The 227671-nt window shown below is 71.9% G+C and carries 208 protein-coding genes, 3 tRNA genes, 5 pseudogenes and 1 riboswitch (2 of these 217 cut by a window edge); of the genes and pseudogenes, 125 read left to right on the top strand and 91 right to left on the bottom strand.

Translation table 11 applies throughout. The annotated features are described in order from the left end of the window. From F8R89_RS15625 to F8R89_RS15610, 4 genes are all read left to right on the top strand, one after another. Positions 1–227, top strand: the end of a protein-coding gene (locus F8R89_RS15625; RefSeq protein ID WP_151784565.1) for an RNA polymerase sigma-70 factor. It extends 721 nt beyond the left edge of the window; only the last 227 of its 948 coding nucleotides appear in the window; the start codon falls outside the window, past its left edge; the stop codon is at positions 225–227. A 114-nt stretch (positions 228–341) separates the two neighbouring features. Next, entirely contained in the window at positions 342–1538 is a 1197-nt protein-coding gene (locus F8R89_RS15620; RefSeq protein ID WP_151784564.1) for an NAD(P)/FAD-dependent oxidoreductase, read from the top strand. A 62-nt stretch (positions 1539–1600) separates the two neighbouring features. Beyond that, the gene (locus F8R89_RS15615) at positions 1601–2455 is read left to right on the top strand and encodes a GNAT family N-acetyltransferase (RefSeq protein WP_151784563.1); all 855 of its coding nucleotides are present in this window, start codon (positions 1601–1603) and stop codon (positions 2453–2455) included. Positions 2456–2527: 72 nt separating this feature from the next. Then, entirely contained in the window at positions 2528–3394 is an 867-nt protein-coding gene (locus tag F8R89_RS15610; protein WP_151784562.1) for a GNAT family N-acetyltransferase, read from the top strand. A 10-nt stretch (positions 3395–3404) separates the two neighbouring features. Here F8R89_RS15610 and F8R89_RS15605 read toward each other — a convergent pair whose 3' ends face one another. After that, the gene (locus tag F8R89_RS15605; protein ID WP_151784561.1) at positions 3405–4061 is read right to left on the bottom strand and encodes a pyridoxal 5'-phosphate synthase; all 657 of its coding nucleotides are present in this window, start codon (positions 4059–4061) and stop codon (positions 3405–3407) included. Positions 4062–4101: 40 nt separating this feature from the next. After that, the gene (locus tag F8R89_RS15600) at positions 4102–4527 is read right to left on the bottom strand and encodes a pyridoxamine 5'-phosphate oxidase family protein (RefSeq protein ID WP_151784560.1); all 426 of its coding nucleotides are present in this window, start codon (positions 4525–4527) and stop codon (positions 4102–4104) included. Positions 4528–4794: 267 nt separating this feature from the next. On the opposite strand from F8R89_RS15600, the gene F8R89_RS15590 reads away from it, so the two are divergent. Continuing rightward, a complete protein-coding gene (locus F8R89_RS15590; protein WP_151784558.1) occupies positions 4795–5259 on the top strand; it encodes an Lrp/AsnC family transcriptional regulator in 465 nt (154 codons plus the stop codon). Positions 5260–5360: 101 nt separating this feature from the next. On the opposite strand, the gene F8R89_RS15585 is transcribed toward F8R89_RS15590, so the two are convergent. After that, entirely contained in the window at positions 5361–5996 is a 636-nt protein-coding gene (locus F8R89_RS15585) for a TetR family transcriptional regulator (protein ID WP_151788136.1), read from the bottom strand. A 134-nt stretch (positions 5997–6130) separates the two neighbouring features. On the opposite strand from F8R89_RS15585, the gene F8R89_RS15580 reads away from it, so the two are divergent. The 3 genes from F8R89_RS15580 (at position 6131) to F8R89_RS15565 (ending at position 10053) form a co-directional block, all read left to right on the top strand. Continuing rightward, positions 6131–6868: a VOC family protein gene (locus F8R89_RS15580; RefSeq protein ID WP_151784557.1), complete on the top strand. Its 738-nt coding sequence runs from the start codon at positions 6131–6133 to the stop codon at positions 6866–6868. Positions 6869–7083: 215 nt separating this feature from the next. Then, entirely contained in the window at positions 7084–9429 is a 2346-nt protein-coding gene (locus tag F8R89_RS15570; protein ID WP_151784556.1) for a PQQ-binding-like beta-propeller repeat protein, read from the top strand. 132 nt (positions 9430–9561) lie between these two features. Further along, positions 9562–10053: a hypothetical protein gene (locus tag F8R89_RS15565; RefSeq protein ID WP_151784555.1), complete on the top strand. Its 492-nt coding sequence runs from the start codon at positions 9562–9564 to the stop codon at positions 10051–10053. Between the two features lie 125 nt (positions 10054–10178). On the opposite strand, the gene F8R89_RS15560 is transcribed toward F8R89_RS15565, so the two are convergent. Both F8R89_RS15560 and F8R89_RS15555 read right to left on the bottom strand, forming a co-directional pair. Continuing rightward, entirely contained in the window at positions 10179–10370 is a 192-nt protein-coding gene (locus F8R89_RS15560) for a hypothetical protein (RefSeq protein WP_151784554.1), read from the bottom strand. 228 nt (positions 10371–10598) lie between these two features. Next, entirely contained in the window at positions 10599–13565 is a 2967-nt protein-coding gene (locus F8R89_RS15555; RefSeq protein ID WP_151784553.1) for an AfsR/SARP family transcriptional regulator, read from the bottom strand. A 149-nt stretch (positions 13566–13714) separates the two neighbouring features. Between F8R89_RS15555 and F8R89_RS36735 the strand changes: the two genes are divergently transcribed. After that, entirely contained in the window at positions 13715–13822 is a 108-nt protein-coding gene (locus F8R89_RS36735) for an aldehyde dehydrogenase family protein (RefSeq protein ID WP_225994680.1), read from the top strand. Positions 13823–13824: 2 nt separating this feature from the next. On the opposite strand, the gene F8R89_RS15550 is transcribed toward F8R89_RS36735, so the two are convergent. Continuing rightward, entirely contained in the window at positions 13825–14220 is a 396-nt protein-coding gene (locus F8R89_RS15550) for a nitroreductase/quinone reductase family protein (protein ID WP_151784552.1), read from the bottom strand. Between the two features lie 112 nt (positions 14221–14332). Here F8R89_RS15550 and F8R89_RS15545 point away from each other — a divergent pair, with 112 nt between their 5' ends. Beyond that, positions 14333–15148, top strand: coding sequence for an endonuclease/exonuclease/phosphatase family protein (locus F8R89_RS15545; protein WP_151784551.1), 816 nt, complete (start codon positions 14333–14335; stop codon positions 15146–15148). Between the two features lie 15 nt (positions 15149–15163). On the opposite strand, the gene F8R89_RS15540 is transcribed toward F8R89_RS15545, so the two are convergent. The 4 genes from F8R89_RS15540 to F8R89_RS15525 all read right to left on the bottom strand — a co-directional run bounded on the left by F8R89_RS15540 (position 15164) and on the right by F8R89_RS15525 (position 20328). Further along, positions 15164–17443, bottom strand: coding sequence for an ABC transporter permease (locus tag F8R89_RS15540; protein ID WP_151784550.1), 2280 nt, complete (start codon positions 17441–17443; stop codon positions 15164–15166). Further along, positions 17440–18132: an ABC transporter ATP-binding protein gene (locus tag F8R89_RS15535; RefSeq protein ID WP_225994401.1), complete on the bottom strand. Its 693-nt coding sequence runs from the start codon at positions 18130–18132 to the stop codon at positions 17440–17442. The genes F8R89_RS15540 and F8R89_RS15535 overlap by 4 nt, the downstream gene beginning before the upstream one ends. 59 nt (positions 18133–18191) lie before the next feature. Continuing rightward, positions 18192–18614: a hypothetical protein gene (locus tag F8R89_RS36730; RefSeq protein WP_225994400.1), complete on the bottom strand. Its 423-nt coding sequence runs from the start codon at positions 18612–18614 to the stop codon at positions 18192–18194. A 196-nt stretch (positions 18615–18810) separates the two neighbouring features. Then, on the bottom strand, positions 18811–20328 hold the full coding sequence (locus F8R89_RS15525) for a CehA/McbA family metallohydrolase (protein ID WP_151784549.1): 1518 nt from the start codon (positions 20326–20328) through the stop codon (positions 18811–18813). A gap of 208 nt (positions 20329–20536) precedes the next feature. Here F8R89_RS15525 and F8R89_RS15520 point away from each other — a divergent pair, with 208 nt between their 5' ends. The 3 genes from F8R89_RS15520 (at position 20537) to F8R89_RS15510 (ending at position 24696) form a co-directional block, all read left to right on the top strand. Beyond that, positions 20537–21388, top strand: a complete 852-nt coding sequence (locus F8R89_RS15520; protein ID WP_151784548.1) for an LLM class F420-dependent oxidoreductase — start codon at positions 20537–20539, stop codon at positions 21386–21388. A 37-nt stretch (positions 21389–21425) separates the two neighbouring features. After that, a complete protein-coding gene (locus tag F8R89_RS15515; protein ID WP_151784547.1) occupies positions 21426–24011 on the top strand; it encodes a bifunctional FO biosynthesis protein CofGH in 2586 nt (861 codons plus the stop codon). A gap of 133 nt (positions 24012–24144) precedes the next feature. Then, positions 24145–24696, top strand: coding sequence for a hypothetical protein (locus F8R89_RS15510; RefSeq protein ID WP_151784546.1), 552 nt, complete (start codon positions 24145–24147; stop codon positions 24694–24696). An 18-nt stretch (positions 24697–24714) separates the two neighbouring features. Here the strand turns inward: F8R89_RS15510 and F8R89_RS15505 are convergent, their stop codons facing one another. Continuing rightward, on the bottom strand, positions 24715–25224 hold the full coding sequence (locus F8R89_RS15505) for a DUF2165 domain-containing protein (protein ID WP_151784545.1): 510 nt from the start codon (positions 25222–25224) through the stop codon (positions 24715–24717). Between the two features lie 116 nt (positions 25225–25340). Here F8R89_RS15505 and F8R89_RS15500 point away from each other — a divergent pair, with 116 nt between their 5' ends. Further along, entirely contained in the window at positions 25341–28628 is a 3288-nt protein-coding gene (locus F8R89_RS15500) for a tetratricopeptide repeat protein (RefSeq protein WP_413251293.1), read from the top strand. A gap of 159 nt (positions 28629–28787) precedes the next feature. Further along, on the top strand, positions 28788–29903 hold the full coding sequence (locus F8R89_RS15495; RefSeq protein ID WP_151784543.1) for an ADP-ribosylglycohydrolase family protein: 1116 nt from the start codon (positions 28788–28790) through the stop codon (positions 29901–29903). 22 nt (positions 29904–29925) lie between these two features. Here the strand turns inward: F8R89_RS15495 and F8R89_RS15490 are convergent, their stop codons facing one another. From F8R89_RS15490 to F8R89_RS15480, 3 genes are all read right to left on the bottom strand, one after another. Then, entirely contained in the window at positions 29926–31494 is a 1569-nt protein-coding gene (locus F8R89_RS15490; RefSeq protein ID WP_151784542.1) for a sodium:solute symporter family protein, read from the bottom strand. Positions 31495–31724: 230 nt separating this feature from the next. After that, positions 31725–33581, bottom strand: coding sequence for an MFS transporter (locus F8R89_RS15485; protein ID WP_151784541.1), 1857 nt, complete (start codon positions 33579–33581; stop codon positions 31725–31727). 191 nt (positions 33582–33772) lie between these two features. Further along, complete coding sequence (locus tag F8R89_RS15480) at positions 33773–36058, bottom strand: D-alanyl-D-alanine carboxypeptidase (RefSeq protein ID WP_413251292.1); 2286 nt, start codon at positions 36056–36058, stop codon at positions 33773–33775. 401 nt (positions 36059–36459) lie between these two features. On the opposite strand from F8R89_RS15480, the gene F8R89_RS15475 reads away from it, so the two are divergent. The 3 genes from F8R89_RS15475 (at position 36460) to F8R89_RS15465 (ending at position 38787) form a co-directional block, all read left to right on the top strand. Then, positions 36460–37215: a GOLPH3/VPS74 family protein gene (locus F8R89_RS15475; RefSeq protein ID WP_151784539.1), complete on the top strand. Its 756-nt coding sequence runs from the start codon at positions 36460–36462 to the stop codon at positions 37213–37215. Between the two features lie 310 nt (positions 37216–37525). After that, positions 37526–38383, top strand: a complete 858-nt coding sequence (locus tag F8R89_RS15470) for a helix-turn-helix domain-containing protein (protein WP_151784538.1) — start codon at positions 37526–37528, stop codon at positions 38381–38383. Positions 38384–38595: 212 nt separating this feature from the next. After that, the gene (locus F8R89_RS15465; protein WP_151784537.1) at positions 38596–38787 is read left to right on the top strand and encodes a DUF397 domain-containing protein; all 192 of its coding nucleotides are present in this window, start codon (positions 38596–38598) and stop codon (positions 38785–38787) included. Positions 38788–38967: 180 nt separating this feature from the next. On the opposite strand, the gene F8R89_RS15460 is transcribed toward F8R89_RS15465, so the two are convergent. The 3 genes from F8R89_RS15460 to F8R89_RS15450 form a co-directional block, all read right to left on the bottom strand. Beyond that, positions 38968–39837: a MerR family transcriptional regulator gene (locus F8R89_RS15460; protein ID WP_151784536.1), complete on the bottom strand. Its 870-nt coding sequence runs from the start codon at positions 39835–39837 to the stop codon at positions 38968–38970. 64 nt (positions 39838–39901) lie between these two features. Further along, the gene (locus tag F8R89_RS15455) at positions 39902–40405 is read right to left on the bottom strand and encodes a glutathione peroxidase (RefSeq protein ID WP_151784535.1); all 504 of its coding nucleotides are present in this window, start codon (positions 40403–40405) and stop codon (positions 39902–39904) included. Positions 40406–40415: 10 nt separating this feature from the next. Beyond that, complete coding sequence (locus F8R89_RS15450; RefSeq protein ID WP_151788132.1) at positions 40416–41399, bottom strand: ArsR/SmtB family transcription factor; 984 nt, start codon at positions 41397–41399, stop codon at positions 40416–40418. A 72-nt stretch (positions 41400–41471) separates the two neighbouring features. Between F8R89_RS15450 and F8R89_RS15445 the strand changes: the two genes are divergently transcribed. From F8R89_RS15445 to F8R89_RS15425, 5 genes are all read left to right on the top strand, one after another. Continuing rightward, entirely contained in the window at positions 41472–42659 is a 1188-nt protein-coding gene (locus F8R89_RS15445) for an MFS transporter (RefSeq protein WP_151784534.1), read from the top strand. A gap of 129 nt (positions 42660–42788) precedes the next feature. Then, positions 42789–44108: a sensor histidine kinase gene (locus tag F8R89_RS15440; protein WP_151784533.1), complete on the top strand. Its 1320-nt coding sequence runs from the start codon at positions 42789–42791 to the stop codon at positions 44106–44108. Beyond that, positions 44072–44716: a response regulator transcription factor gene (locus F8R89_RS15435; RefSeq protein WP_151784532.1), complete on the top strand. Its 645-nt coding sequence runs from the start codon at positions 44072–44074 to the stop codon at positions 44714–44716. The genes F8R89_RS15440 and F8R89_RS15435 overlap by 37 nt, the downstream gene beginning before the upstream one ends. Positions 44717–44869: 153 nt before the next feature. Continuing rightward, a complete protein-coding gene (locus F8R89_RS15430; RefSeq protein ID WP_151784531.1) occupies positions 44870–45166 on the top strand; it encodes a hypothetical protein in 297 nt (98 codons plus the stop codon). 371 nt (positions 45167–45537) lie between these two features. Next, positions 45538–46209: an enoyl-CoA hydratase-related protein gene (locus F8R89_RS15425; RefSeq protein ID WP_151784530.1), complete on the top strand. Its 672-nt coding sequence runs from the start codon at positions 45538–45540 to the stop codon at positions 46207–46209. Positions 46210–46280: 71 nt separating this feature from the next. Here the strand turns inward: F8R89_RS15425 and F8R89_RS15420 are convergent, their stop codons facing one another. From F8R89_RS15420 to F8R89_RS15405, 4 genes are all read right to left on the bottom strand, one after another. Next, a complete protein-coding gene (locus F8R89_RS15420; RefSeq protein ID WP_151784529.1) occupies positions 46281–46619 on the bottom strand; it encodes a MerR family transcriptional regulator in 339 nt (112 codons plus the stop codon). A 139-nt stretch (positions 46620–46758) separates the two neighbouring features. Then, the gene (locus F8R89_RS15415) at positions 46759–47040 is read right to left on the bottom strand and encodes a CBS domain-containing protein (RefSeq protein WP_192806134.1); all 282 of its coding nucleotides are present in this window, start codon (positions 47038–47040) and stop codon (positions 46759–46761) included. Between the two features lie 46 nt (positions 47041–47086). Then, positions 47087–48589, bottom strand: a complete 1503-nt coding sequence (locus F8R89_RS15410) for a DEAD/DEAH box helicase (RefSeq protein WP_151784528.1) — start codon at positions 48587–48589, stop codon at positions 47087–47089. 236 nt (positions 48590–48825) lie between these two features. Continuing rightward, positions 48826–49029, bottom strand: a complete 204-nt coding sequence (locus F8R89_RS15405; protein WP_062668528.1) for a cold-shock protein — start codon at positions 49027–49029, stop codon at positions 48826–48828. Between the two features lie 609 nt (positions 49030–49638). Here F8R89_RS15405 and F8R89_RS15400 point away from each other — a divergent pair. Next, positions 49639–49836 carry a hypothetical protein gene (locus tag F8R89_RS15400; protein ID WP_151784527.1) on the top strand — a complete coding sequence of 66 codons (198 nt, stop codon included), beginning with the start codon at positions 49639–49641 and terminating at the stop codon, positions 49834–49836. Between the two features lie 123 nt (positions 49837–49959). Here the strand turns inward: F8R89_RS15400 and F8R89_RS15395 are convergent, their stop codons facing one another. Continuing rightward, complete coding sequence (locus F8R89_RS15395; RefSeq protein WP_151784526.1) at positions 49960–50331, bottom strand: ArsR/SmtB family transcription factor; 372 nt, start codon at positions 50329–50331, stop codon at positions 49960–49962. Positions 50332–50651: 320 nt separating this feature from the next. Here F8R89_RS15395 and F8R89_RS36195 point away from each other — a divergent pair, with 320 nt between their 5' ends. Then, positions 50652–50813 carry a hypothetical protein gene (locus F8R89_RS36195; protein ID WP_192806133.1) on the top strand — a complete coding sequence of 54 codons (162 nt, stop codon included), beginning with the start codon at positions 50652–50654 and terminating at the stop codon, positions 50811–50813. 37 nt (positions 50814–50850) lie between these two features. Next, complete coding sequence (locus F8R89_RS15390; RefSeq protein ID WP_151784525.1) at positions 50851–52236, top strand: NAD(P)-binding domain-containing protein; 1386 nt, start codon at positions 50851–50853, stop codon at positions 52234–52236. Positions 52237–52317: 81 nt separating this feature from the next. On the opposite strand, the gene F8R89_RS15385 is transcribed toward F8R89_RS15390, so the two are convergent. Continuing rightward, positions 52318–52911 carry a helix-turn-helix transcriptional regulator gene (locus F8R89_RS15385; protein ID WP_225994398.1) on the bottom strand — a complete coding sequence of 198 codons (594 nt, stop codon included), beginning with the start codon at positions 52909–52911 and terminating at the stop codon, positions 52318–52320. A 441-nt stretch (positions 52912–53352) separates the two neighbouring features. Between F8R89_RS15385 and F8R89_RS15380 the strand changes: the two genes are divergently transcribed. The 3 genes and pseudogenes from F8R89_RS15380 to F8R89_RS36725 form a co-directional block, all read left to right on the top strand. Beyond that, entirely contained in the window at positions 53353–54327 is a 975-nt protein-coding gene (locus F8R89_RS15380) for an alpha/beta hydrolase family protein (RefSeq protein WP_151784523.1), read from the top strand. A 92-nt stretch (positions 54328–54419) separates the two neighbouring features. Beyond that, positions 54420–54950 carry a hypothetical protein gene (locus F8R89_RS15375; RefSeq protein WP_151784522.1) on the top strand — a complete coding sequence of 177 codons (531 nt, stop codon included), beginning with the start codon at positions 54420–54422 and terminating at the stop codon, positions 54948–54950. A 74-nt stretch (positions 54951–55024) separates the two neighbouring features. Continuing rightward, positions 55025–55281, top strand: a pseudogene (locus tag F8R89_RS36725) (hypothetical protein); the annotation flags it as partial. On the opposite strand, the gene F8R89_RS15365 reads toward F8R89_RS36725, so the two are convergent. Next, complete coding sequence (locus F8R89_RS15365) at positions 55278–55655, bottom strand: hypothetical protein (RefSeq protein WP_318841302.1); 378 nt, start codon at positions 55653–55655, stop codon at positions 55278–55280. The pseudogene F8R89_RS36725 and the gene F8R89_RS15365 sit on opposite strands and share 4 nt — an antisense overlap. A 108-nt stretch (positions 55656–55763) precedes the next feature. On the opposite strand from F8R89_RS15365, the gene F8R89_RS15360 reads away from it, so the two are divergent. From F8R89_RS15360 to F8R89_RS15350, 3 genes are all read left to right on the top strand, one after another. Next, the gene (locus F8R89_RS15360) at positions 55764–56507 is read left to right on the top strand and encodes a tyrosine-type recombinase/integrase (protein ID WP_413251256.1); all 744 of its coding nucleotides are present in this window, start codon (positions 55764–55766) and stop codon (positions 56505–56507) included. Positions 56508–56769: 262 nt separating this feature from the next. Next, positions 56770–58008: an AAA family ATPase gene (locus F8R89_RS15355; protein WP_192806132.1), complete on the top strand. Its 1239-nt coding sequence runs from the start codon at positions 56770–56772 to the stop codon at positions 58006–58008. 41 nt (positions 58009–58049) lie between these two features. Next, a complete protein-coding gene (locus tag F8R89_RS15350; RefSeq protein ID WP_151784520.1) occupies positions 58050–58943 on the top strand; it encodes a hypothetical protein in 894 nt (297 codons plus the stop codon). 172 nt (positions 58944–59115) lie between these two features. On the opposite strand, the gene F8R89_RS15345 is transcribed toward F8R89_RS15350, so the two are convergent. Both F8R89_RS15345 and F8R89_RS36720 read right to left on the bottom strand, forming a co-directional pair. Continuing rightward, positions 59116–60075: an IS481 family transposase gene (locus F8R89_RS15345; protein ID WP_151784519.1), complete on the bottom strand. Its 960-nt coding sequence runs from the start codon at positions 60073–60075 to the stop codon at positions 59116–59118. Between the two features lie 51 nt (positions 60076–60126). Continuing rightward, a pseudogene (locus tag F8R89_RS36720) lies at positions 60127–60330 on the bottom strand (hypothetical protein); the annotation flags it as partial. Between F8R89_RS36720 and F8R89_RS36715 the strand changes: the two are divergent. Beyond that, positions 60327–60498: pseudogene (locus F8R89_RS36715) on the top strand (site-specific integrase); the annotation flags it as partial. The pseudogenes F8R89_RS36720 and F8R89_RS36715 sit on opposite strands and share 4 nt — an antisense overlap. Before the next feature lie 397 nt (positions 60499–60895). Here the strand turns inward: F8R89_RS36715 and F8R89_RS15335 are convergent. The 4 genes from F8R89_RS15335 to F8R89_RS15320 all read right to left on the bottom strand — a co-directional run bounded on the left by F8R89_RS15335 (position 60896) and on the right by F8R89_RS15320 (position 65313). Then, the gene (locus F8R89_RS15335; RefSeq protein WP_151784518.1) at positions 60896–61834 is read right to left on the bottom strand and encodes a restriction endonuclease; all 939 of its coding nucleotides are present in this window, start codon (positions 61832–61834) and stop codon (positions 60896–60898) included. A gap of 257 nt (positions 61835–62091) precedes the next feature. Next, a complete protein-coding gene (locus F8R89_RS15330; RefSeq protein WP_192806131.1) occupies positions 62092–63303 on the bottom strand; it encodes a DNA sulfur modification protein DndB in 1212 nt (403 codons plus the stop codon). A gap of 712 nt (positions 63304–64015) precedes the next feature. Next, positions 64016–64519, bottom strand: a complete 504-nt coding sequence (locus F8R89_RS15325; protein WP_318841316.1) for a GNAT family N-acetyltransferase — start codon at positions 64517–64519, stop codon at positions 64016–64018. A gap of 11 nt (positions 64520–64530) precedes the next feature. Beyond that, positions 64531–65313: a GntR family transcriptional regulator gene (locus F8R89_RS15320; RefSeq protein ID WP_151784515.1), complete on the bottom strand. Its 783-nt coding sequence runs from the start codon at positions 65311–65313 to the stop codon at positions 64531–64533. A 138-nt stretch (positions 65314–65451) separates the two neighbouring features. Here F8R89_RS15320 and F8R89_RS15315 point away from each other — a divergent pair, with 138 nt between their 5' ends. The 11 genes from F8R89_RS15315 to F8R89_RS15265 all read left to right on the top strand — a co-directional run bounded on the left by F8R89_RS15315 (position 65452) and on the right by F8R89_RS15265 (position 71752). Continuing rightward, positions 65452–65781, top strand: a complete 330-nt coding sequence (locus F8R89_RS15315; RefSeq protein ID WP_151784514.1) for a hypothetical protein — start codon at positions 65452–65454, stop codon at positions 65779–65781. Between the two features lie 2 nt (positions 65782–65783). Beyond that, positions 65784–67121 (top strand): FtsK/SpoIIIE domain-containing protein, encoded by a 1338-nt coding sequence (locus F8R89_RS15310; protein WP_151784513.1) that lies wholly within the window; start codon positions 65784–65786, stop codon positions 67119–67121. Between the two features lie 22 nt (positions 67122–67143). Continuing rightward, positions 67144–67332 carry a hypothetical protein gene (locus F8R89_RS15305; protein WP_151784512.1) on the top strand — a complete coding sequence of 63 codons (189 nt, stop codon included), beginning with the start codon at positions 67144–67146 and terminating at the stop codon, positions 67330–67332. Between the two features lie 6 nt (positions 67333–67338). Further along, positions 67339–67998, top strand: a complete 660-nt coding sequence (locus F8R89_RS15300; protein ID WP_151784511.1) for a DUF2637 domain-containing protein — start codon at positions 67339–67341, stop codon at positions 67996–67998. A 15-nt stretch (positions 67999–68013) separates the two neighbouring features. Continuing rightward, positions 68014–68196 carry a mobile element transfer protein gene (locus F8R89_RS15295; protein WP_151784510.1) on the top strand — a complete coding sequence of 61 codons (183 nt, stop codon included), beginning with the start codon at positions 68014–68016 and terminating at the stop codon, positions 68194–68196. A 13-nt stretch (positions 68197–68209) separates the two neighbouring features. Further along, on the top strand, positions 68210–68506 hold the full coding sequence (locus F8R89_RS15290; RefSeq protein ID WP_151784509.1) for a hypothetical protein: 297 nt from the start codon (positions 68210–68212) through the stop codon (positions 68504–68506). 91 nt (positions 68507–68597) lie between these two features. Continuing rightward, a complete protein-coding gene (locus F8R89_RS15285) occupies positions 68598–68777 on the top strand; it encodes a hypothetical protein (protein ID WP_151784508.1) in 180 nt (59 codons plus the stop codon). Between the two features lie 5 nt (positions 68778–68782). Further along, a complete protein-coding gene (locus tag F8R89_RS15280) occupies positions 68783–69025 on the top strand; it encodes a hypothetical protein (RefSeq protein WP_192806130.1) in 243 nt (80 codons plus the stop codon). Then, on the top strand, positions 69022–70416 hold the full coding sequence (gene repSA / locus F8R89_RS15275) for a replication initiator protein RepSA (RefSeq protein ID WP_151784506.1): 1395 nt from the start codon (positions 69022–69024) through the stop codon (positions 70414–70416). The genes F8R89_RS15280 and repSA overlap by 4 nt, the downstream gene beginning before the upstream one ends. Continuing rightward, positions 70416–70628 carry an excisionase family DNA-binding protein gene (locus tag F8R89_RS15270; RefSeq protein ID WP_192806367.1) on the top strand — a complete coding sequence of 71 codons (213 nt, stop codon included), beginning with the start codon at positions 70416–70418 and terminating at the stop codon, positions 70626–70628. Before repSA ends, F8R89_RS15270 begins: the two co-directional genes overlap by 1 nt. Beyond that, positions 70628–71752 carry a tyrosine-type recombinase/integrase gene (locus F8R89_RS15265; RefSeq protein ID WP_151784504.1) on the top strand — a complete coding sequence of 375 codons (1125 nt, stop codon included), beginning with the start codon at positions 70628–70630 and terminating at the stop codon, positions 71750–71752. Before F8R89_RS15270 ends, F8R89_RS15265 begins: the two co-directional genes overlap by 1 nt. Before the next feature lie 90 nt (positions 71753–71842). Here the strand turns inward: F8R89_RS15265 and F8R89_RS15260 are convergent. Then, positions 71843–71915 (bottom strand) — tRNA-Arg (locus F8R89_RS15260). A 199-nt stretch (positions 71916–72114) separates the two neighbouring features. On the opposite strand from F8R89_RS15260, the gene F8R89_RS15255 reads away from it, so the two are divergent. After that, entirely contained in the window at positions 72115–72690 is a 576-nt protein-coding gene (locus tag F8R89_RS15255) for an NADPH-dependent FMN reductase (protein WP_151784503.1), read from the top strand. A gap of 63 nt (positions 72691–72753) precedes the next feature. Here the strand turns inward: F8R89_RS15255 and F8R89_RS15250 are convergent, their stop codons facing one another. After that, positions 72754–74049 (bottom strand): M6 family metalloprotease domain-containing protein, encoded by a 1296-nt coding sequence (locus F8R89_RS15250; RefSeq protein WP_151784502.1) that lies wholly within the window; start codon positions 74047–74049, stop codon positions 72754–72756. Between the two features lie 338 nt (positions 74050–74387). Here F8R89_RS15250 and F8R89_RS15245 point away from each other — a divergent pair, with 338 nt between their 5' ends. Together F8R89_RS15245 and F8R89_RS15240 are read left to right on the top strand one after the other, a co-directional pair. Then, entirely contained in the window at positions 74388–75032 is a 645-nt protein-coding gene (locus F8R89_RS15245) for a TetR/AcrR family transcriptional regulator (protein ID WP_151784501.1), read from the top strand. A 344-nt stretch (positions 75033–75376) separates the two neighbouring features. After that, positions 75377–76918: an MFS transporter gene (locus F8R89_RS15240; RefSeq protein ID WP_151784500.1), complete on the top strand. Its 1542-nt coding sequence runs from the start codon at positions 75377–75379 to the stop codon at positions 76916–76918. A 175-nt stretch (positions 76919–77093) separates the two neighbouring features. On the opposite strand, the gene F8R89_RS15235 is transcribed toward F8R89_RS15240, so the two are convergent. After that, positions 77094–77609 carry a MarR family winged helix-turn-helix transcriptional regulator gene (locus F8R89_RS15235; protein ID WP_151784499.1) on the bottom strand — a complete coding sequence of 172 codons (516 nt, stop codon included), beginning with the start codon at positions 77607–77609 and terminating at the stop codon, positions 77094–77096. 141 nt (positions 77610–77750) lie between these two features. On the opposite strand from F8R89_RS15235, the gene F8R89_RS15230 reads away from it, so the two are divergent. From F8R89_RS15230 to F8R89_RS15220, 3 genes are all read left to right on the top strand, one after another. Then, a complete protein-coding gene (locus F8R89_RS15230) occupies positions 77751–78536 on the top strand; it encodes a dioxygenase (RefSeq protein ID WP_151784498.1) in 786 nt (261 codons plus the stop codon). Positions 78537–78914: 378 nt separating this feature from the next. Continuing rightward, a complete protein-coding gene (locus F8R89_RS15225; RefSeq protein WP_151784497.1) occupies positions 78915–79913 on the top strand; it encodes an RNA polymerase sigma factor RpoD/SigA in 999 nt (332 codons plus the stop codon). 366 nt (positions 79914–80279) lie between these two features. Continuing rightward, positions 80280–81029 (top strand): TetR/AcrR family transcriptional regulator, encoded by a 750-nt coding sequence (locus F8R89_RS15220; RefSeq protein WP_151784496.1) that lies wholly within the window; start codon positions 80280–80282, stop codon positions 81027–81029. Here F8R89_RS15220 and F8R89_RS15215 read toward each other — a convergent pair. Further along, on the bottom strand, positions 81026–81994 hold the full coding sequence (locus F8R89_RS15215) for a helix-turn-helix transcriptional regulator (RefSeq protein ID WP_151784495.1): 969 nt from the start codon (positions 81992–81994) through the stop codon (positions 81026–81028). The genes F8R89_RS15220 and F8R89_RS15215 overlap by 4 nt on opposite strands. 245 nt (positions 81995–82239) lie before the next feature. Between F8R89_RS15215 and F8R89_RS15210 the strand changes: the two genes are divergently transcribed. The 5 genes from F8R89_RS15210 to F8R89_RS15190 all read left to right on the top strand — a co-directional run bounded on the left by F8R89_RS15210 (position 82240) and on the right by F8R89_RS15190 (position 88158). After that, complete coding sequence (locus F8R89_RS15210; RefSeq protein ID WP_225994635.1) at positions 82240–83706, top strand: MFS transporter; 1467 nt, start codon at positions 82240–82242, stop codon at positions 83704–83706. Between the two features lie 211 nt (positions 83707–83917). Beyond that, positions 83918–84679, top strand: a complete 762-nt coding sequence (locus tag F8R89_RS15205; RefSeq protein WP_151784493.1) for a DeoR/GlpR family DNA-binding transcription regulator — start codon at positions 83918–83920, stop codon at positions 84677–84679. A 34-nt stretch (positions 84680–84713) separates the two neighbouring features. Beyond that, positions 84714–85661 carry a 1-phosphofructokinase gene (gene pfkB, locus F8R89_RS15200; protein ID WP_151784492.1) on the top strand — a complete coding sequence of 316 codons (948 nt, stop codon included), beginning with the start codon at positions 84714–84716 and terminating at the stop codon, positions 85659–85661. Between the two features lie 100 nt (positions 85662–85761). After that, complete coding sequence (locus tag F8R89_RS15195; protein ID WP_151784491.1) at positions 85762–87774, top strand: fructose-specific PTS transporter subunit EIIC; 2013 nt, start codon at positions 85762–85764, stop codon at positions 87772–87774. Between the two features lie 129 nt (positions 87775–87903). Next, positions 87904–88158, top strand: a complete 255-nt coding sequence (locus F8R89_RS15190; protein WP_151784490.1) for a hypothetical protein — start codon at positions 87904–87906, stop codon at positions 88156–88158. A 27-nt stretch (positions 88159–88185) separates the two neighbouring features. On the opposite strand, the gene F8R89_RS15185 is transcribed toward F8R89_RS15190, so the two are convergent. The 4 genes from F8R89_RS15185 to F8R89_RS15170 form a co-directional block, all read right to left on the bottom strand. Beyond that, positions 88186–88932, bottom strand: coding sequence for a DUF6227 family protein (locus tag F8R89_RS15185; RefSeq protein ID WP_151784489.1), 747 nt, complete (start codon positions 88930–88932; stop codon positions 88186–88188). 188 nt (positions 88933–89120) lie between these two features. After that, a complete protein-coding gene (locus tag F8R89_RS15180; RefSeq protein ID WP_151784488.1) occupies positions 89121–90347 on the bottom strand; it encodes a L,D-transpeptidase in 1227 nt (408 codons plus the stop codon). Positions 90348–90536: 189 nt separating this feature from the next. Beyond that, on the bottom strand, positions 90537–91562 hold the full coding sequence (locus tag F8R89_RS15175) for a P1 family peptidase (RefSeq protein WP_151784487.1): 1026 nt from the start codon (positions 91560–91562) through the stop codon (positions 90537–90539). A 70-nt stretch (positions 91563–91632) separates the two neighbouring features. Further along, a complete protein-coding gene (locus F8R89_RS15170; protein ID WP_151784486.1) occupies positions 91633–92871 on the bottom strand; it encodes a low temperature requirement protein A in 1239 nt (412 codons plus the stop codon). 151 nt (positions 92872–93022) lie between these two features. Here F8R89_RS15170 and F8R89_RS15165 point away from each other — a divergent pair, with 151 nt between their 5' ends. After that, positions 93023–93199 (top strand): hypothetical protein, encoded by a 177-nt coding sequence (locus F8R89_RS15165; protein WP_151784485.1) that lies wholly within the window; start codon positions 93023–93025, stop codon positions 93197–93199. A 40-nt stretch (positions 93200–93239) separates the two neighbouring features. Here the strand turns inward: F8R89_RS15165 and mscL are convergent, their stop codons facing one another. The 6 genes from mscL to F8R89_RS15135 all read right to left on the bottom strand — a co-directional run bounded on the left by mscL (position 93240) and on the right by F8R89_RS15135 (position 99048). Beyond that, positions 93240–93698, bottom strand: a complete 459-nt coding sequence (gene mscL / locus F8R89_RS15160; protein ID WP_151784484.1) for a large conductance mechanosensitive channel protein MscL — start codon at positions 93696–93698, stop codon at positions 93240–93242. Between the two features lie 129 nt (positions 93699–93827). After that, positions 93828–94295 carry a hypothetical protein gene (locus tag F8R89_RS15155; protein WP_318841301.1) on the bottom strand — a complete coding sequence of 156 codons (468 nt, stop codon included), beginning with the start codon at positions 94293–94295 and terminating at the stop codon, positions 93828–93830. Positions 94296–94643: 348 nt separating this feature from the next. Further along, positions 94644–95486, bottom strand: coding sequence for an S-methyl-5'-thioadenosine phosphorylase (locus F8R89_RS15150; protein ID WP_151784483.1), 843 nt, complete (start codon positions 95484–95486; stop codon positions 94644–94646). 89 nt (positions 95487–95575) lie between these two features. Next, complete coding sequence (locus F8R89_RS15145) at positions 95576–95896, bottom strand: FmdB family zinc ribbon protein (protein ID WP_151784482.1); 321 nt, start codon at positions 95894–95896, stop codon at positions 95576–95578. Positions 95897–95963: 67 nt separating this feature from the next. Beyond that, entirely contained in the window at positions 95964–97253 is a 1290-nt protein-coding gene (locus tag F8R89_RS15140) for an MFS transporter (protein ID WP_151784481.1), read from the bottom strand. Positions 97254–97524: 271 nt separating this feature from the next. Beyond that, complete coding sequence (locus tag F8R89_RS15135) at positions 97525–99048, bottom strand: potassium/proton antiporter (protein WP_151784480.1); 1524 nt, start codon at positions 99046–99048, stop codon at positions 97525–97527. Between the two features lie 234 nt (positions 99049–99282). Here F8R89_RS15135 and F8R89_RS15130 point away from each other — a divergent pair. Next, a pseudogene (locus F8R89_RS15130) lies at positions 99283–100917 on the top strand (penicillin acylase family protein); the annotation flags it as partial. A gap of 3 nt (positions 100918–100920) precedes the next feature. Here F8R89_RS15130 and F8R89_RS15125 read toward each other — a convergent pair. Next, positions 100921–101226, bottom strand: a pseudogene (locus F8R89_RS15125) (hypothetical protein); the annotation flags it as partial. A 207-nt stretch (positions 101227–101433) separates the two neighbouring features. Here F8R89_RS15125 and F8R89_RS15120 point away from each other — a divergent pair. The 4 genes from F8R89_RS15120 (at position 101434) to F8R89_RS15105 (ending at position 105843) form a co-directional block, all read left to right on the top strand. Beyond that, complete coding sequence (locus tag F8R89_RS15120) at positions 101434–102033, top strand: TetR/AcrR family transcriptional regulator (protein WP_151784479.1); 600 nt, start codon at positions 101434–101436, stop codon at positions 102031–102033. 102 nt (positions 102034–102135) lie between these two features. Next, complete coding sequence (locus F8R89_RS15115; protein ID WP_151784478.1) at positions 102136–104367, top strand: MMPL family transporter; 2232 nt, start codon at positions 102136–102138, stop codon at positions 104365–104367. Positions 104368–104500: 133 nt separating this feature from the next. After that, entirely contained in the window at positions 104501–105001 is a 501-nt protein-coding gene (locus tag F8R89_RS15110) for a YbaK/EbsC family protein (RefSeq protein WP_151784477.1), read from the top strand. After that, positions 104998–105843 (top strand): EamA family transporter, encoded by an 846-nt coding sequence (locus F8R89_RS15105; protein ID WP_151784476.1) that lies wholly within the window; start codon positions 104998–105000, stop codon positions 105841–105843. Before F8R89_RS15110 ends, F8R89_RS15105 begins: the two co-directional genes overlap by 4 nt. A 13-nt stretch (positions 105844–105856) precedes the next feature. Here the strand turns inward: F8R89_RS15105 and F8R89_RS15100 are convergent, their stop codons facing one another. Next, positions 105857–107338, bottom strand: a complete 1482-nt coding sequence (locus F8R89_RS15100; RefSeq protein WP_225994397.1) for a purple acid phosphatase family protein — start codon at positions 107336–107338, stop codon at positions 105857–105859. Between the two features lie 157 nt (positions 107339–107495). Here F8R89_RS15100 and F8R89_RS15095 point away from each other — a divergent pair, with 157 nt between their 5' ends. Continuing rightward, on the top strand, positions 107496–107945 hold the full coding sequence (locus tag F8R89_RS15095) for a hypothetical protein (RefSeq protein ID WP_151784475.1): 450 nt from the start codon (positions 107496–107498) through the stop codon (positions 107943–107945). 70 nt (positions 107946–108015) lie between these two features. After that, positions 108016–108294, top strand: coding sequence for a DUF1876 domain-containing protein (locus F8R89_RS15090; RefSeq protein ID WP_151784474.1), 279 nt, complete (start codon positions 108016–108018; stop codon positions 108292–108294). A 10-nt stretch (positions 108295–108304) separates the two neighbouring features. Here F8R89_RS15090 and F8R89_RS15085 read toward each other — a convergent pair whose 3' ends face one another. The 4 genes from F8R89_RS15085 to F8R89_RS15070 form a co-directional block, all read right to left on the bottom strand. After that, the gene (locus tag F8R89_RS15085) at positions 108305–109465 is read right to left on the bottom strand and encodes a serine hydrolase domain-containing protein (protein ID WP_151784473.1); all 1161 of its coding nucleotides are present in this window, start codon (positions 109463–109465) and stop codon (positions 108305–108307) included. A gap of 119 nt (positions 109466–109584) precedes the next feature. Beyond that, complete coding sequence (locus F8R89_RS15080; protein WP_151784472.1) at positions 109585–110343, bottom strand: energy-coupling factor ABC transporter ATP-binding protein; 759 nt, start codon at positions 110341–110343, stop codon at positions 109585–109587. Next, positions 110331–111092, bottom strand: a complete 762-nt coding sequence (cbiQ, locus tag F8R89_RS15075) for a cobalt ECF transporter T component CbiQ (RefSeq protein ID WP_151784471.1) — start codon at positions 111090–111092, stop codon at positions 110331–110333. The genes F8R89_RS15080 and cbiQ overlap by 13 nt, the downstream gene beginning before the upstream one ends. A gap of 1 nt (position 111093) precedes the next feature. Beyond that, positions 111094–112149, bottom strand: coding sequence for an energy-coupling factor ABC transporter permease (locus F8R89_RS15070; protein WP_151784470.1), 1056 nt, complete (start codon positions 112147–112149; stop codon positions 111094–111096). Between the two features lie 222 nt (positions 112150–112371). On the opposite strand from F8R89_RS15070, the gene F8R89_RS15065 reads away from it, so the two are divergent. Beyond that, complete coding sequence (locus tag F8R89_RS15065) at positions 112372–112734, top strand: SsgA family sporulation/cell division regulator (RefSeq protein ID WP_151784469.1); 363 nt, start codon at positions 112372–112374, stop codon at positions 112732–112734. A 3-nt stretch (positions 112735–112737) separates the two neighbouring features. Here the strand turns inward: F8R89_RS15065 and F8R89_RS15060 are convergent, their stop codons facing one another. The 3 genes from F8R89_RS15060 to F8R89_RS15050 all read right to left on the bottom strand — a co-directional run bounded on the left by F8R89_RS15060 (position 112738) and on the right by F8R89_RS15050 (position 118005). Beyond that, positions 112738–114405, bottom strand: coding sequence for a penicillin-binding transpeptidase domain-containing protein (locus tag F8R89_RS15060; protein WP_151784468.1), 1668 nt, complete (start codon positions 114403–114405; stop codon positions 112738–112740). Positions 114406–114506: 101 nt separating this feature from the next. Further along, on the bottom strand, positions 114507–116138 hold the full coding sequence (locus F8R89_RS15055) for a penicillin-binding transpeptidase domain-containing protein (protein WP_151784467.1): 1632 nt from the start codon (positions 116136–116138) through the stop codon (positions 114507–114509). Positions 116139–116262: 124 nt separating this feature from the next. Next, entirely contained in the window at positions 116263–118005 is a 1743-nt protein-coding gene (locus tag F8R89_RS15050; protein ID WP_151784466.1) for a dolichyl-phosphate-mannose--protein mannosyltransferase, read from the bottom strand. Between the two features lie 62 nt (positions 118006–118067). On the opposite strand from F8R89_RS15050, the gene rsmI reads away from it, so the two are divergent. From rsmI to F8R89_RS15020, 6 genes are all read left to right on the top strand, one after another. Next, positions 118068–118916 carry a 16S rRNA (cytidine(1402)-2'-O)-methyltransferase gene (rsmI, locus tag F8R89_RS15045; RefSeq protein WP_151784465.1) on the top strand — a complete coding sequence of 283 codons (849 nt, stop codon included), beginning with the start codon at positions 118068–118070 and terminating at the stop codon, positions 118914–118916. A gap of 193 nt (positions 118917–119109) precedes the next feature. After that, complete coding sequence (locus F8R89_RS15040; RefSeq protein ID WP_151784464.1) at positions 119110–119496, top strand: hypothetical protein; 387 nt, start codon at positions 119110–119112, stop codon at positions 119494–119496. 46 nt (positions 119497–119542) lie between these two features. After that, positions 119543–120430 carry a TatD family hydrolase gene (locus F8R89_RS15035; protein ID WP_151784463.1) on the top strand — a complete coding sequence of 296 codons (888 nt, stop codon included), beginning with the start codon at positions 119543–119545 and terminating at the stop codon, positions 120428–120430. A gap of 133 nt (positions 120431–120563) precedes the next feature. Further along, entirely contained in the window at positions 120564–121940 is a 1377-nt protein-coding gene (locus tag F8R89_RS15030; protein ID WP_151784462.1) for a resuscitation-promoting factor, read from the top strand. Positions 121941–121998: 58 nt separating this feature from the next. Further along, on the top strand, positions 121999–122901 hold the full coding sequence (rsmA, locus tag F8R89_RS15025; RefSeq protein ID WP_151784461.1) for a 16S rRNA (adenine(1518)-N(6)/adenine(1519)-N(6))-dimethyltransferase RsmA: 903 nt from the start codon (positions 121999–122001) through the stop codon (positions 122899–122901). Beyond that, positions 122898–123794 carry a 4-(cytidine 5'-diphospho)-2-C-methyl-D-erythritol kinase gene (locus F8R89_RS15020; RefSeq protein WP_151784460.1) on the top strand — a complete coding sequence of 299 codons (897 nt, stop codon included), beginning with the start codon at positions 122898–122900 and terminating at the stop codon, positions 123792–123794. Before rsmA ends, F8R89_RS15020 begins: the two co-directional genes overlap by 4 nt. 10 nt (positions 123795–123804) lie before the next feature. Here the strand turns inward: F8R89_RS15020 and F8R89_RS15015 are convergent, their stop codons facing one another. Next, the gene (locus F8R89_RS15015; RefSeq protein WP_151784459.1) at positions 123805–124398 is read right to left on the bottom strand and encodes a Uma2 family endonuclease; all 594 of its coding nucleotides are present in this window, start codon (positions 124396–124398) and stop codon (positions 123805–123807) included. A gap of 156 nt (positions 124399–124554) precedes the next feature. On the opposite strand from F8R89_RS15015, the gene F8R89_RS15010 reads away from it, so the two are divergent. The 4 genes from F8R89_RS15010 (at position 124555) to F8R89_RS14995 (ending at position 131312) form a co-directional block, all read left to right on the top strand. Continuing rightward, positions 124555–126366, top strand: coding sequence for an ABC-F family ATP-binding cassette domain-containing protein (locus tag F8R89_RS15010; protein ID WP_151784458.1), 1812 nt, complete (start codon positions 124555–124557; stop codon positions 126364–126366). A gap of 226 nt (positions 126367–126592) precedes the next feature. Continuing rightward, positions 126593–128425 carry a PQQ-binding-like beta-propeller repeat protein gene (locus F8R89_RS15005; RefSeq protein ID WP_151784457.1) on the top strand — a complete coding sequence of 611 codons (1833 nt, stop codon included), beginning with the start codon at positions 126593–126595 and terminating at the stop codon, positions 128423–128425. A gap of 84 nt (positions 128426–128509) precedes the next feature. Continuing rightward, positions 128510–130312 carry a PQQ-binding-like beta-propeller repeat protein gene (locus tag F8R89_RS15000; protein ID WP_151784456.1) on the top strand — a complete coding sequence of 601 codons (1803 nt, stop codon included), beginning with the start codon at positions 128510–128512 and terminating at the stop codon, positions 130310–130312. 304 nt (positions 130313–130616) lie between these two features. Beyond that, on the top strand, positions 130617–131312 hold the full coding sequence (locus F8R89_RS14995) for a helix-turn-helix transcriptional regulator (protein ID WP_151784455.1): 696 nt from the start codon (positions 130617–130619) through the stop codon (positions 131310–131312). A gap of 56 nt (positions 131313–131368) precedes the next feature. On the opposite strand, the gene F8R89_RS14990 is transcribed toward F8R89_RS14995, so the two are convergent. Then, positions 131369–131716: a hypothetical protein gene (locus tag F8R89_RS14990; RefSeq protein ID WP_151784454.1), complete on the bottom strand. Its 348-nt coding sequence runs from the start codon at positions 131714–131716 to the stop codon at positions 131369–131371. 20 nt (positions 131717–131736) lie between these two features. Further along, a complete protein-coding gene (locus F8R89_RS14985) occupies positions 131737–133428 on the bottom strand; it encodes a sodium:solute symporter family protein (RefSeq protein ID WP_151784453.1) in 1692 nt (563 codons plus the stop codon). 177 nt (positions 133429–133605) lie between these two features. Here F8R89_RS14985 and galT point away from each other — a divergent pair, with 177 nt between their 5' ends. The 3 genes from galT to galK all read left to right on the top strand — a co-directional run bounded on the left by galT (position 133606) and on the right by galK (position 136861). Continuing rightward, entirely contained in the window at positions 133606–134664 is a 1059-nt protein-coding gene (galT, locus tag F8R89_RS14980; protein ID WP_151784452.1) for a galactose-1-phosphate uridylyltransferase, read from the top strand. Next, on the top strand, positions 134665–135624 hold the full coding sequence (galE, locus tag F8R89_RS14975; protein WP_151784451.1) for a UDP-glucose 4-epimerase GalE: 960 nt from the start codon (positions 134665–134667) through the stop codon (positions 135622–135624). A gap of 73 nt (positions 135625–135697) precedes the next feature. After that, positions 135698–136861 carry a galactokinase gene (galK, locus tag F8R89_RS14970; RefSeq protein ID WP_151784450.1) on the top strand — a complete coding sequence of 388 codons (1164 nt, stop codon included), beginning with the start codon at positions 135698–135700 and terminating at the stop codon, positions 136859–136861. A gap of 4 nt (positions 136862–136865) precedes the next feature. Here galK and F8R89_RS14965 read toward each other — a convergent pair whose 3' ends face one another. Further along, positions 136866–137321: a GNAT family N-acetyltransferase gene (locus F8R89_RS14965; RefSeq protein WP_151788127.1), complete on the bottom strand. Its 456-nt coding sequence runs from the start codon at positions 137319–137321 to the stop codon at positions 136866–136868. A 273-nt stretch (positions 137322–137594) separates the two neighbouring features. On the opposite strand from F8R89_RS14965, the gene F8R89_RS14960 reads away from it, so the two are divergent. Beyond that, entirely contained in the window at positions 137595–138368 is a 774-nt protein-coding gene (locus F8R89_RS14960) for a LuxR C-terminal-related transcriptional regulator (RefSeq protein WP_151784449.1), read from the top strand. 118 nt (positions 138369–138486) lie between these two features. Here F8R89_RS14960 and tamR read toward each other — a convergent pair whose 3' ends face one another. After that, positions 138487–138984, bottom strand: coding sequence for a MarR family transcriptional regulator TamR (gene tamR / locus F8R89_RS14955; RefSeq protein WP_151784448.1), 498 nt, complete (start codon positions 138982–138984; stop codon positions 138487–138489). A gap of 94 nt (positions 138985–139078) precedes the next feature. On the opposite strand from tamR, the gene F8R89_RS14950 reads away from it, so the two are divergent. From F8R89_RS14950 to F8R89_RS14940, 3 genes are all read left to right on the top strand, one after another. Then, a complete protein-coding gene (locus F8R89_RS14950; protein WP_151784447.1) occupies positions 139079–139894 on the top strand; it encodes a trans-aconitate 2-methyltransferase in 816 nt (271 codons plus the stop codon). Continuing rightward, positions 139894–140262, top strand: a complete 369-nt coding sequence (locus F8R89_RS14945) for a VOC family protein (RefSeq protein ID WP_151784446.1) — start codon at positions 139894–139896, stop codon at positions 140260–140262. Before F8R89_RS14950 ends, F8R89_RS14945 begins: the two co-directional genes overlap by 1 nt. Positions 140263–140324: 62 nt before the next feature. Beyond that, entirely contained in the window at positions 140325–140498 is a 174-nt protein-coding gene (locus tag F8R89_RS14940) for a CsbD family protein (RefSeq protein ID WP_086866624.1), read from the top strand. Positions 140499–140588: 90 nt separating this feature from the next. Here F8R89_RS14940 and F8R89_RS14935 read toward each other — a convergent pair whose 3' ends face one another. Both F8R89_RS14935 and F8R89_RS14930 read right to left on the bottom strand, forming a co-directional pair. Next, complete coding sequence (locus F8R89_RS14935) at positions 140589–141266, bottom strand: TetR/AcrR family transcriptional regulator (protein WP_151784445.1); 678 nt, start codon at positions 141264–141266, stop codon at positions 140589–140591. Continuing rightward, complete coding sequence (locus tag F8R89_RS14930; protein WP_151784444.1) at positions 141263–142273, bottom strand: acyl-CoA desaturase; 1011 nt, start codon at positions 142271–142273, stop codon at positions 141263–141265. The genes F8R89_RS14935 and F8R89_RS14930 overlap by 4 nt, the downstream gene beginning before the upstream one ends. Positions 142274–142577: 304 nt before the next feature. Between F8R89_RS14930 and ppc the strand changes: the two genes are divergently transcribed. Continuing rightward, positions 142578–145319 (top strand): phosphoenolpyruvate carboxylase, encoded by a 2742-nt coding sequence (ppc, locus tag F8R89_RS14925; RefSeq protein ID WP_151784443.1) that lies wholly within the window; start codon positions 142578–142580, stop codon positions 145317–145319. A 63-nt stretch (positions 145320–145382) separates the two neighbouring features. On the opposite strand, the gene F8R89_RS14920 is transcribed toward ppc, so the two are convergent. The 7 genes from F8R89_RS14920 to F8R89_RS14890 form a co-directional block, all read right to left on the bottom strand. After that, positions 145383–145871, bottom strand: a complete 489-nt coding sequence (locus tag F8R89_RS14920; RefSeq protein WP_151784442.1) for a hypothetical protein — start codon at positions 145869–145871, stop codon at positions 145383–145385. A 65-nt stretch (positions 145872–145936) separates the two neighbouring features. Then, complete coding sequence (gene pth, locus F8R89_RS14915) at positions 145937–146539, bottom strand: aminoacyl-tRNA hydrolase (protein WP_151784441.1); 603 nt, start codon at positions 146537–146539, stop codon at positions 145937–145939. 97 nt (positions 146540–146636) lie between these two features. Continuing rightward, positions 146637–147233, bottom strand: coding sequence for a 50S ribosomal protein L25/general stress protein Ctc (locus F8R89_RS14910; RefSeq protein ID WP_151784440.1), 597 nt, complete (start codon positions 147231–147233; stop codon positions 146637–146639). 181 nt (positions 147234–147414) lie between these two features. Next, on the bottom strand, positions 147415–148395 hold the full coding sequence (locus F8R89_RS14905) for a ribose-phosphate diphosphokinase (RefSeq protein WP_062673931.1): 981 nt from the start codon (positions 148393–148395) through the stop codon (positions 147415–147417). A 77-nt stretch (positions 148396–148472) separates the two neighbouring features. Beyond that, positions 148473–149921: a bifunctional UDP-N-acetylglucosamine diphosphorylase/glucosamine-1-phosphate N-acetyltransferase GlmU gene (gene glmU, locus F8R89_RS14900; protein ID WP_151784439.1), complete on the bottom strand. Its 1449-nt coding sequence runs from the start codon at positions 149919–149921 to the stop codon at positions 148473–148475. A 113-nt stretch (positions 149922–150034) separates the two neighbouring features. Continuing rightward, positions 150035–150107 (bottom strand) — tRNA-Gln (locus F8R89_RS14895). Between the two features lie 15 nt (positions 150108–150122). Further along, complete coding sequence (locus F8R89_RS14890; RefSeq protein WP_151784438.1) at positions 150123–150983, bottom strand: hypothetical protein; 861 nt, start codon at positions 150981–150983, stop codon at positions 150123–150125. A 166-nt stretch (positions 150984–151149) separates the two neighbouring features. Between F8R89_RS14890 and F8R89_RS14885 the strand changes: the two genes are divergently transcribed. Then, a complete protein-coding gene (locus F8R89_RS14885; protein WP_151784437.1) occupies positions 151150–152478 on the top strand; it encodes a sensor histidine kinase in 1329 nt (442 codons plus the stop codon). 24 nt (positions 152479–152502) lie between these two features. Here the strand turns inward: F8R89_RS14885 and F8R89_RS14880 are convergent, their stop codons facing one another. Both F8R89_RS14880 and F8R89_RS14875 read right to left on the bottom strand, forming a co-directional pair. Continuing rightward, entirely contained in the window at positions 152503–152997 is a 495-nt protein-coding gene (locus F8R89_RS14880; RefSeq protein WP_151784436.1) for an SUKH-3 domain-containing protein, read from the bottom strand. Between the two features lie 90 nt (positions 152998–153087). Further along, the gene (locus F8R89_RS14875) at positions 153088–153603 is read right to left on the bottom strand and encodes a YwqJ-related putative deaminase (protein WP_151784435.1); all 516 of its coding nucleotides are present in this window, start codon (positions 153601–153603) and stop codon (positions 153088–153090) included. Positions 153604–153920: 317 nt separating this feature from the next. Between F8R89_RS14875 and F8R89_RS14870 the strand changes: the two genes are divergently transcribed. The 3 genes from F8R89_RS14870 to F8R89_RS14860 all read left to right on the top strand — a co-directional run bounded on the left by F8R89_RS14870 (position 153921) and on the right by F8R89_RS14860 (position 158729). Further along, the gene (locus tag F8R89_RS14870; protein WP_151784434.1) at positions 153921–154946 is read left to right on the top strand and encodes an SMI1/KNR4 family protein; all 1026 of its coding nucleotides are present in this window, start codon (positions 153921–153923) and stop codon (positions 154944–154946) included. A gap of 8 nt (positions 154947–154954) precedes the next feature. Further along, a complete protein-coding gene (locus F8R89_RS14865; RefSeq protein WP_151784433.1) occupies positions 154955–157576 on the top strand; it encodes an SUKH-4 family immunity protein in 2622 nt (873 codons plus the stop codon). A gap of 265 nt (positions 157577–157841) precedes the next feature. After that, entirely contained in the window at positions 157842–158729 is an 888-nt protein-coding gene (locus F8R89_RS14860) for a cellulose-binding protein (protein WP_151784432.1), read from the top strand. Positions 158730–158775: 46 nt separating this feature from the next. Here F8R89_RS14860 and F8R89_RS14855 read toward each other — a convergent pair whose 3' ends face one another. Together F8R89_RS14855 and F8R89_RS14850 are read right to left on the bottom strand one after the other, a co-directional pair. Then, positions 158776–160383, bottom strand: a complete 1608-nt coding sequence (locus tag F8R89_RS14855; protein ID WP_151784431.1) for a cation acetate symporter — start codon at positions 160381–160383, stop codon at positions 158776–158778. Beyond that, the gene (locus F8R89_RS14850; protein ID WP_151784430.1) at positions 160380–160841 is read right to left on the bottom strand and encodes a DUF485 domain-containing protein; all 462 of its coding nucleotides are present in this window, start codon (positions 160839–160841) and stop codon (positions 160380–160382) included. The genes F8R89_RS14855 and F8R89_RS14850 overlap by 4 nt, the downstream gene beginning before the upstream one ends. 321 nt (positions 160842–161162) lie before the next feature. Between F8R89_RS14850 and F8R89_RS14845 the strand changes: the two genes are divergently transcribed. From F8R89_RS14845 to F8R89_RS14830, 4 genes are read left to right on the top strand one after another with little or no spacing between them, the layout of a single operon-like run. Beyond that, positions 161163–162095 carry a toll/interleukin-1 receptor domain-containing protein gene (locus F8R89_RS14845; RefSeq protein WP_151784429.1) on the top strand — a complete coding sequence of 311 codons (933 nt, stop codon included), beginning with the start codon at positions 161163–161165 and terminating at the stop codon, positions 162093–162095. Further along, positions 162096–163730 carry a hypothetical protein gene (locus tag F8R89_RS14840; protein ID WP_151784428.1) on the top strand — a complete coding sequence of 545 codons (1635 nt, stop codon included), beginning with the start codon at positions 162096–162098 and terminating at the stop codon, positions 163728–163730. After that, the gene (locus tag F8R89_RS14835) at positions 163727–164785 is read left to right on the top strand and encodes an AAA family ATPase (RefSeq protein ID WP_151784427.1); all 1059 of its coding nucleotides are present in this window, start codon (positions 163727–163729) and stop codon (positions 164783–164785) included. The genes F8R89_RS14840 and F8R89_RS14835 overlap by 4 nt, the downstream gene beginning before the upstream one ends. A 50-nt stretch (positions 164786–164835) precedes the next feature. Continuing rightward, entirely contained in the window at positions 164836–168486 is a 3651-nt protein-coding gene (locus F8R89_RS14830; protein ID WP_151784426.1) for a TIR-like protein FxsC, read from the top strand. Here F8R89_RS14830 and F8R89_RS14825 read toward each other — a convergent pair. Together F8R89_RS14825 and F8R89_RS14820 are read right to left on the bottom strand one after the other, a co-directional pair. Continuing rightward, complete coding sequence (locus tag F8R89_RS14825; RefSeq protein WP_151784425.1) at positions 168483–168692, bottom strand: DUF397 domain-containing protein; 210 nt, start codon at positions 168690–168692, stop codon at positions 168483–168485. The two genes, F8R89_RS14830 and F8R89_RS14825, sit on opposite strands and share 4 nt — an antisense overlap. Beyond that, positions 168664–169503, bottom strand: coding sequence for a helix-turn-helix domain-containing protein (locus F8R89_RS14820; protein ID WP_151784424.1), 840 nt, complete (start codon positions 169501–169503; stop codon positions 168664–168666). The genes F8R89_RS14825 and F8R89_RS14820 overlap by 29 nt, the downstream gene beginning before the upstream one ends. Before the next feature lie 113 nt (positions 169504–169616). Between F8R89_RS14820 and F8R89_RS14815 the strand changes: the two genes are divergently transcribed. The 4 genes from F8R89_RS14815 (at position 169617) to F8R89_RS14800 (ending at position 174761) form a co-directional block, all read left to right on the top strand. Next, on the top strand, positions 169617–169811 hold the full coding sequence (locus F8R89_RS14815) for a hypothetical protein (RefSeq protein ID WP_079033992.1): 195 nt from the start codon (positions 169617–169619) through the stop codon (positions 169809–169811). Positions 169812–169871: 60 nt separating this feature from the next. Next, the gene (locus F8R89_RS14810) at positions 169872–171038 is read left to right on the top strand and encodes an alpha/beta hydrolase family protein (protein ID WP_151784423.1); all 1167 of its coding nucleotides are present in this window, start codon (positions 169872–169874) and stop codon (positions 171036–171038) included. A 367-nt stretch (positions 171039–171405) separates the two neighbouring features. After that, complete coding sequence (locus F8R89_RS14805) at positions 171406–172194, top strand: ABC transporter ATP-binding protein (protein WP_151784422.1); 789 nt, start codon at positions 171406–171408, stop codon at positions 172192–172194. Further along, complete coding sequence (locus F8R89_RS14800) at positions 172191–174761, top strand: ABC transporter permease (protein WP_151784421.1); 2571 nt, start codon at positions 172191–172193, stop codon at positions 174759–174761. The genes F8R89_RS14805 and F8R89_RS14800 overlap by 4 nt, the downstream gene beginning before the upstream one ends. A 79-nt stretch (positions 174762–174840) precedes the next feature. Here the strand turns inward: F8R89_RS14800 and F8R89_RS14795 are convergent, their stop codons facing one another. Continuing rightward, a complete protein-coding gene (locus F8R89_RS14795; protein WP_151784420.1) occupies positions 174841–176292 on the bottom strand; it encodes a DUF2079 domain-containing protein in 1452 nt (483 codons plus the stop codon). Positions 176293–176500: 208 nt separating this feature from the next. Between F8R89_RS14795 and mfd the strand changes: the two genes are divergently transcribed. Beyond that, a complete protein-coding gene (gene mfd, locus F8R89_RS14790) occupies positions 176501–180031 on the top strand; it encodes a transcription-repair coupling factor (RefSeq protein WP_151784419.1) in 3531 nt (1176 codons plus the stop codon). Positions 180032–180055: 24 nt separating this feature from the next. Here the strand turns inward: mfd and F8R89_RS14785 are convergent, their stop codons facing one another. Further along, positions 180056–180631: a TetR/AcrR family transcriptional regulator gene (locus tag F8R89_RS14785; protein ID WP_151784418.1), complete on the bottom strand. Its 576-nt coding sequence runs from the start codon at positions 180629–180631 to the stop codon at positions 180056–180058. A 110-nt stretch (positions 180632–180741) separates the two neighbouring features. Here F8R89_RS14785 and F8R89_RS14780 point away from each other — a divergent pair, with 110 nt between their 5' ends. Then, positions 180742–181647 carry an SCO6745 family protein gene (locus tag F8R89_RS14780; RefSeq protein WP_192806129.1) on the top strand — a complete coding sequence of 302 codons (906 nt, stop codon included), beginning with the start codon at positions 180742–180744 and terminating at the stop codon, positions 181645–181647. A 91-nt stretch (positions 181648–181738) separates the two neighbouring features. On the opposite strand, the gene F8R89_RS14775 is transcribed toward F8R89_RS14780, so the two are convergent. Then, the gene (locus tag F8R89_RS14775; RefSeq protein ID WP_151784417.1) at positions 181739–181924 is read right to left on the bottom strand and encodes an Rv0909 family putative TA system antitoxin; all 186 of its coding nucleotides are present in this window, start codon (positions 181922–181924) and stop codon (positions 181739–181741) included. 196 nt (positions 181925–182120) lie between these two features. On the opposite strand from F8R89_RS14775, the gene F8R89_RS14770 reads away from it, so the two are divergent. The 14 genes from F8R89_RS14770 to F8R89_RS14705 all read left to right on the top strand — a co-directional run bounded on the left by F8R89_RS14770 (position 182121) and on the right by F8R89_RS14705 (position 196046). Then, entirely contained in the window at positions 182121–182891 is a 771-nt protein-coding gene (locus tag F8R89_RS14770) for an HNH endonuclease family protein (protein WP_151784416.1), read from the top strand. Positions 182892–182948: 57 nt separating this feature from the next. After that, positions 182949–183692 carry an N-acetyltransferase gene (locus tag F8R89_RS14765; protein ID WP_192806128.1) on the top strand — a complete coding sequence of 248 codons (744 nt, stop codon included), beginning with the start codon at positions 182949–182951 and terminating at the stop codon, positions 183690–183692. A gap of 194 nt (positions 183693–183886) precedes the next feature. After that, the gene (locus F8R89_RS14760; protein ID WP_151784414.1) at positions 183887–184498 is read left to right on the top strand and encodes a hypothetical protein; all 612 of its coding nucleotides are present in this window, start codon (positions 183887–183889) and stop codon (positions 184496–184498) included. 38 nt (positions 184499–184536) lie between these two features. After that, positions 184537–186030 carry a serine/threonine-protein kinase gene (locus tag F8R89_RS14755; protein WP_264158907.1) on the top strand — a complete coding sequence of 498 codons (1494 nt, stop codon included), beginning with the start codon at positions 184537–184539 and terminating at the stop codon, positions 186028–186030. Positions 186031–186199: 169 nt separating this feature from the next. Then, positions 186200–187033 carry a glycoside hydrolase domain-containing protein gene (locus tag F8R89_RS14750; protein WP_151784412.1) on the top strand — a complete coding sequence of 278 codons (834 nt, stop codon included), beginning with the start codon at positions 186200–186202 and terminating at the stop codon, positions 187031–187033. Positions 187034–187188: 155 nt separating this feature from the next. Then, the gene (locus tag F8R89_RS14745; RefSeq protein WP_151784411.1) at positions 187189–187827 is read left to right on the top strand and encodes a SurA N-terminal domain-containing protein; all 639 of its coding nucleotides are present in this window, start codon (positions 187189–187191) and stop codon (positions 187825–187827) included. A gap of 74 nt (positions 187828–187901) precedes the next feature. Next, positions 187902–188879: a nucleoside triphosphate pyrophosphohydrolase gene (locus F8R89_RS14740; protein WP_151784410.1), complete on the top strand. Its 978-nt coding sequence runs from the start codon at positions 187902–187904 to the stop codon at positions 188877–188879. 50 nt (positions 188880–188929) lie between these two features. Continuing rightward, entirely contained in the window at positions 188930–190234 is a 1305-nt protein-coding gene (locus tag F8R89_RS14735; protein WP_151784409.1) for a cytochrome P450 family protein, read from the top strand. 143 nt (positions 190235–190377) lie between these two features. Next, entirely contained in the window at positions 190378–191376 is a 999-nt protein-coding gene (locus F8R89_RS14730; RefSeq protein ID WP_151784408.1) for a transglycosylase family protein, read from the top strand. A gap of 209 nt (positions 191377–191585) precedes the next feature. Beyond that, positions 191586–191778: riboswitch (cyclic di-AMP (ydaO/yuaA leader) on the top strand. 4 nt (positions 191779–191782) lie between these two features. Continuing rightward, complete coding sequence (locus tag F8R89_RS14725) at positions 191783–192460, top strand: transglycosylase family protein (protein ID WP_151784407.1); 678 nt, start codon at positions 191783–191785, stop codon at positions 192458–192460. A 223-nt stretch (positions 192461–192683) separates the two neighbouring features. Next, positions 192684–193964, top strand: coding sequence for a phosphopyruvate hydratase (eno, locus tag F8R89_RS14720; RefSeq protein ID WP_151784406.1), 1281 nt, complete (start codon positions 192684–192686; stop codon positions 193962–193964). Positions 193965–194057: 93 nt separating this feature from the next. Further along, positions 194058–194546 (top strand): FtsB family cell division protein, encoded by a 489-nt coding sequence (locus F8R89_RS14715; protein WP_151784405.1) that lies wholly within the window; start codon positions 194058–194060, stop codon positions 194544–194546. A 10-nt stretch (positions 194547–194556) separates the two neighbouring features. Then, positions 194557–195108 (top strand): DUF501 domain-containing protein, encoded by a 552-nt coding sequence (locus F8R89_RS14710; RefSeq protein ID WP_151784404.1) that lies wholly within the window; start codon positions 194557–194559, stop codon positions 195106–195108. Next, positions 195105–196046, top strand: a complete 942-nt coding sequence (locus F8R89_RS14705; RefSeq protein ID WP_151784403.1) for a Ppx/GppA phosphatase family protein — start codon at positions 195105–195107, stop codon at positions 196044–196046. Before F8R89_RS14710 ends, F8R89_RS14705 begins: the two co-directional genes overlap by 4 nt. A 54-nt stretch (positions 196047–196100) precedes the next feature. Here the strand turns inward: F8R89_RS14705 and F8R89_RS14700 are convergent, their stop codons facing one another. Beyond that, complete coding sequence (locus tag F8R89_RS14700; protein WP_151784402.1) at positions 196101–196370, bottom strand: type II toxin-antitoxin system RelE family toxin; 270 nt, start codon at positions 196368–196370, stop codon at positions 196101–196103. Further along, positions 196367–196639 carry a type II toxin-antitoxin system Phd/YefM family antitoxin gene (locus tag F8R89_RS14695; RefSeq protein ID WP_151784401.1) on the bottom strand — a complete coding sequence of 91 codons (273 nt, stop codon included), beginning with the start codon at positions 196637–196639 and terminating at the stop codon, positions 196367–196369. The genes F8R89_RS14700 and F8R89_RS14695 overlap by 4 nt, the downstream gene beginning before the upstream one ends. A 157-nt stretch (positions 196640–196796) precedes the next feature. Between F8R89_RS14695 and F8R89_RS14690 the strand changes: the two genes are divergently transcribed. The 3 genes from F8R89_RS14690 (at position 196797) to F8R89_RS14680 (ending at position 201151) form a co-directional block, all read left to right on the top strand. Continuing rightward, the gene (locus tag F8R89_RS14690; RefSeq protein ID WP_151784400.1) at positions 196797–197747 is read left to right on the top strand and encodes a DUF2382 domain-containing protein; all 951 of its coding nucleotides are present in this window, start codon (positions 196797–196799) and stop codon (positions 197745–197747) included. Between the two features lie 523 nt (positions 197748–198270). Then, positions 198271–199659, top strand: coding sequence for an NAD(P)/FAD-dependent oxidoreductase (locus tag F8R89_RS14685; RefSeq protein ID WP_108707264.1), 1389 nt, complete (start codon positions 198271–198273; stop codon positions 199657–199659). 193 nt (positions 199660–199852) lie between these two features. Continuing rightward, the gene (locus F8R89_RS14680; RefSeq protein WP_151784399.1) at positions 199853–201151 is read left to right on the top strand and encodes a class I SAM-dependent methyltransferase; all 1299 of its coding nucleotides are present in this window, start codon (positions 199853–199855) and stop codon (positions 201149–201151) included. Between the two features lie 77 nt (positions 201152–201228). Here F8R89_RS14680 and F8R89_RS14675 read toward each other — a convergent pair whose 3' ends face one another. Then, positions 201229–203763: an ABC transporter permease gene (locus F8R89_RS14675; RefSeq protein ID WP_151784398.1), complete on the bottom strand. Its 2535-nt coding sequence runs from the start codon at positions 203761–203763 to the stop codon at positions 201229–201231. After that, the gene (locus F8R89_RS14670; RefSeq protein ID WP_151784397.1) at positions 203763–204533 is read right to left on the bottom strand and encodes an ABC transporter ATP-binding protein; all 771 of its coding nucleotides are present in this window, start codon (positions 204531–204533) and stop codon (positions 203763–203765) included. Before F8R89_RS14670 ends, F8R89_RS14675 begins: the two co-directional genes overlap by 1 nt. Before the next feature lie 413 nt (positions 204534–204946). On the opposite strand from F8R89_RS14670, the gene F8R89_RS14660 reads away from it, so the two are divergent. Together F8R89_RS14660 and F8R89_RS14655 are read left to right on the top strand one after the other, a co-directional pair. Next, positions 204947–205030 (top strand) — tRNA-Leu (locus F8R89_RS14660). A 293-nt stretch (positions 205031–205323) separates the two neighbouring features. Beyond that, positions 205324–206217, top strand: a complete 894-nt coding sequence (locus F8R89_RS14655) for a Bax inhibitor-1/YccA family membrane protein (RefSeq protein WP_151784396.1) — start codon at positions 205324–205326, stop codon at positions 206215–206217. A gap of 88 nt (positions 206218–206305) precedes the next feature. On the opposite strand, the gene F8R89_RS14650 is transcribed toward F8R89_RS14655, so the two are convergent. After that, positions 206306–206536, bottom strand: a complete 231-nt coding sequence (locus F8R89_RS14650) for a DUF4287 domain-containing protein (RefSeq protein ID WP_037888320.1) — start codon at positions 206534–206536, stop codon at positions 206306–206308. A gap of 102 nt (positions 206537–206638) precedes the next feature. Between F8R89_RS14650 and F8R89_RS14645 the strand changes: the two genes are divergently transcribed. After that, positions 206639–206950, top strand: coding sequence for a hypothetical protein (locus tag F8R89_RS14645; RefSeq protein WP_225994396.1), 312 nt, complete (start codon positions 206639–206641; stop codon positions 206948–206950). A gap of 19 nt (positions 206951–206969) precedes the next feature. Here F8R89_RS14645 and F8R89_RS14640 read toward each other — a convergent pair whose 3' ends face one another. The 3 genes from F8R89_RS14640 to F8R89_RS14630 form a co-directional block, all read right to left on the bottom strand. Continuing rightward, on the bottom strand, positions 206970–207782 hold the full coding sequence (locus F8R89_RS14640; RefSeq protein ID WP_151784395.1) for a hypothetical protein: 813 nt from the start codon (positions 207780–207782) through the stop codon (positions 206970–206972). A 283-nt stretch (positions 207783–208065) separates the two neighbouring features. Next, the gene (locus tag F8R89_RS14635; protein WP_151784394.1) at positions 208066–209286 is read right to left on the bottom strand and encodes an acetyl-CoA C-acetyltransferase; all 1221 of its coding nucleotides are present in this window, start codon (positions 209284–209286) and stop codon (positions 208066–208068) included. Between the two features lie 206 nt (positions 209287–209492). After that, the gene (locus F8R89_RS14630) at positions 209493–210533 is read right to left on the bottom strand and encodes an SGNH/GDSL hydrolase family protein (RefSeq protein WP_151784393.1); all 1041 of its coding nucleotides are present in this window, start codon (positions 210531–210533) and stop codon (positions 209493–209495) included. Between the two features lie 159 nt (positions 210534–210692). Between F8R89_RS14630 and F8R89_RS14625 the strand changes: the two genes are divergently transcribed. Continuing rightward, positions 210693–212081, top strand: a complete 1389-nt coding sequence (locus tag F8R89_RS14625; RefSeq protein ID WP_151784392.1) for a cystathionine beta-synthase — start codon at positions 210693–210695, stop codon at positions 212079–212081. A 329-nt stretch (positions 212082–212410) separates the two neighbouring features. On the opposite strand, the gene F8R89_RS14620 is transcribed toward F8R89_RS14625, so the two are convergent. Beyond that, positions 212411–212842, bottom strand: a complete 432-nt coding sequence (locus tag F8R89_RS14620) for a hypothetical protein (protein ID WP_192806366.1) — start codon at positions 212840–212842, stop codon at positions 212411–212413. Positions 212843–213163: 321 nt separating this feature from the next. Between F8R89_RS14620 and F8R89_RS14615 the strand changes: the two genes are divergently transcribed. The 4 genes from F8R89_RS14615 (at position 213164) to F8R89_RS14600 (ending at position 216954) form a co-directional block, all read left to right on the top strand. Further along, on the top strand, positions 213164–213664 hold the full coding sequence (locus tag F8R89_RS14615; protein WP_151784390.1) for a hypothetical protein: 501 nt from the start codon (positions 213164–213166) through the stop codon (positions 213662–213664). Positions 213665–213875: 211 nt separating this feature from the next. Continuing rightward, positions 213876–215393 (top strand): aromatic amino acid ammonia-lyase, encoded by a 1518-nt coding sequence (locus F8R89_RS14610; protein ID WP_151784389.1) that lies wholly within the window; start codon positions 213876–213878, stop codon positions 215391–215393. Beyond that, positions 215390–216250: a MurR/RpiR family transcriptional regulator gene (locus F8R89_RS14605; protein WP_151784388.1), complete on the top strand. Its 861-nt coding sequence runs from the start codon at positions 215390–215392 to the stop codon at positions 216248–216250. The genes F8R89_RS14610 and F8R89_RS14605 overlap by 4 nt, the downstream gene beginning before the upstream one ends. Positions 216251–216399: 149 nt before the next feature. Next, positions 216400–216954 carry a hypothetical protein gene (locus F8R89_RS14600; protein WP_225994395.1) on the top strand — a complete coding sequence of 185 codons (555 nt, stop codon included), beginning with the start codon at positions 216400–216402 and terminating at the stop codon, positions 216952–216954. Positions 216955–216973: 19 nt separating this feature from the next. On the opposite strand, the gene F8R89_RS14595 is transcribed toward F8R89_RS14600, so the two are convergent. The 5 genes from F8R89_RS14595 to F8R89_RS14575 form a co-directional block, all read right to left on the bottom strand. Beyond that, positions 216974–217348 carry a hypothetical protein gene (locus tag F8R89_RS14595; protein WP_151784386.1) on the bottom strand — a complete coding sequence of 125 codons (375 nt, stop codon included), beginning with the start codon at positions 217346–217348 and terminating at the stop codon, positions 216974–216976. Between the two features lie 14 nt (positions 217349–217362). Next, a complete protein-coding gene (locus F8R89_RS14590; protein ID WP_151784385.1) occupies positions 217363–217860 on the bottom strand; it encodes a roadblock/LC7 domain-containing protein in 498 nt (165 codons plus the stop codon). An 82-nt stretch (positions 217861–217942) separates the two neighbouring features. After that, a complete protein-coding gene (locus F8R89_RS14585) occupies positions 217943–218734 on the bottom strand; it encodes a transcriptional regulator (protein ID WP_151784384.1) in 792 nt (263 codons plus the stop codon). Continuing rightward, a complete protein-coding gene (locus tag F8R89_RS14580) occupies positions 218731–219123 on the bottom strand; it encodes a hypothetical protein (protein WP_055624228.1) in 393 nt (130 codons plus the stop codon). Before F8R89_RS14580 ends, F8R89_RS14585 begins: the two co-directional genes overlap by 4 nt. 180 nt (positions 219124–219303) lie before the next feature. After that, complete coding sequence (locus tag F8R89_RS14575; RefSeq protein WP_151784383.1) at positions 219304–220797, bottom strand: diaminopimelate decarboxylase; 1494 nt, start codon at positions 220795–220797, stop codon at positions 219304–219306. Between the two features lie 61 nt (positions 220798–220858). Between F8R89_RS14575 and hutU the strand changes: the two genes are divergently transcribed. Genes hutU through hutI form a run of 4 tightly spaced genes read left to right on the top strand, consistent with a single transcriptional unit; the run spans position 220859 to position 226345 of the window. Beyond that, positions 220859–222523, top strand: a complete 1665-nt coding sequence (gene hutU / locus F8R89_RS14570) for a urocanate hydratase (RefSeq protein ID WP_151784382.1) — start codon at positions 220859–220861, stop codon at positions 222521–222523. Then, positions 222520–223743 carry an allantoate amidohydrolase gene (locus tag F8R89_RS14565; RefSeq protein WP_151784381.1) on the top strand — a complete coding sequence of 408 codons (1224 nt, stop codon included), beginning with the start codon at positions 222520–222522 and terminating at the stop codon, positions 223741–223743. The genes hutU and F8R89_RS14565 overlap by 4 nt, the downstream gene beginning before the upstream one ends. Continuing rightward, positions 223740–225077: a formimidoylglutamate deiminase gene (locus F8R89_RS14560; protein ID WP_151784380.1), complete on the top strand. Its 1338-nt coding sequence runs from the start codon at positions 223740–223742 to the stop codon at positions 225075–225077. The genes F8R89_RS14565 and F8R89_RS14560 overlap by 4 nt, the downstream gene beginning before the upstream one ends. Then, positions 225074–226345 carry an imidazolonepropionase gene (gene hutI / locus F8R89_RS14555; RefSeq protein ID WP_151784379.1) on the top strand — a complete coding sequence of 424 codons (1272 nt, stop codon included), beginning with the start codon at positions 225074–225076 and terminating at the stop codon, positions 226343–226345. Before F8R89_RS14560 ends, hutI begins: the two co-directional genes overlap by 4 nt. Here hutI and F8R89_RS14550 read toward each other — a convergent pair whose 3' ends face one another. Continuing rightward, positions 226346–227671 carry the 3' portion of an RICIN domain-containing protein gene (locus F8R89_RS14550; protein ID WP_151784378.1) on the bottom strand. It continues 255 nt past the right edge of the window, so 1326 of the gene's 1581 nt are visible here — the last part of the coding sequence; the start codon falls outside the window, past its right edge — the gene reads right to left on this strand; it ends in the stop codon at positions 226346–226348. It lies immediately after the preceding gene.

Below are 227671 nucleotides of genomic sequence, written 5' to 3'. Positions count from 1 at the left end.
GGGCCCTGGTGGGCGGGTCGCCCGAGTACTACGCGACGACCGCCAACGGCGAACCCGCCCTCGTGGCCGTCGTCGACGGCCGGGTCGTCGGCGTGATGTGCGTGGAGGTCACCGAGGACGGCCTCGCCGCGTTCCGCAGCCAGGTCAACCCCGACAAGCTGGAGCGCGCGACCCGCGTCTGGCAGGCCCGTGAGCACGGGGAACCGCTGGTGCGCGACGCGTTCTGACCGGCGTACGACGTCGGATGTCCGCGATGTGACGTGGTTCACATCGCATTCCTGTCAGGAATCGGCGGGCTGTCCGGTTCAGTTGGCGAACCCGCTGAAGACAGGAGCAAGGACATGCAGCACCGCATCATCGTGCTCGGGGGCGGCTACACCGGAGCGTTCGCCGCCGGGCGGCTCGCCAAGCGCCTGCACGGCGACGACGTCACCGTCACCCTGGTCAACGCGGAGCCCGACTTCGTCGAGCGCGTCCGGATGCACCAGCTCGCCGTGGGGCAGACCCTCAAGCCCCGGCCGTTCGCCGAGATCTTCCGCGACACCGGCGTCGACCTGAGGATCGCCCGGGTCACCGCCGTCGACACCGACCGCAAGACGGTGGCCGTCGAGGACGCGGACGGCACCGGGAAGCTGGAGTACGACACCCTCGTCTACGCGCTCGGCAGCGGCTGGGACGACCAGGGCGTCCCCGGCGTCGCCGAGCACGCCTTCGAGCTCGCGAGCCGACCCGGCGCGCTGCGGCTGCGCGACCGCCTGGCCGCGCTGGACGCGGGGGCGCCCGTGGTCGTGGTCGGCGGCGGCCTCACCGGCTTGGAGGCCGCGACCGAGATCGCCGAGGCCCGCCCGGACCTCGACGTCTCCCTCGTCGTGCGCGGCGGACTCGGCGACTGGCTGTCCGACAAGGGCCGCCGGCACCTGCGCGAGGTCGTCGGCCGGCTCGGGATCACCGTCCACGAGGACACCACCGCCACCGGGGTGGAGGCCGACCTGGTCCGCACCGCGGGCGGCGCCGGGATCCCGGCCGCGGTCACCGTGTGGACCACGGGCTTCGCCGTCCACCCGATCGCGCTGGCCACCACCCTCGAGGTCGGCGACCGGGGCCAGATCGTGGTCGACGAGACCATGCGCTCGGTCTCCCACCCGGACGTCTACGCCATCGGCGACGCGGCCCTCGCGCGGGGCGTCGGCGGCAAGCCGCTGCGCATGTCGTGCGCCTCGGGCGGCTTCACCGCCTGGCAGGCCGCCGACGCCATCGTGGCCCGGCTGACCGGGGGCAAGCTGCCGAAGGTCCCGCTGCGCTACTTCAACCAGTGCATCTCGCTGGGCCGCGGGCAGGGCCTGATCCAGTACGTCACCGGGGACGACCGTCCGGTCCGCGCGGTCCTGCGGGGCCGGATCGCCGCCTTCTACAAGGAGCTGATCTGCAAGGGCGCCGCCTGGAACGTCGGCAACCCGGGGATGGGCATGCCGCTGCGCCGCCGCCGGGTGGTGGCCGGTCCCGACGCCGCCGTCTCCCCGGCCGAGGCGGCCGCCTGAGCCGCCCGGGGGCGTGCCCCGGCCGGCCGGCGGCCGGGGCGCCCGGACGATCGTCAGGCCCCATGGATCTGACGTACCGTCAGATCCATGGGGCGCACTGCTGGAGCGAGGACGTCCTCCGGGAGGCCGCGAGCGGCCGGGCCACCCTCTGCACATGGTTCGACGCGCGCGTCCCGTACGTCGCCGCCGTGGTCGACCTCGCCGAGGGCCCCCGGATGACGACCGGGCTCGTGGGTTGCCCGGACCCCGCCCGGCCCCCAAATCCTCCGGGTATCAATGGACCCATGACCGACGCCGCCATACGCCCCGGACCCCGCCCCCGCCCCGGCCTGCACGGCCACGGACTGCGGCTGCGGCCCTGGGACCCGGACTCCGAGGCCGACCTGGACGCCTGGTTCCGGGGCCGCGCCGACCCGGAGTTCCGGCGCTGGAACACCCCGCTGTCGCTCGCCGTGGACCGCGAGGGCGCCCTCGACTCCCTGCGGACCGCCGCCGCCGGCTCGGCGGACGGCTCGGCGGCGTACTGCGTGACCGACGCCGGGACGGGCACCCCCCTCGGCCATGTCGGCGTGACGGTCGTCAACCGGCGCATGGACTACGGCCTGGTCGGCTACTGGGTGCTGCCCGAGGCCCGCGGCCGGCGCGTCGCGGTCCGCGCGCTCGCCCTCGCCGCCCGCTGGGCGCTGACCGCGCCGGACGGCCCCCGGCTGCACCGCCTCGAACTCGGGCACGCCGTGGGCCACGACGCCTCCTGCCGTGTCGCCGAGCGGTGCGGTTTCCCCGCCGAGGGCACCCTGCGCGGCGCGATGTGGGAGGCGGGGCGCCAGGACGCCTACCGGGACGTGCACCTGCACGCCCGGCTCGCCACCGACCCCGAGCCCGACGGCCCCTTTACCCCAACGCCCGCGCCAGTGTGAGGACTTGTGTCGTCTTCGTGTCCACGGCGGAGAAAAGTGCACAACTCCCGGCGGTGCGCGGGATCATGAGGCATGCGCCCGGACGACTGGTACTCCACCCAGGACCTCAACGGCTTCCTGTCCCACGCCGGAGGCTTCCTGCGCTCACGCCCCGACCTGCACACCGTCGCCCTGACGGTCACCGAGACGCTGCGCGTCAACGGCCCGCGCGCGTACGGCGACGAGGTCCCCGTGTTCGGGGCGCTGGAACGCGACGGGCAGGTGCGGGCCGCCTACTTCCGCACCCCGCCCTACCGCCTGAACGTCACCCCGCTCACCCCCGACGAGGCCGACGCCCTCGCCGCCCATCTGCTCGCCCTCGGGCACGCGGTGCCCGGCGTCATCGCCGCGCAGGAGACCGCCGAGGCGTTCGTCGCCGCCTGGCAGCGGCACACCGGCGCACGCGGCACCGTCGGCGAGCGCCAGCGCCTGTACCGGCTCGGCAATCTCACCCTCCCGCAGCCCGCCCCGGCCGGCCGCGCCCGCGTGGCCGGCCCGCAGGACCGGGAGCTGCTCGCCCAGTGGTACGGCGAGTTCACCGAGGCCACCGGGCACGCGCCCGCGCGCGACGCGGCCGCCTGGGCCGACGCGCGCGTCTCCTACGGCGGCGTCACGCTGTGGGAGGGCGAGGACGGCACGCCCCTCGCCATGGCCGGGGTGACGCCCCTGATCGCCGGGCAGGTCCGCATCGGCCCCGTGTACACGCCGGCCCCGCTGCGGGGGCGCGGCTACGGCGGCGCGGCCACCGCCGCGGTCACCCGGTCCGTGCTCACCTCCGGGGTGCGCGAGGTGCTGCTCTTCACCGACCTGTCCAACCCGACGAGCAACGGCCTGTACCAGCGCATCGGCTACCGCCCGGTCGCCGACTTCACCGCGTACGACCTCCACCACGCCCGCTGACGCCCGCCCCTCACGGCCAGAGCAGCTCCCTGGCCCACCCGGCCTCCGTACGCCGGTAGACGAGCCGTACGTGCCGGTGCCGCGCGTCGCCCTGGAAGAACTCCACCTCGTCGGGGCGCACCCGGTACAGCGTCCAGGTCGGCACCGGCGCGTCCGGTTCCTCGCGGGCCCGCTCCCAGGCGGCCTCCGACGCCCGCGCCAGCTCCTCCGGGGAGCCGAGCACCTCGCTCTGCCGGCCGGTCAGGGCCGCCGCGAGCGCGCCGGTCGAGCGGGCGTGCAGATCGGCCCGTGACTCGCTGGACGGGGCCGCCGTCACCGGACCGCGCACCCGCACCTGACGCCCTCGCGCCGGCCAGTAGAAGCCGAGGGCCGCGTAGGGGCGGGCGGCGAGCTGGCGGCCCTTGCGGCTGTCCCGGTGCGTGGCGAAGGCCCAGCCGGACGCGTCGGCGCCGTGCAGCATCACCGTCCGCACGTCCGGCAGCCCCTCCTCGTCCGCGGTCGCGAGGGACATCGTGTGCGGCTCTGTCTGCCCGGCCGCGACCGCCTCGGCGAACCAGGCGGTGAACAGCTCCAGCGGCCCGTCGGGCGCGCCCGACGGGTCGAAGGAGGGCAGCTCGACGTCCCACACCCGAAGCGACCTCAGCAGGTCGTGAAGATCCGTTGCCATGCCCCGATTGTGCCGGGCGGGGAGCGTGGCGGGCGGGACGTCAGATCTGCCCGAGGTCCGTCGACAGCCAGTGCTCGGGCCGCATGTGGACGACGACCTGCTCGCCGTGGTTCTTCCAGGCGAAGTCGACATAGCCGTCGACCTTCTCCGGCGGCAGATAGCGCGCCGAGATCTCCCGCAGGTCCTCCAGGGTGGCCGGGACGGTCCGCAGGACGGGACCCTCGACCGAGACGTACCGGATCGTCGGTTCGGTCCGGTCGACCAGCAGGGAGAAGCGGCGCGCCTCCTGGATGCGCCGGTTCTTGCGGGAGCCGAGGCCGGTCAGCACCCACACGTCGCCACCGGGCGCGTACTGGTACCAGACGGGCACCGTCAACGGGCCCCGCCCGTCGCCCCCGTCGACCGCCAGCGCCGCGATGTGCGGCTCGGCGAGGAACTGCTCACGCTCTTCCCGGGTCAGTGCCATACCGTCTCCTTCGGTCGGTTCACTCCCTTTCCGGTACCAACGTCCCGGACGTGCGGAACCATCCCCCCGTCGCCGACACCACGCCCAGCCGAGGCGGCTCCCCCGTCCGGCCCCGCCGGGACCCACAACCCGCTCGCCCGCCCCGACGCCGCGATCGACCGGAAGGGCCGCACGATCCCCGGCTCGTCCCCCGGCCACCGGCGCGCTGACCCGAAAGCGACGGTGGCATTTGCCCGGGGCCCGGCCCCGCGGGGGAGGATCCGTCCCATGGACGACGTGGACAGACGCATCCTGGCCGAGCTGCAGCAGGACGGCCGGCTGACCGTGACGGAGCTGGCCGCGCGGGTGGGGCTCAGCGTCTCGCCGTGTCACCGGCGGCTGCGCGAGCTGGAGCGGTCCGGCGCCATCGGCGGCTACCGGGCGGTGGTGGACCCGGCCGCGGTCGGGCTCGCGTTCGAGGCGCTGGTCTTCGTCTCCATGCGGCAGGAGGACCGGGACACGGTCGCCGGGTTCGAGCGGGCGCTCGGCGAGGTGGAGGAGGTGCTGGAGGCGCAGCGGCTGTTCGGGGAGCCCGACTATCTGCTGCGGGTCGTCGCCGCCGATCTCGCGGCCTACCAGCGGCTGTACGACGAGCGGCTGGCCACGCTCCCCGGTGTGCAGCGGCTGACGTCGACGCTCGTGATGAAGCACGTGGTGAAGGGCCGCCCGCTGCCCGGCCGGACTGGGCCGTGACGCACGGCAGGCGGCGGCCCACCCGGGGTGGACCACCGCCTGCCAGACAGGACTTGGGGGGTGCTAGCCGGTCGGGGACGGCCCCGCCGGCCGCGCGGGCGTCACTTCGTGGGCTTCTTGCCGGTCACGCCCAGATGCACCAACAGGGCCAGGTTGGGCTTGAGTTCGGCCTGCTTGACGCCCCAGCTCTGGAAGCCCTTCTGGTGCGAGGCCACCGCGGCGAGCATCGCGACGAGCGATCCGGCGATGGCGGCGGGGTTGACGTCCTTGTCGACCCGGCCCTTCGACTGGAGCTGGGTCACCGCGTCCGCGAGGGAGTTGTTGACCGAGTTGAGGATCTTCATGCGGATCTTGTAGAAGCGCTTGTCGCCCTCGGACGCGCCGAGGTCGACGACCCGCAGGATCGCGTCGTTACGGCGCCAGAAGTCCAGGAAGCCGTCGACGAGTTCCTGCGCGGTCTGCCAGCCCGCCTTCCCGACCCAGCTGCGGCCCTCGACCAGGGCGGTCAACTCCGCGCCCTCGGTGGCCGTCTGCTCGGCGATCTCCAGGACCGCACCCTCGACGTCCGGGAAGTACTGGTAGAAGGTGGCGGGCGAAGTGCCCGCCTTCCGGGCGACATCGATGACTTTGACGTCCCGGTACGGGGAAGAGCTGAGCATCTCGCTGAGGCAGTCGAGCAGCTTCTGCCGGGTCGCCTGCCCACGCCGACCGGCCACGCGGCCGTCGACGGTACGCACTTGTCCTGTCATGTCGTCAGCTTACCGACGCGGCATCGGGGCGCGATTCGGCCGACTGCAAATGGGGTGCGCGGGGGTGCGGGGGCCGGTGTCCCTGGTCTGCGCGGTGCGCGGGAGGCCGTTACGTTGGCGGTATGGCCGAAAACAGGGCATCCGCAGACGGAACGGATCAGGTGGAGGGCGTTCCGTGCTGGGTGGACGCACAGCTCCCCGACGTGGAAGCGGGCAAGCGGTTCTACGGCGAGCTCTTCGGCTGGGCCTTCGAGGAGGCGTACGACTCCGCCGTATGGGCCCTGCTGGACGGTGAGCGGGTGGCGGCGCTCACGCCGAAGACGGACGGGCGGATGCCCAGTGTGTGGACGGTGTACTTCGCGACCCCGGACGCCCGGGCGCTCACGGGGCGGATCCGGCGGGCCGGCGGGCAGGTGGTCACCGCGCCCGTGGAGGTGGGCGAGGGGCTGGGCACGGCCGCGCTGGTGACCGATCCGGAGGGCGCGGTGTTCGGGCTGTGGGAGGCGGGCACGCACACCGGGTTCGGGCGCCGGCACGAGCCGGGGACGTTCGCCTGGGCCGAGCTGTACGCCCGGGACACCGAGGCCGCCAACACCTTCTACGGCGGGCTGTTCCACGACGCCCTGTTCGGTCCCGGGGCGGAGCCGGACTTCGGGCGGGCGGCGGTCGGGGAGGTGTTCGCGGAGATGATGCCGCCCCACTTCGTCGTCCACTTCCGGGTCGAGGACTGCGCGGCCGCGCTCGGCCCGGTCGCCCGGCTCGGCGGGCGGGTGCAGGTCCCGCCCTTCGAGACGTCGTACGGCACGGTCGCCGTCGTCACCGACAATCAGGGGGCGTCGTTCGCCCTCCTGGAGCGCTGAGCGGGGGGGCGTTCCGGCAGGTGGGCGGGGTGCGGGGCGAGAGCGGTGCGCCGGTTTGTCCGAGAACACCCCTTTTTGGACCCGGGTTCGCCACCGGGCGCTCGGACAGGAAGAATCGGGGTGCGTGCCGCCGAGGCGGTGCGGTGGTGAGACGCTGCACGGGGTCACGTACATATGTGGGTGCACGGGGCCCGTACGGGGAGGTGGCAGGCAGAGTGGTGGATCAGCTGACGCAGCACGATCCGCGCAGGATCGGGCCGTTCGAGGTGCTCGGACGGCTGGGCGCCGGCGGCATGGGGCTGGTCTATCTCGCGCGGTCGGCCTCGGGCCGGCGCGTGGCGATCAAGACGGTCCGTACGGAGCTCGCCGAGGACCAGCTGTTCCGCGTGCGCTTCACCCGCGAGGTCGAGGCGGCCCGGGCGGTCTCCGGTTTCTACACGGCCGCGGTGGTCGACGCCGACCCGCGCGCCGCCGTGCCGTGGCTGGCCACCGCGTACGTCCCCGCACCCTCCCTCGAGGAGATAGTGAACGAGTGCGGGCCGCTCCCGGCCCAGGCGGTGCGCTGGCTGGCGGCGGGTGTGGCGGAGGCCCTCCAGTCGATCCACGGCGCCGGTCTCGTCCACCGCGACCTCAAGCCGTCCAACGTGCTCGTCGTCGAGGACGGGCCGCGCGTCATCGACTTCGGTATCGCGTCCGGCGTCTCGAACACCCGTCTGACCATGACGAACGTCGCTGTCGGCACCCCCGCCTACATGTCCCCCGAGCAGGCGAAGGACTCCCGCAGCGTCACCGGCGCCAGCGACGTCTTCTCGCTCGGCTCGATGCTGGTCTTCGCCGCCACCGGGCACCCGCCCTTCCACGGGGCCAACCCGGTCGAGACGGTCTTCATGCTGCTGCGCGAGGGCCCCGACCTGGAGGGCCTGCCCGACGAGCTGCGCCCCCTCATCGAGTCCTGTATGCAGATGGACCCGACGGCCCGCCCCAACCCGGCCGACCTCCAGGCCCAGCTCGCCCCGCACCTCTTCGGCTCCGGCACCGATGACAGCGGCACCGCCTCCGCCTGGCTGCCCGAGCGGGCGGTCAGCCTGATCGAGACGCGCCGCGGCGGCCGTCCCACCCCCAAGCCCGCGCCCGCCTCCGGCCGGGGCGTGCCCGCGCCCGTGCCGCCCCCGCCCCCGCACGACCCGGTCGTCCCGGGCCCCCAGGCCGCGCCCGTGCTGGTCGGCGCCCCCGACACCGGTCCCGTCCAGCTGGCCGGCGCCGCCGTCCCGATCGGCCCCGGCCCCCGGGTCGCCGACGCCCGCGCCGCCGCGATGAAGGCGCCGCCCGCGGAGGCCGCCCTGGTCGCCTCCTGGTCCAGACCCCGCCCCGGCGTCAACGGCGCCGACCCCGCCCTCCCGGCCGCGCCCCCGGCCCCCGCCGAGGGCCCGGGCGGCTGGCGGCCCTGGCGTTTCCGCATGTCGAACGACGTCTGGGGCACCCCTGCCGTCGCCGGCGACCTCGTCTACGTCACCTCCTTCGAGGTGCACGCCTTGGACGTCGCCACCGGCCGCCGCCGCTTCAAGACCCGGGACGTGGCCTGGTCCATGGCGGTCGCCGACGGGCGCATCCACGCCTCCGACGGCCCCACCCTGTTCGCCCTGGAGTGCCGTGAGGGCGCCGACCTGTGGCGGCTCCAGACGGACGCCTGGGTGTACTCCCTGAAGGCCGAGCGCGGCACGGTCCTCACCGGCACGCGCGGCGGCGGAGTCCAGGCGTGGGAGGCGTCCAACGGCCAGAAGCTCTGGGAGATCACCGGCGCGCAGACCGACTTCGAGACCCCGGAGGCGGGCCCGGCGCTGTTCGACGGCACCGCGTACGTCTGGCAGGACGCCCGGCTGCGCGCCCTGGACGCCCGCACCGGCGAGGAGCGCTGGTCGTACCCGATCGGCGACGCCGCCTCCTGCGGCGGGGTGCCGGTACGGGTGGCGAAGGCCCACGACGGCTATGTGTACGTCTCGGCCGGCACCCGGGTGCTCGCCCTCGACGCGGCCGGCGGGCACGTCCGCTGGCACTTCGAGGCCCCCGCGGTCTTCCTGTGCCCGCCGGCCTTCGTGCCGGGCCCCGCGGTGACCGGCGGAGGCGTGTACCTCGCCGACTACCTGGGCACGGTGTACGCGCTGGACGCCACCGACGGCCGGGACCGCTGGCGCATCGCCACCGAGGCCCGCGCCTCGACCGAGCCGGTGCTGGTGGCCGCCGGTCACGTCCACGTCGGCAGCGGCAAGGGCCTCTACACGCTGGACGCGGTCACCGGGACGCCGAAGTGGCGCTTCCAGGCGGGCGGCGACATCGTGGGCGCCCCCGCGGTGGCGGAGGGCCGGATCCACTTCGGCTCCACCGACCACCTGCTCTACACGCTCAAGGCCGACGACGGACGGCTGCGGTGGAAGCTGGCCACCGGCGGTGAGATCACCGGCTCCCCGGTGGTCCGCGACGGGGTCGTGTACGCGTGCAGCAAGGACCGCTGCGTGTACGCGCTGGACGCGGAGAAGGGGACCGGAACCGCCCGTACCGCATAGGGGTCTTCACGGGTCCTGCACGCGGGGTCACACCCGGTGGGCGCTTTCTGCCGCGTTTCGGCTGCTACCGTGACGTGCTCACGCTCAAATCAACGGGGGTTGACACCAGTGAAGCTTCGTCATGTCCGCGCTGTGGCCGTGTTCGTCGGCGTCGTCGTCGCACTGACCGGGGCCCGGCACTCGCACGGCGGCGGCTGCAGCGGCTCGGACTCGCACAGCTCCTCGTCGAGCTCCGGCGGGCACGGGGGCGGCAGCACCCACCACTACGACGACGATGACGACGACTACGGCTCCGGCTCCACCTCGGGCGGTACGCGGGGCAGCGACGGGCTGGGCTCCGCGAAGACCCGGGACGTCAAGATCGACCGGTGCGAGAACGACCCGGACCGCGGCCTCGTCGCCCGGGTGAGCGCCACCAACAGCGACGCGCTGCGCACCTACTCGTACACCTTCACCGTCACGTTCAAGGACTCCGGCGGCCGCGAGCTGGACAAGGCCACCTCCGGCATCCTGACGGTCGAGCCCGGAGCCACCGAGTCCGTCGACGTCGTGGCCCGCACGCGCGCCACCGGGAGCGGCACCTGCGTCCTGGGCGAGGCCCTGCGCATGGACGACTCGTACTAGTTCCGCCGCTCACCGGGCTGGTCGGCGGCGGGGGCACCGCGCCCGCACCCCCCTGACACCCCGACGACCGCGACGGCTCCCCCTCCGCGCCGCCGCGGTCGTCTCCCCGTGGGGTGTGGTCCGGATCAGGCGGGCTCGCCCGTGGCGTGGACGTTGTCCGTCGACGCGTCGCCGGTGTCGCCCTTCGGCTTGAGCGGCTCGCTCGTGGCGTGCACGTTCTTCGTGGTGAGCGGCTCGGTGGTGGCGTGGACGTTGTCCGTCGTGTCGATCGGCTCGCCGGTCGCGTGGACGTTGTCGGTGCTGTTCTCGTCGGACATCTCGGTGCTCCCCTGAAAAGAGACGGAACTCGGTGCTGTGCGCGGCGGGATCCGCCCGGCAGCTCCCCCGCGGGCTGCCGGACGGGCCCTGCTGGGCCGGTTCACCCTAAGGTCCCGGCCACCCGCCGTTCCGTCTGCCCCCCGACGCGACGGCCCGGCACCCCCCACAGTGCCGGGCCGCGATAAACGAACGATGAACGCCCGCCCGCGCGGGCGGAGTCGGCGGGATCAGGCCGCCGCCGACGGCGCCAGCAGACCGCGCACCTCCAGGGCCTCCGGCGCGCCGAGCGCCTCGAACAGGGCGAGCGCCTCCCGCCAGCAGACCTGGGCGCGGCCGGGCTGCCCGATGCCGTCGAGGGCCCGGCCGAGCACGGTGAGGACGTTGCCGTGCCGCCACTCGCCACCGATGCCGCGCAACAGGGTCAGCGCCGTCTCGGCGTTGGCGGCCGCGTGGGCGTACCGCCGCGCGGTGAGGTCGACCTCGGCCAGGCGGAACAGCGTCATGCCCTCCCACAGCCGCTGCCGGCTGTCCCGGAACACCCGCAGCGCCTCCCGCAGGCACGCGGTGGCCTCCGTGAGCTGGCCGCTCTGGGTGAGGGCGAGCCCCAGGGCGTAGCGTCCGTTGGCGCCCTTGAGGGCGTGCCCCATCGCGTCGTACATCTCGGTGCCCTGCCGGGCCAGCGCCACCGCGCTCGCGGTGCGGCCGGTGGCGAGGTGGATGCGCGAGAGGTTGCACAGCGCGCTCGCCTCGCCCGGACGGTCCCCGAGCGCCCGGAAGTTCTCGATGGTGGCGGTGAAGTGCGCCTCGCCCTCGTCGTGCCGGCTCTGGTACAGCTCGACCACGCCGCTGATGTTGGACGCCCAGCAGCCGGTGAGCGGGTCGTCCGCCCGCCCGGCCAGCTCGGTCGCCCGCCGGGCCTCCTGGAGCGCCACGTCGAAGCGGCTGCCCGAGATGTGGTGCACGAAGGCCAGCGCGGTCAGCGCCCGGCCCTCCGAACGCGGGTCGCCGGCGTGCTGGGCGACGTCCCGCAGCAGGGCGGCGACCGTCTCGTACTCCCTGGAGTTGGCGCCGGACTCCGCCAGGTCCACCGCCGCCCACAGCACGTCCACGGCCCGGCGCAGCGTGTCCGGCCGCGCCGCCTGCCGGACGGCGGCCAGCAGGCACACCGCCTCGGAGTACAACCAGTCCTGCGCGGCCCGCCGGCTGCCGAACGTCAGCCCCGGATACGTGGTGCGCTCCAGGTGGTCCACCAGCCGGTCGCCGGGCCGCTCGATCAGGTAGACCCCGGAGACCGTCGCCAGATAGAAGTCCAGCAACCGCGACAGCGCCGCCTCCCGCTCCCCCGGAGGGTGCTCGTCGCGTTCCGCGCAGGCGCGGGCGTAGAGGCGGACCAGGTCGTGGAAGCGGTAGCGGCCCGGGGCCGCCGACTCCAGAAGGGACATGTCGACCAGCGGCTCCAGCAGGTCCTCCGCGTCCTCCACCGGAAGGTCCAGCACCGCCGCGGCCGCCGCCAGCGAGATGTCGGGGCCGTCCGCGAGGCCCAGCAGCCGGAACGCGCGCGCCTGCGCGGGCTCCAGCGCCTTGTAGCCCAGCTCGAACGTCGCCTTCACCGCGAGGTCCCCGGCCTGCAGCTCGTCCAGCCGCCGCCGCTCGTCGGCGAGCTTCGCCGCGAGCGAGGACACCGTCCAGGTGCGCCGCGCCGCCAGCCGGGACGCCGCGATCCGGATGGCCAGCGGCAGGAACCCGCACGCCGCGACCACGTCCAGCGCGGCCTCCCGCTCGGCGGCCACCCGCTCCGCACCGACGATCTTCGTGAAGAGGGCCAGCGCCTCCTCCGGCGACATCACGTCCAGATCCACGAGATGGGCGCCCGCGAGGTCGACCATCCGCACCCGGGACGTCACCAGCGCCGCGCACCCGTCGGTGCCCGGCAGCAGCGGCCGTACCTGGGCGGCGTCCCGGGCGTTGTCGAGCAGGACCAGGACCCGCCGCCCGTCCAGCACCGAGCGGTACAGCGCCGCCCGCTCCTCCAGCGAGTCGGGGATCGCCGTGTCCGCGGTGCCGAGCGCCCGCAGGAAGGAGCCCAGCACGGTCTCCGGCTCCGCGGCGCGCGGCCCCGCGCCCTGGAGGTCGACGTACAGCTGCCCGTCGGGGAACGCGGCCCGCGCCTGGTGCGCCACATGCACCGCGAGCGTCGTCTTGCCCACGCCGCCGATGCCGGCCAGCGCCGACACCGCCATCACCCGGCCCTCGGCCGAGGACAGCACGTCGCTCAGCTCCGACACGAAGGAGGCCCGCCCCGTGAAGTCGGGTACGGTCGCCGGGAGCTGGGCCGGACGCACGGGCGCCGCCGCCGGTTCGGCCGCCGGGGACGACGGCTCGGCGAGCGCCGGGTCGGCCCGCAGGATGCGCTGCTGGAGCTCCTTCAGGCCGGGCCGCGGGTCCACGCCCAGCTCGTCGGCGAGCAGCCGCCGGGTGTCGGCGTACACCGCCAGGGCCTCCGCCTGCCGGCCGCTGCGGTACAGCGCGAGCATCAGCAGCTCCCGCAGCCGCTCGCGCAGCGGGTGCGCCGCGGTCAGCGCGGTCAGCTCCGACACGGCCTCCGCGTGGCAGCCCTGCTCCAGGTCCATGTCGAGCCGGGACTCCAGGAGCTGCAGCCGCCACTCCTCCAGCCGGACCCGCTGCGCCTCCGCGTACGGGCCGGGCACCCCGGCCAGCGCCTCGCCGTCCCACAGCGTCAGCGCCCGCCCCAGCAGCTCCCGCGCCCGGCACAGATCCCCGGCGGCCCGCGCCTTCTCGCCGTCGGCGGCCAGCTCCTGCGCCCGCGCGAGGTCCAGCGCGCCCTCGCCGAGCCCCCGGATCGCGTACCCGCCGGACTCGCTGACCAGGACCCCGGCGTCCAGCGCCTTGCGCAGCCGCGACGCGTACGTGCGGACGGCGGCGAGCGCCTGCGAGGGCGGTTCCTCGCCCCACAGGGCGTCGATCAGCTCCGCCGCGGTCGCCGTGCGGCCCTCGCGCAGCAACAGGGCGGCGAGCAACGCGCGTTGCTGCGGTGAGCCGGTGGGGAGGGGCTCCTCGCCGCGCCAGGCGCGCACCGGGCCGAGCACGCCGAAGCGCAGGGCCGTCACCGGCGCCGCCGCATCCGCCGAGGAGCCGGGACGCCTCTGCTCCGGCACTCGCGGTTCCCCGTCCATCGCCGTCTCCCTCAGACTGTTTACAACTCCGTCAGTTTGCCTTGTTCCGGCCGATGCGTCAGCTCTGGAACGGGGGTTGACGGTCCGGCGCGCGGGATGTCACACCACCCTCACGTGCCCTTCGCACGGCGGGACCCCCACTGGCGTAATTGACGGGCCGTCAGATCGAGGTCGGGAGAAGTGGGGTCGGCCGGGACGTCGGCTCGTACGCCCTGCACGCCTACAGCGAGGTGCAGTCGATCGTCCGGCCGGGGTGAGGTCAGCCGGTGAGGTCCACCCGGACCGTCAGCAGGTCCGTCCCGAGGGCCCGTACGGCCGTGCTATTGAAGCGGGGGAGCCGCCGCAGCCGCGCCACCGGGTCGTCGTCCGGCAGCAACCGGGCCGTACCCGAGTACCAGCGCCCCTTCACGCGCACCCGCACCCGGGGGTCGGCCTTGATGTTGCGCACGTACTGGGACCGCTCGCCGAACTCCGAGACCAGCCAGAACACGTCCCCGACCCGGCGCCCGCCCACCGGCGTCCGCCGGGGCAGGCCGGACACCCGGCCCGTGGTCTCCAGCAGCGTCTGGAAGGGCAGGCGGCGCAGTACCGGATTGCCGACACGCCGCTGGAACGCGGTGGCGGCACGGAACCTGACGTCGTCGAGGCGTGACATGACGGCTAGTCTCCTGTCTCCCTCGGGGAAGCCGGGGCGCGACCGGCGAGGTGTGGCCGGACCGTAGCCTCCGGGGCCCCCGGCACGCCAGGACGAGAGCGGGTGGCAGCGGATGCGGGTCGTGACGTGGAACCTGTGGTGGCGTTTCGGTCCCTGGCAGGACCGCCGCAAGGCCATCCTCGCCGCACTGCGCGACCTGCGCCCCGACGTCGTCGGACTCCAGGAGGTCTGGGCCGCCGACGGCGAGAACCAGGCCGAGTGGCTGGCCGGGGAGCTGGGCCTGCACTGGACGTGGGCGCCCTTCCCGGCCCCGGAGCGCTGGCGCGCGCGGATCGGCCACCCGTCGGCCGAGATCGGCGTGGCCGTCCTCAGCCGCTGGCCGGTCGTCGCGCGGCACACCCTGCGTCTGCCCGTGCCCGCCGACCTCGACGACGGCCGCCTCGCCCTGCACGCCCGGCTGGCCGCGCCCGGCCACGACATCCCGTTCTTCACCACCCACCTGACGTCCGTCCCGTACGCCTCGGGGGTCCGTGTCGAACAGGTCACCGCCCTGGCCCGGTTCGTCGCCGGGCACCGCGGCGACACGCCCTTCCCGGCCGTCGTCACCGGCGACTTCAACGCCCACCCGGACTCCGACGAGGTCCGCCTCTTCAACGGCCTGCGCACCGCGCCGCCCGTGCCGGGCCAGGTCTTCGTCGACGCCTGGGAGTACGCCGACCCGGCCGCCCCCGCCCTCACCTGGGACCCCGCCAACCCGCACGCCGCGGCCATGCTGGAGCCGGGCGCCCGCATCGACTACATCCACGTCGGCCTCCCGGGCGAGGGCGGCCTCGGCCACGTCCGCTCGGTCCGCCGCGCCTGCGACACCCCGATCGCCGGCACCTGGCCGTCCGACCACATGGCGGTCCTGGCGGACCTGGCGGACTGACAGCCGGGACACTGCTCAGTCGCGCCGGATCAGCTCCGGGTCGACGCGCCGCCCCACGAGCGGGAGGGCGCCCGCCGCGGAAACGGCGGCCACGCCCGCGGCCGCGAGCGCGAGGACCGGGACCCCGGCGAGGTCCCAGCGGATGTCACCGCCGCCGGTGACCAGGTAGGCGGACTCGGCGAGCTTGCCCGTCACGAGCGCGAGCACGAGCCCGATGCTCAGCGGCACCACCACCTGGACACACTGCACGGCCCGCAGTGTCCGGGCCCGGGCGCCGATCAGGGTGACGGCGGTGACCTGGGCGCGGCGCTCCATGGCCCGGTCGGTGGCCGACACCACGAAGGCGGCGGTCCCGATGACCAGGCCCATGACCATGCCCACGCCGAGGAGCGTCTCCAGGACCGCGATCTGCTGCAGCCCCTCGATGTTGATGCCGACGGGCTCGACCTCGGCGGTCGGGACGACGGCGGCGATGCCGTCGAGGACCCGGCGGACCTCGGCGTGGTCCGAGCCGCTGGTGAGGACGTACCGTGCGCCGTCCACACGGGCCGAGGCGGGCAGCGCGGAGGGCGGGACGAGCAGGTCCGCGCCGTGGACCGCCGACGGGTCGTGGGTGTCGTACGTGATCTTCTCCCGAGGGAGACGGAGGGTCAGGGTCGTGTCCTTGCCGCCGTCCCGGAGGCGGAAGCGGATCGGGTCGCCCGGGCGCGCGCCCTGACCGGTGCCGGCGTCCGGGTCGCTGAGCCGCATGACCTTGCCGTCCACGCAGCCCTTCGACTCCTTGACGAAGCGCGCCAGTTGGTCGCAGGTGGCGATGACGGCACTGGCCCAGGGCTGGTCGCCGTCGGACGCCGGATCCAGCCAGGACTCGGCGGTCACCGCGTGCCCGCGGACCCCCGGCACCTCGGCGAGCGCGCTCCGCTGCTCGCCGGTGAGGGAGGACAGGGCGAGGGAGTAGTCCTGTACGGGGGCGGAGGGCCGGGTGACCTGCTCCAGCTGGATGAGGACGCCCTGGGCGAGGGAGGCGGAGAAGACGAGCAGCACGAGACCGGTGACGACCCGCAGGGTGCTGCCCGGCTCCACCTCGTTGCGCCGCATCGCCAGGTTCAGGGTGAGGGAGCCGGTGCGGCGGGCCACCCGGCGGGCGAGGGCGTAGGAGATGAGGGGCAGGGTCAGGACGAGTCCCAGGCCCGTGAACAGGATGCCCGCCGGCATCACGATCGCGTTCACGCCGATGCTGTTGGCGGGATGATCGGTGAAGCCCGTGGCGCAGTACCCGACGACGATGCCGAGGCCGGTGACGAGGAGCAGGCCGCCCCATCCGGCGGGCCGCGCGGGGGCCGCGGACCGGCGTACGGCGAGGGGGTTGGCGGCGGCGTCGCGTGCGCTCACCCGGCCGACGAACCAGGCGAGCAGGGGGCAGCCGATCAGGCAGACGGCGACCGTCGACGCGGACAGCGCGCCGTCGTCCGGGTACCACCGCAGACTCGGCAGTCCGGTGCGGGTCATCACCTGGTTGAGGACCTCGTACTCGGCCAGGCCGAGCAGTGCTCCGAGGAGCGCGGCGACGACGGTCTCGGCGGCGTTGACGCGCTGGGTGCCGCGGGTGGTCAGGCCGAGGAGGCGCAGGGAGGCGAGGCGGCGGTTCCGGCTGGCGGCCGAGAGCCGGGCGCAGACGGAGAGGAAGATGCCGAGGGGCAGGAGGACGAGGGAGCCGAGCGCGAAGCGGAGGTAGGTGAGCGTCGACGGTTCGACGGCCGGGAAGGGGGCGTAGCTGTATCCCCAGCCCTTGAGAGCACGCCCCTCGTCGGCGATCTCGCCCCGTTCCGTGCCGACGTAGGCGAACAGTTCGTCGGGGTGGGCGAGCCCGGCCGCGCCGATCAGCCCTTCCTCGTGGCCAGGCAGGAGACCCTTGACGTCGGGCTGGTCGCGCAGGAGGTCGTGGGCCCGGGGGGACAGGAACAGCTCTCCGGGCCCGGGCAGCCGGTCCAGGCCGGGCGGGACCTCGTCCGCGTGCCGGGTGCCCTTGGCGACGAAGACCCGGGTGAACGCCTTCGAGCCGTACGGGTCGCTGCGCTGGAGGACCAGGGTGGCGCCCGCGGGCCGCGCCGAGGCGGACCGCGGCTGCCGGGCCGCCGCCCGGCCGTCGTGGGCGTCGAGGATCTGCGGGACGGTGAGGACGAGCGCGAGGCAGCAGACGCCGAGGGAGCCGCCGGCCGCCATGAGCAGGAACCGGACGCGGCTGCCGCGACCGGCACCGAACAGCAGCCGCAGCCCGAGCAGGAACTCCCTCACGCGGGCTCCCGGGGGGTGAGGACGCCGTCGGACATCGCGTAGTGGCTGTCGGCCTGGGCGGCGACGGCGGGGTCGTGCGTGACCAGCACGACGGCGGTGCCCTGTGACCGGGCGAGTCCGAGGAACTCCTTGAGCACAGCGGACGCGTTGGCGCTGTCGAGGGAACCGGTCGGCTCGTCGGCGAAGACGACCGCCGGGCGGTGCACCAGGGCCCTGGCGACAGCGACGCGCTGGCTCTGCCCGCCCGACACCTGGGAGGGCCGGCGCTCGCGCAGATCGCCGAGCCCGAGCCGTTCCAGGACCTCGCCGGCGGCGGCGAGCGCGGGCCGCTTGCGCTGCCCGGCCAGGCGCAGCGGCAGCGCGGTGTTCTCCTCGACGGTCAGCTCGGGGAGCAGCTCGCCGTACTGGAACACGAAGCCGAAGCGCTCCCGGCGCAGCGCGCTGATCTCGTCGTCGCCGAGATCACCGAGCGTCCGCCCCTCGAACCGGACCCGCCCCCGCGTGGGCGCCAGCACCCCGGCCAGGCAGTAGAGCAACGACGATTTCCCGCTGCCGCTCGCCCCGGTGACGGCCGCGACCTCCCCCCGCGCCACCGACAGCCGGGCACCCCGGACAACCGGCTCCGCACCGTAGGCGAGGTCGACACCCTCGGCGGAGATGACTTCTGACGTACCGATGACTTCCCCCAAAAGAAGCGCCCGGACCCAGGAGGTCGGCCTGGGTCCGGGACATACGGGTGTGCTTTCGCTTACCGCTGGTAGTGCTTGGTGGGCGAGCAGTTGTCCGGGTTGAACGAGCCCTTGTCCCGGCAGACGCGGATGTAGGCGTCGTCGGTGTACTGCTGCGCGCCGGACCAGTTGCGGAAGTTCAGCGGGACGGTCTTCTTCTGCTTGCCGTTGTACCGGCTCCAGCCGTAACCCTCGACCTTCACCTGTATGTACACGTTGTGACCGTCACCGTGCTTGGCGTCCTGGAGCTGCCCTTTCCATTCGAAGGCGCCGTGATTCTGCCCGGCGGGCCACCACTTGTACTGTCCGTGGTGGAACTTCGCGCCGTCGGTCGACAGCGTCGGAATGGTGTGCCACGAAGCGGCGAAGGCCGTGCCGGCACCCATGGCGAACAGGCCAGCCGCGAGGGCGCCCGTCGCCAACTTACGCGCGTTCTGACGCACGTTTCCTCCCGTTTGGTTTTCTGTTGTACGACTCTGGTGGTCATCGTGCTTTCAGAGCCGCCGTGAAACTAACGCAGAGGAAACGGGGGATTGGGGCCGAGTCGGGGGCTTCTCGGGGTGTTCGTCCCCTCGTATCGGGAGATCATTTGGCTCTCATGAGTCCCCGGCTTGGCTTGATCTTTGCGTACGGAATTCGTCAACGCCCCAGAAAAATCGGATTCGTGAACGCCGCCAAAGCCCCCGGCAACGGCCCCGCCGCCGTCTCGTGGCGGAGTTCCGCCCGGACGTAGGCCGCGTTCGCCGGGGTCGTGTGCCATTCCGCGGTGCCGGTGCCCGAGACCGGGAGGGGGTCCGTCGTGAAGAGGACGCCCTGGTCGGTGACGAAGCGGATCGTGCAGCGGGGGGCGCCCGACGCCTCCAGGCGGACCGTCACCGGGGTGTCCGGGTCCACCTCCAGGCGTTCGCCGATGCCCGCGTGCCGGGCCCTGCCGCCGGTCGCGCCGAAGGTCAGGGAGACGTTCGCGGACTCGGCGACGTACGAGCGGCCCGCGCGGATGCCCTCCTGGACGGCCGTGCGGGTCAGGTCGTCGGCGAGGACGACCGTCTGCGGGCCGCCGACCCGGTCGGGGTCGCGGTGGGCGTCGCTGCTGCCCATCGCCGGGATCCAGGCGCGCGAGCCGGTGCGCGCCGACGCCACCAGCGTGCTGTCCCAGTCCGCGAGGGCGACCTCGTCGTCCGGGGTGTACGGGCCGTTCCAGACCTCGATGGCGTCGGCCTCGCCGAAGCCGAACTTCCAGTTGCAGCCGACGCAGGTGGCGTGCGGGTGCGCGGGCACGACGAGGCCGCCCGCCTCGCGGATGCGCCGGGCGAACCGCCCGAAGCGGTTGTCCCGCGCCCGGTAGCGCCAGTCGACGAACGTGCCGGGGTCGGTGCCGAGGGCCACCACGTGCCCGTTGCGCGTGGTCACCTCCTCGCCCAGCATGATCAGCAGGTCGTCCCCGGCCGCCTCCGCCCAGTGCGGATGCGAGGCGTGCGTGTTGTGGTCGGAGGAGTTGATGAAGTCCAGCCCCGCCGCCCGCGCCAGCGCGGCGATCTCGGCCGGGGTGCGGCGCCCGTCGGAGTGCACGGAGTGCAGATGGCAGTCGCCCCGGTACCAGGCGCGCCCCCGCCCCCTGGCCCGCTCCGGCGGGTACACGGGCCGGACGGCCTCGCCGGGCTCGCCGTACGTGAGCGTGATCGTCAGCTCGTACGCCAGCCCCTGCGGGGCCACCGTGTACGGGCCGAGCGCGATGTGCCAGGTGCCCGCGCGGACGGGCCCCGGCAGGTAGCCCGGCGTCGCCTCGTCCGTCCGGATGAAGAACTCGCTGCGCGCCCCGCCCGACCAGCCGCGGAAGCCGCGCCCGCCGAGCTCGGTGCCGCGCTCGTCGAAGATGCCGATGTCGAGCGCGTTGCCCGCGGTGCCGGCCGGGACGGACGGCTTGTCGTAGGTGTAGGAGACCTTGATCTCCCGTACGCCGGGCGGGACTTCGACCGGTACGTAGACATAGTCGGGTGCCCCGGGCGGCAGGGTGCCCCGCACGGTGCGGGTCCGCGTGCCCCGGGGGTTCTCGGCGCCTGACGCGAAGGTCACGCTTCCCAACGTAAGCGCGGCGGCGGCTCCCGTCACGAACAGAGCGCGCCGGGCCGGGCCCGTGTGGTCGTCGTCCTCGCACATGCTGCTGCTCCCGGGTCGTCGTGAGGGCCATGCCCCCGGCGTGGGTCGTGAGGGGTGGTGCCTGCGGCCGTGGTGATCCTTGTATTCAGGCGTGAACTCCCCGAGAGCGGAAGGTGATCCGCGGACAAACACGGAGCCGCGGACCGCCCCCCGATGTGCCGACCAGTCGGTATGGACATCGCCGCGCGCCGGGGGTACAGATGCGGGCATGCGCATCTCCGCCACGATCTTCCTCACCGACGAGACGATCACCCCGACCCGGCTGGCCCGTGAGCTGGAGCAGCGGGGATTCGCCGGGCTGTATCTGCCCGAGCACACCCACATCCCCGTCGAGCGGACCACGCCGTACCCGGCCGGCGGCGACCTGCCGCGCGAGTACGGCCGGACCCTCGACCCCTTCGTCGCCCTCGGGCAGGCCGCCGCCGTCACCGAGCGCCTCGGCCTCGGCACCGGCATCACCCTGGTCGCCCAGCACGACCCGATCGACCTGGCCAAGCAGATCGCCACCCTCGACCACCTGTCCGGCGGGCGCTTCACCCTCGGTCTCGGCTTCGGCTGGAACGTGGAGGAGGCCGCCGACCATGGCGTCGACTGGTCCTCGCGCCGCGACCTCGTCCGCGACCGGATGGCCCTGATGCGGGCGCTGTGGGCCGACGAACCCACGGCGTACGAAGGTGAGTTCGGGTCCGTCCGGGCCAGCTTCGCCCACCCCAAGCCCGTGCGGAGGCCGCGCGGCACACAGCTCGACGGGCCGCGCACCCTCGTCGGCGGCGCCGCGGGGCCGAAACTGTTCGCCCACATCGCCGAGTACGCCGACGGCTGGCTGCCGATCGGCGGACGCGGGCTGTCCGAGAGTCTGCCCCGGCTGCGGGCCGTCTGGGCCGACGCCGGACGCGACCCGGCCGCCCTCCAGGTGGTGCCGTACGCCGTCTTCCCCACCCCCGGCAAACTCGCCCACTACGCCGAACTGGGCATCGAGGAGGTCGTCGTCCAACTGCCCACGGGCGACGACGCCGAGGTGCTGCGCGCCCTGGACGGATACGCGCCCTTCGTCGCCTGAGCGCCGCCGCTGATCAGGCCGCTCGTATGCTCGAAGGATGACGACTGACGCGACCCCCGGAACCGGCCCGACCGAGAACTCCATGCGTCGCGCCCTCAAACGCGCCCGGGACGGCGTCGCCCTCGACGTGTCCGAGGCGGCCGTGCTGCTCCAGGCCCGCGGCGAGGCGCTCGACGACCTCGCCGCGTCCGCCGCCCGGGTCCGGGACGCGGGCCTCGAGGCCGCCGGCCGGCCCGGGGTCATCACCTACTCCAAGAGCGTCTTCATCCCCCTCACCCGGCTGTGCCGGGACAAGTGCCACTACTGCACCTTCGTCACCGTCCCCGGCAAGCTGCGCCGCGCCGGCCACGGGATGTTCATGTCCCCGGACGAGGTGCTGGACATCGCCCGCAAGGGCGCGGCGCTCGGCTGCAAGGAAGCCCTCATCACCCTCGGCGACAAGCCCGAGGACCGCTGGCCCGAGGCCCGCGAGTGGCTCGACGCGCACGGCTACGACGACACGATCGCCTACGTCCGGGCCATCTTCATCCGCATCCTGGAGGAGACGGGCCTGCTGCCCCACCTCAACCCGGGCGTCCTGAGCTGGACCGACTTCCAGCGCCTCAAGCCCGTCGCGCCCTCCATGGGCATGATGCTGGAGACGACCGCGACCCGTCTGTGGTCCGAGCCCGGCGGCCCGCACCACGGTTCCCCGGACAAGGAGCCCGCCGTCCGTCTGCGCGTCCTGGAGGACGCGGGCCGCTCCTCGGTGCCGTTCACCTCCGGCATCCTCCTCGGCATCGGCGAGACGTACGAGGAGCGCGCCGAGTCCCTGTTCGCGCTCCGCCGGATCTCCCGCGCCTACCACGGCGTCCAGGAACTGATCATCCAGAACTTCCGCGCCAAGCCGGACACCGCGATGCGCGGCATGCCGGACGCGGAACTGGACGACCTCGTCGCCGCCGTCGCGGTGGCCCGCCTCATCATGGGCCCGGCCGGCAACATCCAGGCCCCGCCCAACCTCGTCGACCACGAGTACGCCCGGCTGATCGCGGCCGGCATCGACGACTGGGGCGGCGTCTCCCCGCTCACCATCGACCACGTCAACCCCGAGCGCCCCTGGCCGCGCATCGAGGAGCTGGCCCGGCGCTCCGCCGACGCCGGGTTCGAGCTGCGTGAACGGCTGTGCGTGTACCCGGAGTTCGTGACGCGCGGCGAGCCCTGGCTGGACCCCCGGCTGCTGCCGCACGTCCGCGCCCTCGCCGACCCGGAGACGGGCCTCGCCCGGCCGGACGCCGTGGTCGAGGGCCACCCGTGGCAGGAGCCCGAGGAGGCGTTCGTCTCCTCCGGCCGCACCGACCTGCACACGGCCATCGACACCGAGGGCCGTACGTCCGACCGGCGCGACGACTTCGACGAGGTGTACGGCGACTGGGGCGCCCTGCGGGAGGCGGCGGCGCCCGGCATGGCCCCGGAGCGCATCGACACCGACGTCCGCCAGGCGCTCCGCGTCGCCGCCGACGACCCGACGCGGCTCACCGACGACGAGGCGCTGGCCCTGCTGCACGCGGACGGGCCCGCTCTGGACGCGCTGTGCCGGGTCGCCGACGACGTCCGGAAAACGGCGGTCGGCGACGACGTGACGTACATCGTCACCCGGAACATCAACTTCACGAACGTCTGCTACACCGGCTGCCGCTTCTGCGCGTTCGCCCAGCGCCGCACCGACGCCGACGCCTACACCCTCTCCCTGGACCAAGTCGCCGACCGCGCCCAGCAGGCGTGGGAGGTGGGCGCGGTGGAGGTCTGCATGCAGGGCGGCATCCACCCGGACCTGCCCGGCACGGCGTACTTCGACATCGCCCGGGCCGTGAAGGAACGCGTCCCCGGCATGCACGTGCACGCCTTCTCCCCGATGGAGGTCGTGAACGGCGCCACCCGCACCGGCCTGTCGATCCGCGAGTGGCTGACGGCGGCCAAGGAGGCCGGCCTGGACTCGATCCCCGGCACCGCGGCGGAGATCCTCGACGACGAGGTCCGCTGGGTCCTCACCAAGGGCAAGCTGCCGGCGGCCACCTGGATCGAGGTCGTCACCACCGCGCACGAGCTGGGCATCCGCTCGTCCTCGACGATGATGTACGGGCACGTCGACCAGCCGCGGCACTGGCTCGGGCATCTGCGCACCCTGGCCGGCATCCAGCAGCGCACGGGCGGCTTCACCGAGTTCGTCACGCTGCCGTTCATCCACACCAACGCGCCGGTCTATCTCGCGGGCATCGCCCGCCCCGGTCCGACGATCCGTGACAACCGCGCGGTGACGGCCATGGCCCGGCTCCTTCTGCACCCCCACATCCCCAACATCCAGACGAGCTGGGTCAAACTGGGCACCGAGGGGGCGGCGGAGATGCTCCGCTCCGGCGCCAACGACCTGGGCGGCACGCTGATGGAGGAGACGATCTCGCGGATGGCGGGCTCGTCGTACGGCTCCTACAAGTCCGTACGGGACCTGGTGGCCGTCGCGGAGGCGGCCGGACGCCCGGCGAAGCCGCGCACCACCCTGTACGGCGAGGTGCCCGAGGAGCGGCGGCGGGCTGCGGCCGCGTCGGACGGGCACCTGCCCGAGCTGCTGCCCGTCCTGGACTGAGGGGGAGCCCGCGAGGGTCGGTACGATGATCCGACCCTCGCCGGCGGACTCGCCGGCGTTCCCCAGCCGTCGTCGCGTTCCGTGGCCGCCGACGGCCGTCCATAGCTTTCCGTAGCCGAGGAGATGCGTGCCCGTGCCTGCTACCAAGGTCTGGGTGACCGGTCTGACGGTGGGCGCGATAGCCGCCGTCGCCGCCCTCGCCGTGCAGGCCGACAAGGGCCCCCACCCGACGGCGCACAAGGCCCGCCCGAGCGCGTCGGCGTCCCCGCAGGCGAGCCCCGCGCCGTCGAAGCCGGCCCGGACCGCCGAGGTGCCCGACGGCTCCGGCACCGGCCGCCGTATCGTCTACGACCTCGGCGACAAGCGGGTCTGGCTGGTCGACGCGAGCGACGCCGCCCGGCGGACCTTCACCGTCTGGCCCGGCACGGTCAGCCCGGACCCCGGCCGCTACGCGGTGTCGTCCCGGACCATGGCCACGAAGGGCTCCGACGGCGTGCAGATCGAGAACATCGTGTACTTCGCCACGAAGTCCGGCGTCTCCATCGCGTTCTCCAACGCCGTGGACGGCTCCTCGCCCCCGCCCGCCGCCGGCAAGCAGACCGGCGGGGTCCGGATGCGCGCTGCGGACGGGGCGGCGCTGTGGACGTTCGGCGAGACGGGGACGCCGGTGGTCGTCGTCGACTGACCCCGGCGCCCGTCGGAGTCAGGCGTCGGGGGACTCCACCCGCCCGGCCGGCAGGTGGTTCACGATCAGCACGACACCGCTCAGCAGGAACACCCGGGTCGCCGCGTCGAGCCCGTTCCAGTCCGAGGACTGCCACATCGCGAACCACTCACCGCCGATCGCGATGAACCCGGCGCCGAACAGCAGCATCAGCATCAGCAGCCCGTACGTCGAGAAGCGGCGGGCCCGCCCGTCGTCGTGGCGCGCCCACAGCCAGGTGCCGTATATGAGCACGAGCGCGGCGACGGTCTCCCAGACGATGATCGCGACGTACGCCGCGTCCTGAAGTCCCTTGCCGGTGACGGCGCGCCACATCAGGTCGTCGTCCTTGAACGTGGTGTCCATCGCGAGGACGTGCCGTACGAACTGCTGGTTCGTACCGAAGTCCGTGATGTTCCCGAAGGCGACGAGCGCGATGTAGAGGGCCGCGGTCCCGGTCAGGAGGGTGGCCGCGAGGTGCAGGGGGGTGCGTGGGGGTGTGGTCGACATGGAGGTCATCTTCCCCGCGTCGCGCGGGTGTTCGGGCGTCATTGCGCCACAATGGGCGCACGGACTTCGAGGGCGGGCGGACGAGGGGACGTACGGTGGCGCAGGCGCAGCCGTCGATGCAGGAGCTGATCCGGCAGCGCAGCCGCGCCGGCTTCGTGGGCCGGGGAGCCGAACGGGCCGCGTTCCGGGAGAACCTGGAGCTGCCGCCTCAGGACGAGCGGCACCGCTTCCTGTTCCATGTGCACGGCCAGGCCGGCGTCGGCAAGTCCTTCCTGCTGCGGGAGCTGGAACAACTGGCCCGCGAGAAGGGCGCGTTGACCGCGTCCGTGGACGAGTCCGTCGGCAGCGTCCCGGAGGTGATGGCGGCGATCAGCCGCCGGTTCGCCGCCCAGGGGCACCGGTTCAAGGACCTCGACCGGGCGCTCGCCACCCACCGGGAGCGACGGCACGAGGCGGAGGCGGCGGCCGCCGCCCTGGGCCCCGAACCGGAAGGGCCGTCGGCCGCCGGCACCGCCGTGATGCGGGCCGGACTCGTCGGCCTCGGCATGGTCCCCGGCATCGGCCCGTTCGCGGGCGCGCTCGACGCCGGCCAGCTCGCCCAGAGCGCCGACCGGCTGCGGGCGGGTCTCAGCGCCCGCTTCCGCAGCCAGGACGACGTACAGCTGGTGCTCTCCCCGGAGCGGGTGCTCACCCCCGTCCTGCTGACCGAGCTGTCCGGCGCCGCGGAACACGCCCCGTGGATCGTCCTGTTCCTCGACACGTACGAACGTACCGGCCCCTTCCTCGACGGCTGGCTGCACGACGTCATGACCAGCGACCGGTACGGCGCGCTGCCCGCCACCGTCGTCGTGGTCACCGCGGGACAGCACCCCTTCGACACCGCCCGCTGGGGCGGCTTCACCGACTTCATGACCGACATCCCGCTCGGCCCGTTCACCGAGACCGAGGCGCGCGGACTGCTGGCCGACCGGGGCGTCGTCGCCGAGCCGGTCGTCGAGGAGGTCCTGCGGCTCACCGGCGGCCTGCCCGTCCTCGTCTCGACCCTCGCCGAACAGCGCCCCGCCCGCCCGGACGACATCGGCGACCCGAGCGCCACCGCCGTCGAACGCTTCCTGAAGTGGGAGCAGGACCCCGTGCGCCGGGCCGTGGCACTCGCCTGCGCGCTGCCCCGGCGGGTGGACATGGACGTGTTCCGGGCCGCCGCGGACTGCCCCGACGACGATGTCGAGGCGCTCTTCGCCTGGCTGCGCGGCCTGGCGTTCGTGGACGAGCGGGGCGACCGGCTGCGCTACCACGACCTGGTGCGCGAACCGATGCTCCGCCTGCAGCGGCGCCGCTCCCCGCGCGGCTGGACCGAGCGGCACGACCGCCTCGCCACCGTCTACGGCCGCTGGCGGGAGGAGGCCGGCCAGGGCCTCGGCCCCTTCCAGCTGTGGCTTGAGGAGGAGTGGCGCGACCTGCGGCTGGAGGAGACCTACCACGCGCTGTGCGCCCGCCCCCGGTCCGCGCTGAACGAGGTGCTGTGGGACGTCGTGCAGGTCTGCGGCGCCGACGAGGCGGCGGGCCGGCGCTGGGCGCAGATGCTGGTGGAGGCGGGCGAGGCCACCGGCGACGCGGCCCTCGGCGACTGGGGCGCCGCGCTGGCCGAGGCGCTCGCGGACGACGCGACCGCCATGACCGCGGTGGCGGACCTGATCCTGTCCCGTCCGGGGCCCGACCGGCGCACCCGGGCGGCCGCCCACGCCTTCCGGGCGCGGGAGCTGCGCCACGAGGGCCGGTACGAACGCGCCCTCGCGGACGCCGACCGGGCGGTCGAGCTGGACCCCGGCCTGTCGGGGGCGCACTACGGCCGCGGACTCGCCCTGCGCGCGCTCGGCGACTTCCCGGCGGCGCTCGCCGCCCTCGACACCGCCGACCGGCTCACCCCGGACGACGAGTTCGTCATCTCCGAGCGCGCCGAGACATACCGCCTCGCGGGCCGCCACGAGGAGGCGTTCGCCGACTACGACCGGGCCGTCGCCCTCGACCCGGCGGACCCCGAGTACCTCGCGGGCCGGGCGGTGTCCCGCCAGGAGCTGGGGCAGCTCGACGAGGCGCTGGCCGACCTCGACCGGGCGGTGGCCCTCGACGAGGACTACCTGTGGCCGCTGGTGCGCCGGGCCCGGCTGCGCCGCGTCCGCTCCGAGTGGGACGAGGCGTTCGCGGACTACGACCGTGCCGTGGAGAAGGCACCCGACAGCTCCTGGGTCGCGTCCGAACGCGGGGACGCCTACCGGCTCGCGGGCCGCTTCGAGGACGCCGTCGCCGAACTCGGCCGGGCCGTCGCCCTCCAGCCGGACCACGCGTCGGCGCTCGCCGGCCGGGGCCTCGCCCAGTACGCGCTGGGCCGGGACGAGGAGGCGCTGGCCGATCTCTCCCGGGCCGTCGGCCTGGTCCCCGACTACACGTGGGCGCTGGTCACCCGCGCCCAGGTCAAGGCCCGCACGGGCGATCAGGAGGGCAGGTTCGACGACCTGCGGCGGGCCGCCGCGACGGACACCTCGGACGGCTGGGCGGCCGCCGAGCTGGGGGAGGCGTACCGGCAGGAGGGCCGCTACGAGGAGGCGCGCGCCGCCCTGGAGCAGTCCCTGGCCCAGGACCCGGAGTACGACTATGCGCACACCACCCTCGGGGCCGTCCACCAGGCCCTCGACGACCACAGAGCGGCGTACCGCTGCTTCGGGCGCGCCCTCGAGACCGGCGACGACGCCGGCTGGGTCCGCGCCCAGCGGGCCCGTGCGGCGATGGAGCTCGGCTGGTGCGAGGAGGCCCTGGCCGACCTGGACCGGTGCGTGGCCCTGGACTGGGAGCCGGTCTGGGCCCGCCGGACGGCCATCGACCTGCTCGTGCTGTGCGAGCGCTGGGACGAGGTGGAGGACCGGCTGCGCGCGGCCGAGGCGGCCGGGCTGCCCGACGGCGAACTGGACGATCTGCGGGCCGAGTGGCACGCCCACCGCGAGGAGTGGGAGGAGGCCCGGCGCTGCGCGGAACGGCTGCGGGAGCCCGAGCCCCTCGAATGCGCGTTCCAGACGGCTCTCGTCACCTCCCTCGCGGACGGCCTGCCCGCCGCCGAGCCCCTGTGGCGGGAGCTGGCGGGGATGCTGGAGACGGACACCCGCCTGGAGGAGACCCAGCACGCGCAGGGCCACTGCTTCCTCGGCTGCGTCCTCGGGGACTGGGCCCTCGCCGACCGGGGACTGACGGCCTTCCTGGCCCGGGAACCCGGCTGGGCGGACACGGCGACCCTGGCCGCCATCCTCGGCCACGTCCTGAGGAGCCCCGGCGCCGACGCGGCACAGCTCGCCCCGCGCCTGGAGCGGGTCACGGCGGCGGCGGAGGCGATCCGGGCACGTCACCGGCGCTGACCGGACACCTCACCGGCGCCGGCCGGCGAACGGCGCGAAGGGGCCGTTCCGGGCCACTCCCGTCACACACCGCATACCGATCCGCCCTCTGAACCCACGGTCCCCGGTCGATTACAGTGGCGAACTGTCGTACGAGCGGATGGTCACGGGGAGGTCTTGGTGGGGGCGACTGGCGGACCCGTCTGGGGCCGTACCGAGCAGCAGGACTTCCGCAGCCGGGTGCGCGGGACACTGCTCGGCGCGGCCGTCGGGGACGCCCTCGGGGCCCCGGTCGACGCGCTCGGCCTGGCCGAGATCCAGGAGCGGCACGGCCCCGAGGGCCTGCTCGACCTGGCCCCCGGCTACGGGCGCCGGGGCGCCGTGACCCATCTCACCCAGCTCACCCTGTTCTCCGTGGACGGGCTCATACGGGCCCAGGTGCGCCGGGACACCGGCGCCTGGCATCCGCCGACCGACCTGCACCGGGCCTATCTGCGCTGGGCCGCCACCCAGCGCGACTGGGGTCCGGACGAGCGCCGCAAGGACGACGGCTGGCTCGCCCGCGAGGAGTGGCTGTACGCCCGCCGGGACGCCACCCGCTCCCTGCTGCTCGGCCTCGGCGACGAGACCATGGGCACCCTGGAGACGCCGAAGAACATCGCCGAGCTCGGCCCGGAGGCCGCCGCGCGCTCCGCGCCGTTCGGGCTGCTCGTCGGCTGGGAGCCGCAGCTCGTCGTCCAGCTCGCCGTGGAGTGCGCGGCACAGACCCACGGGCACCCGGTCGCCTACCTGTCGGCGGGCGCGTACGCCGTGATCGTGCACGGGCTGGCCTGCGGGGAGAGCCTGGACGGGGCGGTGCAGCGGGCCCTCGCGCTGCTCGCCGTGCGCCCCGGGCACGAACCGGTGTCGGACGCCCTCCAGCACGCGCTGGGCGCGGTCCGCCAGGGCATGCCGACGCCCGCGCGGGTGGCGGAGCTGGCGGCCGACGGCTCGGCCGACGGGCTGCTCGCGGCGTCCGTGTACTGCGCCCTGGTCGGCGAGGACGTCCGGCAGGGACTGTGCCTGGCCGTGAACCACGACGGCCCCTCCGCCGCCACGGCCGCCCTCACCGGCGGTCTGCTGGGGGCCCTGCACGGCGAGACGGCCCTGCCCCCGGCCTGGCTGGCCGAGCTGGAGGGCCGTCCCACGATCCTGGAACTCGCCGACGACTTCGCCATGGAGATGACGCAGGGCCCGTCCCTGCACGGGCCGGGCGCCTCCGCGCCGGGCTGGCTGGCGCGCTACCCGCGCGCCTGAGCCCCGCCGTCCGCGCCCGCGTTCACTCCTTGGCCCGCACCACGTCGTCCGCCGGACCGGCCGGCGCCGGCACCGCGGCGGCCGCCGCCCCGTCGCCGTCCGTGTTGACGCTCTCCACCACGGCGAGGCGCTCCGGGGTGTCCTCCGGCTTCAGGTACCCGATGAGGATGTAGAGGACCAGGGAGACCGCCAGCGGGATGGAGACCTGGTACTGCAGCGGCACCCCGCCGTCGACGTTCCAGCTGATCGGGTAGTTGACCAGCCAGAAGGCGAGCAGGCCCAGCGCCCAGCTGGTGAGCGCGGCGGTCGGCCCGGAGCGGCGGAACGGCCGCAGCAGACCCAGCATCATCGGGATCGCGATCGGCCCCATGAGCCCGGCGACCCACTTGATGACGACGGTGATGATGTCCTTGAACGTGGGGGAGTTGACCTGGGTGGCCACCGCCATCGACAGACCGAGGAAGACGACGGTCGTCACACGGGCCGCGACCAGCCCGGACCGCTCGTTCCAGGCCCGCGCCTGCTTCGACAGCACCGGCGCCACGTCCCGGGTGAAGACGGCGGCGATGGCGTTGGCGTCGGAGGAGCACATGGCCATGGTGTGCGAGAAGAAGCCGACGATGACCAGGCCCAGCAGGCCGTGCGGCAGCAGCTGTTCGGTCATCAGGGCGTAGGAGTCGGAGCCGTCCGGCTTCTGCGAATCGACCAGCAGCGGCGACATCCACATCGGGAAGAACAGCACGACGGGCCAGACCAGCCACAGGATCGCCGAGAGCCGTGCGGAGCGCCGGGCCTCGTGCGGGGTGGCCGTGGCCATGTACCGCTGGGCCTGGTTGAGCATGCCGCCGTTGTACTCGAAGAGCTTGATGAAGAGGAACGCGAGCAGGAACACCGTGCCGTACGGGCCGACCAGCGGCTCGCCGTGGCCCTGGAGTTCGGGTTCGTCCCAGGCGCCGAGGAAGCCGATGCCCTTGTCGTTCAGCTTCATCACCACGGCGAAGAACATCGCGAGCCCGGCGAGCAACTGGATGACGAACTGGCCGAGTTCGGTGAGGGCGTCCGCCCAGAGGCCGCCGATCGTGCAGTAGACGGCGGTGATGCATCCGGTGATGAGGATGCCCTGGTTGAGCGAGACCCCGGTGAACACCGACAACAGGGTCGCGATCGCGGCCCACTTGGCGCCCACGTCCACGATCTTCAGGAGCATGCCGGACCAGGCGAGCGCCTGCTGGGTCCGCAGGTCGTAGCGGTTCTTCAGATACTCCAGCGGGGAGGCCACGTGCAGCCGTGACCGGAGCCGGTTGATGCGCGGCGCGAACAGCCTCGACCCGATGGCGATGCCGAGCGCGATGGGGAAGGACCAGGTGACGAAGGACGTCACGCCGTAGGTGTAGGCGATGCCCGCGTACCCGGTGAACATCACCGCGCTGTAGCCGGACATGTGGTGCGAGATGCCGGACAGCCACCACGGCATCCTGCCGCCCGCGGTGAAGAAGTCGCTGACGTTGTCCACCCGCTTGTGGGACCAGACACCGATGGCGACCATCACGCCGAAGTAAGCGATGAGCACGGCCCAGTCGAGACTGTTCATGTGACCCCTTCCAGGGTTCCGCCCTGTGAACGGCCCGCCCATGGTCGACGCGTAGAAGAGGACACGACAAGCGCAGGTAAGGTCAACAGACAGTAAAATCGTTCTACTTGGTGACCTCGGTTCAGAGATATGAACAGCGAAATCCGACGGAACCCGTACGTCGGCGTATCAACTTCCCGGCGTCGACGAGCGGCGACCGGCCCGTGACCGAGCCGCGCCGACCGGCTCCGTCAGCGCAGTTCCTCCGGGCAGGGCGTGCCGCGCGGCACGTCGTAGGGCGCCGCCAGCCGGTACACACCCGCCCGCGGGGCGACCAGCGTCGTCCAGCGGTCGCCCTCGGCGTCCTCCTCGGTCTCCATCAGGCAGCCGTTGACGTTGGCGTACGTCTTCGGCTCGCCGTCGGGACGCTTGCGGGACGCCTCCGTCTCCTTCGGCGGGTCGAGCTTCCTGCCCTCGGCGTCCACGATGCTCAGCCACGGCGAGTAGGGGATGCGGATCAGGACGCGGCCCGGCCTGCTCACCCGCATCGTCATCTCGCCCTGCTCGGCCCGGTCCACCACGGCGTTCGGCTCGGCGAGCGGCGTCGGGTCGGTCACCTGGAACAGCTGCCAGTTCGCGTCGCCCCACACCTGCTTCAGATACGGCAGACCGCGCTGCACCAGCTCCCGCTCGCGCTGCGCCGCCGAGGGGTCCGGCTCGTCCTTGGGCAGCACCACGAAGTGCACCGCCCAGCGCCGCAGCCACTCCCGGTAGTTCGCCGAGTTGAGGGTGCCGTCGTAGAAGAGAGGGTTGCGTTCCATGTCGGCCTGCCGGTTCCAGCCCCGCGCCAGGTTCACGTACGGCGCGAGCGCGGACGCCTCCCGGTGCGAGCGGGCCGGCACGACCTCCACCCGGCCCTTCTCGGCGCCGACCTCCTGGAGCTCGTTGACCAGCGGGGCCAGCTCACGCGCCCAGGACGCCTCCGGGGCCGCGTGGATGATGTCGTCGACCGTCTTGTAGCCGATCCACCCGACGAACGTCAGCAGGGCCGTCACCACCGCGTACCACTTGCGGGTGCGCGGCACCGTGAACGGCAGGGCCGCCACCAGCGTCACCCCGGCGAACAGCATCGCCAGCCGGGTGATGTTCGACCCGATCTGCGAGCTGACCACCCACACCAGGACGACCGAGACGCCGTACACCGCCGACACCAGCCGGACCGTCCGCCAGTCCTCGGGCACCGCGGCATAGACGACGACCGCCATCAGCAGCGGCATGAGCACCGAGCCGAACACCATCGGCTGGGTGCCGGAGAACGGGAACAGCCACGCCGACAGCCCCACCACGGCGGTCGGCGCGAGCCCCAGCGCCCAGGCGCCCGGACGCCGCTTCTGCAGGAACAGCGCGACGGCCACGAGCCCGACGAAGAGACCCGCGACCGGCGACGCCATGGTGGCGAGCGCGGCGAGCGGCGCCGCGCACAGCGCCTTCGCCCAGCGTTTGTAGCGCCAGCGGTACGGCCAGCAGAAGACGACGGCGACCGCGCCGAGCGCGAACATCGTGCCCAGCGCGAACGTCACGCGTCCGGAGATGGCGTTGGCGATCAGCCCGAAGATCCCGGCGAGCGCGGCCCACAGCGGGTTGCGCACGGACCGGCTGCGCAGCAGGACCAGCATCAGCAGCCCCGCCGAGATCGTCCCGGCGATCATCATCGTCGTCCGGACGCCCAGCACCGACATCAGATACGGCGACACGACGCTGTACGACACCGGGTGCATCCCGCCGTACCAGGCGAGGTTGTACGCGGAGTCGGGGTGCCGGCCGACGAACTCGGCCCAGGCGTCCTGGGCCGCGAGGTCGCCGCCGCTGTTCGCGAACGTGAAGAACCAGATGATGTGGAGCAGCCCCGAGAGGGCGGTGACCGACAGCACCGGGTGACGCAGCAGACGCTCGCGCACGGCGTGGACGGCCCTCGTCACACGCGACGACGGCCCGGTCCGGGTGTCGTCCGGACCCTCCTCCGCACGCGGCGCGGGCACGCGTATTCGCGGACCGGCTCCCCGTCCGGGATCGGCGTCGTCGGCGCGTGTCGGCTCCGCAGTGGCCACGTCTGAGGCACTCCCCGTGCTGTCTTCTGTTCCGGCCGCGTCCCGTGTCCCGCGTGTCTCGGCCCGGTAGGTCAAGGTGCTGCGGCCGTGCCCCCTGGGCGACGACCTGCCCGATTCGTGACGCTAGCACGCAGCCCGCCGACGAGTGGGGTCGGCGGGCTGCGGTGCGGTGACGCGGTCGCGCCCCCGGGTCAGCCGATACGGGTGAGTTTGTCCGTGAAGCCCGGCTCGGTGAGGTCCGTCTTGAGGGCGACCGGGATCTTCACCGCACCGCTGCTGCCGTCGCCGACGGTGAGCGTGCCCACCTCGGTGCCGGCCTTCGCGGTGTGCGGGACTTCGTCGGACGCGAAGGTCAGCTTGACCTTCAGGCCCGCCCAGCCGACCGCCGTGACGTCCTTGGTGGCCACCACCGGGGTACGGCCGCCCAGCCCGTCGTCCACATACCCGACGACGTCCCCCTTCTTCAGGATCGTCGCCGGCTCCAGGGCGCCCTGCGCGGCCCGGATCAGCTGGTCGCCGCCGTACAGGGCGGCGCTGAGGATGGTGTTCTCCGGGCCTCCCGCGGGCTGGCGGACGACGGCGCCGATGATGGTGCGCGTCTCGCCGCCGACCTCCTTCTTCGCCGCGAAGACGAGGTTGCCGAGGGCGGAGGTGGTGGTGCCGGTCTTGATGCCCACCACGTCGTTCCTGCCGACCAGCTGGTTCCAGTTGGGGTGGTTGACGCCCTTGTAGTCGTCGTACGACATCATCGCGGCGACCTCGCGGAACGCGGGCTCCTTCATCGCGGCCTTGGCCAGCTTCACCTGGTCGACGGCCGTGCTCACGGTGGTGTTGTTCAGACCGGACGGGTCGGTGTACGTGGTGTTCGTCATGCCGAGCTTCTCGGCGGTGGCGTTCATCTTCGCCACGAAGTCCTTCTCCGAACCGGCGTCCCAGCGCGCGAGGAGCCGCGCCACGTTGTTCGCGGACGCGATCAGGATGGACTCCAGCGCCTCCCGCTGAGTGATCGAGTCACCCTTCGTCACGTCGACGGTGGACTCCTGGCCCGCCTTCGACTGGTCCTCGGCGGCCTGGTCGATCTTGATCTTCGGGCCCTGGGCGCCGCTCTTCAGCGGGTGCTCCCGCAGGATCAGATACGCCGTCATGACCTTGGCGACGCTCGCGATCGGCACGGGCTTCTGGTCGCCCGAGGAGCCGAAGCTGCCGATGCCGTCGACGTCCAGCGCGGCCTGGCCCTGGGCCGGCCACGGGATGTCGACCTTGTCGCCCTCGAAGGTGAAGCTGTCCTGCGCGGTCAGGTCCAGGGTGGGCGCGGGGAGCGGGCGCACGCTCTGCACGATCGCGAAGACGATCGCCAGCAGGATCACCAGCGGCGTCCAGATCTTCACGCGCCGCACCAGGGTCCGCACGGGGGTCTCCGGCGGCGGCGGGGTGTTCGTCAGCTCGGCCAGCAGGTCCAGCGGGGGCTTCGGCGGCAGCGGCTGCTGGGTGGTGCGCTCGGGCCCGATCTGCGGGACGGCGGCGGTGACGTCGGCCGGGGGCCGGGGGGCCTCGGGCGCCTTCGGGGCCGCCGGCGGGAGGTCCGGCTTGAGCGCGACGAACCTGCTGGTGCGCTCGGCCTTCGGCGCCTCGGCGTCGGGGGCCTCCGGCTTCGAAGGTCCGGGCTTCGACGCCTCGGGCTTCGACCCCTCGGGCTTCGATGCCTCAGCCTCGGGTGCGTCCGGCTTGGGCGCCTTCAGCATGGTGGTCGGCTGGTCGACGTGCGGCTTGGCGGGGCGGGTCCGGAAGACGGCGGTCGCCTGGTCGACGCCCTTGCCGTCGTCCGGGGTCTCCTTGCCGGCGGGCTCGTCGTCGGCGTCGGCCTTCGTGTTGTCGTCGGCCTTCGACGCCTTCGGCGCCTTCTCGGGCTCGGCGGGGCGGGTGCGGAAGATCGCGGTGGCCTGGTCGACGCCGGTGCTCTTGGCGGGGGTGTCATCGGCGTCGGTCTCGGAGTCGGCGTCGGTCTCGGAGGCGGAGTCCGAGCCGGTGTCGGAGTCGGAGTCGGCCTTCGCGTCGGCGCCCGCGGCCTCGTCTGCGGTGTCCTTGGCGCTCGCCTCGCTCGTGGCGTCGTCAGAGGCGTCCTTGGCGTCGGAGGACGCCACCCAGGCCGCCACGGCGTTCCTCAGCCGGTCCTCGCCCTTGCCGGGGGCCTCGTCGGCCGAGTCCTCGGGGTCGTTCGAGTCGCCCGAGTCGCCGGCCGCCTCGGCGGTGTCATCGTTGTCGGCGGGAGCGTCCTCGGCGCCCTCGGCGTCCTCACGGTCGCTCGCGGCGCCCTTGGAGCCCTCGGCGCCCTCAGAGCTCTCGGCGGACTCGTCGCCGTCCGCCTCGGTCTCCTCCGAGGCTTCGGCCGGCTCCTCCCGCGCCTCGTCCAGGTCCTCGCGGGACAGCACCCGCGTGGCCGTGTCCACACCGCCGCGCGAGGACGACTCACGGGCCATCGCCAGGCGCGGGTCACCCCCCGCGCCCTGGGCCGGACGGGTGCCGGCCTCGGGTTCGGGCCGGGACTCGGGAACCGGGACCGCGCTCCCCGACGTCGGTTCTGCCGACGACTCGCGCTGCTTCGACCTGTCGGGGGACTCGCCCGCCACCGATGCCTCCTCCATGTGCCGCCGCACGCCACCGTACGGCTGCCGAACCGTGGGCCGTCGCCCGGACACCGTGTCCGCACGACCCCCGTGCCGCTGTCCGAACCAGATACCAGTGTCCGGTGCGCGGCCCCCACCTGACGCGGTAGACGAGAACGACATACCTACCGGTTCCGCTACGAACCGGTCACGTGCTCTCGACAGACCAATGTGAGAGGGGTCACCCTGTCTTTCATCCACGCGGGGAGGCATGGATGGGCAGGAGCCGCAGAACACTTCCGGAGGAGCTTCTGCTGCTGGCGTTGGACCCGGCCACGGGTACCACCGCGCAGCCGCAGTCGCTCGACCTCGGTCTGGCCGGAGCACAGCTAGTGGAGCTGGCGCTGGCCGGACGGATAGCCCCAGACGGGGATCGTATCGCCGTGGTGGCACCACGGCCGACAGGAGATCCGACTCTGGACTGCGCGTTGGAGTTGCTGCGAAGGCGTGGCGCTCCGGTACGGGCCGTCCACTGGATCGGCGGGCCCCGGCTGGGGCTGCGCCAGACCTACCTCTCGCATCTGGAGAGGTGCGGCATGGTCGCCGCCGTGCCGGGCCAGATGTGCGGAGTGCTGCCGACGACTCGCTATCAAGCGACGGACAACGACATCACCCGCGAGATCAGGGCCCGGCTGGATTCCGCGATCCGCACCGGCGTACCGCCGGACCCGCGGACCGCGGCGCTCGCCGCCCTGGCCCACGCGGTCGGTCTCGGCAAGCACCTGTATCCGGGCAACGAGGGACGCTCCTCTCGCTCCCGGCTGCGGGATCTGATCCGGCACGACCCCATGGGCGGCCTCGTCGCGCACGCGGTGATGGACGTCCAGAACGGCGCGGCCGCCCAGCCGCGTCGCGGCCAGGCACCGTCCGGCCGGCAGCAGGGCCCCGGCGGCAGGCCGCCGGCGGAACCCGCGCGCGCCGTCCCGGCACAGCCGCGCCGAGGGTCCATGGCACGCGTCGTGGCCCACTGAGAGACCGCTCGACCCGTTCGACCCGCACCACACGCACGCCACGTGCAGCGCCGCACCGTCCCCATGACCGGTTCGGGAGCCGCTGATCCGCGCGGGGTGACGGAACCGTACGTCCGTGCTCAACTGCGCGGACAGGGACACCGGTTCCGTCGCCCCGCGCGGCCGCGTGTGCCCACGTGGACCCCCATCGGTGTGCGTCCTGCGCATATCCACCGTTTCCCAGCGGTGGTGAGCGCCTTGGTGGCAATCTGCTGAACAGCAGATACGCAAAGTGCCGATCACAAGGCAGGCAGCCGGAGGTGCACGTCCCGTGGCGTCCAATGTCAATCCCACCGTCAGGCGACGCCGGCTGGGCCAGGAGTTGCGCCGGCTCCGTGAGCTCAAGGGCATGACCGCCGAGGAAGTGGCCGAACGGCTGCTGGTCTCGCAGTCGAAGATCAGCCGTCTGGAGAACGGGCGGCGCAGCATCAGCCAGCGCGACGTCCGCGACCTGTGCGGGGTCTACGAGGTGGAGGACCACCGGATCGTCGACTCCCTGATGCAGATGGCCAAGGACTCGCGCCAGCAGGGCTGGTGGCACTCCTTCGGCGACATCCCCTACAGCGTCTACATCGGTCTGGAGACCGACGCCGCCAGTCTGCGCGTGTACGACCCGCAGGTCGTGCCCGGTCTGCTCCAGACGAAGCAGTACGCGGAGGCCCTGATCGCCGGGGCGCTGCCCGAGACCGCGCCGACGGAGATCGAGAAGCGCGTCCAGGTGCGGATGCGCCGACAGGAACGAATCTCCACCGAGGAGAACCCGCTCCGGCTGTGGACCGTGCTGGACGAGGCCGCGCTGCGCCGCGTCGTCGGCAACCGCAACCTGATGCGGGACCAGTTGGAGCAGCTCGTCGAGCAGTCCCTGCTGCCGCACGTCACCGTGCAGGTGATCCCGTTCGACATGGGCGCCCACCCGGGCCTCAACGGGCAGTACGCCATCCTGGAGTTCCCGGACGCGGCCGACTCCAGCGTCGTCTACATCGAGGGCGTCACCAGCGACCTGTATCTGGAGAAGGCGAACGACGTCCAGAAGTACAGCGTGATGTACGAGCATCTGCGGGCGCAGGCCCTGAACGTCGAGCAGTCGCGGCAGTTCATCGCGGACATCGCCAAGGAGTACGCGCGCTGAAAGAGCCGCACGGTACACCGTCACCCGTCAGGACGGAAGACTCCATTGGAATATGCCACCCGGCCGAGTGAATAGTCGCTTCGTCGGCCGGGGGTGGCGAGTAGCGTCGATCACGCCACCGAGTCAAGAAGGTTGGCGTGAATCGCGCTGCCGGTCCGGCCAGGGCCGCGCCGTGCGATGACAGCACTCACCATCAGCATTGCGGAGCGAACATGGCAATTCGTCAGGGTTCCACGGACACGTGGACCAAGTCCTCGTACTCGACAGGGAACGGCGCGTGCGTCGAGGTCAAGTCGCCGGAGACGGCGGCCATGGCCGTACGGGACTCCAAGGTGCCCGAGGGCCCCGTCCTGGCGTTCCCCGCCGACGCGTGGAACACCTTCGTGGCGTCGGTCAAGGCGTGAGGGGCGGGTCCGTCTGACCTCCCCTTCCACCGGCCGTACGCGTCACCACTGCACAGGCTGTACCAGGAAGAGCCCTCTCGACCAGTCCGCCGTCCTTGCCGAGAGGGCTCGGCCACACCCGTCAGGCACGGCGCCCCGGCGCGAAAGCCGCCGGCCCCACCCCGATCACCCGGCCCCGGATCACCTCACCGGGAAGGCCACGTCGCACACCGGGTCCCCGGCTCCCGCCGCCTCCCAGTCCGCGAAGTAGACCTCGCGGCAGGGACCCGCCTGCTCCAGCCCCTCCCCGGCGATCCACTCCTCCACCGCCTCGAACGCCGCCAGGATCTGCGGATGCGCGACCTGCGCCTTCGTGATCCGGGTGAAGGCCAGCCGCAGCGCGGGCTCCACCCGCACCGCGGTGGTGTGCGTCCGGCCGGTCCGCGCGAGCCAGGCACGGGCCGCCGCCTCGTCCCCGACCGGCACACAGGCCTCGGCCGGCCCGTCGCTCTCCACCGACACCTCGGCGTGGTAGACGACGAACGGCGGCGCCGTGACCCCGCCGCACTCCCGGCCCGCCGCCTCCAGCCGCCCCAGCGCCGACCCGATCCACACCGGCAGCTCGTCCGCCAGCACATGGCGGGCCTCCCCGATCACCACCTGCTCGGGCACGTCCACCGTCTCGACCACGAACTTCCCGTACATCTCGGAGCTCCTCCCCGACAACCGTCCACGGAGGTACTCGGCGAGCGTCCGCTGCCCCGCCACCCGCGCCTCGACCCGCGCCCAGTAGGCGTCGAGCCGGTCGGCGGCCGTGGCCCCGTCCGGGGCGCCGACCACCTCCGCGACCCGCGCGAGCGGCATGTCGAGCTGGCGCAGCAGCGCCACCGTCCGGGCCCGGGCGACCTGATCGGCCCGGTAGTAGCGGTACCCGCTGGCCTCGTCGACCCGGGCCGGCTGCAGCAGTCCCAGCCGGTCGTACAGCCGCAGGGCCTTGGCGGACAGCCGCGCCCGCGCGGCGAACGCGCCGATGGTGAGCAGTTCCTCGTCCACGGCCTCATCCTCCGTCACCGGGCGGTTCCTCCCGCCCGGTGACGACGACGCTCGGCTCTGCCCCAGGGGCAAGGTCAAGCGGTCAGGCCAGCTGCGCCTCGACGGCCGCCACCAGCTCCGCGGCCTCCGGCTCGGTCTGCGGCGAGAACCGGCCGACGACCGTGCCGTCCCGGCCGATGAGGAACTTCTCGAAGTTCCAGCGGATGTCACCGGTGTGCCCCTCGGCGTCGGCGAAGCCCACCAGCCGCTCGTACAGCGGGTGCCGGCCGTCGCCGTTCACCTCGACCTTCTCCGTCATCGGGAAGGTCACGCCGTACGTGGCCGAGCAGAACTCGGCGATCTCCTCGGCCGAGCCGGGCTCCTGCCCGAGGAACTGGTTGCAGGGCACCCCGAGCACCGTGAAGCCGCGCTCGGCGTAGCGCTCCTGGAGCTTCTCCAGGCCGTTGTACTGGGGGGTCAGGCCGCACTTGGAGGCGACGTTCACGACCAGCACGGCCTTGCCGGCGTACTGGGCGAGGTCGGCGGGGCCGCCGGTGAGGGCGTCGATGTCGACGGCGAGCGGAGAGGTGCTGTTGTGGGTCGTCATGGACCGGATGCTAACTCCGGTCCGCTCCGGGCCGCCGCGAGGCGTCGACGAGGGCGTCCCCGGCCGCCGTCCGCGCGTACAGCACCGACCGCCCCGTCCGCCGCCGCTCCACCAGCCCCGCGTCCCGCAGGACCCGCAGATGCCGTCCGACCGAGCCCAGGCCCTGCCCGGTCACCGCGACCAGATGGCTCGTGCTCAACGGGGAGCCGAGGAGCACGAGGACGGTGGCGCGGGCCGGGCCCAGCAGGGCGGACAGGCCCGCGGGGACGCTCCGGGCACCCGGGTCGGTGAGCGGGCCCGAGCAGGCGTAGACGAGGGCGTACCGGTCGGGCTCCTCCCAGGAGACCCAGCCGGTGCGCGGGGTCACCGGCATGAACACCAGCTCCGCTCCGGAGATCTCCCGCGGCGGGTACTCCTGGAGGTTCACCTGGAGCCGGTTCCCGCCGAGCCAGCGGGTCCGGCCGGGCCGCAGGGAGTCCAGCACCGCCGCCCAGCCGCCCTCACCGGCCCGCGCGGTGCGGGCGGCCACATCGGCCTCCAGGACGCGGCGGCGCCGCTCCCAGGTGGGCCGTACGGTCCGGGTCCAGACGTGCTCCAGGAGGCGTGCGGCCCGCTCGGGCAGGTCGTCGCGGTCCAGCTCGGCGGGGAGCGGCCCGGCGAGGGATACGGCGAGGTGGGCGCGGGCGGCGGCCGGGTCGGCGGACCGCACCCGGGCGACGACGTCCTCGAAGTCCTCCCCGTCGCGCGGGGTGGGCGTGACGAAGTCGGCGATCCAGGACCGGCCGAGCGCGGCGCCGACCAGCCGCGCGGTCGTCGGGTCCGCCGCGAGGAGCGCCCGGTAGCCGGGCAGATGGGCGCGCAGCCACGCCCGCTCACCGGGGTGTGCTGGGACGCCCGTGTGCAGCAGCCGCAGACTCGCGAACGTCTCCGCGAACGGGGAGAGCACGAACCGGCTGCGCGCCAGCGTGTCCGCGTTGAGCTGCCACCACCCCATGAGCACCCTCCCGACGTTTCGCATGCGCGCGAAACAGTACGGCCGCCGCGCGCGCCCTCGCAGACTCCCCGTATGCGCAGCTACCGCGAGCTCTTCCGGACCCGTGAGTTCACGCCGTTCTTCCTCGGCTCCGCCGCCCAGGGCGCGGCCCTGACGATCGGCGGGCTCGCGCTCGCCACGCTCGTCTACCGGGCCACCGACTCGCCGCTGCTGTCGGCGATCAGCATGTTCGGGCCGCAGCTCGCGCAGATGCTCGGGGCGACCTTCCTGCTGTCGGCGGCCGACCGGCTCCCGCCACGCGCGGCGCTCAGCGGCATCGCGCTGGCCTTCGCCGTCTGCGCGGCCGTGCAGGCGTTGCCGGGTCTGCCCCTCGCGGCGGCCTTCGGCGTGGTCTTCGTCCAGGGGCTGGTCTCCTCGCTGGGCGGCGGGGTGAGCGGGGGACTGCTCAACGAGATCCTGCCCAAGGGCGGCTTCGTCCTGGGCCGTTCGGTGTTCAACATGGTTTTCGGCCTGGTGCAGATCGTCGGGTTCGCGGCGGGCGGCGCCCTCCTCGCCGTCCTGTCCCCGCGCGCCTGCCTGCTCCTCGCGGCCGCGCTGTACGCCCTCGCCTCGCTCGTCCTACGGCTGGGCCTGACCGCCCGGCCGCCGCGCGCCGCGGGCCGCCCGTCCGTCGCGGAGACCTGGCGCACCAACGCCCTGCTGTGGTCCTCACGCCCCCGCCGCCTCGCCTACCTCGGCATGTGGCTGCCCAACGGCCTGATCGTCGGCTGCGAGTCCCTCTACGTCTCCTACGACCCCGGAGCCGCCGGCGCGCTCTTCGCCTGCGCGGCGCTGGGCATGTTCACCGGCGATCTGACGGTCGGCCGCCTCGTGCCGCCCGCCCTGCGCCCGCGCCTGCCCATCCCGCTGCTGACACTGCTCGCCACCCCGTACCTGCTGTTCGCGCTGCGCCCCGGCCTGCCCTGGTCCGCCCTGGCGGTGTGCGTCGCCTCCGTCGGCTTCGGCGCGACCCTGGCCCAGCAGGAACGCCTGATGTCCCTCACCCCCGACGAACTCGCCGGGCACGCCCTCGGGTTGCGCGGCGCCGGGATGCTCACCATGCAGGGCGTCGCCGCGGCCCTGGCGGGCACGGTCGCCCAACTCACCACTCCGGCGACGGCGATGACCTGCATGGCGCTGGCCTCCCTCACGGTCACCCTGACCCTCGCGGCGGCCCACCGCCGCTCGGGAGAGATGGAGGCGGTGACGCCTACTCGCTGACGGCGAACGGCAGTTGATCGCCGAAGAGGGGACTTTTCTCCACCGCGCCGGCACCCCGCCCGTGACCAGAATGAGGGCACGGGCGCTTCGGCCCCCGTTCCGTACAGACAGCGGGGAGGAGCGAGCCGTATGGACCGCACGACGCAGCTCGGGGTGAGCCGCGCGCCCGACGAGATCAGGGGATTCTCGGTCGCGGCCGGACTGGTCGGGCTGCGCAGGGCGATGACCCTGTGCTGGACGGCGTCGGCGGCCTTCGGCCGGTCCCTGGCGGTGTCCGGGGCGATCTGGCTGGTGGGGCCCGGCCTGGGCCTGGTGCCGCGCGCCATGGAGGGCGTGCGCGCCCTCGCCGCCCGCCGGCGGGAGCTGGCCCTGCGCTGGTCCGGCGTCGAGATCCCCGGCCCACCCGGACCGCCGCCCCCAGCACCCGAGGGAGCTTCCGGGGTCGCAGCCCGCTACCGGTGGATCATGAGTGACCCGCAGACCCGCAGGGAGTGGGTCTGGGCGCTCGTCGACCCGCTGGCCGGCGTGTTGCTCGCGTTCTTCCCGCTCGCCCTCGTCCTCAGCGGCGTATGGGGCGTCTTCCTCGCCTTCTTCGGGCTCGCGCTGTTCGCCGAGTGGGACGGCCTGTGGTACCAGTTCATCCCGATCGAGGGGCAGGCCACCGCCGTCCTCGCCGGTGTCCTGGGCGTCCTCCAACTGCCGCTCGCCCTGTGGGTGGCGCCGCGTGCCGTGCGCCGGCACGCCCTGTACACCCGCTCCATGCTCGCCCCCGGCGAGGCCGAGCTGATGGCCGGCCGCATCCGGCACCTGGCAGCCACCCGCTCCGACGCCGTCGACACGCAGATGGCCGAGATCCGCCGGATCGAACGCGACCTGCACGACGGCGCCCAGGCCCGCCTGGTCGCGATGGGCATGACCCTGGACGCCGCCGAACACCTCCTGGAGACCGACCCCAAGGCCGTGCGCGCCCTGCTCGCCGAGGCCCGCGAGTCCTCCTCCAAGGCGCTGGCGGAGCTGCGCGACCTCGTCCGCGGCATCCACCCGCCGGTCCTCGCCGACCGTGGACTCGCCGACGCCGTAGGGGCGTTGGCGATGGTCTGCCCGGTCCCCACCGAGGTCCACGTGGACCTGCCGGGCCGCCCCGAGATGCCCGTCGAGTCCGCCGCCTACTTCGCGATCTCCGAGATCCTGACCAACGTCGCCAAGCACTCCGGCGCCGACCGGGCCTGGATCGACCTCCGTTACGATCACGGCATGCTGCGCGTCACCGTCACGGACGACGGTCAGGGCGGTGCGGACGTCTCGCGCGGCACCGGTCTGCGCGGCATCGAGCGCCGGCTCGCCACCTTCGACGGCGTCCTCGCCGTCAACAGCCCCGTGAACGGCCCGACCATGGTGACGATGGAGCTTCCGTGCGCATTGCCCTCGCCGAAGACCACTTCCTCCTGAGGGACGGGCTGATCCGTCTCCTCGGCGCCCACGGCCACGAGGTCGTCGCCGCCGTGGACAACGGGACGGAACTGCTGGACGCGCTCGTCGAGCAGCGGCCGGACGTCGCGGTCGTCGACGTCCGGCTGCCGCCGACGTTCACGGACGAGGGCCTGCGCGCGGTGCTGGCCGCCCGCGAACGCGTCCCGGACCTGCCGGTCCTGCTCCTCTCCCAGTACGTCGAGCCGCTGTACGCGCGGGAGTTGCTGGCCGGCGGTGGCCGGGGCGTCGGCTACCTGCTGAAGGACCGCGTCACCAACGGCGCCCACTTCCTCGACTCCATCCGCCGGGTCGCGGGGGGCGGCACGGCGATGGACGCCGAGGTGATCTCCAAGCTCCTGGTCCGCAAGGAGCGCGACGAGGCCGTGGGCAGCCTCTCCGAGCGGGAGCGCGAGGTCCTGGAGTGGGTGGCGCAGGGCCGTTCGAACGCGGGGATCGCCCAGGGGCTGTTCATCTCCGAGAAGGCCGTCGCCAAGCACATCGGCAACATCTTCACCAAGCTCGGCCTGCTGCCGACGGACGGGGACAACCGCCGGGTGCTGGCCGTGCTGGCGTACCTGGACCAGTAGCGGGGGCGTGCCCAGGTCCCGCGCGGGGTGCGGTGAAAGATGACGATCATCGGCGAGTCGTACCTACATGGCACATTTCGTCACATTAGCCTCTCGTAACTGTACGAAGTCGATCTCTCACGGATCGCACCCCCACACCTCTCCGGAGATGACATGCACAAGCTTCGCAAGGCTGCCGTCGTGGTCGTCGCCCTCGGCAGCGCCGGAATCCTGGCCAGCGGCACCGCCTCGGCCCAGGGTCTCGACGGGCACGGTGGCAAGAAGGGCGGGGACAAGGTCAGCGTCCTGCAGAGCTCCAACTGCCGCTCGCACGACCTGAACCTCGACGTCCTCGGTGAGGTCGGCATCCTGAACGGCGCCCTGGCCAACGCGCTCAACGGCGAGGGCGACGCCGGTGCGCAGGGCACCCACCTCGGCTCGACCATGGGCTGCAACAACAGCGCGTTCTGAGGTCCGACCGGAGGAACGGCGTTCCGCGCCACGCCCCTCGGGGCGGCGACCGGCCGGTGGAGTGCGGGCCGTGAGGAACATCCGGCCCCAGGCCGGTCCACCGAGAGGGCGCGTCAGCGCCTGAGGTGCGATCGACTCCACGAGCACCCCCGAAGACCGACCAGGGGCCCGACCCGCGCGAGCGGACCGGGCCCCTTGTCGGCGTTGCGGGCGGGGGCGGGTTGCGCCCCGGCCCCCCGGCCCCCGGCCCCCGGTGTCGCGGGGGCTCCTGGCTCTTGCGCGGGCTATGCCACCCGTCATAAGTTACTAAGCGGTCGCTCATACGTCGCTCGCACTCCCGCCCCTCCCGCTCGCCTCGAAGGAGAGCCGCCATGCCGTCCCTCGACCGCCAGGAAAACGTCTTCGTCCTCGACCTGGGGGACGGCGAGAACCGCTTTCACCCCGACTGGATCGCCGCGGTCGGCACCGCGCTCGACGAGGTGGAGAAGGCGGACGGCCCGCGCGCCCTGGTCACCGCCGCCACCGGCAAGTTCTGGTCCAACGGGCTCGACCTGGAGTGGCTCACCGCGCACGCCGACGACTACCACGACTACGTCGTCTCCGTGCACCAGCTGTTCGCGCGCGTGCTGTCCCTGCCCCTGGTGACCGTGGCCGCCCTCCAGGGCCACACGTTCGCCGCCGGCGCGATGCTCTCCCTCGCCCACGACTTCCGGGTCATGCGCGCCGACCGCGGCTACTGGTGCCTGCCCGAGGCGGACATCAACATCCCCTTCACGCCCGGCATGTCCGCGCTCATCCAGTCCCGGCTCACGCCCCGGACGGCACACGAGGCGATGGTCACCGCCCGCCGTTACGGAGGCGCCGACGCGGCCGCCGCCGGCATCGTCGACCAGGCGGTCCCCGAGGACGCCGTACGCTCCACGGCGATCGAACGCGCCCAGGCCCAGGTGAACAAGGCGGGCGACACCGTCGGCACCATCAAGGCCCGGATGTACGGCCCGGTCCTGTCCACCCTCCGCTCCACGACGAACCCGCTGGGCTGACCCGCACCCGCCGGGCCGCCCTGCACCCGCTGAGCCGCCCCGCACCCCGCCGGGCCGCCCGTCCCGGGCGGTCAGCCCTCGGAGCCGCCGGACGCCTCCTGGGCGGCGCGCCGGTACTCGGCGTTGATGCGCTGCGCTTCCTCGAGCTGATCCTCGAGGATGATGATCCGGCACGCGGCCTCGATCGGCGTCCCCTGGTCGACGAGCTCACGGGCGCGGGCCGCGATCCGCAACTGGTACCGCGAGTACCGGCGGTGCCCGCCCTCCGAGCGCAGCGGAGTGATCAGCCGCGCCTCGCCGAGCGCGCGCAGGAACCCCGGTGTGGTGCCGAGCATCTCGGCGGCCCGGCCCATGGTGTACGCGGGGTAGTCGTCGTCGTCCAGCCGGTCGCTGAGCGGGGAATCTGCCATGTCACCTCGATGTACAACGCGTCACGGGGCCCGGCGCCGACCGGCACCAGGGCCCCGCGTCACATGTAACACCATGGGCACGCCCGGACGCTCCGCCGCCCTTCCGCGGCGTCGTACGTCCGCCCCGCCCCGCCCCGTCCTACGCGGCGACCGGCGTGTCCGAGAGGTCCCGCAGCCGGACCCGGTCCGTGTAGGCGGCGCTGCGCCGCAGCACGGCGAGCCGGGCCAGCGTGACCAGGCCCGTGCTCTCGTCGTCCGCGTCGCACAGGACGAGGTGGTCGACGCGGGCGCCGGCCATGAGGGACAGCGCGACCTCGACCGTCATGTCGTCCCGGACCCGGGGCCCGGCGCCGTCCCGCCCGTCGGCCCCGGGCACGGGGGAGCGGTGTGCTGTCCGGTACTGCGGCTGGACCGTCGTCATGGCTGCTCCTGCGGGTGTGGGGTACGGGGGGCGAACGGACACGGCCTTAGGCGGCGGAACCGAACCCGGACGCGCGTCGGCGCTCGGCTTGGCTCTTCACGGGGCCACCGCGCCCGGTACGGCCCCGGCGGCCACGGGACGAGGAGGACGTACCGCGGGGGCGGGACGCCTCGGGCGCGGCGATGACGACCGGGACACCGGAGGGCGCCTGCGCCCCGGTGATCCGGCTCAGCTCGGCCTCGCCGGAGCGCACCTGGGCGATCCGGGGGCTGATGCCGGCCGCGTCCATCAGCCGGCTCATGCTCCGGCGCTGGCCGGGCGTCACCAGGGTGACGACACTGCCGGACTCCCCGGCACGGGCCGTACGTCCGCCGCGGTGCAGGTAGTCCTTGTGGTCGGTGGGCGGATCGACGTTGACGACCAGGTCGAGGTTGTCGACGTGGATGCCGCGCGCCGCCACGTTGGTCGCGACCAGCACGGTCACCTGCCCGTTCTTGAACTGGGACAGGGTCCGGGTGCGCTGCGGCTGGGACTTGCCCCCGTGCAGCGCCGCCGCCCGCACGCCGCTGCTCAGCAGGTGCTTGGTCAGCTTGTCCACGGCGTGCTTGGTGTCGAGGAACATGATGACCCGGCCGTCGCGCGCCGCGATCTCCGTCGTCGCCCGGTGCTTGTCCGCGTCGTGGACGTGGAGGACGTGGTGCTCCATCGTGGTGACCGCGCCGGCGGACGGGTCGACGGAGTGGACGACCGGGTCGCTCAGGTAGCGGCGCACGAGCAGATCGACGTTGCGGTCCAGGGTTGCCGAGAACAGCAGCCGCTGCCCGTCGGGGCGCACCTGGTCGAGCAGCGCGGTGACCTGGGGCATGAAGCCCATGTCGGCCATCTGGTCGGCCTCGTCGAGGACGGTGATGCCGACGTCGTCCAGACGGCAGGCGCCCCGGTCGATGAGGTCCTTGAGCCGTCCCGGTGTCGCGACGACGACCTCGGCACCGGCGCGCAGCGCACCGGCCTGCCGCCCGATGGACATCCCGCCGACGACCGTCGCCATGCGCAGGCCCACGGAACGGGCGTACGGGGCGAGGGCGTCCGTGACCTGCTGGGCGAGTTCACGGGTGGGGACGAGGACGAGGCCGAGCGGCCGCTTGGGTTCGGCGCGCCGTCCGGCCGTACGGGCCAGGAGGGCGAGGCCGAACGCGAGCGTCTTGCCGGAGCCGGTACGGCCCCGGCCGAGGACGTCACGCCCGGCGAGGGAGTTCGGCAGGGTGGCCGCCTGGATCGGGAACGGCACGGACACGCCCTCATGGCTGAGCGTGGCCATCAACTGGCCCGGCATGTCAAGTTCGGTGAACGACGTGACGGCGGGCAGGGCGGGCGTCCTGGTCACCGGCACCGCGAACTCGTCGCTCCGGCGCCCACCGGTGCGCCGGGGACCGGAGCCACGCCGGAAACGGTCGGGGGTACGGGAGGTGGTGCGGGGGCCGGACCCGCGGGTGTCGGACGTGCGGGTGTCCGAGGTGCGGGGGGTGCTGGACATGCGGGAACGCTGCATGCGGAACCTTTCGTTCGGGGCACGCGGCAAGGAATTCCCGCAGCACAGAAGCGGCGCAGAGAATCTCGATACGAGCCGAAAGTCGAGGGGCGAGCCGGACGGGCGCGAAAAGCAGGAGCCATCAACGGCGATCGCCAAAAGAAAAGAGAGACGAAATCTCATGGGAAAAACAGCGAGCTGGGGCCCGCACCCCAGAGGTGCGGGCCCCAGCTGCGAAGTATGCGTCGGTGCCGACGTCAGGCGGCGACGATGTTCTCCGCCGTCAGGCCCTTCTGGCCCTGCGCGATGTCGAACGACACCTTCTGGCCCTCCAGCAGCTCACGGAAGCCCTGGCTGGCGATGTTGGAGTAGTGGGCGAAGACGTCGGCGCCGCCGCCGTCCTGCTCGATGAAGCCGAAGCCCTTTTCCGCGTTGAACCACTTCACGGTACCGGTAGCCATTTGTTTCTCCTTCGGAGGCGGTGATCGGAGAACGCCCTGTGCGCCCTCCGTGTCGCCGTGTCGATCATCCGTCGGAAAAACAATCCCTCTGGCAACCACACCTGCAACTGATAACGACAGTAGCACGCCGAAGCCGCCGATGCGGAGCCAATATCCCGGAACGGACGGAAGGGTCAGAATTCCTACGCCGAGTGATACGCGCATATCTATCGCGGCGAAGACAGATATCCTGAGAACGCCGCCCTTCACCGCACGCGGTCGATACTCCACGCGATGGCCCCGCCCACCCCGGCGACCCCCTGAACATCGAGACGCCCGGCCCCACGGGCGACGACCCGCTGCCGCACGACGGCCCCGTCGCAGGGCACGGCGACCTTACCCCCACCTCGCGGCGGCACCACTGGCGACGGGCGCAGCCCCCTTCCGAACGGCGGCAAGCGCGTCCCGAGCCCGCCCGCTCCTCGAAGCCTTCCGCCGTGCCGCCGGCTGATTCAAGAGATCCCCCACGGCCTCGTAAGCCACGGAACCGGAACCGGGACCGCAACTGACCGTACTGAAGCGGCCGTTACGCCTGGCAGGTAGGGTCCGCCGGGAAAAAAGGGGGGACGCATGACCGATCGAGAAGACTCCTGGACGAACGACAGCGACGAACGCAATGCCGCCCAGCGAGCGAAGAGAGCGACCAGACTCGGCTGGACGGCCATCGGCTGCACCACGGGAGCACTGGGCTGCGCACTGATCACCGCGGCGCTCGTCTGGCTGACCGTGGTCGCGGTGAGCCTCTTCGTCGTCCTGGCCAGCAACTGATGTCCCCGCAGCCGGCGAAGGCCAGCCGGCACCCCATGTCCGCAGCCGCAGCCGTCGAGCGGCAGGGGGTCACGGATGCTGCACACCACTGACGTCAAGGCCGCCCCTCCGGCGAGGCCGGCGTCAGGGCGCCGACGCCGTGACCAGCAACTGCCCCATGGCGGCGAGGACGGACGGCTCCACGCGGTAGTAGACCCACGTGCCGCGTCGCTCGGAGGTCAGGAGGCCGGCTTCCTTGAGCTTCTTCAGGTGGTGGGAGACGGTCGGCTGGGAGACGCCGACGTCGGAGATGTCGCACACGCACGCCTCGCCGCCCTCGTGCGAGGCGACGGCGGAGAACAGCCGGAGCCGTACGGGGTCGCCGAGCGCCTTGAACATACGGGCGGCCGTCTCGGCCTCCGCGGCGTCCAGGGGCCGCTCGGTCAGCGGCGGGCAGCACGGCACCACGCTCTGGCCCTCGGCTTCCAGCAGCGGCAGCACCTTGGCGTTCGACATGCGTCTATGTTGACACATGTCGAAGCAGGCGGGCCAGGCGGCGGCCACGATCGCCGTCGCCCGAGGTGGGCCGACAGGTGACGTGACAGGCGATGCGGGAGGCGTCCCGGCCCCCATCGCGCAGGGGAGTTCGATGACAGAGCGGACGGTCTCCCCAGCTCCGCGATCGCCAGCCCCGGCACCTCGGCGGCCGTCATCGCGACCTCGACGTACTCCTGACCGGACCCCCAATTCGACAGCTGTCTATGTTGACGCCCGTCGATGCAGGTGTCATGCTCGATCACGCAAGACATCGACAACAATCGAAACAGGGAGTTCGCGTGCTCGCCTGGGTCCAGGGCGCCCTTGCCCGCTCCACCGCCCGTCACCTGGCCGGCGTCCGGTTCTGCGACAGTTGCGCGGCCGTCTGTGACACGGCGTGCCGGGCGGACGCCCAGCGCCGGCGCCGTAGCACCCACCTCGCCCTCGCCACCCTCCGCTGACCCGCACGCGCCGCAACGACATCGAGGAACAGCAGCCATGGATAAGCAGAACCTGCCCGTCGTCGTCATCGGAGCCGGACCGGCCGGCCTGGCGGCCGCCGCTCACCTGGTCGCCCGTGACATCGAACCGCTCGTGCTGGAAGCCGGCGGCGCCGCGGGCAGCGCCGTACGTGAGTGGAGCCATGTCCGGCTGTTCTCCACCTGGGGCGAACTCACGGACCCGGCGGCCGAAAAGCTGCTCGCCCCGACCGGTTGGGTCAAGCCCGACCCGGCCTCCTACCCCTCCGGCGGCGACTGGGCCGACCGGTACCTGCAGCCGCTCGCCGACGTCCTCGGCGACCGCGTGCGCACCGGCGCCCGGGTGACCGGTGTCTCCCGCGCCGGCCGTGACCGGATCGTCGACGCCGACCGCGAGGCACAGCCCTTCGTCGTCCACGTCACCCATGCCGACGGCCGGGAGGAGAAGGTGCTCGCCCGCGCCGTCGTCGACGCCTCCGGCACCTGGACCGCCCCCGGCCCGGCCGGCGCCGATGGACTCCCCGCACTCGGCGAGCACGCGGCCGCCGACAGGATCACCTATCGCGTGCCCGACCTGAAGGACCCGGCCGTACGGGCCCGGTACGCGGGCAAGCGCACCGCCGTCATCGGCTCCGGCGCCTCCGCCTTCACCGCACTGGCCCAGCTCGCCGACCTGGCCGAGGCCGGCGACGGCACCGGCACCCACGCGGTCTGGGTCCTGCGCCGCGGCATCTCCGGCTCGACCTTCGGCGGCGGCACCGCCGACCAGCTCCCGGCCCGCGGCGCGCTCGGACTCGCGGCGAAGGCCGCCGTGGACGCCGGTCACGCGGACGCGGTCACCGGCTTCCGCATCGAGGCGATCGAGCGCGCCGGCGACGGCCGCCTGGTCCTGGTCGCCGAGGACGGCCGCCGTCTCGAGCCGGTGGACGAGGCGATCGTGCTGACCGGCTTCCGCCCCGACCTGTCGTTCCTCTCGGAGATCCGCCTCGGCCTGGACGAACGCCTCCAGGCCCCGACCGCGCTGGCGCCGCTGATCGACCCCAACCAGCACTCCTGCGGCACCGTCTACCCGCACGGCCACCGCGAACTCGCCCACCCCGAGCGGGACATCTACCTGGTCGGCATGAAGTCCTACGGCCGCGCCCCGACGTTCCTGGCGATGACCGGCTACGAGCAGGTCCGCTCCGTCGCGGCGGCCATCGCCGGTGACATCGAGGCCGCCGACCGCGTCGAACTCACCCTCCCTGAGACCGGGGTGTGCGGCGGAGCGGGGCTCTTCGACGCCCCTGAGGCAGACCAGAGCGACGACGGCGGCGGCTGCTGCGCCCCGGCGCCGCAACTGGTCCAGCTCGGCGCGAAGGCGCCTGCCCAGGAGACCTCAGCGGGCGGCTGCTGCGGCGCGTGACCCGGCACCGGCCCACCAGCGCCAGGTCAGCGTTGTCCATGGGGGCCGGCGAGGTGGAGGCCGAGCCAGGACATCACACGTCTACCGCACGGTCCTGGCATAGCCGCCCGCGCTCATGCCGAACTCCCGCCGGAAGTGCCGGTTGAGCTGGCTCTGGTCGCAGTAACCGAGCTCGGCGGCGGTCTCCGCCACGGAACGCCCCGCCGCCAGCAGGGACTTGGCGCGTGCCAGGCGCAGCAGGGTCCGGTAGTGGTGCGGCGGAACCCCGTAGGCCTGCCGGAAGCTCCTGATCAAGTGGCGTTTGCTGCAACCGGCGACTTCCGCGAGGTCGTCGAGCTTGATGTTGGAGTCCAGTCGGCTGTGGAGCATCTCCCGTACGTGGCGAAGCGCCCGAGGACGAAGTGCCGGACTCGCCGCGCCGGGAGCATCCGCGTGCCTGGCGCGCAGGACGTCCAGCAGGCCGATCAGGGACGACTCGAGATCCAACTCGTCCTCGCGGTCCGCCAGACCCTTGTGCAGCGCGGCGATGCCGCCGAAGAGGCCGCGGTCCGAGTAGGTCACCCCGTGGAACCGCGGACGGGCCGCGCCGACCGGCATGAGATCGGCGTCGATGAACATCAGCTGCACGAGGGCCTGGCCGTCGGCGGCGGCTTTGTCCTGAGCGAGGCAGCTCACGACCTCATGGGGCTCGATCACCGTCACCGCGCCCGGAACGGGGGGACTCTGGGTTCGCCCGAGGTACTGAAAAGGGGGTGCGGCGCCGCCGTGCGTGATCTTGACGGTGTACCCGCTGTTCACAACGGTCGGGAAGGCACCGTCGGCCACGCGCACAACCAGGCTTTCGACTCCGAACCGTGCTCTTCTGCGTCGCTCATAGCTCGCGGACTCAGCCATGTCATTTTCGCCCTAGTTCGGCTTGTTCGATGGATCTTACTGTTCCCAGCAGGACAAGGGCATCCGTCGGACCGGGGAGGCACGGCCGCCGAAGGCCGAGCAGGTCGCCCCCAGGTGCCGGGCGGCCGTCCCTGACCCCTCGGGCTCGCGGCCACGACCGCCGGTTCCCCGCCTACCGCCCGTTACGACAGCCATGTCGACACCGACCTCGAAAGGGCTCCGATGAGCAAGCCGTTCAGCGACGCCGCCAACATCCCGGTCAACGCTTCGCAACCCGTCCTCACCTACCACCCGGTCACCCTCGACGTCCCCGGCCGGCCCGTGCCGCTGCAGGTCAAGGTGTCGATCCCCGCGAACGGCACCGACCTGCCGCTCATCCTCCTGTCCCACGGGCACGGGATGGCGAACTTCCTGTCCTCCTACAACGGTTACGGGCCACTGGCGAACTTCTTCGCCGCCCACGGGTTCGCGGTCGTCCAGCCGACCCACCTGGACTCGACGGCCCTCGGCCTGCGCGACACCGGCCTGAGGGACGCGCCCCTGTTCTGGCGTGACCGCGCCACCGACATGCACACCATCCTCGACCGCCTCGACGAGATCGAGGCCGCCGTCCCCGGTCTCGCCGAGCGGCGGATCGACAGGGACCGTGTCGGCGCCGTAGGACACTCCCTGGGCGGCAACACCGTCTCCCTCCTCCTCGGAGCCCGGATGCTGGACCCGGAGGACGACCGGCCGAAGGATCTCTCCGACTCCCGTGTCAAGGCGGGGGTGCTCATCGGAGCTCCCGGCATCGGCAACGACGAGCACTTCGCCGACTGGGCCAAGACGAACTACCCGGTGCTGTACTACACCGACTTCGAGCACATGACCGGCACCAGCCTGATCATCGTGGGCGATCAGGACCTCAACCCCTACTTCTCCAACCGCCTCAGCTACCGTGCCGACGCCTACTCGGCCAGCCCCGGCGGCAACAAGACCATGGTGACCATGTACGGCGCCGGCCACATCTTCGGTGGCATCTCCGGCTACGACGCGGCGGAGACGAACGACGAGAACCCCGAGCGCGTGGCGACGCTGCGGGCACTGGTGTGGGCGTACCTGCGCAGCCAGCTCTACTCGGGCGACGCGTCATGGAAGAACGCGGTGAACGCCCTGGAGAACGGTGAGGACCCGATGGCCATGGTGGAGACGAGGTAGTCCCGCGAGATGGGCGGCGGCACGACGGCCGCCGCCCACGGCACGTCATCCCACCGACACCTTCCCCGGCAGATCGCACAGGAGCAACCGCCATGTGGACCACGTTCGCCGCGACCGTCGGCGGAAGCGCCGCCGGCCTCACCGGCCTCACCTTCATCGTCGTCGCGTTCCGCTTCGACGTCGTCGCCACCTCGCAGGAGTACCGCAACCGCGCCGCGCAGACCGTCTCCCTGTTCCTGACGACCACGGTCACCGCGTCGCTGATCACCCTGCCGCAGCCGACCTGGGCGCTCGGGGTCGAACTCCTGGCCGCCGCGGCGGCAAGCGCAACTCTGCTCTCGGTACTCGACCACGCGGCCCGCCGCGGCACGTCCCGGCACGCACGGCCCACCCTCGTCGTCGCGCTCGTCGCGCTCGTCGCCTTCGCGGCAGGCATCGCCACCGCCGGAGCGTTCGCCGCCACCGGCTCCACCAAGGGCCTGGGCTTCTACGCCGCGAGCGCACTGCTCGGCCTCACGTGGGGCGTCTACGGGACATGGGTCTTCCTCACCCAGGCGGGCACGGACCAGATCAACACGGCGGCGACCGCCCACTCCCAGCCCGCCCCGGCGCCGGCCGCCTGACCGGCCACCCCGGACCATGACCGGCCCGGGGCCTTCTGCCTGGTGCCCCCGGCAGGATACGAACCTGCGACACCCGCCCCGGACCCCTCGCCGCCAAGCCGCCCGTCTCGCGCGTGGCGGTGAACGCGGCCTTCGGCGGTATCGGCTTCCTCGCCGTGTGCGGCGGACTGCTGCTCCTCACCTCGTCATCCCCGCGCTCACCGCGTTCATCACTCAACTCATCGTTCTGGCCACTGTCGTCGCTGTACAGGTCCTCGGTTCGAGCGGCCGAGGCCGCACCACGGTGAACATCCGGAAGGCCGTGATCAAGTGCAACCACTTCCACGGTTAGGGCGTGCCGCCGCCCTGTCGATGAGCGCCCGGGCGCTGGCTCACCATCATCACGATGATGCCGGTCAACAGAAGCACGCCGCCCGTCAAGGTCATCAACGCCCGGACGCCGGGGTCGCCGATCATCAGCCCGAAGAGCACCTGACAGCACAGGCCGAGGGCGACTCCCAACTGACCCCAGCCGTAGAGGCGGACGCGGTGAACCCGACGCCGGTTCCAGGGAAGGACCCAGCCCCGGGTGACCGCCGCTACGCCCGAGGCGGCAATGAGTGACACCACCAGAACAGCCAGAACAACCAGAACAGAAGGTATGCCGAGAGAGAGCATCATGATCCCTTTCTGCGCGCCGGGAACGCCGGACGCCGCCGTGATCATGACACCCGCAACACCCCGCGTCCACGCGCTTCCCTTGCCCGAGATGCTCTTGACCGGCCCGATGGTCCCGGCTGCACCTTCTTCGCCCGGACAATGTCGAGGGGCGGCGTGAGCGAGTATTCGCGCACCGCCAAGGTCGGCCGGCACGTCCGCATCCCGGAGAGCGCGCTGAACGCCTTCATCGACGCCAACACGGTGAGCCGATCGACGACCGCCGTAGCTCGCTGCGGAGGGCTGCCTGATGGCGAACAAGAAGGGGACGCGCCGGGACTTCGGCTCGGTCCGGCAACTTCCGTCCGGTCCTTGGCAGGTCCGCTACCGGGACCGGAGGCGGGGCAGCTGCGCCCGGCGGAGAAGACGTACGCCTTCGGGGCCGGGAGCGTGGCCGACGTGACGACGGCCCGAGTGCGAAGCTGGCGCGGCAAGCTCCTGGCGGCCGGCGTCGGTGAGCCGTCGGTCGTCAAGGCGTACCAGCTGCTGCGCGCCCTGATGAACACGGCCGTGGACGACGAGCTGATCCGGCGCAACCCGTGCCGGATCAAGGGCGCGGACCGTTACGACGTGCCCGAGCGGCCGGTCCTCACGGTGGCGGAGGTCTTCGCCGTCGCCGACGCCATCGCGCCGCGCTATCGGCTGCTTGTGCTCCTGGCGGCCTTCACCACCCTGCGGTTCTGGGAGCTGGCGGCCCTGCGGCGCCGGGACGTCGACTTGGAGGGGCTGACCGTCACCGTGCGCCGCGCTCAGGCCGAGCTGCAGGACGGCCGGCTCTTCGACAAGGCGCCGAAATCCGCGGCGGGGTGCGCTCCGTCTCCTTCCGGGCTCCCGGGGCGCCCAGCTTCGCCGCGTTGCTGACGGCCGGCGCCCTTAACGCGGCTCGTCTGAAGCTCAGCCGACGACAGTCAGCCACGACGGCGGGTGCGCCGGCTGAGCACGCACGCGTGTGCCTCGCTGTACCCCCACCGGCCTAAGTCACGCTACCGGCTTGTGCCGCCGACCAGAGTAAACCACGGCGGTCGGCCCCATGACGCCTCCCAGTGGGGCTCTGAAGGATCTTGGGTACGAGTGTGCGCCTACGTGCAGGAATGAGCCACCTACGCTACGTAGAACTGCCATCATGGCCGTACTCGTTTTGAGCTGCGAAGGGGGCATACCTGTGGCCGTGTCATCGCCACACTGGCACGTGAAGAGTGTTCGGGTTGAGGGACTATCTGGACGCAAGAAGACTTACGAACAGGAGCTGAATCCTGACGTAAATATTTTCTTCGGCTTCAATGGCACCGGAAAAACCACGCTGCTGCGCATCATCCACTGCGCCCTAAATGAGGAGTTGGTTCCCCTAATCGGAGCTCCTTTCCGTAGCGCCACTGTGGAGATCTCGCTACCTGCGCATGAAATGGTTGTAGTTCGCAGTTTCGAGATGCCAGATGATGAGCACATTGAAGCTGCCATAAGGCGTGCGCTGCCTCCAAGTATGCGCAACAGGCCCGGTGCCCGTCTAAGTCCTCGCGTTGAGCGTTACGTACAGGAGATGTTCTCATGGGAAACAAGTCATGTATATATGGGAAGGGAGCCCAGCGATGCTGAAAAATTTCGACTTTCTGGCGACTTCCCTCACCGCTACCTGCCAACCTCGCGAATTTTTGACGCGCGGGATATTTCGACCGAAACGGGTGATAGGAATCTAGACGATTATTTCGCTGATTCGATTCAGCGACTATGGTCAAATTACTCCGCAAACGTTCTGGCGGCAGTGCGCCAAGCGCAAGAGGACGGTCTGGGGCGTATTCTCGCGGGAGTCATCTCTCCCGAACAAAGTACGTTGGCCGACTGGGAGTTGGACTACGATAAAGCCTTCGCTCGAGTTACTAACTTCCTCAAAAGGCGCGGCTCATCTCATCTCGCGCTCGACAGGGAGAGTTTCCTCCGTAGGTTTGATACAGACCCCGCATTTAAGCGGGTAGTCCTGGATATCAACGAAGTCGAAGAGCGGATCGAGAATGCGCTAGAGCCGCGCACCAAGCTGCAGAAACTGGTCTCACGCCTCATCGAAGGACCCAAGCAGATTAATTTTCTCGATACGCAGATCAGTGCTATCACTTTGGAGAATAAAGAGATCTCCTTGGATAAGCTTTCTTCTGGCGAGCGTCAGTTGATCCGAATTCTCGTTGAGGCACTCTCTGCTGGCGGACGTCCTATCATTATCGACGAACCCGAGCTTTCGATGCACATCGATTGGCAGCAGGTTCTAATCGAGTCCATCCAGACGGTCGATGAGGATGCACAGGTAATTACTGCAACGCACTCTCCTGAGATTATGGCCGATATTCCCGACGAAAAGATTTTCCGACTTTGAGACTTCAGCACTCGCCGAGCGGGAAGCTCAGGCAAATGCAAATGTCACGTGTTCCGCTCTTCGCCTTTGTGGAGGGGGTGAATGTTGATGGCTACGTGCATGGAGCTAACTGTGATCGCGCTCTATCGCCACTGGGTGTCGAGTATCGGCTTGCACCAGCCGATGAGCTGCCAGGAACTGGCGGCGGAAAAACTCGTTTGAAGTCCTACTACTCACATCTTGCAGACAATGCATCCCTCGTTACTAACTTCAAGGGAAAAGTGACTGTTGTTCTATTTTTTATGGACAAAGACATTGATGATCAACTAGGGCTTCTCATAGAATCGCCGCACGTTCTGTATACGTGGTTCTACGATGTAGAGAATCATGTATTTCACGAAGGAGATGTTGCGGAGGCAGTCGGCTCAGGTTGCAGCCTAGCGCCTAATTGGTGTCGCGAGGAATTCGGCGGGCGGGGTTCATGGCAGGAGACTGTGGCCAGGCTCTGGGTAGAATGGGTGCGACTATGCTTCGCGGTAAAGTCTTTCAAGATATCTGGTGCGGCAAATTACGGGAGACCTTCTGCAGTTAACCCCACCCCTCATCTCCCCGCAGATGCAACGCTCGTCGAGGCTTATTCCGTTAAGCTGAAGTCCGAGGCTCAGCAAGCCGGGGTCGCCGATAGGCAGTGGAATGCGGCGATAGCTACCGTCGATTCAGAATATTCGACCGGTAGCTGGGATAAGGTTTTCAAGGGGAAGTGGTACGGTCATATCCTATCCTCCCAGGTGTTGGCCAATTGCCCTAACAAGATCGACTCGAAGCACCTAACCGCATCTTTGGTGAGGCACGTTGCGGCTACGATGGAATTCAATAGCCCGTGGTCTCTAGCTATGCAAAAGAAGATTCAGGAACTTGCCGTCTCTAATGGCTTGGTCGCAACGTCAAGCGGCTGACTGCTCGAAGCGCGGCACGGACGCCGGCCGGGCTGGAGCGGGGCGGAGACAGGAGCGCAGGCCCGGCCGGGGGCCGGGCCGCGCGCGGTGCGCGGAGCGAGCCGCCTTGAACCAGGAGAGAAAGTTGTAACTCAGTCTGCGCTGTGGGGCTTGTGCAACTGACGATCACCGATTACGCCTGGGTCGTGGTCTTCTGCTTGAGGCGTTCGTAGGGGGTCTGGCCGCCGAGGCCGCCGTGGGGGCGATGGTAGTTGTAGTAGTCCTCCCACTCGCGCAGCTTGTCGTTGAAGACCTCGGCGTCGTCGATGATGACGCCGTCGAGGAGCCGGTAGAACTCCTCGGCGTCGATACGGTGAGAGCGCTCAACTTTGCCGTTCAACCGTGGGGTGCGGGGCTTGATGTAGGTGTGGGCGATGCCCTTGTCCAGCACGTGCCAGTGGAAGGCGGACTGGAACTCCGCGCCGTTGTCCGTCTGGATGACCTCGACCTGGAACGGCAGGCGCTGGATGACGTAGTCCAGGAACTGGATCGCGGTCGCCTGGTTCAAGGTCGGATAGATCCGTAGGACGCGAAGCCGGGTGCAGTCGTCGATGGCAGTGAACTGGAAGTACTTGTTGCGTCCGCCGCGGCGGCCCTGGGGCATCGAGGCGAGGGGCTCGATGAACTTCACGTCGATCTGCACGCGGTGGCCGGGCAGCTGCTTCTCGTACCGCTTCCATCTGCGGTCGTGGCGCTTGTAGCGCTGCGAGGCCGGCAGGCGGCCCATGTCCAGGCGGTTGAGTATCCGCCAGACGCCGGACTTGCTGATGGTGACGTCGTGGTACCGCTTGAGGTACATCGCGATCTTCTCGGGCCCGAAGTGGTAGTTCTGCCTCAGATAGATGATCTTCCCGACTACCTCGACGTGTGTCGCATTGGGGCTGTGTTTGGGTGCCTTGGAACGGGTGCGCAGGCCGTCGACGCCCTCGGCCTGGTAGCGGCGGTACCAGGTGTAGTACGCCTGCCGCGAGATGCCGAAGTAGCGGCAGGACATCGCAACGTTCCCGCTGACCTCTTCGACGTGGCGTATGACGGCCAGGCGCCGCTTGGCCTCACGGTCAAGCGGCGGGATGGTGGGGGTGGACTTCGACATGTGGATCTCCGTAGTGATCGGAGACCCAGGTGTCAACGATGATCGGCAGTTTTAGACTGCGCTGTGGGGCTTGAAGCTGTGTGCGCATGCTGGGAGTTCAGCGTTCTGCCGGTGTGCGAGGGGCAGGAAGAGCACTGGCCGGATCGTCCAGGTGATGCGGACGTCGGCATGGGTGAGGGTCACCGTGCAGGGTTCGGAGCGCGGCAGGGCCCTGCGGGTCTCGGCGCGCTCTTCGTGCAGCCACGTCCACGCTTGGCACGGCGACGCTCCTGACGGCGGCCGGGGTCGCGCCCCGCGTGGTGATGGAGCTCGCAGATCAGCATCACCATGGACGTGTACACGCACGTCGTGCAGGACACCCAGCGCGAGGCCATGAGCCACATGGACAGGCTGCTGCGGGAGAGGCGCCCCGATCGCGGGTGACCGACCCCGCTGATGTCAGAAGTGGATGTCAAAGGCCCCGGACCATGATCGGTCCGGGGCCTTTTGGCTGGTGCCCCCGGCAGGATTCGAACCTGCGACACCCGCTTTAGGAGCGAGGTTGGGCGGCCGCTGCTGTGACCTGTGCGTATCCGCAGTGCGGCAAGTTGCGGCGTGTTCCCCGTCATTGCCGCTGACTCCCCGTGGTTCCCCCTACGTTCTGGCACGAGAGTGGCACGGTCCTGCGGTGGTGGTGAGGCAGCCGACCCTTGTCGCACCCCGGGTCGCGGCCTTTACCGTGCGGACGACCTCACCACCCGGCAGGGTACGCCTTTGATCCGTAGCTCTACGTGGATCGGCCGGCTGGGGGTGCGCTACTGCGCTGTGGTATCGGCCGCTGCTACGGAAGCGCCTTGGGGTCGGTGCTGATGAACCCCTTGCCCTCGGGCCAGATCACCGCGCAGTCTTGCGACTTGGCCAAAGCCAGGAGATCTTCCCGCGGCTGGGAAGGAAGCAAGATGGCGCGAAGGGTGTGATCGACGAACCTGCCGTAGTCCGCGAGCTGCCCGATGGCCATACGGATGTTCTCGCGGGTGACGCTGCCCTTCGCCTCAACCAAGAGGCCCAGCCCTTTGGCGTGGAGGTCGGTGAAGAGCGGACGGCTCTCACCAGGGGGCAGGATGCGCTGCCGGCCGGACTGGTGGCCATTGCTGGTCAGGTAGTCGGCGAATGCCTTGACCAAGCGGGCCTCCTTGCGGTCGGCCTCGTAAGGCTCCTGGTTCGGGTTGACGAACGTGGTCTCGTTCTCGTTCCGTTCCAAGGGGAGGTCGTCAACCTCATTGGGCTGCGAGACGAGCAGCCGGCCAAGCTTGGTGGCGGGTTCCTGCGGCGTGGTGTCTACCGGGTTGAGCCGGAAGACGATGACCTTACGGAGAGGCCCGTCGTTGGTTTCGGGGGCGTCTGCCGAGTACCAGGGGTTCTCCTGGTCGACGGTGAACTCGCCGCGGTACGTGACCGTTCCGCGGGCGCCCTGGAAGACGCGCAGCGCACGTCCTTCAGCCTGGTGGTTCAGGATGCTGGCGTTGCCGGAGATCATCCGTTGGTCGCCGTACTGGCCTTCTCCGCTGTAGTGGAAGCGGCCGTCCGGCATCCAGTCGTCGTAGTAGCCGTGCTTCTCGCCGGCAACGGGGTCCGTGAAGATGAAGACGTTAGGCGTCTTGGCTGACGGCCCAATGCCCCCCTGGGTCCGCCCCCCGAACTTGCTGTGCAGCGCTTTGCGCTCGATCTGCTCGCCGGGCTTGAGCTGCCACTCCACGGTGTCCGATGCCGTCGCGCTCACGGGCCTCCCCCTCGAAGACTGCCACGCCGCCTCCCAGGCATGGCGTGATCGTATGTACGATGCACGCTTAGAAATCGGATGTCAAATTTAGGCATCCGATCTGATGCAGGGTCGCCCGCCCTACGCGCTGATCCGCTCACAGATGCGCCCCTGAGCACATAAACGCTTCGAATCCGAGCCCACTGTCGTAATCACAGCGACAGGTCCTCGCCCTCAAGAAGCCGGGCGAGAACCTGTCGGTGTGTCGAGGACTTGGATTAAGCGCTGGCAGTCTCCTCCGCGGAGGACTGCGCAGGGATGGCATCGCTCCCGTGGATGGAAGCGGCGATCTCCGCGAAGAGAAGGGCGCCCGCCGACTCCCAGGCAGTGCGGCCAGCCACGAGCTTGCCGGTCTCAGGGTCGATGAGGTTGCCGGCGAAGATGGTGTCCTCGGGCTTGATGTCGGCCGTCTTAGTGGTTCGGTCGAAGTTGACCTGGTCCAGGGCGTGGACGGCCTCGGAGACACTGGTCTTGCCGTCTGCGATGGTCCCGTGAACGGCGAATGCGATCGCATACAGAACGCTGGCGGAAGTGAGGTAGGTGGCCTCACGCAGCTCGGGCACTGTGACGTTGCCGTCGACGACGTCGGCGAATCGCACCAGTTCACCCAGGCTGGTCCAGAAGTCCTTCAGGGCAGCGCGGGCCTTCTCGGGATCGCTCTTGTCCCCTTCGAAGTGGGCGTTGACGGCCTTGTCCATGGTCGCCGGGGACCGATACCCATTGCCAACCAACAGCAGGCCCGACACATAGCGAACGGTCTTGAAGCTGAACGCCTTAGCCGACAACTTGCCCGGGTTGTCCTTGAAGTACTCGACCCTGTCCTGCAAGAGCGGAACGTCGTCGAAGAGGTCGGCGAGCTCCCGGTTGATGGGCTGGCGACGATCCATCGACTGACCCATCGAGGCTGTCGGCGCCTTGACGTTGCGCTGGAGGTCCGCGAAGTCCTGGGCGCGGTGCTTGGGATCGTCTTCGATCACGATGATCAGGGGCTGCCCGGAGGTCCGGAGACGCTCGATCAGGGGGTCGTCCTCATCGCGGCCCTGCACGATCTTCTCGTATGCACCGATGCGGTGCTGGCCGTCGCCGATGTCGAACTTCGCGCCGATGTCAATGGCGAGGGTACCGACCTGAGCCGCATCGATTTCGGTGGTGACGCCAGGGACGGGGATGGGCTTGAACTCAGCCTCCTTCGAGGTGAGGTAAAGAACCGCCGCGCCGAGTACGAACTTCTCCTCGGTTTCGAGGTAATTGACGATGCCGGCCATGTGGTTGTTGTCGCGGGGTCGGTTGCCGTGGGTCGTGGTCTTCACCGGGTCCCAAGCCTCCGGCTTGGCAACCATCGAGACGAGGTCAACGGCGGACATCGCGGTAGTCATCATCTGACGACCACCCTGCTTGTAGCCGATGACGGGAATGTGGATCTTAGGCATAGGGGTCCCCTCCCTGCACATGCTGACGCAAGCCCACGGTAGGACTGATTGGGCGTCAGGTGCCACAGGAAACGCTACTACGCACGAATACGGAATGACAAGTGGTCAGTTCCTGCGTAGCGAGCGGAAAATCATGCGTAGCAGACTGGATTTTATGCGTAGCGACACGGTGGCGTGAAGGTGGCGCGGGGTGGCGGAACGTCTCCTCCGCAGGTCACCCGCTCGCGCCAATTGAGTGACCTCCGGCGCGTCGATGGTTCGTTCACCCACCACTCACCCCAGCTCCCATCCCGTCCGCCGTCGACCCACACACCGTGGAGCGGGCGTGGTTCAGGGCGTCCAGGTGGAGCGCGCCACTGTACGAACGACCTGGACGCCCTGGGCCGCGTCTGCTCGGCTCCGCCTGGGTCGACGGCGGACGGGATGGGAGCACCCTGCGCACGCCACTACACGCCCGCGGCCGGGAACGGCGCCCCCTCCATCCCGGTGCCGGCCGATCCCCCGCCGGAGGCATCGTCCTGACCGTGGGCCGCTCTCTGCGGTGATCGCCTCATGGCATCTGGCCCTATCCACTCGTGGGCGCGCGTCGGCGCAGCGCGGGCGGAGCGGGCCGAAGGCAGGAGCGTCGCCCGGAGCGGAGCCGGGAAGCGCGCCCGGCGAAGCGGAGCGCAGCCGGGGCTTGATGAGGTAGAGAAACCTGTAACAGCTCTGGTCAGGCGGTCGGGGAGACGTAGCACACGGCTGGGATGGCATCGCCGCTGCCGAAGTGATGAACGGTCTCGCCGATCTTCCGCCAGCCAAGCCGTTCGTAGAGGCGGATAGCGGATGCGTCCTTGACCATGACATCGAGGACTAGGCGAAGCCCCTGGGTGCGCGCATAGGACACAGCGGCTTCCATGAGGCGTTGGCCAGCTGCCTGCTTCCTGGCTGACTGCACCACGAACAACCGTGCCAGCACGCCTACGTGGTCCGCGTCGTCGTTGCTCTGCTTGACCCAAAGGTCTACGGCAGCTTCCCCCTGCGGCTTCATCACCGCCACGTGACCCACGATCCTGCCGCCACTCTCTGCGACCCATGCGGCCAGGACATCCTCGGATTTGATCCAAGCTTCCGGGTCGTCGACACCTTCCACCGGATAACCGTCCGTGTCGTGGACCTCGACCAGCGCCACCGCGGCGCCGGCCAGATCGTCATCGGTGAACGGGCGGATGATCACGGATTCCAAGGTCAGTCCTCCTGCTCGACGGGAAGTTCATAGAGCAACCCGGTTTGGTCGGCTCTATGGACGTACCGCGACACCTCGAAGGGAATGCCGTCTTGATCGAGACTGGTGTGTAGGACTTCAAGCACTGGCACCCCGGGCAACAGTTGCAAGACTGCGGCCTCTTCCGGGGTCGGCATTCGAGCGCTGATCTCGTCACGTACGCGCGTCATGACGTGTCCAAGGTCCTGGAGCCGTCCGTAGATACCATCCTTGCCGGTCTTGGCCTGCATGAGGAGTGTTCCCTGGGCCTCGTCCCATCGCAGGTACGTCGAAACGATCTGTACCGGTTCGTCGTCGGCGAAGTAGTGGTTCTCTCGGTGGACGACACTCTCATTGTCCGCTGGCACACGCAGACGCTCGGCTACGTCCGCCGGCGGCTTCTCTCGCGTGATCGATGGAACCTCGATCCTCGCCACCTTGCCCTGCCGCTTCGCCTCTAGGCGGAACGGGGTCAGTCCCGTCTCCCGGTTCTTGAGCGAGTAGCGATCGCTGCCGAAGCGGAAGAGCCGTTGGGGAGTCCGGACGAACACTCCGCTGCCCTGCTTGGCGGTGACTAGTCCCTGTTCGGCGAGGATGCGCACCGCTTCACGTGCGGTATTGCGTGCCGATCCGTACTGCTCGGCGAGCTTTCGTTCAGACGGCAACTTGTCGCCGCTCCGGAGTTCTCCGGTCTCGATCTGGCGGCGCAGGTCTTCGGCGATGCGCCTGCTCGGTAGCTGTTCAGCCGGGGCGCCGGACGGGGTCATGCGGACCACTCTAGCAACTGGCTCAAGCCAGATGCTTGACCCGTGTTGCCCGCCCGTGCTCAACTGGCTTAAGCCAGCAAGTGGCTCAAGCCAGTTGGGCGCACAATAATCGTGCGCCCTCGACTGAGGGAGTGACGCATGCCGTCGTTCAAGATCGACCTCTCCACCGCCGTTGTGTTCGTGGCAACCGCGCCCGAGCCGAAGATGGCCAACAAGAAGACCGGTGAGCGGGCCGTGGACCGGGACACCGGTGCGAGCCTGTCCACCGTGGGCCTGCTCGTGTCGGACGAGGGGGAGGGCAACCTCTACCAGGTCACCATCCCGGAGACGGGCTACCCCGAGGGTCTGGCCCCGGGCATGCCGGTGCGGGTGGTCGGCCTCAAGGCGCGGGACTGGGAGAACGAGTTCAACGGCCAGAAGCGGCACGGGATCTCGTTCCGCGCCGTCGCGATCACGGCGGCGGCCTGACCATGGGCGACCTGACCCTGTTACTGGAGGCCACCGGCGCCTTAGCGGGCGCCGGCGGTCTCGGCTACGCGAAGCACCGGGCGCCGCGTGTGTACTGGTCGACGGTGGGCCTGCCGCTCACCTGGGGCCGGTTCACCTTCTCCTACCGGTCCACGATGGAGGTGTGCGGGCTCACCGTGCAGCCGACCGGTCTGCGGGCGTTCATGACCCGCAACCTGGCCCGCCGCGAGGTCCGCCCCGTGCCGCCGAAGATTCGCCGGGTCCGCCCCACCTCGACCGGGCTGCGCATCACCCTGCGCCTCCCGGCCGGCCTGGAGCCCGCCGACGTGGCCGCGTCCTGTGAGCGTCTGCGCCACGCGTTCGGCGTCCAGTCGGTCACCGTTTCCGAGACCCGGCCCGGCTATGTGGAACTGCGCATGACGGGCTACGACGTCCTTCGCCGGGTCCGTCTCCCGCGCTCCGCACAGCCGTCCGGCCTTCGAGTTCCAGTGGCGTTGCGGGAGGACGGCACGGTCTTCGAGCGGGACTACCGCGCGGTTCCGATGGCGCTGACCCTCGGGGCCACGCTCTCTGGGAAGTCCGTCTATCAGCGCAACCTGGTCAAGGGCCTGGCCAAGCTCCCGGTCGGGTTGATCGGCATCGACTGCAAGCGCGGTGTCGAGCACAGCCGCTACGCGCCTCGCCTGTCGGCCCTGGCCACGGACCCGGACATGGCCGGGCGGCTGATAGACGCGCTGGTCCTGGAGATGAGCGAGCGCTTCGATCTCCTCGCCCTGCACGGCGTCTCGGACGTTTGGGACCTGCCTGCGAAGCTGCGGCCGGTGCCGCTGGTCGTCCTGATCGACGAGGTGGCAGAGCTGTTCTTCGTCACTTCAAAGAAGGACGAAGCTGCCCGCGACCGGACGGTCATGCAACTCGTGCGGCTGGGTCAGATGGCCCGTGCGGTCGGCATCTACCTGGAGGTCTGCGGGCAGCGTTTCGGCTCCGACCTCGGCAGGGGCGCCACCGCCCTGCGTGCCCAACTCACGGGCCGTGTGGTCCACCGGGTCAACGACAAGCAGACCGCCGAAATGGGCCTGGGCGACATCGCCCCGGATGCGGTCATGGCGGCGACCTCGATCCGGGCGGACCGTCCTGGTGTCGCGGTGGCCGGTGACACCTCCGGTGGCTGGTCCCGCATCCGCACCCCGGAAACCACGCCAGCCGAAGCAGCGGCCGTGTGCCGGGAGTTCGCGCACCTCACCCCGGAGCTGCCGTTCCTGGCACCGTTCCGGCCCCCGGCCCGGCAGGTGGTGCCGCCGATGCCCACCGTCCCGCCGCTGATCATCCCGCAGCCCTGACCCCTGGAAAGGGGGATCGCTCATGGCTCCGCGCAAGACCGCCAAGCTCACGACAATTCCGTGTCCGCCCTGCAACGGCACCGGTGAGGTCTCCCGTCCCGTCCGCGTCGGACGCAAGCGCAGGACCGTCGGCCAGCAGACCGGCATGTGCCTGAACTGCTTCGGTGCCGGCGAGATCCCCGCCGATGACTCACCCCGCGAAGGGAGGTGAAGAGCCGTGGCCCGCTCGATCCGCATCGACGCCGTACTCATTCAGGCCGTGATCGCCGGTGCCCTGTCCTTCGCCCACCTGCACGACCTTGCCGAAGCGGCCGGACAGTCCGGCTGGAAGGCATGGGCCTACCCCGTCTCCGTCGACCTGCTCCTGGTCGCCGTGTGGCGCCGACTGCGCACTGAACGCTCGAAGCTGGCCTGGTTCTGGTTCCTGGTCGCGCTGGTCGCCTCCCTCGGCGCGAACATCGCCACCGCGGGACTTCTCGACCTGAACCACGTCCCGGCTTGGCTGCGCATCCTCGTCGCCGGCTGGCCCGCCCTGGCCTTCCTCGGCGGCACCCTCCTCGCCCACACGCCCACCGACCCGGCCCCCGTACCGGCTCCGGAGCGTGCGCCCCGGCCGGCACCGGCCGTAGACCGCCCCGCGGCGCCCGAACCAACCCCGGAACCGGCCCCGGAGATCCCGACGCCGGAGCCTGCCCCGGCACTGCCGCAAGCCCCGGCCCCGGCTCCCGCGGTGCCGCCAGCGTTGGTCGACCACGCCCGGAAGGTCGCCACCGAGCACCGCACGCGTACCGGCTCGGACATCGACACGGCCACCCTGCGCGCTCGCCTCGGCGTCCCGGAAGACCTTGCCTGCGCGATCGTCGCCCAACTCGCCTGAAAGGAGGTGACCCGCGTGCGCCCGAACCGCTTCTACGACGTGATCCGCATCGGCCCCGTGAGGGTCGGCACGTTCAACAACGGCCGGGGCCAGACCCGACACACCGCCGCCTGCACCGCCCCGAAGTGCGGCTTCTCCAACGAATACGGCGACCGGTCAGCCGCCGAACTCGCCGCCCGCACCCACCGCTGCGCCTGAAAGGAGGCACGCCGTGCAGTTACCCGAAGACCAGATCCGCGCCGGTCACATCCCCGCCGACCTCTACCGGCAGCTCCCGCCCGGCACCGACGTGCGAAGCGTCGTGATCGTCCAACAGGCCCCCCGCTCCTACACGGGCCCGATCGTCCTGACGCTCGTCGTCCTCACCGGATCGGTCGCGGTGCTGCTGGTCATCGCCTTCGTCGTCCAGGTCATCGCCGGCGCCGCCGTAGCGGTCCTGTCGGCCACCGGCGGCCTCAGCTACACGATCAACCACACCGCCAAGCGCAAGAACCTGCGCAGCAAGTAACGCCCTCCGGGGCGGCCTCAACCGCCAAGTTTCCGCCGCCCCGGACGGCTCGCCCATCCAGATCCAACGGACCCGAAAGGGAAGCCTCATCATGCCCCAGCCCGCCCAGAACACGCGCGTCTGCCGCGACTGCGACGGCTTCGCCACGGTCGCCATCACCACCGGCACCCGACACGACGACGGCTCTCGGGTCACCCTCCGGATCATCTGCACCGGCTGCAACGGCACCGGCCACACGGTCCCCGCGGCCCTTGCCCAGACGGGCCGGTGAGTGCCATGAGCCTCCTGAACTGGAACTCCGGCCAGCACTACGACCACGGCGGCGACTGCCCGTGCACCCAGTGCGGTAAGCCCACCCCGCTGCGCTCCCACGCCGGCGAACCCGTCCACAAGGTCTGTGCCGAGGACTGGAACGCACGCAACCCGAACGCCCCCCGGCACGAGCACGACGGGCGCGACCTCGGCACCCAGCGGTTCCACTCCGACCCTCCGCGTAAGAGCCGCAAGGGGGGACAGTGACGAACACCGCCACTGCGGCGGGCCTGGACCCGGCCATCCTCGCCGACGTGCTGAGGCTGGCCGGGTCCCCCGGCTTCGACCGCATCCAAGACCAGATCCGCCGCACCGGCGGCTGCTCCGACCCCATCCACCTGCAAGGCTCGACCGTCACCCGCGACGCCACGACCGGACAGGTGCTGCACTCCTACTCGACCGACACAGAGCCCGGCGGACGGCTCCGCGTCGCGTGCGGCAATCGGCGGGCCTCCCGCTGCCCCTCGTGCGCATGGACCTACGCCGGCGACACCTACCACCTCATCCGCGCCGGCCTCGTCGGCGACCCCGCCAAAGGCACCCCCGAGACGATCCGGGATCACCCGCGGGTGTTCGCCACTCTCACGGCGCCCTCGTTCGGCCCGGTCCACAACCGGCCCGGCGACAGGCCCTGCCGCTGCGGCACCCGTCACGACGAGGACGCTCCGGAGCTGGGGACCCCGCTCGACCCGGACGCGTACGACTACGCAGGCGCGATCCTGTGGAACAACCACGCCTCCGAGCTATGGCGCTACTTCACGATCTACCTGCGCAGGGAGATCGCCAAGCGCGCCGGACTCACCCAGAAAGACGCGAAAGAACAGTCCCGAGTGTCCTTCGGCAAGGTCGCCGAGTACCAAAAGCGCGGCGCCGTCCACTTCCATGCCGTGATCCGCTTCGACGGGCCCGCCGGGCCTGACGATGCCCCACCATTGTGGGCCACCCTCGACCTGCTCAACGACGCAATCCATGCCGCTGCCGCACGCGTGGCAGTCGACGTGCCCTCGTCCGGAGACCAGCCCGCCCGCACCCTGCAATGGGGCACACAGCTCGACGTACGCCCCATCCGGGCCTTCGGCGACGGCGCTGAGATCACCGAACAGGCGGTCGCCTCTTACGTCGCCAAGTACGCCACCAAGGCGGCCGAGACCACCGGCACCGTAGACCGCCGGATCGGCAACAAAGACGCGCTCGCCCTCCTCGGCGTGCCCGACCACCCCGCCCGGCTCATCGCCGCATGCCTGGACCTGCACGCGCTCTACCCGGACCGCAAGCTGCGCGATTGGGCCCACATGCTCGGCTTCCGCGGCCACTTCTCCACCAAGTCCCGCCGCTACTCCACCACCCTCGGCGCCCTCCGCCAGGCCCGAGCCGACTACCGCGCCGCACAGCAACGCACCGCACTCGGCCTGCCCGACCCAGACGACGAGGAGACGACCACGCTCACCCTCGCCCACTGGACCTACGCCGGCCACGGCCACACCCCCGGCGAATCCTGGCTCGCCGCCAACATCCGCCGCGACATCCAACTCAACCGAGAAACCGCCCGCGAAGTCCGGGCGGACCTGGACGAACACGAGACAGAGGGGGAGTGGTGATCGTGGATCGGCTTCTCAGCGTTCAGCAGGTCGCCGAGGTGCTCGGTACCGGCGTGCGTTTCCCTCGGCGACTGATCGAAGAGCGCCGGATCACCTTCGTCAAAGTCGGGCGGCACGTTCGCATCCCGGAGAGTGCCGTGTCCGCGTACGTCGCTGAACACACCGTTGAGCCGGTGACCGTACGTCGTACTGTGCTGAGGAGGACTGCCTGATGGCGAACAACCAGGGACGGCGGCGCCGATTCGGCTCAGTCCGACAACTCAAGTCCGGTCGCTGGCAGGCACGTTATCGAGACCCGAACACGGGCCAGCTCAGGGGCGCCGAGGAGACATACGCCACCAAGACCGATGCCGAGGTCGCGCTGGCTCACATCGAGGCGGACATCACCCGTGGCCAGTGGAACGACCCCGACGCGGGCAAGGTCCACTTCGGTGAGTACGCCACGGCGTGGCTCAAAGACCGCAAGCTTGCTGCCCGTTCACGCGAGCGGCATGAGTCCGTGATTCGTCTGCATCTCCTACCCACCTTCGGTGAGCGGGCGCTGTCGTCGATCACAACGGCACAGGTCCGAGCGTGGCGCACGAAGTGTCTGGAGCGGACCGGTGAGCCGACCGTGGTCAAGGCGTACCAGATCATGCGAGCAATCCTGAACACGGCGGTTGATGACGAGCTGATCCGCCGCAACCCGTGCCGGATCAAGGGCGCCGACCGCTACGACGTGCCGGAACGGCCTGTCCTCACCGTGTCCGAGGTGTACGCCGTGGCCGACGCAATCACCCCGCGCTACCGGCTGCTCGTCCTCCTCGCCGCCTTCGCCGGACTGCGGTTCGGAGAGTTGGCCTCGCTCCGCCGCCGGGACGTCGACGCCGACAACGCCGCGCTCATGGTCCAGCGCTCGCAAGCCGAGATGCAGACCGGGGCGCTCTTCGACAAGGCCCCTAAGTCCAACGCCGGCGTTCGCCCGGTGGCCTTCCCGACCGAACTCATGCCGGACGTGAGGCGTCACCTAGACGCCTACGCCGGAGCCGGCCGCGATAGTCATGTCTTCCTCGGCCCCCAGGGTGGTCGCCTCCGCCGGAGCAACTTCCGCGACGACTGGATCAACGCGCGGAAAAAGGCGGGCATCACAGCAGACGTGCATTTCCACGATCTTCGGCACACGGGGAACACGCTCGCCGCGTCCGGTGCGAGCCTGCGCGAACTGATGACTCGGATGGGCCACAGCACGCCCCGCGCAGCGCTGATCTATCAGCACATGGTCAACGGCCGTGACCGCGAGATCGCCGATCGGCTCGGCTCGATGATCCGTAAGGAACGAGGCGATGTGGACTCTTAGCGGACCTTGTGGCACGTGTGTGGCACGGCCGTGATCATGGCAAAGGGCCAGTTCGAGGGGATCATGCCCCTGAACTGGCCCTTAGTCGTGTGCCCCCGGCAGGATTCGAACCTGCGACACCCGCTTTAGGAGAGCGGTGCTCTATCCCCTGAGCTACGAAGGCGTGGATCGTGGAAGATCCGGCGACTAGCCTAGCGGATGCTCGATCCGTCGTGGGAGCGTTCTCGTTTCCGCTGGTCAGGGTGGGGTTCGTGGGGTCGTGAGGGTGGCCGGGGCCCCGGGCGCTTGACCTCGAGTTAGGTTGAGTTTCTACGTTTCTCGTGTCGGTCCCGCCAGAGGGCCCGCGAGAAACGAGGAGACCCATGTCCCACGCGCCCCTCAAGATCGGTGTGCTCATCGGGAGTGTTCGGCCCGGGCGGTTCGCCGACAAGGTGTCCCGGTGGTTCCTGTCCGAGATCGGGCGGCGGGACGACATGGAGACGCACGTCATCGATCTGTCGGAGCCCGTGCTCGCCGACGAACTCAAGCTCACCCTCGAGCAGTCCGACGCCCCGACCCTCGCCCAGCGGATCGGCGGGCTCGACGGGTTCGTCGTCGTCACGCCCGAGTACAACCACGGCTACCCCGCCGCCCTCAAGCTCGCCGTCGACTACGTCTACCGGGAGTGGCGCGCCAAGCCCGTCGGGTTCGTGTCGTACGGCGGGATGGCCGGCGGGCAGCGGGCCGTGGAGCAGTTGCGGCAGGTCTTCGCCGAGATGCACGCCGTGACCCTGCGCGACACCGTCAGCTTCCACATGGCCTGGGAGCGGTTCGACGACGACGGGCGCCCGCACGACGAGGACGGCACCGCCAAGGCCGCCGCCGTGCTGCTCGACCAGCTCGCCTGGTGGGGGCTCACCCTCCGGGAGGGCCGTGCCGCCCGGCCCTACGACGGGTGAGCCGTTCGGAGGGGGAGGCCGCCGCGCGCAGCCGGGGGCCGGCAGAAGCGCCACCGTCCCGCGTCACCCCCTCGCGTCCCCCTCCCGCGTCACCCGCACCCGGTACCCCCCGTCCTCCTCCACCCCCACCACCGCGACCCGCACCCCCCGCTTGTCGTCGCGGAACTCCTCGCCCGGGGTGAAGGTCGCGTCGGAGAGTTCGGCGTGGACGTTCGGGCTGCGGGTGCAGCCGCCGCTGTCCTGCTGGGAGTCCTGCACCTTCACCGGGCCCATCCCGGTGTCGACGTCCGCGGCGACCCGGTAGACGAGGATGCCGGGGCGGCAGACGGCCTCGTCGTTGCCCTCGCGGGTGCGCAGTTCCAGGGCGTAGCCGGAGTGCGGGCCCAGCGGGACGAACAGCAGCTTCGGGCCGCCCTCGCGGGCCAGCGGGGTCAGGGTGTACTCGTCCGAGCCGGCGGCGGCCGCGCAGCGGACCTGGGCGTCGTCCAGCCACCCGAGCTTCCACTTGTGCCAGCCGAGCAGGTCGTTGTTGGCCCCCCAGTCCTCGCTCATGATGTCCCAGTGGCCGACCGCGCCGCCGCCCTCGGCGGTGTAGAGGTCGGGCAGGCCGAAGACGTGGCCGTTCTCGTGGGGGAGGACCCGGTAGCCGGTGCGGTGGTAGGAGCCGGAGCCGTCGTCCTGGCGCGAGTACACGAAGGAGGCGTTGGTGACGGAGACGCCGTCGGCCACGGGGGCCTCGACGTTGCCGGCGAAGGTCACCGACAGGACCGTGTCGAGGGCGGAGGGCCCGGCGTTCGGGGTGACGAGGACGTTCAGGAAGTCGTACGACGTGAAGTCGACGCGCGCGTCGGCGGCGACCACGATGTCCTGGACCAGCCGGCGGTACCCGGGGTCGAAGGGGGCGCCGCGCTCTATGCCGTACTCGCGGAACGACTTGGGCATCCGCAGCCAGTCGGGGATCGGCGTCTCGGCGCGGTAGTCGAGGCGGCCGTAGGAGCTGGTGCGGAACCACTTCTGGGTCTGCGGGAAGAACTCGCCGTAGCGGTCGAGGGCGCTGCCGGTGCCGGGGGCGTCGGGGAAGTCGACCATGAGGGTGAGGGCGCGGACGGTGCCGGTGGAGCGGGCGTAGCCGCGCGGGGTGGGCACGCCCTCCGACATCTGGACCGCCGGCGGGCCGCTGATCATGCAGGGGCCGAGCGCTGTGGAGTGCTCCGGGGATATCGGTCCCGCCCCGGCCACCGTGGAGGTGCCCGCCGTGAGGTGCCCGGTGCCTGCCGAGGTGCCGACCGCCATGATCAGGGCGGTGACGGAGGCGAGGGCGGCCACACGGCGGGGACGTATCCGGCGGTACGGCTGCATGCATGGGCCCTTTCAGTCCATGGCAGCCCGCCGGACCGCGCGCTGCACCCTCTCGATCACCCTGTGTCGGGGGATGCGGGCGCGCGCGTTGGAGGAGACCGAACGTGTGGGTTCCGCGCCGCCCGGCGGCCTGGTGACCAGGCGCTGCTTGGCCTCGACGGAAATGTGATCCAGGTCACAGGAATAAAGGCCGGGGGCGGGAAATAACCGGGGACCGTCTCCCCGTTTAGACCTGTGTCCGCGCGAAACGGGGAGTGCTTCCCCGGATCGTCGAAACCGGGTCGCAGAACCCCCGGGGGAACCGGACACCCAGCATCACAGGAGACGAGGAGGACACCGTGGAGACCGCCACCCCCGCAGTGCGCAAGGCACCCCGGCCCCGCGCCGACGCCCTGCGCAACCGGGAGCGGATCGTCACCGCCGCCCGCGAGATGTTCGTCGAGCACGGCCCCGACGTGCCGCTCGACGACGTCGCCCGCCGGGCCGGCGTCGGCAACGCCACGGTGTACCGCAACTTCCCCGACCGCGACGCGCTGGTGCGTGAGGTCGTCTGCTCCGTCATGGACCGTACGGTGGCGGCGGCTCATCTTGCGCTCGCGGAGACCGGGGACGCCTTCGAGGCTCTGGAGCGCTTCGTGCACACCGCCGCCGACGAGCGGATCAGTGCGCTGTGCCCGATGGTCCAGAGCACCTTCGACCAGCACCATCCGGATCTGGAGGCATCGCGCGAGCGGTGCGAGAGCCTCGTCGCGGCGATCATGGATCGCGCGAAGGCGGCGGGGCAGCTCCGGTCCGACGTGGACGTCGGCGACGTCATGATCGCCGCGGCCCAGCTCAGCCGGCCGCCGGCCGGCACCGACTGCGGCATCGCGGACCGCTACGTCCACCGCCATCTGCAGCTGTTCCTGGACGGGTTGCGGGCACCGGCCCGCTCCACCCTTCCCGGTACGGCACTGACCATGGAGGACCTGCGCAAGGCCTGACGCGACCCGTCCCGAGGGACATGTTCCGGGCACAACCCCTGCCCATGTCCCCACCGAAGCCCATGCACATGTCTCGACCCAAGTCCAGGCACATGTCTCGGCCAAAGCCCATGCACATGTCTCGACCGAAGCCCGTGCACGCCATGTCCGGACCTCAGTACACGTCCTGACCGACCCGAATCGTTCGTCCCGACCCGCCCGCCCCGCCGGCACACCGGCCGATGAGTCCGGGGCACCACGGGGGTCGACACGCGCACAGCCGTAGTCCAGCGGCCGTCACAGCCGACGAGCCGTCCCCTTTCCTTTCACTTTTTCCGTCACGAAGTCCCGAAGTGGGTACACCCATGTCTGAAACAGCCGTGAAGGCTCCCGGCGGCGCCCTCGGCGCGGCCGATCCGAACCGATGGAAGGCGCTCGCCTTCATCGCGATAGCGCAGCTGATGGTCGTCCTGGACGCGACCATCGTGAACATCGCGCTGCCCTCCGCCCAGCAGGACCTGGGCATCTCCGACGGCAACCGGCAGTGGGTCGTCACGGCCTACGCCCTCGCCTTCGGCGGTCTGCTGCTGTTCGGCGGACGCATCGCCGACCTCTGGGGCCGCAAGCGCGCCTTCGTGGTCGGTCTGGGCGGCTTCGCCGCCGCCTCCGCCCTCGGCGGTGCGGCCACCAACGAGGCCATGATGTTCGGCGCCCGCGCGCTGCAGGGCGCGTTCGGCGCGCTGCTCGCCCCGGCCGCGCTCTCCCTGCTCGCCGTGATGTTCACCGACGCCAAGGAGCGCGCGAAGGCGTTCGGCATCTACGGCGCGATCGCCGGTGGCGGCGGTGCCGTCGGCCTGATCCTCGGCGGGTTCCTGACCGAGTACCTGGACTGGCGCTGGACGTTCTTCGTGAACATCCCGTTCGCCGTCGTCGCCGCGCTCGGCGCCTGGTACGTCATCCGTGAGCCGCAGGGCGGCCGCAACCGCTCCACGCTCGACATCCCCGGCGTGATCCTGTCCACGCTCGGCCTGGTCTCGCTGGTCTACGGCTTCACCCGCGCCGAGTCCGAGGGCTGGAGCGACCCGACCACGATCGGCATGTTCGTCGCCTCCGGCGTGCTGCTGCTCGCCTTCGTGACCGTGGAGTCCCGGGTCAAGGCCCCGCTGCTGCCGCTGCGCGTGGTCACCGAGCGCAACCGCGGCGGTGTCTACCTCTCGCTCGGCCTCGCGATCATCGCGATGTTCGGCCTGTTCCTGTTCCTGACCTACTACCTGCAGATCGTGAAGGGCTACTCGCCGGTCAAGACCGGCTTCGCCTTCCTGCCGATGATCGCGGGCATGATCACCGGGTCCACGCAGATCGGCGCCCGGCTGATGACCCGGGTCGCGCCGCGGCTGCTGATGGGCCCCGGCTTCCTGGTGGCCGCCGTCGGCATGTTGCTGCTGACCCAGCTGGAGATCGGCTCCTCGTACGCCGCGCTGCTGCTGCCCGCGATGCTGCTGCTCGGTCTCGGCATGGGCACCGCGTTCATGCCGGCCATGTCGCTGGCCACCCTCGGCGTCAAGCCGCAGGACGCCGGTGTCGCCTCGGCCATGGTCAACACCTCGCAGCAGGTGGGCGGCGCGATCGGTACGGCCCTGCTGAACACGATCGCCGCCTCGGCGACCACGTCCTACATCGCCGACCACATCGCCGGCGCGTCCAGCCGGTCCCAGCAGCAGCTGGTCCAGGCGCAGGGCCTCGTGCAGGGCTACACCAGCGCCATCTGGTTCGCCGTCGGCATCCTGGTCGCGGCCGCGGTCATCGCCCTGACCCTGGTCAACGCCGGCCGTCCGGGCGGCACGGCGGTGGCCTCCTCCGAGGAGGGCGCCGAGGAGGACCTCCCGGTGCCGGTCGTCGCCCACTGAGACGCTGAGGCGCTGAGGTGCTGAGGCACTGACGTACTGATGCGCTGACGCACTGACGGACGCACGACCACGGCCCTGGCGGCCGTACCCCGAGGGACCAGGCGCGCGTACGGGGAAGGGGACGCCCGGTACGTACGCCGCGAAGGACCTGCCCTGGCTCGCTGGAACGAGCGGTTCAGCGCAGCCAGGGCAGGTCCGCACCCGCTTCGCTCGGCTGCAGGCCCTCGGCGACGATCTTCATGATCTCGCCGAGGGCCTTCTGCTGTTCCGGGGCCAGCCGGTCGAACAGGGCCTGCCGAACGGCCCGTACGTGCCCGGGCGCGGTCCGGCGCAGCACTTCCAGGCCTTCGTCGGTCAGTACGGCGAACTGGCCGCGCTTGTCGTCGGGGCAGTTCTCGCGGCGCAGCCAGCCGTTGCCCTCCAGCCGGGCGACGGCGTGCGACAGCCGGGAGCGGGTGATCTTCGCGTACCGCGCCAGCTCGGTCATCCGCAGCCGCCGTTCCGGGGACTCGGCGAGCGCGACCAGGAGCCCGTAGTAGAGGTGGGGCATGCCCGCGTCCCGCTGGAGCTGACGGTCCAGATGGTCGTCGAGCAGCGTGGTCGCCTCCACGTACGAGCGCCACACGCGCTGCTGGTCCTCGGTGAGCCAGGGGGACTCCTCCACCGGGGCGGACGTCGATGCGCTGTTCATACGTTCCACTGTACGAGCACTCTCCTTGAACTTTGAACTATCCCGGCGTACGGTCAGGGAGACGAACGAACGTTTTAGATTTGAAGCAGTTTCGATGGAGGAGAGACCCGGTTCCCGCCGGGCTCGGAGGGAGTGCCCGACATGTCCGCCGCCGCCCAGGAGCGCATGCCCGCCCTCTACCTCAGCCATGGCGCCCCGCCGCTCGCCGACGACCCCGTCTGGCCCGGCGAACTCGCCGCCTGGGCCGCCGGGCTGCCGCGCCCCAAGGCGATCCTCGTCGTCTCCGCCCACTGGGAGGAGGCCCCGCTCGCCCTCGGCGCCACCGCGCCCGTGCCGCTCGTGTACGACTTCTGGGGCTTCCCCGAGCACTACTACCGGGTGACCTACCCGGCCCCCGGTGCCCCCGAGCTCGCCGAGTCCGTCCGCAAGCTGCTGCGCGCCCCCGGCGTCCCCGTCCAGGACATCCCCGACCGCGGCCTCGACCACGGCGCCTACGTCCCCCTCGTCGAGATGTACCCCGACGCCGACATCCCCGTCCTGCAGATCTCCATGCCGACCCTCGACCCGGTGCGGCTCATGGAGGTCGGCCGCAAGCTGGCCCCGCTGCGCGACGAGGGCGTGCTGATCATCGGCTCCGGCTTCTTCACCCACAACCTCGCGGCCCTGCGCCAGGGCGGAATACCGTCCTGGTCCGTGGAGTTCGACGACTGGGGACGCCGCGCCCTGGAGCACCGCGACTGGGACGCGCTCCTCGACTTCCTCCACAAGGCCCCCGCCGGGCGCTACGCCCACCCCCGCACCGAGCACTTCGCACCCCTCTTCGTCACCATGGGCGCCGCCGAGGCGGCCGGTGAGCTGGACGGGCAGAAGTCGGTGATCGACGGCTTCTGGATGGGGCTGGCCAAGCGCTCGGTGCAATTCGGCTGAGGTCGAGCCGGGCCGTCCGGCCTGGCAACCTTCCGCGGGCGCCGACCGTCTTCAGGGGTGAGAGGGCGGACGACGGCGTCGGTCCTTCCGCCGAACGGCCGACGGTGCCGGTGTGAGCGGAATCTCACCGGACCGCCCCCGAGGGCGGCGGCGACAGCACGGAAATCCGGCGAATCCCGTCTGACCTGCGATTCCTCGGCCCGGACGGCGAGGGGTCGCCCGTGTGGCCCGGCAGGATACTGCAAGATCAGATAAATAGGGGGGCGGGTTGGGAATTCTGTCCTGATTCAAGTCGTTGTTCCGTTCGGATGCGGGGCACTCGAGAAGAGTCCCAAGCGTCCAAGGACCACCCGCCAGCCCAATCGCAAGGGAGCACGCATGGCAACCCGTGCCGTCGCCCGTCGTCAGTCCGCCACCGGCGAGGCCGTCGACGCGGCCAGCAGTGTTCGCGCCCATGGCGGCGAGATCGCGGACCGCGACCTGGTCGGCATGTACCTCGACGAGATCGCCCGTACGCCTCTGCTCGACGCGGCGAAGGAGGTCGAGCTCTCGCAGATCATCGAGGCGGGTGTGTTCGCACAGCAGGTCCTCGACGGGTACGAGGAGTCCAAGGCGGACGCCACCCGTGAGGAACTGGAGGCCCTCGTCGCCGAGGGCGAGCGGGCCAAGGACATCTTCATCCGCTCCAACCTCCGTCTGGTCGTCGCCGTGGCCCGCCGCTACCCCCGCAGCGGCCTGCCCCTGCTCGACCTGATCCAGGAGGGGAACGCCGGCCTGGTGCGCGCGGTCGAGAAGTTCGACTACCGCAAGGGCTTCAAGTTCTCCACGTACGCCACGTGGTGGATCCGCCAGGCCATCACCCGGTCCATAGCCGACCAGTCCCGCACCATCCGCCTCCCCGTCCACCTGGTCGAGGAGCTGGGCCGGATCCGCCGCGTGCAGCGCGAGTTCAACCGCGAGCACGGGCGCGACCCGGAGCCCGCGGAGATCGCGGCCGAGCTCGGCTCGACCCCGGAGCGCGTGACCGACGTCCTGGACTGGGCGCGCGACCCCGTCTCGCTGAACATGTCGGTGGACGACGAGGGCGAGACCCAGTTCGGCGACCTGCTCGAGGACACCTCCGCCGTCTCGCCCGAGCAGTCCGTCCTGACCTTGCTGCGCAGCGAGGAGCTGGACGACCTGATCGGCCGCCTCGACCAGCGCACGGCGTCCATCATCAAGATGCGGTACGGCATCGAGGACGGACGCGAGCGCACGCTGACCGAGGTCGGCAAGGAGCACGGCCTGACCCGCGAGCGCATCCGCCAGATCGAGAAGCACGCCCTGCTGGAGCTGAAGAAGCTGGCGCGCAGCACCGGCTTCGACGCGGCCGCGTAACGTACGCGGCCGCGGGGGCGGCGCCGCCGAGGGGCGTGCGCCGGGTGGCGAAAGACCGCGCAAACATGGCCGCGGAACGCTGCTTCAACCCCCAGGGCCCAGGGAACAAGACCTCAGGGCAAGGGAGTTCGACTCCGGACTCCCACCCGCGGACCGCGTCCCGACGCACTCCCCCCGGCGCCGGGACTTTCCCCGAGCCGGGCTTCGGCGCCCATCCCCCCTGGGTGCCGGGGCCCGGCTCCACCCATGTCCGCCCCGCCCCCTGTGCGAGCGCGCGCGTGAGCGGACAAAGGGCCACCCCGTACCTGAACCACGGGGTGACCCCTCGGATGGCAGATTGTGTCACACAGGCATAGCCTGCAGTACGTGAGCAGCCCCACCCCCGCACCGCCCCCGGCCACCGCCTCCCTCACGGAACGACGCAAGGCGGCGACCCGAGCCGACATCGCCCGTGCCGCGGCCGGCCTCTTCGTCCGGCAGGGCCTGAAGGCGACCAGGGCCGAGGACATCGCGCAGGCCGCGGGGGTCGCGCCGCGCACCTTCTACCGCTACTTCGCCACGAAGGAAGAAGCGGTCGCCCCGCTCTACGCGGACGGCGCCGACCGCTGGACCCGGGCCGTCCACGACGCCCCCACCGCCCTGTCGGTGCCGGAGGCCCTGGAGCACGCGGTCCGCCACACGCTCACCCCCGGCGAGGGCATCTCCGGCGCCTCCTGGGAGTGGACCCGCACCCTGGTCCGCCTCGCCCTCCACGACCCCGCCCTGCACCGGGTGTGGGCGGAGGTCAGCCACGCCACCGAGGCCCGGCTGGCCGAGGTGCTCGCGGAGCGCTGCGCGGGCGGCGACGCCTCCGCCGACCTGGCCTTCCCCGCGGCGGTGGCCTCGGCCGTCGTCCGGGTCGCGGTGGAGACCTGGGCCACCGGAGAGGCCCCGGCCGACGGCCCCGAAGGCCCGAGGGCGCGCGCCCTGGCCAACCTGGAGGCCCTGAAGGGCTTCCCGTGGGGGAGCACCCCTGAGACCCCGGAGGCTCCCGAGACCCCAAAGGCCCCCAAGACCTCGAAGGCCCCCACGACCTCGAAGGCTCCCAGGGCTCCAAGGGCTCCCAAGTCCCGCTAGCTCGCGGCCGCCCGGCTCAGCCGTCCGCCCAACTCCTCCGCGGACCGCCGCAGTTCCTCCGGCGACTCGACGGTGAAATCGCAGCCCACCATCGCCAGCCGTACGGCCGTCCACTCCGGGTTGCCCCCGCTCGTCCCCCGCACCCGGCACGTCCGTCCGTCCTCCAGCGGCTCCGGCACGCCCAGCCACCCCGGCAGCCGCGTGGCGACGAACTCCGCGGGCGCGGCGAACGTCACGGAGAACTCGTACGACTCCGCCCACCCCCACATGGACTGCCGCAGATACTCGGCGGCGCTCCCGGTGGGCAGTTCCCGCGGGGCGAACCGCGCCCCCGTCGCGAACGGCTCGCTCACCCGGTCCACCCGGAACGTCCGCCAGTCGCCCCGGTCGAGGTCGTACGCGACGAGGTACCAGCGCCGCCCGGTCGACACCAGCCGGTACGGCTCGGTCAGGCGCCGTGAGGCGGTGCCGTCCTTCGCCCGGTACGCGAACCGCAGCCGCTCCCGCCCCGCCACGGTCGACGCCATCACGGTGAGCGTCTCGGGCGCGATGCTCGCCCCGTCCCCGCTGGCCAGCGGCGTGGTGGCGGCCTGCAACGTGCTCACGCGGTGCCGCAGACGCGCCGGCAGCACCTGCTCCAGCTTCGCCAGCGCCCGTACGGACGCCTCCTCGACGCCCTCGACGGCGTGCCCGGCACCGGCCCGCAGCCCTACCGCGATCGCCACGGCCTCCTCGTCGTCCAGCACGAGCGGCGGCATCGCCTTGCCCGCGACGAGCCGGTAGCCCCCGTCGGACCCCTTGGTCGCCCGCACGGGATAGCCCAGTTCCCGCAGCCGGTCGATGTCCCGCCGCACCGTGCGCCGGGACACCCCCAGCCGGCCGGCGAGTTCACCACCGGGCCACTCACGGGGCGTCTGGAGGAGGGAGAGGAGGGTCAGCAGCCGTGCCGGAGTGTCCGTCGTCATGGGTTCGAGGATGCCGCACGTCTAGGACACGATCTGACCTAATCGGCCCGTAGCGTCGGAACATGACCTCAGGCGAGCGCACCACAGCGACACCGCAGCAGCGAACGAAGCGAACGACGACGGCGGACGAGCCGACGGCGAAGGCCACGACGGCCACGAAGGCCACGACGGCCGCGACGGCCGCGACGACGGCGGACACCACGCCCCCGGCCGACCGGCGCCGCTGGTTCGCGCTGGCCATCGTGATGACCGCGGCCTTCATGGACCTCGTGGACGTCACGATCGTCAACATCGCCATCCCGTCGATCCAGCGCGAGGCCGGGGCCACCTTCAGCCAGATCCAGTGGATCACCGCGGGGTACGCCCTCGCCTTCGCCGCGGGCCTGATCACGGGCGGCCGGCTCGGCGACATCCACGGCCGCAAGCGGCTGTTCCTCATCGGCATCGGCGGCTTCACCCTCGCCTCCGCGCTGTGCGGCTTCGCCGTGAACCCGGAGATGCTGGTCGCCTCCCGCATCCTCCAGGGCGCCATGGCCGCGCTGATGGTGCCTCAGGTGCTGTCGATCGTCCACGCCACCTTCCCGGCGCACGAACGGGGCAAGGTGTTCGGCCTGTTCGGCGCGATCGTCGGCCTCGGCGCGGTCAGCGGTCCGCTCCTCGGCGCGCTGCTGACGGAGGGTGACCTCTTCGGGCTGGCCTGGCGCCCGATCTTCCTGATCAACCTGCCGGTCGGCATCGCCGGCCTGATCCTCGGCAGCCGTTTCATCACCGAGTCCAGGGCCCCGAAGGCCCTCAAGCTGGACCTGGTGGGCGTCGCCCTGGTCACCCTCGGCCTGCTGATGCTGCTCTACCCGCTGACCCGGGGCCGTGAGCTGGGCTGGCCGCTGTGGGGGTACCTGTCGATGGGCGGCTCGCTCGTCGTGCTGGGTGCGCTGGTGGCGTACGAGCGGCGCAAGGGCGCCCGTGACGGCTCCCCGCTGGTCGAGCTCTCCCTGTTCAAGGTGAAGAGCTTCGCGGCCGGAATCGCCGTCCAGACGGTGTTCGGTGTCGCGCTCGGCATCTTCTTCCTGGTGTGGACGCTGTACATGCAGTTCGGGCTGGGCTGGAGCCCGCTGAAGGCCGGCCTCACCGGCATCCCGTTCTCCATCGCCGTCTCCACGGCGGCCGGTCTGTCCGTCCAGCAGCTCGTCCCGCGCTTCGGCCGCACGGTGCTCCAGGCGGGCGCGCTGCTCATGGGCACCGGCATCCTGCTCTACATCTGGGAGGCCGGCCGCTACGGCCTCGCCATCGCCCCGTGGCAGATGGCGCTGCCCCTGATCGTGATGGGTGCCGGGATGGGCCTGATCGTGGCCCCGCTGACGGACGCGATCCTCTCCGAGGTGCCGCGCGAGCACGCCGGTTCGGCGTCCGGCCTGATCAACACGGTCCAGCAGATGGGCAACGCCCTCGGCCTCGGCCTGGTCTCCGTCGTCTTCTACGGCATCGTCGACGACCGCCTGACCGAGGCCACGACCCCGACCGCGGCGGGCACCGCCTTCGCCGACGGCTTCCAGCACGCGCTGGGCTGGGTGGCGGCGGTGATGGCGGTCATCTTCCTGCTGATGTGGGCGCTGCCGGCGCGGCCGGCGGGGCCGGGGGAGGGCGAGGGCTCCGGAAGCGGGGCCGTGGAGGGCGAACGGTCCGACGACCGGGCTCCTCAGCTCGTCGGCTGAGTTTTCGCAGCGACAGGGCAGCGACGAGGCCCGTCCAGGTGCGACCTGGGCGGGCCCTTCGCCTTTTCCAGTCTCCCCAGTCCTCCCAGCCCTCCGGGCCCGATGCCCGTTCGTGCCCGATCACATCCGAATCTGTTTACTTCTCCGGAGTCCGGGCGTAATCTCGGCCCCCGAACCACAGACTCGGGCACACCGGCGAGGGAGAACGGGCATGTACGCACCGGAGCGGCAGCAGGCGATCCTCCGGCTGGCCCGGGACGGCGGCCGGGTGGACGTGCTGTCGCTCGCCGAGGAGTTCCAGGTCACGGCCGAGACCATCCGGCGGGACCTCAAGGCGCTCGACCGGGCCGGGCTGGTCCGGCGGGTGCACGGCGGCGCCATCCCCGCCGGGCGCCTCGACTTCGAACCGGACCTCACCGAACGCGAGTCCACGGCGGCCGACGAGAAGGACCGGATCGCGAAGGCGGCCCTCGCCGAACTCCCCACCGACGGCACCCTGATCCTCGACGCGGGCACCACCGTGGCCCGCCTCGCCGCCGCCCTGCCGCTCGAGGCGTCCCTCACCGTCGTCACCCACAGCCTGCCCATCGCCGCCCGCCTCGCCGACCACCCCGGCATCCAGCTCCACCTCGTCGGAGGCCGCGTACGGCACCGCACCCGCGCCGCCGTCGACGCCTGGGCCCTGCGCGCGTACGCCGAGATCCGCGCCGACGTGCTGTTCGTCGCCGCCAACGGCTTCTCCGCCGAGCACGGGCTGACCACCCCCGACCTCGCCGAAGCCGCCGTGAAACGCGCCGCCGTCGCCGCCGCGCGCCGGGTCGTCCTGCTCGCCGACTCCGGCAAGCACGGCCAGGAGCACTTCGCCCGCTTCGGCGGCCTCGGCGACGTGGACCTGCTGATCACCGACACCGGCCTCGCACCCGAGGCCGCCACGGGCATCGAGCACGGCGGCACGGAAGTGCAGCGTGTCTGAGAACGTCCCCCCACCCGGGCCTGGAAACGAGCGCATGATCCTCACCGTCACCCCCAACCCGTCCCTCGACCGCACCTACGAGGTCCCCGCCCTGGACCGCGGCGAGGTCATCCGCGCCACCGGTGAACGCATGGACCCCGGCGGCAAGGGCGTGAACGTCTCCCGGGCCGTCGCCGCCGCCGGACGCCGGACGGTCGCCGTGCTGCCCCTCGGCGGGGCGCCCGGCGCCCTCGTCGCCGACCTCCTCCACGCCCAGGGCATCGACGTCGCCCCCGTCCCCGTCGCCGGCGCCACCCGCTCCAACATCGCCCTCGCCGAGACCGACGGCGTCCTCACGAAGATCAACGCCCCCGGCCCCGAACTGAGCCCCGCCGAACGCGAAGCCCTCCTCGACGCCGTCCGCGCCCAGGCCCGCGCCGCCGACTGGATCGCCTGCTGCGGCAGCCTTCCCCGCGGCCTCGCCGCCACCTGGTACGCCGACGTCGTCACCCGGGCCCACGCCGACGGCACCCGGATCGCCCTGGACACCTCCGGACCGGCCCTGCTCGAAGCCGTACGGGCCCGGCCCGACGTGGTGAAACCCAACGCCGAGGAGCTCGCCCGGGCCGTCGGACGTCCCCTCACCACGCTCGGGGACGCGGTGAAGGCCGCCGGGGAACTGCGTGAACTGGGCGCCCGTGCCGTCCTCGCCAGCCTGGGCGCCGACGGGCAACTGCTGGTCGACGACGCCGGCACCTGGTTCGGCACCGCACCCGTCGACGCCGTCCGCAGCAACGTCGGCGCCGGGGACGCCTCCCTCGCCGGGTTCCTCATCGCGGGCGGGCAGGGCCCCGACGCCCTCGCCTCCGCCGTCGCGCACGGCGCCGCGGCCGTACGGCTTCCCGGCAGCGTGATGCCCACCCCCGCCGACCTCGACCCGTCGGCCGTCACCGTCACGGCCGACGTCCCCGCGGACCGCGCCCTCACCGAGCCCGCGTCATGAACGGCACGGCCGCACTTCTCTTCCTCCCCGTCCCCGTCCCCACCCCCGCCCACCCGACTCCCCTGGCGATACGGGCGATACGCGTGCGAAGGAGCCCGCGATGAGCGACATGATCACGGCGGACCTGGTCGACCTCGACCTGACCGCCGACACCAAGGAGGCCGCGGCACGCGCCCTCGCCGAGCGCATGGCCGCCCAGGGCCGGGTGACCGACCTGGACGGCTTCCTCGCCGACGTCGCCGCCCGCGAGGCCCAGATGCCCACCGGCCTCGACGGCGGCATCGGCATCCCGCACTGCCGCAGCGCCCATGTCACCGAGCCGACGCTCGCCTTCGGACGCAGCGCCGCCGGTGTCGACTTCGGCGCCGCCGACGGGCCCGCCGACCTGATCTTCCTCATCGCCGCCCCGGCCGGAGCGGACGACGCCCACCTCACGATCCTGTCCTCGCTGGCCCGGCAGCTCATGGACAGCGCGTTCACGGACGCCCTGCGCGCCGCCCGGGACGCCGAGTCGGCCGCCGCGCTGATCCGCGGGGAAGAGGCCCCCGCCACGGACACCCCGTCCCGCGAGGAGGCCCTTGCCACGGACACCCCGTCCGGCGAGGACGCCACCACCGCCGGGCGTCCCTTCCGGATCGTCGCCGTCACCTCCTGCCCCACCGGCATCGCCCACACCTACATGGCCGCCGAGGCCCTGGAGAACGCCGGCCGGGACGCGGGCGTCGAACTCGTCGTCGAGACGCAGGGATCGGCCGGCTTCACCCGGCTCGACCCCGCCGTCGTCGCCGCCGCGGACGGCGTGATCCTCGCCCACGACGTCGCCGTACGCGAGAAGGACCGGTTCGCCGGGAAGCCCACGGTCGACGTCGGAGTCAAGGCCGGCATCAACCGGCCCGCCGAACTCATCGCCGAGGTCCGCGAGAAGGCCGCCCGCGGGGAGACCACCCGGGCGGCCCGGCCCGGCGCCCCCGTCGACCGGGCCGGCGAACCCGGCGACGGCTACGGCACCCGGCTGCGCAAGTGGCTGATGTCCGGCGTCAGTTACATGGTCCCGTTCGTCGCCGCCGGCGGCCTGCTGATCGCCCTCGGGTTCGTCATCGGCGGCTACCGCATCAACGAGGCCGCGCCCGTCACCGAGCACTTCGCCTGGGGGCAGGCCGACAGCTGGGGTGCCCTGCTCTTCCAGATCGGCGGCGTCGCGTTCGGCTTCCTGATCCCCGTCCTCGCCGGGTACATCGCCTACGGCATGGCCGACCGGCCGGGACTCGTCCCCGGCTTCGTCGGCGGCATGATCGCCTTCACCATCAACGCCGGATTCCTCGGCGGCCTCGTCGCCGGTCTCCTCGCCGGCGGTGTCGTCCTCGCCATCCAGCGGATCGACATCCCCCCGGTGCTGCGCGGCATCATGCCCGTCGTCGTGATCCCGCTGCTGTCCTCCATGGTCGTCGGCTTCCTGATGCTCGTCGTCATCGGCAAGCCCATCGCGCAGGCGCAGAAGGCCATGACGGACTGGCTCGGCGGCCTGTCCGGCTCCAACGCCGTCCTGCTCGGCGTCCTGCTGGGCCTGATGATGTGCTTCGACCTCGGCGGCCCGGTCAACAAGGTCGCCTACGCCTTCGCGACCGCCGGCATCGCCGTGCAGGACCCGAGCGACTCCGCCATGAAGATCATGGCCGCCGTGATGGCGGCCGGCATGGTCCCGCCCCTGGGCATGGCCCTGGCCACTACCCTGCGCCGCAAGCTGTTCACGCCGGCGGAGCGCGAGAACGGCAAGGCCGCCTGGGTGCTCGGCGCCTCCTTCATCAGCGAGGGCGCCATCCCCTTCGCCGCCGCCGACCCCCTGCGCGTCATCCCCGCCTCCATGGCGGGCGGCGCCGTCACGGGCGCCCTCACCATGGCCTTCGGCTCGACCCTGCGCGCACCCCACGGCGGCGTCTGGGTCACCTTCCTCATCGGCAAGCCGTTCCTCTACCTGCTGGCCATCGCGGCCGGTACGGCGGTCACGGCCGGCCTGGTCGTCCTGCTCAAGGGCCTGCGCCGCACAGCACCCGACGGCCCCCCGGCCGCCGGTGCCTCCCGATCCGACACCGGGCAGCAGCCGGTCGCCGCCTGAAAGGAAGGGTCCAACGACGGACAGGGGCGCCGCTTGTCCCAGTTGAGCCGCTGTGCGTGGTTCACGGCACCTGCGAGATACGTCACGGTCCGGGTCATACGGCCCGGACCGTGGTGTCTACTGGGAGGCATGCCTGAGCACGTCTCGATCCTCCAGCTCCTGGGTCCCGTCGTCCTCGCCCTGGCGGCCGTGCTGTGGGTGACGGGGCTCGTCCGTCTGCTGCGCCGCTACCGCCCCGCGAACCGGCGCTGGGCCCCCGACCAGCCGCTCGCCGGGCTTCCCCGGCAGCGGCAGACCGCCCCCGACCGGGAGGCCGTCGAACTCACCCCGGCGGAACGCGACGCCTTCGACGGCCTGGTCCACCGGCTCAACACCGGCCACTGAGCGCGCCGTGGGCCGCCCGCGGGTTCCTCAGGAGACCTGCGCCGCCCGCCGCCGCATCGCGGCCCGCGCCGCCTCCTCGCTGACGTACACCTCGCACATGTGCCGTCCGTCCGGCGTCGCCGTGTGCTCGACCTCCCACAGGGAGACCTCGGCCCCGTCCCGCAGCAGGAACGCGTGCTCGTAGAGCGAGAAGCTCAGGCCCGCGCGCGCCGACCGCCAGGGCCGCCCGAACGCCTGCATGATCCGGTGCCCGCACGCCGTGGCCAGCAGGGCGGCGGTCTCACGGCCCGGCCGGTCCGTGTTCTCCGCGCGGCGCAGCAGCCGCCGCGCGTGGTCCGCCGAGTCCTCCGGTACGTACCCGTGCCGGGGCGCGACCGACGGCGACGGCTGCACGGTCACCGGCAGCTCGAAGTCCGGCGCGTCCGAGGGCAGCGGAAGCCGCTCGGTCGCGGCGCGCAGCTCCTCCTCGTCCACGTACACCTCGTGCTGCGGGGCGCCGCCGCGCGCGGTGTTGTGCACGAGCTCCCACAGGGTGAGCGCCGAACCGTCGGCCAGCAGCCAGGTGTGCCGGTACGTCTCGCGGTGCAGCCCCGCGCTGTGGTGCGCGGAGTGCAGCGAACTGTCGTGGGCGAGCGCGCAGTCCAGGCGCCGCAGGGTCTCGTCGGGCAGCTCGAAGGAGTTCAGGGCACGGCCGAGGAGCCGCGCGAGGTGCTCCTCCGGAGACTCCGGCGACTCGGGTGGTTCGTACGCTGTGGTCTCGTACGGAACGCTCAAGGTTTCTCCCGGCGTTGCTGCATGTCACCTTGTGGGTGCATACCGTAGCCCCTCGGTCGGACATCATGTCCGGGAACCGAGAAAACGTACGTCCGGTGAAACGCGCGGACCGCGCGAGAAGTTCCCGCGCGGCCCGTCGAACCGTCAAGAAACCCTGTCCGACGTGCGGTTCAGGGCCGGACGTGCCGTCAGGCGGCGCTGCCCGCCGTCCACTCGCTCCACGGCATGTTCCAGCCGTTGAGGCCGTTGTCCGGCTTCACGTTCTTGTCGGGGGAGTTCTTGACGATCACCACGTCCCCGAGCATCGAGTTGTCGTAGAACCACTTGGACGGGGTGTCCCCCTGACCGCCCTTCACGTCCCGCAGGCCGACGCAGCCATGGCTGGTGCCCTGGCGGCCGAACGGCGGGTTGCCCTGGTTGTACCAGTAGTTGCCGTGGATGAACGTGCCCGACTGCGTCAGCCGCATCGCGTGCGGCACGTCCTTGATGTCGTACGCGTCGGCCAGGTTCACCGTCCGGCTGTCCATGTGGAGCTGCTTGGACTTCTCGGAGATCACCATCTGCCCGTTGTAGGTGGAGAACTCCGAGCTGCCCGCCGAGATCGGCACCGACTTGATCGTGCTGCCGTCCCGGACGACCGTCATGGTCTGGGTGTTCACGTCGACCGTCGACACCTGCGAGCGGCCGATCGTGAAGGCGACCGTCTTCTTCTGCACCCCGACGACACCGTCGGCGCCCTCGACGCCGTCCAGGTCGATCTTCATCGTGACCTTGGAACCGGCCTTCCAGTAGTCCTCGGGCCGGAAGTCCAGGCGCTGCCCGCCGAACCAGTGCCCGACCACCTTCTGCCCGCTGCTGGACGTGACGGTGATGTGCGACTGCACGGCCTTCCGGTCACTGATCGCCTTGTCGAACGTGAACGACACGGGCATGCCCACCCCGACGGTGGTGCCGTTGTCGGGGGTGTAGGTGCCGATGAAGCTGCCGGCGGCAGTGACCGTGGTGAAGGTCGAGTCGGCGGTGGTGCCCCGGCCGTCCGCGTCCTTCGCGGTGGCCGTTATCTCGTACTTGGTGCCGCGCTCCAGCTGCTCCCCGGGGTGCCAGCCGGTCCCGTCGGAGGACAGCGAACCCGGCACGTCCTGCCCGGTCTTCGCGTCCTTCATCCGTACGGCCGTCAGCCTGCCCCCGCTGACCCGCACACCGGTCGTGTTGATGGACGCCCCCGTGGAACCGTCCTTCGCCGAGATCACGATCTTCGCCGCGGACGCCGTGGACGACCCCTTGCCGTCCTTGCCGTCACCGCCGGCCCCGCTGCCGCCGTCGCCGCCACCGCAGGCCGTGAGGGTCAGGGCGCCGATCACCAGGGCGGCACAGGCCCCCACTGTGCGTCGCGCTGTCATGTCCGGCGTCGTCACGATCTGCTCCTTCTTTCGGCCTTCGCGAGCTCTGTTCGGTTCCGTTCCGTTCCGTTCCAGGGTGGAAGAGGCCACCGCTCGGAGCCGGGTTCCCCACGTGCGCGGTGAACGCCATCACGTGACAGAACCGCGACAATCGTGAGCGCCATGTGGCCGTCCGGCGGAGAAGGACGGGGCTCGGTCCCCCGCCTACCGCCCGTACAACTCCCCGTACGACGGCCACACTCCGCCCGGACCCGTCACCGACTCGGCCGCCCGGACGGCCCGGACGATCCCCCGGGTCACCATGTCCGCGGCCGCCGCGAGGAGGTCGTTCAGGGCGAGCGGGTGCTCGGGGTCCAGGGGGCGGTCACCCGTGGCGAGGGCGAACACCGTGTCCCCGTCGTTGAGCAGGTGCACCGGCCGTACGGCCCGTGCGATGCCGTCGTGGGCGGTGCCGGCCAGCTTCTGCGCCTGCGCCTTCGACAGGTCGGCGTCGGTGGCCACCACCGCGAGCGTGGTGTTCAGCGGCGGCGGCGCGTTGGTCTCCGCGAGCTCGGCGAGCCGCCTGCGCGCGGCCTCATGGACACCGGCGTCCGGGACGTCCACGCGGCCCCGCAGCAACTCCCCGTACAGGGCGCCGGTCTCCGGCTCGACCGCCGACCCCGCCGCGTTGGCCACGACCAGCGCGGCCACCGTGATCCCCGACTCCAGGACGGTGCTCGCGGTGCCGATCCCGCCCTTGACCGGCCCGACGGTGGCACCGGTCCCGGCGCCCACGCAGCCCTCCGGCACCGGGGCCCCGGCCGCGCTCGCCGCCGCGGCCTCGACCGCCGCGCGCCCGGTGCCGGCGTCCGGCCGCGCCCGGAAGTCGCCGCCGCGCCCCAGGTCGAAGACACAGGCCGCGGGCACCACCGGCACCACATGCGCCGGGTCCGGCCCGACCCGCACCCCGCGCCGGTGCTCCTCCAGCCACGCCATCACCCCGGACGCCGCGTCCAGCCCGTACGCGCTGCCCCCGGTCAGGACGATCGCCTCGACCTTGCGCACCACGTTGCGCGGGTCCAGGGCGTCGGTCTCCTTCGTGCCGGGCCCGCCGCCGCGCACGTCCACGGCGGCCACGGCCCCGCCCTCGGGAGCGAGGACGACCGTCGTGCCGGTGAGCCGGCCGTCCCCGGTGCGCGTCGCGTGGCCGACCCGCAGTCCGGCGACATCCGTCAGAGCGTCAACTGTCATGCGCCCAGTGTCGTGCAGGCCCTGCCGTCCAGACCCGGCCCGCCGCGCCGGGACCGTCGCGCCGGGGCCGTCAGGAGGCCGGCTGCCGTGCCGCCGTCGCGGGCGGCCGGGCCGTTCTCCGGGCCGTCAGTGTCTCGCCGACGGCCACGCCCGCCGCCGAGACCAGTCCCGCCGCGAACACCCCCCAGTCGTGCAGGAACGTGCAGCAGATCACCAGCAGGGCCGTCGTCGGCAGCACCAGCTGCTGGGCGATGCCCACCTTGAAGTACCGCGCGTGCAGCGCCCACACGGTGAGCAGATAGAGCGCCGTCGGCAGGGTCACCGCCGCCGTCGCGGCCAGCGTCGAGATGTGCGCCTCGTGGAGGGTCTGCTCGACCGCCACCTCCAGGCCCGCGCCGATCGCCGCCGCCGACGCGAACACCACGTAGTGGCCGTAACCCCACAGGAACGACTCCCGGTTGGAGCGCAGATGCCCGTGGATCGGCACCACGAAGTAGATCCACCACGCGGAGAAGATGATCAGCAGGCCGCCCGCCGCGATGGGCAGCAGCTCGCCCAGCGCGTCGTTCTCGTCGATGCCGGTCTTCACGGCGACCGTGGCCGCCGCGATGGTCTCGCCCAGCACGATGATGGTGAGCAGCCCGTACCGCTCGGCGATGTGGTGCGGATGCCACGACGTCGGATGGGCCCGCTCCGCGTACGCCGGGACGGACAGCTCCAGCACCACCATGACGAGGAACCACCAGCCCCGGGCGTCCTCCGGCAGCACCACCAGACCCACCCAGCCGATCTGGCACAGCAGCACACCGCCGGCGTACCGCAGGGCCATCACCCGCTCGGGACCGGAGCTGGACCTGGCCACCCGCAGCCACTGCGAGACGAGGGCGAGCCGCATGATGAGGTACCCGACGAGCACCGCCGCGTAGTCGTGGTCCTGGAACGTCTCGGACACCCCGGCGGCCAGGACCAGCACACCGGAGATCTGGATCAGCGTGACGATCCGGTACAGCACGTCGTCGTTGTCGTACGCCGACGCGAACCACGTGAAGTTCATCCACGCCCACCAGATGGCGAAGAACACCATCGCGTAGTCGAGGATGCCTCGGCCGGCGTGCCCCTCGGCGACCGCGTGGACCAGCTGGACGCCCGCCTGGGCGATGGCCACGACGAAACACAGGTCGAAGAAGAGCTCCAGCGGGGTGGCGGCCCGGTGTGCCTCACCACGGCCCCGGGCGGAGAGCCGGCGCAGCGGCCGCCTGGGTCCGGGCGGGCGGGGGGAGTCCGGCGCGGTATTCGAACTGGACGTCATGAGGTCAAGCACAGCAGATGGGGCGCCGATACGCGTCCGCGGCGCACGACCCGCGCACAAGCCTCCACGGGACTTCACGCGAGGCCCGAACACAAGCCCAGCCCGCGTCGGCGGAACGGGGCCCGCGGCGGCGGGGCCGTACCCTGGAGTCATGAGCAGCACCCCCGCCTCCGAGCCGCGCGAGCCGAAGCCCGCGCTGATCTTCGACGACCCGCTGGACCAGCAGTCCACGGACGACACGGACCGCGGGTGGGGCGACCGGCCGGCCGGGGACAGCGCGGCCGACCTCAAGCGCTTCCTCGACGAGAAGCCGCCGCACCACATCTGAGGCCCCCGCGCCGGGGCCGCACCGCCCGGACGCCGGAGCGCTATCGCTGGTCGTGGCCCGGGCCGCGCTGCGCGATCAGCGCGTCGCGGATCTCCTTCAGCACCTCCAGCTCGGTCACCTCGATGACCTCCTGCGTGCTCTCCTTCGCCTTGCGGCGGGCCTCCACCCGGGCCAGGTACTTCGACATGGGCAGGACCATCAGGAAGTAGACGACGGCCGCGGTGATCACGAAGCTGAGGCCGGCGCCGAGGACGGAGCCCCACAGGATCTGGATGCCCTCGTCGCCCTCGCAGGAGCCGGTCAGGCACGAGCTGTAGTGATCGAGGTTCTTCGTGCCGATCGCACCGACCAGCGGGTTGATGACGCCCTTCACCACCGCGTTGACGATGTTGGTGAAGGCCGCGCCGATGACGACCGCCACCGCCAGGTCGACGACGTTTCCGCGCATCAGGAAGGTCTTGAAGCCCTGCCAGACGCTCGGTTCCTTGTTCTCGCTCACTTGGGGGGCACTCCTCGGGCACGCAGCTTGGGGAACGGATCGCTCCGCAACCTACGTCAGCGTTCAGCCATTCTGTCCAATCGGCCGTCTCTTTGGAGGGACCTGACCCGCCCCGACGCTTGACCGGGCTCAGCACAGCGTCACCGCCAGCCGTGCCGTGGCGCTCGCCCCGGCCAGCCGGGCGGCCGTGGGACGCGGCACGGACAGCACCACCAGCGCCCCGCTCTCCCCGGCGGTGTCCAGCGGCTCCGGCACCTCCGTCACCCGCACCCCGCGCGCGACCACCTGGGCGTCCCCGCCGGGCCCGTTCCCCTCGGCGGCGATCACGTCGACCCGGTCGCCGGGGCGCAGCAGCCGCACGGTGGCCGCGTCGGCGATCCGCACCGGTGCCGACACCCGCTCGGCCACCGGGTGCGGCCGTGCCGGGCCCTGCGCCGGATGCCCGCGCGCCCCGTCCGCGGCCTCGCGCGGTCCCGCCGCCACCAGGGCGGCCGCGGTCACGGCCAGCCCGGCCGCGACGGCCCGCCGCCGGTGCCGTAGGAGCCGGCGCAGCCGCCGGCCGGAGCCGCGGACCCGCACCGGCTCGAAGTGCGGCACCTCACGGGTGGCCGGAGCGTCGGGCCCCGGCGGCAGCGCGGAGCGCGGCGACGAAGGAGAAGAGGTAGGGAGTCGACGGGCAGGGGAAGCGAGGGACACGGGATCACCACCAGCGGGAACGGCGCGGGAACGCCGCGGACGGAACGGCTTGCGAAGCCACCATCCGGCATTCCGCCGCCGCCCGCCGAAGCCCGTGGACAGCCCACGGCTTGTGGAAAACCCGGCCCCCCGAACGAGACGTTCCGCCCTTGCCGACGCCCCAGCTGACCTTCCAGCTGACGCCCGTGCCGGCCTCCAGCTGACGCCCCTACTAGCGCCCTGGCGCCCCAGGGCACGCCCCGGCCACCCCTACGGCAGCGCGAACCCCGGATCCATCCCGCCCAGCGCCCCGGCGCACAGACAGTCCCGTTCGTCGTTCGACGGCAGGGCCGCCACCGCGTCGAAGAGGACCCCGCGCAGCCGGTCGACATTGGCGGCGAACACGCGCAGCACCTCGTCGTGGGAGACGCCCTCACCGGTCTCCGCGCCGGCGTCCAGGTCCGTGACCAGGGTCATCGAGGTGTAGCAGAGCTCCAGCTCACGGGCGAGCGCCGCCTCCGGGTGGCCCGTCATGCCGACCACGGACCAGCCCTGCGCCTGGTGCCACAGCGATTCGGCGCGCGTGGAGAAGCGGGGCCCCTCCACGACGACCAGGGTGCCGCCGTCCACCGGCTCCCAGTCCCGTCCGCGCGCGGCCTTCAGCGCGGCGGCGCGGCCGGTGGGGCAGTAGGGGTCGGCCAGCGACACGTGCACCACGTTGGGCACGGTGCCGTCGGGGCGCGGCAGCCCGTCGAAGTAGGTGCCGACCCGGGACTTGGTGCGGTCGACCAGCTGGTCCGGCACGAGCAGGGTGCCGGGGCCGTACTCGGGCCGCAGCCCGCCCACCGCGCACGGGCCGAGCACCTGGCGCACGCCGACCGAGCGCAGCGCCCACAGGTTGGCGCGGTAGTTGATGCGGTGCGGCGGCAGATGGTGGCCGCGGCCGTGCCGGGGGAGGAACGCGACCCGCCGGCCGGCGATCTCGCCGAGGAAGAGGGAGTCGCTGGGCGGTCCGTAGGGGGTGTCGACCTGGACCTCGGTCACGTCGTCGAGGAAGGAGTAGAAACCGGAGCCGCCGATCACGCCGAGCTCGGCGTTCACCTTGTTCGCCATGTCCGCACCCTAACCGCCCCCGACGGCCCCCGGACACGCCGAGGACCCCGTCGCCGTACGACGACAGGGTCCTGTAAGAAATCGCGCTCTTAAGCGGCGGAGCTGCTGGAGGTGCCGGTGCTCGACGCCTTCTTGTCCGAGGAGGACGAGGCGGACGACGTCGACGACGAGGAGTCGGACGACGTGGAGGACGACGACGACTTCGACGACGCCGGCGAGCTGCTCGACGAGGAGCCGCGGCTGTCGTTGCGGTAGAAGCCGGAGCCCTTGAAGACGATGCCGACCGCGGAGAACACCTTCTTGAGGCGGCCCTGGCAGTTGGGGCACTCGGTCAGGGCGTCGTCGGTGAACTTCTGCACCGCCTCGAGGCCCTCGCCGCACTCGGTGCACTGGTACTGGTAGGTCGGCACTGTCTTCCTCCTGGCACTCTCACTCGATGAGTGCTAACGACGATCCATAGTGACGTATTCCGGCCTCTCAGTCCACTGCCACCGGCACGCGGTGACCCACGCCACGTGCGACCGTACGCCCGGCGGCCCGCGCCGAGAGCCGCGAGCGCAGCGCGACGAGGGTGACCAGAGCCAGCAGGGTGCCGCCCATCGGCACCAGGAAGCCGGCCCCGCCCCACAGGCGGTCCTCCAGCTGTCCGGCGACCGTGACGGCGGCGGCCTGGCCGAGCGCCACGGCGCCGGTCAGCCAGGTGAACGCCTCGGTCCGGGCCCCGGCCGGGACCAGGCTCTCGACCAGCGTGTAGCCGGTGATCAGGGACGGCGCGATGCACATGCCGACCAGCAGGCCCAGGGCGGCGAGGACGAGCACCGAGTGCGCGGCCCAGAGCCCGGACGCGGCCAGCGCGAGCGCGGCGTACCCCACGAGGAGACGGCGCTGCGGCGCGACCTTCCAGGCGATGGCGCCGCAGACGAGACCGGCGAGCATGTTGCCCGCGGCGAAGGTGCCGTACAGGACGCCGTTCAGGCCGGGACGGCCGATCGACTCGGTGAAGGCGGCCAGGGAGACCTGCATGCCGCCGAAGACGGAACCGATGCCGAGGAACGTCACGATCAGTACGCGCACCCCGGGGACGCGCAGCGCCGAACCGTGCTCCACACGCGTGTGCCCGCCTCCGGTGACGGCCGGCTGGGTGCCGCGCTGCGCGGCGAACAGCAGGCCGCCCACCAGGGTGAGCGCGGCCTCGGTGACCAGGCCGGCGGCCGGGTCGACGGCCGTGCACAGGGCGGTGGCCAGCAGGGGTCCGACGACGAAGGTCAGCTCGTCGGTGACGGACTCGAACGCGGCGGCCGTCGTCATCAGGGGTGAGTCCTGGAGCTTCACGCCCCAGCGCGCCCGCACCATCGGTCCGACCTGCGGCACCGAGGCACCGGTGGGCACGGCCGCCGCGAACAGGGCCCACAGCGGCGCGTGGGCGAGGGCGAGGGCGGTCAGGGTCAGCCCGGACACGGCGTGCACGAGGACGCCCGGGACGAGCACGGCGCGCTGTCCGTAGCGGTCGGCGAGCCGGCCGCTGTAGGGCGCGAACACCGCCATGGAGACGCCGGTGACGGCCGCGGCGGCGCCCGCCGCGCCGTAGGAGCCGGTGGTGTGCTGGACGAGCAGCACGATGGAGATGGTGAGCATCGCGAACGGCTGGCGTGCCGCGAAGCCGGGGAGCAGGAACGTCCAGGCGCCGCGGGTGCGCAGCAGCTGTCCGTATCCCGGGCGGGTGGAGGCCGCGTCCTTCGACGGCTCTCCGGTGACCGTGGATGCCACGGCCCGTGCCTTTCTGCCGCCTGGTAGCGCGGCACCCCCGGGTGGGGGCGGCGCCGAGAGCTGTCCTCTTGCGCGGAACTGCGGTAGATACCGGCGCCCACGATGAGGAGGGGCGTCCCGGCCGCCATACGGTCGCGCCAGCTCTGCGTCAGGCAGAGTTGGTTCGATCTGGGTCACCTGCATTGTACAGGGCGTTCACCCCGCACCCCTGTGAAAGCCAGCACGTCCCGGCCCCCCGCCTGCGCTTCACCGGAGCGGGGCCGGACATGACTCAGGAGCGGCTCAGTCCGTCCGTGCCCAGCCAGCCGGCCAGCTTGCCGCCGGCGCTGACGGCGCGCAGCCGGCGCTCGGCCGCGTCGCGCACCGGGTCGGTGGCGACCACGAGGAGTTCGTCGCCGTGCCGCAGCACGGTCGCCGGCTGCGGGACGAACGATTTTCCGTCGCGGACGACGAGGGTGACGGCGGCGCCCGGCGGCAGGCGCAGCTCGGCGACCTCGACGTTGTGCATCTTCGAGCCCTCGGGGATGACGAAGGACAGCAGATGCCCGCCCAGCCGCTCCAGGGGCGCCGACTCGATGCCGAGGTCGGCTGCCTCCGGGCCTTCCCCGAGCCTCAGCTTGCGGCCGAGCCAGGGCAGGGTCGGCCCCTGGATCAGGGTGTAGACGACGACCAGCACGAAGACGATGTTGAAGATGCGATGGCTGCCCTCGACGCCGCTCACCACGGGGATCGTCGCGAGGATGATGGGCACGGCGCCGCGCAGACCGGCCCAGGACATCAGGGCCTGCTCCGGCCAGGCCACCCGGAACGGGGTCAGGCAGGCGATGACGCTGAGCGGACGGGCCAGCATGGTCAGCGCGAGGCCGATGATCAGGGCGGGCACGATGTCGTCGCCCAGTTCGTGCGGGGTGACCAGCAGTCCGAGCAGGACGAACATGCCGATCTGGGCGATCCAGCCGAGCCCTTCGGCGAAGCCGCGGGTGGCCGGCCAGTGCGGCAGGCGCGCGTTGCCCATCACCATCGAGGCGAGGTAGACGGCGAGGAATCCGCTGCCGTGGACCATGGCGCCGGCCGCGTAGGCGGTGACGGCGATGGCCATGACGGCGATCGGGTACAGGCCGGAGGCGGGCAGCGCGACATGACGCAGGCCCCAGGCGCCGAGCATGCCGACCGCGAGGCCGATGGCGGCGCCGATCGCCAGTTCCAGCGCTATCTCGCCGAGCAGCACGTACCACTGCTCGATGGGGCCGCGGTGGGAGAAGGCGACGACGAGGATGACCACGGGCGCGTCGTTGAAGCCGGACTCGGCCTCCAGGGTGCCGGTGATCCGGGAGGGCAGCGGGATGCGGCGCAGCACGGAGAACACGGCGGCGGCGTCGGTCGAGGAGACCACGGCCCCGATGATCAGCGCCTGCTGCCAGTCCAGCCCGACGAGGTAGTGGGCGGCCGACGCGGTGACGCCGACGCTGATGGTGACGCCCAGCGTGGCGAGCGCGGACGCGGCCGGCAGGACGGGCTTGACCTCTTTCCACTTCGTGCCGAGTCCGCCCTCGGCCAGGATCACGACCAGGGCGGCGTAGCCGATGACCTGGGTCAGCTCGGCGTCGTCGAAGCGGATGCCGATGCCGTCCTGCCCCATGAGGACGCCGATGCCCAGGTAGACGAGCAGGCTGGGAAGGCCGCTGCGCGAGGAGATGCGGACCGCCGCGACGGCGCTGAGCAGCACGAGCGAGCAGACGAGCAGAAGCTGGTTGAGGTCGTGGACAGTCAGCGGCCGTTCCCTTCCCTGGCCCACGTGTACGCGCGCGGGGGCTCATGAACATAGGACACGAAGTGGCGGTGCTCCGCACCCAACTACTTCATTACCTTACCTAACTCTTGACGATTTCTTGACGCTCATGGGGGCATGATCGAACGTCCGTCCGCTCGGGTTGCCCACTCCGCGTCAAGTCCGACCGGGCCCTGCGCCTATGGTTGCTCCAGCACTCCAGGACCGTCTGCCGCTCGCGTTAGGACAGCAAGGACAGCGATGCCCCCGAACACCACCGCCTCCACGGGTCAGCAGCCCGGCAAGTCCGGCAGGAAGAAGGGGCGCAGAGCGCGTCTGCTCGTCCTGGTCCTGGTGCTGGCCGTCATCGCGGGTGTCACCGGCGGTGCGTACTGGTCCATCAGCACCGTCCGCGCGTCGTTCCCGCAGACGAAGGGCTCGATCACGCTCGACGGCCTGTCCGGGCCGGTCGACGTCAAGCGGGACGGCTACGGCGTCCCGCAGATCTACGCCTCCTCCGACGAGGACCTGTTCATGGCGCAGGGCTTCGTGCAGGCGCAGGACCGGTTCTGGGAGATGGACGTCCGCCGGCACATGACCTCCGGGCGCCTGTCGGAGATGTTCGGCAAGGGGCAGGTCGACAACGACGAGTTCCTGCGCACCCTGGGCTGGGACCGGATCGCCAAGCAGGAGTACGACACCAAGCTGTCGGCCGCCACGAAGAAGTACCTCCAGGCGTACGCCAAGGGTGTCAACGCCTACCTGGCGGGCAAGGACGGCGCGGAGATCTCCCTGGAGTACGCGGCCCTCGGCTTCACCAACGACTACGCGCCCGAGCAGTGGACGCCGGTCGACTCGATCGCCTGGCTGAAGGCGATGGCCTGGGACCTGCGCGGCAACATGCAGGACGAGATCGACCGCGCCCTGATGACCAGCCGCCTCGGCCCCCAGCAGATCGCCGAGCTGTACCCGCAGTACCCGTACAGCCGGAACAAGCCGATCGTGCGGACCGGCGGCTACGACGCGATCACCAAGACGTACGGTCCGGAGGACGCCACGGGCGGCGCCACCGGCGCGGGCGGTACGGCCGGGACGTCCGGCACCACCGGCCTGCAGAGCCAGCTGGCCGGCCTCCAGGACGTCCTGGACAAGCTGCCCACCGCCGTCGGCGTGAACGGCAACGGCATCGGTTCCAACTCCTGGGTGGTCGGCGGCAAGCACACCATCACCGGCAAGCCGCTGCTGGCGAACGACCCGCACCTGTCGGCCTCGCTGCCGTCCGTCTGGTACCAGATGGGCCTGCACTGCCGCGCGGTCTCCGCCTCCTGCCAGTACGACGTGGCCGGCTACACCTTCGCGGGCATGCCGGGCGTCGTCATCGGCCACAACCAGGACATCGCCTGGGGCATGACCAACTCCGGCGTCGACGTCACCGACCTGTACCTGGAGAAGCTGTCCGGCGACGGCTACCTGTACGGCGGCAAGACGGTGCCCTTCACCACCCGCCAGGAGACCATCAAGGTCGCCGGCGGCGAACCGAAGAAGATCGTCGTCCGCGCGACGAAGAACGGCCCGCTGCTCTCCGACCGCAGCTCCGAGCTCGTCAAGGTCGGCAAGAAGGCCACCGTGGACACCGCGGCCCCCGACCGGGGCGACGGCTACGGCATCTCGCTGCGCTGGACCGCGCTGGACGCGGGCACCACCATGGACGCCGTCTTCGCCATGGACAAGGCGAGGAACTGGAAGGACTTCCGCTCCGCGGCCGCCCTGTTCGACGTCCCCTCGCAGAACCTGATCTACGCGGACCGCGAGGACAACATCGGCTACACGCTGCCCGGCAAGATCCCCACGCGCGCGAAGGGCTACGACGGCTCGGTCCCGGCGCCCGGCTGGGACCCCGACGGCGAGGATCCTCCCGTCGGGGTCCCAGCCGCACACCTGGGTGTCGCTGGAGCCCCAGTGGGTGAGCTGGGTGGTGGCACCGCCGTCGACGGGCACGAGGTGGATCTCGGGGACGAGGGTGCGCCAGCTCGTGTACGCGATGTGCCGGCCGTCGGGGGAGAAGCGGGGGTGGCCGGTCTTGGCGCGGTCCACGGTGAGCCGCCAGGCCCGGCCCGGGGCGTCGAGGGGGGCCAGCCACAGGTCGTCCTCGGCCACGAAGCACAGCAGGTCGCCGCTCAGGTGCGGTAGGCGCAGGTAGCTCACCTCCCCATGCTTCGCCCGGGGGCTTATGGGGGCAACTCGTGTCGTACCGCCCGTTGGTCGCCCGTTCGGAGGGGCGCCGGGCCCGGGTGGCCGGGAATCGCCGTCCGTGACCCAGGCCACGTACGAAACCGTTTCGTTTCGTTAGGGGGGTGCGCTATCGTCTCAGGTGTACGAAACCGTATCGTTCGGAGGAGGAGGGTGGCAGCGATGACCGAGGTGTCCACGACACGGCGTTCACGCATCACCCCCGAGCGCGAGGCCGAGCTGTACGCGGCCGTGCTCGACCTGCTCCGGGAGGTCGGCTACGACGCCCTCACCATGGACGCCGTGGCGGCCCGCACCCGGTCCAGCAAGGCGACGCTCTACCGCCAGTGGGGCGGCAAGCCGGAGCTGGTGGTCAAGGCGATCCGGCACACCAAGCCGGGCAACGTCTCCGACATCGACACCGGGTCCCTGCGGGGCGACCTCCACACCCTCACGTCCCAGGAGGACGACTGCACCATGCAGCAGAACGCCGCGCTGATGCGCGGTCTGTTCATGGCGGTGCACAACAACCCCGACCTCCTGCAGGCGTTCAAGGAACTCCTCATCGAACCCGAGATGGCGGAGTTCCGGCGGATCGTGCAACGGGCCGTCGACCGCGGCGAGGTCCGCGCCGACAGCCCCGCGCTCGACTACGTCGTGCACATGCTCATCGGCGCGTTCGCCACGCGCACGCTGATCGACGACATGCCGCCGACGAAGGCCTTCCTCACCTCCTACATCGACGCCGTCGTCCTCCCCGCCCTCGGCGTCCCCGTCGGCTGACGGGTCCCCTCACGCAAGCCCCTTCCTGACGTAACCGCTCACGTCGTCGGGCTGATCACCCCTGCCCAGAACCAACCCACGACCTGACCGGGAGACGCCCTCGTGGCCACGTTCCTGTACAAACTCGGCCGGCTCGCCTTCAGGCGACGCCACTTCGTCGCCCTCATCTGGGTCGCGCTGCTCGCCCTCGCGGGGGTCGGCGCGGCCACCGCCCCGAGCGCGGGCAGCACGTCCTTCTCCATCCCCGGCACCGAGGCCCAGAAGGCCTTCGACCTGCTGGATGAACGTTTCCCCGGGATGAGCGCCGACGGCGCCACCGCCCGGGTCGTCTTCAAGGCCCCCGACGGCCAGAAGATGACCGACGCCGGGAACAGGACGGCCGTGAAGGACACCGTCCGGGAGCTGTCCGACGGCTCCGAGGTGGCCTCCGTCGCCGACCCGTACACCGCGAACGCCGTCAGCGAGGACGGCACGATCGCCTACGCGTCGGTGAAGTACAAGGTCTCCGGCATGGAGCTGGCGGACACCTCGCGCGAGGCACTGGAGGACGCCGCGCAGGACGCCCGTGACACGGGACTGACCGTCGAGATCGGCGGCGACGCCCTCCAGACGGCTCCCGAGACCGGGGCGACCGAGGTCATCGGCATCGCGATCGCCGCCGTCGTCCTCGTCATCACCTTCGGCTCGCTCGTCGCGGCCGGACTCCCGCTGCTCACCGCGCTGATCGGCGTCGGCATCGGCGTCTCCACGATCGGCGCCCTGGCCTCCGCGCTGGAACTCGGCTCCACCACCTCGATCCTCGCGACGATGATCGGCCTCGCCGTCGGCATCGACTACGCCCTGTTCATCGTCTCCCGCTACCGGGCCGAGCTCGCCGAGGGACGCGACCGCGAGGAGGCGGCCGGACGGGCCGTCGGCACCGCCGGCTCCGCCGTGGTCTTCGCCGGACTGACCGTCGTCATCGCCCTCGTCGGCCTGTCGGTCGTCAACATCCCCATGCTCAGCAAGATGGGCATCGCCGCCGCCGGCACCGTCGTGATCGCCGTCCTCATCGCCCTGACGATGATCCCCGCGCTGCTCGGCTACGCCGGCCGCAGGGTCCGCCCCGCCGGCGCCAAGAGCCGCTGGATGGGCGGCCGGCGTGCCGAGCGCAAGGCCGCGTCCGGCACCGCGAAGCCCAACATGGGCACCCGCTGGGCCAGCTTCGTCGTCCGCCGCCCCGTCGCCGTGCTGCTGCTCGGCGTCCTCGGACTCGGCGCGGCCGCCGTCCCCGCGACCTCCCTGGAACTCGGGCTCGGCGACGACGGCTCGCAGCCGGTGTCCACCACCCAGCGCCGCGCCTACGACCTGCTCTCCGACGGCTTCGGGCCGGGCTTCAACGGACCGCTGATGGTCGTCGTCGACGCCCGCGGCACCGACGACCCGAAGGCCGTCTTCGGCGACGTCGGCAGCACCATCGAGCGGCTGGACCACGTGGCCACCGTGACGCCGGCCGCGCCCAACAAGGCCGGTGACACCGCCACCATCACCGTCATCCCGAACGCCAAGCCGTCGTCGGTCACCACCGAGGACCTGGTGCACTCCATCCGGGACGAGGGCGCCCGCATCCAGGCCGACAGCGACGCCACCGTGCTGGTCACCGGCTCCACCGCGATGAACATCGACGTCTCGCAGAAGCTGAACGACGCCCTGCTGCCGTATCTCGCGCTGGTCGTCGGCCTGGCCTTCCTGCTGCTGATCGTGGTGTTCCGCTCGGTCCTCGTCCCGCTCAAGGCGGCCCTCGGCTTCCTGCTGAGCGTCCTCGCGGCCCTCGGCGCGGTCGTCGCCGTCTTCCAGTGGGGCTGGTTCGGGAGCCTGCTCGGCGTCGAGGAGACCGGACCGGTCATGTCGATGATGCCGATCTTCATGGTCGGGGTGGTCTTCGGTCTCGCCATGGACTACGAGGTCTTCCTCGTGACCCGGATGCGCGAGGCGTACGTCCACGGCGAGAAGCCGGGACAGGCCATCGTCACCGGCTTCCGGCACGGCGCCCGGGTCGTCACCGCCGCCGCGGTGATCATGATGGCGGTCTTCGCCGGCTTCATCGGCTCCAGCGAGTCCATGGTCAAGATGATCGGCTTCGGCCTGGCGATCGCGGTGTTCTTCGACGCCTTCGTCGTCCGCATGGCCATCGTCCCGGCGGTCCTCGCCCTGCTCGGCAAGCGGGCCTGGTGGCTGCCCAAGTGGCTGGACCGTGCCCTGCCCGACGTGGACGTGGAGGGCGAGGGCCTGCGCACCCCCGGGGACGGCAAGGACACCGACCCGGACGCGGACCGCGCGGCCGCCCTCGTGTGATCCGCGGCCGCTGAACAGGACCGGCCGGCGAGGGCTCCGTGGGGACGGGGCGCCCTCACCGGCCTCCGCCGTGCCGGTCCGGCACGCGGAACGGGCTCGCGTGGCCCGTACACACACCGCTAGCGTGCCGTGCATGACGACGACCGACAGCACCGGCTCCGGAGCCCACCCCCGGTTCGCCGACGCCCTGCGGGACCTGGGCCTCGGCGAACTGCTGCCCCGCGTCCGCCGCTTCCCGGACGCCACCCGCACCGCCGCCGAGGCCGCCGCCGCGATCGGCTGCGAACTCAGCGAGATCTGCAAGTCCCTGATCTTCGCCGCCGACGGCGTCCCCGTCCTGGTCCTCATGGACGGCGCCTCCCGCGTCGACCTCGACCGGGTGCGGGAGGAACTCGGCGCCGCGAAGGTCACCCGCGCCAAGGCCGACGTCGTCCGCGAGACCACCGGATACGCCATCGGAGGCGTGCCGCCCTTCGGGCACCGCACCCGCACCCGCGTCCTCGCCGACCGGTCGCTGCTGGAGCACGAGGTCGTGTGGGCCGCCGCCGGGAACCCGCACGCCGTCTTCCCGATCGGGCCCAAGGACCTCGTCGCCCACGCCGGCGCCGCCCTCGTGGACGTGCGCGAGCAGTGACCCCCCTGGTCACCGCCGCCGTCCTGACGGCCGCCGTCACCCACGCCGGCTGGAACGCCATCGCGCACCGCATCACCGACAAGCTGGTCGGGTTCACCCTCATCGCGGGCGGCGGCGCGCTCATCGGGACCGCCCTCATGCCCTTCGGGACGTTCCCGGCGGCGGGTGCCTGGCCGTTCCTCCTCGCCTCCGCGCTCGTCCACGTCCTGTACTACGCGCTGCTCATGACGTCGTTCCGGCTGGGGGACTTCGGGCAGGCGTACCCCATCGCCCGCGGCACCGCGCCCCTCGTGGTCGCCGTCCTCGCCGCCGTGTTCGCCCACGAGGTGCCGGACGGCTGGGCGGCCGCCGGCATCGCCCTGTCCAGCGCGGGACTGACCGGCGTCGCCCTGTGGGGACTGCGCGGCCGGCGCCCCGACTGGGCGGCGATCGGCGCCGCCCTCGCCACCGGGCTGACCATCGCCGCGTACACCCTGCTCGACGGCCTCGGCGTCCGCGCGTCGGGGTCGTCCCTCGGCTACATCGCCTGGCTGATGCTGCTCCAGGGCCTCGTGATCCCCGCGTTCACCCTGGCCCGCCGGGGCGGTTCGGCCGGGGCCGCGCTGCGGCCGTACGCGGGCCTCGGACTGCTCGGCGCGGGCCTGTCCGTCGCCGCGTACGCCCTGGTCCTGTGGGCGCAGACCCAGGCGGAACTGGCGCCGGTCGCGGCGCTGCGCGAGTCCTCCATCATCGTCGGCGCCGCCATCGGCGCCGTCTTCTTCAAGGAGCGCTTCGGGGCGCCCCGCATCGCGGCCGCGTTCCTGCTGGTCGCCGGGATCGGGCTGATGCTGCACGCGGGATGACCCGGCCGGTCCCTCAGGCCCGTCCCGCGATCCCCGACAGGTCACGGACCGTCACGCTGTTGCGGTCGGCGACCGAGCGGCCCAGCGAGTGGTGCGGCCACAGGCCCGCGGCGACGCGCCGGCTGCGCTCGCTCCATTGACGGGCCGCCAGATCGCCCGCCTTGTAGTGGTTCAGGGCGTAGCCGCCCGTGTGGACGCGGAGCAGGGTGAAGCCGCCCGGGTACTCCTTGGCCGCCGCCACCTCCTGCTGGACGACGTGCGGGGCCCGGGCCAGCACCGTGCGCTTGTTGCGGTGCGTGTGGCCCGCGTGGTGCAGGAAGACGCCCGGCGCGTCCGCGTAGGCGTCGAGGACGGCACCGGCCTGCCCGCGGTCCAGACAGTGGCCGCGGGTCACCGGGAACACCGAGTCCCGCACGGTCAGCGGATGATGCCCGAACACCAGCGTCGGCTGGTCCGGCTGCTCCCTCAACATGTGCTGCAACCAGGCCAGTTGCTCGCGGCCGAGGCCGCCGGCGTCGGAGCCGTTGCCAGCCTTGACGTAGGTGTCGAGCCCCAGGACGCGCAGCCCGCCGAGGTCGTGCGCGAAGTAGCCGGGGCCACCGCCGTCCACGAACGCGGCGGCGAACGTGTTCTGCGCCGACCGGTCGTGGTTGCCGCGCACGACGAACCAGTCCCGCCCGAGCGTGCCGAACCCGTCGAGGATCCGCCTCGCCTCCGCGAGGTCGTGCGCCGCCCCGCAGGCCGAGATGTCACCCCCGGCGAGCAGCACGTCCGCCCCGCGCCGCCGGGCCTCCTCGACCAGCGCCCGGCTCATCAGCTCCGGGTACGGCTCCCCGCCCGCCCGCTGCGGCACCCCGCGCGGCAGCGGCAGCCCGCCGACCAGCCCGGCGGTGGTCTCGCCGAGGTGCAGGTCGTTGCAGAGCGCGATGGACAGCAGATGCCGGCTGGGCGGCGGCTGCGGGGTCGTGAAGGAGTACGGGCCGCCGCGGGTGCCCAGCCCGAACGCCGAGGTGCCGACCGCGTTGCCGCGCACCAGGTGCAGCGGGGTGGGCGTGGCGGCGACCCCGCGCGAGCGGGCCCGGTAGTAGTACGTCCGCCCCGGCTCCAGACCGGTCAGCTCGACCTGGTGGTGGGCGGTGGGCCGGCCCCCGGACACCACCCGGTCCAGCCGGGACGGATGGGTGCCGTAGACGACCTCGCCCTCGGTGACGGCGGGCAGCGGGCGGCCCGCCCCGTCGTCGGTGCCGGGGACACCGGTGAACCAGGTGACGACCGCGCGGTCCTCGGTGAGCGTGACCAGTTCCAGATGGACGGCCGCCAGGTCGTCGGGGTGCCGGGCGCGCGGCCACCGGGCGGCCGTGGCCGCCGACCGCAGCAGGGCGGGCGTCAGCCGCGCCCCGGAGCGCAGCACCTCGCAGGGGCCCGGCAGCGCCGACAGGGCGGCGAGAGCCGGGAGATGGGCGGAGAGGCAGCAGCGCCCGGTGCCGGGGGTCACCTGACCCCGGGTTGCCGTACCCGTCCCGTTCAAACGCGGCCCGTCCGGGGCGAACACGGCGTCCGGAAGCGGCCCTTCGACCTCGCGCTACCCGCCCCCGCGGACCCGCCCGCGCACTACGATCGTCCCGGCGGACGGTTCACCGAGGGGGCGGACAGTGACGGCGCTGAGCGAGGGGTCGGACGCGGGGGTCGGCGACCGGGAACCCCTGCATCCCGACCGGATCAAGCACCTGGAGTTCATCCAGGCCACCATCTCGCGGCTGGGGACCAACTCGTTCCTGGTGAAGGGCTGGGCCCTCACGCTGGCCGCCGGTCTGCTCGCGCTGTCCGCGAGCCGGCTGAGCTGGCACCTCGCGGCCGTCGGCGTGGTCCCGCTGGTGTGCTTCTGGTACCTCGACTGCTTCTTCCTGCGCCAGGAACGGGCCTACCGCCGCCTGTACGACGAGGTCCGCCGGCCCGGCAGCACCGTCGAGCCGCTGTCGATGAACGTGGCCTCCCAGCTGGGCACCATGCCCTGGCGGGAGGTCTGGTTCACCCCGACCCTCCTGCTGTTCTACACACCCCTCCTCCTGGCCGACCTGGCGCTGCTCGCCCTCGCCGTCTGAGCCGGGGCTCTTCTGGCGAGCCCGTCCCTGAAGGAGCACCCTGGAAGCAGGTCTTCCGGAGGTGGTCGTGATGATGCACACCGCAGTGGGATGGCACGTCGAGATGGAGTTCATGGAGGACGACGACCAGCACACGCGGGCCGTCGCCATGGTGCGGCTCCCCGACGGCACCGAGGTACGGGCCCACGGGCACGCCAGCCGGCACCACACGGACTCCTACCAGCCCCGGGTCGGCGAGGAGATCGCCGGAGCCCGCGCGCTGAACGAGCTGGCGATGCAGATGCTCACCAAGGCGCACACCGAGATCGACTCGGCGTCCGGGCGCACCTCGCACCCGATCCACGTCTAAGAGATGTCTCCTAGGCGCCGAGAGACGTCCGCAGCGCCCGGATCAGCGCCTGCGCCCTCGGGTCCGCCGTCACCGTCTTCCGGAAGCCGTTCGTCACATAGCCGAAGGCGACCCCGGTCTCCGGGTCGGCGAAGCCGAGGGCGCCGCCGCGCCCGGGGTGCCCGAACGAGCCGGGGCCGAGCAGCGGCGACGCGGTTCCGTGCAGCATGTACCCCAGTCCGAACCGGGTGTTGACGACGAGGACGCGGTCCGGGCCCGAGGACTCCTCGGCGCGGGCCAGCTCCACGGTCGCCGGGTCGAGGATCCGTAGCCCGTCGACCTCGCCGATCAGGGCCGCGTAGAAACGGGCCAGTCCGTCGGCCGTCGCGACACCGTTCGTCGCCGGGAGGGCGGCGGCGCGGTACGCCGGGTCGTTCTGGTCGGGGAACGGGCTGATCGCGGCGAACGCGCGGCGCGTCAGCGAGTCCGGGTCCTCGTAGGCGGCCGTCACCGACCGCTTCGGCCGGGCCCGCAGTGCGCCCGACGGCTCCGGACCGTCCACGCGCCCGGTGCGGCCGGCCCGGCCGGCCACCTCCTGAGGCAGCCCCAGCCACAGATCGAGCCCCAGCGGGCCCGCCACCTCCTCGGCGAGCCATTCGCCGACCCAGCGGCCCGTGACCCGCCGCACCAGCCCGTCCAGCAGCCAGCCGTACGTCAGCGCGTGATAGCCGTGATCGGTGCCGGGCTCCCACACAGGCGCCTGCGCGGCCACCGCCGCCGGGCCGCGCTCGGGGTCCAGCGCCTCCCCGGGGGTGAGCGGCACGTCCAGGACCGGCAGCCCGGCGCGATGCCCGAGCACATGCCGGACCAGCAGCCGCTCCTTGCCGTGCGCCTTGAACTCCGGCCAGTACGCCGCGACCGGCGCGTCCAGGTCCAGTTCCCCGCGTTGGTGCAGCAGCAGGGCCACGGCGGCGGCGACACCCTTGGTCGCCGAGCGCACGACCTGCGCGGTGCCGCGCTGCCAGGGCTCGGTGCCGTCGACGTCCCGGGTGCCGGCCCACAGGTCGACGACCCGCTGCCCGTCGCGGTACACGGCGACGGCGGCGCCGCGCTCGCCGAGCCCGGTGAAGTTCCGTGCGAACGCTTCCCTGACCGGCTCGAAGCCCTCGGCGACCGTGCCGTTCACATCCACGTCCGTGCTCCCTCGACCCACACCCGGCGCCCTCGTGGCGCCTGCGGTGTCCAGTCCAACATGGGTGCGCCACCTTCGATTCCGAAGTGTGGCCGACGTCTCGCGCGCGAGGCCGGCGGTCAGGCGCCCGTGGGCACCGAGCGCGGGTCGAAGCCGTAGGGCAGCTCCAGCCGGTGCGCGCTCATCAGCGCGTCGTCGGCGAGGAGTTCACGGGTCGGGCCGTCCGCCGCGATCACGCCCTCGCTCAGGATCAGCGAGCGGGGGCACAGCTCCAGCGCGTACGGCAGGTCGTGGGTGACCATGAGGACGGTGACGTCCAGGGAGCGCAGGATGTCGGCGAGTTCACGGCGGGAGGCCGGGTCGAGGTTGGAGGACGGCTCGTCCAGGACGAGGATCTCCGGTTCCATCGCGAGCACGGTGGCGACCGCGACCCGGCGCCGCTGCCCGAACGACAGATGGTGCGGCGGGCGGTCCTTGAACTCCGCCATGCCGACCAGCTCCAGCGCCCGGTCGACGCGCGCCTCCAGCTCGGGTCCCTTGAGCCCGGCCGCGGCCGGCCCGAACGCCACGTCCTCGCGGACCGTCGGCATGAACAGCTGGTCGTCCGGGTCCTGGAACACGATGCCGACCCGGCGCCGGATCTCCGCCATGTGCTCCCGGCCCACGGGCAGCCCGGCGACCCGCACGGTGCCGGTGCCGCCGCTCAGGATGCCGTTGAGGTGCAGGACGAGGGTCGTCTTGCCGGCGCCGTTCGGGCCGAGCAGCGCGACCCGTTCGCCGCGCGCGATGGAGAAGTCCACGCCGAACAGGGCCTGATGCCCGTCGGGGTAGGCGAAGGCGAGGCCGGAGACCTCGAGGGAAGCGGTCACAGGGTCCATCCCAGCAGACAGACGACGAGGGCGGAAAGCGGCAGCGTCAGGGCGTACGTCCACTGGGCGCGGGACGCGGTGACCTCGTCGATCACCGGCATCGTCCCGGCGTACCCGCGGCTGACCATGGCCAGGTGCACCCGCTCGCCGCGCTCGTAGGAGCGGATGAACAGGGCGCCCGCGGACTTCGCGAGCACGCCCCAGTGCCGTACGCCCTTCGCCTCGAAGCCGCGGGACTCGCGGGCGATGCGCATGCGCCGCATCTCGTCGGCGATGACATCGCCGTAGCGGACCATGAAGGACGCGATCTGCACGAGCAGCGGGGGGAGCTTGAGGCGCTGCAGGCCGAGCAGCAGCTCGCGCAGCTCGGTGGTGGAGGCCAGCAGCACCGAGGCGGCGACCCCGAGGGTGCCCTTGGCCAGCACGTTCCAGGCGCCCCACAGACCGCCGACGCTCAGCGACAGCCCCAGCACCTCGACGCGCTCGCCCTCCGCCACGAACGGCATGAGGACGGCGAACGCGACGAACGGCACCTCGATCAGCAGCCGCTTCAGCAGGAACCGGGCGGGCACGCGCGCGGTGCGGGCGACGGCCGCGAGCAGCACCGCGTACAGGCCGAACGCCCACATCGCCTCACGCGGCGTGGAGACCACGACGACGACGAACGCGAACGTGGCGGCCAGCTTGGTGTGCGGCGGCAGTCCGTGCACGGGCGAGTGCCCGTGCCGGTAGAGCCGGTGCGCGTGCCCCGCTCCCATCTCAGGCGCCGCCCGTGCTCGCCGGGGAGACGTCGGCGGGATGGGCCGTACGGCGGCGGCGCACGGCCCAGAAGACCGCGCTGCCCGCGACGACGGTGACGCCGACACCGATCACGCCCGCGAGACCGCCGGACAGCCGGGCGTCGGTGACGTCCTTGACGCCGTAGTCGGCGAGCGGGGAGTCGGCGGCGGCGTGGTCCTCGGCCTTCTTGTCGATGCCGTGGTCGGCGGCGACCTTCTCCAGGCCGTCCGGGTTCGCGGAGGCGTAGAAGCTGACGAAGCCGGCGAGGACGAGGGAGGTGACCAGGCCCACGGCCCACACCCTGCGGGGGGAGCGGGCGGCGACCGGGGCGGGCTCGGCGGCGGGCGCGTCGACCAGCTCGCCGTTCACCCGCAGACTCAGCCGCTGCCGCAGGTCACGGGCGCCGTACACGAGGTCGGGGCGGACGGCGACGACGGCGCCGACGGTCAGCGCGGTGATCGCGGCCTCGCCGAGGCCGATCAGGACGTGCACGCCGACCATCGCGGTGGCGACCTTGCCGAGGGAGACGTCGGTGGTGCCGCCGACCGCGTACATCAGGGTGAACGCGAGCGCCGCGGCCGGGACGGACAGCAGCGCGGCGGCGAAGGAGGCGACGGTGATCGAGCGGCGGCCGCGGGGGAGCACCTTCACCAGCAGCCGGAAGACGGCGTAGGCGACGACGGTCGTCACGATCGCCATGTTGGTGATGTTCACGCCGAGCGCGGTCAGGCCGCCGTCGGCGAACAGGATGCCCTGCATGAGCAGGACCACCGACACGCACAACACACCCGTGTAGGGCCCGACGAGGATCGCCGCGAGGGCGCCGCCGAGGAGGTGGCCGCTGGTGCCGGCCGCGACGGGGAAGTTGAGCATCTGGACGGCGAAGATGAACGCCGCGACGAGTCCGGCCAGCGGGGCGGTGCGTTCGTCGAGTTCGCGCCGGGCGCCGCGCAGGCTCACGGCGACCGCGGCCGCGGCGACCACTCCGGTCACGGCGGAGGTGGGGGCGTCTATGAATCCGTCAGGTACGTGCACCGTTCGATGATAGTGGCTTAATGCGAACGGGTTGCAAGAGCGAGGTGCTGCTCATTGCGACCGCCGTCGCCATGGACGGCCGCGCGGCATGATTCCGCCCACATCTGAGCCCGATCCGGCTACGACGAGCGGAATCGGGAAGATGTGCGACATTGGAGAAGGAGCGCAGGCACAGCCTTCGCACAGGTCACGCGTCAGGTCACGCGGGTTAGGGGCCGTCCGATGTCCGTAGTCGAGCAGTACGCACGAGCCCACATCGTCACCGACGCGGACGCCTTGGCCGCGGAACAGGACGCGGTTCCCGTGGTCCTGCGCTACGACCCCGACACCGATCCGCGCGTCGTCCACATCCGGCTGCCCGGAGGCGACACCCACGACTGGACGTGCTCACGCACCCTGCTGGAGCAGGGGCTGCGCTCACCCGCCGGCAGCGGCGAGATCCGGGTGTGGCCCTGCGGTCGGGTGCAGGCCGTGGTCGAGTTCCACTCCCCGCAGGGCGTCTCCGTCGTCCAGTTCGAGACGAAGGCGCTGATGCGGTTCCTGCGGCGGACCTATCTGGCCGCCACGGAACCCGTGCACAGCTGAGCCTCAGCCACCGGCCTTCAGCAGCGCCGCCACGATCGGGCCGGCCGTCGAACCGCCGTGCCCGGCCGCCTGCACGACGCCCGCCGCCGCCAGGTCGCCGCGGTAGGCGGTGAACCAGCCGTTGGGCTTCTTCTGGTTGTCGACCTCGGCCGAACCCGTCTTCGCGCCGACGTCACCGCCGACCCCCGCCATCGCCTCGGCCGCCGTGCCGTACCGGGCCGTGTACCCCATCAGATCGCGCAGCTGCGCGAGCGTCGACGCGGACATCGCCCGGGACGCCTTCGCGAGCGTCCGCCCGTCCACCTCGGGGGAGACCAGGTAGGGCTGCTTGAAGGTGCCCTCCTTCACGGTCGCCGACACCGACGCCATGTTCAGCGGGTTCATCCGCACCCCGCCCTGCCCGATCAGCTCGGCCGCCATCTGCGCCTGCGACTGCACCGGGACGGCACCGTCGAAGGTGGGCACGCCCACCGACCAGTTGTCGAGGGAGAGACCGAAGACCTGCTGCGCCTGCTTGGTCAGACTGTCGTCGTCCAGCTTCGGCGCCTGGCTGATGAAGGCCGTGTTGCAGGACCGGGCGAAGCTCGCCTTGAACGTCCCGCCCTTGATCTCGAACTTGTCGTCGTTCTGGAACTTCCAGTGCCCGTAGGTGAAGTACTTCGGGCAGGGGTGCTGCTTGTCCGCCGACGCCAGGCCCTTCTCGATCAGCAGCGAGGAGGTGACCACCTTCATCGTGGAGCCGGGGGCCAGCGAACCCTGGAACGCGGTGTTGAAGCCGTGTGAGGAGTTCGCCACCGCCAGGATCTCGCCCGTGGAGGGGCGCAGCACGACCACCGACGCCTTCTCCTTCGCGGCGACCTGCTGCTCGGCGAGCGCCTGGAGCGCCGGGCTCAGCGTCGTCTTCACCGTGCCCGGCGTGCCCTTGCTCAGCTCCAGCAGGGTGGTGTCGGACAGCTCCGCCTTCTGGGACTCCTTGCCCCGGACCACCTGGAGTTCGACGCCCGCCGTGCCGCCGGCCTTGTCGCCGTACTTCTCGCGCAGCCCGTCCAGGACCGAGCCCAGCGACGGGTAGGTCTTCACGGTCAGCTCGCCGCCGTCGCGGTCGAGCGCTTTCACCGGCGGTGTGCCGGACGCGCCGGTGACGAGCCGGTCGCCGTCCTTCAGCTCCGGGTGCACGACCGCCGCGTGCCACTTGACCAGCGGCTCGCCGTCCTCGGCCCGCCGGGTGACGGTGAGGGCGCTGTCGTATGTGAGGGGCTTGCTGGTGCCCTTGTAGCTGACGGTGCCCTTCACCGAGAAGGGGACCTTGTCGCCGGAGCGGGGGCCCGCCGTGAGGGTGACGTCCTTGATGTGGGCGTCCTTGGAGTAGCCGGTGAGCAGGGCCTTCGCGGCGGCGCTGTCGTCGGTGGCGGCGGCCGCCTCGGCCACCTTCCCCTTCTGCCAGGCCGTGAGGAACGCCTCGGCGGCCGTGGTGACCTCCTTGCCGGACAGCGGGCCCGACTTGACCTTCTTGGCCCGCTCGGCGGACGACGACTGCGTGTCGGCCGCCGCTCCACCGCCGTACAGGGCGTAGACGCCGAACCCGGCGCCACCGATGACGACGGCGATCATCCCGCCGAGCACGGCGGGGTTGGTCTTCCGCCGCTCGGCGACGCGCTTTCTTCTGCCCACTGCTTTCCGTTCCCTCGCGAATCCCAGGGGTCCCCGGCGCCCCGCTGCCCTCACGCACAACGACGACGACAGCCTAGAGTCCCCGGGCGCCGAGGGTGAGGTCAGCCTGCCGCTCGTAGCACGGCTGCGACAATCGGACCGGCCGCGTCGCCGCCGTGTCCGCCCTGCTGGACCAGCGCGGACGCCGCCACGTCGTCGCGGAACGCCGCGAACCAGCTGTCCGAGGTGGCCTCCCCGTCGACCTCGGCCGAACCGGTCTTCGCGCCGATGTCGCCGCCCAGCCCGCGCATCGCCGCAGCGCCGGTGCCCTGCGTCGCGGTCAGCCGCATCATCTGCCGGACCTGGTTCGCGGTGCCCGGCCGCAGCCCGGACGCGGTCGCGAACTCGCGGTCGTCGAGCGTGCGCGGCACCAGGTAGGGCTGGCGGAACGTGCCGGTGATCGCGGTCGCCGTCACCGACGCCATGGTCAGCGGGTTCATCTGGACCGTGCCCTGCCCGATCGCGTTGGCCGCGCGGTCCGGGCCGCCGGAGGCGGGCACGCTGCCGTCGAAGGAGCTGATGCCGGTCCGCCAGTCGCGGCCGATCCCGAACCGCTGCTCGGCCTCCGCCGTCAGCGAGGAGTCCGTGACCCCGTCGCGGCCGACCAGCTTGATGAAGGCCGTGTTGCAGGACCGGGTGAAGGCGGCCGAAAGAGTGGCGCCGGGGCCCTCGTCGGGCCGCATGCCCTTCAGGTTCTTGAAGGTCTGGCTCTGCCAGACCGCCGTGTCCGGGCACGGCGCCGGGCCGTTCATCGTGGCCAGGCCGTTGTCGATGAGCATGGCCGAGGTGAGGATCTTCATCGTGGAACCGGGGGCGACCTGCCCCTGGAACGCCGCGTTGAAGGCGTCCTCACGGTGGTTGGCCACGGCGAGGATCTCGCCGCTGCTCGGCTTGAGGGCGACGACCGAGGACTGCCCGTACTTCTCGACGGCCTTCTCGGCGGCGGCCTGGACGCTCGCGCTGAGCGTGGTGCGCAGCTTGCCGGGTCTGCCCTCGGAGAGGGTCAGCAGCGAGGTGTCCGGGGCCTCGGTGACGGTGTGCCGGATCGACAGCTCCACACCGGGCTCGCCGCCCGCCTTGTCGCCGTAGCGCTCGCGCAGGGTGTCCAGGACCGGGCCGAGCGAGGGGTACTTGTCCTTCGTCAGCACGGTGCCGTCGCGGTCGACGGCCTGGATGGGCGGGCTCGCGGCCTCGCCGGTGACCAGGGTGTCGCCCTTGCGCAGGTCCGGGTGGACCACGGACGGCTCCCAGTCGACCAGCGCCTCGCCGGTGCTCACCCCGCGGACCACGGTGAGCCGGCTCTCGTAGCGCAGCGGCGCGGACTTCCCGCCGTACGACACCTTCGCGTCCACCGTGAACGGCACGGTGGTGCCCTTGGCCTTGCCCGGCGTGATCTTCACCTCGCCGATGTGCGCGCCCTTGCCGAAGGCGCGCAGGAGAACGCCGGCGGCCGCGTCGTTGTTGGTCCGCGCGGCGGCCTGCTCGGCCTTGCCCTTCTCCCAGGCCCCGAAGAACGCCTCGGTGGTCTCCGCGACCTCCTCGGCATCCGGCGGCCCGGACCGCGCGGCCCCTCCGGCGCCGGTGGCGCCGCCCCCGTCCAGCGCCGACACGATGTTGTAGGCGCCGTACCCGGCCCCGCCCACCATCAGGGCGAACACCCCACCCACAACGGCGACTTTGACCCCCTTGGCCATGATCCCCTCCCCGTTCCATCCCCCCGGCACCTTAAGTGGCGTGGGGGAGAACCGTGGAAGGTGTTTTCTTTTGTGACCGACGACTACCGAACATGTGACCGAAGGTCGACGGGGCGAAGAGGGCCTACACCCACGTATCCAGCCACATCCGCGACCGCCACTCGTCGATCGGGATCGACTGGCCGGTGTGGATGGGCCAGAAGTAGATGAAGTTCCAGGCGATCAGGAGGACCAGGACGCCCGCCGCCGTCGCGCCGATGACGCGGCGGGTGTCGCCGGAGCGGGGTGGGCCGATGATCGCGCCCAGGAGCATCGCCACGGCCAGGCAGAGGAAGGGGAGGAAGACGATGGCGTAGAAGAAGAAGATGGTGCGTTCCTGGTACAGGAACCAGGGGAGGTACCCGGCCGCGACGCCGCAGGCGATGGCGCCGGCCCGCCAGTCGCGGCGCAGCAGCCAGCGCCACAGGACGTACAGGACGGCCACGGCCGCGGCCCACCACAGCACGGGTGTGCCGATCGCCAGGACCTCGCGGGCGCACTTGCCGCCCGCGTCGGAGGGGCAGCCGTCCTGGCCGGGCAGCGGGGACTCGTAGAAGAAGGAGACGGGACGGCCGTCGACGATCCAGCTCCACGGGTTGGACTGGTAGGTGTGCGGCGAGGACAGGCCGACGTGGAAGTCGTACACCTGGTTCTCGTAGTGCCACAGGCTCAGCCACCAGTCGGGGAACAGCCAGGACCAGTCGCTGGTGCGTCCGTTGGCGGTCGCCCAGTCGCGGTAGTAGCCGCCCTTGCCGTTCGTGGGGGAGAGGATCCAGCCGGTCCAGGAGACCAGGTAGGTGACGATCGCCACCGGGACCGTCGCCAGGAAGGCCAGGCCCAGGTCGTGGCGGGCCACGGCTTTGTACGGGCGGCCGGCGCCGGCGACGCGGCGGGCGCCGATGTCCCACAGCACGGTCATCAGGCCGAACGCGGCCAGGAAGTACAGGCCGTTCCACTTGGTGCCGATGGCCAGGCCCAGCAGCAGGCCGGCCAGCCAGCGGTAGGGGCGCAGCCCGAGATGGAGGGTCTCGGCGATGTGCGCGTCCGGACGGGCCCGCCCGTCGGCGTCCACCGGCAGCGCGGCCGCCAGCTTGGCGCGCGCCCGGTCCCGGTCGATGATCAGGCAGCCGAACGCCCCCAGCACGAAGAACATCAGCACCCCGTCCAGCAGCGAGGTGCGGGCCATCACGAACGCCAGCCCGTCCACGGCCATCAGCGCGCCCGCGACACAGCCGAGGAACGTCGAGCGGAAGATGCGGCGGCCGATGCGGCACAGCATCAGCACCGACAGCGTGCCGAGCAGCGCCGTCATGAAGCGCCAGCCGAACGGGTTGAACCCGAACATCAGCTCGCCCAGCCCGATGACGTACTTGCCCACCGGCGGGTGCACGACGTACGCCGCGTCCGTCGGGATCGGCACCTTGTCGGCCAGGTCCAGGACGGACTTGTTGGCGTTCTTGTCCCAGCTGACCTCGAAACCGCGGTGGATCAGCGCCCAGGCGTCCTTGGCGTAGTACGTCTCGTCGAATATCACCGCCTTCGGGCTGCCCAGGTGCCAGAAGCGCAGCACGCCCGCCAGCAGCGTCACCAGCAGCGGCCCGCCCCACGCGGACCAGCGTGTGATCCGGCCGGCGAGCGGCCCCGGGACGCCGAGGAACTGCCACATCCGCGGGCTGGGCGCCACGTACGGCGGCACGAGCTGGTCGCGTACGTCGCCGCCGGGCGCGGCGGAGTAGCCGAATCGGCGCAGCCGCTGCTGCCACGACGGCCGCTGCTCGTGCGATGCCTGGCCCTGCCGGGTGTCCGTGGAGGACGCGGTACTGGTCACCGCGCCATCGTAGGGAACACGTCTGTGACAGTCGCGCGGATGCGCCCTGCGAGACTGGAAACGTGACAGGAACCCTTGTACTGGCAGGCACCCCCATCGGCGACGTCCAGGACGCGCCGCCCCGGCTCGCACAGGAGCTGGCCGGCGCGGACGTGGTCGCCGCCGAGGACACCCGGCGCCTGAAGCGCCTCACCCAGGCGCTCGGGGTGCAGCCGTCGGGGCGGATCGTGTCGTACTTCGAGGGCAACGAGTCCGCGCGCACCCCCGAGCTGGTCGAGGCGCTGCTGGAGGGCTCGCGGGTGCTGCTGGTGACCGACGCGGGCATGCCGTCCGTGTCGGACCCGGGGTACCGGCTGGTCGCGGCGGCGGTGGAGAAGGACATCAAGGTCACCGCGGTGCCCGGCCCGTCCGCCGTGCTGACCGCGCTCGCCCTGTCCGGGCTGCCCGTGGACCGGTTCTGCTTCGAGGGGTTCCTGCCGCGCAAGGCGGGCGAGCGGCGCTCGCGGCTGGCCGAGGTCGAGCGGGAGCGCCGCACCCTCGTCTACTTCGAGGCCCCGCACCGGCTCGACGACACCCTCGCCGCGATGGCCGAGGTGTTCGGCCCCGAGCGGCGGGCCGCGGTGTGCCGGGAGCTGACGAAGACGTACGAGGAGGTCAGGCGGGGCGGGCTCGGGGAGCTCGCGGAGTGGGCCGCCGAGGGCGTGCGCGGGGAGATCACCGTCGTCGTGGAGGGGGCCCCGGACAAGGGCGCCGAGGAGGTCGACGCGGCCGAGCTGGTGCGCCGGGTCCGTATCCGCGAGGAGGCCGGTGAGCGGCGCAAGGAGGCGATCGCGGCGGTGGCCGCCGAGGCCGGGCTGCCCAAGCGGGAGGTCTTCGACGCCGTCGTGGCGGCCAAGAAGGCGGAGGCGTGAAGACGGTGTGAGCAGGGCGTATGCGCGGATGCGCGGGCGCCCCATGCCGGGGTAAAGCGACTCGGGCGTTTCTGCAAGGAACGGCCAATTCGCCGCCAACACTGGACAGATCGCGTGCGCTCGCATCCGCCGGGGAGTCCACTGGGTCGTGGGACGCCGACCCGTCCCAGCCCAGCGGACCCCAGGAGCCGGCATGAGTGAGAGCGCACAGATCCCGGGCCTTCACGGCGCCGCGACCGCCGTCGTCCACGAGTCGTACTCGTTCGCGTGCATGCGCTGCGGGCACGGCTGGGAGCAGTCGTACGCGATAGAGCACCACCACGACGGGGACGGGCAGGAGTTCGTCCGGTACGTGGCCGACGGCCGGGTCGTGCCGTCGCCGCTGAGCCGGCCCGCCTGCCAGAACTGCGACGGGCACGTGGTGCGGATCATGCGCGCCGGGCGGGTGTCGTCCGCGCAGAACTCCCTGCGCGGCCCCGGCCCCGCCCCCTCGCCGGCCGTCCCCGCGCAGTCGGGCGGGTCGCCGCACCACTGGCAGCTCTCCGACCTCCTGCACGTCTTTCACCGCAAGGCCGGCTGACCCGGCGCCCGGCCGGCCCGGCGGGCCCCTTCCGTAGGATCGGGGCATGCCTTCGAACGCCGCCGACAAGCACGCCGCCCCGCCCGCCCCGGAACCGCTGCGGGTGCCGGTCGCCGACTCGCACACCCACCTCGACATGCAGTCCGGCAGCGTGGAGGACGCCCTGGCGAAGGCCGCCTCCGTCGGGGTGACCACCGTCGTGCAGGTGGGCTGCGACGTCCGCGGCTCGCGGTGGGCGGCCGAGACGGCGGCGGCGTACGACGCCGTGCACGCCACCGTCGCCCTGCACCCCAACGAGGCGCCCCGGATCGTGCACGGGGACCCCGACGGCTGGTCCCGGCAGGGCGCGCGCGAGGCCGGCGGCACGGAGGCCCTCGACGAGGCGCTCGCCGAGATCGACCGGCTCGCCGCGCTCCCGCACGTCAAGGGCGTCGGCGAGACCGGCCTCGACCACTTCCGCACCGGCCCCGAGGGCGTCCGGGCGCAGGAGACGTCGTTCCGCGCCCACATCGAGATCGCCAAGCGGCACGGCAAGACCCTCGTCATCCACGACCGCGACGCCCACGACGACGTCCTGCGCATCCTCAAGGAGGAGGGCGCCCCCGAGCGGACCGTCTTCCACTGCTACTCCGGCGACGCCGAGATGGCCCGGGTGTGCGCCCGCGCCGGGTACTACATGTCCTTCGCCGGCAACGTCACCTTCAAGAACGCGCAGAACCTGCGGGACGCCGTCGCGGTGGCCCCGCTGGAGCTGCTCCTGGTGGAGACCGACGCGCCCTTCCTCACCCCGGCCCCGTACCGCGGACGGCCCAACGCGCCGTATCTCATTCCGATCACGGTCCGGGCCATGGCCGAGGTGCGCGGCATCGACGAGGACACGCTGGCCGCGGCCCTGGGATCGAACACCGCACGGGCCTTCTCCTACCCGAACTGACACCCGCCCGACGGCCCTCCCGGCTCCCAACGCCCGTAAAAACTACGGTGCGTAGCCGCGTCGCCTTGGTGACCGCCCGGCGCTCCGCTAGGTTCTGGTGGCCCTGAACGGACCCCTCCGCTGGAGCGTCGTCGTGAGCAACGCGCAGTTCGAGACGTATGGACCGAGCCCGTCCCCGTACCCCCCGGGGTACGGCGGCTTCGACCCGTACACCGCTCCCACGGTGCCCTACGGCACGCCGGCCGCCTTCGAGACGTACACGGAACGTCACGAGAGCGGGTACGGCCGCCCTGAGACGTACGAGGACACCTACCGCCCGGCGTACGAGGTGACCGAAGGGGCGTACGCGCCCGGCGCGGACCACCGGACCGGGCGGCGGGCCGCCCACCGCCGGCGCGGCCGGACCGTCGAGCGGGTCGAGGGGCCGATCCGCCGGCTGGTCCCGCAGGCCCTCGTCGTCGCGTTCCTCGCGGGCGGCACCAGCGCCTTCGTCGCCAGCGACAAGGCGGTCGAGCTGACCGTCGACGGCACCCCGCGCACCCTGCACACCTTCGCCGACGACGTCACCGAGCTCCTCGCCGACCAGGGCGTCGAGGTCGGCGCCCACGACATGGTGGACCCGCCCGCCGGATCGGCGCTGGAGAGCGGCGACGAGGTCTCCGTGCGCCACGGGCGTCCCCTGCGGCTCACCCTCGACGGCCGCCGGCGCGAGGTGTGGACGACCGCGGGCACCGTGGAGGCGGCGCTGCGGGAGCTCGGGGTGCGCACCGAGGGCGCGTACGTGTCGGTGCCGCGCTCGAAGCGCATCGGACGCGAGGGGCTCACCCTGAACGTGCGCACCGAACGCGCGGTGACGGTCCTCGCGGACGGCCGGGCCCGCACCGTCCGCACCAACGCCGCGACCGTCGCCGAGGTCGTCGAACAGGCCGGCGTCACCCTGCGCGGCGACGACACCACCTCGGCGCGGGCCGGGGACTTCCCGCGCGACGGGCAGGCGGTGACCGTGCTGCGGATCACCGGCGGCCGGGAGATCCGCGACGAGGTCATCCCCTTCGACGTACGGCGTGTCGAGGACCCCACCGTGTTCCGGGGCACCGAGGTCGTCGAGCAGCCGGGACGGGCGGGCCTGCGCCGCATCACGTACACACTGCGCACCGTCAACGGGGTGCGGCAGAAGCCGCGGCGCACCGGCACCGAACTGGTGCGCCGGCCGCAGACCCAGGTCGTCAAGGTCGGCACGAAGCCCCTGCCGGTGTCCACGGACTCCACGGGCGGGCTGAACTGGGAGGGGCTCGCCGCCTGCGAGTCCGGCGGCCGCCCCGACGCCGTCGACTCCTCGGGGACGTACGGCGGCCTGTACCAGTTCGACACCGAGACCTGGCAGCGCCTCGGCGGCCGGGGCCGCCCCCAGGACGCCCCGCCGGCGGAACAGACGATGCGGGCCAAGAAGCTGTACGTCCGCCAGGGCACCAGCCCCTGGCCGCACTGCGGGCAGCGCCTGCACCGCTGAGACGGGCGCCGGGCCCGCTCCGGCGTTCCGGCCCGGCGGCGCCCCGTACCCTTGTCGGGTGAGCAGCCCCACCCCCGACGCCCTCCTGGGCCCCGCCGACATCCGTGAACTGGCGGCCGCCCTCGGTGTGCGCCCCACCAAGCAGCGCGGCCAGAACTTCGTGATCGACGCGAACACCGTCCGCCGTATCGTCCGCACCGCAGAGGTCCGCCCCGACGACGTGGTCGTCGAGGTCGGCCCGGGGCTCGGTTCCCTCACGCTCGCCCTGCTGGAGGCCGCCGACCGGGTCACCGCCGTCGAGATCGACGACGTGCTGGCCGCCGCGCTGCCCGCCACCGTCGCCGCCCGCATGCCCGGGCGCGCCGACCGGTTCGCGCTGGTCCACTCCGACGCGATGCACGTCACCGAGCTGCCCGGCCCGCCGCCCACCGCGCTGGTCGCCAACCTCCCCTACAACGTGGCCGTCCCGGTCCTGCTGCACATGCTGGAGACCTTCCCGAGCATCGAACGCACCCTGGTGATGGTGCAGTCGGAGGTCGCCGACCGGCTCGCCGCCGCCCCCGGCTCGAAGGTGTACGGGGTGCCGTCCGTGAAGGCCAACTGGTACGCCGAGGTGAAGCGGGCCGGGGCCATCGGCCGGACCGTCTTCTGGCCCGCCCCGAACGTCGACAGCGGTCTGGTGTCGCTGGTGCGCCGCGCGGAGCCGCTCGCCACCACCGCGTCCCGCCGCGAGGTGTTCGCCGTCGTCGACGCCGCCTTCGCCCAGCGCCGCAAGACGCTGCGGGCCGCGCTCGCCGGCTGGGCCGGTTCCGCCGCCGCCGCCGAGGCGGCCCTCGTCGCCGCCGGGGTCTCCCCGCAGGCGCGCGGCGAGTCCCTGACCGTCGAGGAGTTCGCGCGCATCGCCGAGAACAAGGACGCCGCGGACAAGGGCGCCGGACACGAGGGGCAGGGCCAGCAGTGAGCGTCACCGTCCGTGTCCCCGCCAAGGTCAACGTCCAGCTCGCGGTGGGCGCCGCCCGCCCCGACGGCTTCCACGACCTCGCCAACGTCTTCCTCGCCGTCGGTCTGTACGACGAGGTCACCGCGACGCCCTCGCCCGGCGGCCCGCGCGTCACGTGCGACGGCCCCGACGCCGCGCAGGTCCCGCTCGACGGCACCAACCTCGCCGTCCGCGCCGCCATCGCCCTCGCCGAGCGGTACGGCCGCACACCCGACGTCCATCTGCACATCGCCAAGGACATCCCGGTCGCCGGCGGCATGGCGGGCGGCAGCGCCGACGGGGCCGCCGCCCTCCTCGCCTGCGACACCCTGTGGGGCACCGGCGCCTCCCGCGCGGAACTCCTGGACATCTGCGCCGAGCTGGGCAGCGACGTGCCGTTCAGCCTGGTCGGCGGGGCGGCGCTCGGCACCGGGCGCGGCGAGAAGCTGAGCCCCCTCGACGTCGGCGGCACCTTCCACTGGGTGTTCGCGATGGCCTCACGCGGGCTGTCCACACCGGCGGTCTTCCGGGAGTTCGACCGGCTCGCGGAGGGGCGGGAGATCCCGGAGCCGGTGGTGTCGCAGGAACTGCTCGGCGCGCTCGCCAAGGGTGACGCGGAAGCGCTCGCGGCCACCGTCTCCAACGATCTTCAGCCGGCGGCGCTGTCGCTGTTCCCGGAGCTGGCGGACACGCTGGCCGCGGGGCGCGCGGCGGGGGCCATGGCCTCGCTGGTGTCGGGGTCGGGGCCGACGACGGCGTTCCTGGCGCGGGGCGCGGAGGCCGCGGAGGCCGTCGCGGCGGCGCTGCGGGCTTCCGGCACCTGCCGAGACGTACGCACGGCGTGGGGGCCGGTGCCGGGGGCCACAGTGGTCTGACGGCCGACCCTCAGAGTTCGTCGATGGCCGTCAGGTCGATGTCGATGGAGTAGGGCTTGTCGACCTTGATGCGGTCGCGGTGCATGCCCATGTGCACATAGGACTGCGTCATGGGATCGAGCTCGTAGACGTGAATGACAGGCTTGCCGCTCGCGCCGTTCTCCTCCACGCGCCAGAAGCTCGGGATGCCTGCGGTCGCGTACTTCTGTGGCTTGGTGGTGCGGTCCCGTGACTCGGAGTCCGGGGAGACGACCTCGACGGCGAGAAGCACGTCCTTCGCCGCGTAGTGCGTCTGGCCCGACCCGGTGATCGCCTCGGTACGGACGATGCTCACGTCAGGCTCGGGCCCATTGCGCTGATCAAGGACGACGGTCATTTCCCGCCTGGTCCTGAACCCGGGTGGCGCGGTCTGACGAAGCCCGTTGACCAGCAGGTCGATGACGACACTGTGGAAATCTCGCTGCGGACTCACGAAAACCAGACTCCCGTCGATCAGCTCGGTGTGCGGCGGGAGATCGGGCAGCGTGAACAGGTCGTCCACGGTGTAGCCGTCCTGCGGCGGCACCGGCCACCGGACGCGGTGCTTCACGGGTTCGGCGGTCATGATTCCTCCCATGGACGGGATCCTGCTGCCTGCCACCTACGGTAGCCGCCCGATTCCGATCACGTCATCACAAAGGGTGACCATCTCCTCGCGTCACGGCCGTCCCCCGGCAGGGCCTAGGCTGGAAAGCTGATCGATCCACCGGGCAGGAGAGAAATGGCCGTCAATCTGGTCAATGTCGAGAACGTCAGCAAGGTGTACGGCACCCGTGCCCTGCTCGACGGCGTCTCGCTCGGCGTCTCCGAGGGGGACCGCATCGGCGTCGTCGGCCGCAACGGCGACGGCAAGACGACCATGATCCGGATGCTCGCCAAGCTGGAGGAGCCCGACACCGGCCGGGTCACCCACTCCGGCGGGCTGCGGCTCGGCGTCCTCACCCAGCACGACTCCCTCGACCCCGAGGCGACCGTCCGCCACGAGGTGATCGGCGACCTCGCCGACCACGAGTGGGCCGGCAACGCCAAGATCCGGGATGTCCTGACGGGCCTCTTCGGCGGCCTCGACCTGCCCGGCTTCCCGCAGGGACTCGACACCGTCATCGGTCCGCTGTCCGGCGGCGAGCGGCGCCGGATCGCGCTCGCCAAGCTGCTCATCGACGAACAGGACCTGATCGTCCTCGACGAGCCCACCAACCACCTCGACGTCGAGGGCATCTCCTGGCTCGCCCAGCACCTGCGCGAACGCCGCTCCGCCCTCGTCTGCGTCACCCACGACCGCTGGTTCCTGGACCAGGTCTGCACCCGCATGTGGGACGTCCAGCGCGGCGTCGTCCACGAGTACGAGGGCGGCTACTCCGACTACGTCTTCGCGCGCGCCGAGCGGGAGCGCATCGCCGCGACCGAGGAGGTCAAGCGGCAGAACCTGGTCCGCAAGGAGCTGGCCTGGCTGCGCCGCGGCGCCCCCGCCCGCACCTCCAAGCCGCGCTTCCGCATCGAGGCGGCCAACGAGCTGATCGCGGACGTGCCGCCGCCGCGCGACAGCAGCGAGCTGATGAAGTTCGCCTCCTCCCGGCTCGGCAAGACCGTCTTCGACCTGGAGGACGTCACCGTCCAGGCCGGCCCCAAGGTCCTGCTGAAGCACGTGACCTGGCAGCTCGGCCCCGGCGACCGCATCGGCCTCGTCGGCGTCAACGGCGCCGGCAAGACGTCCCTGCTGCGGGCGCTCGCCGAGGCCGCCTCCAGCGAGGGCGAGACCCAGCCCGCGGCCGGGCGGATCCGCGTCGGCAAGACGGTCAAGCTGGCCTATCTGTCGCAGGAGGTCGCCGAACTCGACCCCGAGTGGCGGGTGTTGCAGGCCGTGCAGCAGGTCCGTGAGCGCGTCGACCTCGGCAAGGGCCGCGAGATGACGGCCGGTCAGCTCTGCGAGACGTTCGGCTTCGGCAAGGAGAAGCAGTGGACGCCGGTCGGGGACCTCTCCGGCGGTGAGCGCCGCCGGCTGCAACTGCTGCGGCTGCTGATGGACGAGCCCAACGTCCTCTTCCTCGACGAGCCCACCAACGACCTCGACATCGAGACCCTGACCCAGCTGGAGGACCTCCTCGACGGTTGGCCCGGCTCGATGATCGTCATCTCCCACGACCGGTTCTTCGTCGAACGCACCACCGACCGGGTCTTCGCCCTGCTCGGCGACGCCACCCTGCGGATGCTGCCCCGCGGCATCGACGAGTACCTGGAGCGCCGCCACCGCATGGAGGCCGCCCAGGTCGCCGCCGCCGCGTCCGCCCCGGCCGCCGAGAAGGCCGTGCCGGAGCGCAGCGCCGCCGATCTGCGGGCCGCGAAGAAGGAGTTGCAGCGCATCGAGCGGCAGCTCGACAAGCTGTCCGAGCGGGAGACCAAGCTGCACGCACAGATCGCCGAGAACGCCACGGACTTCGCGAAGGTCGCCGAACTCGACGCGGAACTGCGCGATCTGGCCACCCAGCGGGACGAGCTGGAACTGCGCTGGCTCGAACTCGCCGAGGACGCGTAGCCGCCGTCCGGTCGCCGGGCTCCCGCACGTGAAGAGCCCGTGAAGGGTCATAACGAGGGCATCACAGGCCGGTCCTCCCTTGGGTACAGGGGCGGGCGGGGCCCGGTGCGCCTTCGGTGACGGGTGATAGAAAGGGCCGCTGAGGACAGTCTGAGAAACGCCGGTGTGGCGAGATCGCGACGGCACAGGACGTGGCACCGCACCGGCCCACCAAGGGGGACCGCTCATGAGCCAGCCGCCCAACCAGCCGCCGCAGGGCGGTTTCGGCGCACCGCAGGATCCGCGGCAGGGTGGCTTCGGCGCCCCGCAGCCGCCGCAGCCGGACGGTGCCCCCGGGACCCCGCCCCCGCCGCAGGGCGCCCCCCAGACGCCTCCGCCGCCGCAGGGACCGCCGCAGCCGCCGGCCGGTCCGCCGCAGCCCGGCTACGGCTACCCCCAGCAGCCCCCGCAGCAGCCGGGCCCCTACGCGTCCGGCCCGTACGGCCAGCCGCCCCAGCAGCCGGGCCCGTACGGCCAGCCCCAGCAGCCCGGCCCCTACGGCCAGCCGCCGCAGCCGGGATACGGCTACCCGGGCCAGCCGCAGTACCCGGGCGCGCCCGGCACCCCGCCGCCCGGCGGCTCGCGCAACCCGTTCAAGGGCAAGCCCGCCCTCGCCGTCGTCGCGGCCGTCGCCGCGCTCGCGGTGATCGGCGGCACCGTGTACGCGGTGACCAGCGGCGGCGACGACGACCCGAAGAAGCCGGTCGCGCAGAAGACCGACGACCCGAAGGGCTCCGCGTCCCCGACCGGTGACGACGAGGGCGGCGACGAGGGCAGCGGCGGCGGCGCCGACCCGGAGAACCTCAACGGCGGCCGGCAGGCCGGCGAGGCCAAGGTGCTCTGGTACAAGCCCGCCCCCGACGCCCCCGGTTCGGGCGCCGACGCCCCCGGCATGTGGATCACCGACAAGACCGCGGTGAAGGCGGCCTACAAGCAGGTCTTCGGCTACCGCGTCGCCGACGGCGAGGAGGCCTGGGACCCGATCTCCTTCCCGCAGAAGATCTGCTCGGTCACCGCGCAGAAGTCGTCCGACGACAAGGTCGTCGTGGCGTACATGAGCGGCGGCAGCGACCGCGCCAAGTGCAACCAGCTCCAGCAGATCGACCTGAACACCGGTGCGAAGGGCTGGAAGGGCACGGTCGGCGAGGGCGGCCTGTTCGACACCACCCTCAAGGTCGAGATGTCCATCACCGGCAAGACGCTGATGGTGGGCCGCTCGCAGTCCGGCGTCGCCTACGACATCGGCACCGGCAAGAAGATGTGGGACAAGCAGCGCTACGGCGACAAGTGCTTCCCCGACGCCTTCGCGGGCGGCGACGCCCTGGTCGGCGTGGCGTCCTGCGACGCCGGCGGCTCCGGCGAGCACGACGAGATCCAGGCCCTCGACCCGGCGACGGGCAAGGCCAGGTGGACGCGGCAGATCGACAAGGGATGGCGGGTCGCCCGCGTCTTCTCCGTCGACCCGCTGGTCGTCTACAGCACCAACAAGGACAAGAAGACGTGGAACATCTCCACGTTCGACGCTTCCAGCGGCAAGCGCCGTTCGCAGGTCTCCGTCGACCTGGAGATCGGCGCCGAGTGCGGCTGGGCCATCCTGGAGCGCGCCCTGCAGGGCTGCGGCGGGGTGGTCGCCGACAAGGACACGCTGTACATGCCGACCAAGGCCATCGCCGCCGCCAACGAGATCGTGGCGATCAGCCTGGACAGCGGCAAGGAGAAGTGGCGCGCCAAGTCGCCCGCCGAGGAGACGATGCTCCCGGTCAAGGTCGAGGGCGGCAAGCTCGTCGCGTACGTGACGCCGTCGTACGACGCGGGCGGCCAGGTCGTGTCGATCCCGCTGAGCGGCGGCGGTCACGAGCCGGCGAAGGTCCTGCAGAACCCGGTGAGCGCCGCGCGGATCGAGAACGGCTTCTTCTCCAAGGCGTACGACTGGGTCGACGGCCGCTTCTACCTGTCGAGCACCCGCCTCAGCGGCCGGGACGACGCCAAGGAGAAGCTGATCCTCGCCTACGGCAAGTGAGTTCGGCGCGGGTGCCCGGCACCCGCGCCTCCGCCGTGTCCGCCGCGCTCCCGTCCCCTCCCCCCTCGCCGAGGTGCCCCCGCCATGACCCAGCCGCCGCCCCCGCCACCGAACCAGCCTCCGCAGGGCGGCTTCGGCCCGCCCCAGGACCAGCCGCCCCAGCAGCCCGGCCAGCAGTACCAGCCGCCGCAGCCGCCGCCGCAGGGTCCGCCCACCCCGCCGGCCGGTCCGCCGCAGCAGCAGCCGGGCTACGGCTACCCGCAGGCACCGCAGCAGCCGCAGCCGCCGTACGGCTACCCGGGCCAGCAGCCCAACCCGTACGCCCAGCAGCAGCCCCCGCCGTACCCGACGCCCAACCCGTACGGCCAGCAGCCCGGTTACGGCTATCCGCAGCAGCCGCAGCCCTACGCGACGCAGCCCGTCACGGCGGCCGGCGGCGGCTCGAACGGCTCGCGGATCGCGGTGATCGCGGCCGCGGTGGTCGTGGTGCTCGCCCTGGTCGTCGGCGGGATCTACCTGTTCAAGAACGGTGACGACGGCGGCAAGGACGAGACGGCCAGCTCCAGCGGCGGCACCGGCGGCGGAGGCGACGACGGGCAGGGCGGCGGCGGGGACACCCCCGACGGCACCGAGAAGGTGCCCTCCGACGCCAACTCCGACGTGCTGTTCAAGGTCCCGTCGCCCAAGGTCGGCGAGGACACCAGCGTCGTGGTCGCCGGCTCGTGGCTGACCGGGAAGGCGTACGTCAAGAGCGGCGTCTCCGAGGTCGTCGGCTACGACCCGGCCAAGGGCACGAAGCTGTGGTCGATCCCGCTGCCCGGACCGGTCTGCCAGGCCGCCCGGCACGTCACCGACGGGCACCTCACGGCGATCGCCTTCCAGCCCGCGAAGCCGACCAAGGACAAGCCGTCCCACGGCTGCAGCCAGGTCGCGGCGATCGACCTCGACACCGGCAAGAAGCTGTGGACGAAGACCGCCAAGGCGGGGAGCCGTGAGCTCCGCTTCGACAACCTCACCGTCAGCGGCGGCACCGTCGCCGCGGGCGGCACCAGCGGCGGCGCCGCCTTCGACCTGGAGTCCGGCCGGCAGCTGTGGTCGCCGAAGGCCGACGACGACTGCTACGACCTCGGCTACGCCGGCGGGCCCAAGCTGGTCACCGTGCGCAAGTGCGGCACCTACGACCAGCCGCAGCTGCACATCCAGACCGTCGACCCGAAGAGCGGGAAGGTGATCTCCGAGTACAAGATGGCCGAGGGCGTCGAGTACGCCAGCGTCGTCTCCACCGACCCGCTCGTGGTGGCCGCCGAGGTCGGCGAGTCCGACGCCATCGGCATCTCGGACGTCTTCTCCATCGACAACAAGACCGGCAAGCTGCGCATCCGCATCCCGCTGCCCGCCGACAAGTTCTCCGCCCGCTGCTCCGGCGTCACCACCATCGAGGCGTGCACCGGCGTCGTCGTCGGCAACGACCGGCTGTACGCGGCGACCAAGGAGCACTCCGGCGGCGGCGACTACGGCCGCACCAACGAGATCGTCGCCTTCGACCTGGCCAGCGGCAAGCAGACCGGGCAGCGCGCCGACGCCGGCGACCGCTACACGATCACGCCGCTGCGCATGGACGGCGGGAACGTGATCGCCTACAAGCGGCCCCCGTACGACAAGGGCGGCCAGATCGTCAGCATCGACGGCGGCAGCTTCAAGGAGACCAGGCTCCTGGAGAACCCGGCCGCGCGCACGGTCCGGGACATCGAGACGCGGATGTCCCCGGACTACGCCGAACTCCTGTACTCCCAGGGCCGTCTGTACATGTCGTCCCGGTTCGCCAGCTCCCTGGGGAGCTCGGGCGAGCAGCGGTGGCATGTGATCGCGTTCGGCGCGAAGGGCTGACGCGCGCGCCCCTCCCGTATCCGGCGGCCCCGCTCCTGGTCAGGAGCGGGGCCGCCGGCTTATCGCCTGCGGTCCACGGCGTGCGCGGAAAGCCGGAAATTCCGCCGTTCCGGGGCACTTATCGCCGGTAGGGGGAGCGCGACGTCGAACAAGCGTGTAGCTTCCGGGGGCATGAAGGGCGGGGGAGCCGGGAGGGGGCTTCTGTCCGCGCGGACCAGTGGACGGCCATAGTGGGGCGTCCGGACCGGCGTGAGCCGATCCGGGCATGGCGGGAGATCCATTGGGGGGACTGGGGGGTTGCTCGATGGGAGTGCGGCTGATGGTGGTCGACGACCACCGGTTGCTCGCCGAGGCGCTGGCCTCGGCACTGAAACTGAGGGGGCATCGGGTGCTGGCCGCGGCCGCTCCGGCCGCGGGGGCGGCCGAGCTGGTGATCACGCGGGCGCCCGAGGTGTGTCTGCTGGGGACGGCGACACCGGCGGAGCCGGGCATGTTCGACCCGGTGGTGCGGATCAAGCGGGAGCGGCCGCAGGTGGCGGTGCTGGTCCTCGGACCGGTGCCGAGCCCGCGCGGGATCGCGGCGGCGTTCGCGGCCGGCGCCTCCGGCTATGTACGGCACGACGAGCGCATCGAGGGCGTCGAGCGGGCGATCATGAAGGCGCGGGCCGGTGAGGCGGCGGTGGCGCCGCAGTTGCTGCAGGGCGCGTTCAGCGAGCTGCTCAACCCGGCGGCCCAGCCGGACGACGAGGGGCAGCGGCTGCTGCAGATGCTGACCCCGCGGGAGGTGGAGGTGCTGGTCCGGGTCGCCGACGGCGAGGACACCCGGCTCATCGCCGCCGGCATGGGCATCGCGCCGTCGACGGCCCGTACCCATGTCCAGCGGGTGCTGATGAAGCTGGGGGTCGGGTCCCGGCTGGAGGCGGCGGCCCTGGCGGCCCGCACCGGCCTGCTCGACCGGGCGGGCCCACTGCCCCGCCCCCACGCGCCGCCGGAGGCGTAGGGCAGGGGGCCGGGGACCGCGGGGGCGAGGGCGGTCGCCGCTCGCCCCCGGTGGGGTCATTCGGACGGTTCGTCGCCCGGCGCGACCGGCGGGGTCGGCGGCGCGGCGGGCCGCAGCTTCAGCCAGGCCAGGAAGAACAGGCCGAGCAGCAGCATGCCCAGTCCGGTCCACAGGTTGATGTTGACGCCCTCGGCCTTGTCGATGGCGGCGTCGTCGTCGGTGATGCCGACGATCGTGACGATGACGCCGTAGACGACGAAGAGCCCGCCGATGATGCGCCGGATGTCGAAGAGCCGGGCCGCCGTCTCGGACTTCTCCTGCAGCTCGGTGACCTCGCGCTGCACGTCCTCCTCGGACCAGCCGGGGTGGCGCGGGCGGTCGGGGTGCTCGGGATGGTCGGTCATGGTCGGTCGGACCTTCCTGGTCAGAACGAGAACGGGATGTAGCAGACGGCCGCCAGGATCACCGCGCCCCAGCCCAGCAGGGCGGGCTTGCGGTACCAGGCGTCGTCACCCACGGCGGGCGGCTCCGACATGCCGGGGGAGCGGGTGCCGTAGACCAGGCCCTGCAGTTCGTGCGCCGTCTTGGGCGCGGTGAACAGGGAGACGGCGACCATGACGACCGCGCCGGCCACGAAGCCCGCGATGGCGGAGACGAAGTTCGCGCCCTGGTCGGTGGGGATGGAGATGACGTCCTGCTTGTAGAGGACGAAGTAGTTGACCATCGCCGCCGTGGTGCCGGCCAGCAGTCCCCAGAAGCCCGACTTCATCGAGGCCCGCTTCCAGAACATGCCGATGATGAAGACCACGAACATCGGCACGTTGAAGAACGAGAACAGCGTCTGCAGGTAGCTCATGATGTTCGAGAACGACGAGGCCAGGAACGCCGTGCCGATGGAGGCCATGACACCGATGGCCGTGATGAGCCGTCCGAAGCGCACGTAGTAGGTGTCCTCGCGGTCCTTGACCACGTACTTCTGCCAGATGTCCGTGGTGAAGACGGTGTTGAAGGACGACACGTTGGCCGCCATGCCGGCCATGAACGCGGCCAGCAGACCGGTCACGGCGACGCCCAGGACACCGTTGGGCAGCAGGCCCTCCATGAGGAAGGGGATGGCGTCGTTGTACTGGTAGCCGGACTCCTGGGTGCCGAAGCCGGGGACCAGGGCGGCGGCCGCCAGGCCGGGGATCATCACCAGGAAGACGATGAAGATCTTGGGGAAGGCCGCGATCAGCGGGGTGCGCTGGGCCGCCGAGAGGTTCTTCGCGGACAGGGCGCGCTGGACCTCGGCGAAGTTGGTCGTCCAGTAGCCGAACGACAGCACGAAGCCGAGGCCGAGGACGATCGTCAGCCAGTTGGCGCCGAGCGGGTTGGCGTCGCCGATGCCGGTGCCGCCCCAGGCGGTGACGAAGTTGTCGCCGTGGGCCTTGGTCAGGGTGTCGCTCAGGCCGTCCCAGCCGCCGACCTTCTTCAGGGCGAGCACCGTGATCGGGATGAGCGCGGCCAGGATCACGAAGAACTGCAGGACCTCGTTGTAGATCGCCGAGGACAGTCCGCCGAGCGTGATGTACGCCAGCACGAAGAAGCCGGCGACGACGATCGCCACCCACTGCGGCCAGCCCAGCAGGGCCTCGACCACGATCGCGAGGGCGTACAGGTTGACCCCGGCGATCAGGATGGCGGCGAAGGCGAACAGGATCGAACTGAGCAGATGGGCCGCCCGGTCGAAGCGCAGCAGCAGGAACTCCGGCACGGAGCGGACCTTGCTGCCGTAGTAGAAGGGCATCATCACGAGGCCCAGGAAGACCATGGCCGGGATGGCGCCGACCCAGTACCAGTGGACGGTGTAGGCGCCGTACTGGGCGCTGTTGGCGGCCATGCCGAGGATCTCGGTGGCGGCCAGGTTGGCGGAGATGAACGCCAGGCCGGTCACCCAGGCGGGCAGGGAGCGCCCGGACAGGAAGAAGTCCAGGCTGGTCTTCACCGAGCGGCGGGCCGCGAAACCGATGCCCAGCACGACGACGAAGTAGATGGCCAGCAGCGTGTAGTCGAGCCAGTTCGTGGGGAGCCGAAGCTCCGCGGCGAGGTAGGTGGGGGGATATGTGGGGGTTTCCATGTGTACTCGCTTCGTTTAGCGAATCGATCCAGAGCGGAACCTACGCCGCCGTGTTCAGTAATTGAACACTCCGAGTGACGGTTTTTGTTTGATCGTGATGTTGACCGACCGTGGTGGGTTGTGTTCTCCTATGTTTGATTCTGTTGGGTGAAGGTTCGGACAAGTGTGGAGTCCCGCGTGAAGAAGACCTCGACCCGGCTGGCGGACGGTCGGGAGCTCATCTACTACGACCTGCGCGACGACACCGTGCGCCAGGCGGTCGACCGCCGCCCGCTGGAGCCCACCGTCACCACGTCGGAGATCCGCCACGACGACCTCCTCGGGGACGCCGTCGCCATCGCCTCCCACCGGCAGGGCCGCACCTACCACCCGCCGGCCGACCAGTGCCCCCTCTGCCCCTCCCGGGACGGCCGGCTCAGCGAGATCCCCGACTCCTCCTACGACGTCGTCGTCTTCGAGAACCGCTTCCCGTCCCTCGCCGGCGACTCCGGGCGCTGCGAGGTCGTCTGCTTCACCTCCGACCACGACGCCTCCTTCGCCGATCTGACCGAGGAACAGGCGCGCCTCGTCCTGGACGCGTGGACCGACCGCACCTCGGAGCTGTCCTCGCTGCCCGCCGTCGAGCAGGTGTTCTGCTTCGAGAACCGCGGCGCCGAGATCGGTGTCACCCTCGGGCATCCGCACGGGCAGATCTACGCTTACCCCTTCACCACGCCCCGCACCGCCCTGATGCTGCGTTCGCTCGCGCGGCACAAGGCCGCCACCGGCGGCGGCAACCTCTTCGACGCCGTCCTGGAGCGCGAACTCGCCGGGGAGCGGATCGTCCTGGAGAGTGACCACTGGGTGGCCTTCGTGCCGTACGCCGCGCACTGGCCGTACGAGGTCCACCTGTACCCCAGGCGCCGGGTGCCGGACCTGCTCGCCCTCGACGAGGCGGCCCGCGCGGAGTTCCCCGGGGTCTATCTGGAACTGCTGCGGCGCTTCGACCGGATCTTCGGCGAGGGCGAGCCGCCCACGCCGTACATCTCCGGCTGGCACCAGGCGCCGTTCGGCCGATCGGCGGAGTCCGACGGCGTCGCGCGGGACGACTTCGCGCTGCACCTCGAGCTTTTCACCATCCGCCGTACCTCCGGCAAGCTGAAGTTCCTCGCGGGTTCGGAGTCCGGCATGAACGTGTTCATCAACGACGTGCCGCCGGAGCGCGCGGCCGGGCGACTGCGAGAGGTAGCGAGTTAGATGAGCGGGAAGTTTCTGGTCACCGGGGGCGCGGGCTACGTCGGGAGCGTGGTCGCCCAGCACCTGATCGAGGCCGGCAACGAGGTCGTCGTCCTCGACAACCTCTCCACCGGCTTCCGCGAGGGCGTGCCCGCCGGCGCCACGTTCGTCGAGGGCGACATCCGTGACGCCGCCAAGTGGCTGGACGCCTCCTTCGACGGCGTCCTGCACTTCGCCGCCTCCTCCCAGGTCGGCGAGTCCGTCGTGAAGCCCGAGAAGTACTGGGAGAACAACGTCGGCGGCTCCATGGCCCTCCTCGATGCCATGCGCGAGGCGGGCGTGCGCACCCTCGTCTTCTCCTCCACGGCGGCCACCTACGGCGAGCCGGCCGAGGTGCCGATCGTCGAGTCGGCGCCCACGCTGCCCACCAACCCCTACGGCGCCTCCAAGCTCGCCGTCGACCACATGATCACCGGCGAGGCCGCGGCCCACGGCCTGGCCGCCGTGTCGCTGCGCTACTTCAACGTCGCCGGCGCCTACGGGGAGCACGGCGAGCGCCACGACCCCGAGTCGCACCTGATCCCGCTCGTCCTCCAGGTTGCCCAGGGCCGCCGCGCGTCGATCTCCGTGTTCGGCGACGACTACCCGACGCCGGACGGCACCTGCGTCCGCGACTACATCCACGTCGCCGACCTCGCCGAGGCCCATCTGCTCGCCCTGAAGGCCGCCGTGCCGGGCGAGCACCTCGTCTGCAACCTCGGCAACGGCAACGGATTCTCCGTCCGCGAGGTCATCGAGACGGTCCGTCAGGTCACCGGGCACCCGGTGCCCGAGGTGGTGGCCCCGCGCCGCGGCGGCGACCCGGCCGTCCTGGTCGCCTCCGCCGCCACCGCCCGCGAGCGGCTCGGCTGGAACCCGTCCCGCACCGACCTCGCGGGCATCGTCCGGGACGCGTGGGAGTTCGCGCAGCGTATTGGCTAGGTTCTACGGCTGAGCGGCCGGTCAACTCATCGGCCGTCGAGGCCGGTTCGGCAGGGAAGGTCAGGATCAGGGGATGAGCGTCGACACGGCGGCCGCGGTCGCGGAGCGGTTCCGGGAGCTGTACGGGTCCGAGCCGGAGGGGGTGTGGGCCGCGCCCGGGCGGGTCAACCTCATCGGCGAGCACACCGACTACAACGACGGCTTCGTGATGCCGTTCGCGCTGCCGCACACCGCGGTCGCCGCGGTCGCGCGCCGCGAGGACGGCGTGCTGCGTTTGCACTCCGAGGACGTGCGCGGCGGGGTCGTGGAACTGCGCGTCGACGACCTCGCCCCCGAGACCGACCGCGCCTGGACCGCCTACCCGGCCGGCGTCGTCTGGGCGCTGCGCAACGCCGGGCACGCCGTCGCCGGCGCCGACATCCACCTCGCGTCGACCGTCCCGGCGGGCGCGGGCCTGTCCTCCTCGGCGGCCCTGGAGGTCGTCGTCGCCCTCGCCCTCAACGACCTGTACGACCTGGGCCTGAAGGGCTGGCAGCTGGCCCGGCTGTGCCAGCGCGCGGAGAACGTCTACGTCGGCGCCCCCGTCGGCATCATGGACCAGACGGCGTCCGCCTGCTGCGAGGCCGGCAACGCCCTCTTCCTCGACACCCGCGACCTCTCCCAGCGGCAGATCCCCTTCGACCTGGCCGCCGAGGGCATGCGGCTGCTCGTGGTCGACACGCAGGTCAAGCACTCCCACAGCGAGGGCGAGTACGGCAAGCGCCGCGCCGGCTGCGAGAAGGGCGCCGCGCTCCTCGGCGTCGACGCCCTGCGGGACGTCCCCTACGGCGAACTGGACGCGGCCCTCGCCCGGATCGGCGACGACGAGGAGGTGCGCCGCCTGGTGCGGCACGTCGTCACCGAGGACCAGCGCGTCGAACGGGTCGTCGCCCTGCTGGAGTCCGGCGAGACCCGGGCGATCGGCCCGGTCCTGACCGAGGGCCATGCCTCGCTGCGCGACGACTTCCGGGTGTCCTGCCCCGAGCTCGACGTCGTCGTCGAGTCCGCTCTGTCCGCCGGGGCGCTGGGCGCCCGGATGACCGGCGGCGGCTTCGGCGGCTCGGCGATCGTGCTGGCCGAGGCCGGGGACGTCGAGGGCATCACCAAGGCCGTCGAGGACGCCTTCGCCGCGGCCGGCTTCACCGCGCCGCGCGTGTTCGAGGCGGTGCCGGCGGCGGGCGCGCGACGCCTGCGCTGAGTGTTCAGCGCAGCCGCTTGGTGAGCGTGTACTCGGTGATCCCCGGCGGATAGTCGGGGATCACGCACACCACGTCGTACCCCTGCTTCCGGTAGAACTCCGGCGCCTGGAAGTCCCATGTCTCCAGGCGCACGGAAGCACAGCCGCGCTCGTCGCGGGCGACGCGCTCCGCGTGTGCGAGCAGATGCGAACCGAGCCGGGCGCCGCGGTGGCGTTCGTCCACCCACAGATACGTGACGTGCAGCCAGGTCGCCCAGGTGTGGCCGACCAGACCCCCGGCCACGGCGCCCGCGTCGTCCAACGCCCACACATGGAGCGGAAGTTCGCGTTCACCTGGGGTTCCGCGCAGGGCGCGGAGCACCGGGGAGGCCGCCGTGTTGGTGTCGCGCAGTCTCCGCCGGAGCAGATCCCGCCGGGAAGTGTCGACTTCTGTCTCCAGACGAAACATGCGGCTCACCATAAACGCGTCGGCGAACCAGTTCTGCAAATTCGCTTCCGCTCCTGCCCCCCGCCCGTACTCTGATGAGCAGCACCGGTGGGGGCCGGTGCTGATCAGGGGGCGAGACAGTCGGGTTCGACGCCCGAAGTGGGGGGTAGCAGTTCCTGCACGGCGGCGGCCGTGCGTGCCCTTCGTGCTTCGGGCGTCGCGCCCGCGACCGTGTTCGTCTCCCGGTGTCGTCCTCATGACGATGGGGTATCCCCTGCTCTTCGGGAGCTCGGGGAAGGGGGTTTCGTGGTTCGCATCCGAGTCCTGGTCGTCGACGACCATCGCATCTTCGCCGAGTCGCTCGCCGCCGCGCTGGCGGCCGAGCCCGACGTCGAGGTCTCCGCCGCGGGCAGCGGTCCGGCCGCGCTGCGCTGCCTGGAGCGCGCGGCCGCCGAGGGGCGCCGCTTCGACGTGCTGCTCGTCGACGCCGACCTGGGCGGCGCCATGCCGGGCATACGGCCCGCCCCGCCCGTCCAGGAGGTGGGCGAGGACGGCCTGGTCGACGGCATCTCGCTGGTCGCGGGCGTCCGCTCCGCGCAGCCCGCCGTACGGACCGTCGTCCTCGCCGAGAAGGACGACCCGCGCCGGGCCGCGCTGGCCCTGCAGGCCGGGGCGTCCGGCTGGGTCGCCAAGGACTGCTCGCTGTCCCGGCTGCTCACGGTGATCCGCGGGGTGCTGCGCGACGAGACGCATCTGCCGCCCGCCCTGCTCACGGGGGTGCTGCGCGAGCTGACGGCGGCCCGCAAGCACCGTACGGAGAGCGAGCGGCTCGTGGAGTCGCTGACCCCGCGCGAGCGGGAGGTGCTGCGCTGCATGGTGGCGGGCCTGGGCCGCAAGGCCGTCGCCGAGCGCCTGTTCCTCTCCCCGCACACGGTCCGCACCCACATGCAGAACGTCCTGGGCAAGCTGGGCGTCCACTCCACCCTGGCCGCGGTAGCCCTGGCCCGCCGGGCGGGAGTGGGCCCGGTCGACCTGACCCCCCAACCCCGAATCCTCCCGGAGGCCACAACCAGCGCCTGACGGCAACGGCTTTCCAGGGGGCCGGGCGGAACGGCTTTTCAGAGGGTGGCGGAACGGCTTTTCAGGGGCGCGGGGAACTGCGCGACCAGCCACGACGGCGCCGCACCCGAACGCGCACCTAGCCCGGAATGTTGTCGAAGGGCGCCGTAAGCCTGCGCAGCAACCCCGCCAACTCGGCCCGCTGCCCCCCCGACAGCTCCCCCAGGATCGCCCGCTCCTGCGCGAGCAGCCCCGCCAGCGCCTGGTCGGCCCGATCGCGCCCCTCGGCCGTGAGCCGCACCAGCACCCCGCGCCGGTCGCTCGGGTCGGGCAGCCGCTCCACCAGCCCCTTCTTGGCCAGCCGGTCGATACGGTTCGTCATCGTGCCCGAGGTGACCAGCGTCTGGGTCAGCAACTGCCCCGGCGAGAGCTGGTACGGATCACCCGCGCGCCGCAGCGCGGTCAGCACGTCGAACTCCCACGGCTCCAGACTGTGCTCGGAAAACGCCAGCCGGCGCGCACGGTCCAGATGCCGGGCCAGCCTGCTCACCCGGCTGAGCACCTCGAGTGGTTCCACGTCGAGGTCCGGGCGCTCCCGGCGCCACGCTGCGACCAGCCGATCGACCTCGTCCTCCATGACGATCAGTGTAGTGGTTGTGTCGATGTGAAGTCTCTTGACGTCAAGATAAAACGGGGGGCAGGCTGGAACCCGGAAGACAGGAGGCCCCGCCATGTCCGCAGCCGTCACCCCCACCCCCACCTGGGACCCGGCCCAGTACCTGCGTCACGCCGATCACCGCGCCCGCCCCTTCACCGACCTCCTGGCCCGCATCCCCCCGCTCCCCGGCGACCGCCCCCGTATCGCCGACCTCGGCTGCGGCCCCGGCAACGTCACCGCCCTGCTCGCCGCCCGCTGGCCCACCGCCCACATCACCGGATTCGACAACTCCGCCGCGATGCTGGACCGCGCCCTCACCGAGCACGAGGGCCCCACCGAGGGCGGCGGCCGCCTGGACTTCGCCCACGCCGACGTCGGCACCTGGACGCCCGAGGAGCCGTACGACCTGATCGTCAGCAGCGCCACCCTGCAGTGGGTGCCGGGCCACGCCGCCCGCTTCGGCTCCTGGGTGGCCGGCCTGCGCCCCGGCGGCACCTTCGCCTTCCAGGTCCCCGGCAACTTCGACGCCCCCAGCCATCGTCTGATGCGCGACCTCGCCGCCCGCCACGGCATCGCGGACGTCCTGCGCCACTCCGACGCCGTGCACGACCCACGGGACTATCTGGCCCGCCTGACCGCCCTGGACTGCGCGGCGGACGTGTGGGAGACGACGTACCTGCATCTCCTGCCCGGCGAGGACCCCGTCCTGGACTGGGTGAAGGGCACCGGCCTGCGCCCCGTCCTCACCGCGCTCGCCGACGACCCCGCCCGCCGCGACGCCTTCCTGGACGCCTACCGGGCCGCGCTGCGCGAGGCGTACCCGCCCGGCCCGCACGGCACCCCGTTCCCGTTCCGCCGCATCTTCGCCGTCGCCCGCAAGGAGCGGTGATGATCAGCGCCGTCGACCACGTCCAGCTCGCCGCCCCGCCCGGCTCCGAGGACCGCCTGCGCGCGTACTACGTGGACGTCCTCGGCATGACCGAGATCCCCAAGCCCCCCGTGCTCGCGGCACGCGGCGGCTGCTGGTTCCAGGCCTGCGGCGTGCGGCTGCACCTCGGCGTCGAGCAGGACTTCCGCCCGGCCCGCAAGGCGCACCCCGGACTGCGGGTCACCGGCATCGCCGCGTACGGCGCCCGGCTGGCCGCTCTCGGCGCCCCCGTGGAGTGGGACGGCGACCTCCCCGGGCACCGGCGCTTCTTCTCCCACGACCCGGTCGGCAACCGGCTGGAGTTCCTGGAGCCCGATCCCGCTGTTTGACCGGTGCCCTGCGGGACACCCGTTCCGTGGCAGCGACGTCGAACCTTGCGGGAGTGAGCAACGTGGCGAAGGAAGAGAAGTCCCGGGCCATGAAGGAACAGGCCAAGGGCAAGGCCAAGGAAGCCATGGGCCGGATGACCGGCAACGAGCGGATGACCGCCGAGGGCAAGGCCGACCAGATGAAGGGCGACGCGCGTCAGGCGAAGGAGAAGGGCAAGGACACCTTCAAGCACTGACGGACACCGCCCGCGAAGACCGGCACGGGCGCGCGGGGTGCTGTGGGGGCACCCCGCGCGCCCGTGTCCGTGCCCGGGTTCGCGCCGGCGTCAGTTCTTGCGGCGGCCGATCAGATGCGGCCGGGCCTCCAGCCCGTCGAGGCCGTGCCAGGCCAGGTTCACCAGGTGGGCCGCCACCTCGGCCTTCTTCGGCCGGCGCACGTCCAGCCACCACTGCCCCGTCAGGGCGACCATCCCCACCAGCGCCTGCGCGTACAGCGGCGCCAGCTTCGGGTCGAAGCCGCGGCTCTTGAACTCGCGGCCGAGGATGTCCTCCACCTGGGTGGCGATGTCGGAGATCAGCGAGGCGAACGACCCCGTCGACTGGGGGATGGGCGAGTCACGGACCAGGATGCGGAACCCGTCCGTGTACTCCTCGATGTAGTCCAGCAGCGCGAAGGCCGCCTGCTCGCACAGCTCCCGCGGATGCCCCGCGGTCAGCGAGCCGGTCACCATGTCGAGGAGCCGCCGCATCTCGCGGTCCACGACGACCGCGTACAGGCCCTCCTTGCCGCCGAAGTGCTCGTACACCACCGGCTTGGACACCCCGGCCTTCGCCGCGATCTCCTCCACCGACGTGCCCTCGAACCCCTTCGCGGCGAACAGGGTGCGACCGATCTCCAGCAACTGCTGGCGGCGCTCCGCACCGGTCATCCGGGTACGGCGCGCCCGCCGCGGCTTTTCGTTGCTGGAGGTGCTGCTGGAGTCGGTCGCCACGGCGTCAATCATGCCGCCTTCGCGGGTTCCTTCCGGCGCCGGGCGCCGTCTTCCCCGGTGTTCCGGCGGGAATCGATACGCGAGCGTGACGGCCAGCGCACGTCGTAGGCCCAGCCGAACTTCTCGAAGATCCGGATGAAGCGGGCCGAGGAGTCGATCTGCCAGCGCTCCACACCGTGCCGCGCGGACGTCGGGTCGGCGTGGTGCAGGTTGTGCCAGGACTCGCCGCACGACAGCACGGCCAGCCACCACACGTTGCCCGAGCGGTCCCGGGACTTGAACGGGCGCTTGCCCACGGCGTGGCAGATGGAGTTGATCGACCAGGTCACGTGGTGCAGCAGGGCCACCCGGACGAGGGACCCCCAGAAGAAGCCGGTGAACGCGCCCCACCAGGACATCGTCACCAGGCCGCCGATCACGGCGGGCAGGGCCAGGGAGAGGATCGTGAAGGACACGAAGTGACGGGAGACGGCGCGGATCGCGGGGTCCTTGATCAGGTCCGGCGCGTACTTCTCCTGCGGCGTCTGCTCCTCGTCGAACATCCATCCGATGTGCGCCCACCACAGGCCCTTCATCAGGGCGGGCAGGGTCTCACCGAAGCGCCACGGCGAATGCGGGTCGCCCTCGGCGTCCGAGAACTTGTGGTGCTTGCGGTGGTCCGCCACCCAGCGGACGACCGGGCCCTCCACGGCCATCGACCCGGCGACGGCCAGAGCGATCCGCAGCGGCCGCTTGGCCTTGAACGAACCGTGCGTGAAGTACCGGTGGAAGCCGATCGTGATGCCGTGGCAGCCGAGGAAGTAGAAGAAGACCATCAGGCCGAGGTCGAGCCAGCTCACTCCCCAGCCCCAGGCCAGGGGAACGGCCGCGACCAGCGCGACGAAGGGCACGATGATGAAGAGGAGAAGCGCGATCTGCTCGATCGACCGTTTCTTCTCCCCGCCGAGCGTGGCGGAGTGAGTCGGGGTGTCGTCGTTCGCCTTCGGGGCGTCTTCGATCACATCGGAGCTCAGGGTCATGGGCGTCCCCTGTGGGGTTTCGAGGGTTGTGACAGATGCCGTGTCGCGGTCGGGCAGGCTCCGCCGGTGCGGTGCCTACGGTTCCGTAACCTACGGCGTCGTAAGTATGGCAGTGCGCCGCCCTGCGGCAAGAGCCCGAGAGAGAGCGCGTCCCCATGGACACCTATCCTTGTCTCGGTCGGACAGCGCGGTCCGCTCTGATTTCTTCCCGGATGTCAGGAGCCGTAAGCGGTGGTCCCGCCATACGGCCCAGGCGACGGGTTCCCCTCCCGGACGAGCTTCAACACTGCAAGGAGCCGCACCTGTGAGCAGTGCCGACGACCAGACCGTGTCGCAGGAGACCACCAGCGCCGAGCTGCGTGCCGACATCCGCCGACTGGGTGATCTCCTCGGGGAGACCCTCGTCCGCCAGGAGGGCCCGGAGCTTCTGGAACTCGTCGAGAAGGTCCGCCGCCTCACCCGCGAGGACGGCGAGGCCGCCGCCGAACTCCTGCGAGGCACCGAACTCGACACCGCGGCCAAGCTGGTCCGCGCCTTCTCCACCTACTTCCACCTGGCCAACGTCACCGAACAGGTGCACCGCGGCCGTGAGCTGCGGGCCCGCCGCGCCGCCGAGGGCGGCCTGCTCGCCCGCACCGCCGACCGGCTCAAGGACGCCGACCCCGAGCACCTGCGGCAGACCATCCAGCACCTCAACGTGCGCCCCGTCTTCACCGCGCACCCCACCGAGGCCGCCCGCCGCTCCGTCCTCAACAAGCTCCGGCGCATCGCCGCGCTCCTGGAGACGCCCGTCCTCGAGGGCGACCGCCGCCGCACCGACACCCGACTGGCCGAGAACATCGACCTCGTCTGGCAGACGGACGAACTGCGCGTCGTGCGCCCCGAGCCCGCCGACGAGGCCCGCAACGCCATCTACTACCTCGACGAGCTGCACGCCGGCGCCGTCGGCGACGTCCTCGAGGACCTCACCGCCGAACTGGAGCGCGTCGGCCACCGGCTGCCCGACGACACCCGCCCCCTCACCTTCGGCACCTGGATCGGCGGCGACCGCGACGGCAACCCCAACGTCACCCCCCAGGTGACCTGGGACATCCTGATCCTCCAGCACGAGCACGGCATCAACGACGCCCTGGAGATGATCGACGAGCTGCGCGGCTTCCTGTCGAACTCCATCCGCTACACCGGCGCCACCGACGAGCTTCTCGCCTCCCTCCAGGCCGACCTCGACGCGCTGCCCGAGATCAGCCCCCGCTACAAGCGCCTAAACGCCGAGGAGCCGTACCGGCTGAAGGCGACCTGCATCCGCCAGAAGCTGGAGAACACCAAGACCCGTCTGGCCCGCAACACCCCGCACGAGCCCGGCCGCGACTACCTCGGCACCGGCGAACTGCTCGCGGACCTCACCCTGATCCAGAGCTCCCTGCGCGAGCACCGCGGCGGCCTCTTCGCCGACGGGCGCCTGGACCGCACCATCCGCACGCTGGCCGCCTTCGGCCTCCAGCTCGCCACCATGGACGTCCGCGAGCACGCCGACGCCCACCACCACGCCCTCGGTCAGCTGTTCGACCGGCTCGGCGAGGAGTCGTGGCGGTACGCCGACATGCCGCGCGACTACCGCGCCAAGCTCCTCGCGAAGGAGCTGCGCTCCCGCCGGCCGCTCGCCCCGAGCCCGGCGCCCGTCGACGCGGCCGGTGAGAAGACGCTCGGTGTCTTCCAGACCGTCAAGCGGGCCCTGGAGGTCTTCGGACCCGAGGTCATCGAGTCGTACATCATCTCCATGTGCCAGGGCGCCGACGACGTCTTCGCGGCCACCGTCCTCGCCCGCGAGGCCGGCCTGATCGACCTGCACGCCGGCTGGGCCAAGATCGGCATCGTGCCGCTCCTGGAGACCACCGACGAGCTCAAGGCCGCCGACACCATCCTCGAGGACATGCTGTCCGACCCGTCCTACCGGCGCCTCGTCGCGCTGCGGGGCGACGTCCAGGAGGTCATGCTCGGCTACTCCGACTCCTCCAAGTTCGGCGGCATCACCACCAGCCAGTGGGAGATCCACCGCGCCCAGCGCCGGCTGCGCGACGTCGCCCACCGCTACGGCGTGCGGCTGCGCCTCTTCCACGGCCGCGGCGGCACCGTCGGCCGCGGCGGCGGCCCCTCGCACGACGCGATCCTCGCCCAGCCCTGGGGCACCCTCGAAGGCGCCATCAAGGTCACCGAACAGGGCGAGGTCATCTCCGACAAGTACCTCGTCCCCTCGCTGGCCCGCGAGAACCTGGAACTGACCGTCGCGGCCACCCTCCAGGCCTCCGCGCTGCACACCGCGCCCCGCCAGTCCACCGAGGCGCTCGCCCGCTGGGACGCCGCCATGGACGTCGTCTCCGACGCCGCGCACACCGCGTACCGCAAGCTCGTCGAGGACCCCGACCTGCCGACGTACTTCCTCGCGTCCACCCCCGTCGACCAGCTCGCCGACCTGCACCTCGGCTCGCGGCCCTCCCGCCGCCCCGGCTCCGGCGTGTCCCTCGACGGACTGCGCGCCATCCCGTGGGTGTTCGGCTGGACCCAGTCCCGGCAGATCGTCCCCGGCTGGTTCGGCGTCGGCAGCGGCCTGAAGGCCCTGCGCGAGGCCGGCCTGGACACCGTGCTCGACGAGATGCACGAGCAGTGGCACTTCTTCCGCAACTTCATCTCCAACGTGGAGATGACCCTCGCGAAGACCGACCTGCGCATCGCCCAGCACTACGTCGACACGCTCGTCCCCGACGAGCTCAAGCACGTCTTCGACACCATCAAGGCCGAGCACGAGCTGACCGTCGCCGAGGTCCTGCGGGTCACCGGCGAGAGCGAACTCCTCGACGCCCAGCCCGTCCTCAAGCAGACGTTCGCCATCCGCGACGCCTACCTCGACCCGATCTCCTACCTCCAGGTCGCCCTGCTCAAGCGTCAGCGCGACGCCGCCGCCGGTGACACCGAGCCCGACCCGCTGCTCGCCCGCGCCCTGCTCCTGACGGTCAACGGCGTGGCCGCCGGCCTGCGCAACACCGGCTGACCCGCACGACAGAAGTGCCCCCGCGCCGGCACCGGCACGGGGGCACTCCTGCGCCCTCAGGGCTCACACCATGACGAAAGCGCCCGTCAGCAGGGCCAGGCCCGTGCCCGCCAGCAGCCAGGAGAGGCGGGCGCTGCGCAGGCCGCCCGCCGCGACCACCGAGGCGAGCAGGAGGGCGCCGCCCAGCGGCACCCAGGCGTACAGCACGCCCGCGGGGCCCGAGCGGACCACCTCGTCCGTGCCCGGCTTCACCACCACGGCGTAGGTCTCGCCCTTGCGTACCGCGACGTTGTTCTCGATCCACACCGAGTCGCGCTCCCGCGAGCCCACCGAGACCGGCGTGTACGGGCCGGTGCACGAGTCGCCGCCGCAGCGGGCCACCTCGATCGTGCCGTGCTCACGGCCCTTGGTGAGCATCACGTGCTGGGCGCTGCCCCACGACCCCCACACACCCGCGACCAGGATCAGCAGCACCACCGTCCCCATCACCGCGACCCGGCCGAACCGCAGCGCGGAGACAGCGCCCTGACTGGAGACAACGGCAGAAGGCATGGCCGCGATCTTTGGCCATGCCCCTGCGAACGGTCAACTTCGCGTCGGCCGTGCGGACCGACAAGTCACGAGTTGTACGTGCTTTGCGCCCGCTCCAGACCCTCGGTCACCAGACACTCGACCGCGTCCGCCGCCCGGTCCACGAAGTAGTCGAGCTCCTTGCGCTCCGCCGACGAGAAGTCCTTCAGCACGAAGTCCGCGACCGGCATCCGGCCCGGCGGACGCCCCACACCGAACCGCACCCGGTGATAGTCCGGGCCCATCGCCTTCGTCATCGACTTCAGCCCGTTGTGCCCGTTGTCGCCGCCGCCCAGCTTCAGCCGCAGCGTGCCGTAGTCGATGTCCAGCTCGTCGTGGACCGCGACGATGTTGCCCACCGGGACCTTGTAGAAGTCCCGCAGCGCGTTCACCGGGCCGCCCGACAGGTTCATGAACGACATCGGCTTCGCCAGCACCACCCGGCGGCTCGCCGGACCCGGCGGACCGATCCGCCCCTCGACGACCTGCGCCTGCGCCTTCCCGGCCCGCTTGAACTTCCCCCCGATCCGCTCCGCGAGCAGATCCACCACCATGAACCCCACGTTGTGCCGGTTCCCCGCGTACTCGGGTCCCGGATTGCCCAGGCCGGCGACCAGCCACGGCGCACTCGGATCGGTCGTCACGTCCACGTCTCCATCGATACGCGCCAGCCGCCGCCCCCGAAGGGACGGCGGCTGACGAAAACGACGGCGGAACCGGTCACACGGCCCCGCCGGACTGCGAGGATCAGGCCTCGGCGACTTCCTCGCCCTCGGCCTCGTCGCCCTCGGTGGCCTCCTCGGCCTGCGCGGCCAGCACCTGCAGCACGACAGCGTCGTCCTCGACGGCCAGCTTCGCGCCCTTGGGCAGCTCGATGTCCTTGGCCAGGATCGAGGCACCCGCCTCCAGGCCCTCGACCGACACGGTCACGGACTCGGGGATGTGCGTGGCCTCGGCCTCGACCGGAAGCGCGTTCAGCACGTGCTCGAGCAGGTTGCCGCCCGGGGCCAGCTCGCCCTCGGTGTGCACGGGGATCTCGACCGTGACGGTCTCGCCGCGCTTCACCAGCTGCAGGTCGACGTGCTCCAGGAAGCCCTTCAGCGGGTCGCGCTGCACGGCCTTCGGGATGGCCAGCTCGTTGGTCTTGCCGTCGATGTCCAGCGCGATCAGGACGTTCGGCGTACGCAGGGCGAGCAGCAGCTCGTGGCCCGGAAGCGTCAGGTGCAGCGGGTCGGAACCGTGGCCGTACAGGACACCGGGAACCTTGTTGTCACGGCGGATACGGCGGGCGGCACCCTTACCGAACTCGGTACGGGTCTCGGCGGCGATCTTCACCTCGGACATGGCGATCACTCCTCGTAGAAGTAGAACGGACGGGGTCACCCGGCCACGAACGGCCTGCTACGAAGAGCGCGTCGATAACGGACAACCGCCTCCACCACGGGAAACGGCCTCCCTCGCCGAGCAACTGGAGCAGTCTACTCGGACCCGGAGGCCGTTCCCAAAACGATCTCTGCGGCTGGATCTACTGCTCGTCGAACAGGCTCGTGACCGAGCCGTCCTCGAACACCTCGCGCGCCGCGCTCGCGATCGTCGGCGCGATCGACAGCACCGTCAGCTTGTCCAGATCCGCCGCCAGCTCACCCGGAGTCGGCAGCGTGTTCGTGAACACGAACTCGCTCACGCGGGAGTTCTTCAGGCGGTCCGCCGCCGGACCCGACAGCACACCGTGCGTCGCGGTGACGATGACGTCCTCCGCGCCATGCGCGAACAGCGCGTCCGCCGCGGCGCAGATCGTGCCGCCCGTGTCGATCATGTCGTCGACCAGGACGCAGACGCGGCCCTTGACCTCACCCACGACCTCGTGGACGGTCACCTGGTTCGCCACGTCCTTGTCGCGCCGCTTGTGCACGATCGCCAGGGGCGCGCCCAGCCGGTCGCACCAGCGGTCCGCGACCCGGACCCGGCCCGCGTCCGGCGAGACGACCGTCAGCTTGTCCTTGTCGACCTTGCGGCCCACGTAGTCCGCCAGCAGCGGCAGCGCGAACAGGTGGTCCACCGGGCCGTCGAAGAAGCCCTGGATCTGGTCCGTGTGCAGGTCCACGGTCAGGATGCGGTCCGCGCCGGCCGTCTTCATCAGGTCCGCGATCAGACGGGCCGAGATCGGCTCACGGCCGCGGTGCTTCTTGTCCTGGCGGGCGTAGCCGTAGAACGGCACGATCACGGTGATCGAGCGGGCCGACGCACGCTTCAACGCGTCGATCATGATCAACTGCTCCATGATCCACTTGTTGATCGGCGCCGTGTGGCTCTGGATCAGGAAACAGTCCGCGCCGCGCGCCGACTCCTGATACCGCACGTAGATCTCGCCGTTCGCGAAGTCGAAGGCCTTCGTCGGGACGACCCCGACACCCAACTGCTGGGCGACCTCCTCGGCAAGCTCGGGGTGGGCGCGGCCGGAGAAGAACATCATCTTCTTCTCGCCGGTCGTCTTGATCCCGGTCACAGCACTGTCTCCTCAGAGGTGTCTCAGCTGGGTGTGCACCTATCACGGTACGCCGTGTCCGACGCACCCGTTTCCGGTCAGCCTTCGCTTCCGCCCTGCCGGGACGCCTCCTCCGCCGCCCGCGCCGCCGCGCTCCCGGGACGCTTCCGCGCCACCCAACCCTCGATATTCCGTTGCTGGCCACGGGCCACGGCCAGCGAACCGGGCGGTACGTCCTTCGTGATCACGGACCCGGCGGCGGTGTACGCACCATCCCCGACCGTGACAGGAGCCACAAACATGTTGTCCGAACCCGTACGGCAGTGAGAGCCCACCGTCGTGTGGTGCTTGTCCTGACCGTCGTAGTTCACGAAGACGCTCGCCGCGCCGATGTTCGTGTACTCGCCGATCGTCGCGTCCCCCACGTACGACAGGTGCGGAACCTTCGTCCCCTCGCCGATCGACGCGTTCTTCGTCTCCACGTACGTACCGATCTTGCCCTTGGCGCCCAGACGGGTACCCGGACGCAAATACGCGAACGGCCCGACCGACGCGTCCGCGCCCACCACGGCACCGTCCGCCACCGTGTTGTCCACCCGGGCCCCCGCGCCCACGCGCGTGTCCCGCAGCCGGCTGTTCGGCCCGACCTCGGCGCCCTCGCCCAGATGCGTCGCGCCCAGCAACTGCGTGCCCGGCAGCACCACCGCGTCCTGCTCGAACGTCACCGACACGTCGATCCACGTCGACGCCGGGTCCACCACCGTCACCCCCGACAGCATGGCCGCCGTCAGCAGCCGGTCGTTGAGGATCCGGCGCGCCTCCGACAGCTGCACGCGGTTGTTGATCCCCGCGATTTCACGGTGATCCGCCGCCACCGAGGCGCCCACGCGGTGCCCGGCCTCCCGCAGGATGCCCAGGACGTCCGTCAGGTACTCCTCGCCCTGGCTGTTGTCCGTGCGCACCTTGCCCAGCGCGTCCGCCAGCAACTGCCCGTCGAACGCGAACACGCCGGAGTTGATCTCCCGGATCGCCCGCTGCGACTCCGACGCGTCCTTGTGCTCCACGATCGCGGTGACCGCGCCCGAGGCGCCGTCCCGCACGATCCGGCCGTAGCCCGTCGCGTCCGGCACCTCCGCCGTCAGCACGGTCACCGCGTTGCCGTCCGCCGCGTGGGTCTCCGCCAGCGCCGACAGCGTCGCGCCCGTCAGCAGCGGCGTGTCGCCGCAGACGACCACGACCGTGCCGTCCACCGGGCCGCCCAGCTCCTCCAGGGCCATCCGCACCGCGTGCCCCGTGCCGTTCTGCTCGGCCTGCACGGCCGTGCGCACGTCGGGGTCGATCTCGGCGAGATGCGCGGTGACCTTCTCGCGCGCGTGGCCGACCACGACGACGAGACGCTCGGGGTCCAACTCGCGGGACGCGGCCAGGACATGGCCCACGAGGCTGCGTCCGCAGAGCTCGTGGAGGACCTTGGGTGTGGCCGACTTCATACGGGTGCCCTCACCCGCTGCGAGAACGACGACGGCTGCCGGGCGAATGGCGCTCACGGGATGCCCTTCGGCTGTGATGGGGGAGGGGTGACATCCGCAGGATACCGGGGCGTTTCACGGCGGACATGAGAGCGGGCCCCGACCTGGTGGTCAGGGCCCGAACCGCACGGCTCCGCCAGCTGGATTCGAACCAGCACTACAGGGCTTCAAAGGCCCGCGGGCTACCAGTTACCCCATGGCGGATGGCTGCGTCCGACCTTACCTGAGACGCGCCGACGCCTGATCCACCATTCCCTTCCACCAACCCTCGATCCGGCGGTACAGCTCGGCTCCCTGAGATACGCGGATCACGAGGCAGCCTCGGTAGGCGTCGCCGACGTTCTTGCGTACCGTCTTGGGGTTGTGCTTCTTGAGCGTCGTCTTCTGGAACTCCGACGCGTCGACACCCACCAGGTCGGCCCAGTACCGCTTCGCTCCCTCGACGTCTGCGCTCACGTGGATCATCACGCGATAGGACAGGCGGTCTCGCGCCACGCCGAGCAGGCTCAGCCACGCGAGGTAGACCTGGATCACGCCGGGGTCGCTGTTGACGAAGAGGACGCTCTCCCTCCGGGCGTAGGGCTTGTCCTTGCTGCCCTCGGCCCAGTAGAGGGCCACGCCTGCCATGAACAGGTCGCGGTCGGACATCTCGCCGATCTGCTCCGCGGCGGCGGTCTTGGTCTCTCGGCGCTCCTCGTCCTGTGCCCCACGGAGGCGCGCCAGCCCGGCCTTCATGAGTTCCCGGTGTTCCTCCGGCGTATAGCGAGCCTTCGGCTTCGGCAGATCCCGTACCCACAGCGACACCGAGCTGCGTGAACAACCGAGCGCCAGCTCGATCTGGTCGTACGTCCAGCCTTTGCGCCGTAGCTCCCGCGCCCTGGCCCTCAGGTCGTCCTTGGCGTTCGGGCGCTTGGTCCACTCCGGCGGCGGCTCGCCCTTCACCAGCTGGTTGAGGAGGTCGTTGTTGAAGATCTTCAACTCGTCGCGGATCTGCCGAAGACTGCGGCCCTGTCGTCGCAGCGCCACGGCCTGCTCTCGCAAGCCCTCCAGGTCGGCGTACTTGCCCGTTGCATGTGCCATGGGCACACGATGAGGGGGAGTCGCGGATTCCGGCGGGTGATCGAGGTCGGTTCAACAGTTCGAGGGAATCTGAGGGGTTCCGCTCAGGCGTGACTACGGAATGTGATCGTGGACGGTCCGTGAAAGTCGACGGAAATGGGCGGGGGTGCGCCCGTAGGCTGGAGGCATGACCAGGACGGGGGAAGAGCACGGCGGGCAGTCGCCGCCGGGGGCCGGGCCGTGGTGGTGGAGCAGGGCGCGTGGCGCCGTGCTGGATGGGACGCTGGCCGTCGCGTCCGCGGTGGAGTGCGCGTTCGAGGGCGTCGGGTTCGCGCGGGACGCGGGGCTGCCGGTGCCGGTCGGGGTGGTGTTCGGTGCGCTGGCGGGCTCGGTGCTGCTGTTGCGGCGCCGCTGGCCGATCGCCGTGGTGCTGGTGTCGATCGCGGTGCTGCCCGCGCAGATGGGGTTCCTGCTGAGCATCGTCGGCCTCTACACGCTGGCCGCCTCGGAGTTGCCGCGCCGGATCATCGCGTCGCTGGCGGGGATGTCGTTCGTCGGCACGCTGATCGTGACGTTCGTGTGGGTGCGCCAGGACGTGGCGCGGGGGAGTCTGACCGTCGGTGACTGGGTGGTGCCGTTCGCCTCGGTGACGACGGCGATCGGGCTGACCGCGCCGTCGTTGCTGCTGGGCCTGTACGTGGGCGCCCGGCGCCGGCTGATGGAGAGCCTGCGGGAGCGGGCGGACAGCCTGGAGCGGGAGCTCCAGCTGCTCGCGGAGCGGGCCGAGGAGCGGGCCGAGTGGGCCCGCAACGAGGAGCGGACGCGGATCGCGCGGGAGATGCACGACGTCGTCGCGCACCGCGTGAGTCTGATGGTGGTGCACGCGGCGGCGTTGCAGGCCGTGGCACGGAAGGACCCGGAGAAGGCGGTGCGCAACGCCGCGCTGGTGGGGGACATGGGCCGGCAGGCGCTGACGGAGCTGCGGGAGATGCTCGGGGTGCTGCGCAGCGGTGTGGCCCCGGCGAACGCGGCACGGGGCGCGGGGACCCCGCTCGCGGCGGTCGGCGTGGCCGCGGCGGCGGCCGCGGACCGGGAGCGGGCGGAGGAGCCCGGCACCGAGGGGCCGTGGCTGTCGGAGCTGGACGAGCTGGTGGGGCAGTCGGCGGCGGCCGGGATGGTCGTGGACCTGTCGGTGGAGGGGGAGTCGCGCGCGTACGCGCCCGAGGTGGAGCAGACGGCCTACCGGGTGGTGCAGGAGGCGTTGACGAACGTCCACAAGCACGCGGCGGGCGCGAAGACGTATGTGCGCCTCGCGCACCGGGTGTCGGAGATCGCGATGCAGGTGGAGAACGAGCCGCCGCCGGAGGCGGGCTCGGCGTCGTCGGCGCGGCTGCCGTCGGGCGGCAACGGCCTGGTGGGGATGAAGGAGCGGGTGTCGGCGCTGGGCGGGGTCTTCGTGTCGGGGCCGACGGACGCGGGCGGTTTCCGGGTGTCGGCGGTGATCCCGGCGGTCTGACCCGCCCGCGGGCCCGGTCCGGGGTCAGGGGGCGACGAGGCGGGCGGGTTCGAGGCCGGTGACGAGGCCGGCGAGGGCCTGGTCGATGTCGGCGCCGAGGTACCAGTCGCCGGTGTGGTCGAGGGCGTAGACGCGGCCCTCGGTGTCGATGGCGAGCAGGGAGTCGGTGTCGGTCTCGGCGCCGAGGGGGCTGACGTCGGTGTCGAGGGCGCGGCCGAGGTCGCCGAGGGTGCGGGCCATGTGGAGGCCGTGCAGCGGGTCGAGGTGGAGGGCGGCGGGGGCGATCTGCCGTCCGGGTCCGCCGGGGGCGATGTGCAGGCCGCCGAACTCGGCCCAGGCTTCGACGGCGGCGGGGAAGACGGTGTGCCGGTGGCCCGCGGGCGAGGTGTGGTCGCGCAGGGTGTCGGCCCAGATCTCGGCTTGTTTGATGTCCCAGCGTCCGGGCTGCCAGCCCGCGGCTCGCAGGGCGGCGTCGACGGGTACGGGGAAGCGGGTGGTCGAGGTGCGGTCGGTGTGCATCGGCTCTTCGTTCGTCGATTGTGCCGGGGCCGGGTGGGGGGGTCGGGGTCCGGGCGCGCGCGGCGGTGTGCGGTGGTGCGGGCGGGCGGCTCAGTCGGCGGGCGGGGTGGGGTCGACGATGCGGACGCCGAAGTGGGCGCTGAGGGCGGTGCAGGCGCGGCAGGGGGCGACGAAGCTGCCGTGCAGGGGGTCGCCGTCCTCACGGATGCGGCGGGTGGTGAGCTTCGCCTGCTTGAGTGCTTTGCGGGCTTCGCCGTTCGTCATGGGTTTGCGGGCGGCACGTTTGCTGCGGGCGGTGTCGGCGGCCGCGATGTGCCGGGAGATGAGGATCGTCTCGGCGCAGCGTCCGGTGAAGCGGTCGCGTTCGTTGCTGGTGAGGGTGTCGAGGAAGTCCTGCACGAGGTGGTGCAGGGCGGGGGGATGGTCGCCGCGGGCGGCGGTGCCGGTGAGGGTGGCGCCGCGGACGGAGAGGGCGGCGGCGACGGTGGGGAGTATGCCGTCGCGGCGGTGGAGGAGGGCGGGTGTGTGCGGGGTGCCGTCGGCGCTCCAGCCGACGCGGGGGTCGCCGGACCTGCCTGAGTGCGGGTCGGTCTGTGTCGCGTTCATCGTCATCATCCCCTCCTGAGCATCCCCCGTGCATGCTCTCGGACGTCACAGAGTGCCAAATGCCGTGGCGGCTGCGGAAGCTGGGGCGATGCGACACGCCCGTGTCGGGGCGGGCTGTCACGGTGGGGTGACGCCTTGTCACGGTGGTGATGGGGGGCGTCACCTGTGCCGGTGACCGTGGTCGCCGTACCGCATAGGCTGTCGCCACCGCTTTCCATGCGGTGACGCGTGGACGCAGACGAGTCAGTCGATTCGGGGCGTTGTGACCGTGTGTGGTCATGGCGGGCCGGATCAGAACGCCGCAGGGGGCTACCGCCATGACGACAGGTCGGCTCGGGCTGGGGGATCCTCCCGGCCGCCAGGCCGGGGGACACGCCGCGCCGCCGAACGCGGCCTACGCCGGGCAGGTCGTGCACTTTCCGGATCCGGTGCGGGCGGCCCGGCACCCCAGAGGGGTGCGGGTGGACGAGCGGGGTTATCCGGACTTCTCGCCGTACGCGCGGGCGGCGGCGGAGATCGCGGAGCCGCCGGAGGGGTTCGGCGTCGACGAGTTGCGGCTGACGGACTACGTGTCGGCGAACGCGGCGCTGGCGGCGTCGGGCCATGAGTTGTGGGACACGGTGCCGGCGGTGGCGACGCCGCACGGCTGGACGTGGCATCACGTCGTGGGCTCGCGGCGGCTGGAGCTGGTCCCGGTCGAGGTGAAGGCGCTGCTGCGGCATCACGGCGGTATCGCGACGTCGGGTGTGGACCAGGTGAAGCGCGGGACGCGGCCGTTGCAGGAGACGCGTCCGGCGCACTTCCGGCTCCCGAAGTCGGGGGTGGCGGTGACGGAGGCGCAGGCGCAGGGCGTCGAGGAGGATCTCGGCTACCGGCTGCCGGGCGCGTACCGGTCGTTCCTGAAGGCGGCGGGCGGGTGTGCCCCGGTGGGGACGGCGCTGGACGCGGAGTTGGGGCTGCTGATCGACCAGCCGTTCTTCACGGTGCGGGACGAGGCGGCGGTCAACGACCTGGTCTATGCGAACAAGTGCCTGCGGGACCACCTCACCAAGGACTATCTGTGTGTGGGGTTCGTGCAGGGCGGGCTGCTGGCCGTGAAGGTGAAGGGCGAGCGGCTGGGCTCGGTGTGGTTCTCGGCGTACGACGACGCGCGGGATGTCGATCCGTCGTGGTCGGTGGCGGAGCGCGTGGAGCGGCTGCTGTTGCCGTGCGGTGAGGACTTCGACGTGTTCCTGTCCCGGCTGGCGGGTTCTCCGCCGGAGCTGGAGACGGTGGCGAATCTGATGGTGGACGGTGGGTTCGCGCGTGCGGTGCCTGTCGAGGCCGCGGCTGCGGGGGAGTGAGCTTCGCGATGGTGACGTTCGCGCAGGCGCAGGAGCGCGCCGAGGAGTGGATCAACGGCGATGTGCCGTCGTACCAGCACCGTGAGGTGCGGGTGCGGGAGTTCGGGCTGGGCTTCGTGGTCTGGGGTGAGGACCGTGCGGACGGTCCGCGTTCGGACGCCGGCGCCCAGCGGCTGGTGATCGCCCGGGACAGCGGGGAGGCCACGCTGTGGCCGTCGCTGCCGGTCGGTGAGGTGATCCGCCGGTACGAGGAGGAGTACGGCCGCGACGACGCGGTCGCGGAGCCGGCGCCGGCGCCCGCGGCGCGGGTGGATCTGAACCAGACGTCGTTCCTGCTGACGCCACCGGAGTGGTTGCAGGAGGCGGCGGACCGGATGGGGGTGCCGGACCGCCGGCAGCCGGCGGACGAGGAGCCGCGCGACGCGGTGCCGGCGTCCCCGGAGCCCGAGCCCGTGTCCGCCGGGCCGGTGGCGGACGAGCCGCGGGACGCGGTGCCCGAGGGGGCGACTCCGTGGGCCGGTACGGACACCAACGCCGACGCGGGCGAGGACCGTTCGGTGCCGCTGCCGGAGACGGTGTTCGCGCCCCCGCTGAGCGGGGACGACACGGCGACGCCGCCGGACGCCGCGACCGCGTTGATCGCGGGGGGCAGCGGGCTGCCGCGCACCGCGGTCGAGCCCGCCGTCGACGGCCCGGACGCGCCGGACGCCCCGTCGTACGGGTATCCGCAGGGCGCGGGCGCTCCGCCGCCTCCGCCCGCTCCTCCGGCGTACGGCTCCCCGCAGGCGCCCGGCGACATCGCGGACGCGGCGACGAGCAAGGCGCCGCCGCGCGGGCCGGGTCCCTCGACGCCGCCTCCGCCGCCGGGCGCTCCGGGCGCGCCGGCCGGCGGGTACGTGCCGACGCAGCTGGTGTCGTCGCTCGGTCCCGGCGGGCCGGAGGGCGTGTCCGGACCGGGCGTTCCGCCGCCGCCGGGTGCGCCCGGCGCCCCGGGTGTCCCGAGTCCTCCCGGTGCGCCCGGCGCCCCGGGTGTGCCCAGTCCTCCCGGTGCCCCCGGCGCCCCCGGTGTGCCGGCCCCGCCCGGCGCTCCGGGTGCTCCCGGTGTGCCCGGTGCTCCCGGCGGTACGCCCCCGGGCGGGGTGCACCATGCCGCCACCGTGCTGGCCGCTCCCGGCCCGGCCGGCGGCCCGCCGCAGCCTCCGGCGCCGCCCGGCGCCCCGGGTGCCCCGCAGCCGTCCGGTCCGCCGGCCCCGCCCGGTGCCCCGGGCGCTCCCGGTGTGCCCGGCGCCCCCAAGCCCCCCGGCGCGCCCGGCGTTCCGGGCGGTGACCCGGGTGCCGGTGCCGTGCACCACGCGGAGACCGTGCTGTCCGCCCCGCCGGTCGGCGGCCCCGGCGTGCCTCCGCCGCCGCCCGCCCCGGGTGCCCCCGGCACCCCGCCCGCGCCGCCCGGACAGGCTGGACACCCCGGACACCCCGGACACCCCGGACACCCCGGGCCCGCCGGGCCTCCCGGACCCTCCGGGCCCACGGGTCCGGTCGGTCCTCCCGGTCCCGGTGTGCCGCCGGGCGCCCCGCAGCCGCCCATGCCCCCCGGGGCCATGGCGCCGGCGCCGGGGCAGCCGCCGGCGTACGGCTATCCGCAGCAGCCGGTGGGGCAGCCGACCGTCGGACCCGGCTACCAGGCCGTCCTGCGGTACCGCGCCCAGGACGGCTCCGAGCAGCAGCTGATCCGGCGTTCGGCGCCGGGCACCCCGCACCCGGAGTGGCAGATCTTCCACGAGCTGCGCGCCATGAACGTGCCGCCGGACCAGGTGCTGGAGCTGCACACCGAGCTGGAGTCGTGCGAGCTGCCGGGCGCGTACTGCGCGCGGATGATCCGCGAGCAGTGGCCGCAGGCGCGGATCACGTCGATCGCGCCGTACGGCACGGATCACGCGAGCCGTCAGCAGGGCATGGGCCAGCTGCTCGCCCACCAGGGCGAGTTGCACCAGGTGGCGGACGGCCCGGCGCGGCCGGCGCCGGTGCGGGCCCCGCTGCCGCAGGTGCAGCCGGCGCCGCCGATCCCCCCGGAGGGAGTGGCGCAGGAGCTCGCGGGCGCGTTCGGGCCGGGGATCTTCCGGTTCGAGCAGGCCGCGGTGTCCCGGCAGGGCGTGCCGCCGATCGTGGCGCACAGCCTGGTCGTGGGCGGACTGCCGCTGGACATGGGCCCCTTCTTCTGGGCGCAGGCCCAGCCGGGGCGGCCGGTGCCCACGCTGGCGGAGCTGGCGCAGGAGCGCGGCGTGCAGCCGGCGTCCGACGCGGGGTCGTACCTGGTGATGGGCAGCGACTTCGGCAAGGCGCTGTGTGTGCAGTACGGGACGGCGCACATCGTGGCGGTGCCGGTGGAGGCAGGTCCGGGCGGTGCGCCCGTGCCGCCGCAGTTCGTGAACACGGGGCTGCCCGAGTTCCAGCGGTGCCTGGCGCTGCTGGGCCGGATGTGGCGGCTGCGGTTCGGGCTGAACCAGGAGCAGGCGGGCCGCTGGACCGTCGACTTCCAGGCGCAGCTCGCCGCGCTGGACCCGGCGGCGCTGGGTTCGCCGGAGAGCTGGTGGTCGGTCCTGCTGGAACAGATGTGGGACGGACTGCTCTGACCTCGCACGGGCGTTCGCCCGGTCGTGGGGTGCGTGTGACGTGATGTCACCCGGCCGCCGCCGAGGGCGGCCGGGTGCGACGAGGGGCCGATCCCCGGTGGTGAGACCGGGGATCGGCCCCTTTCGTGTGCGCTGTCCGCCTGCCTCCGCGCCCGCTGCCCGCTCCCGTGCGCGGAGTGTCGCGTTATGCCCACTTACGCCTGATACTTCAAGATGTGCGCTAAATCATCATTTTCCTGTCCGTTCGGTGGAGAGGGGTACCGAGATGAGTGGCGCACCGGTCCCGCTGTACGACTTCGTGGTCGTACGAGGGCGCGGCTACCGTCCCGACCAGGTCGACGCGTTCGTCGACGCCCTCTCCCGCGACCGCGACGCCGCCTGGGAGCGGGCCGCCCGGCTCACCGTGCTCGCCCGGGAGATGGAGGCGGAGGCGGAGCGGCTGAAGGAGGAGGTGGCCCGGCTCGGCCCGCAGACCTACGAGACGCTCGGCGACCGGGCGCGCCGGATCTTCGAGCTGGTCGAGCAGGAGGCGGCGGCCGTGCGGGGGGAGGCGCGGCGGGAGGCGCGGCGCCTGATGGACGAGGCGCAGTCGTGGGCGGACGAGGTGCGGGAGTCCGCGCGGACGCACGCCGAGGCCGTGACCACCGAGGCGGAGACGTTCGCGGAGGAGCGGCTGCTGGCGGCCCGCACGGAGGCGGACGAGATCCGGGTGACGGCCCGCCGTGAGGTCCGCCAGGAACGCAAGGGCGCGCTGGGCGCGTTGCGGGAGGCGCGGCAGCGCACGGTGGGCAAGCTCGCCGAGCAGGCGGAGCGCAACGACACGGTGTGGGTCCGCGCCGAGCGGGAGGCCGCGGAGCGCCTGGCGGCGCAGGAGGCGGCGGAGCAGGAGCGGCAGGCGCGCGCGGAGGCGTCGCTGGCCGAGGCGACCGAGGTGTTCGCGGACGCGGAGGCGTCGGCGCGCAGGCTCCACGAGGAGGCGCGCTCGCACGCCGAGGAACTGGTCGCGGCGGCGCGCAAGCGGGCCGAGGAGATCGCCCTGGAGACGGAGCGGGTGCTGCGCGAGCACAGCGACGCCTGGGACGAGGTGCGCGCCCACATCGGGCAGATGCGCAACAGTCTGACGGCGCTGACCGGGCAGGCCGCGCTGGAGTGAGGGCCCGCCGCCGGCGTACCGGTGGCGGGCCCTCGGCCGTACGCGGTCAGTTGCCCCGGCGGACGGCTCCGGCGAGGATCCACCCTTCTACGGCCTCGTACTGGCGCCGCTGGTCGTCGGACTTCCCGCGGCCAGGCAGGACCGTCCCGAGGTAGCCGAGGAGGAACCCGGCGGGGATCGACACCAGACCCGGTGTGGTGAACGGGAACCAGTTGAAGTCGGACTCGGGGAACGCCGCGACGGGCGAGCCGGAGACCAGGTTGGTGCCCGGCATCAGCAGCAGGACGACGGCGGTGCCGCCGATCAGGGTCCACAGCAGTCCGCTGCGGGTGTACCGGCGCCAGAACAGGCTGTAGACGAGCGCGGGCGCGATGGCGGAGGCGCCCAGGGTGAACGACAGCGTGATGAGGGGCTGCAGGCTGCGGTGCTGGACCAGCGTCGCCAGCAGGATCGCCGGGGCGCCGACGGCCAGGGCCGACATCCGGGCCACGGTCATCTCCCGGCGGGTGGTGAGCCCCCGGGACCGTACGGCGAACACGTCGTGCGCCAGGGAGTTGGCGCAGGCGAGGATCATGCCGGCCACCGAGGCGAGCACCGTCAGGAAGATCGCCGTGGTGACCGTCGTGAACAGCAGGGTCTCCGCGTAGGAGATGTCGGCCCCGAAGGCGGCCCGGGAGCCCAGCAGGAAGGCGGTGTTGCCCTGCGGGTCGGCCCCGGCGATGACCTCGCGGCCGATCAGCGCGGTCGCGCCGAACCCGACGACGGTGATCACCAGCACGAACAGGGCGACGCTGGACACCGCCCAGGACATCGACCGCCGGACCTGGCGGGCCCCGGTCGCGGTGTACATGCGCATGGTGATGTGCGGCAGGACGCCACCGCCGAGGACGACGGCGAGCTGCGAGGTGATCATGTCGATCCGCGGGTACGGGCTGCCCGCGAACTGCAGCCCGGAGTTGAGGAACGACGAGCCGACGCCGCTCCGCGCGGCGGCCGCGTCGAACAGCGCGCCCGGGTCCCAGTCGAAGCGGTTCAGGATGAGCAGGGCCACGACGGAACCCGAGCCGAGCAGCATGACGAGCTTGAGGATCTGGATGAGGGCGGTGCCCTTCATGCCGCCGATCGCCGCGTAGCTGATCATCAGCACGCCCAGCCCGATGATGCAGCCGGTCTTCAGGGAGTCGCCGGAGAAGCCGAGGATGAACGCCAGCAGCTGGCCGGTCCCGGCGAGCTGCACCAGCATCAGCGGCAGCAGCGCGGCGAGGGTCACCGCGCACGCGGCGATCCGTACGGCCCGGCCGGGCATCCGGCGGGCGAGGGCGTCGCCCATGGTGAACCGGCCCGCGTTGCGCAGCGGTTCGGCCAGCAGGAACATCAGCAGCATCAGCGACAGGGCCGTGCTCAGGGCGAGCACGATGCCGTCGTAGCCGCACAGCGCGACCACTCCGGTGGTGCCGAGGACGGTGGCGGCGCTGATGTAGTCGCCGCCGATCGCGAGGCCGTTGCGCAGCGGCGACAGGGAGCTGTAGCCGGTGTAGAACTCGTCGAGGTCGTCCCGGTCGGGGCCGGTCATCACGCACAGCAGCAGCGTGATGGTGGCGACCGCGCAGAACGCGACCAGGGACATCGCCTGGGAGTCTCCGAAGTCGTTCATCGGCCGGCTCCCCGCTGCCCGGCGGCGTCCCGCTTGGCGTCGATCTCGGCCTGCCGGCGGATCCGGTCGGCGACCGGGTCGAGGTAGCGGCGGGCGGTGTACTCGTACAGGGCGATCGCCAGCCAGGTGACCGGCAGTTGCAGCAGGGCGAGGAGCAGCCCGGCGGGCAGCCCGGCGGCGACCTCCTCGCCCATGAAGCCGGGGGCGAAGGCGGACAGGATCAGGAACAGCAGGAAGTAGCCGAGGGCGGTGAGGGTCGCCACCCGGCGCTGGAGACGGTAGGCGGTGCGCAGGACCCGCAGGTCGCTGTGATGCCCGAGCGGCGGGTGGTCGGGGGTGCGGTGACGCGGCGGCTCGGGGGGCTCGGGCGGGAAGGCCGCCTGCCACGGGTAGGTGGCGTGGGACGGTGGCGGCGGGTGCGACCCGTAGGGTGGGTACGGCTCATACGGGGAGGACATCCCGGTACTCCTTGCGTGGCTCGGGTCCGGTGCGGCGGACCGCAGGGAGGTGGGGGGCGGGCGAGCCACGCACGTTACTTCGGAGTACGGGTGAGCGCGAGGGTTTCGGCAAACTGATCGGTCGGTATATGTGATCGCTATCAAGCCGTGTCTGACCTGCGGTGTTACCGGCGTTAACTCAGACTCTTGCGTCCGCCTGTCACAGAGGTGTCGCTGAGAGCACGTCCCCGTACAGCATCTTTCGGAAGAGGCCACACCATTACGCCCCTTGCGCCATCATTGACCCACTCGTTGTGGTGTGCGGAGGCAAGGGGGGACCACATGAGTGGGGTGTCGGCGACGGATCGGGTGTTCATCTCCTACGCCCATGACGACGACAAGCATGTCGATCACGTGCGGGACTTCTATCACTTCCTGCGTGGTTGCGGGATCGACGCCGAGCTGGACCTGCCAGCCGGAGAACGCCGTCAGGACTGGGCGTTATGGATGCTGCGCGGTATTCGGGACAGCCGGCGCGTGATCGTCGTCGCCTCACCCGAGTACCGGCGGCGCTCCGAGGGCGACGCCGTGGCAGGGCAGGGAGCCGGCGTGCAGTGGGAGGCGCGGCTGCTCCGGGACCTGGTGCACGAGGACCCCGATGCCGCCCTCGAGAAGATCGTCCCCGTCGTCCTGCCCGGCGGCTCGGCGACAGGGCTGCCGCGGTGGCTGGGCGGCGGTACCCATAGCCACTACCCCGTGGAGGCGTACACCGTCGAAGGCGCGGAAGTGTTGCTGCGGCTGCTGACGAACCAGCCGTACGAGACGGTGCCCGCACTCGGGAGCGTGCCGGTGCTTCCGCCGCGTCCGCCCGGAGGGACCTCCGCGTCGCTGGTGCTGCCCGGGCCCGTCACCGACCCGGCGCCCGTGGACGCCCCGCAGCCGCCGCCCGCGGCCTTCGTCTTCCCGGACCCGACTCAGCTGCTCGACGCGCTCATGGCGTGCCCGGCGCTGCACCGACTCGGTATGCGTTACGAGCTTCAGGAACTGATGGGTGAACGCCTGGGGATTGACGGCCCCTACTCCGTGGACGAGTCCGCCGATCCCCGCACCCATCTGCGCACCCTGGTCCGCCGGGTCAGACGGACGACCCTGACTGCCGACGCGGTGCTGAAGGCGATGTACTTCGCCCTGGAGGAGATCGCACCGGACGACATCGGCACCCACCGGGTGCGGAACCTGCTCGTCGCGTCCGGACTGGCGCTCAGGGAGGCGTGAGTGCCGATCTGGCGCCACCCGCTCGGTGGCCTGCGCCGGGGCGGGCGCCCCTCTCGATGGAAGGCCGAGCGTCAGTTGGTGGAGATCCTTCTCGGTACGGCCGGCCTGCACGAACTCGCCGCGAGGCAGGAACTCCTGCTGCTCACCGGCGAGCGCCTCGCCTTCGGACACGCCCTCCTGGCGCCGGAGCATCCGGACCCCCGGACGCATCTGCGCGCCGTCGTCCGCGCCACCCGTGACACCGAGCGTCTGGCGGCGTTGCGTGACGCGCTGCTGGAGTTGCGGGGAGACGACGTCGGCGCGGCCTGGTTCCGTCTCGCGGCCACCACGTCGATCAGACCGGACGGCCCGGTGCCCGGCCACTGCATGTCGGACCTCATCGCGGAACTGCGCGAGCACCCGGAGGACTTCGGACGCGGCGCGGCAACTCGGTACCTCAGTGACCGACGTGCGGCCGGCCGCCCACTCGACTGCCGTCCCCTCCTGCCAGATGTAATGTTCCGCCTCTACGACGCCCGCCGGCCGGCCGGCGGCCCGGACACCCGTCACACGGACCTCTGTGACTTCCTGCGCATGCTCGATGCCGAGTCAGGCCGCACCGGCCGGCTCGGCACCCTGATCGCCGCCGTTGTGAGGAACGACCGGGACCGGCACCGCGGGCCGCAGGCAGGGCCCACGGCAACGGCGCCTCAGGAACGCCGGGTCGTCATCCAGATACGGGTCGAAGAAGAGGACGCGCCGTGCGACGAGCCACTCGATCGGCGCCACTACTCGCTCCGCGGCTTCCACTACGAGAGCGGCCCCGGAGACAAGCCAGTCTTCCACTGCTCGTGGCCTTTGTCCGGGCGCTTCACGGGGGACGAACTGGAGGCACGTGGAAGAGACTTCCTGGCGACCTGGCGCGGACACGAGCACGACGACTGGGAGGTGAACCGGCGGGTGGAGTTCCTGCTTCCGGACTCGTTGCTCGGCCACCCCGCGGAACTCTGGCCCAGCGGCTCCTCGGGAAAACCCCTCAGCCGCAGATGCCACGTCGTCGTGAGGTCCCTCAGACGGTACAAGGACACGTCCTTGCACGGCGAGTGGCGTCGCCGCTGGGCAGCCCTCGACCGTGACTGCGCGCCGGGTGACGCGCTGGAGCGCATCGGGTGGATGCGCCCGGACCTCTCACGCGCCCGGGCCGAGACCGATGTGGACTGCCGGGGCACCGCTTGGAGCTGTCCTGACAGCAAGTACGAGCCCTTACGCCTGAGGGACCCCGCTGACGTCGAGGATTGGCTCAGGCAACACATCGACCTGGCGTGCCTCGGGCTGGGCACCCCCTATGACCCCGGGGACCCCCTCGTCAGGGAGGCCGTGACCGATGCCCTGCTGGAGGACGGCATCCCCGTGATGATCTGGCGGCGTGACGAGGGCGACGCCGTCGACTTCGTGGATCTGCTGCGCCGGGTCAGGCCCCCCGGCCTGCTGGCCGAGCTCCCGGACAGCGTCCTGGAGGCACGTAGACACAACCGCACGGATACGGCGAGCCTGGGCCATCACATCACCCTGCTGTGGGACGACCCGACGTGCGTCTTCAGCAGCCAGGACGGCCAGATGCCCGGCATCCGCGGCGCAGGTGGAGGAGCAGCATGACACAGACGCAGAAGTGGTGGGTCTATGAGGGCACCGGGACCCCGCACGACGGCATCGACCGTCTGCCGGACGCACCTCCGTGGCGGGCCTTCAGGCACGGAGCCCTGCGACCGGCGCAGGAACCGCCGAGAGTCCCCGACGGCGACGCCCACCGCCGCCATCTGGGACGCCGCGGCCAGGGGGAGGCGTATCAGGCGGGCCTTCGCGAACGGCACCTCGTCAATATGGCCCTGCACCTGCGCAGGCCCCTCCTGCTGACCGGCAAGCCTGGGACTGGCAAGTCCACCCTCGCCTACGCGGTCGCACACGAGTTGGGGCTCGGCCCTGTGCTGCGGTGGGCCATCACCAGCCGGTCGACCCTCAAGGACGGTCTCTACGAGTACGACGCCGTGGGTCGTCTCTACGACGCCGGGCTCAGCAACGCCGGCGTACTGCGCCGGCCCGGCGGCGAGTCACCCGAACCCCCGGACATCGGCAAGTACCTGTGGCTGGGCCCGCTCGGAACGGCTCTGCTGCCTTGGAAGAGGCCACGCGTGCTGCTCATCGACGAGATCGACAAGAGCGACATGGACTTCCCCAACGATCTGCTGAACGTCTTCGAAGAAGGCGAGTTCGTCATCCCGGAACTGGCTCGGCTGGGCGAGGGCAGACAGACCGTGATGACGGCCGATCGGAAACGCGCGGACGTCTTCGGCGGTGAGGTGGCCTGCGCCGAGTTTCCGTTCATCGTGCTCACCAGCAACGAGGAGCGGGAGTTTCCGATGGCGTTCCTGCGCCGCTGCATCCGGCTGGAGATCGGACCGGCCGACCAGGACCAGCTCGCCGGCATGGTCGCGGCTCACCTCGGTGAACCGGGCGTTGGCGGCCCCAGCACGTCGGCTGAGGTGCGCGGCAGGATCATCGCTCAGTTCCTGGCCAAGCAACGGGAGGTCGGCACGCTCGCCAACGACCAGTTGCTCAACGCCCTGCTGATGGCGGAACGCGGTCTCTGGGACACGGAGGAGGGACAGTCCCTGCTGGGCGACGACCTGCTGCGGCCCCTGGATCGGGGCTAGACGTGACAGAAGCTGCAGGAGCCGGTGCGCCGGGGGCGGAGGGGACCGCCATGCCGGGTGACGTACTGCGCGAGGAACTCGCCGGGCTTCTCGACACTCCCGGCGTGCCAGACGGCGGCGACGTCCTGGACGTGCTGTGGATCGCCCGGCTCAGCGGCCTCGACCCCGTCGACTGGTCGCTCCTCGGCGATGGCGCTGACCCCACGGCGCCCGCTCCTCCCGCGGAGCCCCGGCCGCCCGCGGCACCGAACGAGCCTCCCGCCGCCCCACCCGGCCCCGATCCCCCCACGGCCCATCTGCATCTGTCCGCCGGCGGTCCGCATCCCGCCGGTGTCCGCTCCGGCGGCGCCCACGCCGTTCGGGTCACCCAGCCCAAAGCGCTCACCGACGCGCTGGCCCTGACCCGGGCCCTGCGTCCGCTCCGCCAGCGGGTGCCCTCCACCCGGACCCGTACCCTGGACGTGGCCGCCACCGCCGCGGCCTCCGGCGACACCGGCCTGTTCCTGCCGGTCCTGCGTCCGGCCGACGAACGCCGCTTCTCCGTCGACCTGCTGATCGACACTGGCGCGACGATGACGGTCTGGCGCCGCCTAGCCAACGAACTGCGCACTCTGCTCGCTCGGCACGGGGCCTTCGCCGACGTCCGCGCCTGGGCTCTGAACACCGATGAGGCGCAGCCGACACTGGCGCCCTTCCGGCTGGGCGCACGGCCGGCCTCCCCCACCCGGAACTGGAAGCAGTCCCTGGCGGACTCGGTCGGGCGACGCGTCGTGCTCGTGCTGACCGACGGCGTCGGCCCGGCCTGGTATGGCGCGGATCTCCCCGAGACCCTGGCCACCTGGTCCACGCGACGACCCGTCGCCGCGCTCCACGTCCTGCCCAGCCGCCTCTGGCACCGCACGGGCCTGCGTGCTGTGCCCGTACGGGCTAGGGGTACGGACACGAGGCGCGCCACCATCGACGTGCGCTCCTCCGGGCCGCTGCCGGGTATCGCGCGAGGACGGGCGGGGGCGGCGGACCGCGCCCGGATCCTGTGGTTGCCCGCTTTGGAGGTGGCGGGAGACTGGCTGGGACCATGGGCCCGGCTGGTCTCCGGTCGTACGGCAGACCCGGTACCGCTGCAGGCCGTGCCTCTGACGGTCGTACAGCGGCCAGGCCCGGTAGGGCCGGAGGACGAGCCGGATACGTCGGCGGCGTGGATCGACCGGTTCGAGCAGGGCTACTCGCCGGAAGCGTTCGCACTCCTGCGCCTGCTGGCCGCAGCCCCCTTGAGCCTGCCCGTGATGCGGCTGGTCCAGCGGACCATGCTCCCGTCCTCGACGCCGATGCATCTCGCTGAGATCTTCCTCTCCGGTCTCCTGGTGCGCCGTACTGCGGCCGGCCCCGGTGAGGACCCGGACAGCGTGCTGTACGACTTCCGGGACGGCGTACGCGAGGCGCTCCTGGACCGGTTGACCCGGACCGAGTCGATGCATGTGCTGGAGCAGGTCGTCGACGGGGTGAGCGAGAGGGTGGCAGCGACCTTCGGCGGCGTCACCGACTTCGGGGCGCTGGTGGCCGCCGCCGAGCGCGCCGGGGGTCCGGAAGGCCTTGAACTCCCGGAAGGCAGCCGGGCGTTCGCAGAGGTCGCGATGGCTGTCATCGGTGGGGTCGGGGGGGACTACGCGCAGGTCGCCGCGCATCTGATGCGGGGCCGGACCCAGGCTTCGGAGGACCGGCGGGACGTTCGGGAGGGAAGCCGGCGGCGGGGGCGCAGACGCCGGGGGTTCACCTGGCTCGGCGGGAAGGGGGACCGTCAGCAGATGGGCCTCGCCAAGCCACTTCGCTTCGCGGTGGGGGGTGATGGTCACGGCGGGCAGCAGCGAGTCCCGAGACGATTGCCCGAACTGCCGCCGCACTACATCGTTCGCACGGAGGCCACGGACGTCGTCCGGGCTCTGGTGCGCGACGGCTCACCCGGGCGTCCGACCAGGGAGACGTGTGTCATCGAGGGCGCCGCCGGCGTGGGGAAGACCACGCTCGCCGCCTACTGCGCCACTGGCCTCAGTTCACAGTTCACGCTGGTCAGGTGGGTCCGGGCCCACAACCGAGAGACGCTGCTGGAGGAACTCACCGCATTGGCGGACGACCTTGGTGTCCCTCGTGGCGAGGAGGACAGGCACTCCTTCCCCACCGTACGGTTGAGCGCGTTGCGGGACCATCTGGCCCGCCACCCCGGCTGGCTGCTGATCTATGACGGCGTCACCTCGGAGACGTTCCGGACCGCGCCCGGTGATCCGCCCGACGGGCAGACGCTGTGCCTGTCACCAGAGGGGCGCGGCAACGTTCTGGTGACGTGTGCTGTGGGAACACGATGGCCGGGGACGGCCCACCGGAGGCTCGAACTGGAGGAACCCGACCGCGAGACCGCGGTCAACTTCCTCGCGAGCAAGGTATCCGCGGGGCGCGTCCGGAGCGGCGTACGCGACGAACTCGCCATCCTGGTCGACCTCGTGGGAACAAGCCCGGCGACCCTGGCCCAGACGGCCTCGACACTGGCGGAACGCGGTAAGGCAGTTCGGCAGCTCGTCATCGAGATCCTGCTTGAAGGCACACGCGTTCACCGGCTCCTGGAGGCGCTGGTGTGGATCACCACAGGAAGCAAAGTCGTCGGTACCGGTGTCGCTGTCCGGCCCGATGTCGTGATCACCAGCGGCATCGATCCGTCTTCGGGCCCTTTCCGCGTTCATCGGGACGGTGGTCGGTCCCTTGCTGTACGCCGCGTGGCGACGCACAGTGCGGGTCCCGGGTTCGTCATGTTAGTGGTGAGCGAAGCAGCACTCCCGACGGTGGAGCTGTCCGGCCCGGGTGAGCGCGCCGTGGGTCGTCTGTGGTACCACCGCAATTCCTCACAGAAGCCCACGCTCATGGGTGACCTTGCGATCTCGCGACTGCGGACAGCCGTACCGGGGACGGCGTTGTTCGATCCCGACGGGCGACTGCACTCCGTCGTCGTGTCGCGCGGTGACGACGCGCTACCCGTCTCGCTCGAACTCATCCGATGGCTCGAAGGGACGCTCACGTCCCAAGGCGCGGCACGGGTCCGTGACAGCGCTCCGCGGCCGGGACCGCTGTTCTACCTCAGCTACGCACGCCGGCCCGGATCACATCCCGGGGAGAGTGGCCAGGAGTACCGGTTCTTTACGGACCTGACCAAGCGTCTTGCCGCAGTGGCTGACATCCCCACGGAAGACCTTGGCTTCTTCGACCCGCCGGCGCACCCGAGCATCGAGGGGCACACGCTGATGAAGTCGGCGTTGGCCTCCGCTCGGGTGTTCGTGGCCCTCCTCTCACCGCAGTACTTCGCGAGCACCTGGTGCGGTATGGAGTGGGATGCCTTCTCCCGACGCGAACTACGGCAGCGAAGTACGCCAGGGCATGGGCGCTCGGCGATCGTGCCGGTGCTGTGGACACCCACCAGCACCAAGGCCCTGCCGGCGCCCGCCATGAATCCCACTCACGCCGTCAAGAGCCGGGACGTCACGGATCGCGCACAGGGCATCCTGGCGCTCATGGAGCATGGCAACCCGGAGGCATACGAGCGCGCGGTACACGACATCGCCAGGACGATCCTGAACACCGCTCGAAGGACCCGCCTCGACCCTTGCGACCCCGCGCTCTTCGACGACCTGCGCAACGCTTTCGCTCCCGAACAGGATTAGCCGACCTGCTGGATGAACGCGGTCCAGGCGGACGCGGAGAAGACGAGCGCCGGGCCGGTGGGGCGTTTGCTGTCACGGACGGGGACGGAAGAGGGTGCCGTGTCGGCGACTTCGAGGCAGTCGCCGCTGTCCCCGCCGCTATGGCTCGACTTGCGCCACGAGGTCAGGACGGAGGCGTCAGGGATGCGGTGCTCGGTGCGCTTCATGCTCGTAATCCTCCGCGGCAGACCTGAGGAGGGCCAGAGATGCCCGGTGCGACAACGCGTCGCCCAGCGCGTGATCGTAGGCCACCTGGCATTCGCGGACCACGGACGGCAGTTCCCAGACGCGGCCGTTCCTCAGGCCTTCCACGTAGGCGACGGGCGGCAGGTCCTCGAACCACATCAGGGAGACGAAGCCCTCCAGCAGCGCGTGATATCCGGCCGCGAAGGGCAGGACGTGCACACGGATGCGCCGGGTCTCTCCGAGCGACAGGATGTGCCGGAGCTGTTCCGCCATCACGGCGGGCCCTCCGATCGGTCGTCGCAGCACGGCCTCGTCGAACACCGCCCATACGGTCGGGGTGCCGGGATCGTCGAGGATGCGTCCGCGCTGGAGCCGTGTGACGAGCAACGCGTCACGTTGCTCGTCGCTCCTCTGCGTGGCACCGGAACTGAGCACCTCGCGCGCGTACGCGGGCGTCTGGAGGACGCCGGGCACCAACTTCGGCGCGTACAGCCGGATCTCGGTGGCCTGCCCCTCGAACTCGGCGGCACCTTTGAAGTGTTCCGCCACCTTGCGGCCGTCCAGTACCGGCAAGAAGTTCTCGAAGAAGCCGTCCGTACCCAGCACTTGGTCCAGCCGCCGGGCGTCCTCGGCATCCGGTCTGCGGCGACCGCCCTCGATGTGCGCGATATGCGTCCGCGACATCACCGCCCGCTGGCTCAGCTCCTCCTGTGTCAGCCCCGCCGCCTCCCGGCGCCGCTTCAGCTCCGCGCCGTACTGCTCCCGCGAACGCGGATTGTCCTCGATGGCCACCCCGGCAACTCCCCTCCGTGCGGACTCCGTTGTCACACTGAGCCACCTTCCGAGCGTACCCACGGTGACGTCACCGTGTGTCGGAGACGGCACGGAAAGTGAAAGGTGACGACGTGGAACAGGCTGAGCAGGAGAAAGACCCGTTCGAGGAGGTGCCCGGGCCCGCGCTCACGCTGCGTGTCTCCCGGGACGGCGGGCGGACCTGGGGACCGAGGGTGACGTACCAGCCGTCCCGCAAGGACACGCCCTTCGACCTCGCGGGCCGCTTCCCGCCCTGCCGGTGCCCCCGGTGCGTCCGACCCGGGTAGGACGCGGGTACGGCCTGCGGTGGACGCCCCGCCGGGGGTGCCCGGCATAGCGTCCACCGCATGACCCGATCACGCCTGTTACCGATCGCGGCGGCCGTCGCGCTCGTCCTCGGTCCTGCCTTCGCCCTGCCGGCCGCCGCCGCGGACCCGGCCGCACCCGCCGCACCCGCCGCGTCCGCCGCGCACTCCGCGCCGGCCCAACTGCCCCGCCCGACCGGACCGTACGCCGTCGGCCGCGACACCCTGCACCTCGTGGACACCGGCCGTCCCGACCCGTGGGTGCCCTCCGCCGGGCCACGGCAGCTGATGGTGTCCCTGTCCTACCCGGCCCGCCGGGGCACGGGCGGGCCGACGGCGCCGTACATGACGCTCGACGAGGCCCGGCACCTGATCCGGCTGCGGGCGTCCGGGGCAGCCGTCCCGCCCGAGGTCATCAGCGGGGTACGGACCTGGGCGCACACCGGGGCGCGGCCCGCGTCCGGCAGGTTCCCGCTCGTCGTGCTGTCGCCGGGCTTCTCGTTCCCGCGTTCGACGCTCACCGGTCTCGCCGACGACCTGGCGAGTCGGGGGTACGTCGTCGCGCTGGTCGACCATCCGTACGAGAACGCCGGTACGACGCTGCCCGACGGGCGGACCCTGCCGTGCGTCCTGTGCGAGGAGCCTCCGGAGGGCGGGATGCGGGCCGTCGCCGAGAGCCGGGCCGTGGACGTCTCCTTCGTGCTCGACCGGCTCACCGGGCCGCGCCCCGCGTGGCGGCACGCGCGCGTGATCGACGCCCGCCGGGTCGGCATGGGCGGGCACTCCATCGGCGGGGACGCGGCCGCCGCCACGATGGCCGCCGACGCGCGGGTGCGGGCCGGCGTGAACATGGACGGCACCTTCTTCTCCCCGGTGCCCGCCGGCGGCCTCGACGGGCGGCCGTTCCTGATGTTCGGGGCCACGGACCGTACGGCGGACCGGACATGGGACGACGCCTGGGTCTCACTGGACGGCTGGAAGCGGTGGACGACCGTCGCCGGCGCGGACCACGGGTCGTTCACCGACGTGCCGCTGCTCGGGGAACTGGCCGGCATCCCCGACACCGCCGCGCTGCCCTACGCGCGGGGAGCGCACCTCACGCGCGCGTACGTCGCCGCCTTCTTCGACCGGCACCTCAAGGGCCTGCCGCGACCGCTGCTCGACGGCCCGTCACCGGCGTACCCGGAGATCTCCGTCCGCCGTCCCTGAGGCCCGTCCCGGTACCGCCGGGGCGGCTTCCCGCTTGACCCTCACGCGGCGGGAGGGTGGAGGCTGGGTGCGCCGAAGGGCGCAGCGACCCTGACACGGCCTCCACCCCGAGGGGGAGAGCCCCTAGGGGTACCTCCGTACCAGGTCTCGGGGAGGGTTGGTACCGGCGGAGGACGAGAGGGCGGGGGCCGCGTCCTTAACCTGGCTTTACGCCGCCGGGGGGTGGCTGACCGAACCGGTGGGGGTGGGGTTTTCCCCCGCAGAAGACGGGGCCGGGCACCAGCGCGCCGGACCCCCTCCCGACCCGAGACTGAACGCCGTACCGAGATGGCGTGACGCGCCTGCTGACCGACTTAGGAGACATACCGTGACTTCGGCTGTGACCATTCCCAGGCACGGGGGTACTGGAGGGCGTACGGCCGTTGCCGCGCGGGCGCGGCAGGTCGTGAAGGCGTACGGGTCGGGGGAGACCCGCGTCGTCGCCCTGGACCACGTGGACGTGGACATCGCCCGTGGGCAGTTCACCGCGATCATGGGCCCCTCGGGGTCCGGCAAGTCCACCCTGATGCACTGCCTCGCCGGGCTCGACACCGTCACCAGCGGGCAGATTTACCTGGACGAGACCGAGATCACCGGTCTGAAGGACAAGAAGCTCACCCAACTGCGGCGCGACCGCATCGGGTTCATCTTCCAGGCGTTCAACCTGCTGCCCACACTGAACGCCCTGGAGAACATCACGCTGCCGATGGACATCGCCGGCCGCAAGCCGGACAAGGCGTGGCTCGGGCGGGTCGTGGACACCGTCGGCCTGTCCGACCGGCTCAAGCACCGGCCGACGCAGCTCTCCGGCGGCCAGCAGCAGCGGGTCGCGGTCGCCCGCGCCCTCGCCGCCCGGCCGGAGATCATCTTCGGTGACGAGCCCACCGGCAACCTGGACTCCCGCGCCGGCGCCGAGGTCCTCGGCTTCCTGCGCACGTCCGTGGACGAGCTGGGCCAGACCATCGTGATGGTCACCCACGACCCGGTCGCCGCCTCCTACGCGGACCGGGTGCTGTACCTCGCCGACGGACGCATCGTCGACGAGATGCACAAGCCGACGGCGGAGGCCGTCCTCGACCGCATGAAGGACTTCGACGCCCGGGGGCGCACGTCATGACCGTCGTGAAGACCTCGCTGCGCAACTTCTTCGCGCACAAGGGCCGGATGGCGCTGTCCGCGGTGGCGGTCCTGCTGTCCGTGGCGTTCGTGTGCGGCACGCTCGTGTTCACCGACACGATGAACACCACCTTCGACAAGCTCTTCGCGGTCACCTCCTCCGACGTCAGCGTCAGCCCGAAGGACGCCGAGGACGAGGACGACGGCGCCGGCACCGGCCGGCCCGCCTCGCTGCCGGCGTCGGTCGTCGAGCAGGTCGCCTCGGCCGAGGGCGTCAAGAAGGCGGAGGGCGCGGTCACGTCGATGAACGTGACCGTCGTGAACGCCGACAACAAGAACATGGGGTCGTCCACCGGGGCGCCCACCCTCGCCGGCAACTGGACCGAGAACGACCTGCGGTCCATGGAGATCACCTCCGGGCACGCCCCGCGCGGCCCCACCGAGGTGATGGTCGACGCCGACACCGCCGACAAGCACGACCTGAAGCTCGGTGACGAGCTGCGCACCATCGCCGCCACCGGCGACATCCGCGCGAAGATCGTCGGCATCGCCTCCTGGAAGGTGACCAACCCGGGCGCGGCCGTCGTCTACTTCGACACCGAGACCAGCCAGCGTGCCCTGCTCGGCGCCACCGGCCGCTTCACCCAGGTCTCCGTCACCGCCGCGGACGGCGTGAGCGACACCCAGCTCAAGCGGAACGTGGCCCAGGCCCTGGACGGCTCGTACAAGATCCAGACGGCCAAGGAGAACGCCGACGAGAACCGCAAGGACGTCGGCGAGTTCATGGACATCATCAAGTACGCCATGCTCGGCTTCGCCGGGATCGCGTTCCTGGTGGGCATCTTCCTGATCATCAACACCTTCTCGATGCTGGTCGCCCAGCGCACCCGGGAGATCGGCCTGATGCGGGCCATCGGCTCCTCGCGCCGCCAGGTCAACCGGTCGGTGCTGGTGGAGGCGCTGCTGCTCGGCTTCGTCGGCTCCGTCCTCGGCGTCGGCGCGGGCGTCGGGATCGCCGTCGGCCTGATGAAGCTGATGTCGATGGCCGGGATGAACCTGTCCACCGACGACCTCACGGTGAAGACGACGACCCCGGTGGTCGGCCTGATCCTCGGTGTCGTGGTCACGGTGCTGGCCGCCTACCTGCCGGCCCGCCGCGCCGGGAAGGTCTCCCCGATGGCCGCCCTGCGCGACGCCGGCACCCCGGCCGACGGCCGGGCCGGCCGGGTGCGCGGCCTGATCGGCCTGGTGCTCACCGGCGCCGGCGCGGCCGCCCTGTACGCGGCGGCCACCGCCGACAAGGCGAGCGACGGCGCGCTGATGCTGGGCGGCGGTGTGGTGCTGTCCCTGATCGGCTTCGTCGTCATCGGCCCGCTCCTCGCGGGCGGTGTGGTCCGGGTGATCAGCGCGGTGCTGCTGCGGGCGTTCGGGCCCGTGGGCCGCATGGCCGAGCGCAACGCCCTGCGCAACCCGCGCCGCACCGGCGCCACCGGTGCCGCCCTGATGATCGGCCTCGCCCTGGTGGCGTGCCTGTCGGTGGTCGGCTCCTCGATGGTCGCCTCGGCGACGAGCGAGCTCGACAAGTCGGTCGGCGCGGACTTCATCGTGCAGAGCCAGCAGCAGCCGATCGTCCCGCAGGCCGAGAAGGCCATGGAGGACACGCCGGGCCTCGCCCACGTCACCCGCTACAAGAGCGTCGACGCCACCCTGACCTCGCCGGACGGCAGGACCGACGACTCCGGGGTCACGGCCGCCGACCCGACGTACGCCGAGGACCTGCGCCGTACGACGACGCAGGGCACCCTGTCCGCCGCCTACGGCAAGGACGCCATGTCCGTCGGCAGCGACTACGCGAAGAAGCACGGCGTGCGCGTCGGCGACACGATCACCGTCGCCTTCAAGGGCGGTGAGACGGCGAAGCTGAAGGTCGCCGCCATCACCGACGACGACACCGCCATCGACCAGGGCGCCCGGTACCTGAGCATCGACACCCTGCGGAAGTACCTGCCGGCGGACCGCGTCCCGCAGAACGTGATCATGTTCGCCAAGGCGGAGGACGGCAAGCAGGACGTCGCGTACGCCGCCCTGAAGAAGGCGCTCGACCCGTACCCGCAGTACCAGGTCCGCGACCAGACCGACTACAAGGAGGAGCTGAAGGACCAGGTCGGCCAGCTCCTGAACATGGTCTACGGCCTGCTGGCCCTGGCGATCATCGTGGCGGTCCTCGGCGTGGTGAACACGCTGGCGCTGTCGGTGGTCGAGCGGACCCGGGAGATCGGCCTGCTGCGCGCCATCGGCCTCTCCCGCCGGCAGCTGCGCCGCATGATCCGCATGGAGTCCGTGGTGATCGCCCTCTTCGGCGCCCTGCTGGGCCTCGGACTGGGCATGGGCTGGGGTGCGACCGCCCAGCGGCTGCTCGCCCTGGAGGGCCTGGACGTCCTCGAGATCCCGTGGGGGACGATCGCCGGGGTGTTCGTCGGCTCGGCCTTCGTGGGCCTGTTCGCCGCCCTCGTGCCGGCGTTCCGGGCGGGCCGGATGAACGTGCTCAACGCCATCGCGACCGAGTAGCCACCGCACACGGGGGTTGCGGGGGACGGGCCCGGCCCGGCCGGGAGGGGACACCCTCCCGGCCGGGCCGCCGCTCGTCTCACCGGCCCTGGCGCTCCAGCAGGACGACCCCGTAGGCCGTGCCCTGGACGCCGTACCGGGCGCCGGGGTGCAGGGTGCGGGCGTACGCCTCGACGTCGCGGTAGCGCTTGCGGGAGTTGTCCAGGGCGATGTAGTCCGGGTCGACGCCCTGGGTGTTGCTCACCCAGAACACCCGGCAGCGCGAGGTGAGGCGGCTGATCGGGGCGATGTTCGCCTCCACGGAGGCGCCGTCCGGGACCTCGGCGAGCAGCCGCTCGATCGCGGTGACCCGCTCCGGCTTGCGGTAGATCTCGCTCTCGGTCACGGCGGCCAGCGGCAGCGAGGTCGTCAGCGCCAGCGAGGCGCCCGCGACGGCCGCCGGGAGGTGCTGGGCGTACGACCGCAGCCATGGGCGGGGGCTGTGCCGGGACGTGTGCACGGCGTCGACGAGCGCGAGGGCGGCGACCGGCATCAGGACGGCGCTGTAGTGCCAGTCCGTACCCCAGTACTGCGGGTACGAGGAGACGAACCGCCACCCGATCGTGGGCAGCGCCACGAGCAGCAGCGGGGAGCGCAGGGCGAGCAGCCCGGTCGTCGGTATCAGGATCCAGCCGAGGGTGCGGAGCTTGGTGTCCAGGCCGTCCAGCGGCCCCCCGCCGCCCGATTCGCCCACCTTGTTCCAGTAGTCGTAGGAGCCCGCCGAGTTGAACGCCGGTATCAGCACCAGCAGCGTGACGGCGACGGCCACCGCCCCGAACGCGGCGACGCCGACCGCGTACCGGGCCGCGCGCGGGGAGGCGTCGCGCGCCCGCCAGGCGACGACCACGGCCAGCGCGCTCAGCGTGAACCCCAGGTCCTCCTTCACGAGCACCAGCGGCAGCGCCCACAGCAGGGCGGCCCGCCAGCGCCGGGCCAGGACCGCCTCCAGCGCGAACGCGAGCAGCGGCACGGCGAAGCAGATCTCGTGGAAGTCGAAGTCGACGGCCTGCTGGATGCCCCAGGACAGCCCGTAGGAGACGCCGACCGCAAGCCCGCGCCCCCGGCCCAGCAGGCGGGCGGCGGCCCGGGCGACCGGGACGGCCGACAGCGCGAACAGCGCCGCCTGCGCGACGAGCAGGGTGACGGAGGACGGGAACAGCCGGTAGAGCGGCGCGAGCAGCACGGTCACCGGGCTGAAGTGGTCGCCGAGGATGTTGAACCCCGGCCCCTTGAGATCCGCGACCGGCGCCTGGAGGTGCGCGTAGGAGCGTATGACCTGCTCGAAGATGCCGAGGTCCCACGAGCGCTGCCCCAGATGGCGGTACCGCCCGACCGACACGACGGCGTATCCGGCGAACAGCGTGAGGGCCAGCACCCAGGGGTCCCACCGCCCGGCCCCGGCCGGCGACGACTCCCCGGCACGCGGATCGGTTCCCGGTATCGCGGGGTCCGTGGAGACGTCCGGTGTCGCGGAGGCGGCGCGGGTGGGCATGGGGGGACTTTACGTGGCGGGGGCGGGGCGCCCGGCCCTGAGGGGGCGGGTGAGGGGGCCGGGGCCGGTCAGGGGAGCCGCAGCGGTGATCGCGGGTTGTCCACAGGCCCCGGCGTCCGTCCTCGGGGCGACGTACGCTGGAACACCCGGCCCGTCTCCCGTGTCGGGCCCTTCGCGTTGCCCATCCCTTTGGACGGAAAGCTCCTCCATGAGTCTGCACGGTCTGCTCGACGCCGTAGTCAAGGACGCCGCCCTGGCGGAAGCGATCGCGGCGGCCGCGGACGGCAACCGCATGCACGTCGACCTGGTCGGCCCCCCGGCGGCCCGCCCCTTCGCGATCGCGGCCCTCGCCCGCGAGACGGGCCGTACCGTCCTCGCCGTCACGGCGACCGGCCGGGAGGCCGAGGACCTGGCGGCGGCGCTGCGCTCCCTGCTGCCCGAGCAGGGCGTCGTGGAGTACCCGTCCTGGGAGACCCTGCCCCACGAGCGCCTCAGCCCCCGCAGCGACACCGTGGGACGCCGCCTGGCCGTGCTGCGCCGGCTCGCCCACCCCCGGACCGACGACCCGGAGACCGGACCGGTGTCCGTGGTCGTGGCCCCCGTGCGTTCCGTCCTCCAGCCGCAGGTCAAGGGCCTCGGCGACCTGGAGCCGGTCGCCCTGCGCACCGGGCAGACCGCCGACCTGAACGCCGTGGTGGACGCCCTCGCGGCCGCCGCGTACGCACGCGTGGAGCTCGTCGAGAAGCGCGGCGAGTTCGCCGTGCGCGGCGGCATCCTCGACGTCTTCCCGCCCACCGAGGAACACCCGCTGCGCGTCGAGTTCTGGGGCGACGACGTCGAGGAGATCCGCTACTTCAAGGTCGCCGACCAGCGCTCCCTGGAGGTCGCCGAGCACGGCCTGTGGGCGCCGCCCTGCCGTGAGCTGCTGCTCACCGACGAGGTGCGCGAGCGGGCGCGGGTGCTCGCGGAGGAGCACCCCGAGCTGGGCGAGCTGCTCGGCAAGATCGCCGAGGGCATCGCCGTCGAGGGCATGGAGTCCCTCGCGCCGGTCCTCGTCGACGACATGGAGCTGCTGCTCGACGTCCTGCCCAAGGGCGCCATGACCGTCGTCGCCGACCCGGAGCGGGTCCGCACCCGCGCCGCCGACCTGGTGGCGACCTCGCAGGAGTTCCTGCAGGCGTCCTGGGCGGCCACCGCCGGCGGGGGCGAGGCCCCCATCGACGTCGGCGCGGCCTCCCTGTGGTCCATCGCCGACGTCCGGGACCGGGCCCGCGAGCTGGACATGATGTGGTGGTCGGTGTCGCCGTTCGCCGCCGACGACGAGCTCGACACGGACACCCTCAAGCTGGGCATGCGCGCCCCCGAGTCCTACCGGGGCGACACCGCGAAGGCGCTCGCCGACACCAAGGGCTGGCTCGCCGACGGCTGGCGCACGGTCTTCGTGACCGAGGGCCACGGCCCGGCGGCCCGCACCGTCGAGGTGCTCGGCGGCGAGGGCGTCCCGGCCCGTCTGACGATCGACCTGGACGAGATCTCCCCGTCCGTCGTGCACGTCGCGTGCGGCTGCATCGACCACGGCTTCGTCGACCCCGCGCTCGGCCTGGCCGTCCTCACCGAGACCGACCTGACCGGGCAGAAGGCCGCCGGCCGCGAGGGCGCCCGGATGCCGGCCCGCCGCCGCAAGACCATCGACCCGCTCACCCTGGAGGCGGGCGACTACATCGTCCACGAGCAGCACGGCGTCGGCCGCTACATCGAGATGGTGCAGCGCACCGTGCAGGGCGCCACCCGCGAGTACCTGGTCGTGGAGTACGCCCCGGCCAAGCGCGGCCAGCCCGGCGACCGGCTGTACATCCCCACCGACCAGCTGGAGCAGATCACCAAGTACGTCGGTGGCGAGTCGCCCACCCTGCACCGGCTCGGCGGCGCCGACTGGACCAAGACCAAGGCGCGCGCGAAGAAGGCCGTCAAGGAGATCGCCGCCGACCTGATCAAGCTCTACAGCGCCCGTATGGCCGCGCCGGGACACGCCTTCGGCGGCGACACCCCCTGGCAGCGCGAGCTGGAGGACGCCTTCCCGTACGCCGAGACCCCGGACCAGCTGACGACCATCGCCGAGGTCAAGGAGGACATGGAGAAGTCGGTCCCGATGGACCGCCTGATCTGCGGCGACGTCGGCTACGGCAAGACGGAGATCGCGGTGCGCGCCGCCTTCAAGGCCGTCCAGGACGGCAAGCAGGTCGCCGTGCTCGTGCCGACGACCCTGCTGGTGCAGCAGCACTTCGGCACGTTCTCCGAGCGCTACTCGCAGTTCCCGGTGAACGTGCGCGCGCTGTCCCGCTTCCAGACCGACACCGAGGCGAAGGCGGTCCTGGAGGGGCTGCGCGACGGCTCGGTGGACGTCGTCATCGGCACGCACCGGCTGTTCTCCTCCGAGACCAAGTTCAAGGACCTCGGCCTGGTCATCGTCGACGAGGAGCAGCGCTTCGGCGTCGAGCACAAGGAGCAGCTGAAGAAGCTCCGCGCGAACGTCGACGTCCTGACGATGTCCGCGACGCCGATCCCGAGAACGCTGGAGATGGCGGTCACCGGCATCCGCGAGATGTCCACGATCACCACCCCGCCGGAGGAGCGGCACCCGGTCCTCACCTTCGTCGGACCGTACGAGGAGAAGCAGATCGGCGCGGCGATCCGCCGTGAGCTGCTGCGCGAGGGCCAGGTCTTCTACATCCACAACCGCGTCGAGTCGATCGACCGGGCCGCCGCCCGGCTCCGCGAGATCGTCCCGGAGGCCCGCATCGCGACGGCCCACGGCCAGATGTCGGAGCAGGCGCTGGAGCAGGTCGTCGTCGACTTCTGGGAGAAGAAGTTCGACGTCCTCGTCTCCACGACGATCGTCGAGTCCGGCATCGACATCTCCAACGCCAACACCCTGATCGTGGAGCGCGGCGACAACTTCGGCCTCTCGCAGCTGCACCAGCTGCGCGGCCGGGTCGGCCGCGGCCGCGAGCGCGGCTACGCCTACTTCCTGTACCCGCCGGAGAAGCCGCTCACGGAGACCGCGCACGAACGGCTGGCCACCATCGCCCAGCACACCGAGATGGGCGCGGGCATGTACGTGGCCATGAAGGACCTGGAGATCCGCGGCGCGGGCAACCTGCTCGGCGGCGAGCAGTCCGGGCACATCGCGGGCGTCGGCTTCGACCTGTACGTCCGTATGGTCGGCGAGGCGGTGGCCGACTACCGCGCCTCGCTGGAGGGCGGTGTGGAGGAGGAGCCGCCGCTGGAGGTCAAGATCGAGCTGCCGGTCGACGCGCACGTCCCGCACGACTACGCGCCGGGCGAGCGGCTGCGTCTGCAGGCGTACCGGGCCATCGCCTCCGCCAACTCGGAGGAGGACATCAAGGCCGTCCGCGAGGAACTCGTCGACCGCTACGGCAAGCTGCCCGAGCCGGTGGAGAACCTGCTGCTGGTGGCCGGGCTGCGGATGCTGGCCCGCGCGTGCGGGGTCGGCGAGGTCGTGCTGCAGGGCAACAACATCCGGTTCGCGCCGGTGGAGCTGCGCGAGTCGCAGGAGCTGCGGCTCAAGCGGCTGTACCCGGGCACGGTCATCAAGCCGTCGGTCCACCAGGTGCTGGTGCCGCGCCCGAAGACCGCGAAGGTGGGCGGGAAGCCGCTGGTCGGGCGGGAGTTGCTGGGCTGGGTCGGGGAGTTCCTGACCTCGGTCCTGGGGTCCTGACGGTCCCGGTCCCGGGGGCCTGACTCACCGTCGGAACAGCGTCGCCGCCAGGGCCCGGAAGACCTCCTCGGGGTCCTGGTCGCCGACCGGGCCGTCCAGGTTGTGGCTCAGGAGCAGCGTGGCGAAGCCGTGGGCCAGGGACCACGCGGCGACCCCGGCCATGCGGGCGTCGATGCCGAGGTCCTCGGGGCGTACGCCGGAGACGGCGCCGCGCAGGGCCTCTCCGGCGAGGGCGCGGGCCGTGGCCAGTTCCAGGTCGTCGGTGCGCAGCAGTCCGGGCGTGAACATCACCTGGAAGTGGGCGGGGTGTTCACGGGCGAAGCGGACGTAGCGCACGCCCGCGTCCCTCAGGTCGGCCGCCTCGCCGAGCGCGGCCGACAACAGCCCGAACCCCTCGGCGGCGATCGCCGTGAGCAGTCCGGTGCGGTCCTTGAAGTGATGGGCAGGCGCGGCGTGCGAGACACCGGCGCGGCGGGCGAGGTCGCGCAGGCTGAGCGCGGACGGGCCGTCGGTGGCGATGACGTCGAGCGCGGCGGTCAGGACGGCCCGGCGCAGATCGCCGTGGTGGTACGGGCGGCGTGAAGAGGTCTGCTGCGGCATGACAGCAGCGTACGCCCGATCTAGACGCCGACAAGTTCCCCGCATCTAGGCATTGACAAGTTCGAGGCCGGTCCGGCAATCTTGTCAGTGTCAAGTTGAGGGACGGGCGAATGGGGGCGGTCGTGGTGGATGGCCGGGCGGAGCAGGGCGGCGGTATGGACGCGGGGCGGGTACGGCAGCTCTGGCATCTGCTGGAACCGCTGCACGCGGTGCTGTACTACGCGCCCGAGGTGTTCGAGGAGGCGGCCGGGCTCGGGTACGCGACCGACGAGCGCTGGCCGAGCTACTTCCCGTTCCGGGCCGCGCCCTTGGGGTCCGCCGGCGCGGAGCGTGTCGCGTCCGCGTTCTACAGCTTCAGCCCGCGCATGGTCGCCGAGCACATCGATCCCGCGTGGAAGACCGCGAGCCCGGAGGCGGTCCTGCGGGCGCGGGAGCGCGGGATGGACCGGGCCTACCGCGCGGTGTTCGGCGACCGGGTGGACGGTCCCGAGCAGGCCGAACTCGTCGCCCTGGTCCGGCGCGCGGCCGAGGCGGCCGACACCGCGGGCCGCCCGCTCGCCGCGGCCAACGCCGCCCTGGACTGGCCGGACGCCCCGCATCTCCAGCTCTGGCACGCGGCGACGATCCTGCGCGAGCACCGCGGAGACGGGCACATAGCCGCCCTCATGGTGGCCGGTCTGGACCCCGTCGAGTCGCTCGTGTCCTTCGCCGCGATAGGCGCCGCGTCCGTGGAGCGCTTCGAGAGCAGGGGCTGGAGCCCCGAGGAGTGGACGGCGGCGCGCGAGCGTCTGACGGCCCGGGGCCTGGTCGGCGCCGACGGGGTGGCCACGGACGCGGGCCGCGCGCTGCGCCGCTCCGTGGAGGAGGACACCGACCGGCTGGCCGCCGCGCCCTGGCGGGCGCTCACCGCCGCCGAGGTCGACCGGCTCGTGGAACTGCTCGGCGGGTTCTGGGTGGTGGTGCTGTCGTCGGGGCTGCTGCCCTCGGAGACGACGCTGGGGATCGGGAAGATCTGACGGGCGGTCACCCCCTCACGCACGGGGAGCCGTCCGCGGGACGTCGGTCCGCGCGGACGGCTTCTCTGGGGCTGGGCGTGGGTCTACGGCCTCACGACTGGTCGGGCTTGTCACGGTCCATGCCGGCCTGGCGCTCCATCCGCTGCTGAGCGTCGTCGATCTGGCTCTCGTACTTGTTGCCCGTCTTCTCGTTGACCTTTCGCTCCGCGGCGTCGGACATGTCCCTGGCCTTGTCCTGCGCCTGGCGGTTGCTCTTGAACCTGTCGAAGATGCCCATCCAGAGCTCCTTCCCGAGTGACTCACGATCGACGATACGCCGGACTTGCGTGCTATGCGCACTTGGCCGGTTTCTGGTCTGGACCTCCCGGATGCCCCCGTGCGCCGGGCGGCTACCGTGTGCATGACCACGAACCGGGGAAGACACAGAGCCAGAGCCGCGGGGTATCGGGGCAGGCCAGGGGAGGGACGGCAACGTGAGGCGTCTGAGGGGTGGGGCGGCGGCCGCCGCGGCGGTGCTCGGCACGGCACTGCTGCTGGGAGGCTGCGAGAACGTCGAGCTGCCCGCACCGGAGGGGACGTCCGGCGCCGGTCCGGCCGCCGGCTCCGGACGCGCGGCCAGCCCGCTGGACAACCCGGACGGCACCAAGCCGGGCCTCGCCCCCCTCACCTCGGACGCCGACCGGGCCGAGGGACGCGCCCTCATCGAGAAGGTCGCCACGAAGGGCCGCGGCCCGAAGACCGGCTACGAACGGGACGCGTTCGGCTACGCCTGGATGGACTCGGCACCCGGCGGCGTCCCTTTCTCGCGCAACGGCTGTGACACCCGAAACGACCTGCTCAAACGCGACGGCCAGGACGTCCGCTTCCGCTCCGGCTCGAACTGCGTGGTGGCGTCGATGACGCTGGACGACCCGTACACGGGACGGACCATCGAGTGGACGAAGTCCCGCGCCACCACCGTGCAGATCGACCACGTCATGCCGCTGTCCTACGACTGGCAGATGGGCGCCTCGCGCTGGCCCAAGGGCAAGCGGCAGGACATCGCCAACGACCCGCTCAACCTGCTCCCGGTCGACGGCCCCACGAACAGCTCCAAGGGCGACTCCGGCCCCGCGACCTGGCTGCCTCCGAGCAAGGCGATCCGCTGCTCCTACGCGGTCCGCTTCGCCCAGGTCTCCCTGAAGTACGAACTGCCCGTGACGAAGGCCGACAAGGAGATGATGCTGCGGCAGTGCGGCGGCTGAGACCGCCCCGCGGAAAAGGACTTCGCTCCCCTCGCCGGCGGCCCTACCGTGAGCGGCGTGGAGACGAAGGTGTGGAGTCTGGCCGAGCGGCCCGAGCGGACCCGGGCGGTGCTCGGCATGGCGGACAGCTGGCCGGAGCTCGTCCTGCACGACCTCGTGGGGAACAGCCACTACGGCCGCATCCCCGCCGAGTTCCCCGAGTACGTGCTGTTCGCCGAGGACGAGCGGGGCGAGGTCGTCGCCCACGCCTTCAGCGTGCCGTTCGCGCTGCACACCGAGGGGCGCGGCACCCTCCCCGCCCGTGGCTGGGACCAGGTGCTGGCCTGGGCCTTCTCCGACCTGCGCAACGGCACCCCGCCCGACACGGTCAGCGCCGTCTCCGTCGTCGTCCACCCGCACGTCCAGGGCGCCGGCCTGTCCGCCCGGATGCTCGGCGCGATGCGGGACAACGCCCGCGCGCACGGCTTCACCGAGGTCGTCGCGCCGGTCCGGCCCAGCGCCAAGCACCTCGAACCGCGCACCCCCGTCGAGGAGTACGTCCGCCGCGTGCGCCCCGACGGGCTGCCGTACGACCCGTGGCTGCGGGTCCACGTCCGCGCCGGAGCCACCGTCGACTCCGTCGCCCCGGCGTCGATGACCGTCGTCGGCTCGCTGGAGATGTGGCGCGGCTGGACCGGGCTGCCCTTCGACACCGCGGGGGACGTCGACGTGGAGGGGGCGCTGGTGCCGGTGCGCTGCGAGCCCGAGAAGGACCTGGCGGTGTACGTCGAACCCAACGTGTGGATGCGCCACCCGCTGTGACGGTGGAGCGGAAGCCCGGCCTCCGCCATTTGCGGTGCCGCACGAGGTGATCAGCACGACAACGATCCGGTACAACCATGACCGGACCTCGGTGTCGACCTATACGCTCGAAGCGGCCGTCGCGCGATGGGGGTTGCCCCGAGCGCGCGGGACCGGCCGGGACCGTCCACCTCGTCAGGCGATCAGGAGCAGTCATGCAAGGCCACGGCTACCCACAGCCGGTGAAGCGGCCGCCGTCCACCGGGACGCTGGTCTTCCTGCGTGTGCTGTTCGTCGTCGTCGCCGTGATGAGCTTCGGCCTGCTGACCTGGGTGATGATGCTGCGCCTGGCCCTCGTGACCCGCCGGGCCGCCGACTGGTGGCTGTTCGCGGCGTCGATCGTGGTGCCCTACTTCGGGCTCTACCTGATCGGCTCCGAACCCGGCGACGAGATCAGCACCGCCGGCGGCTGGCTGGGCCTCCTCCTGCTCCTCGGCGGCATCGTCGCCGCGGTCGCGTACTACCTCGCCGCCGACATCCGCCACTTCCACCAGCCGCACCTCACCGCCGGATACGCCCCGCAGCCGCACTCCGGCCCGGCGTACGGCTACCCGCGGTCCCCGTCGCCGTACACCGCGACGACCGTGCCGTCGGTCCCGCCGCACACCCCGGTGCCGCCGGTCCCGCGCGAGACGCCCGTGCCGCCGCCCCCGCAGCGCCCCGCGCCCGCCCGCATCGACCAGGTGCGCGCCGAACTCGACGAGCTCAGCGACTATCTGCGCCGCCAGGACGGCCGGCCCGACGGCACCCGTGAGGGCGGGCTGTGACCGTGACGGCGGGACGTGTCGTCTCCGGCCGTTACGAGCTGTCCACCCTCATCGGGCAGGGCGGCATGGGCCAGGTCTGGACGGCCTACGACCAGCGGCTCGACCGGCGCGTGGCGGTGAAGCTGCTGCGCCCCGACAAGGTGGCCGGGCATGAGGCGGACGAGCTGCGCCGCCGCTTCGTGCGCGAGTGCCGGGTGACCGCGCAGGTCGACCACCCCGGCCTGGTCACCGTGCACGACGCGGGCAGCGAGGGCGAGGAGCTGTTCCTCGTCATGCAGTACGTCGACGGCGTCGACCTCTCCGCCCACCTCGCCGAGCGGGAGTCGTACCCGTGGCCCTGGGCCGTCGCGGTCGCCGCGCAACTGTGCGCGGTGCTCAGCGCCGTGCACGCGGTGCCGATCGTCCACCGCGACCTCAAGCCGCGCAACGTGATGGTGAAGCAGGACGGCACCGTCACCGTCCTCGACCTCGGTGTCGCGTCCGTCATGGACACCGACACCACCCGCCTCACCCACACCGGCTCCCCGATCGGCTCGCCCGCCTACATGGCCCCCGAGCAGGCGATGGGCGGCGCCGTCGGCCCGTACACCGACCTGTACGCGCTCGGCGTCCTGATGCACGAACTGCTCAGCGGGGACGTGCCGTTCTCCGGCTCGACCGCGCTCGGCGTGCTGCACCGGCATCTGTACGAGCCGCCGAAGCCGGTGCGCCAGACCCGCCCCGAGGTCCCCGAGGCCCTGGAGGCGCTGGTCCTGCGCCTGCTCGCCAAGGACCCCCAGCACCGCCCGGCCTCCGCCCAGGAGGTCTACGAGGCCCTGGAGACGCTGCTGCCCGCGCGCGGCACACCCACCGGGCAACCCCTGGACCCCACCCGCCCGTTCCTGCGCCCCCACGCGCCCTGGCCGGACCGCGCCCGCACCCCCGCCCCCCAGCCCGCGCCCGCCGCCCCGGCACCGCCCGCCGACGAGAAGGCCGACGTCGCCCGCGCCGTCGACGAGGTCAAGCGGCTCCTCGGCGAGGGCCGGATCACCCAGGCCGTCGACATCCTCGGCGCGATCCTGCCCGTCGCGGCCGAGCAGCACGGCACCCACTCACCGGTCGTGCGCACCCTGCGCAAGCAGTACGCGGCCACGCTCATGGACGACGGCCAGTACCGGCGCGCCCTGCCCGAGCTGCGCCGCCTCGCCGACGAACGGGCCTCCGAGGCCGGCCAGGCCGACCCGCAGGCCCTGCGCTTCCGCTACGACGTCGCCCAGTGCCTGGAACAGCTCGGCGAACCGGCCGCCGCCCTCGCCGAGTACCGCGCGCTGCTGCCGTACTACGAGAACCAGTACGTCTCCGGCGACCCCGTGCTCGCCCACGACGTGCGCCGCCGCATCGGGCACCTCCTGCTCGCCCTCGGCGACCGGCCCGCCGCCCACGACACCCTCGCCCGGCTCCTGATCGACGTCGAGCGCCTGCACGGCCCCGCCCACCCGCTCGCCGCGGAGGTCCGCCGCACCCTGCAGTGGCTGGGCCAGGTCCGCGGCTAGGACGCCCCCGACACGCCCCGCCGGGCCGAGATTTTGCCGCGCCGTGTGACGATCTTGTGCGGCCGATGGGCCGGGGTTTCCCCGGGGCAGACCCGGCCCCCGATAGGTTTCCCCTCGTTTCGCAGGACGCCCGCGCGGGGAGCGCGTGCGACGAGCAGAGGTGGGGCCCATGGCCGGTCATCGGCAGTCGAAGAAGCGCAGACACCTCGCCTGGGCGGTGGCCGGCGCGGCCGTCGTCGCCGGAGCCGGCGTCGCCGCCCAGACCTCCATGGCCGCCACCACCGCCACCTGGCCCGCCCAGAAGACGTACACCGGCCGCGCGTTCGACACCTGCACCGCGCCCTCGCTGTCCGCCATGAAGGCCTGGCACACCGGTTTCTACGGCGCCGCCGCCGTCTACGTGGGCGGCAGGAACCGCGGCTGCGCCCAGCCCAACCTCACGGCCTCCTGGGTGAAGTCGGTCAACTCCCTGGGCTGGAAGCTCATCCCGATCTACGTCGGCGCCCAGCCGCCCTGCCAGACCGGCTCCAGCCCCGAGAAGCTGACCGCCGCCACCGCCTCCTCCCTCGGCGCCCGCGACGCGGCGGACGCCGTCGCCAAGGCCTCCGCGCTCGGCATGAAGGCGGGCAGCCCGATCTACCTGGACATGGAGCCGTACACGGTCACGGACAAGGCGTGCAACAACGCCGTGCTGACGTATGTGCGGTCCTTCACGAAGACGCTGCGCGCCAAGACCTACCGGGGCGGCTACTACGGCTTCACCAGCTCCAGCGCCAAGGCCGTCGCCACCGCGGCGGACCGGACCGACCTGCCGGGCAACCTCTGGTACGCGCTGTGGGACAAGAAGAACACCACGACCGCGGACTGGCCGTGGGGCGCGAGCCAGTACACGGACCACAGCCGCGGCCACCAGTACCTGGTCAACAGCAAGGAGACGCACGGCGGCGTCACGCTCACCGTCGACCGGGACGCCTGGGACGCGCCGGTGGCCATCATCGGCTGAACCGGCCCCCGCGGCCCCCGCGCACGGGACGCGGCGGTGCCCGAAGCCCGAGCGAATCGTTGGTCGAATGGGTTGGCCAGAGCTTGCCCACTGCCTACCATCGATCATCGCAAGACTTTGTGCACCGTCGCACAAGCGCCCCTCGGGAGGTCTCCTTGCACCGCCGCCGTCGTACCGCGCTCCTGCTCTCCGCCGCGCTCGCCGCGGCGCCCCTGCTCACCGCGTGCGGAAGCGACGCGCATCCGGGCGCGGCCGCCGTCGTCGGAGACCAGCGGATCACCGTCGCCCAGCTGGAGAACCGGGTGAGCGAGGTACGCGACGCCCAGCGCGCGGCCGTCCCCGACGAGGCCGCCTACGCCCAGGTCATCGCCCGGTCCGGCACCCTCCCACGCGACGTACTGCACACCATGGTCCTCGACCGGGTGCTGCACCGGGCCGCCCTCGACCACGGCGTGAGCGTCACCCGCAAGGAGGTCCAGGAGATGCGGGACGGCCTGGAGAAGCAGGTCGGCGGCGCGAAGGCGCTCGAGACGTCCTGGCTCCAGCAGTACGGCGTCCCGCCGCAGCGCCTCGACGACAACCTCCGCCTCCAGCTGGAGGCCCAGAAGCTCGCCACCGCGCTCGGCACCGACACCGGCAAGCCCGCCTTCTGGGACGCGCTGGCCGCGGCCTCCAAGAAGCTCGACATCGACCTCAACCCCCGCTACGGCACCTGGGACGCCCGCCAGAGCGCCCGCACGGACGCCAAGGCCCCCTGGCTGCGCGAGGTCACCGCACCCCAGCAGCCCGCGTAACCGGCCGGTCCGGGGACGGCCGGTCAAGGGGACGGCCGAAGGGCCGCACCCACGGCGTGGGTTACGTTCGGAGCGTGAACGCAACCAGTCCCGAAGCCGCCCCCGGCCGTATCGTCCTGCTCACCACCAGCCACCGCGTCGCCCCCGGCCTGCTGTCCTGGCCGGCCTGGCAGGCGCTGCGCGAGGCCGACCGGGTGCTGTGCGCGGACGGCGCGCACCCGCAGCTGCCGTATCTGCGCGAGGCCGGGATCACCGTCGACGAGGCCGCCCCGACCGCCGAGCAGCTGGTCGAGGCGTGCTCCGGCGGCCGGACCGCCGTGGTCGTCGCCACCGGCGAGGGAGAGCCCGCGCTCACCGACGGCCTGGCCCGGCTCGCCGGCACCGGCCGGGTGCGGATGCCCGAGCTGGAACTGCTGCCCGCCTCCTACGACCTGCCCGGCGCCCGCCTCCTCGACCTCGTCCAGGTCATGGACCGCATCCGCGCCGAGTGCCCCTGGTCGTCCCGGCAGACCCACGAGGGCCTGGCCAAGTACGGCATCGAGGAGGCGTACGAGCTGGTCGAGGCGATCGAGGACGGCGACCGCGACGAGCTGCGCGAGGAACTGGGCGACGTCCTGCTCCAGGTCGTCTTCCACGCCCGGATCGCCGAGGAGCACCCGGACGCCCCCTTCTCCGTCGACGACGTCGCCGGCGGCATCGTGGCCAAGCTCATCCACCGCCACCCCCATGTCTTCGGCGACGCGACCGCGACGACCCCCGAGGAGGTCCGCGAGCACTGGCTGCGGACGAAGGCCGAGGAGAAGCGGCGGGAGTCCGTCACCGACGGCATCCCGCTCGGCCAGCCGGGCCTCGCCCTCGCGGCGAAGCTGGCGTCCCGGGTCCGCACGGCCGGCCTGGACGTCCCGCTGCCGACGGGGGAGGGCGTCGGCTACGACCTGCTCGCCACGGCCGTACGGGCGGCCGAGGCCGGCGTCGACCCGGAGGCCGCCCTGCGGGTCGCCGCCCGCGCCTACCGGGACGCGGTCCGGGCCGCGGAGGGCCTGTCCGCCTGAGACGGATGCCGTCGGGGGCGTGCCCGCCTGAGCCCGATACCGTCGGGGGCGTGACCGACCAGCCCCACCGCCCCGCTTCCGCCCCCGGCTCTCCCGAGCTGTTCACCTGGGAGTTCGCCACCGACCCGTACCCGGCGTACGCCTGGCTGCGGGAGCACGCGCCCGTGCACCGGACCCGGCTGCCCAGCGGGGTGGAGGCCTGGCTGGTCACCCGGTACGCAGACGCCAAGCAGACGCTCGCCGACAACCGGCTCTCCAAGAACCCGGCCCACCACGCCGGGCCGGCCCACGCCAAGGGCAGGACCGGCATCCCCGGTGAGCGCAAGGCGGAGCTGATGACGCATCTGCTGAACATCGACCCGCCGGACCACACCCGGCTGCGGCGGCTGGTCAGCAAGGCGTTCACCCCGCGCCGCGTCGCCGCGTTCGCGCCCCGCGTGCAGGAGCTGACCGACCAGCTGATCGACGGGTTCGCCGGGAAGGGGGAGGCGGACCTCATCCACGAGTTCGCCTTCCCGCTGCCCATCTACGCCATCTGCGACCTGCTCGGCGTCCCCCGCGAGGACCAGGACGACTTCCGGGACTGGGCGGGCATGATGATCCGGCATCAGGGCGGGCCCCGCGGCGGGGTCGCCCGGTCCGTGAAGAAGATGCGCGGCTATCTGGCCGATCTCATCCACCGCAAGCGCGAAGCCCTGCCCGACGCGCCCACCCCGGACGAGGACCTGATCTCCGGTCTCATCCGGGCCTCCGACCACGGCGAGCACCTCACCGAGAACGAGGCCGCCGCCATGGCCTTCATCCTGCTGTTCGCCGGCTTCGAGACCACCGTCAACCTCATCGGGAACGGCACCTACGCCCTGCTCACCCACCCCGGCCAGCGCGCCCGGCTCCAGGACTCCCTGGCCGCCCACGACACCGCCCTGCTGGAGACCGGCGTCGAGGAACTCCTGCGCTACGACGGGCCGGTGGAGCTCGCCACCTGGCGTTTCGCCACCGAGCCGCTGACCATCGGCGGGCAGGACATCGCCGCGGGCGATCCGGTGCTCGTCGTCCTCGCCGCCGCCGACCGGGACCCGGAGCGGTTCGCCGACCCCGACGTCCTCGACCTCGGCCGGCGCGACAACCAGCACCTCGGCTACGGCCACGGCATCCACTACTGCCTGGGCGCCCCGCTGGCCCGGCTGGAGGGTCAGACGGCCCTCGCCTCCCTGCTCACCCGGCTCCCCGACCTGCGACTGGCCGCCGACCCGGCCGAGTTGAGGTGGCGCGGCGGGCTCATCATGCGGGGCCTGCGCACCCTGCCGGTGGAGTTCACCCCGGTCGGAGGCAACCGTTCCGCTCCGCAAACGTGACACGCGCTCACCTCTGTGATCTTCACGTGATCTGCGCGGCATTAACTTGTGACAAGTGATCGTCTGCCTATACGTTCACCCATCAACGAAGGCGTGCGGGTTCCGCGCGTCTTGGTCACCGCTGTCTCGCGAAAGGTCCCCGCATGCTCTCCGGGAACGGTCGTCACCGTCGCCCCCGTCAGGCTCCGGCTCTTCTCGTCGCGGCCGGAGTGACCGGTTCCGCCATCGCCATCCCGCTCCTCGGCGCCTCGGGCGCGAGCGCGGCGGACGGCAACGTGTGGGACAGGGTCGCCGACTGCGAGAGCGGCGGCTCCTGGAGCGCGGACACGGGCAACGGGCACTACGGCGGGCTCCAGTTGACCCAGGCGGACTGGGAGAAGTTCGGCGGTCTCGACTACGCCGCCAGCCCGGACCTGGCCAGCCGGTCCCAGCAGATCGCCGTGGCGCAGGACATCCTCGCGGCGCGCGGCACGGGGCCCTGGGGCACCTGCGCGGTGCTCAACGGGCTCAGCAAGAAGTCGGGGGCCGTCGACCTCGACACCGGGGTCGGCGTGGACTCCCCGAGTGAGGTGTCCGGCTCGTCCGGCTTGCTTGGTTCGTCCGGATCCTCCGACTCCGACGGCGATGCGGCCGCCTCCGACGACGCGTCGGGCACGCCGAGCGCGTCACCCGACGACTCGTCCGAAACGCCCGACAGCTCCAGTTCCTCCCCTTCTTCGTCCGCTACGGCCGATAAGTCCGATGCGTCCGAGAAGGCCGGCAAGGCGGGCGGGGCGACGGCCTCGGAGTCGCCGGACAGCTCGCCCGTGGAGACGCCCGTGCGGGACCGTCAGGACAACTCCGCGCAGAGCGTGGGTTCCTGGAGCCTCGTCGACACCGCCGCGATCGAGGACGCCCCGGCCGGTTCCGGACGTCACCGCGGGGCGAGCGCCGAGGAGTCCGCCACCACGGACGCCACCGCCGGCTCCTCCGGCCGCCACGCCTCCTACAAGGTCCGCGCGGGCGACACGCTCGCCTCCATCGCCGACTCCCTTGACGTCGACGGCGGATGGCGCGCGCTGTACGAGGCGAACAAGGCGGCCATCGGCGCCGACGCGAACAGCATCGCCCCCGGTCAGACGCTGGACGTCCCCACCGAATAACGCCCGAACAGGGCCAAATGAAGCGGCAGTTCACGCCCCGCTTTCATGGTGAATGTCCGTTTTGAATGGACTGAGAGATAGATCTCAGAAGCCTTGATCGTCTTTGAAAATCCCCGCGCGGCGTGTCTACGGTCGTGACCGCTCGCCACCAGTGCGAGCCCCGACAGCCGTCACGCCGAATCCTGCCGGCGGCCGTACGGGAACAGTCGTCGCGTCATGCGCCGTAGGCAGGAGCGGGGGACCCAAGGTAAGCGCCGGGTCCGGAAGTCGAGGCCCTTCGGGGTGAGGACGGCCGGAACCGGCTTGGGGTGAAGTCGCGCAGCGCGCACCAGCGTCGCGCGACCGGGCACTCAACCGGCCCGAACCCGACAGCTCACCTCGTAGGCGTCGGTGAGGGGATCTCTCCATGCTGTTCTCCAGCAAGGGCAAGCACCGCCGTCCGTCCAAGGCCGCCCGCGCCATCGCCGTGGTCGGCGTCACCGGCGCCGCCGCCGTCGCCGGCCCGCTGATGGCCGCCGGCAGCGCCTCGGCCGCCACCGCCTCCGAGTGGGACGCCGTCGCCCAGTGCGAGTCCGGCGGCAATTGGTCGATCAACACCGGCAACGGCTACTACGGCGGTCTGCAGTTCTCCGCCTCGACCTGGGCGGCCTACGGCGGCACGCAGTACGCCTCCACCGCCAACCAGGCCACCAAGGCCCAGCAGATCGCGATAGCCGAGAAGGTCCTCGCGAGCCAGGGCAAGGGCGCCTGGCCGAGCTGCGGCGTCGGCCTGTCGAGCGCGGCCTACAACGGCTCCTCCGCCACCGGTGGCGAGCAGAGCACCCGCTCCACCGAGGAGAAGCCGGCCTCCCGCTCCGCCGAGCGTCCGGCCGCCGAGAAGAGCACCAAGACCGTCACCACCCCGACCGGCAAGAAGGTCAAGAAGGGCGACGGCGAGTACAAGGTCGTCAAGGGCGACACGCTCAGCACGATCGCCGCCGACCACGACGTCAAGGGCGGCTGGGAGAAGCTTTTCAAGCTGAACAAGGACATCGTCCAGGACGCCGACCTGATCTACCCGGGTCAGCAGCTCCACCTGAAGTAGGACCCCGCGGACTCCCCGCCCCGGTGCGCGTTCCCCCGTGCGTGCCGGGGCGGGGTTCTGTGTAGATGTAGGCGCCCGCTTTTTGTTCCGTTCGGAAACAATTCGCTCTCGGTTCTGTCCACAGGGCGGTGGACCGCCGGCCGAGGCCCCGGAGCCGGTTAGGCTCATCCCGCAGCACCCACCGCGGGCTGCGTACAGGCTTCACATCACGAAGGAGATGCTCGTGCCGTCCATCGACGTCGTCGTAGCCCGGGAAATCCTGGACTCCCGAGGCAATCCCACGGTCGAGGTCGAGGTCGGCCTCGACGACGGCAGCACGGGTCGTGCCGCCGTCCCGTCCGGCGCCTCCACCGGCGCCTTCGAGGCCATCGAGCTGCGCGACGGTGACACCAACCGTTACCTCGGCAAGGGCGTCGAGAAGGCCGTCCTCGCCGTCATCGAGCAGATCGGCCCGGAGCTCGTCGGCTACGACGCCACCGAGCAGCGCCTGATCGACCAGGCGATGTTCGACCTGGACGCCACCGACAACAAGGGCTCCCTCGGCGCCAACGCCATCCTCGGCGTCTCGCTCGCCGTCGCCCACGCCGCCTCCGAGGCCAGCGACCTCCCGCTCTTCCGCTACCTGGGCGGCCCGAACGCGCACCTGCTGCCGGTGCCGATGATGAACATCCTGAACGGCGGCTCGCACGCCGACTCCAACGTGGACATCCAGGAGTTCATGATCGCCCCGATCGGCGCGGAGTCCTTCTCCGAGGCGCTGCGCTGGGGCGCCGAGGTCTACCACACCCTGAAGAAGGTCCTGAAGGGCAAGGGCCTGGCCACCGGTCTCGGCGACGAGGGCGGCTTCGCCCCGAACCTGGGCTCCAACCGCGAGGCCCTCGACCTCATCCTCGAGGCCATCAAGGAAGCCGGCTACACCCCCGGCGAGCAGATCGCCCTCGCCCTCGACGTGGCCGCCTCCGAGTTCTACAAGGACGGCGTATACACCTTCGAGGGCAAGGACCGCTCGGCGGCCGAGATGACCGAGTACTACGCGGAGCTCGTCGACGCGTACCCGCTCGTCTCCATCGAGGACCCGCTGTTCGAGGACGACTGGGAGGGCTGGAAGACCATCACCGACAAGCTCGGTGACAAGGTCCAGCTCGTCGGCGACGACCTGTTCGTCACCAACCCCGAGCGCCTCGCCCGCGGCATCGAGGAGGGCGCCGCCAACGCCCTGCTGGTGAAGGTGAACCAGATCGGCTCGCTCACCGAGACGCTGGACGCCGTCGAGCTCGCCCAGCGCAACGGCTTCAAGTGCATGATGTCCCACCGCTCCGGCGAGACCGAGGACGTCACCATCGCCGACCTGGCCGTCGCCACCAACTGCGGCCAGATCAAGACCGGCGCCCCGGCCCGCTCCGAGCGCGTCGCCAAGTACAACCAGCTGCTGCGCATCGAGGAGATCCTCGACGACGCCGCGGTGTACGCCGGCCGCAGCGCGTTCCCCCGCTTCAAGGGCTGAGGCACGCACCCGTAGGAAGCGTCGTACGTACGTCCCCGTACTCGGTCCCGTACCGTGTGCGGGGACGTACGCGCGTTGAGACGGAGGCGGTACATGGCCGTGAAGGACCGGGACCGGTTCTCCACCGCGACCAGGATCCGGTTGCTCGGGGAGCAGACGGCGGCCCGTGTCTACCGCTCCCAGACCAAGCGGCAGGCCCGGCGCTCCCGGCTCACCGGACGCGCCGCGCTGCTCGCGCTGGTCGTGTGCACACTCGTCGTGGCGATGGCGTACCCGATAAGGCAGTACGTCTCCCAGCGCGCCGAGATCGCCGATCTCCAGCGGGAGAAGGCCGAGACCGCCCGGCGCGTCGAGGAGCTGCGCGACCTCAAGGCCCGCTGGCAGGACGACGCGTACGCCGAGCAGCAGATCCGGCTGCGGCTGCACTACGTGATGCCCGGCGAGACCGGCTACGTCGTCGTCGACCCGGACGCGGCCAAGCAGTCCCGGACCGACCTGGGCGCGGCCCACCGCCCCTGGTACACGAACCTCTGGGAGGGCGTCGACAAGGCCGACGCCGCCCGCAGCGAACAGAGACGATAGAAAGACAGGCATGGAAACGCCCCCGCCGCCCACCCCGCGCACCGAGCCCACCGACGCGGACGTCGAGGCCTTCAAGCAGCAGCTCGGACGCCCCCCGCGCGGCCTGCGCGCGATCGCGCACCGGTGCCCCTGCGGCCAGCCGGACGTGGTCGAGACGGCCCCGCGCCTGCCCGACGGCACCCCCTTCCCGACGCTGTACTACCTGACGTGCCCGAAGGCGTCGTCGGCGATCGGCACGCTGGAGGCCAACGGCGTGATGAAGGAGATGACGGCGCGTCTGGAGAGCGACCCCGAGCTGGCCGCCGCGTACCGTGCCGCGCACGAGGACTACATCCGGCGGCGGGACGAGATCGAGGAGCTGACGGGCTTTCCCAGCGCGGGCGGCATGCCCGACCGCGTGAAGTGCCTGCACGTCCTGGTCGCGCACTCGCTGGCCGCCGGACCCGGCGTCAACCCGCTGGGCGACGAGGCGCTGGCGATGCTGCCGGAGTGGTGGCGCAAGGGCGCCTGCGTGACGCTTACCGCGGATGCCGCGCAGCCCGGGCAGGAGGAGGGCCGGTGACCCGGGTCGCGGCCGTCGACTGCGGCACCAACTCCATCCGGCTGCTGGTGGCCGACGTGCACCCGGACACCGGTGAACTCGTCGAGCTGGACCGGCGGATGACGATCGTGCGGCTCGGCCAGGGCGTCGACCGCACGGGCCGGCTGGCGCCCGAGGCGCTGGAGCGCACCTTCGCCGCCTGCCGTGAGTACGCCGGCGTCATCGCGGAGCACGGCGCCGAGCGCGTGCGGTTCGTCGCCACCTCCGCGTCCCGCGACGCCGAGAACCGCGACGACTTCGTCCGCGGGGTCGTGGACATCCTGGGCGTCGAGCCGGAGGTCGTCAGCGGCGACCAGGAGGCCGAGTTCTCCTTCACCGGCGCGACGCGCGAGCTGACGGGGCGCGCCGACCTGAAGCGGCCGTACCTGGTCGTGGACATCGGCGGCGGCTCGACCGAGTTCGTCGTCGGCGAGGAGCACGTGCGCGCGGCGCGCTCGGTGGACGTCGGCTGCGTCCGGATGACGGAACGTCACCTGGTGAAGGACGGGGTCGTCTCCGACCCGCCCTCCGACGCGCAGATCGCCGCCGTACGGGCCGACATCGAGGCGGCCCTCGACCTCGCCGAGGAGACGGTGCCGCTGCGCGAGGCGCGGACGCTGGTCGGGCTGGCCGGCTCGGTGACCACGGTGTCGGCGATCGCCCAGGACCTGCCGGAGTACGACTCGGCCCGCATCCACCACTCCCGGGTCGGCCGGGACCGGGTCCGGGAGATCACCGAGTGGCTGCTGCGCTCCACGCACGCGGAACGGGCGGCCGTGCCGTCCATGCACCCGGGCCGCGTCGACGTCATCGCGGCGGGCGCCCTGGTCCTGCTCGCGATCATGGAACGCGTCGGCGCCGAGGAGGTCGTGGTCAGCGAGCACGACATCCTGGACGGCATCGCTTGGTCGCTGGTGTGATCCGCCCGCGCTTCGGGGCCACGCGGGTGCGCTGAGGCGGTGACGGGCGGGGCGTCACAGGTTGCGGTGGACGTCCCGCCGGTCGCCCACCTTGACGACGAGGACGACGAGTTCGCCACCATCGATCTGGTAGGCGATCCGGTAGCCACCGACCCTGAGCCGGTAGAGGCCCGCCGGGCCGGTGAGCTTCTTGACGTCGGCGTCCTGGCTGTACGGGTCGTCACCGAGTGCGGTCAACGCGGTCAGGATGCGCATGGCGTCGGGTCGGCTGATCGCCCGAAGCTGACGCTGTGCCGCCGTGGTGAACCGGAAGGCGTACTTCACGCAGCCTCGCCGTCCTGCTCGGTGAACAGGTCCGCCAGCAGTTCCGCCATGGTCACGGTGCTGCCTCCCTCGGCCAGTACAGCCTCGGCCTCGCGGGCGAGCATGACATCGGCCGCTTCTTCCAGCGCTTCGAAGTCCGAGATCGGGACCACGGCCGCCACCGGTACGCCGTTGCGTGTGATGACGGTCGGGACGCCCTCCTCGGCCCGGTTGATGTGATCGGCGAGGTGCGCGCGGGCTTCCCGTACGGTCACGGTGTTCTCAGTCATGCGGACAGTGTACGCGCCAGTGTGTACACGGCGCATTCGTGAGGGGCGTCGGCACTTTCGAAAAGTAGGCGCTTTTCCTTTGTGGTGAGTCGTTTTGCCCTTTTTGTGGGGGTGTACCCGTCAAGGGACGAACCCCACGAGAAGGGTGAGGCAGACCATGATCAGCAGGGAGCAAGTCGGGAACGTCCTGGACCATCCGGTCCTGGGCGAGGGCGGCAAGAAGATCGGCGAGGCCAAGCACGTCTACGTCGACGACGCGACGGGGCGGCCGGAGTGGATGTCGGTCAAGACGGGCATGTTCGGCTCCAGCGAGTCCTTCGTACCCATCCGTGACGCCACGGTGGTGGAGGACCACACCGAGGTCCCGTACTCCAAGGGCAAGGTCAAGGACGCCCCGCGCGTCGACGTGGACAGCGGTGGCCACCTCTCCGTGGACGAGGAGCACCGGCTCTACGAGTACTACGGCATCGACTGGGACGCGTCCTGGTCCCAGGCCAACCAGCCCGGCGAGGGCGGCTGGGCGCACGGCGGCGGAACCGGAGCGGCGGGCGCGGGCGGCACCGCCGGAACCGCGGGGACGGCCAGGACCGGCGGGACCGCGGGTGCTGCCGGCGCCGCCAAGGCCGGCGGGACCACGGGCGCGGCCGGAGCCGCGGGTGCGCCCGGGACCGCCGACGCGGCCATGAGGGCACGCGCCGGCCGGGACGACGACGCGATGACGCGCTCCGAGGAGCGTATGCACGTGGGCGTCGAGCGCCGGGAGTCGGGCCGCGCCCGGCTGCGCAAGTACGTCGTCACCGAGGAGGTCGAGCAGACCGTCCCGGTCCGGCACGAAGAGGTGCGCGTGGAGCGCGAGCCCATCACCGAGGCCAATCGCGGTGCCGCGATGTCCGGTCCGGACATCGGTGAGGCCGAGCACGAGGTCGTCCTGCACGAGGAGCGGCCGGTGGCGTCGACCGAGGCGGTGCCGGTGGAGCGGGTCCGGCTGACCACCGAGGAGCGGACCGAGCAGGAGACCGTCCACGGCACGGTCCGCAAGGAGCGCATCGAGGCCGAGGCCGAGGAGATCGACGACGGCCGGCACGGCAAGGGGCCGGGTCGCCGTTAGGGCTCTCCGCACGGGGTTCCGAGGGCGCCGGCGGCCAGAGGTGCCGGCGCCCGCCGGAGTACCGGGCTCGATGCCCCGTACCGGTGAACGGCGCTGGTCACACGCCTCCGCTGAGCGGCGGACGGCACGGGTGAGCGGGCCTGGAGGGGCCTTGCGGGCCGGTCCGGACACGGCCCCGGAGAAAGTTCGTGAAGTTCTTCACAAGGATTTCCGTCAAGTCCGGGGCCCAAGAGGGGCCGGTTGGCCCTTCCGAGGGGTGAACAGCCCCTTGAACATGTTCAGATGGACGGTGTAAGCAGGTCTCCGGCACATCGTTCCGGACCGCGTCCCGACCCCCTCACAGGGGGTTTGCCGATGCAGAGAGGCAGCTCACGCGGCATTGACAACGGGTCGTAGCGGAATCCGGTTCCCGGTCGTGACCATGACCTGCGTCACGCGGGCCGGGGAGTGTAGCACAGCCCCTGCAAGAGCTTGTGAAGGGGCGCACGAGCGACCCCCCCGAGGCGGGTGGATACTCGATGGCATGAGCACCACGGAGCGTCCCAGGATCCTCGTAGTAGGCGGTGGGTACGTAGGCCTGTACGCAGCTCGGCGCATTCTCAAGAAGATGCGCTACGGCGAGGCGACCGTCACGGTCGTCGACCCCCGGTCGTACATGACCTACCAGCCCTTCCTCCCCGAAACCGCCGCCGGCAGCATCTCCCCGCGCCACGTCGTCGTCCCGCTGCGACGCGTGTTGCCGAAGGCGGAGGTCCTCACCGGCCGGGTCACCACCATCGATCAGGACCGCAAGGTCGCCACGATCGCCCCGCTGGTCGGCGAGGCGTACGAGCTGCCCTTCGACTACCTGGTCATCGCCATGGGCGCGGTCTCCCGCACCTTCCCGATCCCCGGCCTCGCCGAGCAGGGCATCGGCATGAAGGGCATCGAGGAGGCCATCGGCCTGCGCAACCACGTGCTGGAGCAGCTGGACAAGGCCGACTCCACCACCGACGAGGAGATCCGCCGCAAGGCGCTCACCTTCGTCTTCGTCGGCGGCGGCTTCGCCGGTGCCGAGACGATCGGCGAGGTCGAGGACATGGCCCGCGACGCGGCCAAGTACTACTCCAGCGTCAAGCGCGAGGACATGCGGTTCATCCTCGTCGACGCCGCCGACAAGATCCTCCCCGAAGTCGGCCCCAAGCTCGGCCAGTACGGCAAGGAGCACCTGGAGGCCCGCGGGGTCGAGGTCTACCTCTCCACCTCCATGGACTCCTGCGTCGACGGCCACGTCGTGCTGAAGAACGGCCTCGAGGTCGACTCGAACACGATCGTCTGGACGGCCGGCGTCAAGCCCAACCCGGCGCTCTCCCGCTTCGGTCTGCCCCTCGGCCCGCGCGGCCACGTCGACTGCGAGCCGACCCTCCAGGTCGCCGGCACCGACTACATCTGGGCCGCCGGCGACAACGCCCAGGTGCCCGACCTCGTCGGCCGCAAGGCCGGCAACCCCAACGCCTGGTGCCCGCCGAACGCCCAGCACGCGCTGCGCCAGGCCAAGGTCCTCGGCGACAACGTGATCTCCGGCATGCGGGGCTTCCCGCAGAAGGAGTACAGCCACGCCAACAAGGGCGCGGTCGCGGGCCTCGGCCTGCACAAGGGCGTCGCGATGATCGTCATGGGCAAGATGAAGATCAAGCTCAAGGGACGTCTCGCCTGGTACATGCACCGTGGCTACCACGGCATGGCGATGCCGACGTTCAACCGCAAGATCCGCGTCTTCGCCGACTGGACCCTCGGCATGTTCCTCAAGCGCGAGGTCGTGTCGCTCGGCGCCCTGGAGACTCCCCGCGAGGAGTTCTACGAGGCCGCCAAGCCCGCTCCGGTGCCCGCCGCGAGCGCCGCCGACAAGGGCGAGAAGGCCAAGGCCTCCTGACCCTCCCGGTACCCCGCCGGCCCTCCGCGGCCGGCCCGAAGGACCTCCCGCCATCCGTGGTGCGGGAGGTCCTTCGGCGTTGGCGGACTCCGTAACGGTTGTTTGCCCAGCCGTGACGCGCGTGGGGGACTGCGCACGCCCCCCTCAGGTGTTTACGTGGTGTTGGACATTCCGGGATTCGGAGGTGTGCGCCATGGCTGACGCCGCGCAGCGGCTGCAGGTCCTTCTGGAACAACTGCTGGGAACGCCCCTCCCGGTGCGCATCCGCGCCTGGGACGGCTCGCAGTCGGGGCCGCCGGGTGCCCCGGCGCTCGTCGTCCGCAACCGCCGCGCCGTGCGCCGCCTGCTGTACAGGCCCGGCGAACTCGGCCTGGCCCGCGCCTGGGTGGCCGGGGACCTGGACATCGAGGGCGACCTCTACACCGCGCTCGACCTGCTCGCCGGACTGGTGTGGGAGCGCGGCGACGACGCCCGCGGCACGCTGGAGATCCTGCGGGACCCCGAGGCGCGCGCCGCCGTCCGGGGACTGGTCCGGCTCGGCGGGCTCCCACTGCCGCCCGCGCCCCCGCCGGAGGAGGTGCGCCGGCCCCGGCACCGGCACACCCGGCGCACCGACAAGCGGGCCATCAGCCACCACTACGACGTGGGCAACGACTTCTACGAACTCGTCCTCGGCCCGTCCATGGTGTACTCCTGCGCCTACTGGGAGGCCCCGCCCCCCGAGGGCACCCTGGAGGACGCCCAGCGCGACAAGCTCGACCTGGTCTGCCGCAAGCTCGGTCTGAAGGCGGGCATGCGGCTGCTCGACGTCGGCTGCGGCTGGGGCTCCATGGCCGTGCACGCGGCCCGCGAGTACGGCGTGGACGTCGTCGGCGTCACCCTCTCCCAGGAGCAGGCGGCGTACGCCCGCAAGCGCGTCGCCGAGGAGGGCCTGACGGACAAGGTGGAGATCCGCGTCCAGGACTACCGGGACGTCGCCGACGGCCCCTACGACGCGATCTCCTCCATCGGCATGGCCGAGCACGTCGGCGCCGAGCGCTACCTGGAGTACGCGGACGTGCTGCACCGGCTGCTCAAGCCCGGCGGACGGCTGCTCAACCACCAGATCGGGCGCCGCCCGCAGCGCGACGAATCCTCGTACCAGGTCGACGAGTTCATCGACGCGTACGTCTTCCCCGACGGGGAGCTCCAGCCGATCGGCGTGACCGTCGCACAGCTGGAACGCGCCGGGTTCGAGGTGCGGGACGTGGAGGCGCTGCGCGAGCACTACGCCCTGACGCTGCGCCGCTGGGTCACCAACCTGGAGGACCACTGGGACCGGGCGGTCCGGCTCACCGGTCCGGGGCGCGCCCGCGTCTGGCGGCTCTACATGGCCGCCTCCGCGCTGGCGTTCGAGCGCAACCGCATCGGGGTCAACCAGGTGCTGGCCGTGCGCACGCCCGACTCCGGCGCCTCCGGGATGCCGCTGCGCGCCCGTGTCTGGGGCGGCTGAACCGGGCCGGGGAAGACGAAGGGCCGGGCACCCGTGACGGGGGCCCGGCCCTCTTCCGTACCGCTCGTGCCGTACGGCTACTCGGCCTTGATCGCGTTCAGCATGTTCAGCCGTGCCGCGTTGCGGGCCGGCCACAGCGCGGCCAGGACGCCGACCAGCCCGGCCAGGACCAGGAAGATCCCGATCCGGTCCCAGGGCAGCACCAGGGCGTAGCCCGGCACCTGGTCCGCGAAGGTCTCGCCGATCGCCCAGCCGAGGAACGAGCCGAGAGCGACGCCGACCACCGCGCCGAACACCGAGATGACGACGGCCTCCAGACGCACCATCCGCTTCACCCGGCGCCGGTCGAGACCGATCGCGCGGAGCATGCCGATCTCCTGCTGCCGCTCGAACACCGACATCGCCAGGGTGTTGACGACGCCCAGCACCGCGATGATCAGCGCCATCGCCAGGAGGCCGTACATGACGTTCAGCAGGGTGTTGATGGCGCCGCCGAACTCGTTGCGGATGTCCTGCCGGTCCATGATCGTGATCGCCGGGTTGTCGCCCAGCGCGTCGACGAGGACCTGCTCGTTGGCTCCGCTCTGGCCGCCGTCCATCTTCACGAAGATCTGCCGGATGTACGGGCGGGTCTCGTGCGGGCCGACGACGTCGGTGGAGACGACGACGGGGGAGAGGAACTCGCTGTCCTTGAAGACCGCGCCGACCTTCAGCGTCTGCTTCTTCTCGTCGCCGAAGGTGACGGGGACGCTGTCGCCGGTCTTCCAGCCCTTGCCGCGGGCCGTCTTCTCGGCGACGGCGAGCTGCCCGTCGGCGAGCGTGCCGAGGTCGCCGCTCACCAGGTCCATCCGCAGGACCCGCTCGATGTCGCCCGGGGTGACCGCGGAGGCGGAGACGTAGTCGTCGTCACCGGCCTGGAAGTAGACGCTCTGCTGCGGGGAGACCGCGGAGACTCCGTCGGCCTTCTCCAGCGCGGTCAGCGCCGACCGGTCGAGGTCGCCGCCGTTCGCCATCGAGACCATGTAGTCGGCCTTGATGTTGTCCGTGGTCATCTTGTCGATGGCGGTGCCGACCGTGATGCCCAGCACCGACAGACCGGTGACCAGCGTCAGCCCGATCGCCAGCGCGGAGGCGGTGGCGCCGGTGCGGCGCGGGTTGCGGACCGCGTTCTGCCCGGCGAGCTTGCCGGCCACGCCGAACGGGCCGACGAGCAGCGGCCGGACCAGCGCGATCACGGGCCGGGAGAGCAGCGGGATCAGCACGATCACACCGATCAGCGCGAGGAACGCGCCCGCCCCGATGAGCATCCGGCCGTCCTCGCCGCCGGAGGAGGCGCCCGCCACGATGCCGCCGGCGCCGAGGGCGGTGATGGCCGCGCCGAGCGAGTTGCGCAGCACCAGCGACTTGGTGGTGGCCGCCGCGTGGACGCTGTTCATGGCCGCCACCGGCGGGATCTTCGCGGCCCGGCGGCCGGGCAGCCAGGCGGCGAGCATCGTGATCAGCACGCCCACGGCGATCGCGGCGATCACCGGTGTGGCGCCGATGACCAGCGGACCGTCCGGGATCTTCATCTCGAACGCGGCCATGCCGGAGCGCAGTCCGGCCGCGAGACCGACGCCGAGGACGAAGCCGACGACCGAGGCGACCAGGCCCACCAGCGCGGCCTCGGCGAGCACCGAGCGGGTGATCTGCCGGCGGGACGCGCCGACGGCCCGCATCAGGGCGATCTCCTTGGTGCGCTGGGCGACCAGCATCGTGAAGGTGTTGGAGATCAGGAAGACCCCGACGAACAGGGCGATGCCGGCGAAGCCCAGCAGCACCTGCTTGAGGCTGCTCATGCCGCGCTCGATGTCGTCGGCCTGCTCGTCCGCGAGCGCCTGGCCGGTACGGGCCTCGGCGTGCTCGGGCAGCAGCGGCTTCACGGCGTCGAGGATCTTCGCGTCGGACGCGCCGGGGGCGGCGGTGACGGTGGCGCTCTCGAAGTAGCCGGGCTTGAGGTACTGCTTCTGGGCGACGGCGGTGTCGAACAGGACGAGGCTGCCGCCGGCGTTCACGGCGCCGTCCTCGGTGGTGAACACCCCGCTGAGGGTGTACTCCTTCACCGGGCCGTTCGTCGCGACGCGCACCCGGTCGCCGACCTCGTACTCGCCCTTGGAGGCGGAATCCCGGTCGAGGGCGATCTGGTCGTCCTTCACCGGGCCGGAGCCCTCGGTGAAGGTGTAGGCGGAGTCCTCGCCGTCCTTGCCGGGGGCGAAGTTGGAGCCCTTGTTGGACCAGCCGACGCCGATCAGCTTCCCGTCGGGGTCGGCGACCCCGGCGAAGCCCTCGACGCGGCCGCGGGCGGAGGCGACGCCGTCCACGGCGGCGATCTTCTCGATCGTCCTCGCCGAGAGGCCGGGCTCCTCGTCGGGGTCGTCCGGGGAGGCGTAGGAGGTGACGGCGACGGCGACGTCGTCGTAGCTCTTCGCCGACTGGTTGCGGAAGGCGTTGGAGAGCGTGTCGGCGAAGACCAGGGTGCCGGAGACGAACGCGACGCCGAGCATGACGGCGAGCACGGTCATCAGCAGACGGGCCTTGTGCGCCAGTACGTTGCGCAGGGCGGTGCGGAACATCAGGAGGTGCGGCCCTTCGCGTCGAACTGCTTCATGAAGTCCAGGACGTTGTCCGCGGTGGGCTTGTACATCTCGTCGACGATCCGGCCGTCGGCGAGGAAGACCACGCGGTCCGCGTAGGACGCGGCGACCGGGTCGTGCGTCACCATGACCACCGTCTGGCCCATCTCCCGCACGGAGTTGCGCAGGAAGCTCAGCACCTCGGCGCCGGAGCGCGAGTCGAGGTTGCCGGTCGGCTCGTCACCGAAGATGATCTCGGGCCGGGAGGCGAGGGCGCGGGCCACCGCGACGCGCTGCTGCTGGCCGCCGGAGAGCTGGGCGGGGCGGTGCCGGAGCCGGTCGGAGAGGCCGACCATGCCGATCACCCGGTCCAGCCACTCCTTGTCGGGCTTGCGGCCCGCGATGTCCATGGGCAGCGTGATGTTCTCCAGCGCCGTGAGCGTCGGCAGCAGGTTGAACGCCTGGAAGATGAAGCCGATCTTGTCCCGGCGCAGCTGGGTGAGCTGCTTGTCCTTCAGCGAGCCCAGCTCGGTGTCGCCGATGCGCACCGACCCGGAGGAGAAGGTGTCCAGGCCCGCCACGCAGTGCATCAGCGTCGACTTGCCTGAACCGGACGGGCCCATGATCGCGGTGAACTCGGCCTGCCGGAACTCGACGGAGACCCGGTCGAGGGCGACCACCTGGGTCTCGCCCTGTCCGTAGATCTTCGACAGATCCGTGGCACGTGCGGCCACGGCGGTGGCGCGGCCGGCGATGGATGCGGTGGTCACGAGAGGGACGCTCCTGGGGGGTGACGGTGTGTTCGAAGGACACGTCCATCGTCCCGGCCGGATCGGGGCGTGTAGTCCATCGCTGTTCCGGTTCCGGAGACAGACTGCGGACGGACCACGGGCGCCGGCGTCATACCTGAGGATGACGGGCGCCCGGGGGAGCGGTCGTGCGGGAACGAGTGGGGCGTCCGTACGAGAACAGGTGGGGCGTCCTCGTTCGGACGGTGAAATTCCGTCATTCCGCACACGGTGCCGGCGGCCGTGCGCAACGCTCGTGGCAAGTGCGGATGGCCCGTTCCGTGGGCTGATGCTCCCTCAGACGCCAATAAAATAAGACAACATCGGCCCGCCCGGCCCCTGTTCGACAGGCGGCTCCCGATAGGCTCAGGACTTCGATGCGGAGCCCATGGCCTGCCCAGATGGTGGAATGCAGACACGGCGAGCTTAAACCTCGCTGCCCCTTCGCGGGCGTGCCGGTTCAAGTCCGGCTCTGGGCACTTTCCGATCTTCTTCGCCGCTCTTCCTCGCTGCCGCTCTTCCCCGGGTTCCCGGTCCGTCCCGTCTCGTGACCGCCCCGGACGGCCGTACGGCGACCGGGTGATCTCCGTCAGGTTCCGGGCGCGTTCCAGTCTGGTCATGAACGCTCCCGGTCATGGCCGGGAATCACCCGGACGCGTAGCGTGTTGGCCAGCACGAAGAGGGAAAGATCCTCCCCAGGTATTAGGGTCGATCCTTTGCCAATCCATTACTCTTGAGCCAAGGCCGCGCACGGTGGCCATGGAGGAGTGAAATGAGGAGCAGCAACCCGGTCTTCTCGCGACGGGGGTTCAGCCGCGACAACGGCTACGCGGGCTTCAACGCCGCGCCGCAGGCCGGGGGCGCCGCTGTCGGCACGCAGGGCAACCCCTACGCCCAGCCGCAGGCCGGCAACCCGTACGCGCAGAACCCCTACGCGCAGCAGGACCTTCAGTACGGGGCGCCGCAGGCCCCCGCCACGACCGGCCGCATGACGATGGACGACGTCCTCATGCGCACCGGCACCACGCTCGGCGTGCTGATCGTCACGGCGGCCCTCGCCTGGGCGACGCTGCCCGTCGACGACGCGAACATCAGCCGTTCGTACGGCATCGCCATCGGCGCCGGCCTCATCGGCATGGTGCTGGGGCTCGTCCAGTCCTTCAAGCGCAAGGCCTCGCCCGCGCTGATCCTGGCGTACGCCGCGTTCGAGGGCGTGTTCCTCGGCGTCGTCTCCAGCGTCGTGGACAACCGCATCGCCAGCGGTGCGGCCATGCAGGCGGTGCTCGGCACCATGGCGGTCTTCGCCGCGGTCCTGGTGGCCTACAAGGCCGGCTGGATCCGGGTGAACCGGCGCTTCGTCGGTTTCGTGATGGCGGCCGCGCTCGGCTTCATCGTCCTGATGGCCATCAACCTGCTGTTCGCCGTGTTCGGCGGCGGTGACGGCCTCGGCTTCCGCAGCGGCCCGCTCGGCATCCTCTTCGGTGTCATCGGCATCCTGCTCGGCGCCTGCTTCCTCGCCCTGGACTTCAAGCAGGTCGAGGACGGCATCGCCTACGGCGCTCCGCGCGAGGAGTCCTGGCTGGCGGCCTTCGGCCTCACGCTGACGCTGGTCTGGATCTACATGGAGTTCCTGCGTCTCATCGCGATCCTCAACAGCAGCGACTGATCACGCACGGTCGTACGCCGAAGGGCCCCGGGTTCCCACCCGGGGCCCTTCGCGTGTCGTGGCGCGCATGTGTGCCCGGCCTGCGGCCTCAGAGCAGTTTGCGCGCGGCCCTCCTCAGGTCGTACTCATGGATGATCGCCTTCGCGTGGCCGTACGCGAGGTTGTGCTCGTGGCGGAGCCAGCTGACCTTCTCCTCGAAGTTGAAGAGAGCGGGGCCTTCTTCGACGGCACGGAGCCAGTCGGACACTTCACGACCGGTGCAATGGGGGATGCGGGCGAGCAGGTTGCGATGGGTCTCCTCGGAGAAGACTTGGGACATCGGCGCCTCCGAACGCAGGGGATGTAAGCCGGTCCTTCAGGTCACCGTGCCTGAGCGTCAGCCCGTTGGCAACAGTCCCGCCGCGGCGCGTAGGTTGGGTCCGTGGTTGATACGACGCCCCTGACCCGTGCCGTGGATCACTTCGCCGATCGTCTGAGGGCCGCCCCGCAGAGCCGGTTGCAGCGCTCGGCGGCGAGCGAAGCCCTGAGCCTGGCCCGGGAGTTGTCCCGGCGGGCGCAGCTGCTGGAGGAACCGGGGTCCGAGCCCCGGGAGATGCCGGACGCCGGCATGTTCGCCGCGGCGGACCAGATCACCGTCGCCGTGCACGACCTGGCCGTCGTCCTGACGGCCGACGACGAGGTCGAGGACGCGGTACGGCTGGTGGAGGAGGCGCAGAAGCGCGCCGGGGTCTGAGCGGCCCCGGACCGCCCGGCTACAGGGACGCTATGACCCGGTCGGCCAGGATGTAGACGTTCTCGTCACCGCAGGCGAAGGTCAGCGTGTACGCCCCGGAGATGCCCGAGCCGCCCAGCAGGACCGGCGTCTCGCCGGCGCGCAGGGCCTCGGCCAGCCGCTCGGCCGTCTCGCGGTGACCCGGCGTCATGCACAGCGTGGTGCCGTCGGCGAACACGTACACGTCCAGCGTGCCCAGCGGGCCGGGGCGGACGTCCGTCAGCGCGATGGCCGAGGCGGCCAGGTCCTCCAGGGTGGCCACGGTGCGCTCGTGGTCGTTCACGACGGGCGACTGCACCGGGACGAAGTCCGGGTGGGAGGGGTGCCGGCGGCGGGCGGCGGCCAGCTCGGGCGACTCCGTCGGGGTGCCCGGCTGCACGAGGTCCTTGGAGGAGAACTCGTCGGCGTCGGCCGGCTCGGCGACCGGCTCGAGGTGGTCGAGGCCCGCGAGGTCGGCCTGCCGGGGCAGGAACAGCTCACTGTCGGCCAGGCCCAGCAGCGTGGGGCCGTCGGAGCCGTCCCGGGTTTCCTGCGCGGCCCAGAAGGCACGCGCCTCGGCCAGTTCCCGCTCCCGCTCCTCGGCGAGGGCTTCGGCGACGGCCGCGCGTATCTCGTCCGCGTCGGCGGAGAGCCGGGCCTGCGGGACACGGCCCGCGGCGGCGTTGCCCCGGGCGAGCTCGGCGTGCAGCGCCGCGACCTGCCCGCGCAGCACCAAGAGGGTGCGCAGGACGGCGACGCCCACGGCGCCGGTGGCGGCCGTGATGAGCAGCAGGGCGATCGGCATGGCGCTCACTGACGTACTCCCGGTTCAAAGTCGACCCCCGACTTCCTACATCAGCTTGAAGGGCGGACCATCCAGCTGTCAGTGCGTAACGTCACGAACCGGACAGGTCTTTGGCTCGGGGGGCGGGTGGTGCAACGGCTCTGAGCTGCGTGAATACCTCCAACGAGGGAGATAGGTCACATCCTGAGGGAGATTGGATCACAAATCGGCCCAGAACCAAGGGGTTTCCCGGGTTCTGGGCCGACGGCTCACACTCGGTCGTGAGGCGACTACGCAGGGGTCGCCGGCGGGGTCAGCTGAGGCGCTCGATGACCATGGCCATGCCCTGGCCACCGCCCACGCACATCGTCTCCAGACCGAACTGCTTGTCGTGGAACTGGAGGGAGTTGATGAGCGTGCCGGTGATGCGGGCCCCGGTCATGCCGAAGGGGTGGCCGACCGCGATGGCGCCGCCGTTGACGTTCAGCTTCTCCAGCGGGATGCCGAGGTCGCGGTAGGAGGGGATCACCTGCGCGGCGAACGCCTCGTTGATCTCGACCAGGTCGATGTCGTCGATGCCCAGACCGGCGCGGCGCAGCGCCTGCTGGGACGCCTCGACCGGGCCGAGGCCCATGATCTCGGGGGACAGGCCCGAGACGCCGGTGGAGACGATGCGGGCGAGCGGGGTGAGGCCGAGCTCGCGGGCCTTGGTGTCCGACATGATGACGACGGCGGCGGCGCCGTCGTTCAGCGGGCAGCAGTTGCCGGCGGTGACGAGGCCGTCGGGGCGGAAGACGGGCTTGAGGCCCTGCACGCCCTCCAGGGTGACGCCCGCGCGCGGGCCGTCGTCCTTGCTGACCACGGTGCCGTCGGGGAGGGTCACCGGGGTGATCTCGCGCTCCCAGAAGCCGTTCTTGATGGCTTCCTCGGCGAGGTTCTGCGAGCGGACGCCGAACTCGTCCATGTCCTGGCGGGTGACGCCCTTCCAGCGGGCCAGGTTCTCGGCGGTCTGGCCCATCGCGATGTAGGCGTCCGGCACGAGGCCGTCCTCGCGCGGGTCGTGCCAGGTGGTGCCCTCCTGCTGGGCGACCTCGGCGGTGCGGGCCTCGGCCTCGGCGAAGAACGGGTTGTGCGTGTCGGGCAGCGAGTCGGAGTTGCCCTTGGTGAAGCGGGAGACCATCTCGACACCGGCCGAGATGAAGACGTCGCCCTCACCGGCCTTGATGGCGTGCAGGGCCATGCGGCTCGTCTGCAGCGACGAGGAACAGTAACGGGTGATCGTGCAGCCCGGCAGGTGGTCCATGCCCATCTGCACGGCGACGATCCGGCCGAGGTTGTTGCCCTGCTCACCACCGGGCAGGCCGCAGCCGAGCATCAGGTCGTCGATGTCGCGCGGGTCCAGCTCGGGCACCTTGGCCAGGGCGGCCTGGATGATCGTGGCGGTGAGGTCGTCGGGACGGAGGTCCTTCAGGGAGCCCTTGAAGGCGCGGCCGATGGGGGAGCGGGCGGTCGAGACGATGACGGCTTCGGGCATCACGGCTCCAGTCGAAGGGCGCGGCGCGCGGCACCTCGTTGCGGGGGCGCCGGCGGAGGGTGCGCGTACCGGTGGGTCGGGCAGGGCTGTGAGGGAAGTTACCCGTCCGTACGCGGACGGTCACGGGTATCGGGGTGTGACCCTGACCGCAATTGTCTAAGCGCTTGCTTTGTGCGCTTGCTTTGTTTATCGCGCCACCGCGTGGCTCACGGAGCCTCCCGTACGCCCGCCGGGCCGGCCGGTGACGGCTCCGCCTCTCCCAGCCTGCGCCTGCGCCGGCGCTTCAGCAGCGCCCACGGTCCCTTCGGCCCGGTCGGCATCGCCGCCGTGACCTCCGTACCGGCCTCCGACGCGGCCTCGGCGGCGGCGCGCGCGACCGGCAGGAACCCCTCGCGGCGGGTGACGTCGGGACGCTCCTCGTCGGCGGGCCACAGGCCGAGCGCCGCGCACAGGGTCGGCAGCACCGCCATCGCCGCGGTCGCGTACCCCTCCGCGGAGGGGTGGTAGTGGTCGGGGCCGAACAGCTCGCGCGGGTTCGCCTCGAACTCCGGGCCCAGCAAGTCGCCCAGCGACACCGTGCGCCCGCCCTGCTCGACCACCCCGATCGTCTGGGCGGCGGCCAGCTGCCGCGAGGCCCGCCGGGCCAGCCAGCGCAGCGGCTGCTGCACCGGCTCGATGGTGCCCAGGTCGGGACAGGTGCCGACGACGACCTCCGCGCCGGCCGTGCGCAGCCGCCGGACCGCCGACGACAGATGCCGGACCGAACGTGTCGGCGGCATCCGGTGGGTGACGTCGTTGGCGCCGACCATGATCACGCAGATGTCGGGCGGCGCCGCGGAGTCCGCGAGCACCAGGGCCACCTGACGGTCGAGATCGTCCGAGCAGGCCCCCGGCAGCGCCACGTTCCGCAGCACCACCGGGCGTTCCGCCACCGCGGCCAGCCCCGACGCCAGCAGCGCCCCCGGGGTCTGCCCCGCCCGGTGCACGCCCTGCCCGGCGGCGGTCGAGTCGCCCAGCAGCGTCAGGCGCAGCGCGGTCCCACCCGGGGCGTCGTAGAGGCGGCCGTAGCGGCCGTCGGCGTTCGGGACGTGGTTCGTCGAGCCGTTGCCGACGTGGCGCCTGGCCATCCGCACCTCGGCGAGCAGCAGGCCGACGGTCGCCGCGCCCGCCAGACCGATACCGCCCCCGCCGTACGCGGCGCCCGCCGCGATCCGTCGGGCCACCCGTGCCCTGGACATGCTCGTCATGCGTCGCCGCCACCTCCTCGTAGCCGTACATCAACTGCTTGCCCCGCACGGACGGTGGCCCAATCCCCACGGGGCGTGAACGACCTTCACGGGTCTCGTGCAGGCCATAGGCTGGCGGAACCACTACGACCGCATCTTTTGCAGCTACCGGAGACAACGGTGCATTTCCACGACTCGATGATCAGCCTCGTCGGCAACACCCCGCTGGTGAGGCTCAACCACGTGACCAAGGGCATCCAGGCCACCGTCCTGGCCAAGGTCGAGTACTTCAACCCGGGCGGCTCCGTGAAGGACCGCATCGCCCTGCGCATGATCGAGGCGGCGGAGCAGAGCGGTGAGCTGAAGCCCGGGGGCACCATCGTCGAGCCCACCAGCGGCAACACCGGTGTCGGGCTGGCCATCGTGGCCCAGCAGAAGGGGTACAAGTGCATCTTCGTGTGCCCCGACAAGGTGAGCACCGACAAGATCAACGTGCTGCGCGCGTACGGCGCCGAGGTCGTGGTCTGCCCGACCGCCGTCGACCCCGAGCACCCCGACTCGTACTACAACGTCTCCGACCGGCTGGTGCGCGAGACGCCCGGGGCGTGGAAGCCGGACCAGTACTCCAACCCGAACAACCCGCTCTCCCACTACCACTCGACCGGCCCCGAACTGTGGGAGCAGACCGAGGGGAAGATCACCCACTTCGTGGCGGGCGTCGGCACCGGCGGCACCATCTCCGGCACCGGCCGCTATCTGAAGGACGTCAGCGACGGCAAGGTGAAGGTCATCGGCGCCGACCCCGAGGGCTCGGTGTACTCCGGCGGTTCCGGCCGGCCGTACCTGGTCGAGGGCGTCGGTGAGGACTTCTGGCCCACCGCCTACGACCGGACCGTCGCCGACGAGATCGTGCCGGTGTCCGACAAGGACTCCTTCCAGATGACCCGGCGCCTCGCCAAGGAGGAGGGTCTGCTCGTCGGCGGCTCCTGCGGCATGGCGGTCGTCGGCGCGCTGCGCGTGGCCGAGCGGCTCGGCCCGGACGACGTGGTGGTCGTGCTCCTGCCCGACAGCGGCCGCGGCTACCTGTCGAAGATCTTCAACGACGAGTGGATGGCCGACTACGGCTTCCTGGAGGACGAGGGCCCGAACGCCCGCGTCGCCGACGTCCTCAACGACAAGGAGCACGGCGCCATCCCGTCCCTCGTCCACATGCACCCCGACGAGACGGTCGGCGAGGCCATCGAGGTGCTGCGCGAGTACGGCGTCTCGCAGATGCCGATCGTGAAGCCGGGCGCCGGTCACCCCGACGTGATGGCCGCCGAGGTCGTGGGCTCCGTCGTGGAGCGCGAGCTGCTGGACGCCCTCTTCACCAAGAAGGCCTCGCTGGAGGACCCGCTGGAGAAGCACATGTCGGCCCCGCTGCCGCAGGTCGGCTCCGGCGAGCCGGTCGCGGACCTCATGCAGGTCCTGGGCACCGCGGACGCCGCGATCGTGCTCGTCGAGGGCAAGCCGACCGGGGTCATCAGCCGGCAGGACCTGCTGGCCTTCCTGGCCAAGGGCGGGAAGTAGCGGCGAATCCACGGTGAACGGGCCCGGCCTGCGGCGAACATCCGGCGGCCGGCGGCCCTGGCCGTCGCCGAAGTGGTACGAGCGTGTCACGTCCGCGCAGCACACGCTTAACACGCGTCCGGCACATTGATGGGTGTCGGCAGGCGGGCGGGAGCGGCTCCCCGCCCGAGCCGGCACCGAACGTCCAAGGACCTCCGGAGCGGCTCCCGGACCTCCATGGACGCCCGGACGTCGAGACCTGGCCCTGACCCGGCCGACGTCCCTCGCGGGGACCGCCGTCGTCCCGCCCCCCGGTGACGGGGGTGCGGCGGTCCCCGCGCATAAACCTCTCAGTCCTCCCAGGCGTCGTCGCCCTTGCCGGACCCGTGGCGCCGGCCCCGGAACAGCCCCGGGTTGGTGCGCACGACCTGGGCGACGTTCACGCCGACGATCCCCGCCCAGGCGACCAGCAGCCCCGGCAGATGGGCGATGCCGCCGCCGATGGCCGACAGCGGGATCGCCAGGACCAGCGAGACGATGCCGAAGCCGAAGCGCTCGCCCCAGCTGTCCGTGGCCCGGGACGACCGCGCGCCCCGGGCCGCGGTCATCTGCTGCTCGGCCTGCTGCCGCCGGAGCCGGCGCTCGACCGCGCCGTCGATGCGCTGGTCGACCTTCTCCAGGAACGAGTCGACCAGCGCGGACTCGTACTCCTCGCCGAGCTCCCTGCGGGCCTGCAGCGTCGCGTCGAGTTCCTTCTTGAGCTCGGGGCCCTGCGCGTCCATTGCCGTCATACGCCCACGGTAGGGAGCGCCGGGCCCCCCACGCACTGGGGACAACCCCCGTTTCCCACCGGGGGAAGCCCCGCCCGCCGACCGGGCGGCCGCCGTGCGCGCAGCACGCATTGCTATCGTCCGTCGTCGGTCACCGGGAAGGAGATCCCCATGACGCGCTCCACAGCAGGGATCCCACCGGGGGTTACCGCTTCTGGTTCGAGACTGGTGAGTCGCGTTGCGCGCGGAGCCGGATGGACGGCGGCCGTCGCCGGGCTGGTGCTTGTCGCCGGCTGCGCAGACGCCGATGGACGCCCCACCCGATCCGCCGCCGTGCCCTCGACGCAGGCGCCCTTCGGGCAGGACACCGTACGCCGGGAGATGGAGGCCGCCGTCGTGGCGGCCGGTCTCCCCGGGGGAGAGACCGAAGCGGGCTATCCGAAGCCCCGCCACCAGGCCGGAGCGGCGGCCACGGAGAAGGCGCGGAAGGTGGCAGCCCTCGCGGCCCGGCTGTCACCCTGTGTCGTCACCTGGTCGTCCGACGACGCCACCGGTGCCTCCGAGGCAACCGCTGCGAAGGCCCGTCGGCAGTTCGCCGCCATGCTGGCCGACCTGGGCGCCCACGGCTGGAAGGAGACGACGCCCACCGAGGACGTGCCGACGAAGAACGGCGGTGTCTACGTCATGGCCACGTACAAGAAGCGGGGCTGGATCCTGAACGCCCGGCACAGCAGCATGGGCCCTTGGGTCGAATCCACCGCCATGGCGACGAAGGCGTCCTGTTTCGACAGCCTCACCGACGAAGAGACCTCCGTCCTCGAGGACGTCGACTGACATACGGTGCCGCGCGTGCCGTTCGAGGCCGTAGCCGCCGATACTCGCGGCAGCACTGTCGGCACCTGGACCTGCCCCGCGCGCAACGACATGCAGCCGCATCGCGCCGGCCGGACGCACAGGCCGCGACCCGAGCCGTCCCTTGCCCGCCTGCATAGTGTCATGCAGAGTTCTTCCTAGCTGAATAGCGGCGTGAGGGGAGTGCTGGTCGATGGGGTCGCGGTGCGTGGATCTGCCGGGTGTCCCGTCCCCCCGGCGCGCCGGGCCGGTCGTCCTCGACGGGGCCGGGCTCGGCGTGGAGGACGTCGTGCGCCTCGCCGACGGCGCCGCGCGGCCGGTGCCCGCGCCCGAGGCGCTCAAGCGGGCCGAGGTGTCCTGGGACGCCGCCCGCCTCATCGCCGCGACCGGCCGGGTCTACGGCCGTTCCACCGGGGTCGGCGCCAACCGCAACGAACCCGTGCCCACCGAGGCCGCCGCCGGGCACGGGCTGCGGCTGCTGCGCAGCCACGCCGGTGCCATCGGCGCGGAGGTACCCGCCCGGCAGGTGCGCGCCATGCTCGCCATACGGGCCAACCAGCTGCTCGCGGGCGGTGCCGGACTGCGCCCCGCCGTCGTCACCGCCCTGTGCGAGGCACTGGAGAGCGGCGCCCACCCGGTCGTCAACGAGTTCGGCTCCGTCGGCACCGGCGACATCGCCGCCCTCGCCCAGGCCGGCCTCGCGCTCGCCGGAGAACAACCCTGGCGCGGCTCCGGGGCCCCCGCCCCGCTGCCGCTCGACAACAACGACGCCCTCGCGTTCATCAGCAGCAACGCCCTCACCCTCGGCCAGGCCGCCCTCGCCCTGCACGAGTTGCGCGGACTCGTCGGCGCCACCGAGGTCGTCGCCGCCCTCTCCCTGCTCGCCGTCGACGGCTCCCACGAGGCGTACGCCGCGCCCGTGCACGCCGCCCGGCCGCACCGGGGCAGCGCCGAGGTCGCCCGCCGGATGCGCCGGTTCATCGGCGCCGACGACCGGCCGACCCCGCCGCTCGGCCGCATCCAGGACCCGTACGGCTTCCGCTGCCTGCCCCAGATCCACGGCCCCGCGCACGACGCCGCCGACGCCCTGGAACACATCCTGACGGTGGAGATGAACGCCGCCGCCGAGAACCCCCTCATCTCCCCCGAGGACATGGCCGCCTACCACCACGGCGGCTTCTACCAGGCCCAGCTCGCCCTCGCCCTCGACCACTTCAGGCTCGCGCTCATGCAGGTCGCCCGGCTGTCGACGTCCCGGCTCTCGACCCTCAACGAACCGGCCTTCACCCGCCTGCGCCCGTTCCTCGCCGACTCCGCGCCCGCCGCGTCCGGCGTGATGATCCTGGAGTACGCCGCCGGGGCCGCCCTCGGCGATCTGCGCGCGTTCTCCGCCCCCGCCTCCCTCGGGCACGCTGTACTCTCCCGGGGCGTGGAGGAGCAGGCCAGCTTCGCCTCGCTCGCCGCCCGGCAGACACTGCGCGCGTGCGACGCGTACCGTCTCGTCGTCGGCTGCGAACTCGTCTCCGCCGTAAGGGCGTTGCGCCAGCGCGAGCTGCGGCCCGACCCCGCGCTGCCGGCGGGCCGGGCGCTGGCGCTGGCGGAGACGGTGCTCGACGACGACCCGGCCGACCGTCCGCTCACCGGCGACGTGACCGCGGCGGCGGCCCTGCTCGACCGGTTCACCGACCTCTGGAGGGGAAGCGCGGCATGAGCGCCGACAGGAACACGACCGGGACGGACGGCCCCGCCGCGCGGCTCCAGACCCTGTTCGAGGGGCACCGGCTGACACCGACCCAGCGGCGCATCGCGCACAGCATGGTGCGCCGGGCCGCCGACGTGCCGTTCCTGTCCAGTGTGGAGCTGGCCGAACTGGCCGGCGTCAGCCAGCCGTCCGTGACCCGCTTCGCCGTCGCCCTCGGCTTCGACGGCTACCCGGCGCTGCGCCGGCACCTGCGCGAGGTCGCGCCCGCCGAGCCCGCGCCGGACACCGGCTCGTACAACGAGTACCAGCAGGCCGTCGAGGCGGAGATCGAGAACCTGCGGCACCTGGCCGAGGCGCTCGCCGACCCGCGTCCCGTGCAGCGCGCCGGACGCGTCCTCGCCGCCTCCCGTCCGCTGCCCGTCCTCGGGCTGCGCGCCGCCGCCGCCCAGGCGTACGGCTTCGCGTACTTCGCCGCCAAGGTGCACCCGGACGTCCGGCTGCTCGACGAGGGCGGCACCATGCTCCAGGACCGGATCGACGCCGCCGTCCGGGCCGGGGCGAGCGCCCTGCTCTGCTTCGCGCTGCCCCGGCACCCGCGCGAGGTCGTGGACACCCTGGCCTACGCCAAGGACGCCGGGCTGACCGTCGTCACCGTGGCGGACTCGGCGTTCGCGCCCGTCGCCCGCGCCTCCGACCTGCTGCTGCCCGCGGCCGTCGGCACCGGCCTCGCCTTCGACACCGCCTGCGCGCCGATGCTGCTGGGCCGGGTCCTGCTGGAGGCCATGTGCGACGACCTGCCGGACGCCCAGGCGCGGCTGGAGGAGTTCGACGCGCGGGCGGCGGCACGGGGGCTGTTCGTGGAGTGAACCCGTCCCCGTGTGCCAGGGGTTCTCAACTCGTGGGTTCTTAAGGCTCGTCTCACGTTGGCTGGCTAATCTGCCCGCCACGGACGTCTGGACGACCACGAGACGGGAGGCTGAACGTGGTGCGCGGTGGAGGACATGGGCTGGCTCGGGTGGCCGTCGTCGTACGGGCCGGGGCCGCGCCGCTGTGGTGGACCGGGGTGTGCGCGGCCGGTGTCGGCGCGTTGGTGCCGGGCCTGACGGGGCGCCGGATCGGCGCGCTAGCCGGGGCCGCGCTCTTCCTCGTGGCCCTCGCCGTCGTCGCTCTCGCCCGCCGCGGACGGTACGCCGCGCTGATCGGGTCGGCCGCGCGGGCCGCCAAGCAGGACGTGCTCCAGGACCGGGCGGTGAGCGTACGCGCCTGGCGCCGGGGCCACCGCTGGTGGCTGCTGCTCGCTCTCGCCGCCGCCGTGGCCTCCGCGTTCGCGGTGCCGGTGGCCGGCGGGCTGCTGCTGGCGGGCTGCGGGGCGGGGCTGTGGCTGAAGGCGGCCTGGGTGGGCCGCCGTGAGCTGGCCGGGGGCGTCCTGCTGTGGGTGCGGGTCGACTGGCTGGACGCCAGGGCCGGCCGCCCGGCCGGCAAGGCCGTGAAGGGCTTCCGCACCACCGGCATCGCCGCGGGCGACGCGGCCCCGGGCGGGGCCCGCCGCCGCACCGCGGCGCTGGTGTAGAGATCCTCCGGGGCGGTCTCTAGACCTCCAGCTCCTCCTCGATCTTCTTCAGCTGGTGCCGGGCCATGGCCAGGTTGGCGCGCTTGGCGTCGAGCACCAGGTACATGAAGAGACCGTTGCCACCGCGTCCGGTGATCAGCCGGATCAGGTGGTACTGGTCGCTGAGGGTGATCAGGATGTCCTCGATGCCGCCCTTGAGGCCGAGGTGCTCCATGGTGCGCATCTTGGCGCGGACGACGTCGGTGTTGCCCGCGGCGGCGACGTTCAGGTCGAACGTCTTGCTGCCGCCCAGGGTGCCGAGGGCCATTCCGCTGGTGTAGTCGACGAGCGCGACGCCGGTCGCCCCCTCGATCGACGCGAGGCATTCCTTCAGAGCGGTCTCGGTGTTGGCCATGACGTGGTGTCCTCTCAACTTTCGGTAGTGGTGCGCGCGTTCGCGGCGGTCCGCGCGGCGCGCGTGCTTCTCGTACGGGTGGGCATGGGTTTGGCGGGCTCCTTCGCGGAGCTCTTGGCCGGGGTCCGTTTCGGCAGGGCCGCGTCGGCGTCGACGAGTTCGCCGATGCGGGCGCCGGCGCGGCGGCCCTCCAGGTGCAGCCGGCCGACGTTGACGCCGTCCTCGGCGAGCAGCGTCAGCACGGCGGTGCGGCCGGCGGCGTAGGTGGCGACATAGCCGTCGGTGCCGCGCATGAGCAGTTCGCGGAAGTCGCCCCGGCCGGTCGCGTCCGTCACGCGCATGGCGACGCCGAGCGCCGCCGCGGTGAGCGCGGCCAGACCGTCCGGCTCGACGCCGGGGGTGTCGTGGGCGAGGACGAGGCCGTCGACGCCGGCCGCCAGGGCCCCGGTCAGCTGGGGCACCCGGGCTCTGAGCCGGCGGAACTCGTCGAGTAGAGCGGCCTCGGCCGCCATCAGTTTTCTCCTCTCGGCACGGGACCGCTGGGGCGGGCGGGGCAGCCCGTCCGCCGTGTCGCGGTCCTCGAAGGGTTTGCGGTCAAAGGGCCTCCAGCGCATCCCTGACCCTCTTCAGCAGCGCGACATAGGGATCGCCGGCGCCGTCGGACGGATGGTCCTGGTGGGGCGGTGTCCGCGCGCAGACGAGGCCCGCCGCGGCCAGCCGCCGCAGATGCACCAGGGTGTGGAAGGCGGGCCTGCCCAGCTCCCGCGCGATGTCCACGGCCTTGCGGACGCCGTCCACCCGGGCCAGGACGGCCGCCTGCCGGGACGGCACCGAGGGCGCCGCGACCGGGTCGGCCCGCACCAGCGGCGCGCCGTCGATCGCCGCGTCCGGCCAGATGGCGCGGAGCAGGGCGCGCCGGCGCAGCGTCTCGCGCTCCAGGTCGTCCACCGGCACCGGGTGCACGGCGGCGAGCCAGTGCGCGCCGCCGTACCGGAAGCGGCCGGGCGTGCTGCTCGGGGCGAGCGCGAAGTACGCCGCGTCGTACAGGGCGCTGACCTGGGCCAGCTCCAGCACGCCGGGGGTGATGCCGTGCCGCAGCAGATGGGCCTCGTCGGCGGTGTCCTCGGCGTCCCGCCACGCGGTGGCGTCGAGACCGCCGTGGGCCGTGAGCAGCGCGCCGAGGCTGGGGGCGAGCGGGCTCTCCGCGTGCACCACCCGGCCGTCGACGAGGTGGAGCGTGCCGTGCTCGCGGTGCAGGACGCCGGTGGCGCGCTCGTCCGCGAGCCGGGTCAGCATCGGGGAGACCACCCCCCGGGCCTCCCGGAGGGCCGCCTGCCGGTCCCGGACCGGCAGCCGGGGCGGCGGGGTGCCGGCGACGACGGTCATCCCAGCACCAGCCGTTCGGCCATCTCGCCGAGCCGGATGCGGGCCAGCGCGAGGTTGCCGTCCGAGCGGGCCAGCCACAGGTACAGGCACACGCTGCTGTCGAACGACGTCGGCACGAACCGCAGCACGTGGTAGCTGTCGCGGTTGCTGAGGATCACGTCCTCGACCGGGGGGTCCGCGGCGTCGCCGCCGTCCTCCGGGCCGAACGCCTGCTGCTCGGCGGCCAGCCGGGCCAGTTCCGCCGCCTCGGCGGCCGCCGTCTCGTGGTCACCTCCCGGGGGGTCGCCCACCGTGCCCAGGGCCAGTCCGCTCGTCCAGTCCACGAGCGCCGCCCCCCGGGCACCTGGCAGTCGCATCGTCTCCAGCAAGCACTCGTCGATTCCGGGCACCGTCGCTCCCCTCCCGCCTGGGGTCCGGCTGAGTGACCGCCAAACTACGCAACGTGTGTGCGGCGAGTGAGCGTTCGGGCATTTTCCGGTGGAACATGCGCGAAGTGGCTAGGGTGGGTCGACTGGGCACCCGCGCGGGGGAGTTGACCTCCCCTGTTCACAGGTCCCGCCCAGGGTGTGTCAACGGCGCCCGGGCTCGCCGATGGTGGTGAGCGCCTCGGCGTGCGCCCCTCCGGACTCGGCCACGATCTCCTCGACGGACTGCGGCTCCCGTACCGTCGCGAAGGCGACCTCCCCGTCCGCGCCGGCCGCGAAGCCGTACACGCCGGGCCGCGCCAGCGAGTTGTAGGCGTAGTGGTGCGCGAAGTAGTACGCGCCGGTGTCGAGCGCCGCCGCGTGATCGCCCTGCTCCAGCAGCGGCAGCGAGGCCCGCTCGGCCAGCAGGTCGCCGGAGAAGCAGGCCGGGCCGGCCACGTCCTGCGTCACGTCCGGTCCCTCCTTGGGGCGCCCCTTCGCGTCGTACGCGGCGATCCGCAGCGGCCAGCTGCCCGGCATGTACACCGTCCGCGTGGCGACCTGCACCCCCGCGTGCGTGATCGCGACCGGCCGACCGCCGGCGCTCTTGGCGTACTCGACGCGCGCCACGATCGTGCCGTGCTTGGCGACCAGGGACCGCCCGAACTCGGTGACCAGGCCGTAGCGGCCGTCGAACAGCCCCGGAACCGCCTCCGCGAGCAGGCGCGCGTACTGCGCGTAGGTCGGGGCGGTCGCGTCCGAGGCGAAGTTCACCGGCAGTCCGCCGCCGAGGTCGAGGGTGTCGATCTGCCGCCGCCCGACGGCCTCGTTGATCTCCTCCGCCAGCGCGTACGCCTCCGCCACCCCCTGGGCCATCAGGGAGAGCGGGATGCCCTGCGACCCGGTGTGCGTGTGCAGCCGGGTCAGCCACGGACGGTCCCGGTACGCCTGGACGACCCAGGCGCGCGCCCCCGGATCGCGCAGCGCCACCCCGAACTTCGAGGTGGGCGTGGCGGTCGACGTCGCCCCGATGGAACCCCCGCCGACCTGCGGGTTCACGCGCAGCCCGAGCGGGGAGCGAGGCGTGGTCCCACCTGGGCCGTGGGGCCGCATCAGGGCGTCCAGCCGCTTCAGCTCCTGCGGATTGTCGGCGTTCACGGCGATGCCCAGGGCGAGCGCCTGGCGCAGCTCGGCCGGGGTCTTCGCGGGCGAGTCCAGCACGGTGGCCTCCGGGCGCAGCCCGGCCGCGCGGGCCAGCGCCAGCTCGCCGGGGCTGGCCACCTCGGCGCCGATGCCCTCCTCGCCCAGCAGCCGCAGGACCGGCACCAGCGGGCACGCCTTGACGGCGAAGGCGTGCAGCACGGGGGTGCCGGGTGCCGTCACGGCGTCGAAGGCCGCTCGCAGCGCCGCCGCCGACTCCCGTATGCCCGTGACGTCGAGCAGGCCGACGACGGGGGAGTCGGGGCTGATCAGCCCCTGTTCCACGGCCGCCCGCACCGCCTCGTCCCGCCGTGCCGCCCGGCGTCCGTCGTGCGCCTCTGTCCCCGCTGCCTCGCCCACCGTGTCCTCCGTCTCCTCGTCGTCCGCACTCACGCGTCCAGCCAAACACCGACCGCGCGCCCCTGCTGGCGCACGAATGTATTGACTAGCTCTATTCATGAAGCCAGGATGTGAATAGCAACCTCAACAGTCATCGTCCTCGTCCGCTGGGAGGCAGACCATGTCAGGACCCCGCACCGTCCGAGCTCCGCGCGGTACGGAACTGAGTGCCCTGGGATGGCAGCAGGAAGCCGCCCTGCGGATGCTGCAGAACAACCTCGACCCCGAGGTCGCCGAGCACCCCGACAAGCTCGTCGTCTACGGCGGCACCGGCAAGGCCGCCCGCGACTGGCGCTCCTTCGACGCCATGGTCCGCACCCTGCGGACCCTCAAGCAGGACGAGACGATGCTGGTCCAGTCCGGCCGCCCCGTCGGCGTCATGCAGACGCACGAGTGGGCGCCGCGCGTCCTGATCGCCAACTCCAACCTCGTCGGCGACTGGGCCAACTGGGAGGAGTTCCGCCGTCTGGAGGCCCTCGGCCTCACCATGTACGGCCAGATGACCGCCGGCTCCTGGATCTACATCGGCACCCAGGGCATCCTCCAGGGCACCTACGAGACGTTCGCCGCCGTCGCGGCGAAGAAGTTCGGCGGCACCCTCGCCGGGACGATCACCCTCACCGCCGGCCTCGGCGGCATGGGCGGCGCCCAGCCGCTCGCCGTCACCATGAACGACGGTGTCGCGATCTGTATCGACTGCGACCCGCGCGCCATCGAGCGCCGCATCGAGCACCGCTACCTCGACGTGCGCGCCGACTCCCTGGAGCACGCCCTCCAGCTCGCCACCGAGGCCCGCGACGCCCGCCGCCCGCTGTCCATCGGCCTCCTCGGCAACGCCGCCGAACTGCTCCCGCGGATGCTCGCCGAGGGCGCCCCGATCGACATCGTCACCGACCAGACCTCCGCCCACGACCCGCTGGCCTATCTGCCGGTCGGTGTCGACTTCGACGACATGGCCTCCTCCGCGGCCAAGGATCCGGCCGGGTTCACCACCCGCGCCCGCGAGTCCATGGCCCGGCACGTCGAGGCCATGGTCGGCTTCATGGACGCCGGCGCCGAGGTCTTCGACTACGGCAACTCCATCCGCGGCGAGGCCCAGCTCGCCGGGTACGACAGGGCGTTCGCCTTCCCCGGCTTCGTCCCCGCCTACATCCGCCCCCTGTTCTGCGAGGGCAAGGGCCCCTTCCGCTGGGCCGCCCTGTCCGGCGACCCGGCCGACATCGCCAGGACCGACAAGGCGATCCTCGACCTGTTCCCGGAGAACGAGTCCCTCGCCCGCTGGATCAGGATGGCCGGCGAACGCGTCCACTTCCAGGGCCTGCCCGCCCGGATCTGCTGGCTCGGCTACGGCGAACGCGACAAGGCCGGCGAGCGCTTCAACGACATGGTCGCGAGCGGCGAGCTGGCCGCGCCGCTGGCCATCGGGCGCGACCACCTCGACTGCGGCTCCGTGGCCTCGCCGTACCGCGAGACCGAGGCCATGCTCGACGGCTCCGACGCGATCGCCGACTGGCCGCTGCTGAACGCCATGGTGAACGTGGCCTCCGGCGCCTCCTGGGTCTCCCTGCACCACGGCGGCGGTGTCGGCATGGGCCGCTCCATCCACGCCGGTCAGGTCACGGTCGCCGACGGCACGAAGCTCGGCGGCGAGAAGATCCGCCGCGTGCTCACCAACGACCCCGGCATGGGCGTCATCCGGCACGTGGACGCCGGCTACGACATCGCGGAGTCGGTCGCCGACGAGCGGCAGGTCCGGGTGCCGATGCGCGAGGGTGACGACGCGTGACCTTCCACAGCATGTGGGAGGAGCTGCTGCCGATCGGCCGCAGCTCCTCCTCCGGCGGCTACCGCCGCTCCGCCTGGACCGGTGCCGACCTCGAGTGCCGGGACTGGTTCCAGGAGCAGGCGCGGACCCGCGGGCTCGCCTACGAGGTGGACCGCAACGGCAACCAGTGGGCCTGGCTCGGCGACCCCGCCGCCGGGGACGCCGTCGTCACCGGGTCGCACCTGGACTCCGTGCCCGACGGCGGGGCCTTCGACGGCCCCCTCGGCGTGGTGTCCTCCTTCGCCGCGCTCGACGAACTCCGCGCCCGCGGCACGGATCTCGCGCGGCCCCTCGCCGTCGTCAACTTCGGCGACGAGGAGGGCGCCCGCTTCGGGCTCGCCTGCGTCGGCTCCCGGCTCACCGCCGGAGCGCTCACCACGGAGGAGGCCCACCGCCTGACCGACGCGGACGGCACCAGCCTGCCGCGCGCCATGGAGGCCGCCGGATACGACCCCGACGCCCTCGGCGCCGACCCCGAACGGCTCGCCCGCATCGGCGCCTTCGTCGAACTGCACGTCGAACAGGGCCGCGCCCTGGACCTGACCGGCGACCCGGTCGGCATCGCCAGCGCCATCTGGCCGCACGGCCGCTGGCGGTTCGACTTCCGCGGCGAGGCCAACCACGCCGGGACCACCCGGCTCACCGACCGGCACGACCCGATGCTCCCCTACGCCGAGACGGTCCTCGCCGCCCGCCGCGAGGCCGAACAGGCCGGAGGAGTCGCCACCTTCGGCAAGATCGCCGTCGAGCCCAACGGCGTCAACGCCATCCCCTCCCTGGTACGCGGCTGGCTCGACTCCCGCGCCGAGGACCAGGCCTGCCTCGACACCGTCGTCGGCGGCATCGAGAAGGCGGCCCGCGCCCACGCCGACGCGCACGGCGTCGCACTCGACGTGGTCCGCGAGTCCTTCACCCCGGTCGTCGAGTTCGACCACGGACTGCGCGACGAACTGGCACGCATCCTCGGCAAGGACAAGGACACCAACATCACCGTGCCCGTCCTGGGAACCGGCGCCGGACACGACGCCGGAATCCTCTCCGGACGCATCCCGACCGCCATGCTGTTCGTACGCAACCCCACGGGTGTCTCGCACTCCCCGGCCGAGTTCGCCGCCGAGGACGACTGCGTGGCCGGGGTGCTCGCACTCGCCGACGTACTGGAAGGGCTGGCCCGCAGGTGACAGCGAAGACGTACTGGCTGGAGCACGCCTGGCTCGACACCCACGTCGAACCGGGCGTCGCCCTCGATGTGGCCGACGGACGCCTCACCGCCGTCCGTACCGACGTCCCCGCTCCGCCGCCCGGCGCCGAGGTCCTGCGCGGACTGACCCTGCCCGGCCTCGCCAACGCGCACAGCCACGCCTTCCACCGCGCCCTGCGCGGCACCGTCCAGGTCGGCTCCGGCACCTTCTGGACCTGGCGCGAGGTCATGTACACCATCGCCGAGCGGCTCACCCCGGAGACCTACCACGCGCTGGCCCGCGCGGTGTACGCCGAGATGGCGCTCGCCGGCGTCACCGCCGTCGGCGAGTTCCACTACGTCCACCACGCGCCCGGCGGCACCCCCTACGCCGACCCCAACGCGATGGGCGAGGCCCTGATCGCGGCCGCCGACGAGGCCGGCATCCGGCTCACCCTCCTCGACACCGCCTACCTCTCCTCCGGCTTCGGCCGCCCGCCCACCGCCCACCAGCTTCGCTTCTCCGACGGAGACGCCGACGCCTGGGCCGAACGCTCTTCACTTCTCAAGGAACACGATCACGCGCGGATCGGCGCGGCCGTCCACTCCGTGCGGGCCGTGCCCGCCGACCAGCTGGCGACCGTCGCCCGCTGGGCCGAGGAGCGGCGCGCCCCCCTCCATGTGCATCTGTCCGAGCAGACCGCCGAGAACGAGGCCTGCCGCGAGATCCACGGCTGCACCCCCACCCAGCTGTTGGCTCTGCACGGCGTCCTCGGCCCGCGCACCACCGGTGTGCACAACACCCACCTCACGCCCGAGGACATCGCCCTCATCGGCGGCAGCGGCACCGGCACCTGCATGTGCCCCACCACCGAACGCGACCTCGCCGACGGCATCGGACCGGCCGCCGCCCTCCAGAACGAGGGCTCACCCCTGTGTCTCGGCTCCGACAGCCACGCCGTCATCGACCTGCTCGAAGAGGCCCGCGCCCTGGAGCTCAACGAGCGGCTGCGCACCCGCACCCGCGGCCACTGGACGGCGTCCGCCCTGCTGCGGGCCGCCTCCGCCGACGGCCACGCCGCCCTCGGCTGGGACGGAGCGGGCACCCTGGAGCCCGGTGCGCTCGCCGACTTCACGACCGTCGCGCTGGACTCCGTCAGGACGGCAGGGCCGCTTCCGCGGCTCGGGGCCGAGACGGCCGTATTCGCCGCGTCGGCAGCGGACGTGTCGCATACGGTCGTGGCCGGCCGGCACGTCGTGCGGGACGGGACCCACACCCTTGTGCCGGACGTGCCGCGAGCCCTCGCGGACGCCGTGGCAGCCCTGCGCGGATGACCCCGGGCCGCTCCGCCCCCGACCCCACCGCCGAGAAGGCAACCAAGGACGCCATGAGCAACGCGACGACCGTCAGCCCCGCCCACTCGGCGAGCACCGCCAGCACACTCATCACCAACATCGCCGCCCTGGTCACCAACGACCCCTCTCTCGGGGACAGGTCCCCCCTCGGACTGGTCCACGACGCGGCGGTCGCCATCGAGGGCGACCGCGTCGTATGGACCGGTGATCAAAGGAAAGCACCCGCCACTGACAACCGGGTCGACGCCGGTGGCCGGGCGGTGATCCCGGGCTTCGTCGACTCCCACTCGCACCTCGTCTTCGCGGGCGACCGCACCGAGGAGTTCAACGCCCGAATGTCCGGGCGGCCGTACAGCGCGGGCGGCATCCGCACCACCGTCGCCGCCACCCGCGCCGCGAGCGACGCCGAGCTGGAGGCCAACCTCACCCGGCACCTCGCCGAGGCCCTGCGCCAGGGCACCACCACCTTCGAGACCAAGTCCGGCTACGGCCTGACCGTCGAGGACGAGGCCCGCGCCCTGCGCATCGCCGCCGCCCACACCGACGAGGTCACCTACCTCGGCGCGCACATCGTCTCCCCGGACCACGCCGACGACCCGGCGGCCTACGTCGACCTCGTCACCGGCCCGATGCTGGACGCCTGCGCCCCGTACGCCCGCTGGATCGACGTGTTCTGCGAGAAGGGCGCCTTCGACGGCGACCAGGCCCGCGCGATCCTCACCGCCGGCAAGGCCCGGGGCCTGCACCCGCGCATCCACGCCAACCAGCTCTCCCACGGCCCCGGCGTCCAGCTGGCCGTCGAACTCGACGCCGCCAGCGCCGACCACTGCACCCACCTCACGGACGCCGACGTCGACGCGCTCGCCCACAGCCGTACCGTCGCCACCCTGCTGCCCGGCGCCGAGTTCTCCACCCGGGCGCCGTGGCCCGACGCCCGCCGGCTGCTCGACGCCGGCGTCACCGTGGCGCTGTCCACCGACTGCAACCCGGGCTCGTCGTACACCTCGTCGGTGCCGTTCTGCGTGGCGCTCGCCGTACGCGACATGGGGATGACGCCCGACGAGGCGCTCTGGTCGGCCACGGCGGGCGGCGCGGCGGCCCTGCGCCGCGACGACGTCGGCCGGCTCACCCCGGGCGCCCGCGCCGACCTGCTGCTGCTCGACGCCCCGAGCCATGTGCACCTGGCCTACCGGCCCGGCGTGCCCCTGGTGCGCGAGGTGTGGCGGGGCGGCGTCCGCGTGGCCTGATCAGGCGGCCCCCGCCCGCCACCGCTGGCGGGAGCCCGTGCCGACCGGCTCCAGGGACAGCCCGTCGCCCACACCGCCGTCCGGGGTGAGGGCCGTCCCGAAGGCGATGACGGGGCGGATCAGCCCGTCCCCGTCCACGACGAACATCAGGTTCCGCCCGTTGCGGCCCCCGACCGAGTCGCAGTCCCAGATCCCGACGCCCCGGTCCGTGTCCCCCCGGCTGTCCAGGCAGAAGCCGGGGTCGGCGGCCGACTGGAGCACATCCCGGTCCTCGTCGACCCGCCAGCGCTGGGTGCGCGACCCGGAGCAGCGGGCCGTGATCACGTCGGTCCCGTCGAAGAAGGCACCGCCCACGTCCAGGCACAGCCCCGAACCGGCGTTCACGACCTGCGCGAACGAGGAGGACGGCGGCCGTGCCGCCGGCTTCGAAGGGGACGGCTTCGGGCGAGACGACTTCGGAGGAGACGAACTCGGGGACGGCGAAGGCGACTTCGACGTCCGCGAGGGCGACGGCGACGGCGCGGGGGACGACGTCGACGACGTGGTCGGCCCGGTCGCCGCCGCACTCGTCACCGCCGGCGGCACGCTCACCGCCGCGCCCGCCGGGTCCCCGCCGTCCGGACCGGCCTGGGCGACCAGGAACAGCACCAGCGGCAGCAGCGCCACCCCGAGCGCCGCCGACACCAGCACGACCTGACGGCGGTCCGGCCGTGTCTCCCGCGCCCGGCCGGGCCGTACCCGCGTGCCCCGGCCGGACACCGTCCCGCCCCGTGCCACAGCCCCGGTGTACGCCGTCCCGCCCCAGGGCAGCAGCCCCTCGGTCAGGGCCGCGCGCGGGGTGTCCCGCAGCGCCGCCAGCTCGGCGTGGGCGGCGGCGCAGTGCGGGCAGTGCGCCCTGTGCGCCTGGAGATCGGCGCTGTCGCGCGGGTTCTCCGGGCGTACGGACTCCTCGATGAGACGGCCGAAGTCCAGGCAGTCGGGGTCGTCGGAGGCGGCGAGGCGGGTGTGCAGACAGGCGCGGGCGAGCTGCTGCAGCGCCGGGCCGGTGCCGTACGCGACGTCCTCGCGGGTCAGGCCGAGCAGGGCCGCCGTGCGCTCGGGCGGCTCCCCTTCCACGATCCCGTACCAGACCAGGCCCTGGGCGCGGTCCGGGAGCGTCTGGAAGGCGGTGAGCATGGGCGGGAGCGGCCCGTCGGGGCCGGTCGTGCGCAGCAGGAGGAGCAGGGCGGGGTCGAGGCCGGCCGCCCGTTCGTCGGTCGCCCAGGAGCCGGCCGTCCGGGCGGTGAGGAGCAGGAGGTGGTGCCGCCAGGGCAGGCCGGGGTCGAG

Source organism: Streptomyces sp. SS1-1 (assembly GCF_008973465.1).
In the GTDB taxonomy this organism is placed as follows: Bacteria; Actinomycetota; Actinomycetes; order Streptomycetales; family Streptomycetaceae; genus Streptomyces.
This window is presented reverse-complemented; position numbering and strand designations above follow the sequence as displayed.

Excerpts from the sequence above, each read along its gene's own strand:
- F8R89_RS15405 (WP_062668528.1), bottom strand. The coding sequence starts at position 49,029 with ATGGCTACCGGTACCGTGAAGTGGTTCAACGCGGAAAAGGGCTTCGGC.
- F8R89_RS14835 (WP_151784427.1), top strand. The coding sequence starts at position 163,727 with ATGACACAGACGCAGAAGTGGTGGGTCTATGAGGGCACCGGGACCCCG.
- F8R89_RS15090 (WP_151784474.1), top strand. The coding sequence starts at position 108,016 with ATGATGCACACCGCAGTGGGATGGCACGTCGAGATGGAGTTCATGGAG.
- F8R89_RS15415 (WP_192806134.1), bottom strand. The coding sequence starts at position 47,040 with ATGACGACGGTCCAGCCGCAGTACCGGACAGCACACCGCTCCCCCGTG.
- F8R89_RS14845 (WP_151784429.1), top strand. The coding sequence starts at position 161,163 with ATGAGTGGGGTGTCGGCGACGGATCGGGTGTTCATCTCCTACGCCCAT.
- F8R89_RS15410 (WP_151784528.1), bottom strand. The coding sequence starts at position 48,589 with ATGCAGCGTTCCCGCATGTCCAGCACCCCCCGCACCTCGGACACCCGC.
- F8R89_RS15420 (WP_151784529.1), bottom strand. The coding sequence starts at position 46,619 with ATGGCAGATTCCCCGCTCAGCGACCGGCTGGACGACGACGACTACCCC.
- F8R89_RS15475 (WP_151784539.1), top strand. The coding sequence starts at position 36,460 with ATGGGCAGGAGCCGCAGAACACTTCCGGAGGAGCTTCTGCTGCTGGCG.
- F8R89_RS15110 (WP_151784477.1), top strand. The coding sequence starts at position 104,501 with ATGACGACGACCGACAGCACCGGCTCCGGAGCCCACCCCCGGTTCGCC.
- F8R89_RS14890 (WP_151784438.1), bottom strand. The coding sequence starts at position 150,983 with ATGGCACATGCAACGGGCAAGTACGCCGACCTGGAGGGCTTGCGAGAG.
- F8R89_RS15205 (WP_151784493.1), top strand. The coding sequence starts at position 83,918 with ATGTACGCACCGGAGCGGCAGCAGGCGATCCTCCGGCTGGCCCGGGAC.
- F8R89_RS15400 (WP_151784527.1), top strand. The coding sequence starts at position 49,639 with ATGACCGATCGAGAAGACTCCTGGACGAACGACAGCGACGAACGCAAT.
- F8R89_RS15490 (WP_151784542.1), bottom strand. The coding sequence starts at position 31,494 with ATGAACAGTCTCGACTGGGCCGTGCTCATCGCTTACTTCGGCGTGATG.
- F8R89_RS14870 (WP_151784434.1), top strand. The coding sequence starts at position 153,921 with ATGACGACAGGTCGGCTCGGGCTGGGGGATCCTCCCGGCCGCCAGGCC.
- F8R89_RS15380 (WP_151784523.1), top strand. The coding sequence starts at position 53,353 with ATGAGCAAGCCGTTCAGCGACGCCGCCAACATCCCGGTCAACGCTTCG.
- F8R89_RS14610 (WP_151784389.1), top strand. The coding sequence starts at position 213,876 with ATGGGGTCGCGGTGCGTGGATCTGCCGGGTGTCCCGTCCCCCCGGCGC.
- F8R89_RS14585 (WP_151784384.1), bottom strand. The coding sequence starts at position 218,734 with ATGACCGTCGTCGCCGGCACCCCGCCGCCCCGGCTGCCGGTCCGGGAC.
- F8R89_RS15450 (WP_151788132.1), bottom strand. The coding sequence starts at position 41,399 with ATGGGGTGGTGGCAGCTCAACGCGGACACGCTGGCGCGCAGCCGGTTC.
- F8R89_RS14950 (WP_151784447.1), top strand. The coding sequence starts at position 139,079 with ATGTCCGCAGCCGTCACCCCCACCCCCACCTGGGACCCGGCCCAGTAC.
- F8R89_RS15500 (WP_413251293.1), top strand. The coding sequence starts at position 25,341 with ATGCAGGAGCTGATCCGGCAGCGCAGCCGCGCCGGCTTCGTGGGCCGG.
- F8R89_RS15515 (WP_151784547.1), top strand. The coding sequence starts at position 21,426 with ATGACGACTGACGCGACCCCCGGAACCGGCCCGACCGAGAACTCCATG.
- F8R89_RS14605 (WP_151784388.1), top strand. The coding sequence starts at position 215,390 with ATGAGCGCCGACAGGAACACGACCGGGACGGACGGCCCCGCCGCGCGG.
- F8R89_RS14695 (WP_151784401.1), bottom strand. The coding sequence starts at position 196,639 with ATGACTGAGAACACCGTGACCGTACGGGAAGCCCGCGCGCACCTCGCC.
- F8R89_RS14855 (WP_151784431.1), bottom strand. The coding sequence starts at position 160,383 with ATGAACGACTTCGGAGACTCCCAGGCGATGTCCCTGGTCGCGTTCTGC.
- F8R89_RS15345 (WP_151784519.1), bottom strand. The coding sequence starts at position 60,075 with ATGTCGAAGTCCACCCCCACCATCCCGCCGCTTGACCGTGAGGCCAAG.
- F8R89_RS15555 (WP_151784553.1), bottom strand. The coding sequence starts at position 13,565 with ATGGACGGGGAACCGCGAGTGCCGGAGCAGAGGCGTCCCGGCTCCTCG.
- F8R89_RS15355 (WP_192806132.1), top strand. The coding sequence starts at position 56,770 with ATGGCCGTACTCGTTTTGAGCTGCGAAGGGGGCATACCTGTGGCCGTG.
- F8R89_RS14850 (WP_151784430.1), bottom strand. The coding sequence starts at position 160,841 with ATGTCCTCCCCGTATGAGCCGTACCCACCCTACGGGTCGCACCCGCCG.
- F8R89_RS15375 (WP_151784522.1), top strand. The coding sequence starts at position 54,420 with ATGTGGACCACGTTCGCCGCGACCGTCGGCGGAAGCGCCGCCGGCCTC.
- F8R89_RS15190 (WP_151784490.1), top strand. The coding sequence starts at position 87,904 with ATGCCTGAGCACGTCTCGATCCTCCAGCTCCTGGGTCCCGTCGTCCTC.
- F8R89_RS15505 (WP_151784545.1), bottom strand. The coding sequence starts at position 25,224 with ATGTCGACCACACCCCCACGCACCCCCCTGCACCTCGCGGCCACCCTC.
- F8R89_RS15445 (WP_151784534.1), top strand. The coding sequence starts at position 41,472 with ATGCGCAGCTACCGCGAGCTCTTCCGGACCCGTGAGTTCACGCCGTTC.
- F8R89_RS15000 (WP_151784456.1), top strand. The coding sequence starts at position 128,510 with ATGACCCAGCCGCCGCCCCCGCCACCGAACCAGCCTCCGCAGGGCGGC.
- F8R89_RS15615 (WP_151784563.1), top strand. The coding sequence starts at position 1,601 with ATGGATCTGACGTACCGTCAGATCCATGGGGCGCACTGCTGGAGCGAG.
- F8R89_RS15350 (WP_151784520.1), top strand. The coding sequence starts at position 58,050 with ATGTCACGTGTTCCGCTCTTCGCCTTTGTGGAGGGGGTGAATGTTGAT.
- F8R89_RS14730 (WP_151784408.1), top strand. The coding sequence starts at position 190,378 with ATGCTCTCCGGGAACGGTCGTCACCGTCGCCCCCGTCAGGCTCCGGCT.
- F8R89_RS14750 (WP_151784412.1), top strand. The coding sequence starts at position 186,200 with ATGGCCGGTCATCGGCAGTCGAAGAAGCGCAGACACCTCGCCTGGGCG.
- F8R89_RS15170 (WP_151784486.1), bottom strand. The coding sequence starts at position 92,871 with ATGACGTCCAGTTCGAATACCGCGCCGGACTCCCCCCGCCCGCCCGGA.
- F8R89_RS14680 (WP_151784399.1), top strand. The coding sequence starts at position 199,853 with ATGGCTGACGCCGCGCAGCGGCTGCAGGTCCTTCTGGAACAACTGCTG.
- hutI (WP_151784379.1), top strand. The coding sequence starts at position 225,074 with ATGACCCCGGGCCGCTCCGCCCCCGACCCCACCGCCGAGAAGGCAACC.
- F8R89_RS15150 (WP_151784483.1), bottom strand. The coding sequence starts at position 95,486 with ATGGCGAACAAGGTGAACGCCGAGCTCGGCGTGATCGGCGGCTCCGGT.
- F8R89_RS15305 (WP_151784512.1), top strand. The coding sequence starts at position 67,144 with ATGGCTCCGCGCAAGACCGCCAAGCTCACGACAATTCCGTGTCCGCCC.
- F8R89_RS14865 (WP_151784433.1), top strand. The coding sequence starts at position 154,955 with ATGGTGACGTTCGCGCAGGCGCAGGAGCGCGCCGAGGAGTGGATCAAC.
- pfkB (WP_151784492.1), top strand. The coding sequence starts at position 84,714 with ATGATCCTCACCGTCACCCCCAACCCGTCCCTCGACCGCACCTACGAG.
- F8R89_RS14775 (WP_151784417.1), bottom strand. The coding sequence starts at position 181,924 with ATGGGCATCTTCGACAGGTTCAAGAGCAACCGCCAGGCGCAGGACAAG.
- F8R89_RS14780 (WP_192806129.1), top strand. The coding sequence starts at position 180,742 with ATGGGGGCGGTCGTGGTGGATGGCCGGGCGGAGCAGGGCGGCGGTATG.
- F8R89_RS15605 (WP_151784561.1), bottom strand. The coding sequence starts at position 4,061 with ATGGCAACGGATCTTCACGACCTGCTGAGGTCGCTTCGGGTGTGGGAC.
- F8R89_RS15480 (WP_413251292.1), bottom strand. The coding sequence starts at position 36,058 with ATGGCCCGTGAGTCGTCCTCGCGCGGCGGTGTGGACACGGCCACGCGG.
- F8R89_RS15195 (WP_151784491.1), top strand. The coding sequence starts at position 85,762 with ATGAGCGACATGATCACGGCGGACCTGGTCGACCTCGACCTGACCGCC.
- F8R89_RS14930 (WP_151784444.1), bottom strand. The coding sequence starts at position 142,273 with ATGACCCTGAGCTCCGATGTGATCGAAGACGCCCCGAAGGCGAACGAC.
- F8R89_RS15430 (WP_151784531.1), top strand. The coding sequence starts at position 44,870 with ATGCACAAGCTTCGCAAGGCTGCCGTCGTGGTCGTCGCCCTCGGCAGC.
- F8R89_RS15455 (WP_151784535.1), bottom strand. The coding sequence starts at position 40,405 with ATGACGACCCACAACAGCACCTCTCCGCTCGCCGTCGACATCGACGCC.
- F8R89_RS15580 (WP_151784557.1), top strand. The coding sequence starts at position 6,131 with ATGGCCGAAAACAGGGCATCCGCAGACGGAACGGATCAGGTGGAGGGC.
- F8R89_RS14675 (WP_151784398.1), bottom strand. The coding sequence starts at position 203,763 with ATGTTCCGCACCGCCCTGCGCAACGTACTGGCGCACAAGGCCCGTCTG.
- F8R89_RS15080 (WP_151784472.1), bottom strand. The coding sequence starts at position 110,343 with ATGGACCCTGTGACCGCTTCCCTCGAGGTCTCCGGCCTCGCCTTCGCC.
- F8R89_RS14725 (WP_151784407.1), top strand. The coding sequence starts at position 191,783 with ATGCTGTTCTCCAGCAAGGGCAAGCACCGCCGTCCGTCCAAGGCCGCC.
- F8R89_RS14795 (WP_151784420.1), bottom strand. The coding sequence starts at position 176,292 with ATGCCCACCCGCGCCGCCTCCGCGACACCGGACGTCTCCACGGACCCC.
- F8R89_RS15620 (WP_151784564.1), top strand. The coding sequence starts at position 342 with ATGCAGCACCGCATCATCGTGCTCGGGGGCGGCTACACCGGAGCGTTC.
- F8R89_RS15215 (WP_151784495.1), bottom strand. The coding sequence starts at position 81,994 with ATGACGACGGACACTCCGGCACGGCTGCTGACCCTCCTCTCCCTCCTC.
- F8R89_RS15560 (WP_151784554.1), bottom strand. The coding sequence starts at position 10,370 with ATGTCCGACGAGAACAGCACCGACAACGTCCACGCGACCGGCGAGCCG.
- F8R89_RS15600 (WP_151784560.1), bottom strand. The coding sequence starts at position 4,527 with ATGGCACTGACCCGGGAAGAGCGTGAGCAGTTCCTCGCCGAGCCGCAC.
- F8R89_RS15280 (WP_192806130.1), top strand. The coding sequence starts at position 68,783 with ATGAGCCTCCTGAACTGGAACTCCGGCCAGCACTACGACCACGGCGGC.
- F8R89_RS14945 (WP_151784446.1), top strand. The coding sequence starts at position 139,894 with ATGATCAGCGCCGTCGACCACGTCCAGCTCGCCGCCCCGCCCGGCTCC.
- tamR (WP_151784448.1), bottom strand. The coding sequence starts at position 138,984 with ATGGAGGACGAGGTCGATCGGCTGGTCGCAGCGTGGCGCCGGGAGCGC.
- F8R89_RS14590 (WP_151784385.1), bottom strand. The coding sequence starts at position 217,860 with ATGGCGGCCGAGGCCGCTCTACTCGACGAGTTCCGCCGGCTCAGAGCC.
- F8R89_RS14635 (WP_151784394.1), bottom strand. The coding sequence starts at position 209,286 with ATGCCCGAAGCCGTCATCGTCTCGACCGCCCGCTCCCCCATCGGCCGC.
- F8R89_RS14965 (WP_151788127.1), bottom strand. The coding sequence starts at position 137,321 with ATGGTGAGCCGCATGTTTCGTCTGGAGACAGAAGTCGACACTTCCCGG.
- F8R89_RS15320 (WP_151784515.1), bottom strand. The coding sequence starts at position 65,313 with ATGACCCCGTCCGGCGCCCCGGCTGAACAGCTACCGAGCAGGCGCATC.
- galE (WP_151784451.1), top strand. The coding sequence starts at position 134,665 with ATGAGCGGGAAGTTTCTGGTCACCGGGGGCGCGGGCTACGTCGGGAGC.
- F8R89_RS14830 (WP_151784426.1), top strand. The coding sequence starts at position 164,836 with ATGCCGGGTGACGTACTGCGCGAGGAACTCGCCGGGCTTCTCGACACT.
- F8R89_RS15425 (WP_151784530.1), top strand. The coding sequence starts at position 45,538 with ATGCCGTCCCTCGACCGCCAGGAAAACGTCTTCGTCCTCGACCTGGGG.
- F8R89_RS15230 (WP_151784498.1), top strand. The coding sequence starts at position 77,751 with ATGTCCGCCGCCGCCCAGGAGCGCATGCCCGCCCTCTACCTCAGCCAT.
- F8R89_RS14785 (WP_151784418.1), bottom strand. The coding sequence starts at position 180,631 with ATGCCGCAGCAGACCTCTTCACGCCGCCCGTACCACCACGGCGATCTG.
- F8R89_RS14655 (WP_151784396.1), top strand. The coding sequence starts at position 205,324 with ATGAGGAGCAGCAACCCGGTCTTCTCGCGACGGGGGTTCAGCCGCGAC.
- mfd (WP_151784419.1), top strand. The coding sequence starts at position 176,501 with ATGAGTCTGCACGGTCTGCTCGACGCCGTAGTCAAGGACGCCGCCCTG.
- F8R89_RS15210 (WP_225994635.1), top strand. The coding sequence starts at position 82,240 with ATGACCGCGGCCTTCATGGACCTCGTGGACGTCACGATCGTCAACATC.
- F8R89_RS15015 (WP_151784459.1), bottom strand. The coding sequence starts at position 124,398 with ATGACCGCCGAACCCGTGAAGCACCGCGTCCGGTGGCCGGTGCCGCCG.
- F8R89_RS15390 (WP_151784525.1), top strand. The coding sequence starts at position 50,851 with ATGGATAAGCAGAACCTGCCCGTCGTCGTCATCGGAGCCGGACCGGCC.
- F8R89_RS15250 (WP_151784502.1), bottom strand. The coding sequence starts at position 74,049 with ATGCAGCCGTACCGCCGGATACGTCCCCGCCGTGTGGCCGCCCTCGCC.
- F8R89_RS15590 (WP_151784558.1), top strand. The coding sequence starts at position 4,795 with ATGGACGACGTGGACAGACGCATCCTGGCCGAGCTGCAGCAGGACGGC.
- F8R89_RS14710 (WP_151784404.1), top strand. The coding sequence starts at position 194,557 with ATGGAAACGCCCCCGCCGCCCACCCCGCGCACCGAGCCCACCGACGCG.
- F8R89_RS15550 (WP_151784552.1), bottom strand. The coding sequence starts at position 14,220 with ATGTCACGCCTCGACGACGTCAGGTTCCGTGCCGCCACCGCGTTCCAG.
- F8R89_RS15175 (WP_151784487.1), bottom strand. The coding sequence starts at position 91,562 with ATGACAGTTGACGCTCTGACGGATGTCGCCGGACTGCGGGTCGGCCAC.
- F8R89_RS15310 (WP_151784513.1), top strand. The coding sequence starts at position 65,784 with ATGGGCGACCTGACCCTGTTACTGGAGGCCACCGGCGCCTTAGCGGGC.
- F8R89_RS14880 (WP_151784436.1), bottom strand. The coding sequence starts at position 152,997 with ATGCACACCGACCGCACCTCGACCACCCGCTTCCCCGTACCCGTCGAC.
- F8R89_RS15440 (WP_151784533.1), top strand. The coding sequence starts at position 42,789 with ATGGACCGCACGACGCAGCTCGGGGTGAGCCGCGCGCCCGACGAGATC.
- F8R89_RS15055 (WP_151784467.1), bottom strand. The coding sequence starts at position 116,138 with ATGGCCAAGGGGGTCAAAGTCGCCGTTGTGGGTGGGGTGTTCGCCCTG.
- F8R89_RS14810 (WP_151784423.1), top strand. The coding sequence starts at position 169,872 with ATGACCCGATCACGCCTGTTACCGATCGCGGCGGCCGTCGCGCTCGTC.
- F8R89_RS14690 (WP_151784400.1), top strand. The coding sequence starts at position 196,797 with ATGATCAGCAGGGAGCAAGTCGGGAACGTCCTGGACCATCCGGTCCTG.
- F8R89_RS14875 (WP_151784435.1), bottom strand. The coding sequence starts at position 153,603 with ATGAACGCGACACAGACCGACCCGCACTCAGGCAGGTCCGGCGACCCC.
- galK (WP_151784450.1), top strand. The coding sequence starts at position 135,698 with ATGAGCGTCGACACGGCGGCCGCGGTCGCGGAGCGGTTCCGGGAGCTG.
- F8R89_RS15395 (WP_151784526.1), bottom strand. The coding sequence starts at position 50,331 with ATGTCGAACGCCAAGGTGCTGCCGCTGCTGGAAGCCGAGGGCCAGAGC.
- F8R89_RS15285 (WP_151784508.1), top strand. The coding sequence starts at position 68,598 with ATGCCCCAGCCCGCCCAGAACACGCGCGTCTGCCGCGACTGCGACGGC.
- F8R89_RS15235 (WP_151784499.1), bottom strand. The coding sequence starts at position 77,609 with ATGAACAGCGCATCGACGTCCGCCCCGGTGGAGGAGTCCCCCTGGCTC.
- F8R89_RS15035 (WP_151784463.1), top strand. The coding sequence starts at position 119,543 with ATGCCTTCGAACGCCGCCGACAAGCACGCCGCCCCGCCCGCCCCGGAA.
- F8R89_RS15610 (WP_151784562.1), top strand. The coding sequence starts at position 2,528 with ATGCGCCCGGACGACTGGTACTCCACCCAGGACCTCAACGGCTTCCTG.
- F8R89_RS15545 (WP_151784551.1), top strand. The coding sequence starts at position 14,333 with ATGCGGGTCGTGACGTGGAACCTGTGGTGGCGTTTCGGTCCCTGGCAG.
- hutU (WP_151784382.1), top strand. The coding sequence starts at position 220,859 with ATGTCAGGACCCCGCACCGTCCGAGCTCCGCGCGGTACGGAACTGAGT.
- F8R89_RS14760 (WP_151784414.1), top strand. The coding sequence starts at position 183,887 with ATGCAAGGCCACGGCTACCCACAGCCGGTGAAGCGGCCGCCGTCCACC.
- F8R89_RS15255 (WP_151784503.1), top strand. The coding sequence starts at position 72,115 with ATGTCCCACGCGCCCCTCAAGATCGGTGTGCTCATCGGGAGTGTTCGG.
- F8R89_RS14800 (WP_151784421.1), top strand. The coding sequence starts at position 172,191 with ATGACCGTCGTGAAGACCTCGCTGCGCAACTTCTTCGCGCACAAGGGC.
- F8R89_RS15525 (WP_151784549.1), bottom strand. The coding sequence starts at position 20,328 with ATGTGCGAGGACGACGACCACACGGGCCCGGCCCGGCGCGCTCTGTTC.
- F8R89_RS15265 (WP_151784504.1), top strand. The coding sequence starts at position 70,628 with ATGGCGAACAACCAGGGACGGCGGCGCCGATTCGGCTCAGTCCGACAA.
- F8R89_RS14885 (WP_151784437.1), top strand. The coding sequence starts at position 151,150 with ATGACCAGGACGGGGGAAGAGCACGGCGGGCAGTCGCCGCCGGGGGCC.
- F8R89_RS15165 (WP_151784485.1), top strand. The coding sequence starts at position 93,023 with ATGAGCAGCACCCCCGCCTCCGAGCCGCGCGAGCCGAAGCCCGCGCTG.
- F8R89_RS15330 (WP_192806131.1), bottom strand. The coding sequence starts at position 63,303 with ATGCCTAAGATCCACATTCCCGTCATCGGCTACAAGCAGGGTGGTCGT.
- F8R89_RS15240 (WP_151784500.1), top strand. The coding sequence starts at position 75,377 with ATGTCTGAAACAGCCGTGAAGGCTCCCGGCGGCGCCCTCGGCGCGGCC.
- F8R89_RS14650 (WP_037888320.1), bottom strand. The coding sequence starts at position 206,536 with ATGTCCCAAGTCTTCTCCGAGGAGACCCATCGCAACCTGCTCGCCCGC.
- cbiQ (WP_151784471.1), bottom strand. The coding sequence starts at position 111,092 with ATGGGAGCGGGGCACGCGCACCGGCTCTACCGGCACGGGCACTCGCCC.
- F8R89_RS15465 (WP_151784537.1), top strand. The coding sequence starts at position 38,596 with ATGGCAATTCGTCAGGGTTCCACGGACACGTGGACCAAGTCCTCGTAC.
- F8R89_RS14575 (WP_151784383.1), bottom strand. The coding sequence starts at position 220,797 with ATGAATAGAGCTAGTCAATACATTCGTGCGCCAGCAGGGGCGCGCGGT.
- F8R89_RS15520 (WP_151784548.1), top strand. The coding sequence starts at position 20,537 with ATGCGCATCTCCGCCACGATCTTCCTCACCGACGAGACGATCACCCCG.
- F8R89_RS15010 (WP_151784458.1), top strand. The coding sequence starts at position 124,555 with ATGGCCGTCAATCTGGTCAATGTCGAGAACGTCAGCAAGGTGTACGGC.
- F8R89_RS14825 (WP_151784425.1), bottom strand. The coding sequence starts at position 168,692 with ATGAAGCGCACCGAGCACCGCATCCCTGACGCCTCCGTCCTGACCTCG.
- F8R89_RS14860 (WP_151784432.1), top strand. The coding sequence starts at position 157,842 with ATGAGTGGCGCACCGGTCCCGCTGTACGACTTCGTGGTCGTACGAGGG.
- F8R89_RS14985 (WP_151784453.1), bottom strand. The coding sequence starts at position 133,428 with ATGGAAACCCCCACATATCCCCCCACCTACCTCGCCGCGGAGCTTCGG.
- F8R89_RS15315 (WP_151784514.1), top strand. The coding sequence starts at position 65,452 with ATGCCGTCGTTCAAGATCGACCTCTCCACCGCCGTTGTGTTCGTGGCA.
- F8R89_RS14910 (WP_151784440.1), bottom strand. The coding sequence starts at position 147,233 with ATGTCCGAGGTGAAGATCGCCGCCGAGACCCGTACCGAGTTCGGTAAG.
- F8R89_RS14920 (WP_151784442.1), bottom strand. The coding sequence starts at position 145,871 with ATGCCTTCTGCCGTTGTCTCCAGTCAGGGCGCTGTCTCCGCGCTGCGG.
- F8R89_RS14935 (WP_151784445.1), bottom strand. The coding sequence starts at position 141,266 with ATGATTGACGCCGTGGCGACCGACTCCAGCAGCACCTCCAGCAACGAA.
- F8R89_RS14595 (WP_151784386.1), bottom strand. The coding sequence starts at position 217,348 with ATGGCCAACACCGAGACCGCTCTGAAGGAATGCCTCGCGTCGATCGAG.
- F8R89_RS15120 (WP_151784479.1), top strand. The coding sequence starts at position 101,434 with ATGACCGAGGTGTCCACGACACGGCGTTCACGCATCACCCCCGAGCGC.
- F8R89_RS14685 (WP_108707264.1), top strand. The coding sequence starts at position 198,271 with ATGAGCACCACGGAGCGTCCCAGGATCCTCGTAGTAGGCGGTGGGTAC.
- F8R89_RS14630 (WP_151784393.1), bottom strand. The coding sequence starts at position 210,533 with ATGACGAGCATGTCCAGGGCACGGGTGGCCCGACGGATCGCGGCGGGC.
- F8R89_RS15365 (WP_318841302.1), bottom strand. The coding sequence starts at position 55,655 with ATGATCACGGCGGCGTCCGGCGTTCCCGGCGCGCAGAAAGGGATCATG.
- F8R89_RS15005 (WP_151784457.1), top strand. The coding sequence starts at position 126,593 with ATGAGCCAGCCGCCCAACCAGCCGCCGCAGGGCGGTTTCGGCGCACCG.
- F8R89_RS15225 (WP_151784497.1), top strand. The coding sequence starts at position 78,915 with ATGGCAACCCGTGCCGTCGCCCGTCGTCAGTCCGCCACCGGCGAGGCC.
- F8R89_RS14990 (WP_151784454.1), bottom strand. The coding sequence starts at position 131,716 with ATGACCGACCATCCCGAGCACCCCGACCGCCCGCGCCACCCCGGCTGG.
- F8R89_RS14995 (WP_151784455.1), top strand. The coding sequence starts at position 130,617 with ATGGGAGTGCGGCTGATGGTGGTCGACGACCACCGGTTGCTCGCCGAG.
- F8R89_RS15065 (WP_151784469.1), top strand. The coding sequence starts at position 112,372 with ATGTCCGTAGTCGAGCAGTACGCACGAGCCCACATCGTCACCGACGCG.
- F8R89_RS15040 (WP_151784464.1), top strand. The coding sequence starts at position 119,110 with ATGAGTGAGAGCGCACAGATCCCGGGCCTTCACGGCGCCGCGACCGCC.
- F8R89_RS14620 (WP_192806366.1), bottom strand. The coding sequence starts at position 212,842 with ATGGACGCGCAGGGCCCCGAGCTCAAGAAGGAACTCGACGCGACGCTG.
- F8R89_RS14715 (WP_151784405.1), top strand. The coding sequence starts at position 194,058 with ATGGCCGTGAAGGACCGGGACCGGTTCTCCACCGCGACCAGGATCCGG.